At 64.6% G+C, this 224,120-nt stretch carries 221 protein-coding genes, 1 tRNA gene and 2 pseudogenes (1 of these 224 running past the window's edge); 115 read left to right on the forward strand and 109 right to left on the reverse strand.

Features of this window, described 5'->3' with window-relative positions; genetic code table 11:
• Positions 1 to 76 precede the first annotated feature (76 nt).
• Positions 77 to 1,402, forward strand: coding sequence for a reverse transcriptase domain-containing protein (locus tag ACODS2_RS19500; protein WP_489000438.1), 1,326 nt, complete (start codon positions 77 to 79; stop codon positions 1,400 to 1,402).
• A 97-nt stretch (positions 1,403 to 1,499) separates the two neighbouring features.
• On the opposite strand, the gene ACODS2_RS19505 is transcribed toward ACODS2_RS19500, so the two are convergent.
• Positions 1,500 to 1,964 carry a cupin domain-containing protein gene (locus tag ACODS2_RS19505; protein WP_489000275.1) on the reverse strand — a complete coding sequence of 155 codons (465 nt, stop codon included), beginning with the start codon at positions 1,962 to 1,964 and terminating at the stop codon, positions 1,500 to 1,502.
• A 27-nt stretch (positions 1,965 to 1,991) separates the two neighbouring features.
• Entirely contained in the window at positions 1,992 to 2,282 is a 291-nt protein-coding gene (locus ACODS2_RS19510) for a GNAT family N-acetyltransferase (RefSeq protein ID WP_489000276.1), read from the reverse strand.
• 65 nt (positions 2,283 to 2,347) lie between these two features.
• Here ACODS2_RS19510 and ACODS2_RS19515 point away from each other — a divergent pair, with 65 nt between their 5' ends.
• Positions 2,348 to 3,364, forward strand: a complete 1,017-nt coding sequence (locus tag ACODS2_RS19515; RefSeq protein WP_489000277.1) for a threonine aldolase family protein — start codon at positions 2,348 to 2,350, stop codon at positions 3,362 to 3,364.
• Positions 3,361 to 4,302, forward strand: coding sequence for a DMT family transporter (locus ACODS2_RS19520; protein WP_489000278.1), 942 nt, complete (start codon positions 3,361 to 3,363; stop codon positions 4,300 to 4,302). Before ACODS2_RS19515 ends, ACODS2_RS19520 begins: the two co-directional genes overlap by 4 nt.
• Here the strand turns inward: ACODS2_RS19520 and ACODS2_RS19525 are convergent.
• Both ACODS2_RS19525 and ACODS2_RS19530 read right to left on the reverse strand, forming a co-directional pair.
• Complete coding sequence (locus tag ACODS2_RS19525) at positions 4,212 to 5,036, reverse strand: Rossmann-fold NAD(P)-binding domain-containing protein (RefSeq protein WP_489000439.1); 825 nt, start codon at positions 5,034 to 5,036, stop codon at positions 4,212 to 4,214. The two genes, ACODS2_RS19520 and ACODS2_RS19525, sit on opposite strands and share 91 nt — an antisense overlap.
• 17 nt (positions 5,037 to 5,053) lie before the next feature.
• Positions 5,054 to 6,310, reverse strand: coding sequence for a M48 family metalloprotease (locus ACODS2_RS19530; RefSeq protein WP_489000279.1), 1,257 nt, complete (start codon positions 6,308 to 6,310; stop codon positions 5,054 to 5,056).
• A 196-nt stretch (positions 6,311 to 6,506) separates the two neighbouring features.
• Here ACODS2_RS19530 and pepN point away from each other — a divergent pair, with 196 nt between their 5' ends.
• Together pepN and pgeF are read left to right on the forward strand one after the other, a co-directional pair.
• Positions 6,507 to 9,128 carry an aminopeptidase N gene (pepN, locus tag ACODS2_RS19535; protein ID WP_489000280.1) on the forward strand — a complete coding sequence of 874 codons (2,622 nt, stop codon included), beginning with the start codon at positions 6,507 to 6,509 and terminating at the stop codon, positions 9,126 to 9,128.
• Complete coding sequence (gene pgeF / locus ACODS2_RS19540; protein WP_489000281.1) at positions 9,125 to 9,934, forward strand: peptidoglycan editing factor PgeF; 810 nt, start codon at positions 9,125 to 9,127, stop codon at positions 9,932 to 9,934. The genes pepN and pgeF overlap by 4 nt, the downstream gene beginning before the upstream one ends.
• Before the next feature lie 168 nt (positions 9,935 to 10,102).
• Here the strand turns inward: pgeF and ACODS2_RS19545 are convergent, their stop codons facing one another.
• The 3 genes from ACODS2_RS19545 to galE form a co-directional block, all read right to left on the reverse strand.
• The gene (locus tag ACODS2_RS19545; protein WP_489000282.1) at positions 10,103 to 10,717 is read right to left on the reverse strand and encodes an HAD-IA family hydrolase; all 615 of its coding nucleotides are present in this window, start codon (positions 10,715 to 10,717) and stop codon (positions 10,103 to 10,105) included.
• A 106-nt stretch (positions 10,718 to 10,823) separates the two neighbouring features.
• The gene (gene ykgO / locus ACODS2_RS19550) at positions 10,824 to 10,949 is read right to left on the reverse strand and encodes a type B 50S ribosomal protein L36 (RefSeq protein WP_054122357.1); all 126 of its coding nucleotides are present in this window, start codon (positions 10,947 to 10,949) and stop codon (positions 10,824 to 10,826) included.
• A 71-nt stretch (positions 10,950 to 11,020) separates the two neighbouring features.
• On the reverse strand, positions 11,021 to 12,025 hold the full coding sequence (gene galE, locus ACODS2_RS19555; protein WP_489000283.1) for a UDP-glucose 4-epimerase GalE: 1,005 nt from the start codon (positions 12,023 to 12,025) through the stop codon (positions 11,021 to 11,023).
• A 135-nt stretch (positions 12,026 to 12,160) separates the two neighbouring features.
• Here galE and ACODS2_RS19560 point away from each other — a divergent pair, with 135 nt between their 5' ends.
• The 5 genes from ACODS2_RS19560 (at position 12,161) to ACODS2_RS19580 (ending at position 17,059) form a co-directional block, all read left to right on the forward strand.
• Positions 12,161 to 12,865, forward strand: coding sequence for a DUF4136 domain-containing protein (locus ACODS2_RS19560; RefSeq protein WP_298168051.1), 705 nt, complete (start codon positions 12,161 to 12,163; stop codon positions 12,863 to 12,865).
• Positions 12,862 to 13,446, forward strand: coding sequence for a DUF4136 domain-containing protein (locus ACODS2_RS19565; RefSeq protein ID WP_298168054.1), 585 nt, complete (start codon positions 12,862 to 12,864; stop codon positions 13,444 to 13,446). Before ACODS2_RS19560 ends, ACODS2_RS19565 begins: the two co-directional genes overlap by 4 nt.
• Positions 13,443 to 14,588: a M14 family metallopeptidase gene (locus ACODS2_RS19570; RefSeq protein WP_489000284.1), complete on the forward strand. Its 1,146-nt coding sequence runs from the start codon at positions 13,443 to 13,445 to the stop codon at positions 14,586 to 14,588. The genes ACODS2_RS19565 and ACODS2_RS19570 overlap by 4 nt, the downstream gene beginning before the upstream one ends.
• A gap of 50 nt (positions 14,589 to 14,638) precedes the next feature.
• Positions 14,639 to 14,767, forward strand: a complete 129-nt coding sequence (locus tag ACODS2_RS19575; RefSeq protein WP_489000285.1) for a hypothetical protein — start codon at positions 14,639 to 14,641, stop codon at positions 14,765 to 14,767.
• A gap of 174 nt (positions 14,768 to 14,941) precedes the next feature.
• Positions 14,942 to 17,059, forward strand: a complete 2,118-nt coding sequence (locus ACODS2_RS19580) for a TonB-dependent receptor (protein WP_489000286.1) — start codon at positions 14,942 to 14,944, stop codon at positions 17,057 to 17,059.
• A 3-nt stretch (positions 17,060 to 17,062) separates the two neighbouring features.
• Here ACODS2_RS19580 and ACODS2_RS19585 read toward each other — a convergent pair whose 3' ends face one another.
• Together ACODS2_RS19585 and ACODS2_RS19590 are read right to left on the reverse strand one after the other, a co-directional pair.
• Positions 17,063 to 17,572 (reverse strand): (2Fe-2S)-binding protein, encoded by a 510-nt coding sequence (locus ACODS2_RS19585; protein WP_489000287.1) that lies wholly within the window; start codon positions 17,570 to 17,572, stop codon positions 17,063 to 17,065.
• A gap of 146 nt (positions 17,573 to 17,718) precedes the next feature.
• Positions 17,719 to 18,486 carry a class II aldolase/adducin family protein gene (locus tag ACODS2_RS19590; protein WP_298168068.1) on the reverse strand — a complete coding sequence of 256 codons (768 nt, stop codon included), beginning with the start codon at positions 18,484 to 18,486 and terminating at the stop codon, positions 17,719 to 17,721.
• A gap of 29 nt (positions 18,487 to 18,515) precedes the next feature.
• Here ACODS2_RS19590 and ACODS2_RS19595 point away from each other — a divergent pair, with 29 nt between their 5' ends.
• Entirely contained in the window at positions 18,516 to 19,154 is a 639-nt protein-coding gene (locus ACODS2_RS19595; RefSeq protein ID WP_489000288.1) for an SOS response-associated peptidase, read from the forward strand.
• 4 nt (positions 19,155 to 19,158) lie between these two features.
• Here the strand turns inward: ACODS2_RS19595 and ACODS2_RS19600 are convergent, their stop codons facing one another.
• A complete protein-coding gene (locus tag ACODS2_RS19600) occupies positions 19,159 to 20,898 on the reverse strand; it encodes a chloride channel protein (protein ID WP_489000289.1) in 1,740 nt (579 codons plus the stop codon).
• A gap of 198 nt (positions 20,899 to 21,096) precedes the next feature.
• Between ACODS2_RS19600 and ACODS2_RS19605 the strand changes: the two genes are divergently transcribed.
• Positions 21,097 to 22,617 carry a M20/M25/M40 family metallo-hydrolase gene (locus tag ACODS2_RS19605; protein ID WP_489000290.1) on the forward strand — a complete coding sequence of 507 codons (1,521 nt, stop codon included), beginning with the start codon at positions 21,097 to 21,099 and terminating at the stop codon, positions 22,615 to 22,617.
• A gap of 110 nt (positions 22,618 to 22,727) precedes the next feature.
• Complete coding sequence (locus tag ACODS2_RS19610) at positions 22,728 to 22,865, forward strand: hypothetical protein (protein ID WP_489000291.1); 138 nt, start codon at positions 22,728 to 22,730, stop codon at positions 22,863 to 22,865.
• Here ACODS2_RS19610 and ACODS2_RS19615 read toward each other — a convergent pair.
• Genes ACODS2_RS19615 through panC form a run of 4 tightly spaced genes read right to left on the reverse strand, consistent with a single transcriptional unit; the run spans position 22,862 to position 24,706 of the window.
• On the reverse strand, positions 22,862 to 23,080 hold the full coding sequence (locus tag ACODS2_RS19615; protein ID WP_421836578.1) for a hypothetical protein: 219 nt from the start codon (positions 23,078 to 23,080) through the stop codon (positions 22,862 to 22,864). The two genes, ACODS2_RS19610 and ACODS2_RS19615, sit on opposite strands and share 4 nt — an antisense overlap.
• Positions 23,081 to 23,120: 40 nt before the next feature.
• Positions 23,121 to 23,498 (reverse strand): hypothetical protein, encoded by a 378-nt coding sequence (locus tag ACODS2_RS19620; protein WP_489000292.1) that lies wholly within the window; start codon positions 23,496 to 23,498, stop codon positions 23,121 to 23,123.
• Entirely contained in the window at positions 23,482 to 23,802 is a 321-nt protein-coding gene (locus tag ACODS2_RS19625; protein WP_489000293.1) for a hypothetical protein, read from the reverse strand. Before ACODS2_RS19625 ends, ACODS2_RS19620 begins: the two co-directional genes overlap by 17 nt.
• A 10-nt stretch (positions 23,803 to 23,812) precedes the next feature.
• Complete coding sequence (gene panC / locus ACODS2_RS19630) at positions 23,813 to 24,706, reverse strand: pantoate--beta-alanine ligase (protein WP_489000294.1); 894 nt, start codon at positions 24,704 to 24,706, stop codon at positions 23,813 to 23,815.
• A gap of 123 nt (positions 24,707 to 24,829) precedes the next feature.
• Here panC and ACODS2_RS19635 point away from each other — a divergent pair, with 123 nt between their 5' ends.
• The 4 genes from ACODS2_RS19635 (at position 24,830) to ACODS2_RS19650 (ending at position 29,875) form a co-directional block, all read left to right on the forward strand.
• On the forward strand, positions 24,830 to 25,642 hold the full coding sequence (locus tag ACODS2_RS19635) for a division plane positioning ATPase MipZ (RefSeq protein WP_489000295.1): 813 nt from the start codon (positions 24,830 to 24,832) through the stop codon (positions 25,640 to 25,642).
• On the forward strand, positions 25,639 to 25,935 hold the full coding sequence (locus ACODS2_RS19640; RefSeq protein ID WP_421836573.1) for a J domain-containing protein: 297 nt from the start codon (positions 25,639 to 25,641) through the stop codon (positions 25,933 to 25,935). Before ACODS2_RS19635 ends, ACODS2_RS19640 begins: the two co-directional genes overlap by 4 nt.
• 90 nt (positions 25,936 to 26,025) lie before the next feature.
• Positions 26,026 to 27,426, forward strand: coding sequence for a phosphoglucomutase/phosphomannomutase PgmG (gene pgmG / locus ACODS2_RS19645; RefSeq protein ID WP_489000296.1), 1,401 nt, complete (start codon positions 26,026 to 26,028; stop codon positions 27,424 to 27,426).
• 10 nt (positions 27,427 to 27,436) lie between these two features.
• Positions 27,437 to 29,875 (forward strand): ligase-associated DNA damage response DEXH box helicase, encoded by a 2,439-nt coding sequence (locus ACODS2_RS19650; RefSeq protein WP_489000297.1) that lies wholly within the window; start codon positions 27,437 to 27,439, stop codon positions 29,873 to 29,875.
• 297 nt (positions 29,876 to 30,172) lie between these two features.
• Here the strand turns inward: ACODS2_RS19650 and ACODS2_RS19655 are convergent, their stop codons facing one another.
• The 4 genes from ACODS2_RS19655 to ACODS2_RS19670 all read right to left on the reverse strand — a co-directional run bounded on the left by ACODS2_RS19655 (position 30,173) and on the right by ACODS2_RS19670 (position 32,878).
• Positions 30,173 to 30,604, reverse strand: a complete 432-nt coding sequence (locus tag ACODS2_RS19655) for an ExbD/TolR family protein (protein WP_298168101.1) — start codon at positions 30,602 to 30,604, stop codon at positions 30,173 to 30,175.
• Between the two features lie 60 nt (positions 30,605 to 30,664).
• A complete protein-coding gene (locus tag ACODS2_RS19660) occupies positions 30,665 to 31,195 on the reverse strand; it encodes an ExbD/TolR family protein (RefSeq protein ID WP_298168106.1) in 531 nt (176 codons plus the stop codon).
• A gap of 165 nt (positions 31,196 to 31,360) precedes the next feature.
• A complete protein-coding gene (locus ACODS2_RS19665; protein ID WP_298168109.1) occupies positions 31,361 to 32,128 on the reverse strand; it encodes a MotA/TolQ/ExbB proton channel family protein in 768 nt (255 codons plus the stop codon).
• A 93-nt stretch (positions 32,129 to 32,221) separates the two neighbouring features.
• A complete protein-coding gene (locus tag ACODS2_RS19670; RefSeq protein ID WP_421836568.1) occupies positions 32,222 to 32,878 on the reverse strand; it encodes an energy transducer TonB in 657 nt (218 codons plus the stop codon).
• 464 nt (positions 32,879 to 33,342) lie between these two features.
• On the opposite strand from ACODS2_RS19670, the gene ACODS2_RS19675 reads away from it, so the two are divergent.
• A complete protein-coding gene (locus ACODS2_RS19675; RefSeq protein WP_489000298.1) occupies positions 33,343 to 34,128 on the forward strand; it encodes a hypothetical protein in 786 nt (261 codons plus the stop codon).
• A gap of 76 nt (positions 34,129 to 34,204) precedes the next feature.
• Positions 34,205 to 35,521, forward strand: coding sequence for a homoserine dehydrogenase (locus ACODS2_RS19680; protein WP_489000299.1), 1,317 nt, complete (start codon positions 34,205 to 34,207; stop codon positions 35,519 to 35,521).
• Positions 35,522 to 35,568: 47 nt separating this feature from the next.
• On the opposite strand, the gene ACODS2_RS19685 is transcribed toward ACODS2_RS19680, so the two are convergent.
• Complete coding sequence (locus ACODS2_RS19685; RefSeq protein WP_489000300.1) at positions 35,569 to 35,994, reverse strand: hypothetical protein; 426 nt, start codon at positions 35,992 to 35,994, stop codon at positions 35,569 to 35,571.
• Between the two features lie 136 nt (positions 35,995 to 36,130).
• On the opposite strand from ACODS2_RS19685, the gene glpX reads away from it, so the two are divergent.
• Together glpX and ACODS2_RS19695 are read left to right on the forward strand one after the other, a co-directional pair.
• Complete coding sequence (gene glpX / locus ACODS2_RS19690) at positions 36,131 to 37,123, forward strand: class II fructose-bisphosphatase (protein WP_298165475.1); 993 nt, start codon at positions 36,131 to 36,133, stop codon at positions 37,121 to 37,123.
• A gap of 40 nt (positions 37,124 to 37,163) precedes the next feature.
• The gene (locus ACODS2_RS19695) at positions 37,164 to 38,309 is read left to right on the forward strand and encodes a serine hydrolase domain-containing protein (protein WP_489000301.1); all 1,146 of its coding nucleotides are present in this window, start codon (positions 37,164 to 37,166) and stop codon (positions 38,307 to 38,309) included.
• Positions 38,310 to 38,326: 17 nt separating this feature from the next.
• Here the strand turns inward: ACODS2_RS19695 and ACODS2_RS19700 are convergent, their stop codons facing one another.
• The 3 genes from ACODS2_RS19700 to rpoB form a co-directional block, all read right to left on the reverse strand.
• Entirely contained in the window at positions 38,327 to 40,201 is a 1,875-nt protein-coding gene (locus tag ACODS2_RS19700; protein ID WP_489000302.1) for a methyl-accepting chemotaxis protein, read from the reverse strand.
• A 141-nt stretch (positions 40,202 to 40,342) separates the two neighbouring features.
• Positions 40,343 to 44,623, reverse strand: coding sequence for a DNA-directed RNA polymerase subunit beta' (gene rpoC / locus ACODS2_RS19705; RefSeq protein WP_489000303.1), 4,281 nt, complete (start codon positions 44,621 to 44,623; stop codon positions 40,343 to 40,345).
• A gap of 82 nt (positions 44,624 to 44,705) precedes the next feature.
• Complete coding sequence (gene rpoB / locus ACODS2_RS19710) at positions 44,706 to 48,878, reverse strand: DNA-directed RNA polymerase subunit beta (RefSeq protein ID WP_489000304.1); 4,173 nt, start codon at positions 48,876 to 48,878, stop codon at positions 44,706 to 44,708.
• 625 nt (positions 48,879 to 49,503) lie between these two features.
• Here rpoB and rplJ point away from each other — a divergent pair.
• The 5 genes from rplJ (at position 49,504) to groL (ending at position 54,098) form a co-directional block, all read left to right on the forward strand.
• Entirely contained in the window at positions 49,504 to 50,019 is a 516-nt protein-coding gene (gene rplJ / locus ACODS2_RS19715; RefSeq protein ID WP_489000305.1) for a 50S ribosomal protein L10, read from the forward strand.
• Positions 50,020 to 50,104: 85 nt separating this feature from the next.
• On the forward strand, positions 50,105 to 50,482 hold the full coding sequence (gene rplL / locus ACODS2_RS19720) for a 50S ribosomal protein L7/L12 (protein WP_147159526.1): 378 nt from the start codon (positions 50,105 to 50,107) through the stop codon (positions 50,480 to 50,482).
• 142 nt (positions 50,483 to 50,624) lie between these two features.
• Positions 50,625 to 52,001 carry an MATE family efflux transporter gene (locus ACODS2_RS19725; protein WP_489000306.1) on the forward strand — a complete coding sequence of 459 codons (1,377 nt, stop codon included), beginning with the start codon at positions 50,625 to 50,627 and terminating at the stop codon, positions 51,999 to 52,001.
• 118 nt (positions 52,002 to 52,119) lie between these two features.
• Entirely contained in the window at positions 52,120 to 52,407 is a 288-nt protein-coding gene (gene groES, locus ACODS2_RS19730; RefSeq protein WP_298172885.1) for a co-chaperone GroES, read from the forward strand.
• Positions 52,408 to 52,454: 47 nt separating this feature from the next.
• Positions 52,455 to 54,098: a chaperonin GroEL gene (gene groL, locus ACODS2_RS19735; protein WP_489000307.1), complete on the forward strand. Its 1,644-nt coding sequence runs from the start codon at positions 52,455 to 52,457 to the stop codon at positions 54,096 to 54,098.
• An 83-nt stretch (positions 54,099 to 54,181) separates the two neighbouring features.
• On the opposite strand, the gene ACODS2_RS19740 is transcribed toward groL, so the two are convergent.
• On the reverse strand, positions 54,182 to 54,910 hold the full coding sequence (locus tag ACODS2_RS19740; RefSeq protein WP_489000308.1) for a TetR/AcrR family transcriptional regulator: 729 nt from the start codon (positions 54,908 to 54,910) through the stop codon (positions 54,182 to 54,184).
• On the opposite strand from ACODS2_RS19740, the gene ACODS2_RS19745 reads away from it, so the two are divergent.
• The 4 genes from ACODS2_RS19745 to ACODS2_RS19760 all read left to right on the forward strand — a co-directional run bounded on the left by ACODS2_RS19745 (position 54,860) and on the right by ACODS2_RS19760 (position 60,396).
• On the forward strand, positions 54,860 to 56,260 hold the full coding sequence (locus ACODS2_RS19745; RefSeq protein ID WP_489000309.1) for an 8'-apo-carotenoid 13,14-cleaving dioxygenase: 1,401 nt from the start codon (positions 54,860 to 54,862) through the stop codon (positions 56,258 to 56,260). The genes ACODS2_RS19740 and ACODS2_RS19745 overlap by 51 nt on opposite strands.
• A gap of 102 nt (positions 56,261 to 56,362) precedes the next feature.
• Positions 56,363 to 57,550, forward strand: a complete 1,188-nt coding sequence (locus tag ACODS2_RS19750; protein WP_489000310.1) for a serine hydrolase domain-containing protein — start codon at positions 56,363 to 56,365, stop codon at positions 57,548 to 57,550.
• A 248-nt stretch (positions 57,551 to 57,798) separates the two neighbouring features.
• Entirely contained in the window at positions 57,799 to 59,469 is a 1,671-nt protein-coding gene (locus ACODS2_RS19755) for a M20/M25/M40 family metallo-hydrolase (protein WP_489000311.1), read from the forward strand.
• Between the two features lie 105 nt (positions 59,470 to 59,574).
• Positions 59,575 to 60,396, forward strand: a complete 822-nt coding sequence (locus ACODS2_RS19760) for a ferredoxin--NADP reductase (protein ID WP_298173560.1) — start codon at positions 59,575 to 59,577, stop codon at positions 60,394 to 60,396.
• On the opposite strand, the gene ACODS2_RS19765 is transcribed toward ACODS2_RS19760, so the two are convergent.
• The 5 genes from ACODS2_RS19765 to sciP form a co-directional block, all read right to left on the reverse strand.
• Complete coding sequence (locus ACODS2_RS19765; RefSeq protein WP_489000312.1) at positions 60,393 to 60,914, reverse strand: GNAT family N-acetyltransferase; 522 nt, start codon at positions 60,912 to 60,914, stop codon at positions 60,393 to 60,395. The two genes, ACODS2_RS19760 and ACODS2_RS19765, sit on opposite strands and share 4 nt — an antisense overlap.
• A complete protein-coding gene (locus ACODS2_RS19770) occupies positions 60,911 to 62,125 on the reverse strand; it encodes a DUF445 domain-containing protein (protein ID WP_489000313.1) in 1,215 nt (404 codons plus the stop codon). The genes ACODS2_RS19765 and ACODS2_RS19770 overlap by 4 nt, the downstream gene beginning before the upstream one ends.
• A gap of 83 nt (positions 62,126 to 62,208) precedes the next feature.
• On the reverse strand, positions 62,209 to 65,388 hold the full coding sequence (locus ACODS2_RS19775; protein WP_489000314.1) for an efflux RND transporter permease subunit: 3,180 nt from the start codon (positions 65,386 to 65,388) through the stop codon (positions 62,209 to 62,211).
• Between the two features lie 15 nt (positions 65,389 to 65,403).
• A complete protein-coding gene (locus tag ACODS2_RS19780) occupies positions 65,404 to 66,621 on the reverse strand; it encodes an efflux RND transporter periplasmic adaptor subunit (RefSeq protein ID WP_489000440.1) in 1,218 nt (405 codons plus the stop codon).
• A gap of 363 nt (positions 66,622 to 66,984) precedes the next feature.
• Positions 66,985 to 67,284 carry a CtrA inhibitor SciP gene (sciP, locus tag ACODS2_RS19785; RefSeq protein WP_147159651.1) on the reverse strand — a complete coding sequence of 100 codons (300 nt, stop codon included), beginning with the start codon at positions 67,282 to 67,284 and terminating at the stop codon, positions 66,985 to 66,987.
• A 509-nt stretch (positions 67,285 to 67,793) separates the two neighbouring features.
• Here sciP and mnmA point away from each other — a divergent pair.
• Entirely contained in the window at positions 67,794 to 69,017 is a 1,224-nt protein-coding gene (gene mnmA / locus ACODS2_RS19790; protein ID WP_489000315.1) for a tRNA 2-thiouridine(34) synthase MnmA, read from the forward strand.
• 7 nt (positions 69,018 to 69,024) lie between these two features.
• Here mnmA and ACODS2_RS19795 read toward each other — a convergent pair whose 3' ends face one another.
• Positions 69,025 to 69,390, reverse strand: coding sequence for a hypothetical protein (locus ACODS2_RS19795; protein ID WP_489000316.1), 366 nt, complete (start codon positions 69,388 to 69,390; stop codon positions 69,025 to 69,027).
• Positions 69,391 to 69,429: 39 nt separating this feature from the next.
• On the opposite strand from ACODS2_RS19795, the gene ACODS2_RS19800 reads away from it, so the two are divergent.
• Positions 69,430 to 70,560 carry a serine hydrolase domain-containing protein gene (locus tag ACODS2_RS19800; RefSeq protein WP_489000317.1) on the forward strand — a complete coding sequence of 377 codons (1,131 nt, stop codon included), beginning with the start codon at positions 69,430 to 69,432 and terminating at the stop codon, positions 70,558 to 70,560.
• A gap of 6 nt (positions 70,561 to 70,566) precedes the next feature.
• Here ACODS2_RS19800 and ACODS2_RS19805 read toward each other — a convergent pair whose 3' ends face one another.
• Entirely contained in the window at positions 70,567 to 71,547 is a 981-nt protein-coding gene (locus ACODS2_RS19805) for a cation diffusion facilitator family transporter (protein ID WP_489000318.1), read from the reverse strand.
• 19 nt (positions 71,548 to 71,566) lie between these two features.
• A complete protein-coding gene (pdxH, locus tag ACODS2_RS19810; protein WP_489000319.1) occupies positions 71,567 to 72,196 on the reverse strand; it encodes a pyridoxamine 5'-phosphate oxidase in 630 nt (209 codons plus the stop codon).
• Between the two features lie 99 nt (positions 72,197 to 72,295).
• Between pdxH and ACODS2_RS19815 the strand changes: the two genes are divergently transcribed.
• From ACODS2_RS19815 to fabI, 3 genes are read left to right on the forward strand one after another with little or no spacing between them, the layout of a single operon-like run.
• Positions 72,296 to 73,246, forward strand: coding sequence for a DnaJ C-terminal domain-containing protein (locus tag ACODS2_RS19815; RefSeq protein ID WP_489000320.1), 951 nt, complete (start codon positions 72,296 to 72,298; stop codon positions 73,244 to 73,246).
• Positions 73,247 to 73,250: 4 nt separating this feature from the next.
• Positions 73,251 to 74,297, forward strand: coding sequence for a YihY/virulence factor BrkB family protein (locus tag ACODS2_RS19820; RefSeq protein ID WP_489000321.1), 1,047 nt, complete (start codon positions 73,251 to 73,253; stop codon positions 74,295 to 74,297).
• Between the two features lie 13 nt (positions 74,298 to 74,310).
• Entirely contained in the window at positions 74,311 to 75,144 is an 834-nt protein-coding gene (fabI, locus tag ACODS2_RS19825) for an enoyl-ACP reductase FabI (RefSeq protein WP_489000322.1), read from the forward strand.
• A gap of 17 nt (positions 75,145 to 75,161) precedes the next feature.
• Here fabI and ACODS2_RS19830 read toward each other — a convergent pair whose 3' ends face one another.
• The 9 genes from ACODS2_RS19830 to ACODS2_RS19870 form a co-directional block, all read right to left on the reverse strand.
• Positions 75,162 to 75,764: a hypothetical protein gene (locus ACODS2_RS19830; RefSeq protein ID WP_489000323.1), complete on the reverse strand. Its 603-nt coding sequence runs from the start codon at positions 75,762 to 75,764 to the stop codon at positions 75,162 to 75,164.
• Between the two features lie 104 nt (positions 75,765 to 75,868).
• Positions 75,869 to 76,381: a demethoxyubiquinone hydroxylase family protein gene (locus ACODS2_RS19835; protein ID WP_298173603.1), complete on the reverse strand. Its 513-nt coding sequence runs from the start codon at positions 76,379 to 76,381 to the stop codon at positions 75,869 to 75,871.
• Positions 76,378 to 76,869, reverse strand: coding sequence for a disulfide bond formation protein B (locus tag ACODS2_RS19840; protein ID WP_489000324.1), 492 nt, complete (start codon positions 76,867 to 76,869; stop codon positions 76,378 to 76,380). The genes ACODS2_RS19835 and ACODS2_RS19840 overlap by 4 nt, the downstream gene beginning before the upstream one ends.
• 7 nt (positions 76,870 to 76,876) lie before the next feature.
• Positions 76,877 to 78,217, reverse strand: coding sequence for a S41 family peptidase (locus ACODS2_RS19845; RefSeq protein WP_298173609.1), 1,341 nt, complete (start codon positions 78,215 to 78,217; stop codon positions 76,877 to 76,879).
• Positions 78,218 to 78,312: 95 nt separating this feature from the next.
• Positions 78,313 to 79,494 (reverse strand): murein hydrolase activator EnvC family protein, encoded by a 1,182-nt coding sequence (locus ACODS2_RS19850; protein ID WP_489000441.1) that lies wholly within the window; start codon positions 79,492 to 79,494, stop codon positions 78,313 to 78,315.
• 31 nt (positions 79,495 to 79,525) lie between these two features.
• Positions 79,526 to 79,951, reverse strand: a complete 426-nt coding sequence (locus ACODS2_RS19855; RefSeq protein WP_489000325.1) for a 23S rRNA (pseudouridine(1915)-N(3))-methyltransferase RlmH — start codon at positions 79,949 to 79,951, stop codon at positions 79,526 to 79,528.
• Positions 79,952 to 80,025: 74 nt separating this feature from the next.
• On the reverse strand, positions 80,026 to 80,433 hold the full coding sequence (gene rsfS / locus ACODS2_RS19860) for a ribosome silencing factor (protein ID WP_489000326.1): 408 nt from the start codon (positions 80,431 to 80,433) through the stop codon (positions 80,026 to 80,028).
• Between the two features lie 103 nt (positions 80,434 to 80,536).
• Positions 80,537 to 81,229: a nicotinate-nucleotide adenylyltransferase gene (locus ACODS2_RS19865; protein WP_489000327.1), complete on the reverse strand. Its 693-nt coding sequence runs from the start codon at positions 81,227 to 81,229 to the stop codon at positions 80,537 to 80,539.
• Positions 81,193 to 82,503 carry a glutamate-5-semialdehyde dehydrogenase gene (locus ACODS2_RS19870; protein WP_489000328.1) on the reverse strand — a complete coding sequence of 437 codons (1,311 nt, stop codon included), beginning with the start codon at positions 82,501 to 82,503 and terminating at the stop codon, positions 81,193 to 81,195. The genes ACODS2_RS19865 and ACODS2_RS19870 overlap by 37 nt, the downstream gene beginning before the upstream one ends.
• A gap of 354 nt (positions 82,504 to 82,857) precedes the next feature.
• Here ACODS2_RS19870 and ACODS2_RS19875 point away from each other — a divergent pair, with 354 nt between their 5' ends.
• A complete protein-coding gene (locus ACODS2_RS19875) occupies positions 82,858 to 84,003 on the forward strand; it encodes a M23 family metallopeptidase (RefSeq protein WP_489000329.1) in 1,146 nt (381 codons plus the stop codon).
• A gap of 4 nt (positions 84,004 to 84,007) precedes the next feature.
• Positions 84,008 to 84,364, forward strand: coding sequence for a bactofilin family protein (locus tag ACODS2_RS19880; RefSeq protein WP_489000330.1), 357 nt, complete (start codon positions 84,008 to 84,010; stop codon positions 84,362 to 84,364).
• A gap of 77 nt (positions 84,365 to 84,441) precedes the next feature.
• Here the strand turns inward: ACODS2_RS19880 and ACODS2_RS19885 are convergent, their stop codons facing one another.
• Both ACODS2_RS19885 and ACODS2_RS19890 read right to left on the reverse strand, forming a co-directional pair.
• A complete protein-coding gene (locus tag ACODS2_RS19885; RefSeq protein WP_421839898.1) occupies positions 84,442 to 85,122 on the reverse strand; it encodes a DUF1013 domain-containing protein in 681 nt (226 codons plus the stop codon).
• A 162-nt stretch (positions 85,123 to 85,284) separates the two neighbouring features.
• Complete coding sequence (locus ACODS2_RS19890; RefSeq protein ID WP_489000331.1) at positions 85,285 to 86,289, reverse strand: NAD(P)H-quinone oxidoreductase; 1,005 nt, start codon at positions 86,287 to 86,289, stop codon at positions 85,285 to 85,287.
• A 129-nt stretch (positions 86,290 to 86,418) separates the two neighbouring features.
• Here ACODS2_RS19890 and ACODS2_RS19895 point away from each other — a divergent pair, with 129 nt between their 5' ends.
• The 6 genes from ACODS2_RS19895 to ACODS2_RS19920 all read left to right on the forward strand — a co-directional run bounded on the left by ACODS2_RS19895 (position 86,419) and on the right by ACODS2_RS19920 (position 93,071).
• Entirely contained in the window at positions 86,419 to 86,637 is a 219-nt protein-coding gene (locus ACODS2_RS19895; RefSeq protein ID WP_489000332.1) for a DUF1192 family protein, read from the forward strand.
• Positions 86,638 to 86,820: 183 nt separating this feature from the next.
• Positions 86,821 to 89,196, forward strand: coding sequence for an ATP-dependent Clp protease ATP-binding subunit ClpA (gene clpA, locus ACODS2_RS19900; protein WP_421836530.1), 2,376 nt, complete (start codon positions 86,821 to 86,823; stop codon positions 89,194 to 89,196).
• A gap of 94 nt (positions 89,197 to 89,290) precedes the next feature.
• Entirely contained in the window at positions 89,291 to 90,295 is a 1,005-nt protein-coding gene (locus tag ACODS2_RS19905) for a ligase-associated DNA damage response exonuclease (protein ID WP_489000333.1), read from the forward strand.
• 30 nt (positions 90,296 to 90,325) lie between these two features.
• Positions 90,326 to 91,921 carry a cisplatin damage response ATP-dependent DNA ligase gene (locus tag ACODS2_RS19910; RefSeq protein WP_489000334.1) on the forward strand — a complete coding sequence of 532 codons (1,596 nt, stop codon included), beginning with the start codon at positions 90,326 to 90,328 and terminating at the stop codon, positions 91,919 to 91,921.
• 74 nt (positions 91,922 to 91,995) lie between these two features.
• Positions 91,996 to 92,397, forward strand: a complete 402-nt coding sequence (locus tag ACODS2_RS19915; RefSeq protein ID WP_489000335.1) for a group II truncated hemoglobin — start codon at positions 91,996 to 91,998, stop codon at positions 92,395 to 92,397.
• A 35-nt stretch (positions 92,398 to 92,432) separates the two neighbouring features.
• Complete coding sequence (locus ACODS2_RS19920; RefSeq protein ID WP_489000336.1) at positions 92,433 to 93,071, forward strand: YoaK family protein; 639 nt, start codon at positions 92,433 to 92,435, stop codon at positions 93,069 to 93,071.
• Here ACODS2_RS19920 and ACODS2_RS19925 read toward each other — a convergent pair.
• From ACODS2_RS19925 to ACODS2_RS19945, 5 genes are read right to left on the reverse strand one after another with little or no spacing between them, the layout of a single operon-like run.
• Positions 93,049 to 93,336 carry a DUF167 domain-containing protein gene (locus ACODS2_RS19925; RefSeq protein WP_489000337.1) on the reverse strand — a complete coding sequence of 96 codons (288 nt, stop codon included), beginning with the start codon at positions 93,334 to 93,336 and terminating at the stop codon, positions 93,049 to 93,051. The two genes, ACODS2_RS19920 and ACODS2_RS19925, sit on opposite strands and share 23 nt — an antisense overlap.
• Complete coding sequence (locus ACODS2_RS19930) at positions 93,317 to 93,886, reverse strand: gamma carbonic anhydrase family protein (RefSeq protein ID WP_489000338.1); 570 nt, start codon at positions 93,884 to 93,886, stop codon at positions 93,317 to 93,319. The genes ACODS2_RS19925 and ACODS2_RS19930 overlap by 20 nt, the downstream gene beginning before the upstream one ends.
• A gap of 10 nt (positions 93,887 to 93,896) precedes the next feature.
• A complete protein-coding gene (locus ACODS2_RS19935; RefSeq protein WP_489000339.1) occupies positions 93,897 to 94,430 on the reverse strand; it encodes a GNAT family N-acetyltransferase in 534 nt (177 codons plus the stop codon).
• A gap of 7 nt (positions 94,431 to 94,437) precedes the next feature.
• Positions 94,438 to 95,433: a porphobilinogen synthase gene (gene hemB / locus ACODS2_RS19940; protein WP_489000340.1), complete on the reverse strand. Its 996-nt coding sequence runs from the start codon at positions 95,431 to 95,433 to the stop codon at positions 94,438 to 94,440.
• A gap of 53 nt (positions 95,434 to 95,486) precedes the next feature.
• Positions 95,487 to 96,851: a peptidoglycan DD-metalloendopeptidase family protein gene (locus ACODS2_RS19945; protein ID WP_489000341.1), complete on the reverse strand. Its 1,365-nt coding sequence runs from the start codon at positions 96,849 to 96,851 to the stop codon at positions 95,487 to 95,489.
• A 457-nt stretch (positions 96,852 to 97,308) separates the two neighbouring features.
• Here ACODS2_RS19945 and ACODS2_RS19950 point away from each other — a divergent pair, with 457 nt between their 5' ends.
• Complete coding sequence (locus ACODS2_RS19950; RefSeq protein ID WP_489000342.1) at positions 97,309 to 98,340, forward strand: DUF3667 domain-containing protein; 1,032 nt, start codon at positions 97,309 to 97,311, stop codon at positions 98,338 to 98,340.
• A 13-nt stretch (positions 98,341 to 98,353) separates the two neighbouring features.
• Here the strand turns inward: ACODS2_RS19950 and ACODS2_RS19955 are convergent, their stop codons facing one another.
• The 7 genes from ACODS2_RS19955 to ACODS2_RS19985 all read right to left on the reverse strand — a co-directional run bounded on the left by ACODS2_RS19955 (position 98,354) and on the right by ACODS2_RS19985 (position 107,150).
• A complete protein-coding gene (locus ACODS2_RS19955) occupies positions 98,354 to 99,334 on the reverse strand; it encodes a quinone oxidoreductase family protein (RefSeq protein ID WP_489000343.1) in 981 nt (326 codons plus the stop codon).
• A gap of 19 nt (positions 99,335 to 99,353) precedes the next feature.
• The gene (gene ftsH / locus ACODS2_RS19960) at positions 99,354 to 101,294 is read right to left on the reverse strand and encodes an ATP-dependent zinc metalloprotease FtsH (protein ID WP_489000344.1); all 1,941 of its coding nucleotides are present in this window, start codon (positions 101,292 to 101,294) and stop codon (positions 99,354 to 99,356) included.
• Positions 101,295 to 101,386: 92 nt separating this feature from the next.
• The gene (gene tilS, locus ACODS2_RS19965) at positions 101,387 to 102,352 is read right to left on the reverse strand and encodes a tRNA lysidine(34) synthetase TilS (RefSeq protein ID WP_489000345.1); all 966 of its coding nucleotides are present in this window, start codon (positions 102,350 to 102,352) and stop codon (positions 101,387 to 101,389) included.
• A 4-nt stretch (positions 102,353 to 102,356) separates the two neighbouring features.
• Entirely contained in the window at positions 102,357 to 103,406 is a 1,050-nt protein-coding gene (locus ACODS2_RS19970) for a tetratricopeptide repeat protein (protein ID WP_489000346.1), read from the reverse strand.
• 66 nt (positions 103,407 to 103,472) lie between these two features.
• Positions 103,473 to 104,399, reverse strand: coding sequence for a helix-turn-helix domain-containing protein (locus ACODS2_RS19975; protein ID WP_489000347.1), 927 nt, complete (start codon positions 104,397 to 104,399; stop codon positions 103,473 to 103,475).
• Positions 104,400 to 104,518: 119 nt separating this feature from the next.
• Entirely contained in the window at positions 104,519 to 106,792 is a 2,274-nt protein-coding gene (gene ptsP / locus ACODS2_RS19980) for a phosphoenolpyruvate--protein phosphotransferase (RefSeq protein ID WP_421836514.1), read from the reverse strand.
• Between the two features lie 190 nt (positions 106,793 to 106,982).
• Positions 106,983 to 107,150, reverse strand: coding sequence for a YdcH family protein (locus tag ACODS2_RS19985; RefSeq protein WP_292939666.1), 168 nt, complete (start codon positions 107,148 to 107,150; stop codon positions 106,983 to 106,985).
• A 297-nt stretch (positions 107,151 to 107,447) separates the two neighbouring features.
• Here ACODS2_RS19985 and ACODS2_RS19990 point away from each other — a divergent pair, with 297 nt between their 5' ends.
• The 7 genes from ACODS2_RS19990 to ACODS2_RS20020 all read left to right on the forward strand — a co-directional run bounded on the left by ACODS2_RS19990 (position 107,448) and on the right by ACODS2_RS20020 (position 112,743).
• Positions 107,448 to 107,645 (forward strand): YdcH family protein, encoded by a 198-nt coding sequence (locus ACODS2_RS19990; protein ID WP_054122704.1) that lies wholly within the window; start codon positions 107,448 to 107,450, stop codon positions 107,643 to 107,645.
• 147 nt (positions 107,646 to 107,792) lie between these two features.
• Positions 107,793 to 108,278, forward strand: a complete 486-nt coding sequence (locus ACODS2_RS19995) for a DUF1465 family protein (protein WP_489000442.1) — start codon at positions 107,793 to 107,795, stop codon at positions 108,276 to 108,278.
• Between the two features lie 66 nt (positions 108,279 to 108,344).
• On the forward strand, positions 108,345 to 109,304 hold the full coding sequence (locus ACODS2_RS20000; RefSeq protein WP_489000348.1) for an MBL fold metallo-hydrolase: 960 nt from the start codon (positions 108,345 to 108,347) through the stop codon (positions 109,302 to 109,304).
• Positions 109,286 to 109,957: a DUF4230 domain-containing protein gene (locus tag ACODS2_RS20005; RefSeq protein ID WP_489000349.1), complete on the forward strand. Its 672-nt coding sequence runs from the start codon at positions 109,286 to 109,288 to the stop codon at positions 109,955 to 109,957. The genes ACODS2_RS20000 and ACODS2_RS20005 overlap by 19 nt, the downstream gene beginning before the upstream one ends.
• A 63-nt stretch (positions 109,958 to 110,020) precedes the next feature.
• Positions 110,021 to 110,761: an adenylate cyclase gene (locus ACODS2_RS20010; RefSeq protein WP_489000350.1), complete on the forward strand. Its 741-nt coding sequence runs from the start codon at positions 110,021 to 110,023 to the stop codon at positions 110,759 to 110,761.
• A gap of 56 nt (positions 110,762 to 110,817) precedes the next feature.
• A complete protein-coding gene (gene nadA, locus ACODS2_RS20015; RefSeq protein ID WP_489000351.1) occupies positions 110,818 to 111,807 on the forward strand; it encodes a quinolinate synthase NadA in 990 nt (329 codons plus the stop codon).
• A gap of 15 nt (positions 111,808 to 111,822) precedes the next feature.
• Positions 111,823 to 112,743: a CDP-alcohol phosphatidyltransferase family protein gene (locus tag ACODS2_RS20020; protein WP_489000352.1), complete on the forward strand. Its 921-nt coding sequence runs from the start codon at positions 111,823 to 111,825 to the stop codon at positions 112,741 to 112,743.
• Between the two features lie 5 nt (positions 112,744 to 112,748).
• Here ACODS2_RS20020 and ACODS2_RS20025 read toward each other — a convergent pair whose 3' ends face one another.
• Together ACODS2_RS20025 and ACODS2_RS20030 are read right to left on the reverse strand one after the other, a co-directional pair.
• The gene (locus ACODS2_RS20025; protein ID WP_489000353.1) at positions 112,749 to 114,086 is read right to left on the reverse strand and encodes an MFS transporter; all 1,338 of its coding nucleotides are present in this window, start codon (positions 114,084 to 114,086) and stop codon (positions 112,749 to 112,751) included.
• A 5-nt stretch (positions 114,087 to 114,091) separates the two neighbouring features.
• The gene (locus ACODS2_RS20030) at positions 114,092 to 114,892 is read right to left on the reverse strand and encodes a hypothetical protein (protein WP_489000354.1); all 801 of its coding nucleotides are present in this window, start codon (positions 114,890 to 114,892) and stop codon (positions 114,092 to 114,094) included.
• A 125-nt stretch (positions 114,893 to 115,017) separates the two neighbouring features.
• Between ACODS2_RS20030 and lipB the strand changes: the two genes are divergently transcribed.
• Both lipB and ACODS2_RS20040 read left to right on the forward strand, forming a co-directional pair.
• Complete coding sequence (gene lipB / locus ACODS2_RS20035; RefSeq protein ID WP_489000355.1) at positions 115,018 to 115,701, forward strand: lipoyl(octanoyl) transferase LipB; 684 nt, start codon at positions 115,018 to 115,020, stop codon at positions 115,699 to 115,701.
• Entirely contained in the window at positions 115,698 to 116,039 is a 342-nt protein-coding gene (locus tag ACODS2_RS20040) for a hypothetical protein (protein ID WP_489000356.1), read from the forward strand. The genes lipB and ACODS2_RS20040 overlap by 4 nt, the downstream gene beginning before the upstream one ends.
• Before the next feature lie 13 nt (positions 116,040 to 116,052).
• On the opposite strand, the gene ACODS2_RS20045 is transcribed toward ACODS2_RS20040, so the two are convergent.
• Both ACODS2_RS20045 and ACODS2_RS20050 read right to left on the reverse strand, forming a co-directional pair.
• Entirely contained in the window at positions 116,053 to 116,937 is an 885-nt protein-coding gene (locus ACODS2_RS20045; RefSeq protein WP_489000357.1) for an HpcH/HpaI aldolase/citrate lyase family protein, read from the reverse strand.
• A 47-nt stretch (positions 116,938 to 116,984) separates the two neighbouring features.
• Entirely contained in the window at positions 116,985 to 118,094 is a 1,110-nt protein-coding gene (locus tag ACODS2_RS20050; RefSeq protein WP_489000358.1) for an alkene reductase, read from the reverse strand.
• Between the two features lie 255 nt (positions 118,095 to 118,349).
• On the opposite strand from ACODS2_RS20050, the gene ACODS2_RS20055 reads away from it, so the two are divergent.
• From ACODS2_RS20055 to ACODS2_RS20065, 3 genes are all read left to right on the forward strand, one after another.
• Positions 118,350 to 119,246: a DMT family transporter gene (locus ACODS2_RS20055; RefSeq protein WP_298172518.1), complete on the forward strand. Its 897-nt coding sequence runs from the start codon at positions 118,350 to 118,352 to the stop codon at positions 119,244 to 119,246.
• 348 nt (positions 119,247 to 119,594) lie between these two features.
• A complete protein-coding gene (locus ACODS2_RS20060) occupies positions 119,595 to 120,695 on the forward strand; it encodes an inositol-3-phosphate synthase (protein WP_298169876.1) in 1,101 nt (366 codons plus the stop codon).
• A 93-nt stretch (positions 120,696 to 120,788) separates the two neighbouring features.
• A complete protein-coding gene (locus tag ACODS2_RS20065; RefSeq protein WP_489000359.1) occupies positions 120,789 to 121,529 on the forward strand; it encodes a phosphocholine cytidylyltransferase family protein in 741 nt (246 codons plus the stop codon).
• A 9-nt stretch (positions 121,530 to 121,538) separates the two neighbouring features.
• Here ACODS2_RS20065 and ACODS2_RS20070 read toward each other — a convergent pair whose 3' ends face one another.
• The gene (locus ACODS2_RS20070; protein WP_298169873.1) at positions 121,539 to 122,030 is read right to left on the reverse strand and encodes a DUF2141 domain-containing protein; all 492 of its coding nucleotides are present in this window, start codon (positions 122,028 to 122,030) and stop codon (positions 121,539 to 121,541) included.
• Between the two features lie 294 nt (positions 122,031 to 122,324).
• Here ACODS2_RS20070 and rpe point away from each other — a divergent pair, with 294 nt between their 5' ends.
• From rpe to ACODS2_RS20090, 4 genes are read left to right on the forward strand one after another with little or no spacing between them, the layout of a single operon-like run.
• A complete protein-coding gene (gene rpe, locus ACODS2_RS20075) occupies positions 122,325 to 122,987 on the forward strand; it encodes a ribulose-phosphate 3-epimerase (protein ID WP_489000360.1) in 663 nt (220 codons plus the stop codon).
• A gap of 4 nt (positions 122,988 to 122,991) precedes the next feature.
• Positions 122,992 to 124,866 (forward strand): heparinase II/III family protein, encoded by a 1,875-nt coding sequence (locus tag ACODS2_RS20080; RefSeq protein WP_489000361.1) that lies wholly within the window; start codon positions 122,992 to 122,994, stop codon positions 124,864 to 124,866.
• A 15-nt stretch (positions 124,867 to 124,881) separates the two neighbouring features.
• Positions 124,882 to 126,474: a bifunctional phosphoribosylaminoimidazolecarboxamide formyltransferase/IMP cyclohydrolase gene (gene purH, locus ACODS2_RS20085; RefSeq protein ID WP_489000362.1), complete on the forward strand. Its 1,593-nt coding sequence runs from the start codon at positions 124,882 to 124,884 to the stop codon at positions 126,472 to 126,474.
• Positions 126,422 to 127,240, forward strand: a complete 819-nt coding sequence (locus ACODS2_RS20090; protein WP_489000363.1) for an alpha/beta fold hydrolase — start codon at positions 126,422 to 126,424, stop codon at positions 127,238 to 127,240. The genes purH and ACODS2_RS20090 overlap by 53 nt, the downstream gene beginning before the upstream one ends.
• Before the next feature lie 37 nt (positions 127,241 to 127,277).
• Here the strand turns inward: ACODS2_RS20090 and ACODS2_RS20095 are convergent, their stop codons facing one another.
• The 10 genes from ACODS2_RS20095 to ACODS2_RS20140 form a co-directional block, all read right to left on the reverse strand.
• On the reverse strand, positions 127,278 to 127,928 hold the full coding sequence (locus tag ACODS2_RS20095) for a cell wall hydrolase (RefSeq protein WP_489000364.1): 651 nt from the start codon (positions 127,926 to 127,928) through the stop codon (positions 127,278 to 127,280).
• A gap of 201 nt (positions 127,929 to 128,129) precedes the next feature.
• Positions 128,130 to 128,507 (reverse strand): DUF1491 family protein, encoded by a 378-nt coding sequence (locus ACODS2_RS20100; protein ID WP_298169861.1) that lies wholly within the window; start codon positions 128,505 to 128,507, stop codon positions 128,130 to 128,132.
• A complete protein-coding gene (locus tag ACODS2_RS20105) occupies positions 128,504 to 129,031 on the reverse strand; it encodes a PaaI family thioesterase (protein ID WP_489000365.1) in 528 nt (175 codons plus the stop codon). Before ACODS2_RS20105 ends, ACODS2_RS20100 begins: the two co-directional genes overlap by 4 nt.
• Complete coding sequence (locus ACODS2_RS20110; protein WP_298169857.1) at positions 129,006 to 129,467, reverse strand: PTS sugar transporter subunit IIA; 462 nt, start codon at positions 129,465 to 129,467, stop codon at positions 129,006 to 129,008. The genes ACODS2_RS20105 and ACODS2_RS20110 overlap by 26 nt, the downstream gene beginning before the upstream one ends.
• 151 nt (positions 129,468 to 129,618) lie before the next feature.
• The gene (gene hpf, locus ACODS2_RS20115; RefSeq protein WP_298169855.1) at positions 129,619 to 130,185 is read right to left on the reverse strand and encodes a ribosome hibernation-promoting factor, HPF/YfiA family; all 567 of its coding nucleotides are present in this window, start codon (positions 130,183 to 130,185) and stop codon (positions 129,619 to 129,621) included.
• A 55-nt stretch (positions 130,186 to 130,240) separates the two neighbouring features.
• Positions 130,241 to 130,930: a DNA polymerase III subunit epsilon gene (dnaQ, locus tag ACODS2_RS20120; protein ID WP_489000366.1), complete on the reverse strand. Its 690-nt coding sequence runs from the start codon at positions 130,928 to 130,930 to the stop codon at positions 130,241 to 130,243.
• 40 nt (positions 130,931 to 130,970) lie between these two features.
• Entirely contained in the window at positions 130,971 to 131,573 is a 603-nt protein-coding gene (gene coaE / locus ACODS2_RS20125; protein WP_489000367.1) for a dephospho-CoA kinase, read from the reverse strand.
• The gene (aroE, locus tag ACODS2_RS20130) at positions 131,570 to 132,424 is read right to left on the reverse strand and encodes a shikimate dehydrogenase (RefSeq protein ID WP_489000368.1); all 855 of its coding nucleotides are present in this window, start codon (positions 132,422 to 132,424) and stop codon (positions 131,570 to 131,572) included. The genes coaE and aroE overlap by 4 nt, the downstream gene beginning before the upstream one ends.
• The gene (locus tag ACODS2_RS20135) at positions 132,421 to 133,005 is read right to left on the reverse strand and encodes a Maf family protein (protein WP_489000369.1); all 585 of its coding nucleotides are present in this window, start codon (positions 133,003 to 133,005) and stop codon (positions 132,421 to 132,423) included. The genes aroE and ACODS2_RS20135 overlap by 4 nt, the downstream gene beginning before the upstream one ends.
• Positions 133,006 to 133,015: 10 nt before the next feature.
• Positions 133,016 to 133,858, reverse strand: coding sequence for a pyruvate, water dikinase regulatory protein (locus ACODS2_RS20140; protein WP_298169840.1), 843 nt, complete (start codon positions 133,856 to 133,858; stop codon positions 133,016 to 133,018).
• A 335-nt stretch (positions 133,859 to 134,193) separates the two neighbouring features.
• On the opposite strand from ACODS2_RS20140, the gene hemE reads away from it, so the two are divergent.
• From hemE to rho, 3 genes are all read left to right on the forward strand, one after another.
• Positions 134,194 to 135,231: a uroporphyrinogen decarboxylase gene (gene hemE, locus ACODS2_RS20145; protein WP_489000370.1), complete on the forward strand. Its 1,038-nt coding sequence runs from the start codon at positions 134,194 to 134,196 to the stop codon at positions 135,229 to 135,231.
• 75 nt (positions 135,232 to 135,306) lie between these two features.
• Positions 135,307 to 135,750: a CopD family protein gene (locus ACODS2_RS20150; RefSeq protein WP_298171147.1), complete on the forward strand. Its 444-nt coding sequence runs from the start codon at positions 135,307 to 135,309 to the stop codon at positions 135,748 to 135,750.
• Positions 135,751 to 135,923: 173 nt separating this feature from the next.
• Entirely contained in the window at positions 135,924 to 137,180 is a 1,257-nt protein-coding gene (rho, locus tag ACODS2_RS20155) for a transcription termination factor Rho (RefSeq protein ID WP_292939583.1), read from the forward strand.
• Positions 137,181 to 137,196: 16 nt separating this feature from the next.
• Here rho and ACODS2_RS20160 read toward each other — a convergent pair whose 3' ends face one another.
• Entirely contained in the window at positions 137,197 to 137,580 is a 384-nt protein-coding gene (locus ACODS2_RS20160; RefSeq protein ID WP_298174410.1) for a nuclear transport factor 2 family protein, read from the reverse strand.
• Between the two features lie 102 nt (positions 137,581 to 137,682).
• Between ACODS2_RS20160 and ACODS2_RS20165 the strand changes: the two genes are divergently transcribed.
• Positions 137,683 to 138,825, forward strand: a complete 1,143-nt coding sequence (locus tag ACODS2_RS20165; RefSeq protein WP_489000371.1) for an aspartyl/asparaginyl beta-hydroxylase domain-containing protein — start codon at positions 137,683 to 137,685, stop codon at positions 138,823 to 138,825.
• A 7-nt stretch (positions 138,826 to 138,832) separates the two neighbouring features.
• Here the strand turns inward: ACODS2_RS20165 and ACODS2_RS20170 are convergent, their stop codons facing one another.
• Positions 138,833 to 139,531: a dienelactone hydrolase family protein gene (locus tag ACODS2_RS20170; protein WP_489000372.1), complete on the reverse strand. Its 699-nt coding sequence runs from the start codon at positions 139,529 to 139,531 to the stop codon at positions 138,833 to 138,835.
• A gap of 123 nt (positions 139,532 to 139,654) precedes the next feature.
• Here ACODS2_RS20170 and ACODS2_RS20175 point away from each other — a divergent pair, with 123 nt between their 5' ends.
• The 8 genes from ACODS2_RS20175 (at position 139,655) to ACODS2_RS20210 (ending at position 147,938) form a co-directional block, all read left to right on the forward strand.
• On the forward strand, positions 139,655 to 139,930 hold the full coding sequence (locus ACODS2_RS20175; protein WP_298174405.1) for a DUF6489 family protein: 276 nt from the start codon (positions 139,655 to 139,657) through the stop codon (positions 139,928 to 139,930).
• Positions 139,931 to 139,943: 13 nt separating this feature from the next.
• On the forward strand, positions 139,944 to 141,239 hold the full coding sequence (gene mnmE, locus ACODS2_RS20180; protein ID WP_489000373.1) for a tRNA uridine-5-carboxymethylaminomethyl(34) synthesis GTPase MnmE: 1,296 nt from the start codon (positions 139,944 to 139,946) through the stop codon (positions 141,237 to 141,239).
• A gap of 77 nt (positions 141,240 to 141,316) precedes the next feature.
• A complete protein-coding gene (mnmG, locus tag ACODS2_RS20185) occupies positions 141,317 to 143,164 on the forward strand; it encodes a tRNA uridine-5-carboxymethylaminomethyl(34) synthesis enzyme MnmG (RefSeq protein WP_489000374.1) in 1,848 nt (615 codons plus the stop codon).
• Entirely contained in the window at positions 143,161 to 143,850 is a 690-nt protein-coding gene (rsmG, locus tag ACODS2_RS20190; RefSeq protein WP_489000375.1) for a 16S rRNA (guanine(527)-N(7))-methyltransferase RsmG, read from the forward strand. Before mnmG ends, rsmG begins: the two co-directional genes overlap by 4 nt.
• Positions 143,847 to 144,623, forward strand: a complete 777-nt coding sequence (locus ACODS2_RS20195; RefSeq protein WP_298174397.1) for a ParA family protein — start codon at positions 143,847 to 143,849, stop codon at positions 144,621 to 144,623. Before rsmG ends, ACODS2_RS20195 begins: the two co-directional genes overlap by 4 nt.
• The gene (locus ACODS2_RS20200; RefSeq protein WP_489000376.1) at positions 144,620 to 145,564 is read left to right on the forward strand and encodes a ParB/RepB/Spo0J family partition protein; all 945 of its coding nucleotides are present in this window, start codon (positions 144,620 to 144,622) and stop codon (positions 145,562 to 145,564) included. The genes ACODS2_RS20195 and ACODS2_RS20200 overlap by 4 nt, the downstream gene beginning before the upstream one ends.
• A gap of 118 nt (positions 145,565 to 145,682) precedes the next feature.
• Positions 145,683 to 146,837, forward strand: a complete 1,155-nt coding sequence (locus ACODS2_RS20205; protein WP_298174393.1) for an acyl-CoA dehydrogenase family protein — start codon at positions 145,683 to 145,685, stop codon at positions 146,835 to 146,837.
• A 117-nt stretch (positions 146,838 to 146,954) separates the two neighbouring features.
• Positions 146,955 to 147,938 (forward strand): CAP domain-containing protein, encoded by a 984-nt coding sequence (locus ACODS2_RS20210; RefSeq protein ID WP_489000377.1) that lies wholly within the window; start codon positions 146,955 to 146,957, stop codon positions 147,936 to 147,938.
• 76 nt (positions 147,939 to 148,014) lie between these two features.
• On the opposite strand, the gene ACODS2_RS20215 is transcribed toward ACODS2_RS20210, so the two are convergent.
• Positions 148,015 to 148,206: a hypothetical protein gene (locus ACODS2_RS20215; protein WP_489000378.1), complete on the reverse strand. Its 192-nt coding sequence runs from the start codon at positions 148,204 to 148,206 to the stop codon at positions 148,015 to 148,017.
• Here ACODS2_RS20215 and ACODS2_RS20220 point away from each other — a divergent pair.
• Positions 148,205 to 149,224 (forward strand): M48 family metalloprotease, encoded by a 1,020-nt coding sequence (locus ACODS2_RS20220; RefSeq protein WP_489000379.1) that lies wholly within the window; start codon positions 148,205 to 148,207, stop codon positions 149,222 to 149,224. The two genes, ACODS2_RS20215 and ACODS2_RS20220, sit on opposite strands and share 2 nt — an antisense overlap.
• A gap of 75 nt (positions 149,225 to 149,299) precedes the next feature.
• On the opposite strand, the gene ACODS2_RS20225 is transcribed toward ACODS2_RS20220, so the two are convergent.
• Both ACODS2_RS20225 and ACODS2_RS20230 read right to left on the reverse strand, forming a co-directional pair.
• The gene (locus ACODS2_RS20225; protein WP_489000380.1) at positions 149,300 to 150,154 is read right to left on the reverse strand and encodes a glycine zipper 2TM domain-containing protein; all 855 of its coding nucleotides are present in this window, start codon (positions 150,152 to 150,154) and stop codon (positions 149,300 to 149,302) included.
• A gap of 144 nt (positions 150,155 to 150,298) precedes the next feature.
• A complete protein-coding gene (locus tag ACODS2_RS20230) occupies positions 150,299 to 150,781 on the reverse strand; it encodes a GAF domain-containing protein (RefSeq protein ID WP_298174385.1) in 483 nt (160 codons plus the stop codon).
• 77 nt (positions 150,782 to 150,858) lie between these two features.
• Between ACODS2_RS20230 and ACODS2_RS20235 the strand changes: the two genes are divergently transcribed.
• Positions 150,859 to 152,322, forward strand: coding sequence for a PQQ-dependent sugar dehydrogenase (locus ACODS2_RS20235; RefSeq protein ID WP_489000381.1), 1,464 nt, complete (start codon positions 150,859 to 150,861; stop codon positions 152,320 to 152,322).
• Here the strand turns inward: ACODS2_RS20235 and ACODS2_RS20240 are convergent.
• Together ACODS2_RS20240 and ACODS2_RS20245 are read right to left on the reverse strand one after the other, a co-directional pair.
• Positions 152,319 to 153,155 (reverse strand): ATP-binding protein, encoded by an 837-nt coding sequence (locus ACODS2_RS20240; RefSeq protein ID WP_489000382.1) that lies wholly within the window; start codon positions 153,153 to 153,155, stop codon positions 152,319 to 152,321. The two genes, ACODS2_RS20235 and ACODS2_RS20240, sit on opposite strands and share 4 nt — an antisense overlap.
• Positions 153,152 to 154,873, reverse strand: a complete 1,722-nt coding sequence (locus ACODS2_RS20245; protein ID WP_489000383.1) for an acyl-CoA dehydrogenase family protein — start codon at positions 154,871 to 154,873, stop codon at positions 153,152 to 153,154. Before ACODS2_RS20245 ends, ACODS2_RS20240 begins: the two co-directional genes overlap by 4 nt.
• Positions 154,874 to 154,920: 47 nt before the next feature.
• Here ACODS2_RS20245 and ACODS2_RS20250 point away from each other — a divergent pair, with 47 nt between their 5' ends.
• A complete protein-coding gene (locus tag ACODS2_RS20250; protein WP_489000384.1) occupies positions 154,921 to 155,874 on the forward strand; it encodes an L-threonylcarbamoyladenylate synthase in 954 nt (317 codons plus the stop codon).
• Here the strand turns inward: ACODS2_RS20250 and ACODS2_RS20255 are convergent.
• The 8 genes from ACODS2_RS20255 to ACODS2_RS20290 form a co-directional block, all read right to left on the reverse strand.
• Positions 155,871 to 156,182, reverse strand: coding sequence for a hypothetical protein (locus ACODS2_RS20255; protein WP_489000385.1), 312 nt, complete (start codon positions 156,180 to 156,182; stop codon positions 155,871 to 155,873). The genes ACODS2_RS20250 and ACODS2_RS20255 overlap by 4 nt on opposite strands.
• Before the next feature lie 98 nt (positions 156,183 to 156,280).
• Positions 156,281 to 157,021 carry a head GIN domain-containing protein gene (locus ACODS2_RS20260; RefSeq protein WP_489000386.1) on the reverse strand — a complete coding sequence of 247 codons (741 nt, stop codon included), beginning with the start codon at positions 157,019 to 157,021 and terminating at the stop codon, positions 156,281 to 156,283.
• A gap of 203 nt (positions 157,022 to 157,224) precedes the next feature.
• Positions 157,225 to 157,749 (reverse strand): CarD family transcriptional regulator, encoded by a 525-nt coding sequence (locus ACODS2_RS20265; RefSeq protein WP_067906430.1) that lies wholly within the window; start codon positions 157,747 to 157,749, stop codon positions 157,225 to 157,227.
• Positions 157,750 to 158,056: 307 nt separating this feature from the next.
• Positions 158,057 to 158,395: a ferredoxin FdxA gene (gene fdxA / locus ACODS2_RS20270; protein WP_147159436.1), complete on the reverse strand. Its 339-nt coding sequence runs from the start codon at positions 158,393 to 158,395 to the stop codon at positions 158,057 to 158,059.
• Between the two features lie 21 nt (positions 158,396 to 158,416).
• Positions 158,417 to 158,740: an RNA-binding S4 domain-containing protein gene (locus tag ACODS2_RS20275; protein WP_298174371.1), complete on the reverse strand. Its 324-nt coding sequence runs from the start codon at positions 158,738 to 158,740 to the stop codon at positions 158,417 to 158,419.
• Complete coding sequence (locus tag ACODS2_RS20280) at positions 158,740 to 161,277, reverse strand: helicase-related protein (protein WP_489000387.1); 2,538 nt, start codon at positions 161,275 to 161,277, stop codon at positions 158,740 to 158,742. Before ACODS2_RS20280 ends, ACODS2_RS20275 begins: the two co-directional genes overlap by 1 nt.
• Positions 161,278 to 161,376: 99 nt before the next feature.
• On the reverse strand, positions 161,377 to 161,721 hold the full coding sequence (gene rpoZ / locus ACODS2_RS20285; RefSeq protein ID WP_298174367.1) for a DNA-directed RNA polymerase subunit omega: 345 nt from the start codon (positions 161,719 to 161,721) through the stop codon (positions 161,377 to 161,379).
• 90 nt (positions 161,722 to 161,811) lie between these two features.
• Positions 161,812 to 163,335 (reverse strand): replicative DNA helicase, encoded by a 1,524-nt coding sequence (locus ACODS2_RS20290; RefSeq protein WP_298174365.1) that lies wholly within the window; start codon positions 163,333 to 163,335, stop codon positions 161,812 to 161,814.
• Between the two features lie 148 nt (positions 163,336 to 163,483).
• On the opposite strand from ACODS2_RS20290, the gene ACODS2_RS20295 reads away from it, so the two are divergent.
• The 6 genes from ACODS2_RS20295 to ACODS2_RS20320 are packed head-to-tail and all read left to right on the forward strand — an operon-like array spanning position 163,484 to position 167,482.
• On the forward strand, positions 163,484 to 163,966 hold the full coding sequence (locus tag ACODS2_RS20295) for a UPF0262 family protein (protein ID WP_298174363.1): 483 nt from the start codon (positions 163,484 to 163,486) through the stop codon (positions 163,964 to 163,966).
• A gap of 37 nt (positions 163,967 to 164,003) precedes the next feature.
• On the forward strand, positions 164,004 to 164,702 hold the full coding sequence (locus ACODS2_RS20300; RefSeq protein WP_489000388.1) for a glycoside hydrolase family 25 protein: 699 nt from the start codon (positions 164,004 to 164,006) through the stop codon (positions 164,700 to 164,702).
• Positions 164,699 to 165,139 carry a cytidine deaminase gene (locus ACODS2_RS20305; RefSeq protein ID WP_489000389.1) on the forward strand — a complete coding sequence of 147 codons (441 nt, stop codon included), beginning with the start codon at positions 164,699 to 164,701 and terminating at the stop codon, positions 165,137 to 165,139. The genes ACODS2_RS20300 and ACODS2_RS20305 overlap by 4 nt, the downstream gene beginning before the upstream one ends.
• Before the next feature lie 38 nt (positions 165,140 to 165,177).
• Positions 165,178 to 165,732, forward strand: a complete 555-nt coding sequence (dcd, locus tag ACODS2_RS20310; protein ID WP_298174357.1) for a dCTP deaminase — start codon at positions 165,178 to 165,180, stop codon at positions 165,730 to 165,732.
• Positions 165,733 to 165,763: 31 nt separating this feature from the next.
• Positions 165,764 to 166,282 carry an SEL1-like repeat protein gene (locus ACODS2_RS20315; RefSeq protein ID WP_489000390.1) on the forward strand — a complete coding sequence of 173 codons (519 nt, stop codon included), beginning with the start codon at positions 165,764 to 165,766 and terminating at the stop codon, positions 166,280 to 166,282.
• A 24-nt stretch (positions 166,283 to 166,306) separates the two neighbouring features.
• Positions 166,307 to 167,482, forward strand: coding sequence for a saccharopine dehydrogenase family protein (locus tag ACODS2_RS20320; RefSeq protein WP_489000391.1), 1,176 nt, complete (start codon positions 166,307 to 166,309; stop codon positions 167,480 to 167,482).
• A gap of 72 nt (positions 167,483 to 167,554) precedes the next feature.
• On the opposite strand, the gene ACODS2_RS20325 is transcribed toward ACODS2_RS20320, so the two are convergent.
• A complete protein-coding gene (locus ACODS2_RS20325; protein WP_298174352.1) occupies positions 167,555 to 167,998 on the reverse strand; it encodes a globin domain-containing protein in 444 nt (147 codons plus the stop codon).
• Positions 167,999 to 168,082: 84 nt separating this feature from the next.
• Here ACODS2_RS20325 and ACODS2_RS20330 point away from each other — a divergent pair, with 84 nt between their 5' ends.
• Positions 168,083 to 168,535, forward strand: a complete 453-nt coding sequence (locus ACODS2_RS20330) for an RrF2 family transcriptional regulator (protein ID WP_489000392.1) — start codon at positions 168,083 to 168,085, stop codon at positions 168,533 to 168,535.
• Here ACODS2_RS20330 and ACODS2_RS20335 read toward each other — a convergent pair.
• Positions 168,519 to 168,944, reverse strand: coding sequence for a hypothetical protein (locus ACODS2_RS20335; protein ID WP_489000393.1), 426 nt, complete (start codon positions 168,942 to 168,944; stop codon positions 168,519 to 168,521). The two genes, ACODS2_RS20330 and ACODS2_RS20335, sit on opposite strands and share 17 nt — an antisense overlap.
• 151 nt (positions 168,945 to 169,095) lie before the next feature.
• On the opposite strand from ACODS2_RS20335, the gene ACODS2_RS20340 reads away from it, so the two are divergent.
• Entirely contained in the window at positions 169,096 to 170,097 is a 1,002-nt protein-coding gene (locus ACODS2_RS20340; protein WP_298174346.1) for an adenosine kinase, read from the forward strand.
• A gap of 3 nt (positions 170,098 to 170,100) precedes the next feature.
• Here ACODS2_RS20340 and purD read toward each other — a convergent pair whose 3' ends face one another.
• Entirely contained in the window at positions 170,101 to 171,399 is a 1,299-nt protein-coding gene (gene purD, locus ACODS2_RS20345) for a phosphoribosylamine--glycine ligase (protein ID WP_489000394.1), read from the reverse strand.
• Here purD and xseA point away from each other — a divergent pair.
• From xseA to ACODS2_RS20370, 5 genes are all read left to right on the forward strand, one after another.
• On the forward strand, positions 171,383 to 172,867 hold the full coding sequence (gene xseA, locus ACODS2_RS20350) for an exodeoxyribonuclease VII large subunit (protein WP_489000395.1): 1,485 nt from the start codon (positions 171,383 to 171,385) through the stop codon (positions 172,865 to 172,867). The genes purD and xseA overlap by 17 nt on opposite strands.
• A 43-nt stretch (positions 172,868 to 172,910) precedes the next feature.
• Positions 172,911 to 173,114, forward strand: coding sequence for a DUF2093 domain-containing protein (locus ACODS2_RS20355; protein WP_298174342.1), 204 nt, complete (start codon positions 172,911 to 172,913; stop codon positions 173,112 to 173,114).
• Complete coding sequence (locus ACODS2_RS20360; RefSeq protein ID WP_489000396.1) at positions 173,111 to 174,058, forward strand: M23 family metallopeptidase; 948 nt, start codon at positions 173,111 to 173,113, stop codon at positions 174,056 to 174,058. Before ACODS2_RS20355 ends, ACODS2_RS20360 begins: the two co-directional genes overlap by 4 nt.
• A 368-nt stretch (positions 174,059 to 174,426) precedes the next feature.
• A complete protein-coding gene (locus ACODS2_RS20365) occupies positions 174,427 to 177,366 on the forward strand; it encodes a TonB-dependent receptor domain-containing protein (RefSeq protein WP_489000397.1) in 2,940 nt (979 codons plus the stop codon).
• Between the two features lie 111 nt (positions 177,367 to 177,477).
• Positions 177,478 to 179,049: a tetratricopeptide repeat-containing sulfotransferase family protein gene (locus ACODS2_RS20370; RefSeq protein ID WP_489000398.1), complete on the forward strand. Its 1,572-nt coding sequence runs from the start codon at positions 177,478 to 177,480 to the stop codon at positions 179,047 to 179,049.
• A gap of 11 nt (positions 179,050 to 179,060) precedes the next feature.
• Here ACODS2_RS20370 and ACODS2_RS20375 read toward each other — a convergent pair whose 3' ends face one another.
• Positions 179,061 to 180,095 carry a hypothetical protein gene (locus ACODS2_RS20375; RefSeq protein WP_489000399.1) on the reverse strand — a complete coding sequence of 345 codons (1,035 nt, stop codon included), beginning with the start codon at positions 180,093 to 180,095 and terminating at the stop codon, positions 179,061 to 179,063.
• A gap of 79 nt (positions 180,096 to 180,174) precedes the next feature.
• On the opposite strand from ACODS2_RS20375, the gene ACODS2_RS20380 reads away from it, so the two are divergent.
• Positions 180,175 to 181,350 carry an aspartyl/asparaginyl beta-hydroxylase domain-containing protein gene (locus ACODS2_RS20380; protein WP_489000400.1) on the forward strand — a complete coding sequence of 392 codons (1,176 nt, stop codon included), beginning with the start codon at positions 180,175 to 180,177 and terminating at the stop codon, positions 181,348 to 181,350.
• 76 nt (positions 181,351 to 181,426) lie between these two features.
• On the forward strand, positions 181,427 to 181,741 hold the full coding sequence (locus tag ACODS2_RS20385) for a hypothetical protein (RefSeq protein ID WP_298174330.1): 315 nt from the start codon (positions 181,427 to 181,429) through the stop codon (positions 181,739 to 181,741).
• A 37-nt stretch (positions 181,742 to 181,778) separates the two neighbouring features.
• Here the strand turns inward: ACODS2_RS20385 and ACODS2_RS20390 are convergent, their stop codons facing one another.
• Positions 181,779 to 182,318 carry a hypothetical protein gene (locus tag ACODS2_RS20390; RefSeq protein ID WP_489000401.1) on the reverse strand — a complete coding sequence of 180 codons (540 nt, stop codon included), beginning with the start codon at positions 182,316 to 182,318 and terminating at the stop codon, positions 181,779 to 181,781.
• 270 nt (positions 182,319 to 182,588) lie between these two features.
• On the opposite strand from ACODS2_RS20390, the gene ACODS2_RS20395 reads away from it, so the two are divergent.
• The 4 genes and pseudogenes from ACODS2_RS20395 to dxs all read left to right on the forward strand — a co-directional run.
• Positions 182,589 to 182,726: a hypothetical protein gene (locus ACODS2_RS20395; RefSeq protein ID WP_298174326.1), complete on the forward strand. Its 138-nt coding sequence runs from the start codon at positions 182,589 to 182,591 to the stop codon at positions 182,724 to 182,726.
• Positions 182,723 to 183,412: a peptide-methionine (S)-S-oxide reductase MsrA gene (msrA, locus tag ACODS2_RS20400; RefSeq protein WP_489000402.1), complete on the forward strand. Its 690-nt coding sequence runs from the start codon at positions 182,723 to 182,725 to the stop codon at positions 183,410 to 183,412. The genes ACODS2_RS20395 and msrA overlap by 4 nt, the downstream gene beginning before the upstream one ends.
• A gap of 54 nt (positions 183,413 to 183,466) precedes the next feature.
• On the forward strand, positions 183,467 to 183,946 hold the full coding sequence (locus ACODS2_RS20405; RefSeq protein WP_489000403.1) for a Fur family transcriptional regulator: 480 nt from the start codon (positions 183,467 to 183,469) through the stop codon (positions 183,944 to 183,946).
• Positions 183,947 to 184,014: 68 nt separating this feature from the next.
• Positions 184,015 to 185,931: pseudogene (gene dxs / locus ACODS2_RS20410) on the forward strand (1-deoxy-D-xylulose-5-phosphate synthase); the annotation flags it as partial.
• 23 nt (positions 185,932 to 185,954) lie between these two features.
• Here dxs and ACODS2_RS20415 read toward each other — a convergent pair.
• The 4 genes from ACODS2_RS20415 to ACODS2_RS20430 form a co-directional block, all read right to left on the reverse strand.
• Entirely contained in the window at positions 185,955 to 186,623 is a 669-nt protein-coding gene (locus tag ACODS2_RS20415; protein ID WP_489000443.1) for an NnrU family protein, read from the reverse strand.
• A gap of 74 nt (positions 186,624 to 186,697) precedes the next feature.
• A complete protein-coding gene (locus ACODS2_RS20420) occupies positions 186,698 to 188,032 on the reverse strand; it encodes an amidohydrolase family protein (RefSeq protein WP_489000404.1) in 1,335 nt (444 codons plus the stop codon).
• The gene (locus ACODS2_RS20425) at positions 188,029 to 189,351 is read right to left on the reverse strand and encodes an amidohydrolase (protein WP_489000405.1); all 1,323 of its coding nucleotides are present in this window, start codon (positions 189,349 to 189,351) and stop codon (positions 188,029 to 188,031) included. The genes ACODS2_RS20420 and ACODS2_RS20425 overlap by 4 nt, the downstream gene beginning before the upstream one ends.
• 86 nt (positions 189,352 to 189,437) lie before the next feature.
• Positions 189,438 to 191,243, reverse strand: coding sequence for a peptide MFS transporter (locus ACODS2_RS20430; RefSeq protein ID WP_489000406.1), 1,806 nt, complete (start codon positions 191,241 to 191,243; stop codon positions 189,438 to 189,440).
• 231 nt (positions 191,244 to 191,474) lie between these two features.
• Between ACODS2_RS20430 and ACODS2_RS20435 the strand changes: the two genes are divergently transcribed.
• From ACODS2_RS20435 to ACODS2_RS20490, 12 genes are all read left to right on the forward strand, one after another.
• Positions 191,475 to 191,837, forward strand: a complete 363-nt coding sequence (locus tag ACODS2_RS20435) for a GntR family transcriptional regulator (RefSeq protein WP_489000407.1) — start codon at positions 191,475 to 191,477, stop codon at positions 191,835 to 191,837.
• A gap of 179 nt (positions 191,838 to 192,016) precedes the next feature.
• Positions 192,017 to 192,298, forward strand: a complete 282-nt coding sequence (locus ACODS2_RS20440; RefSeq protein ID WP_067909296.1) for an integration host factor subunit beta — start codon at positions 192,017 to 192,019, stop codon at positions 192,296 to 192,298.
• A gap of 126 nt (positions 192,299 to 192,424) precedes the next feature.
• Positions 192,425 to 192,509, forward strand: a tRNA-Leu gene (locus ACODS2_RS20445).
• A 154-nt stretch (positions 192,510 to 192,663) separates the two neighbouring features.
• A complete protein-coding gene (locus ACODS2_RS20450; protein WP_489000408.1) occupies positions 192,664 to 193,452 on the forward strand; it encodes a calcium-binding protein in 789 nt (262 codons plus the stop codon).
• A 28-nt stretch (positions 193,453 to 193,480) separates the two neighbouring features.
• Positions 193,481 to 193,954 (forward strand): TlpA disulfide reductase family protein, encoded by a 474-nt coding sequence (locus tag ACODS2_RS20455; protein ID WP_489000409.1) that lies wholly within the window; start codon positions 193,481 to 193,483, stop codon positions 193,952 to 193,954.
• A gap of 4 nt (positions 193,955 to 193,958) precedes the next feature.
• Positions 193,959 to 194,177 (forward strand): DUF4266 domain-containing protein, encoded by a 219-nt coding sequence (locus tag ACODS2_RS20460; protein ID WP_298174305.1) that lies wholly within the window; start codon positions 193,959 to 193,961, stop codon positions 194,175 to 194,177.
• Positions 194,168 to 195,514 carry a DUF3570 domain-containing protein gene (locus tag ACODS2_RS20465; protein WP_489000410.1) on the forward strand — a complete coding sequence of 449 codons (1,347 nt, stop codon included), beginning with the start codon at positions 194,168 to 194,170 and terminating at the stop codon, positions 195,512 to 195,514. The genes ACODS2_RS20460 and ACODS2_RS20465 overlap by 10 nt, the downstream gene beginning before the upstream one ends.
• A gap of 30 nt (positions 195,515 to 195,544) precedes the next feature.
• Positions 195,545 to 196,411, forward strand: coding sequence for an FAD:protein FMN transferase (locus ACODS2_RS20470; RefSeq protein WP_489000411.1), 867 nt, complete (start codon positions 195,545 to 195,547; stop codon positions 196,409 to 196,411).
• 165 nt (positions 196,412 to 196,576) lie between these two features.
• Positions 196,577 to 197,215, forward strand: a complete 639-nt coding sequence (locus tag ACODS2_RS20475; RefSeq protein ID WP_489000412.1) for a PilZ domain-containing protein — start codon at positions 196,577 to 196,579, stop codon at positions 197,213 to 197,215.
• Between the two features lie 103 nt (positions 197,216 to 197,318).
• Entirely contained in the window at positions 197,319 to 198,932 is a 1,614-nt protein-coding gene (locus ACODS2_RS20480; RefSeq protein WP_489000413.1) for an NAD(P)/FAD-dependent oxidoreductase, read from the forward strand.
• Between the two features lie 50 nt (positions 198,933 to 198,982).
• Positions 198,983 to 199,396, forward strand: a complete 414-nt coding sequence (locus ACODS2_RS20485; protein WP_421836429.1) for a GtrA family protein — start codon at positions 198,983 to 198,985, stop codon at positions 199,394 to 199,396.
• Positions 199,396 to 201,240, forward strand: a complete 1,845-nt coding sequence (locus ACODS2_RS20490; RefSeq protein WP_489000414.1) for a hypothetical protein — start codon at positions 199,396 to 199,398, stop codon at positions 201,238 to 201,240. Before ACODS2_RS20485 ends, ACODS2_RS20490 begins: the two co-directional genes overlap by 1 nt.
• A 262-nt stretch (positions 201,241 to 201,502) precedes the next feature.
• Here ACODS2_RS20490 and xth read toward each other — a convergent pair whose 3' ends face one another.
• From xth to ACODS2_RS20505, 3 genes are read right to left on the reverse strand one after another with little or no spacing between them, the layout of a single operon-like run.
• The gene (gene xth, locus ACODS2_RS20495; protein ID WP_489000444.1) at positions 201,503 to 202,282 is read right to left on the reverse strand and encodes an exodeoxyribonuclease III; all 780 of its coding nucleotides are present in this window, start codon (positions 202,280 to 202,282) and stop codon (positions 201,503 to 201,505) included.
• A 2-nt stretch (positions 202,283 to 202,284) separates the two neighbouring features.
• A complete protein-coding gene (erpA, locus tag ACODS2_RS20500) occupies positions 202,285 to 202,641 on the reverse strand; it encodes an iron-sulfur cluster insertion protein ErpA (RefSeq protein ID WP_421836427.1) in 357 nt (118 codons plus the stop codon).
• Positions 202,642 to 202,677: 36 nt separating this feature from the next.
• Complete coding sequence (locus ACODS2_RS20505; RefSeq protein ID WP_298174289.1) at positions 202,678 to 203,109, reverse strand: CBS domain-containing protein; 432 nt, start codon at positions 203,107 to 203,109, stop codon at positions 202,678 to 202,680.
• A gap of 141 nt (positions 203,110 to 203,250) precedes the next feature.
• Between ACODS2_RS20505 and ACODS2_RS20510 the strand changes: the two genes are divergently transcribed.
• Positions 203,251 to 203,562, forward strand: coding sequence for a hypothetical protein (locus ACODS2_RS20510; protein WP_298174287.1), 312 nt, complete (start codon positions 203,251 to 203,253; stop codon positions 203,560 to 203,562).
• 3 nt (positions 203,563 to 203,565) lie between these two features.
• On the opposite strand, the gene ACODS2_RS20515 is transcribed toward ACODS2_RS20510, so the two are convergent.
• From ACODS2_RS20515 to ACODS2_RS20535, 5 genes are all read right to left on the reverse strand, one after another.
• Complete coding sequence (locus tag ACODS2_RS20515; RefSeq protein WP_298174285.1) at positions 203,566 to 203,943, reverse strand: (2Fe-2S) ferredoxin domain-containing protein; 378 nt, start codon at positions 203,941 to 203,943, stop codon at positions 203,566 to 203,568.
• Positions 203,928 to 204,356, reverse strand: a complete 429-nt coding sequence (locus tag ACODS2_RS20520) for an acyl-CoA thioesterase (RefSeq protein ID WP_489000415.1) — start codon at positions 204,354 to 204,356, stop codon at positions 203,928 to 203,930. The genes ACODS2_RS20515 and ACODS2_RS20520 overlap by 16 nt, the downstream gene beginning before the upstream one ends.
• 32 nt (positions 204,357 to 204,388) lie before the next feature.
• Entirely contained in the window at positions 204,389 to 204,922 is a 534-nt protein-coding gene (locus tag ACODS2_RS20525) for a DUF2497 domain-containing protein (protein ID WP_489000416.1), read from the reverse strand.
• A gap of 87 nt (positions 204,923 to 205,009) precedes the next feature.
• Positions 205,010 to 206,497, reverse strand: coding sequence for a TolC family outer membrane protein (locus ACODS2_RS20530; RefSeq protein WP_298174278.1), 1,488 nt, complete (start codon positions 206,495 to 206,497; stop codon positions 205,010 to 205,012).
• 5 nt (positions 206,498 to 206,502) lie between these two features.
• Positions 206,503 to 207,108, reverse strand: coding sequence for a protein-L-isoaspartate O-methyltransferase family protein (locus tag ACODS2_RS20535; protein WP_489000417.1), 606 nt, complete (start codon positions 207,106 to 207,108; stop codon positions 206,503 to 206,505).
• Positions 207,109 to 207,358: 250 nt separating this feature from the next.
• On the opposite strand from ACODS2_RS20535, the gene ACODS2_RS20540 reads away from it, so the two are divergent.
• The 3 genes from ACODS2_RS20540 (at position 207,359) to ACODS2_RS20550 (ending at position 211,671) form a co-directional block, all read left to right on the forward strand.
• The gene (locus ACODS2_RS20540; protein ID WP_298174412.1) at positions 207,359 to 208,873 is read left to right on the forward strand and encodes a fumarate hydratase; all 1,515 of its coding nucleotides are present in this window, start codon (positions 207,359 to 207,361) and stop codon (positions 208,871 to 208,873) included.
• Between the two features lie 75 nt (positions 208,874 to 208,948).
• Entirely contained in the window at positions 208,949 to 210,907 is a 1,959-nt protein-coding gene (locus tag ACODS2_RS20545) for a sensor histidine kinase (protein ID WP_489000418.1), read from the forward strand.
• Between the two features lie 35 nt (positions 210,908 to 210,942).
• On the forward strand, positions 210,943 to 211,671 hold the full coding sequence (locus tag ACODS2_RS20550; protein WP_489000419.1) for a LytR/AlgR family response regulator transcription factor: 729 nt from the start codon (positions 210,943 to 210,945) through the stop codon (positions 211,669 to 211,671).
• 4 nt (positions 211,672 to 211,675) lie between these two features.
• Here the strand turns inward: ACODS2_RS20550 and ACODS2_RS20555 are convergent, their stop codons facing one another.
• Together ACODS2_RS20555 and ACODS2_RS20560 are read right to left on the reverse strand one after the other, a co-directional pair.
• Positions 211,676 to 212,401, reverse strand: a complete 726-nt coding sequence (locus ACODS2_RS20555) for a hypothetical protein (RefSeq protein WP_489000420.1) — start codon at positions 212,399 to 212,401, stop codon at positions 211,676 to 211,678.
• A 12-nt stretch (positions 212,402 to 212,413) separates the two neighbouring features.
• Positions 212,414 to 213,295: pseudogene (locus tag ACODS2_RS20560) on the reverse strand (YifB family Mg chelatase-like AAA ATPase); the annotation flags it as partial.
• Positions 213,296 to 213,344: 49 nt separating this feature from the next.
• Between ACODS2_RS20560 and ACODS2_RS20565 the strand changes: the two are divergent.
• The 5 genes from ACODS2_RS20565 (at position 213,345) to ACODS2_RS20585 (ending at position 219,608) form a co-directional block, all read left to right on the forward strand.
• The gene (locus ACODS2_RS20565; RefSeq protein WP_489000421.1) at positions 213,345 to 215,051 is read left to right on the forward strand and encodes a recombinase family protein; all 1,707 of its coding nucleotides are present in this window, start codon (positions 213,345 to 213,347) and stop codon (positions 215,049 to 215,051) included.
• Between the two features lie 398 nt (positions 215,052 to 215,449).
• Entirely contained in the window at positions 215,450 to 215,704 is a 255-nt protein-coding gene (locus tag ACODS2_RS20570) for a hypothetical protein (RefSeq protein ID WP_489000422.1), read from the forward strand.
• 127 nt (positions 215,705 to 215,831) lie between these two features.
• Positions 215,832 to 216,599, forward strand: a complete 768-nt coding sequence (locus ACODS2_RS20575; protein WP_489000423.1) for a hypothetical protein — start codon at positions 215,832 to 215,834, stop codon at positions 216,597 to 216,599.
• A gap of 99 nt (positions 216,600 to 216,698) precedes the next feature.
• Positions 216,699 to 216,893, forward strand: a complete 195-nt coding sequence (locus ACODS2_RS20580; protein WP_489000445.1) for a helix-turn-helix transcriptional regulator — start codon at positions 216,699 to 216,701, stop codon at positions 216,891 to 216,893.
• Between the two features lie 105 nt (positions 216,894 to 216,998).
• Positions 216,999 to 219,608, forward strand: a complete 2,610-nt coding sequence (locus ACODS2_RS20585) for a DUF5906 domain-containing protein (protein WP_489000424.1) — start codon at positions 216,999 to 217,001, stop codon at positions 219,606 to 219,608.
• 229 nt (positions 219,609 to 219,837) lie between these two features.
• Here the strand turns inward: ACODS2_RS20585 and ACODS2_RS20590 are convergent, their stop codons facing one another.
• The 6 genes from ACODS2_RS20590 to ACODS2_RS20615 all read right to left on the reverse strand — a co-directional run.
• Entirely contained in the window at positions 219,838 to 220,341 is a 504-nt protein-coding gene (locus tag ACODS2_RS20590; RefSeq protein WP_489000425.1) for a hypothetical protein, read from the reverse strand.
• Positions 220,342 to 220,352: 11 nt separating this feature from the next.
• On the reverse strand, positions 220,353 to 220,778 hold the full coding sequence (locus ACODS2_RS20595; protein WP_489000426.1) for a hypothetical protein: 426 nt from the start codon (positions 220,776 to 220,778) through the stop codon (positions 220,353 to 220,355).
• 440 nt (positions 220,779 to 221,218) lie between these two features.
• The gene (locus ACODS2_RS20600) at positions 221,219 to 221,620 is read right to left on the reverse strand and encodes an excalibur calcium-binding domain-containing protein (protein ID WP_489000427.1); all 402 of its coding nucleotides are present in this window, start codon (positions 221,618 to 221,620) and stop codon (positions 221,219 to 221,221) included.
• A gap of 90 nt (positions 221,621 to 221,710) precedes the next feature.
• On the reverse strand, positions 221,711 to 222,724 hold the full coding sequence (locus ACODS2_RS20605) for an HNH endonuclease (protein ID WP_489000428.1): 1,014 nt from the start codon (positions 222,722 to 222,724) through the stop codon (positions 221,711 to 221,713).
• A gap of 185 nt (positions 222,725 to 222,909) precedes the next feature.
• Entirely contained in the window at positions 222,910 to 223,347 is a 438-nt protein-coding gene (locus ACODS2_RS20610) for a DUF6998 domain-containing protein (RefSeq protein ID WP_489000429.1), read from the reverse strand.
• 62 nt (positions 223,348 to 223,409) lie between these two features.
• Positions 223,410 to 224,120 carry the 3' portion of a recombinase family protein gene (locus tag ACODS2_RS20615; protein WP_489000430.1) on the reverse strand. Its footprint extends 30 nt past the window's final position, so 711 of the gene's 741 nt are visible here — the last part of the coding sequence; its start codon lies beyond the right edge, outside the window; it ends in the stop codon at positions 223,410 to 223,412.

Here is a 224,120-nt window from a genome sequence, read left to right on the forward strand (position 1 = left end):
GCCTCTGGCATCGCGTGGCACGTCGAGGGTTCGGCAACTCTGGTTGTCGGCCCTGCGGTTAGCCGGGGGGATTTTGGTGGCAGGACCCCAAGCTAGTCGATTGCTATTTCCTCAACTTCGCACGACCGAGACGCTGTTGACGGCTTGGCGGGCGATTGAGAGCAATGCTCGAACGTCACAGCGGGCTAAGACCAAGGAGGCGGGGCGAAAGTTCGCTGCTGACCTCCCAAGAAACCTTCGCAAACTGCAACAATCGCTCCTTAGGGGGTATAAGTTCAGCCCGGTTTATGGTGCTGCGGTTCCTAAGGGACCGGGGAAGGTCGGCAATAGGCCCATCGCAGTTGCCACCTTGGCTGACAGGGTTGTGCAACGCGCGATATTGGACACGCTGCATGGCGCAACTCAACTGCAGCGCCTGCACGCGGTCCTAAGCACCCCCACATCGGTGGGTGGTTTACCCGGTCGAGGTGTGGACAACGCTCTGGAGATTGTCGAACGTTGCGCGCTTGACGGTTACCGGTATGTTGCTGGGTCCGACATCGCCGACTTCTTCAACCATATCCCTAAGCCGCAAGTTGTGGAGTTCATCCGGGATGAGGTCGGGGAAGAAGACTTCTGCGACTTGTTCCGGGACGCATTACAGGTTGAACTGAGCAACGCCGCTGACCTTAGCGCCGAAGACTATCGGCTTTTTCCCACTGGCGACGATGGCGTGGCCCAAGGCTGTCCGCTGTCCGCGCTCGCCGGGAACATCGTCCTTCGGGACTTCGACCAAGAAATGAACGACCCTGCCCGTGGCCTCGTCTGCATCAGGTACATTGACGACTTCATCCTGCTCGGACGAGAGCGCAGGAGTGTTGACAAAGGAATGCAGGCTGCGCGCCGTCTCCTAAGGAACTTGAAGATGGACGCCTATGACCCCGCACTTAACCCAAGGAAGGCGTTTATCGGGTCCATTGGGGAGGGCTTCACGTTCCTTGGCCATCAGCTTTTGCCGGGGAAGTATCCCCCTAGTCGGGATGCACAAGCGCGGTTGAAGGCTAACATTGATACCCTGATTCGCGATGGGCAGAAGACCATCGTTAAGGCCGCGTCGGGCCGCACACTTAAGCCTTGGGAAAAGCCGTACGCTGCGACTGTCTCTGCGATTCAGAACGCTGTGGCCGGTTGGCGTGGGACCTATCGCCTCAGCGATTGCCCACAAGTTTTTTCGGAACTGAATCACTGGGTGGTGAGGCGGCTGATGGACTTCGAGAGGTATCTCGACACCAAGGCCCCCAGATCTACTCCAGACGTGCGAGTAAGGGCAATCGGGGTTGCAGGGATGCAGGAGCGCGCGCTTTGCCCGTTGCCCACACTGTTACATTCGGCTAGTACATCCGGGTCAGCGGTCGAATCCTGACCCTAGGATTTCTGCGGTTTTCGGGACTGGTGGGGGAGTTCAATCCTCCCCAGCAGCACCATTTCCCCTTACTTGCCGCTGGCGCGGCGATGGCGCTTCAGTGCTTGTCCAGCACCACCCATGATCCTTTCGAGGGATCGACATCCGCGCTCGTCAGCGGGCCCTCGCCGATGATCTGCACGATCACGGTCTCGTCGCTGTTCGAACCATCCCAATGCACGCCGCCCGCCGGGTGGAACATGTAGCTTCCCGGCCCCAGCCGCAGGGCCTTGGCCGGATCGAAATCGGGCCCTGTTCCCGCAAACCAATGCCCCTCCAGCACCGTCACGTGCCGGTCCCGGCTATGGCTATGCGGACGGTCCATCACATGCGGCGGAAACTTCACACGGATAACATACGTCCCCGGCTGCGAGGGATTGCCCGCAATCAGCGCGCTCTCCACACCGGGCGTGCCCGGCAGCGCGATCCAGTGGACGTCCTGCGCCGGCACGATCCGGAAATCCGGGTTGGCAGCCCCCGGCAAAAGCGCGGCGATCGCAAACAGGGCCAGCAAACGGCTCATCGACACCCCCCAACGCATTGAAGCCCCTCAGGCCAGCAGGTCCGCCCATTCCGGATGGCGCTTGAACGCGGCGGCGACATAGCTGCACTCGGGCACGATCTTCCAGCCCTGCGTCCTCGCATCGGCAATCAGCGCCTCGACCAGCTTGCCGGCGATCCCCCGCCCGCCGATCTCGGTCGGCACCAGCGTGTGCTCGGTCGTCACCACAGTGTCGCGTCGCACCCAGGTCAGCCGTCCGATCGCGCTGCTATCGGCGACGCGCGCCTGATATTCACCGTGGGCGCCTTCATCGATGAGCGAAATTGCCGGGTCATCCATCGCTTGTCGTCTCCAAAGGGAAGCTCACTTCCCCCCGCGCACCATGCCGGTTAAGGGGTGCGCCCATGAAGTTCTTCTCCGACAACGCCGCCCCTGTCCACCCCCGCATCTGGGCCGCGATGCAGGCCGCCGATGTCGCGGACACCGCCTATGATGGCGATGCACTCTCGGCCCGGCTCGATGCGGCGTTCTCCGATCTGTTCGGTGTGCCTTGCGCCGCGATCTGGGTGGCGACGGGCACCGCCGGCAACTGCCTTGCGCTTTCGGCCATGGTCCCGCCGCACGGCGGCGTCGTCTGCCACCGCGAGGCGCATATCGAGATGGATGAGGGCGGCGCGCCCGGCTTCTTCCTGCATGGTGCCAAGCTGCTGCTGGCGGAGGGTGAAGGCGCCAAGCTCACGCCTGAGACGATCCGCTCCGTGCTGGGTGCGATCCGCCCCGGCGTCCACCAGGTCCAGCCGCACGCGATCTCGATCACGCAGGCCACCGAATGCGGCCGTGTCTATACCGCGCAGGAAGTCGCCGCGATCGGCGCACTGGCAAAGGAACGCGGGCTGGGCCTCCACATGGACGGCGCGCGTTTCGCCAACGCCATCGCCTACCTCGGTTGCAACCCGGCGGACGTCACCAACAGCGCCGGGGTCGACGCGCTCACCTTCGGCTGCGTGAAGAACGGCGGGATGAGCGCGGAAGCGATTGTCTTCTTCGCGCCCGATCTCGTCGATGTCGTCCGCTATCGCCGCAAGCGCGCCGGGCACCTGCAATCGAAGGGCCGCTACCTTGCCGCGCAGGTCCTCGCCATGATCGAGGGCGATCTCTGGCTCGATAACGCGCGCGCCGCCAATGCCGCCGCGCAGGAAATCGCCGCGGCCTGCGGCGACCGGCTGATTCATCCGGTGGAGGCCAACGAGATCTTCGTGATCCTCGCCCCCGCCGAGCAGGCAGCGCTGCGCGCGCAGGGCTTCGACTTTTACGACTGGAATGCCCCTGCAGGTGCCCCCGGCGCGGCCCGTCTCGTCACCGCGTGGAGCAGCCCGCCGCAGGAAGTGGAGGCGCTCGCCCGCGCCATAGCCGCCCTATGAGCGTCGATCATCAGACAGGCGGCGAGGCCCGCTTCCTCGAACCGCGCATCCTTGCCCCCTTCCTGATCACTGCACTGATCTGGGGTTCGACATGGATCGCCATCAAGTATCAGCTGGGCGATGTACCGCCGAGCTGGTCAGTCACCTGGCGCTTCACCGGCGCGGCAATCGGCATGTTCGTGTTCGCCGCGTTCAAGCGCCTGCCGCTGGTGCCGGACAAGCGCGGGCTGATGGTCGCCGCCGTCATGGGCTGCAGCGTGTTCAGCCTCAACTTCCAGTTCGTCTACCGGTCCGAGCAATATATCACCTCGGGCCTCGTCGCGGTGCTCTTCGCGCTGCTGCTGGTGCCCAACACCGTCCTTTCGCGCGTCTTCCTTGGCCAGCGCATCACGCGTGGCTTCATGATCGGCACAGCCATCGCGCTGGTCGGCATCGGGCTGCTGATGCTGCACGAATATCGCATCGCACTGGCGCAGAACAGCGCAATGGGCGCGCAGGTCCTTGTCGGCGGCTTCATGGTCCTCGTCGCGCTCACGTTCGCGTCGGTCGGCAATGTCGTGCAGGCAAGCCCTGCGGCGCGCGGCCAGCCGGTGCCGACCCTGCTTGCCTGGGCGATGATGATCGGCGCTATCGTGGATGCCACGATCGCATGGATCCTCTCCGGCCCGCCGCGCTTTGATTGGACGTGGTCCTACGCCGGCGGCGCCGCCTATCTCGCGATTGTCGGCACCGTCGTCACCTTCCCGATGTACAACGGCCTGCTGCGCGCGCTCGGCCCCGGCCGCGCCGCCTACAACGGCGTGCTTGTCCCCGTCGTGGCGATGCTGATCTCGACCGCCGTCGAAGGCTACCGCTGGTCGCTGCTCGCCGGAGCAGGCGCGTCGCTCGCGATGATCGGGCTGGTCGTGGCGCTCAGGGCGCGCAACCCTTCGCGGTAAGTCGGGTAAGCCAGCCGCCAGCCCAGCACGCGCTTGGCTTTGCCGTTCGCCACCCGCCGGTTCTCGGCATAGAACGCCAGCGCCATGGGCGAGAGCGCGGCCTCTTCCAGCGTCTGCAGCGGCGGCGGGTTCACCCCCAGCAGCCGCGCCGCTTCCTCGATCACCGCGTTCTGGCTCGAGGGCTCGTCGTCGCCGAGGTTGTAGACCCCCGCCGGCCCCGCCATCCCGGCGATCACGCCTGCGGCAATGTCCTCGACATGCACGCGGCTGAACACCTGCCCCTCCAGCGCGATGCGTTTCGCATGGCCTTCGCGCACGCGGTCGAGCGCACTGCGCCCGGGGCCATAGATACCCGGCAGGCGGAACACCCGCACCTGCGCGCCAAGCCCCTGCCACGCCAGATCCGCCGCCGTACGCGCCGAGCGCCGCCCGGTGCCGACTTCCGCCGTCTCATCCACCCACGCCCCGCCGACATCGCCGTAGACCCCGGTCGAAGAGAGATACCCGATCCACTTGGGCTTCGCCGCCGCCAACGCCTCACCATACGCTTCCAGCACCGGATCGCCGCCCTCGCGCGCAGGCGGGACGGAGGACAGCACATGGCTTGCGTCCGCCAGCGCGCCCAGCACACCCTCGCGGTCATGGAACCCCATGGTCCCCTCGCGCCCGGTGCCGACAACTTCCCAGCCCGCCGCGCGCAGCCGCGCCGCGATCACCTTGGAGGTATAGCCCATGCCGAAGATGAGCAGGTTCACGGCTTCGGGTCCGGCAGTTTGAGTGGGGGCAGCGGGGGCGGCACGACTTCGGTCGCATTCGGAACATGGTCCTTCTTCCACTGCATCGCCATGTGCACCCGCGTCTTGCCCGATGGGTGATCGAAGAACAGCATCTCCTCAAGCGCGCCCGGCGCGATCTTGCGATAGGCCGAAAGCTTCATCGCCGCCGCAGCAAAGCCATCAGGCTCGCGCGCGGCATCCAGTCCGAAAGCATCGGCCTCGCTTTCATCGACCCGGATCAGCGTGTTGGTCACCGGCGTCGCCAGCAGCGAAAGCACGCTCAGCACGGCCGCCAGCACTGGCAGCGAGGCCGGATCACTGAGCCCACGCACATCCCAGCGCTGCCCGCCATGGCGGATCAGCGCCGGCGCGATACGCGATGCCAGCCACAGCAGCAGGCCCATCAGCAGGGTTAGCACCACGATTGTCCGCCACACGTGTCCCAGCACATAGTGGCCCAGTTCATGCCCCATCACCGCCGCGGTTTCCGCCACGCCGGTCTTCTTCAGCAGGTTGTCGTTGAGCGAGATGCGGATCGTCGGCCCGATGCCCGAAACGTTCGCCGAAATCCGGTCCGACTGGCGCGATGCATCGACAAGATAGATGTGCTCCGAAGGCACGTTGTAGGCCTTCGCCATAGCCACCACCCGCGCCCGCACCGGGCCGTCCGGCAGTTCGGACTGGGTGTTGAACAGCGGCACGATGAACACCGGCGTGATGAGCACGAGGAACGTGATCGCCACGCCGATCACCCCGGTGCCGATCAGCCACCAGTGCTTCGGATACTTGCGGATCACCGCATAGATCACCAGCAGCAACACGCTCCCCAGCAGTGCGCCAAGCAGGAGGCCGATCGCCTGATCGCCCAGCCATGCCCCCACAGACTGGTTCATCAGCCCATATTGCCGCTCGCGCAGATAGCCGGTGTAGAAGGTCCACGGCAGGCTCAGCAGCGTATCCACCGCGATGAACACCAGTCCGCAGGCCAGCAGCCCCAGCCACGGGCGCCAGCCGCGCCGGTGCATTGCGGTCCGCACCTTGGGCAGCAGCCGGATGCGCAGCAGGAACCAGTAGATGCCGAGCGAGATCAGCGTGCCCCACAGCCCCAGCCACTCGCCCCCCTCGAAATAGGCGTCGGACCGCGCCTGCGCCGGGCCGCTCAGCGTCGCCAGCCACAGCTGCGTCGCATGGTCGACATCGAACGCGGCGGCAGCGTGGGCCAGGCCGGGCACAGCCGCCAGAAGCCCCAGAAAAACGCATGCAGTCAATCTTGTCAGCGGCATGGTATGCGACCCCGTCCCCTTGCCCATTCCGGCCGCGCCATGGGTGCGGCCCGGTCGCGGCCTCGTCAAGCGCTCTTGCCACGAAGATTTTCCGGCCCGCCGTTTTTGCGCTTCCCCGTGCGCGCAGGCTCCCTACATTGGGGCCATGAACGATCTTTCCAGCACCCCCGCCGTCCCCGCCCCCGTCATTCAACGCACCGACTACCGTCCGCCGGAATGGCTGGTCCCGGAAATCGCGCTGGATTTCGCGCTCTCGCTCACCGCCACGAAGGTGCGCGCTGATCTGGTGGTTGAACGGGGCGGCGCGGCGCACGGCCCCCTGCGGCTCGATGGCGATGGCATTGCCGCCAAGAGCGTGCTGGTTGACGGCGCCGCGCACAACGATTGGCGCATGGACGGCGGCAACCTCGTGATCGACCTCCCCGGCGACCGCCACACGGTCACCATCGAGACCGAGATCGATCCCGCCGCCAACACGCAGCTCTCTGGCCTCTATGCGTCGAACGGCATGCTCTGCACCCAGTGCGAGGCCGAGGGCTTCCGCCGCATCACTTTCTTCCCCGACCGGCCCGATGTGCTCAGCCGCTACACCGTGCGCATGGCGGGCGACAAGGCGGCTTTCCCCGTGCTCCTCTCCAACGGCAACCCCGTCGCCAGCGGCGAAAACGCCGACGGCACGCATTGGGCCGAATGGCACGATCCGTGGCCCAAGCCCTCCTACCTCTTCGCGCTCGTCGCGGGCGATCTCGTTGCCTCGCGCGATACGTTCACCACCCGCTCGGGCCGCAAGGTCGATCTCGCCATCTACGTCCGCGCCGGGGACGAAACGCGCACTGGCCACGCGATGAAGGCGCTCATCGATTCGATGCGCTGGGACGAGGACGTCTATGGCCGCGAGTACGATCTCGACTTGTTCAACATCGTCGCCGTCGCCGATTTCAATGCGGGCGCGATGGAGAACAAGGGCCTCAACGTCTTCAACACGCGCTACATCCTCGCCGATCCCGAAACCGCGACCGACGGCGATTATGACGCCATCGAAGGCGTCGTCGCGCACGAGTATTTCCACAACTGGTCGGGCAACCGCGTCACCTGCCGCGACTGGTTTCAGCTGAGCCTCAAGGAAGGCTTCACCGTGCTGCGCGATCAGCAGTTCAGCGCGGACATGGGTTCGGCCCCGGTCAAGCGGATCGAGGATGTGCGCGTGCTGCGCGCCGCCCAGTTCCCGGAGGATTCAGGCCCGCTCGCACACCCGATCCGCCCCGATGCCTATCAGGAAATCAGCAACTTCTACACCGCGACGGTCTACAACAAGGGTGCCGAAGTCATCCGCATGATGACGGTGATGGCCGGCGCCGAACGCTTCCGCGCCGGCACCGATCTCTACTTCGACCGGCATGACGGCGAAGCGGCGACCTGCGAGGATTTCGTCCGCGCGATCGAGGACGGCGCCGGGCTCGACCTCAAGCAGTTCCGCCGCTGGTACGAGCAGGCTGGCACCCCGCGCGTCACCGCCACGCTCACCCACGCGGGCGATACGGCCACGCTCACCCTCTCCCAGACCGTCCCCGCCACCCCCGGCCAGCCGGACAAGCAGCCGATGGTGATCCCGCTGCGCACCGCACTGTTTGATCGCGCTTCTGGCCGGCACGGCGGCGAGCAGCTGCTCATCCTCACCGAGGCCGAGCAGACCTTCACCTTCTCCGGCTTCGCGCAGCCACCGGTCCTCTCGATCAACCGCGGCTTCTCCGCCCCCGTCGCCATCGACATGCCGATGCCGACCGGCGATCTCGTCTTCCTTGCCGCGCACGATGACGATCCGTTCGCCCGCTACGAGGCGATGCAGCAGCTTATGGTCCGCCACCTCGTCGGGGCTGTCTCGGGCGAATTGACCGATGCGGCCCGCGCCGAAGGCCTTGCCGCGATCCGCGATGTCTACGCCGCGGTTCTGGGCGACAAGGCGCTCGACGATCTCATGCGCGGCGAACTCCTGATCCTGCCCGGCGAAGGCTATATCGCCGAACAGCTCACCCTCGCCGACCCTTCGCGCATCCACGCCGAGCGTGAGGCCTTGAAGCGCTGGCTTGGCAGCGAACTTGCCGCTGAGTGGCACGCCCTCCACGATCGTTGCACCGCCGTGCCCTACAGCCTCGAAGCCGCCGCTCGCGGCGCGCGCAAGCTGAAGACGCAGGCCATCGTCTACCTTGCCGCCAGCGATCCCGCCGAAGCCGCCCGCCGCGCCAAGTCGCAATATGATGCGGCAGACAACATGACCGACCGGCAAGGCGCACTCATGGTCCTCGCCGGGATCGGTGCGGCCGAATGCGACGCTGCCCGCCGCGACGCGCTCGCCGATTTCCACGCGCGCTTTGCCGGCAATGCGCTGGTGATCGACAAGTGGTTTTCGATCCAGGCCGGCGCGCTCCATCCCGATACGCTCGCGCATGTCACCGCGCTGGCAGGTCATCCTGATTTCACGCTGACCAACCCCAACCGTGTCCGCGCGCTCTACATGGCGTTCGCCGCCAATCCTCAGGCGTTCCATGCGGCCAGCGGCGCTGGCTACCGGATGATCGCCGATCTCATCCTCAAGCTCGATCCCATCAACGGCAATGTCGCCGCGCGCTTCGTCCCTCCGCTGGGCCGCTGGCGCCGCATCGAACCGGCACGCGCCGCCTTGATGCGCGCCGAATTGGAACGGATCGCCGCAGCCCCCGGCCTTTCGCGCGATGTGCGCGAACAGGTGAGCAAGAGCCTCGAAGGATGAGCGAAGGTGTGGAGACGTTGACCCACCCGGCGCTCGCCGGGGCGGCGCACGGCTTCCTCGGTCGGCGCGGCGGGGTGAGCATCGGCATCCACGGCGGTCTCAATGTCAGCTACAGCGAGGACGATCCCGCCCACACTGCCGAAAACCGCCGCCGCGCGGGCGATGCGGTGCTGCCGGGCGCGCGGCTCCTCACCTGCTACCAGATCCATTCGCCCGATGTGGTCACGGTCACCGCACCGTGGGACGATGCAGACCGCCCCAAGGCCGACGCACTGGTCACCGCCGAGACTGGCCTGCTGCTCGGCGTGCTCACCGCCGATTGCGCGCCGGTCCTGTTCCACGATCCGCACGCGGGCGTGATCGGCGCTGCCCATGCCGGGTGGAAGGGTGCCATCGGCGGGGTGACCGACCGTACGGTAGAGGCGATGGAAGCCCTCGGCGCAGACCGTGCGCGCATCGCCGCCGTGGTCGGCCCCTGCATCGCCCAGAAAAGCTACGAGGTGGACGCCGCCTTCGAAGCGCGCTTCACCGCCGAAGACGAAGCCAACGCCCGATTCTTCAGGGCCGGCCGCGCAGGGCACAGCTGGTTCGATCTCGAAGGCTACGTCGCCGCGCGCCTGGCGGCCTTCGGCGTCGGCACCGTCGGCATGCAAGGTGAGGACACCTATTCGCAAGGCCAGCGCTTCTACTCGTTCCGCCGCTCCACCCATGCCGGCGAGGCGGGCTACGGCAGGCAGATCTCACTCATCGGATTGCCACAGACCCGCCAAATCCCTGTCACACCACTCTATCCCCGCTCACCATGAGCTTGTCGAAGGGTGCTGGCGCAAGCGCCGCGTGTTATGCTTCGACAAGCTCAGCATGAGCGGTGTCGGGAGTAGAGTTGGGCAGGAAACAGGGACAGTCCCCATTTTCCTTTCGTCATTCCCGCGCAGGCAGCAATCCAGATCGACATGAGCCGCCTTGGGAGCGGGCTATAGCAGCCCCAACCCGCGCAAATCCGCCTCCAGCGCCTCGGCCCCGCGCGTGAAGTGATGCACCCGCCAGCCAAGCGCCGCAGCGCTGGAGATATTCGCCGCGTTGTCATCAATGAACAGCATCCGCTCCGGCGCATGGCCAAAGCGCTGCGCGGCAAGCTGGAAGATCGCCGGATCGGGCTTGGCAAGCCGTTCGACGCCGCTCACCACAACATCGCCCATATGATCGAGCACGGGGAAAGTGGGGCGGAACATCGCCCAGGTATCCGCGCCGAAATTGGTGATCGCAAACTGGGCTACGCCGTTCGCCGCCAGCGTCTCGACCAGCGCAGGCGTGCCTTCGATCGGCCCGGGAATCGTATCCAGCCAGCGCGGCGCATAAGCCTCGATCAGCGCGCGATGCTCGGGGTGTTCGGCCACTTTCTCGGCGATCAGGTCCGCAAGCGGCTCGCCCGCATCATGCCGGAAGTGCCACGGCAGCGTGACGACATGCCCGAGGAACCAGTCGAGCTCGGCCGGATCGTCGATCAGCTTTTCATAAAGGTAGCGGATGGACCACTGCACCAGCACGTGGCCGATATCCCAGACAACGGCGTCGACTTCTGACCGCACCACATATTTCCTTCAGCACAAACAAAAGCGCCCCCGCAATCGCGGAGGCCTTCTGCCGGTTCAAGACCGTTGATCACGTCTGCCCCGCTGATGCGGGGCGCGTGGATCAGCCCTGACGCGCCTTGAAGCGCTTCTGGGTCTTGTTGATGACGTAGGTGCGGCCGCGGCGACGGATCACGCGGTTGTCCCGGTGACGATCCTTGAGCGACTTCAGGCTGTTGCGAATCTTCATGGCGAATCCTTATGCCCGAGCCGACCGGGCCGAAATTGGAACGCGGCGGTTATGCGGGAGAAAAAGGAAAGTCAACCTTCCGCGCGGATCTCGGTCAGTTTCCGTTCCCACGCCAGCGCATGGCTTACAATCACATCGAGATCGGCATAGCGCGGCACCCACGGCAGGGTCGCCTTGATCCGCCGGTTGTCCGAAATCAGCGAATCGGGATCGCCCGCGCGGCGGCCCTCCAGCTTGCGCTCGATCTTGTGGTTGGTCACCCGGTCCACCGCATCGAGCACTTCGAGCACCGAAAAGCCCTGCCCATAGCCGCAGTTCATCGTCAGCGAACGCCGGGGCTCTGCGATCAGCGCCTCCAGCGCCAGCACATGCGCGGCGGCCAGATCGGAGACATGGATATAGTCGCGCACGCCCGTGCCGTCGGGCGTGTCGAAATCGGTGCCGAACACGCCGACATGGCTCCGCTTGCCGAGCGCGGCTTCCACCGCCACCTTGATCAGGTGCGTTGCCCCTGCGGTCGATTGCCCGGTGCGCGCCTCCGGGTCCGCCCCCGCCACATTGAAGTAGCGCAGCGCGCAATAGTTCAGCGGATGCGCCCGTGCGGTGTCTGCCAGCATCGTCTCGGTCATCAGCTTCGACATGCCGTAAGGATTGATCGGCGCCTTCGGGCTGTCCTCCGTGACCGGCGAAACCTCGGGAATGCCGTAGGTCGCCGCGGTCGAGGAGAAGATGAAGTGCGAGACCCCGGCCTCCACCGCTGCTGCGATCAGCGCCCGGCTTTTGGCGGTATTGTTGTGATAGTACTTGAGCGGATTCTCGACCGATTCGGGTACGATGATCGATCCGGCGAAGTGCATCACCGCGCCGATCTTCTGCTCGGCGAAGATCCGCGCGAGCAGGGCGCCATCCTCGATATCGCCTTCATAAAGCGGCACGCCATCGGGGATCGCGAAGCGGAAGCCCGTGGTCAGATTGTCGATCACCGCGACCGGCCAGCCCGCATCCTTCAGCGCCAGCACCGCGTGGCTGCCGATATACCCGGCGCCGCCGGTGACGAGAACGGGGACCTTGCCCATGCGAATCACTCCCTAAGTAAATGCTGAAATGCACTAGCAGGCTCCGTTTGCGTTGGAATCGACAAAGGAACCGTTCATGTGGCTGACAGCCCTCAGGACTTAGTTTTGCCGCTCGTCCGTCCCGAAAGGCCTTGCATGAAGTTCACCACGCCCCTCCTCGCCGCGCTCTTCGTCTGCAGCGCGGCCCCTGCGCTCGCGCAGGGCATGCCCGGCGAAGGGCGCTGGGGCGGTGGCGGTGGCTGGCAGGACCCCGATCCGCGCTACCCTTCCGCCCGCCAGAGCGCGCAGCCTTCGAAGAAGATCGACGTGACGGCCTACCGCAGCGCCGATGCCGAAGCACTGCTCGGCAAGGGCCGCATCGTTGTCAGCCGCATGGCCACCGACGCCGGTGATAACGAGGATGGCAAGCTCCCGGTCTACGAAGCTGCGGTCATCGACGAGCTCGCCCGACGCGGCTATGATACGGCCACGGCCATCGATCCCGGCCAGATCGCCGAAATCGGTGTCAGCCACAGCGTGGCCGTGCCGGAGGAGGCACCGCACAAGAAGGTCAGCGGCGCAATGAGCACCACCGTCAGCAATCGCGGCAGCGGCTTCGGCCTTGCGCTCGCGGTCGATCTTACCAAGCCGGCCAAGGCGATCGTCGCCACGCGGCTCGATCTGCGCATTCGCGACAAGGCCTCTGGCCGCGTCCTGTGGGAGGGCCACGCCGAAGGCGAAGCGCGGGAGGAAGACGGCGGTATCAACAACAGCCAGATGGCCGCCCGCCTCGCCACCGCGCTGCTCAAGAAGTTCCCTGATGGCCAGGTCGTCCAGCCTCTCGCGGCGGTGACGCCGTGAAGGCCCGCATCCTCCTCACTGCGCTAGCGCTACTTGCGACTCCCGCGCTCGCCGCCCCCGTCGAAGTCACGCGCTTCCACACCCCCGAAAGCGTGACCACGCTGGGCCGGGGCGCAGTGTCTGTCATTGCGGCACCCGGCATGGACGCGAGCAGCCTTGAAACCCGCGTCTGGCTCCAGGCCGTGGAAGCCGAACTTGCCGCGCTGCGCTTCGGCACCGCCACTCCGGGCGCCGCCGATGCGGTCGCGGAAGTGCGTGTCGAACGTGAAGTGCAGCGCACCGAACGCCAGCGTGGCCCGGTCTCGGTTGGCGTCGGCGGCTCGACCGGCGGCTGGAACAGCGGCGTCGGGCTCGGCCTCGGCTTCAATCTCGGCGGCGGGCCCAAGGCGCGGGTCTACACCCGATTGGTCGTCACCATCCGCAGCCGCACCACCGGGCTTTCGCTGTGGGAAGGCCGCGCGGAAAATGTCGAGCGCGAGAAGGCCAAGGAGGCTGCCGTCGATCTCGCCGCACCGCGTCTCGCCCATGCTCTTTTCTCGGGCTTTCCCGGAACGTCGGGGGCGACTATCACGGTCAAATGACTTCCCAACAGATCAGCGTCGACGCAGGCTTTGACAGCGGCAACATCGAAGTTCTCGGCATAGACGGCGCCAGCGCCCGGCTCGCCATCCGGCGCGATGCCAGTTCCGAATTCTTCCAGTGGTTCCATTTCCGCGTCAGCGGCTGTGCGGGGCGCGCGCTCGAACTGAAGATCACCGGCCTCGCCTCCGCCGCCTATCCCGATGGCTGGGTCGGCTACAGCGCCTGCGTTTCGGAAGACCGTGACACCTGGTACCGCGCCGATACACGCTATGACGCGGCGCTCGATGGCGGCACCATGACGATCCGCTACACGCCCGAGGCGGCGACCTGCTCCTTCGCCTATTTCGCGCCCTATTCGATGGAGCGGCACCACGATCTCGTCGCCGAAGTCGCCGCCTGCGATGGCGTGACCCACCGCGTGCTCGGCACCAGCCTCGATGGCCAGCCGATCGATTGCCTCTCGCTTGGAGGGACTGGCGGCGAAAGCGACAAGCAGATCTGGCTGATCGCGCGCCAGCACCCCGGCGAATCGATGGCCGAATGGTGGATGGAAGGCGCACTCGAGATGCTGACCGATCCGGCCGATCCGCACGCACGCAAGCTGCGCCAGCTCTGCTGTTTCCACGTTGTGCCCAATTGCAATCCCGATGGATCGCGGCGCGGCCACTTGCGCACCAATGCGGCGGGCGTGAATCTCAACCGCGAATGGCACGAACCTAGCGCCGAGCGCTCACCTGAAGTCGTCGCGATCCGTGGTGCCATGGACGAGACCGGTGTCCACTTCGCGATGGACGTCCACGGTGATGAGGCGATCCCGGCGGTGTTCTTCGCCGGCTTCGAAGGCATCCCCGGCTGGACCGAAGCGCAGGGTGAGGCCTATCGCCGCTACCGCGCGATCCTCGAACGCCGCACGCCCGATTTCCAGACCAGACGCGGCTATCCGGTCGCGCGTCCCGGCAGGGCCAATCTCTCGATGGCCACCAACCAGATCGCCGAGCGCTTCGGCGCCGTCGCGATGACGCTCGAGATGCCGTTCAAGGATAACGACGATCTGCCCGATCCCGCGCAGGGCTGGAGCCCCGAGCGCAGCAAGCTGCTGGCGCGCGAATGCCTCGCCTCGCTTCTGGAATGGCTGGCCTGATCGCGCACGCTTTAACGGTTTGTTAGGCAGTCAGGGCGCATAGGCGTGCTATGGCCCGCGCTATCGCCCTCGTTGCTGCTGCACCTGCCGCCTCTCTGGCGGAAGTGCTGCGCTCGGCCATCGTGCTCGGCTCGGCATTCGCCCTGATCCTCGCCGGCCGCGCCTTCCCGCTGCTCTGACGCGCGGCAAACCCTCACACCTTCTGCATCGCTGACGGACGGACTGCCTTGTGGCCAGCCCGTTGCCGCCTGCTGCGCGCATAAATCGCGAAGGATTCGCAATATCATCCTTGCAAGTGCGAATGACTCGCAATAGAGCAGCTCTTGAGAATGCCTCTCAAGAAGGAATTGCCCGTGAAAGCGCTCGCCGCCCTGCTCCTCACCTCCAGCGCCCTCTTGCCGTTCGCCGTGCAGGCCGAACCGGCGGGGATGGCAGCGGATGCGGGCGATGCGGGTGCCGATGCCGGCGATGGCGCAGACCGCCGCCCCATCGTGGTCACCGGCCATATCGAAAGCTACCGCAGCGATACCGCCGCCAGCGTCAAGGCGCCCACGCCGCTGCTCGATGTGCCGCAGTCCGTCACCGTGCTTAGCCGCGAACAGCTCGACGATCAGGGCGTCACCCAACTCACCGATGCGCTCCGCTACGTCCCCGGCGTCGTCCTTGCGCAGGGCGAAGGCAACCGCGACCAGATCGTGCTGCGCGGCCAGAACACCACCGCCGACTTCTTCCTCAATGGCCTGCGCGACGACACGCAGTATTACCGTTCGCTCTACAACATCGACCATGTCGAGGTGCTGCGCGGCGCCAATGCGCTACTCTTCGGGCGCGGCGGCGGCGGCGGCGTGATCAACCGCGTGCGCAAGGCGCCTTCGCTTTCAGGCCAGAGCCTCGGCGCCAGCGCCGCCGTCGGCACCTTCGGCGATTTCGCGCTCGCCGCCGATCTCAATACCCCGCTTTCGCAGACCATCGGCGCGCGGTTGAACGGCACTTACGAAGAGTTCGACAACCACCGGCAGGACTTCCACGGCCGCTTCATCGGCGTGAACCCCACGCTGGCCTTCGCGCCCTCCGCCGATACCCGGATCGACCTTTCCTACAACTACGACGATGATCGCCGCACTGCCGATCGCGGCGTCCCCTCGCTCGCCGGCAAACCGCTCGAAGGCTACCGCGATACCTTTTTCGGCCGCAAAGACACGAACATCGCGGCGGTGCAGGCCCATATCGTCGAAGCCCGCCTCACCCAGCAGCTGGCCGATAGCCTGACGCTCACCGTAGCCGGCCAATACAGCCACACCGACAAGTACTACGCCAACATCTTCGCTGGCGCCGCAGTCAATCCCGCCGCCAACACGGTTTCGCTCAGCGCCTATAACAGCACCGTCCTGCGCGAGAGCTGGATCGGTCAGGCGAACCTGACCTGGCAGGGCAAGACGGGCCCCATCGGCCACACCGTGATCGCCGGGATCGAAGGCAGCGACCAGGCCACCGACGCCGCCCGCTCCGAAGGCATTTTCCCCGGCAACAAGGCCTCGGCCACCGTCGCACTCGCCGATCGGCTGGATATTCCCGCCATCACTTTCGGCGCACCCAGCCGCTCGACCCACGCCAAGGTCACCACGGTCTCAGCCTATGTGCAGGATCAGATCGAACTGGCGCCCTTCCTCCAGATCGTCGCCGGCGTGCGGTATGACAGCTTCAAAATCCGCGCGGACAATCTGCTGAACAGCACCAGCGCCGGGCGCACCGATAACAAGTGGTCTCCCCGTGCCGGCGTGATCGTGAAGCCCCGCGCCAATGTCTCGCTCTACGGCAGCTACACCAAGAGCTTCCTGCCCCAGTCGGGCGACCAGTTCAGCGCGCTCGATGCGGTGCAGGCCACGCTCGCGCCCGAGGAATTCCGCAATCTCGAAGTGGGCGCCAAGTGGGACGTGACCCCCGCCCTCGCGCTCACCGCCGCTGCCTACCGGCTGGACCGCGAGAACTCACGCTTCAACGATCCCGTCACCGGCCTGCCCCAGCTTTCGGGCAAGACCCGCACGCGCGGGATCGAGCTGTCCGCCACCGGCAAGATCTTGCCCCAGTGGCAGGTCAGCCTCGGCTATGCCCTGCAGGACGGCAAAGTGCGCTCTTCGACGACCGCCGCCCCAGCCGGCCGCGCGCTCGCGCTTCTGCCTGAAAGCCAGATTTCGCTGTGGACCCGCTACGACGTGACCGACAAGCTCGGCCTCGGCCTCGGCGTGACGCACCAGTCCTCGGCCTACACCACCATCAGCAACACGGTGACCCTGCCAGCCTGGACCCGCGTCGATACGGCGGTGTTCTACAACCTCACCAAGTCGGTCTCGGTCCAGCTCAACGTCAACAACCTGCTGAACGAGCAGTATTTCCCGACCGCGCACACCGACAACAACATCTCCACCGCCCAGCCCCGCAGCGCGAGGCTGACGGTGCGGATGGGGTTCTGAGACCTATAGTCCCGGCGTCGTCGCGGTTACCGGCACCGGCAGCGGCACGCCGGGCTCCACGCCCCGTGCGATCCGCCCGGCGCGCTGGATCGTGCGGACAAGGCGAGGATAGACGCCGCAGCGGCAGATATTGGTGATCGCAGCCTTGATATCCGCCTCGGTCGGATCGGTATTGTGCGCCAGCAGCGCAGCTGCCGCCATCACGAGGCCGGGCGTGCAAAAGCCGCACTGGATCGCCTGTTCGGCGACAAAGGCCTGCTGCACCGGATGATTGCGATCGGGCGAGAGGCCTTCGATCGTGGTGACAGTCCGCCCCTCCGCCTCGCCGAGGACAAGCGTACAGCTCGGCATCGCCTGCCCGTCGACGATGACCATGCACGCGCCGCATTCGCCGGTGCCGCAGCCATACTTCGTGCCGGTCAGATTGGCAGCATCACGCAGCGCCCAGAGCAGCGGCGTGTCGCTCTCCAGCTTGATCTCGATCGGCTGGTTGTTGACGGTGAGGATGGCCATGGGAGTGGGCTCGCTACTGCTTGCTCAACCCGCACCGACTACACCGCTCACCCTGAGCTTGTCGAAGGGTGCTGGCACAACAGTCGTGCATGATACTTCGACAAGCTCAGTATGAGCGGATCTCGCGAAATGGCTCTGAGTGCCGCTCAATCCCGCCAGGAGCGGTCGATCTGATCGATCCGCCGGGTCCAGGCGTTGAAATCGCCCACGCCGGGGCCACCGCCGGGAGGGTTCGCCATGTTGAGATCGCGCTGGTGCACGTTGATCACGTCCTGCGAGATCATCACCGGCGGCCGGCCCATCGAAAGCGTCGCCATCTGGATCTCGCAAGCGCGCTGCAGCGCCCACATCTGCACGAACATGCCCTGCAGGTTCTTGGCCATCACCACCGGGCCGTGGTTGCGCAGCATGAGGATGTTCTTGTCGGCAAGGTTCGCCAGCAGTCGCTCGCCTTCCTCGGCGCGAACGGTGATGCCCTCGAAATCATGATAGGCAAGCCGGCCCATGAAGTTGCAGGCGTAGAAGTTGATCGGCATCAGCCCTTCCTCGAGGCTGCACACCGCCATCGATGCCGTGGTGTGGACATGGCAGATGGCATGGGCCCAATCGAGGTGGCGATGGAAATAGCCGTGCTGGGTAAACCCGGCGAGGTTCACCGGATGCGGATTGTCATCGAGCTTGTTGCCGTCGATATCGATCTTCACGAGGTTGCTGGCGCAGACTTCGGAATAGAGCAGCCCGAACGGATTGATGAGGAAGGCGCCCTCTTGATCCGGCACGCGCAGCGAGATGTGGTTGTAGACCGATTCGGACCAGCCCATCAGATCGAAGATGCGATAGCAGGCCGCCAGTTCCTGCCGCGCATGCCATTCGGCATCGCTACAATTGATGTTGGGGCGGATCTGGGTGGCCATTGCGTACTCTCCCGCTATCATTCTCTCTGATGTGCAATCTCTATCGCATGACCAGCAACGCGCAAGCCATTGCGCAGCTATTCCGGGCCGATATCGCGGGGCGCAACCTCCCGGCGCTCGCCGAGATCTACCCTGACAGCGAGGCACCGGTGGTCGTTGCGGAAGGCGCAGGGAGAACACTCGCGGTGATGCGCTGGGGCTGGCCCCCGTTCGGCGAGGTAAAGCGCCCGATCACCAATGTGCGCAATCTCGCCTCCCCGATGTGGCGCAGTGCGCTCGCCGATCCGGCGCGGCGCTGCCTCGTCCCCGTTACCGCCTTCTCCGAATGGTCCGCCGTCCCCGATCCGGTGACCGGCCGCAAGCGCAAGCACTGGTTCGATCTGCGCGCCGACTCAATGGGGGGTGATCCGCTCTTCGCCTTCGCCGGCCTCTGGCGCGCTGCCGAGGAAGGCCCGCGCTTCGCCTTCCTCACCTGCGCCCCCAACGCAACGGTCGGCCGCATCCACCCGAAGGCCATGCCCGTGCTCCTGCGCCCCGGCGAAGCCTTTGATCGCTGGCTCAGCGCAGACGGCACAGACGCAGCGGCCATGCAGGCGCCGCTGGAGGATGCGCTGATGCGCGAAATCGCCGAGGAAGCGCCGATGCCTCCACAGGGCAGCCTGTTCTGAAGGCCTACGCTTCCCCGAACAGCTGCCGTTGCGATTTCTCCAGTTCGTCGAGAGTGCGCCGCCGCGCATGACGTTCGGTGACCACGCCCACGACGACACCCTTCTCGTCGACGACGGCCAGTTCATCCGCGCTCAGCCGGTCGAACAAGGCAATGATCGTGTAGGCATCGTCGCCGGGGTGCAGCGAGACGTCAGCCATCCCCGCCAGCGCCGCGATCGGCGTATCGGGCGCAAGGTCCGGGGCATAGGCGGCGGCGGTCGGAACAATGCCGCGATAGCGCCCTTCGCCGTCCACCAGCAGCGCCTTGCTTGCCGAACCAAGCGGAACCCGCGCGCGGAACACATCGACCGGGCAGTTCTCGGGCACCTGCACCCAGTCGCGCCGCATCATCCGCGCGGCGGTGAGGCTCGCGGCCCAGCCGATATCGCGCGGGCCACGGATCGAGGACCCACGCACGTGCAGCCGCCAGGTGGAAAAGGAATAGCCGAACAGTTCACGGGTCAACGCGCTCGAAAGCAGCGCCGCCGTCAGCACAACCCCCATCAGCGCGAAATCATGCGTCGTCTCCAGCATCAGCAGCGCCAGCGTCATCGGCCCGCCCACGATCGACACGCTGAGCGCGGCCATGCCGACAAGGGCGGCATCGTTGGGGCTCACTGCAAGCCCGACACCAGCGGCATTGACTGCGCCCGCGAAGATCTGCCCCGCCAGCGAGCCGATGAACAGCGAGGCAAAGAACAGGCCGCCCCGGAATCCGAAACTCAAGGAGACAATCGAGGCGGCAATCTTCAGGCCCATGATGATCAGCAGCACCTGCACCGCCGGCTGCAGCACGAGATTGAGATGCAGCGCGCCATGGCCCGCCGAGAGGGTCTGCGGCGAGGCCAAGGCCAGCGGGATCAGCAGGATGCCGCCCAGGACCGGCTTCCAGCGGCCGAGCCATGCCCAGCCCTGCACGTACGATTCGGCCAGCGTCACCAGCCGCATGATCGCGATGCCGAGCAGCGCACAGGCAAGACCCAGCGCGGCGTAGAGCAGATAGTCACTGAGCGTGACCACCTTGTCATCGCTCAGCGCCATGAGCCACGGCTCGCCGCCCAGCGCCTTGGCGGTATAGACCCCCGTCAGCGCCGCCGCGATGACCGGCGCAATCGCCGCCGGCGTATAGCTGCCGATCACGATCTCGAAGGCATAGAACGCGCCCGCCAGCGGTGCGCCGAAGGCCGCACCGATACCCGCACCCGCACCCGCCCCGACCAGCGTGCGCAGATCGTTGCGCCGCAGCTTGAGCCACTGGCCGAGCATCGAGGCAAGCCCGCCCCCCATCTGCGTGAAAGCCGCTTCCAGACCCACCGATGCGCCCGCGCCGTTGGAGAGGATCGTCTGCACCGCGATCACGAGATTGTCCGCCGGTGCAATGCGTCCGCCGTGGAGCGCGTTGGCCTCCACGACATCGACTGGCGTGCGCACACGTTTGCCCAGCGCGAGCGTAAAGAGCACCAGCGCCAGCCCGCCCAGCGGCAGCGCCAGCAGCCGCCAGGCATGATGGATGTGCCCCAGCGCGCTGAGGCGATTGAAGGTCACGCCATACAGCACTTCCTGCAGTCCATGCGCGAGCTTCTGCTGCACACGCGTGAGCAGCCCCGCACCGGCCCCGGCCCCGGCGGCAAGCAGGATGAAGGCGGCCTCGCTCTGGCGAAGGCGCTGGCGGCTGCGGATGATCCGCGGGCGGGCCCAGGCCATCAAACCGTCAAGCACACGCGCGCTCCTCGATTCCAGGGTCGGCCCGACTCGGGGAACGAAATCAACGAGATGGCCATGGCAGGATCAGTCCGCCATGGTACTTTCCCCCGGCGCGCGCAACCGGGTTTCGGCCTGCTGGACATTGCAGATTTCTCGTTTCACACTCGCCGTCGAAGTCGTTTTGGGGAATGGGGCGTTATGGCAAAGCATCTCAAATTCGCGTTCGCGGGATTGGCCGCGCTGGCCGCCGCAACAGGCCAACCCGCGGCGGCATCCGACAAGGCCGACCGGGCCAAAGTCGCCGCAGCGATCCGCGCCGATCACGATGCCGCGGTCGAGCGTCTGCGCGCATGGATCAAGCTGCCGACGATCGCCAACATGGGCCTGAACCACAAGGAAGGCGCCGAATACATGCGCCAGCTCGCGCTCGATGCCGGGTTCCAGATGGCAAAGGTCATTCCCACCGATGGCGTCCCCGGTGTCTTCGCCACGCTCGATGCCGGCGCCAAGACAACGCTGGCGATCTACTTCATGTACGATGTGAAGCATTTCGACCCCAAGGAATGGTCCTCCCCGCCGCTCGAGGGCCGGTTGGTCGATCGCCCCGGCGAAGGCAAAGTCATCGTCGGGCGCGGCGCGGTCAACCAGAAGGGACCGGAAACCGCGTTCCTCACTGCCCTGCGCGCGTTCAAGGCTTCCGGCGTGAAGCTGCCGGTAAACCTCGTGCTGGTGGCCGAGGGCGAGGAGGAGATCGCCTCGCCGCACTTCTCGCAGGTCGTCACCCATCCCGAAGTGCTGCCTGCGCTGTCCAAGGCGGTGGGCGTGATCATTCCTGATGCCGGCCAATCGGTCGACGGGCAGGTGACCCTGCTGCTCGGCGCGAAGGGCGCGGTCGAACTGCAGCTGATCTCCAGCGGCGAAAAGTGGGGCAAGGGGCCCACGAAAGACATTCACTCCAGCCTGATGGCCAATGTCGATAGCCCCGCATGGCACCTGATCAAGGCGCTGAATACGCTCGTCGCCGATGACGGCCACACGCCCGCCATCGACGGCTGGTTCGAGAACGTGAAGCCGCTGACCGAACGCCAGAAGCAGTTGATCGCCGCCGATATCGCCGCCGGCAACGAAGCTGACGAGAAGAAGAGCCTCGGTATCAAGCAGTGGTACGCCGGGGAGGATTATCTCACCGCGTCCTACCGCCTCGCCTCGCAGCCCACGGTCAACATCCAGGGGCTGGTCAGCGGCTACATGGGGCCGGGCGGCAAGACGGTCCTGCCCGGCCGAGCCGAGGCCAAGATCGACCTGCGGCTGGTGCCGGACATGACCAAGGACGAGGCTGTCGCCAAGCTCAAGGCCCACCTCGCCAAGCGCGGCTTCGGCGATATCGAAGTCAACGTGAGCGGCGGCTACGGCCCGACACAGACCGACGAGAACAGCGCGCTGATCAAGGCCGAACAGGCCACGCTGGCAGCGGCGAAGATTCCGCAGACCATGTCGGCGCGGTCTGCCGGTAGCTGGCCGGGCGTGATCTTCACCGGGCCGCCGCTGCACCTGCCGGCGGGATCGTTCGGCGCAGGCCGGGGCGGCGGTGCGCATGCCCCCGACGAGTGGTTCCTGATCGACAGCACCAACCCCAAGGAGCTCGGCTTCGACCAGCAGGCCACCCTGTTCGCCGATTTCCTCTACGAAGTCGCGCGGAGCGGAACCGGAAAACCCTGAACCGCCACCGGCTCAATGATCGACAGGATAGTGCCATCACCGAAGAAGCCGACCAGGCGCTGGGCAGAGCGGAGCGGCGCTTTCTGCGCCGGATATTCAACGGCCGGACTGTGCCCATCAGCGCCGATGGCCGACCCTTCCTGACCTACAAGGAGGCCAGCCGGTATCTCTTGTCGCTGGCGCCCGAGGCGCGGGAGCTGGCCTATGCGCAGATGAAAAGCGGGGCGGCCGAGATTGCGGGAAGCTAGAGCCCAGCGGCAATCTGGTCGGCAGCGGCGGTCGCCTCCGTGCTCAGCTCACGCAAGGCCTTCGCGGTGTCGGCCAGCAGGCCGTCGGTGATCGGCCGCTCGCCATTGATGAACCGCCGGATCGCGCGCTCGTCGATCCTCAGGCGGCGCGCAAAGGCGGTCGTGCCGCCAAACAGCTGGACACAGTACGCGAAGTGATCTTGCCGGTTTTGCATCCCGGCTTCCATACGTGTTCCTTCGGCCAAGGCAATGCGCTCACTGAAAGCGGAGCGTGTTCTCGAACCCTTCGCCCGTCTTGGTCATCCGGGCGAGCTTCCTGAGGTTTGCCCGGACATACCGCTCGAAGCGGCAGTCATCATAGATCCCCGTGACCGGATAGTCCTCCTGGGCGAGCAGGTCCTTGAGGCGGTCGGCGAGTGCGGCCTGATCATCCTTGCTTGCCGCGATCCGCAAGGCCGCGCAGACCCATTCTTCCGCGGCGGCCTTGTCGTAATCGTCCTGCGCGGAATAGCCCTGCTTGTCCGCGACCACCTGATCGAGCCGCGCAGCTTCCATGCGGCTGGCCAGCCACTTGCGGACCTGTGCGCCATCCCATGCCTTTGGCGCGCCGCTCACCCTAGTTGCCGTCCGCATCAACCACGAACACCATCGGTTTGCCGCGAGACTCGGGCTCCCACCCGGCTTCGAGCGCAGCCCGGATCCCACGCGTCACGATCGCGTCGCTGATCTGCAGCCGTCCGCGCTGCAGGCCCTTCATCAAGCGCTTCGGCGTGGGAAACTCGAGCAGGGCCTCGCGCTGCGTGTGTTTGCGCAGCAGGCCGATGGTCATGCCTTTCCAGCCATGATTCTCGCTCCACTGCGGCTCGCTGCGCAGCTCCCATTCGTAGGGATGCCCGTCGACATCGAGGACGCCGGATAGTCTGGGGGTGCTGGTCATGCTGCCATGCCTAGCAGGTCTGGCCGGTCATCACCGCCACATTATCGATCAGGCGTGCCTTGCCGAGATGCGCCGCCACCAACAACCGCGCGGGGTGGCCATCCCACTTGGCCACGTCTTCCAGCGTCACGGCATCGCGCAGATCGGCATAATCGATGCTGCGAAAGCCCGCGGCCAGCACTGCAACCTTCAGCGCAGCAAGCGCGTCCGCCACCGGCTCTCCGGCCAGGATCTTCGCCGCAGCCTCGCGCATCGCGCGGTTCATCGCCGGAGCGGCTGCGCGCTCTTCCGCCGTCAGGTACTTGTTGCGGCTGCTCATCGCGAGCCCGTCCGCCTCGCGCACCGTCTGCACGCCAAGAATGTTGTCCGCATGCGGGTGCGTCAGATCGAGATCGCGCGCCATGCGGCGAATGATCGCGAGCTGCTGCCAGTCCTTCTCTCCGAACAGCGCGACATCCGGCTGCACCTGGTTGAACAGCTTGGTCACAACCGTCGCTACGCCGTCGAAATGCCCAGGCCGCGCCGCGCCGCAGAGCACTGCATCGAGCCCGCCTACCTGCACGGTCGTCGCATAGCCGGCCGGATAGATCACCTCGACCGTCGGCGCCCACAGCACATCCACGCCTTCCGCCTCGAGCAGCGCGGCATCGGCCTCAAGCTGGCGCGGATAGGTCGCAAGATCCTCGTTCGGCCCGAACTGCCGCGGATTTACGAAGATCGAGACGACGACATGCTCGGCAAGCCGCTTCGCTTCGCGCACCAGAGTGAGGTGGCCTTCATGCAGTGCGCCCATCGTGGGCACGAGTGCCAGTTTGGGATGGTCGTTGGCCTCGGCGGAATTGTCCCCCGATTTCAGCGCGGAAAGCGCAGTGCGCAGCGGTTCCAGAGCAGTCAGGATTTGCACGCGCCACGGCTCTCCAGTAATCCCCCGGAAGGGGGCGAACAGTCCCCGAAAAGGGAAAGGCCCTCTAGCCCTGAGCCCTGCCCGGCGGCAAGGGGGGCCGCACCTCACAGAAAGGATGATCGCTTGCTCGCCGCCCCCTACCGAATCGTCTTCGCCAACGAAAAGGGCGGCACCGGCAAGTCGACCACGGCGGTCCATGTCGCGATCGCGCTGGCCTATCAGGGCGCGCGGGTCGCCGCGATCGATCTCGATTCCCGCCAGCGCACGATGCACCGCTACTTCGAAAACCGCGCCGAAACCATGCGCCGACGCGGCATCACACTGCCAAGCGCAACTTTCGAAGTCTATGACGGCACCAACACCGAAGAGCTTGACGCGCTTGCTGCTCGGCTAGGCGAAAGCCACGATTTCCTCGTGTTCGACACCCCCGGCCGCGACGATCCGCTCGCCCGCCATGTCGCGACCCAGGCCGATACTCTCGTCACCCCGCTCAACGACAGCTTCGTCGATTTCGACCTCATCGGGCAGGTCGACGCGGAGACCTTCAAGGTCCGCCGCCTCTCGTTCTATGCCGAACTGATCTGGGAAGCCCGCAAGAAGCGCGCGATGGCGACGATCAAGGAAGCCCGCAAGGAAATGGACTGGGTCGTCGTGCGCAACCGCACCGGCTATACCGAGGCGCGCAACCAGAAGCGCATCGATCAGGCCCTCATCGAGCTTTCCAAGCGCGTCGGCTTCCGCATCGCCAGTGGCCTGTCCGAACGCGTGATCTACCGCGAACTCTTCCCGAGCGGCCTCACCCTGCTCGACAAAGGCCATCTCGGCGAGCTTGGCACCAGCCACCTGGTTGCGCGGCAGGAACTGCGCACGCTGGTCGCCGGCCTTGCGCTCAAGTTGCCCGAACGCGGCCAGCTTGCGATGGAAGTGGTGCAGTGAAGTTCCTGCTCCTCGCGGCACTTGCCTGCCTCGCTGTGAAGATGCTGGCGGGGCGGTGGCCGTGGGAACTGTGGGGCCCCACAGCAAAGGAAGTGGCCGAGAAGCGCGCGCGCAACCTGCTCGGCCTTCGCGCCGATGCCGGCTACGACGAGATCATCGACGCGCACCGCCGCCTGCTGATGAAGGTCCACCCCGATCGCGGCGGCACCACCGATGGGGTGCACGAAGCCAATGCCGCGCGTGACCTGCTGCTCGCCCGCATTTCCGCGCGCGGCCCGGATGCGCGGGATTGAAGGTTCGGCCATCGCGCCGGCCCACGCCGCCATGTTCGGGGTGAGCGAGATATGCTCAGGTCAGGCTGGTTCCGCGCGGGGCCAGCCGGCATGAGCCACCAGTTCCACCCAAGCATCCTGCGCGAATACGACATTCGCGGGACGATCGGCAAAACGCTCGGCGCCGATGACGCCCATGCTCTTGGCCGCAGCTTCGGCACCCGTGTCCTGCGGGATGGTCGGCGCACCGTGGCTGTCGGTTATGATGGCCGCCTCAGTTCGCCGATGCTGGAAGAGGCGCTGGTGGCAGGGCTCTGTGCCAGCGGCGTCAATGTCCGCCGCATCGGTCTCGGCCCGACACCAATGCTCTACTATGCCGCCGCCTCACTGCCAGAGGTGCAGGATGGCATTCAGATAACTGGCAGCCACAATCCCCCCGATCAGAATGGCTTCAAGGTGGTATTTCGCGGGGGTCCGTTCTTCGGTCCAGATATACTCGATCTCGGCCGCCTCGCCGCCCAAGGGGATTGGGCGCAAGGCGACGGGACGGCCGAGTCCGTCAACATCATGGATGCCTATGTCGAGCGGTTGCTCGCCGGGCTGGAGGGTATCGCGCCAGACGCCGGGAAACACCTCTTCCCCGAGAGCCTGGCCATAGCCTGGGATACCGGCAACGGTGCTGCCGGACCGGTTGTCGAGCGTCTCGTCGCTCGCTTGCCCGGTCGTCATGTCCTGCTGCACACGCATGTTGACGGATTGTTTCCTGGCCATCATCCCGATCCTTCCGTTGAGGCCAATCTTGCCGATCTTAGGCAGGCCGTCGCGCGGGGACGGCTCGACTTCGGATTGGCCTTTGATGGCGACGGCGACCGATTGGGGGTTGTTGACAGCCTGGGCCGCGCGCTGGCGGGCGATCAGCTCCTCATGGTGTTTGCCGAAGATGTGCTGAAAAGGCAGGCAGGCGCGACAGTTATCGCCGATATCAAGGCAAGCGGGGCGCTTTTCGACCGGGTCCGTGCGCTCGGCGGCGAGCCGTTGATATGGAAAACCGGCCACAGCCACATCAAGTCCAAAATGAAGGAGACTGGTGCACTGCTGGGCGGCGAAATGACCGGGCATGTGTTCCTTGCGGACGATTACTACGGGTTCGACGATGCGCTCTACGCCGCGGTGCGCCTGATCGCAGCGACCATCCGCCTCGGTCGCACGGTGACCGAGTTGCGCGATGCCATGCCCGCGCTGGTCAACACGCCCGAGCTCCGGTTCCCGGTGGACGAGACGCGCAAGTTCGCGGTGATCGACGAAGTCCGCGCCCGGCTCGCCGCGCAAGGGGCGGAGATGATCTCCATCGACGGCGTGCGCGTGACGACGCCTCGGGGCTGGTGGCTGCTGCGGGCCTCCAACACCGAGGCGATGCTCACCGCGCGTGCCGAGAGCGAGAGCGAGACAGGCCTCGCTGCGGTGCTCGCTGCCCTCGACGCGCAATTGGCCGCTTCAGGGATAAGGCGCTAGTATCCGCCAGGTGACAGGCGACGCCATCCCTCCCGAGATCGAAGCCTGGTTCACCGGGCGCGGCTGGCGCGTGCGGCGGCATCAGGCAGAAATGCTCGGTGCCGACGATGTCGGGCAGCATGCCTTGCTGGTCGCCGATACCGGCGCGGGCAAGACGCTTGCCGGCTTCCTGCCGACCCTCGCCGCGTTCACGCCTTCGCGCCTTGGCGAGGCCTCGCCGCCCGAGGGACTGCACACGCTCTACGTCTCGCCGCTCAAGGCCCTCGCGCACGACGTGCAGCGCAACCTTCTGACGCCGATCACCGAAATGGGGCTGCCGATCACGGTCGAGACGCGCAGCGGCGATACGCCATCCGATCGCAAGGCCCGCCAGCGCGCGCGGCCGCCGCATGTGCTGTTGACCACGCCCGAATCGCTTTCGCTCCTCCTCAGCTATCCTGAAAGCGCGCAGCTGTTCAGCACATTGCAGCGCGTGGTGATCGATGAGGTCCACGCCTTCGCGACCTCCAAACGCGGCGACCTGCTCGCCCTCGCGCTCACCCGGCTACAGGCGCTGGCGCCGGGGCTGCGCCGCGCCGCGCTCTCTGCCACGCTGGCCAATCCGGAAAGCTTCCGCGCGTGGCTCGCGCCATGGGGCGATCTGGATAGTACCACGCTCGTCGAGGGCGAGGCCGGAGCGCCGGCCGAAGTCGATATCCTCCTGCCCGACGATGGCCAGCGCGTGCCATGGGGCGGGCACGCGGCCGCCTGGGCCGTCCCGCAGCTCTACGAGGCGATCCGCCGCAACCGCACCACGCTGGTCTTCACCAACACGCGGTTCCTTGCTGAATACATCTTCCAGCTGCTGTGGGATGCCAACGAGGACAAGCTCCCCATCGGCATCCACCACGGCTCGCTGTCCAAGGAAGCGCGGCGCAAGGTGGAAGGCGCGATGGCGCGCGGCGAGCTGCGCGCGCTCGTCTGCACCGCAAGTCTCGATCTTGGCGTCGACTGGGGCGATATCGACATGGTGGTGCAGATGGGTGCGCCCAAGGGGTCCTCGCGCCTGCTCCAGCGGATCGGCCGCGCCAACCACCGGCTCGATCAACCCAGCCGCGCCATGCTTGTACCCGGCAACCGGTTCGAGTTCCTCGAAGCCATGGCCGCGCGCGATGCGGTCAATGAAGGCCAGCGCGACGGCGAGGATTTCCGCTCCGGCGGGCTCGATGTGCTCGCCCAGCATGTCATGGCGATTGCTTGCGCAGGGCCGTTTGGCGAGGCGGAGCTGCTGGCCGAAGTCCGGTCATCGTTGGCATATGCCTGGGTTGACGAGGCAATCTGGGAGCGCGTGCTGCAGTTCGTTGCCACGGGCGGCTACGCGCTGCGCGCCTACGACAGGTTCCAGCGGATTGTCCGCCTGAAGGACGGCACATGGCGGCTGACCCACCCGCAGCAGGCCGCGCGTCACCGCCTGAATGCGGGCATCATCGTCGATTCCGAAATGCTCGAAGTGCGCTTCCGCAACGGGCGCTCGCTCGGCAAGGTCGAGGAAAGCTTCGGCGCGGGGCTGAAGCCCGGCGATACCTTCCGTTTTGCCGGGCTGGACCTTGAGGTTGAGGGCGTCCGCGACCTTGAACTGATCGTGCGCGGGGCCAAGTCCGCCGGGCAGATCCCTAGCTACAACGGCGCGCGTATGCCGCTGACCACCCATCTTTCCAACCGCGTGCAGGCCATGCTGGCCGACCGCACAGGCTGGGCGCGCTTCCCTGACGATGTGCGCGAATGGCTTGAAGTGCAGGACTGGCGCAGCCGCCTGCCTGCGCCCGGGGAGCTGCTGGTCGAAAGCTTCCCGCATGGCGGGCGGGCCTACACTGTCTACTATACCTTCGAGGGATGGAATGCGAACCAGTCGCTTGGCATGCTGATCACCCGGCGCATGGAAGATGCGGGCCTCTCGCCAATGGGGTTTGTCGCCAACGACTATGCGCTCGGCGTCTGGGGCCTGCGCCCTGTAAAAGATCCGGCGCGGCTCCTCTCGCCCGATATCCTCACCGAAGAGTTCGTCGAATGGGTGCAGAACTCGTACCTTCTGCGCCGCGCCTTCCGCGAGGTTGCGGTGATCTCCGGCCTCGTCGAGCGCCAGCAGCCGGGTGCTCGCAAGAGCGGGCGGCAAGTCACTTTCTCGACCGACCTGATCTACGATGTGCTGCGCAAGCACGAACCCGAACACCTCCTGCTCGAAGCTGCGTGGGCCGATGCCCGCGCACGGATGACGGATGTAGGCCGGTTGGGCACCCTGCTCGACCGCGCAGCGGCCGAACTGGTCCACGTCGAGCTTGACCGCGTGACGCCGCTCGCCGTGCCGCTGATGGTGATGATCGGGCGCGAGTCTGTGCCAGCGGGTCTGGCCGATGAGGAACTGCTGCTCGAGGCCGAAAGTCTTGCCTCGGCGGCGATGCGGCCAGAGTGAAAGACTGGTTTCGCGCAGAGACGCGGAGACGGATAGTGCGCGGCCTCGCGCAGTGATCGCCGGGATTTTGTGCCATGACCCGTTGCTGCTGGCAGATGATCTGGTGATCCAGATATGCCTGCGCCGCTGGCCACCCGCTCGTACTGACTTCCCTCTGCGCCTCAGCGCCTCTGCGCGAAGCCGTTCACATTGCGAACGCTGCGATCTCTGCGCAGACCTGATTGAAATGGCGCTTCACCACGAAAAAGGGGCGGATTGCTCCGCCCCTTGATCATCTGTGGCTGAGAGCCCGCGTCGTTACTTGCTGAACGTCGCGAAGTTCTCGTTGCCCACGAAGCCGAACTTGCTGACCTTCACCTGGGTGATGATCTTGAGCATGCGGTTCGCGATTTCATACGAGGCATATTCCTCGGGCTGGAACTGCAGTTCCGGCTCGGGGTTCATCGCCTTGGTCGCCTGAAGCAGCGAGACAAGGTTGCCCTCGGTGATCGGCGTGCCGTTCCACAGGATCGTATTCTGCGTCGTCAGCACCAGCTTGTTCTTATCCGTCTTGATCGGCGGATTCGTCGTCGGCGGCTGCGCCTGCGGAAGGTCGATGTTGACCGAGTGGGTGGCCACGGGGATGGTGATGATGAACATGATGAGGAGCACGAGCATGACGTCGATCAGCGGCGTCGTGTTCATTTCCATCATCGGCGAGCCATCGTCTTTGCCGCCGCTCATTGCCATGGGAGGTACTCCTGTCTGGTATCGTGTGCCCGGGTGTCTTCGCGCCAGTGCTGACTAGCGTCAGCCGTTCGGATCAACCGGGGTGGAGATGAAGCCGACCTTGGGATAGCCCGCGATCTGCACGTTGTAGATCGTGCCGGCAACGCACTTCCAGGGGACATTAACGTCGCCGCGGATGTGCACTTCGGGGATCTTGTCGGGCTCCATGTTCTGCGCGCCGCCGGCCCGCTTCACGATCGCATCAAGCCGGTCGAACGCCATCTTGTAGAGTTCGTTGTTATCCACCGGGGTGACGTTGTTGATGTAGACGCGGCAAGTGCCGGTCCGCGAGGAGCCTTCGTAGCCGCCCTGGCCGGGGCTGCGTCCGCCAGCGTCGGTCGAAACGACCGTCACGAGCAGGTTCTCGACCTTGTCCTGCGTCTCTTCGGACGGCAGCACCGGAACCTTGAGTTTTTCGACGGTCTGGATCGCGACCGGAACCGCGATGAGGAAGATGATCAGCAGCACGAGCATCACGTCCACGAGCGGCGTGGTGTTGATGTCCGACATTGGGCGTTCATCGCCGCCCGCGCCGCCTGCAGATATTGCCATTGGTTAGTTCCTATCCGATCTTTCCACGGTGAACCGGGTCTTTGCTGGCTTTTTGGAGCCATCGCAGCCCCGGCTGGAACCCGCGTTGTTCCCGAGGAGGGGTGGCAGGCCAGCTCGTTAGAGAATGGCCCACCGATCCCATCTTCGCCTCCGCGTATTCGGGCCTTACTTCTTGGCCGGTGCCGCAGCCGGAGCGGCGGGCTTGGCAGCCGGAGCAGCCGGGACGGCAGGCTTGACCACGCCCTTCGAGGCGAGGTTGGCGAGCACGTCGGTGCTGAAGCCGGTCAGCAGTTCGGCGATGCGCTTGTTGCGGGCCTGCAGGTAGTTGTAGGCGAGCACTGCGGGAACCGCGACGAGCAGACCGAGCGCGGTCATGATCAGTGCTTCACCGACCGGACCCGCGACCTTGTCGATCGAGGCCGAACCGGCGATGCCGATGTTGATGAGCGCGCCGTAGATGCCGACCACGGTACCGAACAGACCGATGAACGGCGAGGTTGCACCGACGGTCGCGAGGAACGGCAGACCGCCAGCGAGCTTCGCGTTGATCGAGGCTTCCGAGCGGGCCAGCGAGCTGTGCATCCAGTCGTGGCTCTCGGATTCGTCCATCTTGCCGGCCGCGTCTTCAGCCGAAAGGCCGTCGTCGACGATCTGGCGCCAGGCCGAGTTCTTCTCGAGCTTCGAAGCGCCTTCACGCAGGCCGGCGGCGCGCCAGAACCCTGCAAGCGACTGGTGCTGCTTGAGCACCTTGGACTGCTCGGCCCACTTGGTGAAGAGGATGAAGAACGAACCGACCGACATGAACACCAGAATGGTGAAGGTCGAGAGCGGGATCCAGGCGGGCTTGCCGCCGGGGAACAGAACTTCCGCGATACCAAACTTGTTCTGGGGCGCGGCAGTAGCGGCAGCTGCGGCGAGCGTGTGGATGAGCATTCGGGTCTTCCTCTTCAAAATTTCGTACAAAGGGTCAAAAAGATAAGCTCGAGCGTCGCGGCCCTCCCCAAAGGAAAGGCCGCGCCAATCAGATCAGTCCTTCGGGATCACCCACCGGATCGAATTTGTGTACGAACCGGATGTGGGATTGCCTTCACCGTCGGTCGCCGGCGCAAAGCGGGCGCGGCGGCGGACGTTGTCGCACGTCGCCTGATCGAGATCGGGGCTGCCGCTCGACTTGGTGATTTCGCAGGACGTGACCTTACCGTCGGTACCAACGGACACGCGGAACCCGGTAACGCCTTCACGCTCTTCACGCAGGGCGCGCGAAGGATAGTCGTTCGACGTAGCCCAGTTGCCGGGGCTGCCCTTCGGAGCCGGGCCTTTCGGCTGGAACTTGGGCGGCGGCGGCGGCGGCGGCGGAGGCGGCGCAGCGGTCGTGAACACCGGAGCCGGAGGCGGCGCCTGAGTCACGGTTTCGATCTGCGGCGCAGGCGCGTTGAAGGTGATCGGGGGCGGCGGCGCCACAATGGGCGGCGGCGGCTGATCCTTCGGCGGCGGCGGCGGGGGCGGCGTCTCCGGCGGCTTTTCTTCCTCGATGTTGACCGCCGAGGTCACCTCTTTGACCTTCTTGTACGCCTCGTAAGCCAGCCCCGTTACCAGAGCGTAGCCCAAGCCGACGTGAAGGATCGCAACGATGATGAGCGCGGTGATCTTGTTACCGCTCATCTGTTGGTCAGCGTATGCCATTCAGCTCCAAAACTCCTGATACTCCGCAAACGACTGACATCCGGTGGATGCCTACGTTTACGGAATCGCGCATGGAATCACCCATCCAGCGCGATTGGCCAATCCAGCGATTTCATTCCACCCTGCCGGCAAACCGGACCGCCGACATCGGGTGCAAGGAACCCGGCGGCGGCTTTTGCGGGCTTTCATTGTTGAAATCCCCGACAACGGCGAGCTTTAACGCCGAAGCCAAAGGCGCGCAAATGCTTTATCGGTTAACCTTCAATTCACGGTTTCGCTGCCTGAAACGCGTCTTGGCACCGCCGCCATCGCCTTTCGGCGCCAGCGATTCTAAGGATCACCGCATGCCCCGCACCAGATGCTCCCGCCGGAAACACGCTTCCCTCCCCATGTGGGCCCGGTTGCTCGCAGCCGCCGCGCTCAGCCTTGGCAGCGCTGCGGCAAGCCACGGACAGGAAACAACTTTGTCTGTTTCCATGGCGCCGGGGCTGGAGGCCGATCCGGACCTGACATACGCCGATCTTGTCGATCTCGCCCTGTCCGCGCAGGTCGTGGCGCGTGCCGAAGTGCGCAAGGCCGTGCGGCTCAAGCCCGAGGAAGCACCTGGCCTGCCCGCCGGTCGCGCCCGGCTCTATGTGGAGGCCCGCACGCAGGCGCTGCTGATCGGCGAAAACCTTGGCGAATCGATCCGGTTTCTCGCCGATGTTCCGCTCGATGCGCGCGGCAAGCCGCCCAGACTTAACAAGGCGCAAGTGCTCGTACTGGCCCGCCCAGTGCCCGACCGACCGGGCGAGCTCCAGCTTGTCGCGCCCGATGCCATGCTGGTGCTCACCCCCGCTCGCGAAGCCACATTGCGCGCGATTCTGACCGAGACCTCGCGGCCCGATGCTCCGCCCGCGATCACCGCAGTGCGCGAGGCGCTGCACGTCGCCGGCAACCTCGCGGGCGAGGGGGAAACCCAGCTTTTCCTTGGTACGGCAACCGGCGCGCCAGTCTCGATCTCGGTGCTCCGGCGTCCCGGCCAGCCGACGACATGGGGTGTGAGCTTCACCGAAATCGTCGATTCGGCGGCGCACGCACCGCTTCCCGCGACGCTTGCGTGGTATCGCCTCGCCTGCGGGCTGCCCGGCCGACTGCCTGAGCGCGCGAATATCTCCGCCACGCTGGCCGACCGGCGAATCGCTGCGGAAGACTATGCCCAGGTGATGGCCGATCTCGGCCCCTGCGCCCGCAAGCGCGGGGCACCCTGATCCACACTCACCACCGGCGGTTGCGAGGGCGGATCAGCTACCCTAAGGCGCACCATAAGATTTTACGGGGATCATCATGAGCGAACCTTTGCGCATCGCGCTGGCCGGTCTTGGCACCGTCGGAGGCGGCGTCATCCGCCTGCTTGAAGCCAACGCAGGCCTCATTGCGCGCCGTGCGGGCCGTCCGATCACGATCAGCGCGATCAGCGCGCGCAACCGCAGCAAGGACCGCGGTGTCGATCTCTCGTCCTACGCTTGGGAAGACGACATGGTGATCCTCGGCGAGCGGCCCGATGTCGACGTCGTCGTCGAGCTCGTCGGCGGCGCCGATGGCCCGGCGCTCGCCCTCGCGCGCACCACGTTCGAGGCGGGCAAGGCGCTGGTGACCGCCAACAAGGCGATGGTCGCGCATCACGGGCTCGAACTCGCTACCAAGGCCGAGGCCGCGAAAGTCGCCTTCAAGTTCGAAGCGGCGGTGGCGGGCGGCATCCCGGTGATCAAGGCGCTCAAGGAAGGCGCGGCGGCCAACTACATCGACCGCATCTACGGCATCCTCAACGGCACCTGCAATTACATCCTCTCGACCATGGAGGACACCGGCCGCGATTTCGCCGATGTTCTGGCTGAAGCGCAGGCCAAGGGCTATGCCGAAAGCGACCCCACGTTCGACATCGACGGCATCGATGCGGCGCACAAGCTGGCGATTCTCTCCAGCATCGCCTTCGGCACGGCGGTGGATTTCAAGCCGGTTGCTGCCACCGGCATTCGCCGCGTGCTCGCCGCCGATATCGCGCAGGCCGATGCGCTGGGCTATTATATCCGCTTGATCGGCATGGCTGAAACCGCCGTCGACGAGGCTGGCCAGCGCAGGCTGTTCCAGCGGGTCCATCCGATGCTGGTCCACCGCGACCACCCGCTCGCCCATGTCGATGGGGCAACCAATGCGGTCGTGGCGGAAGGCAATTTCGTCGGCCGCCTGCTGTTCCAGGGCGCGGGCGCGGGCGATGGCCCGACCGCAAGCGCCGTGGTGGCCGACCTTATCGACATTGCGCGCGGCGATATCGGCGCGCCGTTCTCTATCCCGGCGGCAGAGCTCGAAATGGCCGCGCCGGCCGATAGCGGCCACCGCACCGGCAAGGCCTACCTCCGCTTCACCGTGGCCGACCGCCCCGGCGTGCTGGCCGAGATCACCGCCGCAATGCGCGATGCCGGGGTTTCGATCGAAAGCCTGATCCAGAAGGGCCGCGCGGCCTTAGGCAGCGCGGATCAGGTACTGGTCGCCATGGTCACGCACGAAGGCCCCGAAAGCGCGATTGCCGAGGCGCTGCGCCTGCTCGATGGCTCCCCCAGCCTCGGCGCACCGCCATTGGTGATGCACATCCTCGAGGATTGACCCGCCATGGCCGGAGCCTTGAGTGATCGGGCGACCCCGAATCTGCCCTAAGGCGCCCGAATCTCCCCGCGCGCGATCCTGTCGGCATCCGAATCGGGCGGCGCTTCGGGCAGCTTGGTGATGTCGAAAAAGTACATCGGCGTTGGTGCCGAACCGAAGCCGATGCAGCCCCTGCTGCAATCGCGCAGGCCGCTGACATTGGGCGCACGCGGCAGGCCATCGTTGGTGGAGCGCGCCGAATCGAGCTGATCTCGCAGCGGCAGACGCTCCTTCTCGTTCGCCTCACGGCCGCCGCAGACGACAATCGCGCCGTCCGGGCCAGCCTTTTCGCATTTCTTGGGCTGGCCTGCGGTGAGCAGCCGCTGGGCGATCTGCGCATTGCTGTCAGTATCCCCCGAATCCGTCGGCGCAGCCGCGCTTGCGGCGGGTGCTTGTGCCGCGTCCGCCGCCGGCGCCGATTGCGCACGGGCCATCCCCATTGCAAGGAACGACAGGTTTACGCATAGGAATGCGCGAAACGCGCGTCTGTATAGTATTCCGCGCCTCGACAACCCTGCATCCTCCCGTCTAGGGCAGGGCAGCTTCCGCCAATGAGCCTCAGGAGTCAACGTGACCGACATCCGACCCGCACCAGCCGCCTCGCAGGTACTTGACCGCGTCCTCGTCCTCGAGATGGTCCGCGTTACCGAGGCGGCCGCCATCGGGGCCTCGCGGCTGATCGGCCGCGGCGACGAGAAGGCTGCCGATGCCGCTGCGGTGGAAGCCATGCGCGCCGCCTTCAACGAACTCTACATGGACGGCACCGTGGTGATCGGTGAGGGTGAGCGCGACGAGGCGCCGATGCTCTACATCGGCGAGAAGGTTGGTGCCGCGCCCGGCAAGGGCCCGAAGATCGACATCGCGCTCGATCCGCTCGAGGGCACCACGATCACCGCCAAGGCCGGCCCGAACGCACTTGCCGTGCTGGCCGTCGCCGAAGAGGGCGGTCTGCTCAATGCGCCCGACGTCTACATGGAAAAGCTCGCAGTCGGTCCCGGCTATCCCGACGGCATCATCGATCTCAACCGCACGGCGGGCGAAAACGTGTGCGCCGTCGCCAAGGCCAAGGGCGTTGATCCCAGCGACATCATCGTCTGCGTGCTCGACCGGCCGCGCCATGCCGAACTCATCGCCGAACTGCGTGCGCTGGGTTGCGGCATCAGCCTGATCCCCGATGGTGACGTGGCGGGCGTGATCGCGGTGACCAACGAGGACACCGGCATCGATCTCTACATGGGCACCGGCGGCGCGCCCGAGGGCGTGCTTGCGGCAGCTGCGCTGCGCTGCGTCGGCGGGCAGTTCAAGGGCCGTCTGCTGTTCCGCAACGAGGACGAGAAGTCCCGCGCGCGCAAATGGGGCATCACCGACCTCAACAAGGTCTATGATCTCAAGGAACTCGCCAAGGGCGACTGCATCTTCGCCGCGACCGGCGTGACCGATGGTTCGTTGCTCGCGGGCGTCAAGATCAACAAGAGCGGGGTGATGACGACCGAAAGCGTCGTGATGCGCGCCAGCTCGGGCACGGTCCGCTGGGTCAAGGGCGAGCACCGCAAGCCGCGCTGATTGCCCCGCAGAAGGGCAGCACAACACGAGAGGACCGGACATGAAGGGCATCGCTGAATTCGAGGCCGCGGTAGCGGCTGCAAACCTGCCGGGCGCGGTGGCCCTGATCACCGACAGCAAGGACACCCGCTATGCCCGCGCCTTCGGGCAGGCGGATGCGGTAAACGGCGTGCCGATGCGCGAGGACACGCTGTTCCAGATCGCCTCGATGACCAAGGCGCTCACCAGCGTCGCGGTGCTGCAGTTGGTCGAACGCGGCAAGCTCGATCTCGACGCGCCGGTCGGGCCGATCCTCCCCGAGCTCGCCGAGCCGCAAGTGCTGGACGGCTTCGATGCGGACGGCAAGCCGATCCTGCGCCCGGCCGCGTCACCCGTCACGCTGCGCCACTTGCTGCTCCACACCTCCGGCTGCGGCTATACCTTCATGAACGCCGACCTGCTGCGCCATGCCATGGCCACCGGCAAGATGGCAGCGGGCAAGCGCGCCAGCCTCGACCTGCCGCTGATGTTCGATCCGGGCACGAACTGGCAGTACGGCGTCGGGATCGACTGGGCAGGCCTTGCCGTCGAAGCGGTGACCGGCATGACGCTCGGCGAATGGTTCGAGAAAGAGATCACCGGGCCGCTGGGCATGACGCAGACCCGCTTCCGCGACTCCTGGGATGCCAATGAGGCGCAAGTCCATGTGCGCGAAGCCGAAGGCGGCTTCAAGACGCAGGGCATGGTGCTCGGCGGCGGCGAGTATCACAACGGCGGCGGCGGCCTGTCCTCGACCGCCGGTGATTACGCACGCTTCCTGCGCATGATCCTGCGCGGCGGCGAGCTCGACGGGGTTCGCGTGCTCTCTCCGGATATGGCCCGGATCGCGCGCGAGGATGCACTCCCCGCGCAGCTCTCGGCGGGCGAGATGACCACCGCGATGCCAAGCTTTGCCAGCGCGTTCGACCCGCTTCCCGGCCAGCGCGGCGGCTGGACCCTCGGCGGATTCCTCGTCAACACCGAGACCGGCCCCGCTGGCCGGTCGCCGGGCAGCTTGCACTGGGCCGGCATCTTCAACTGCTACTACTGGATCGATACCGATCGCGATCTCGCCGGCGTCATCCTCGCGCAAGTCGCACCGTTCGCGGATCCAGGCGTGCTCGAAAGCTTTGCCGCGCTTGAACGGATGGCCTGCGAGAACGCTTGAGCGGGGGCCTGATCCGATCAGCTCGCCAGCGCGAGCGGCTGCGGCGCGGGCCGATTCTCGACCGCGGACTTGCGCCGTATCGCATCGGGGGCGGCAAGCGCCGCCGGCCGGCGCGCCACATCGCGCGTGCGGAAGGTGGCGACCAGTTCGTTGAGGCGGACGGCTTCGGCAGCAAGGCTGCGTGTCGCCGCCGTGGATTGCTCGACCATTGCCGCGTTCTGCTGGGTCATCCGGTCCATTTCGCCCATCGCTGCATTGATCTGGCTGAGGTTGGCTGCCTGACGTGTCGCCGATCCGGCGATATTGCCGGTCAGCGAGCCGATCTCGCCGATTCGCCGCACGATCGCCTCAAGCCGGGTCCCACTTTCGCGCACCAGCTCGACGCCCGCGCCGACCTGCTCGCCGCTGGCGGTGATCAGCGCCTTGATGCTCTGCGCCGCATCGGCGCTGCGCTGGGCGAGCGCGCGCACTTCGGTGGCGACGACGGCAAAGCCCTTGCCTGCCTCCCCGGCACGTGCAGCCTCGACCCCCGCATTGAGCGCGAGCAAGTTGGTCTGAAACGCGATCCCGTCGATCACGCTGATGATCTGGCCGATTTCCTGCGCGGATTGCTCGATCGCAGCCATGGCTTCGATCGCGCGGCGCACGACGTCGCCGCCCTCGCCTGCCTCGCGGTCGGCCTGGGTGATGGTCTGGCTAACCGCCTGCGCCCCGTTCGCGGTTTCGTGGACGATGCCGGTCACCGCGTCCATCGCCCGCGCCGTCTCGGCAATGCGCGCGGCCTGGGCTTCATTGCGCTGCGCCAGATCTTGCGAGGCAGCGCCGATCTCGGAAATACTGCCCTTCACGCTTGCCGTGCCGACCCGCACGATCCGCAGCGCTTCCGCCAGTGAGGACACCGCCGCGTTGTAGTTTTCGCGCAGCAGTTCGTAGGCAGGGGGGAACGGCTCATCCAACTGGTGCTCCAGATCCTTGGCCGCGAGCCGGGCCAGCCCGTTTGAAAGTGCGGTGACCACTGCGGCCTGCTCGGTGGAGGCCAGGCGGCGCCCTTCCTCGGCCTCGCGGAAGACGCGCATGGCGCGGGCGACCATGCCGATTTCGTCTGCCCGCTCGATACCTGCGATGGCGACATTCGTATCGCCGTCCGCCATGCGCTGCATCGTCGTCGCCGTCTCGACCAGCGGCAAGACCAGCAGCTTCTGCGCGGCGCGTGCGCTCCACAGGATCAGCCCCAGCATCGCCAGCGCCAGCGCGGCCAGTCCGGACAGTGCGAGGCCGATTCGCCCGGCGTTGGTGCGGGCAGTCTCGGTGCTGTAGGTCCGGCTGAGCGCCACGATGCTGCGCACCTGCTCGCGCTGCACGCGATAGATCGGCGCGATATCCATCGAAAACGCCTCGCCCATCGCAGCGCGATTGCCGCTCTTCACGGCGGGCAGGAACTTGCTGTCCATGATCTGCCAGAACTTCTCGGCCGCCGCGATCGTGTCATTGAGCGGTTGGCGCAGTTGCTCCGGGACCGGCGCAGTCTTCCAGTAAGTCTTGCGCGCTTCGAACTCGGCGTGCTCGTCCTTGAGCTCGCTGAGATAGGGACCCGCCCGGTCGGGATCGTGCACGATCAGCGCGGCATTGAGATAGGGCTCGACCACGAAGGCCGGCGGCGGCAGCACGTCGGCGAGAATCTCGGCCTGGAGTGCGCTGTCCTGGGTCATCGGGCCATCGGCGCGGATGGCGTAGACCACAGCCGAGGCGAGTGCGATGAGCGCGAGCAGCATGCCGATGAGAAGCCGCGCGCCGCGGCGTGCCTTGTCACTTAGCTTGATGCCGCTGAGCTTGACGCCGCTGAGCATGCCAGAGGACTCCGATAGCGGATCGCCGGAGGGGGCGTCCGTCACGCGGTTCCTATTGGCCAAGCCCTTGCAACTACCCCCATTCCGGACTGTTTGAACTACGTAGGCCGCAGACAACAAATCAAAAACCCCGCCGGCCAGGGCCGACGGGGTTTTCAACTTGGTCAGTCAGGTCAGGTCAGCCGATCAGGCCTCGCCATCCTTGATCAGGTAGTCACCGGCATCGGCGTCGAGACCGTGGGTCTCACCCTCGACCGCCGCCAGCGGATCGTTGCCGATCGCCGCTTCGGGGCCCTGGGCCAGCTCGGCGGCATGCTCTTCGGCCGCCGAATGGGGCGCGATGAGCGATTCCTGGAGCTTGCGATACGAAGCGCGCAGCGCGGCATCGCGGCTGGTAGCCGCAACGCGCAGGCGGTTCATGCCCGCGCCCGTGCCCGCCGGGATCAGGCGGCCCACGATCACGTTCTCCTTGAGGCCGATCAGCGAGTCCCGCTTGCCCTCGACCGCCGCCTGCGTGAGCACGCGGGTGGTTTCCTGGAACGAAGCCGCCGAGATGAACGAACGCGTCTGCAGCGAAGCCTTGGTGATGCCCAGCAGCACCGGCTTGCCTTCGGCCGGGCGCATGCCCGGCGCGAGCTTGGCGTTGTATTCGTTCATTTCCTCGAGGTCGATCTGCTCGCCTGCCAGCAGTGTGGTATCGCCGCCATCGGTGATCTCGACCTTCTGCAGCATCTGGCGAACGATCACCTCGATGTGCTTGTCGTTGATCTTCACGCCCTGCAGACGATAGACTTCCTGGATTTCCGCCACGAGGTATTCGGCCAGAGCTTCGACGCCCATGACTTCCAGAATGTCGTGCGGGTTGGGCGAACCGCTGATGAGGTTGTCGCCCTTCTTGACCCAGTCGCCTTCCTGAACGTCGATCACCTTCGACTTGGGGATCAGATACTCGACCGGATCGCCTTCCTCGGGGATGATCGCGATCTTGCGCTTGGCCTTGTAGTCGCGAACGAATTCGATGCGGCCCGAGATCTTCGCGATGATCGCGTTGTCCTTCGGGATGCGCGCTTCGAACAGCTCGGCCACGCGCGGCAGACCGCCGGTGATGTCGCGGGTCTTGGCAGCTTCGCGGCTGGCACGCGCCAGCACGTCACCCGCCTGAACCGTCTGGCCATCCTCGACCGAAAGCGTGGTGCCCGGCGCCATCAGATAGCGCGCGGTTTCACCCGAATTCTCGTCAAGCAGGGTCAGGCGCGGACGGAGGTCTTCCTTCTTGGCCCGCCCGCCAGCGCGGTTTTCGGTCACGACGCGCTGGGCAATGCCGGTCGCTTCGTCGACCAGTTCGGTCAGCGTACGGCCGTCGATCAGGTCCTGATAGCGCACCACACCCGGCTTGTCGGTGATCACCGGCAGGGTGAACGGATCCCATTCAGCCAGGCGTTCGCCCAACTTCACCGTGGCCCCGTTCTCGTGGATCAGGTGCGTACCATAAGGCACGCGGTGCATGGCGCGCTCGCGGCCCTCGTTGTCGAGCACCACAATCTCGCCGTTGCGGGCAAGGCTGAGGCGGCGACCACGCGAGTCGGTGATGGTCGGGATATCGCGGTAGACCACGGTACCGTCGCACAGCGATTCGAGGTTCGACTGCTCGTTCACCTGCGCCGCACCACCAATGTGGAACGTACGCATGGTGAGCTGCGTGCCCGGCTCGCCGATCGACTGCGCCGCAATGACGCCAACCGCTTCACCGATGTTCACCGGCGTACCGCGCGCAAGGTCGCGGCCGTAGCAGGTGCCGCAAACACCGACCTGCGCCGCGCAGATCAGCGGCGAACGGATGCGCGCGGACTGCGAGCCCGCAGCCTCGATCTTCGCGATCGCGGCCTCATCCAGCAGCGTGCCCTTGGGCATCAGCACTTCGCCGGTCTTCGCCTCGATCATGTCCTCGGCCAGCGTGCGGCCCAGGATACGTTCGCCAAGCGATGCGATCGTCGCACCACCCTGAACGATCGCGCGCATTTCGAGCGCCCGCTCGGTGCCGCAATCGTCGATGGTGACGACGCAGTCCTGCGAAACGTCGACCAGACGGCGCGTGAGATAACCCGAGTTGGCGGTCTTCAGCGCGGTGTCCGCGAGGCCCTTGCGAGCACCGTGGGTCGAGTTGAAGTACTCAAGGACGGTCAGGCCTTCCTTGAAGTTCGAGATGATCGGCGTCTCGATGATCTCGCCCGAAGGCTTGGCCATCAGGCCGCGCATACCGGCGAGCTGCTTCATCTGCGTCGGCGAACCACGCGCGCCGGAGTGGCTCATCATGTAGATCGAGTTGACCTGCGCCTCACGGCCTTGGTCGTCCAGCGGAGTGGCCTTGATCTCTTCCATCATGGCCGCGGCCACCTGATCGCCGCAACGGCTCCAGGCGTCGATCACCTTGTTGTACTTTTCCTGCTGGGTGATCAGGCCGTCCTGGTACTGCTGCTCGTAGTCGGCGACCAGTTCCTTGGTCTCACCCACCAGCGCGTCCTTGCTGTCGGGGATGATCATGTCGTCCTTGCCGAACGAGATGCCCGCCTTGAACGCGTTGCGGAAGCCCAGCGCCATGATCGCGTCGGCAAACAGCACCGTGTCCTTCTGGCCGGTGTGACGATAGACCTGATCGATGACGTCGGCGATTTCCTTCTTGGTGAGCAGGCGGTTGACCAGCTCGAAGGGAACCGTGCTGCTCTTGGGCAGGCATTCGCCGATGAGCATGCGGCCCGGCGTCGTGTTGTAACGCTTGAGGTACTGCTTGCCGTTCTCGTCGGTCTGCGGCACGCGCGCCACGATCTTGGTGTGCATGGTGACGGCACCGGCGAACAGCGCCTGATGCACTTCGGCCATGTCGGCCATCATCATGCCTTCGCCCGGCTCGCCCTGACGGTCCATCGACAGATAATAGAGGCCCAGCACCATGTCCTGCGAAGGCACGATGATCGGCTTGCCGTTGGCGGGCGAGAGGATGTTGTTGGTCGACATCATCAGTACGCGCGCTTCAAGCTGGGCTTCCAGCGAAAGCGGGACGTGGACGGCCATCTGGTCACCATCGAAGTCGGCGTTGAATGCCGAGCAGACGAGCGGGTGCAGCTGGATCGCCTTGCCTTCGATCAGCACGGGCTCGAACGCCTGAATGCCGAGACGGTGGAGCGTCGGCGCGCGGTTCAGCATCACCGGGTGCTCGCGGATCACTTCATCCAGGATGTCCCAGACTTCCTTGCGCTCCTTCTCGACCCACTTCTTGGCCTGCTTCAGGGTCATCGAGAGACCCTTGGCATCGAGGCGGGCGTAGATGAACGGCTTGAACAGTTCGAGCGCCATCTTCTTGGGCAGGCCGCACTGGTGCAGCTTGAGCTCGGGACCGGTCACGATCACCGAACGGCCCGAATAGTCGACGCGCTTGCCGAGCAGGTTCTGGCGGAAGCGACCCTGCTTGCCCTTGAGCATGTCGGACAGCGACTTCAGCGGACGCTTGTTGGCGCCAGTGATGATGCGGCCGCGGCGACCGTTGTCGAACAGTGCGTCAACGGCTTCCTGCAGCATGCGCTTTTCGTTGCGCACGATGATGTCCGGCGCGCGCAGCTCGATCAGGCGCTTGAGGCGGTTGTTGCGGTTGATGACACGGCGATAGAGATCGTTGAGATCCGAGGTCGCGAAGCGGCCACCATCGAGCGGCACCAGCGGGCGCAGTTCGGGCGGAATGACCGGGATCACGTCGAGGATCATCCACTCCGGACGGTTGCCCGAATCGATGAACGATTCGACGACCTTGAGCCGCTTGATGATCTTCTTGGGCTTCAGCTCGCTCTTGGTGGTGGCGAGCTCCTCCAGCAGGTCCTTGCGTTCCTGCTCGAGGTCGAGGTCCATGAGCATCTGCTTGACCGCCTCGGCGCCAATGCCGGCCGAGAACGCGTCTTCGCCATACTCGTCCTGCGCGTCGAGCAGTTCGTCTTCGGTGAGCAGCTGGTAACGCTCGAGCGCGGTGATGCCCGGCTCGATCACGACATAGCTCTCGAAGTAGAGGATGCGCTCAAGCTGCTTGAGCTGCATGTCGAGCAGCAGGCCGATGCGCGAAGGCAGCGACTTCAGGAACCAGATGTGCGCAACCGGCGCGGCCAGCTCGATATGGCCCATGCGCTCGCGGCGCACCTTGGTGACGGTGACTTCGACGCCGCACTTTTCGCAGACGACGCCCTTGTACTTCATGCGCTTGTACTTGCCGCACAGGCACTCGTAGTCCTTCACGGGGCCGAAGATGCGCGCGCAGAACAGGCCGTCACGCTCGGGCTTGAACGTGCGGTAGTTGATCGTTTCCGGCTTCTTGATCTCGCCGAAGGACCAGCTGCGGATGCGCTCGGGGCTCGCCAGACCGATCTGGATCTGGTCGAAAGTCTCGGGCTTGGCGATCTGGTTGGTGAACTTGGTAAGGTCGTTCATTCTTCATTCCTCACTTGGAGGGAAACTCTAAGCGCGATCAGTCGGTTGGCCGGCGGGCATGTGCCACACCGGCCCTGACTGCTTACTCCGCCGCGATCGCCACGCCGTCTTCGTCGACATCCACCGACGAAAGTTCGACGTTGAGACCCAGGCTGCGCATTTCCTTGACGAGCACGTTGAAGCTCTCGGGAATGCCGGCTTCGAAGGTGTCGTCACCCTTGACGATCGCTTCGTAGACCTTGGTGCGGCCGACCACGTCGTCGGACTTCACCGTGAGCATTTCCTGCAGCGTGTAGGCCGCGCCATAGGCCTGCAGCGCCCAGACCTCCATTTCGCCGAAGCGCTGGCCGCCGAACTGGGCCTTGCCGCCCAGCGGCTGCTGGGTGACGAGGCTGTAGGGCCCGATCGAACGCGCGTGGATCTTGTCGTCGACAAGGTGGTGGAGCTTGAGCACGTACTTCATGCCCACCGTGACCTTGCGGTCGAAAGCCTCGCCGGTGCGACCGTCATAGAGCGTCACCTGGCCCGATTCATCGAGCCCGGCGAGACGCAGCATGTCGGTCACGTCCTTCTCCACCGCACCGTCGAATACCGGCGAACCCATCGGCACGCCCTGGCGAACCGACTGGGCAAGATCGACGATCTGCTCGTCGCTGCGTGCGGCAATCTCGGCGCTGTAGTTGTCGCCGTAGATCTCCGTCAGCAGTTCGCGCACCGCTTCGGGCGGCGCACCGGCTTCGGGGTTCGGATTGGCCTCGCGCCATGCATCGAGCGCTGCGCCGATCCGCTTGCCGAGGCCGCGTGCGGCCCAGCCGAGGTGCGTTTCGAAGATCTGCCCGACGTTCATGCGCGAAGGCACGCCCAGCGGGTTGAGCACGAAGTCGACGGGCGTACCGTCCTCGAGGAACGGCATGTCTTCCTGCGGCAGGATGCGGCTGATGATACCCTTGTTGCCGTGACGGCCGGCCATCTTGTCGCCCGGCTGCAGCTTGCGCTTCACCGCGACGAAGACCTTGACCATCTTGAGCACGCCGGGTGCCAGTTCGTCACCGCGCTCGAGCTTCTCCTTGCGGTCCTCGAACTTCTCCTGGATCGCGCGGACGGCGGTGTCGTACTGCGCCTTGACCGCTTCCAGCTGCTGCTGGCGCGCATCGTCGGCGAGGGCGAACTTCCACCACTCGTGGCGTTCGACATCGGCGAGCACCTGCTCGGTGATCTCTTCGCCCTTCTTGACGCCCTTGGGCGCCGCGGCGGAAACCTGACCAAGCAGCATTTCGCGCAGACGGTTGAAGGTTGCACGGTTGAGGATCGCGCGCTCGTCCTCGCGGTCCTTGGCGAGGCGTTCGATTTCCTCGTTCTGGATCGCGCGGGTACGGTCGTCGATCTCGATGCCGTGGCGGTTGAACACGCGTACATCGACAATCGTGCCCGAAACGCCCGGCGGCAGACGCAGCGAGGTGTCGCGCACGTCGCTCGCCTTCTCGCCGAAGATTGCGCGGAGCAGCTTCTCTTCCGGCGTCATCGGCGATTCGCCCTTCGGCGTGATCTTGCCGACAAGAATGTCGCCCGGGTGCACTTCGGCGCCGATGTAGACGATGCCCGCCTCGTCGAGGTTGCGCAGCGCTTCTTCACCAACGTTCGGAATGTCGCGGGTGATGTCTTCCGGCCCGAGCTTGGTATCGCGGGCCATGACCTCGAACTCCTCGATGTGGATCGAGGTGAAGACGTCTTCCTTCACGATGCGTTCGCTGATCAGGATCGAGTCTTCGTAGTTATAGCCATTCCACGGCATGAACGCGACGAGCACGTTCCGGCCAAGCGCCAGCTCGCCGAATTCGGTCGAGGGACCGTCGGCGATGATCATGCCCTTCTCGATCAGATCACCCACCTTCACCAGCGGACGCTGATTGATGCAGGTCGACTGGTTCGAGCGCTCGAACTTCTGCAGGCGGTAGATGTCGACGCCCGACTGACCGGGTTCGATATCGCCCGAAGCGCGGATCACGATACGGGTCGCGTCGACCTGATCGACCACACCCGAACGCAGCGCCGAGATCGCGGCGCCCGAATCGCGCGCCACGGTCTCTTCCATGCCGGTGCCCACGAACGGTGCGTCGGCCTTGACCAGCGGCACCGCCTGGCGCTGCATGTTCGAACCCATCAGCGCGCGGTTGGCGTCGTCGTTTTCGAGGAACGGAATGAGCGAGGCCGCGACCGACACCAGCTGCTTGGGGCTGACGTCCATGAGCGTCACGTTCTCGCGCGGGCTCATCACGAATTCGCCGTTCTGCCGCGCCGAGACGAGCTCTTCCGCGAACGAACCGTCGGGGTTGAGCCCGGCCGAGGCCTGCGCCACGGTGTGCTTCTGCTCTTCCATCGCCGAGAGATAGACCACGTCGCCGGTGACCTTCTGGTCCACGACCTTGCGGTACGGCGTCTCGATGAAGCCGTACTTGTTGACGCGGGCGAAGGTGGAGAGCGAGTTGATCAGACCAATGTTCGGGCCTTCCGGCGTTTCGATCGGGCAGATGCGGCCATAATGCGTCGGGTGAACGTCGCGCACTTCGAAGCCGGCGCGCTCGCGGGTCAGACCACCCGGCCCGAGCGCCGAAACGCGGCGCTTGTGGGTGACTTCCGAAAGCGGGTTGGTCTGGTCCATGAACTGCGAGAGCTGCGAGGAACCGAAGAACTCGCGCACCGCGGCCACGGCGGGCTTGGCGTTGATGAGGTCGTTCGGCATCACGGTCGATACGTCGACCGAGCTCATGCGCTCCTTCACCGCGCGTTCCATGCGCAGCAGGCCGACGCGGTACTGGTTTTCCAGCAGCTCGCCCACCGAGCGGACGCGGCGGTTGCCGAGGTTGTCGATGTCGTCAACCTCGCCCTTGCCGTCCTTGAGGTTCACCAGTTCCTTGACCACCGCCAGGATATCGTCGGTGCGCAGCGTGGTGACGGTATCCGGGCAATCGAGGCTGAGGCGCATGTTGAGCTTGACGCGGCCCACGGCCGAAAGGTCGTAGCGGTCCGGATCGAAGAACAGGCCGTCGAACAGCGCTTCGGCGGTCTCGCGCGTCGGCGGCTCGCCGGGGCGCATCACGCGGTAGATGTCCGAAAGCGCCTGATCGCGGTCTTCGGCCTTGTCGGCCTTCATCGTGTTGCGGATCCACGGACCCGTGTTCACGTGGTCGATGTCGAGCAGTTCGAGCACGTCGACGCCGGCCTTGTCGAGCACTTCGAGGTTTTCGGGCGAGACTTCATCGCCCGCCTCGATCCAGATGCGGCCGGTGCTCTCGTCGATCATGTCCTTGGCGGCATAGCGGCCGAAGATTTCCTCGGTCGGAATGAGCAGGTTCTGCAAGCCGTCCTTGGCCGCCTTGTTGGCCGCGCGCGGGCTGATCTTGGTGCCGGCGGGGAACACGACTTCACCCGAGGCGGCATCGACGATATCGAATGCCGGCTTCGTGCCGCGCCACTGGTCGAGCACGAAGGGCACCTTCCAGCCGCCCTCGGCACGCGCCCACACGACCTTGGAGTAGAAGAAGTCGAGGATCTGCTCGCCGTTGAGGCCGAGCGCATAGAGCAGCGCCGTCACCGGCAGCTTGCGCTTGCGGTCGATGCGGACGTTCACGATGTCCTTGGCGTCGAACTCGAAATCGAGCCACGAACCGCGATAGGGAATGACGCGCGCGGCAAACAGGTACTTGCCCGAGGAGTGCGTCTTGCCGCGGTCATGGTCGAACAGCACGCCCGGCGACCGGTGCATCTGGCTGACGATGACGCGCTCGGTCCCGTTGATGATGAAGGTGCCGTTGTCGGTCATGAGCGGGATATCGCCCATGTAGACGTCCTGCTCCTTGATATCGATGAGGCTCTTGGTCTCGGTCTCGCTGTCGACTTCGAAGGTCGCGAGCTTGAGCGTCACCTTCATCGGCGCAGCGTAGGTGATCCCGCGCTGGCGGCATTCGTTGACGTCGTACTTCGGCGCCTCGAGCACATAGCCGTCGCGCTCCTTGATATCGAGGCTGGCGGTGCCGGCGAAGTCCTGGATCGGGAAGACCGAGCGCAGCGTCTTTTCCAGACCCGAGACATAGCCCGTGGCGGGATCGGAGCGCAGGAACTGCTCGTAGCTTTCGCGCTGAACCTCGATCAGGTTCGGCATCTGCACCACTTCGTGGATGTCGCCGAAGATCTTGCGGATACGCTTCTTGAAACCGGCGCGTGCCGGCTTGGCCGAGGGGGATGCCTTGGTAGCCATGAAAGGTTCAGCCTCTTGTTTGTCACTCGTGCCGGCCGCAGCCCGGAAGGCTGGAAATCCGGCGAAAACCACACGCGGCGTGTGGTGCCTGAAAGGCGAAACGCCAAGCACCACCCATGGATTCCAGCTGGATTCCCGGTGGCAATTGGCATCATCGCGTCAGACGAAACCCGAACCGCTTCCTTCCTGGGCCGTCCCCCGCGTATGGGACCGCCTTGCTCGAAGCAGTGGGCAAGCGCCGCGAGTTAGGCGCAGAGGGGTGGATTGTCAACCAGCGCCGCACCTCCGCACCACCCCGCAGCCCGCATTGCTTGACTCTTCCCCCCACTTGCGCCAATGCGCCGGCCGACCAGACGAGCTTCGGCTTCCGAAGGTCATCCGTCCGAGACAGCTGGTGCAGGCTTCCTGCTTAATCTCCAGCCTAGACGGGGAAAAGAGTTTCGGGGCGCCGCAAGCGCCCACGGCCTGATGGTCCGCTCTCATGCGGAACGCCAGCCATTCGTGCGGTTTACCGCGCGCTCCTTCCCCCCTCAGCGGACTCGCCCGTGGTACCCCGTGTGCCATGGACAAATGTAGCCGGTCGTCGGGGGCGTGCCCCCTTCGGCCACATGTGAAGGAGTATGGCATGGATCGTTCGCAGAAAGCCGAATCGGTCGCCTTCCTGACCGAGGTGTTCAACGAGGCAGGCGTGGTGGTCATCACCCGCAACCTCGGCCTGTCGGTGGCCCAGTCCACCGCCCTGCGCATCAAGGTCCGCGAGGCGGGCGCTTCGTTCAAGGTTGCGAAGAACAGTCTGGCCAAGATTGCCGCCAAGGGCACCGCGTACGAGGGCATGAGTGACCTCTTCACCGGTCCTACCGGCATCGCCGCTTCGGCGGATCCGGTGGCGGCCGCCAAGGTCGTCGTCAATTTCGCCAAGACCAACGACAAGCTCGAAATCGTTGGCGGTGCAATGGGCACGGTCGTTCTCGACGCCGATGGGATCAAGGCACTCGCCACGATGCCCTCGCTCGACGAGATGCGCGCCAAGCTCATCGGCCTCATTCAGGCTCCGGCGACCAAGATCGCCCAGCTCACAACCGCTCCGGCGGCCAAGCTGGCGCGCGTCTTTGCTGCCTACGCCGAGAAGGATGCCGCGTAAGCGACAAGCAATCTCAGACCTGTTTTTCAGATCATTCGCCCAAGATCATTTGCATTTGGGCAAACCACATTGAGGAGTTATCATCATGGCCGATATCGCCAATCTCGTTGCAGAACTTTCGAAGCTCACCGTTCTCGAGGCCGCTGACCTCGCCAAGGCTCTCGAAGAAGCATGGGGCGTCAGCGCCGCTGCTGCCGTTGCCGTTGCTGCGCCCGCTGGTGGCGGCGAAGCCGCTGCCGTGGTCGAAGAGAAGACCGAATTCGACGTCATCCTGACCGGCGACGGTGGCAAGAAGATCCAGGTCATCAAGGAAGTGCGCGCCATCACCGCGCTCGGCCTGACCGAAGCCAAGGCCCTCGTCGAAGCCGCCCCGAAGGCGATCAAGGAAGGTGTCAACAAGGCCGAGGCCGAGGACATCAAGGCCAAGATCGAAGCTGCCGGCGGCACCGTCGAGATCAAGTAAGCTTCACGGCTTTCGCGGGTGTCTTGAAGCGCCCGTGGTACGGAAAGGGCGGGCCGCAAGGCCTGCCCTTTTTGCTTGCAGTGCCCGCATGTGCCCCCGCGCGCCCTTTCCAAGCTGCCGCGCCGTCCCTATGCCCCGCTCCATGTTTGAAGCTGCACCCACCCGCTGGAGCGATGAATGGCGCGCGACGCTGCGCCTTGCCGCGCCGCTCGTGGGCGCGAATCTGCTGCAAATGGCGGTGTGGGCGGTCGACGTGATCTTCGTTGCGCGGCTCGGCCCCGTGGCGCTGGCCGCCTCCGCGCTCTCGGTCTCGCTGTTCGGCCTCCTCATCTGGAGCCTCACCGGCCTTGTCGGCGCCGCTTCGCCGCTGATCGCTGCCGAAATCGGCGCACGCCGCCACGCCGTGCGCGAAGTGCGCCGCACCGTGCGCATGGCCGGCTGGGCGGGCGTCATCGCGGGCGTCGGCGCGATGGGCGTGTGCCTCCTCGGCGGTCCGCTGATGCGCATCACCGGCCAGAGCGAGGACGTGATCGCACTCGCGGTTCCGTTCCTCAATGTGCTGATGTGGGCCTGTGTTCCCGCCGTGTTCGCTTCGCTGCTGCGCACCGTGGTCTCGACGCTTGGCCGCCCGCTCATCGGCACGGTGATCAACGGCCTCGCCGTCGCGGTCAACGCGCTTGGCAACTACACGTTCGTCTTCGGCCATTTCGGTGCGCCGGCGCTCGGGCTTACCGGGTCCGCCCTGTCGAGCATCGTCACCAGCATGTTCATGCTGGCCGCCTATGCCATCGTCATCCGCAGCGATCGTCGCCTGCGCCGCTATCGCTTTGGCGGGCGCTGGTGGCGGCCGGACTGGACGCGCTTTGCCGACGTGCTGCGGATCGGCCTGCCGATCACCGCCACGATCATCGCTGAGGCGGGCATGTTCAACGGCGCGGCCTTTCTCATGGGCCGCATCGGCGAGGTCGAACTGGCCGCGCACACCGTTGCATTGCAGTTCGCTGCCTTCACCTTCCAGGTGCCCTTCGGCATTGCCCAGGCTGCCACGATCCGCGTCGGCCTTGCCTATGGCGGGCGGGACAAGGCGGCGATCACGCGGTCCGGGCAGGTTGCCATGGTTCTTGGCATCGGCTTCATGGCGTTGATGGCCACGCTGATGCTGGTCTTCCCGAACCTCATCCTCGCCGCCTATATCGACCCGGCAGACCCCGCCAATGCGCGGCTGGTCCAGCTTGCCACGCAGTACATGGTCGTCGCGGCTGCCTTCCAGATCTTCGACGGTGCGCAAGCGGTTGGCGCCGCCCTCCTGCGCGGGCTGCAGGATACCCGCGTGCCGATGGGCATCGCGCTGTTCGGCTACTGGATTCCGGGCATCGGCACCGCGCTGTGGCTCGGCCTGATGACCCCGCTGCAGGGCCTCGGCGTGTGGATCGGGCTTGCCGTCGGCCTCATCGTCGTGGCCGCATTGCTGCTCTGGCGCTGGAACCGGCGTGAGAAGCTGGGACTCCTCCCCACTTAAAAAACTTGGGTGCGGGAGGTTGACCTCCCTGCGCCCCCCACCCATATGCGCCGTGCTGGCACTCTCCACCTGAGAGTGCCAAGTGCCATTTCTGTATCATGGAACAAGGGAGATACCCATGACCTTCCGTCCGCTGCACGACCGCGTGCTCGTGCGCCGTGTCGAAGCCGAGGAAAAGACCGCCGGCGGCATCATCATTCCCGATAGCGCCAAGGAAAAGCCTGCCGAGGGCGAAGTCGTGGCAATCGGTTCGGGCGCCCGCGCCGAAAACGGCACGATCACCCCGCTCGACGTCAAGGTCGGTGACCGCGTGCTGTTCGGCAAGTGGTCTGGCACCGAAGTCAAGGTCGGCGGCGAAGACCTGCTGATTATGAAGGAATCGGACATCCTCGGCGTGATCGGCTGATCATCCGGATTTCCTGACCCAACTCTTTTCATTCAAAGGAAAACATCATGGCTGCCAAGGACGTAAAGTTCGGCCGCGACGCTCGTGAGCGCATTCTGCGCGGCGTCGACATCCTCGCAGATGCCGTCAAGGTCACGCTGGGCCCCAAGGGCCGCAATGTCGTGATCGACAAGAGCTTCGGCGCGCCCCGCATCACCAAGGACGGCGTCACCGTCGCCAAGGAAATCGAGCTCAAGGACAAGTTCGAGAACATGGGCGCGCAGATGCTGCGCGAAGTCGCCTCGAAGACCAACGACCTCGCCGGTGACGGCACCACCACCGCCACCGTTCTGGCCCAGGCGATCGTGCGCGAAGGCATGACCTCGGTCGCCGCCGGCATGAACCCGATGGACCTGAAGCGCGGCATCGATCTCGCCGTCAGCAAGGTTGTCGAGGACCTCAAGGCCCGCTCGACCCCGGTCGCCGGCACCGCCGAAATCGCCCAGGTCGGCATCATCTCGGCCAATGGCGACGTCGAAGTCGGCCAGAAGATCGCCGAAGCGATGGACAAGGTCGGCAAGGAAGGCGTGATCACCGTGGAAGAGGCCAAGGGCCTCGAATTCGAACTCGATGTCGTCGAAGGCATGCAGTTCGACCGCGGCTACCTCTCGCCCTACTTCATCACCAACCCCGACAAGATGACGGTCGAGCTCGACAGCCCCTACATCCTCATCCACGAGAAGAAGCTCTCGTCGCTTCAGGCGATGCTGCCGGTTCTCGAGGCCGTGGTGCAGACCGGTCGTCCGCTCCTCATCATCGCCGAGGACATCGAAGGCGAAGCGCTTGCCACCCTCGTGGTCAACAAGCTGCGCGGCGGCCTCAAGGTCGCAGCCGTCAAGGCTCCGGGCTTCGGTGATCGCCGCAAGGCCATGCTGGGCGATATCGCCACGCTGACCGCCGGCGAGATGATCTCCGAAGACCTCGGCATCAAGCTCGAGAGCGTCACGCTCGCGATGCTCGGCCAGGCCAAGAAGGTCACGATCGACAAGGACAACACCACGATCGTCGATGGTGCCGGTTCGGCTGACGAGATCAAGGCCCGCGTCGAGCAGATCCGCGCCCAGATCGAAGTCACCACCAGCGACTACGACCGCGAGAAGCTGCAGGAACGTCTGGCCAAGCTGGCTGGCGGTGTGGCCGTGATCAAGGTTGGCGGCGCTTCGGAAGTCGAAGTCAAGGAGCGCAAGGACCGCGTCGACGACGCCCTCCACGCGACCCGCGCTGCGGTCGAAGAAGGCATCGTCCCCGGCGGCGGTACGGCTCTGCTCTACGCAACCAAGGCCCTCGTCGGCCTCAAGGGCGCCAACGATGACCAGACCAAGGGCATCGACATCGTCCGCCGTGCGATCCTCGCGCCGATCCGGCAGATCGCCACGAACGCCGGCCACGATGGCGCGGTCGTTTCGGGCAACCTGCTGCGCGAAGGCGATGAGACCCAGGGCTTCAACGCTGCGACCGACACCTACGAAAACCTGAAGGCCGCTGGCGTGATCGACCCCACCAAGGTCGTGCGCACCGCGCTTCAGGACGCCGCGTCGGTTGCCGGTCTGCTGATCACGACCGAAGCCGCGATCATCGAGCGTCCGGAAGACAAGGCCGCGATGCCCCCGATGGGCGGCGGCATGGGCGGTATGGGCGGCATGGACTTCTAAGTCCTTCGCCGTTCAAGCCGACAAGAATTGGGGCCGGAGGGGAAACCTTCCGGCCCTTTTTCTGTGCCGCCAGGATGCGCTTGTCACAAACGTTGCGGCCACATCGAAGGGCCGTCGATCACCTGATCGATCAAGGCTTCATCGGCGGGTAGCTGGCCGTCCAGCATCAGCATCGCAAGGCCGTGGACCAGCGCCCAAGCCTGCAGCGCAAAGCGGCGGGCGGCTGCCTTGTCACCACCGGTAACCTTCGCCGCGAGCCCCAGCAGCATGTCCGCCGCAAGATTGCCCTCTGGCAAGCCATCGCTGCGCATGTCGCAATGCGTGAAGACGAGGCGGAACAGCCCCGGGTTCGCCAGCGCGAATCGCACATAGGCGCGGCCGGTTGCGGAGAAAGCCTGATCCCCCGCATCTTCCGCCGCGCGCTGCTGCAATTGGCCAAGCCTGGCCAGCCCTTCCATGGCCATGGCCGTGAGCAGCGCCCGCTTGTCGGGGAAATGCCGATAGACGGCCGTCGCGGAAACACCCACTTCGCGTGCCAACCCACGCAGCGAAATCTCTGAAATATCCGTGCTTTCCAGGGCCTGCAGGCCAGCCGACACCAAGGCTGCCCGCAAATCGCCATGGTGATAGGCGCGCTGCTCCACAATTGATGTTGACACTGTTAGCATCGCCTCTATGTTTACAGCATAAACATCTACGGGGAGTTCTGTGCTGTGGCAAGCATCGTCGAAACCACCATTCGCACTGTCGTGACCAAGGGCGTGGAAACGGTCGCTGGCATCAATCGCAAGCGCCAGCGCAGAGACCGCCAACACGCGTTCCTTTCAGGGCTTCACACCCCGGTGAGCGAGGAGCGGACGATCACCGATCTCACCGTCACTGGCACGATCCCGGCGGACCTCTCCGGCCGCTATGTCCGCATCGGCCCGAACCCGTTCAAGCCCGATCCGCGCGGGCATCACTGGTTCGTCGGCGATGGCATGGTCCACGGCGTCTACCTCAAGGGCGGAAAGGCCGAGTGGTATCGGAACCGCTACATCCGCTCGCGCAAGCTTGAGGCGCAGGGCGGTCCGTCCGCAGCACCCGGGCCGCGTCTTTCGGCAGACTTCGATACGGTCAACACCAACGTGATCGGCCACAACGGCAAGACCTGGGCGCTGGTCGAGGCGGGCAGCTTCCCGGTCGAGCTTTCGCACGATCTCGAAAGCGTGGCCTACACCGATCTGGAAGGCACCTTGCGCGTGCCCTTTACCGCCCACCCGCACGAGGATCCGCAGACCGGCGAGCTCCACGCCATCACCTACAACGGCACCACGCACGACAAGGTCTGGTATGTGCGGGTATCGCCCGAAGGCTCGGTAACGCGCGAAGTGACCATCCCTGTCGAACACGGCCCTTCGATCCACGAATCCAGCCTGACCGCGCGCTACGTACTGATCTTCGATCTGCCGGTGACCTTCTCGATGAGCGCGGTCATCGGCGGCGCGACGTTCCCCTACAGGTGGAATCCCGATCACAAGGCGCGCGTCGGCCTTCTCCCGCGCGAAGGCGGCGCGGACGAGATCATCTGGTGTGAGGTCGATCCGCTCTACGTCTTCCATGTCAGCAACAGCTACGATGCCGAAGATGGCACGGTCGTGGTCGATCTTTGCGCCTATGAGACGATGTTCGAGCCTGCAGGCAGCGGCGGGGTGGACGGGCCCGTCGGCAAGCCGCTCGGCCTTGAGCGTTGGGTCATCGATCCCGCCGCCCGCGCGGTCAGCCGCAAGACGATCGACGCCACGCCGCAGGAATTCCCGCGCCCGGACGAGCGCTTCTTTGGCCAGCCCTATCGCTATGCGTGGTCCATGGGCCTCGCCACCGATGATCCAGCAAACTTCATCGGCCATGCCCCGATCTTCGCGTTCGATCTGCACACGGGCGAGCGCACGGTTCGCGACTTCGGACCGGCCAAGGTGCCGGGAGAATTCGTGTTCGTGCCGCAGAGCGCCGATGCCCCCGAAGGCCACGGCTGGCTGATGGGCTATGTGATCGATGGCGCGAGCGGGACGACGGATCTCGTCATCCTCGATGCGCAGGACATCGCGGGCGAGCCGGTCGCCACCGTCCATATCCCCTGCCGCATCCCGCCGGGTTTCCACGGCAACTGGATCGCCGACTGACGGCAACTGCGTAGAGCGACCGGCGAAGGCGGCCGTCTACTGGACAGCCGCCCCCGGTTCGCTAGTTTCCCCCTCAAATCATGGGACAAGAGGGGGAACGGCATGCGCAAGAGGACAATCGCTCTGGGATTGGCGGCGCTTGCCGTGCTCGGCGGCCTTGGCTGGTATGCCAGCCTCGATGCCGAAACGCGCGGCCTGCTCGCGGCCATGCCGACCAACCGCGATGTGCTGATGTGGACGGTCCCGCAGCGCGATGCCGCCTTCCGCGCCATGGACCGCTTGCCCGTGCTTGCCGAAGCACACGAAATCGCCGCCTCGGATCACCCTTTGCCGCTGCCAGCGGGCAAGCCGCTCACTGTGCCGGGAATCGATGGCTACATGGCCAGCCAGCGCGCTGCCGGGCTGGTGATCGTGCAGGACGGCAAGGTCCGACTGGAACGCTACGGGCTGGGGTTCGATGCCAAGGGCCGCTGGACCAGCTTCTCCGTGGCGAAATCTTTCACCTCCACGCTGGTCGGCGCGGCGATCAAGGACGGCTATATCAAGAGCCTCGATGACAAGGTCAGCCAATACATCCCGGACCTCAAGGGCTCGGCCTATGACGATGTGAGCGTGGCGCAGCTCCTCACCATGAGTTCGGGCGTGCGCTGGAACGAGGACTACGAGGACCCCAAGGCCGACGTCGCCCTGTTCAACAATGCCGAGCCCGAGAAGGGCATGGACGCGACGGTGAGCTATATGCGCAAGCTCCCCCGCGCGCATCCGCCGGGCACGGTGTGGCACTACAACACCGGCGAGACCAACCTGATCGGCGTGCTCGTGTCCTCTGCCACGAAGAAGCCGCTCTCGCAGTATCTTGAAGAGAAGATCTGGAAGCCCGTCGGCATGGAAGCCAAGGCCACCTGGCTGCTCGGCAAGACCGGGCATGAGATCGCCGGCTGCTGCCTGCAAGCCGCGACGCGCGATTTTGCGCGCATGGGCCTGTTCGTCCTCGCGAATGGCAACGCTGCTGGCCAGCAGATCGTGCCGGCGGACTGGTTTGCGGCGGCGATCCACAAGCAGAAGGACATCGGCGAGCCGGGCAAGGGCTATGGCTACCAGTGGTGGACCTATGATGATGGCTCGGTCGCCGCGCAGGGCATCTTCGGGCAGGGCATCTTCATCGATCCCAAGCGCCGGCTGGTGATCGCCAGCAATGCTGACTGGACCCGCGCCACCAAGGGTCCCGAAGGCGATGCGCGCGAAGCGTTCTACCAGAAGGTTCAGGCGCTGATCGACGCGGGCAACTGATCAGGCCGCGATTTCACGCTGTCCTACAGGCAGCCCGGCGGGGTAGGACTCGGGGCATGCCCGTCACGCCCTCCTCCGCCGATCGCCTGCCTGTTTTCCTTCGCGAAACCGGGGGCCGGAGTTTTCGCTCTGGACTGTGTCAACTGTGTCAACCTGACCTAGATTCGGCGCGACTCCCCCAAGTACCAATGGACAAGTCCGCCGGGCGGCCCCTAGGCCCTCGGATCGATTGGGCAGGGGGAATGGCGATGGTCAAGGCAGCGTGGGGCGCAGCCCTCGGAATATTGGCGTGGTCCAGCGCGGCCCACGCCGAAGGGGCGAAGCTCGCACCCGTGCCGGCCGCCCAGGCCCCGGGCTACGAACAGATCCGCGAGGCGGACCTGCGCGCCGACCTCACGTTCATCGCCTCCGATGCGCTGCTCGGCCGTATGTCGCTCCAGCCCGGCGATGACGCTGCGGTCCAGTGGATCGCCGCCGAATTCGCCAAGGCCGGCCTCCAGCCCGCCGCGACCGATGCGAAGGGTGCGCCCAGCTGGTACCAGAACGTGCCGCTGGTCGAATACCGTCCCAACCCCGCCGCCAATTCCCTCACCCTGCGCCTCGGCACCACTGAACAAAGCTGGAAGGCGCCCGACATGCTTGGCGGCTTCCGCGATGATATCGATATTGCCGCCCCGCTCGCCTTTGCCGGCTATGGCATCAGCGCACCCGGTGTCGGCTACGACGATTACAAGGGCCTCGACGTACGCGGAAAGGTCGTCCTCGTGTTCGAACACGAACCGCAGGAAAACGATCCGGCCTCGCGCTTCAACGGCACCGGCAACACCCGCCACGCAACCAACCGCGTCAAGGCCCTGAACGCGCAGGCCCACGGCGCGCTGGCCCTGCTTGTCGTGGCCGAACCGAACCGCAAGCACCCCTCCAACCTCGAGCGTGTAAACCGCATCGGCGGCAGCGCAAGGCGCGTCCCCCCGCTGCCCGGCCAGGCGCTGCCGGATGACGAACTGCGCATTCCCGTGCTCACTGTTTCCGATGCGGTCGGCGCGGCCTTGCTGGCCAAGGCCGGGATGACCCCGCCGGCGCTGCAGTCGGCGATTGATAGCGGCCTCACCCCGCAGTCGCGCCCGCTCGCTGATACCACCGTTGCGCTCCATCTCGAAAACACCGCGCGCAGCCGCGGCGTTTCGGCGAACGTGGTCGGCCTGTTGCCGGGCTCGGACCCCACGCTTGCGCCCGAAACCGTGATCGTCAGCGCCCACCATGATCATGATGGCAGCACCACCGGCAATGGGGGCCAGGAGATCTGGCACGGAGCGGACGACAACGGCTCCGGCACCGTCGGCGTGGTGGCGCTGGCGCGGGCCTTCATGGCCAATCCGGTGAAGCCGAAGCGCTCGATTCTTTTTGCCGTGTTCGCGGCGGAGGAGCGCGGTCTGCTCGGCAGCTACTACATGGCGATGCACCCGCTGCGCCCGCTGGCCACCACCCGGGCAATGATCAATTTCGACATGATCGGCCGCAACGAGGAGCCGAGCGACCAGACCACCGGGTTGATCGAGATCCCCAAGGATACCACCAACCGGCTGAACCTGATCGGCGCAACCTACAGTCCCGATTTCAACCGCACCGTGCAGTCCGCCAATCGCAGCGTCGGGCTTGATCTCGATGACCGGTTCGATCACGAGAACGCGCTCAACGTGTTTTTTCGCAGCGACCAGTTTCCCTTCGTTCTGAAGGATGTACCGGCGATGTGGTTCAACACCGGCTTTCATCCCGATTACCACCACACCACCGACACTGCCGACCGGATCAACTACGTGAAAATGACGAAGATCGTGAAACTGGCCTATCTCTCCGCCTGGCGTTTCGCCAGCGAGGCCGCGCCTCCGGCCTTCATGCCCGATCCGGCGGGCCACTGACATCCCCAGCCGCCTCGCACTGTCCCGTCCGGGAAGTGTGAAATCAATTTGACAGTCTATCTGTGAGGACTGATTGTCACCCATCCGGCAGCATCGCTGCAAGCCATGGAGGGCCGCCTCTTGCCCGACCAGTTTCCCCTTGAACCCACCCCCAGCCTTTCGGTCGAGACAGTCGTTTCGGTGCGCCACTGGAATGACTTCCTGTTTTCCTTCACGATCACCCGCCCGCCGAGCTTCCGTTTTCGGTCTGGCGAGTTCGTGATGATCGGGCTGATGGGCGACAACGGTCGCCCGCTGCTGCGCGCTTACTCAATGGCCTCGCCCGCCTACGACGAGGTGCTGGAATTCCTTTCGATCAAGGTGCCGGACGGTCCGCTCACGTCGCGCCTCCAGAAGATCAAGGAGGGCGATCACATCTATCTCGGCCGCAAGCCGACCGGCACGCTGGTGGCCGATGCGCTACTCCCGGGTCGTCGCCTTTTCCTGCTGGGCACCGGCACCGGCCTGGCACCATGGATGTCGCTGATCCGCGACCCCGATATCTACGACCGGTTCGAGCAGATCGCGGTGGTCCACTCGGTGCGTGGTGTATCCGATCTTGCCTATCGCGAGACATTGGAAGCCCGGCTGGCCGATGATCCGCTGGTGGGTGAGATGGCGGCGGAACGGCTGACCTACATCCCCACCGTCACTCGCGAGCCCTTCCACACCAATAAGCGCATCGAAGGCCTGATGCTCGATGGCACGCTGTTTCAAGGTTCGCTGGGCGAGCCCAAGAACTTCGACCCGGTGCACGACCGGGTCATGCTTTGCGGCTCGATGACGATGATCAAGGAAGTCGCCGCCATGCTCGAAGGCTTCGGGTTCACCGAGGGTGCGAATTCGCATCCCGGCGAGTACGTGATCGAGCGCGCCTTCGTCGGCTAGGGCAGCCGTTCCAGCAGGATCAACGTGCCGCCCTCATCTTCGTGCGCATCATAGCGGACGAAGCCAAGTTTGTCGGCCACGGCTAGCGACGGCAGGTTGGTGTCGTTGATCATGCAGGCCACCCTGCGGTGCGGGAATGCCGCATCGAACCAGCCGAGCGAGGCGCGCGCAGCCTCGCTCGCCACCCCTTGCCCCCATGTCTTGCGGGCGAAGATCCAACCGATCTCAGGCGTATCATCGAGGCCATGTGCGAACCCGCGCCACGAATGGAACACGCCGCAGATACCCAGCACCTCGTCCGATCCGCGCGCGCGGCAAGTGAAAATGCCATAGCCGTACAGCGCCCATGATCCCGCGTTGCGGCAAAGCCGATTGAACTCCTCGACAGCGCCGGTCGGTCGGCTGCCGAGATGGCGGCGGACTTCGTCGTCCGCCAGGAGATCGATCATGGCGGCATGATCGCGCGGCGCAGGTCGCCAAAGGTCGAGGCGGTCGGTCGAGAGTTCGGGTCCAGTCATAGTGCTACATCTACTGCGTGGATCGCCAACCCGACAAGCCCGCCGACCAACGTGCCGTTGATGCGGATGAACTGAAGGTCACGGCCGACCGCGCCCTCGATGCGATCGGTCACGGTTCGTGCATCCCAGCGGCGCACGGTTTCGGAAACCAGCCGGACAATCTCCCCGCCATAGCGCGTGGCGACACCGACCAAGGTTCGTCGCGCAAAGCGGTTGACGAGGATCTGCAGGCGCGAGTCATGCTGCAAAGCGCGGCCCAGCTCGGCCAGCGAGGCACCGATGCGGTCACCCCCATCTGCCGCCCCGCTGCCGCCAGAGCGGACTGCGCGCAGCAGCTGAGCTCGCCCGCGCTCCCACAGGCCATCAAGCCATGCCGCGAACGCCGGGTTGGCCAGGACATCCCGTTTCATAGCTTCGACCCGCGCGTGCATGGCAGGATCGTTCACCAGAGCTTCTGCCAGCGCATGCAGGCTCTCCTCGATCTTCAATCGCAGCGGATGATCCTCGATCACCACGGTCTCGGCGAGAAGCTTGTAGAGACCGTCGAGAATGCCGTTGGCCAGACGCTCGTCGAGACCCGTCCAGCGCATCACCGTATTCGCCTTGTCGTGGATCATGCGGCGCACGAGATCCTCGTTGGCTTCCAGAGCTTCGGCTGACCGGCGGATCAGGGCTTCGATCAACGGCATGTGGCGGCCTTCCGCGATCATGGCGGAAAGCAGGTTGCCCAGCAGCGGCGCCAGTGCGAGCCGCTCGATCCGGCTGCGCAGCGCGGCTTTGGCCATCCCGCCAAGCTTTTCCTGATCTAGCGATTCCAGCACATCGGCAATGAGGCTTGCCGCACCCGCCCCAAGCCGGCCTTCGCCGGGGCGCGGGTTGGCGAGGTACTGGCCGGCGGCGCTGGCCGCATTCAGGCCACGCAGGCGGCGCGCGACAACCGGCGGGGTGAGGAAGTTTGCGCGGAGAAATGCCGCCATCGAATCGGCAATGCGATCCTTGTTCTCCGGGATGATCGCGGTGTGCGGAATGGGCAGGCCAAGCGGATGGCGGAACAGTGCGGTAACCGCGAACCAGTCCGCGAGGCCGCCAACCATGGCCGCCTCGGCAAAGGCGCGCAGGAACCCCCAGCCGGCATAGTTTGCCTCAAGCTGCCTTGCAGCAAGGAACAGCGCGGCCATCAGCAAAAGCAGCGCTGTTGCGAAAAGCCGCATGCGGCGCGCAGGATCAGCCATCGGACGCATGTGAGCCGATAGTTCTGGCGCAGAGCTGGCGGAAGGTCCTCCTGGCGTCGCGATCACTCCGCCGGGAAGGCCTCGCCTGCAGCGTGCTGGTGCTGATCACGCGCAGCTTCACGCGGATCGTATGAGAGCACCCTCCGTCCGATCCACGGACCGACCCGCTTCTCGAGGCCGTCAGCAAGGCTGAACCCTGCCGGAACAAGCAGCAGCGTAAGTAGCGTCGAGAGCGCTAGGCCGCCGATCACGACAATGCCCATCGGTGCACGCCAGCCCGCGTCGCCACCGAGCGAAACCGCCGTTGGCACCATGCCCGCAATCATCGCCACGGTGGTCATCACGATCGGCTGGGCGCGCTTGTGCCCGGCTTCGATGATCGCATCGAGCTTGGGAGTACCCTTGGCCATTTCCTCGATCGCGAAGTCGATGAGCAGGATCGAGTTCTTCGCAACAATCCCGAACAGCATGAGGACACCGATGAACACAGGCAGCGAGAGCGCCTGACCCGTCGCCAGCAGCAGCAGTAGTCCGCCCAGCGGCGCGAGGAACAGCGAGCCCATGTTGACGAGCGGCGAGATGAAGCGGCGATAGAGCAGCACCAGTACGGAGAAGACCAGCAGCACGCCTGCCGCCAGTGCGACCATGAAGTTGTAGAGCATTTCCTCCTGCCAGCGATCTTCACCGGCAGGAGCATTCGAGACACCCTGGGGCAGATTCCGCATGATCGGCAGCGCCTTGATCGCGGCATCCGCGGTGCCCTTGACAACGCCCGGCGGCAAATCCGCCCCGACGAACACGCGGCGGTTCTGATTGTAGCGCTGGATGCTGGTCGGTCCTGAGCCGAAGCCGATGGTCGCCACGCGCGAAAGCGGGACCGATCCGCCGGAGATGGTCGGAACCGGGAGATTTTCCAGCGTGGACAAATCGCGACGCGACGCGACAGGCAGCTTTACCCGGATCGGCACCTGGCGATCCGAAAGTGAGAACTTCGCGCTGTTCTGGTCGATCTCACCCTGTGTCGCGATGCGGATGACCTGGCTCAGTTGCTGGGTCGTCACGCCAAGCGAAGCGGCCAGATCGAGGTGCGGCGTGATCACGATTTCCGGGCGGCGCAAATCGGCGCTGATGCGCGGAGCCACGACTTCCTTGAGTTGACTCATCTGTTCGACAAGTGTCTGCGCCGTCTTCTGCAGGAGATCCGGATCGGAACCGGACAACATGACGCTGATAGCGCGCCCAGAACCGCCGCCGGGACCGCCGCCGTTCTGGTTCATGAAGCTGACGCGCGCATCTGCGACCTTCTGAAGCCGCGGCGTGAGAGCGCGTTCGAACTCGATGCTGGACCGCTTGCGATCACGCTTCAGTTCCAGGAACACGCGGCCATTGCCTTCGTTGATGCGCTCCAACGCAACATCGATCTCGGGTTCGTCCTTCACGAGCGATAGCACTTCGTCGACCTTGCGCTCGGTCTGTTCGATCGTGGTTCCCGGCACCATCTCGATCGTGATGCGGCTGAAATCGCCGTCAGTCTCCGGGAAGAACTGCGATGGGATGGCCATGAACAGCACAACAGTGAAGGCCAAGGCGCCCACTGCAACGCCCATCATCCACAAGCGGTGATCGCGCAGCCGCGCGCGGAACCAACGCCGCGGGAAGCGCTCGCGATAGGAGGTAACGCTGCGGGTATCGAGCGACCATTCTAGCACGCGCATATAACGCTGCATCCATGGCCCGTTGCCATGTTCCGCCTGACCGTGGGCCTTGAGGAAGTAGGCCGCGATCATCGGAGTGATCATTCGGGCAACCAGCAGCGAGAACAGCACCGCGATGACCACGGTAAGGCCAAAGTTCTTGAAGAACTGGCCGGAGACGCCAGGCATCAGCGCAACCGGCAGGAACACCGCCACGATCGAGAAAGTCGTCGCGACCACCGCGAGGCCGATCTCGTCCGCCGCGTCGATGGCCGCCTGATAGGCGGACTTGCCCATGCGCATGTGTCGGACGATATTCTCGATCTCCACGATCGCATCGTCCACGAGAACGCCCGCGACAAGGCCGAGCGCAAGCAGCGACATCGTGTTGAGCGTGAAGCCGATCAGGCTCATCAGCCAGAACGTGGGGATCGACGAGAGCGGGATGGCGATCGCCGAAACAATCGTCGCGCGCCAATCACGCAGGAAGAAGAACACCACGATCACCGCGAGCACAGCGCCTTCGACCATCGCCGACATCGACGACTTGTACTGGTCCTTGGTGTAGCCCACGCTTGAGAACAGCTGGATGAAGTGGACGCGACCGCCCTGCTCCTTCTCGATCTTGCCGAGTTCCTTGACCGTGTCATCGAACACGCTGACATCGGATTCGCCGCGCGCGCGGGCGATGCTGAAGGTCACCACCGGCTTGCCGTTGCTCTTGGCGATGGAGGTGATTTCGCTGAAGCTGTCGCGCACGTCAGCTACGTCGGACAAGCGAACGGTCCGGCCGTTTGAAATGCCGACTTGTGTGCGGGAGAGCTCGAAAGCGCTCGCCGCATTGCCGAGCACACGCACGGCCTGACGCGAGCCGGCCACTTCGGCACGCCCGCCCGCAGCGTTCAGATTGACCTGACGCAGCGCCGCATTGATCTGCGTGGCGGTGACGCCCTGGGCTTTCATGCGCATCGGATCGAGGGTGACCGCGATTTCGCGGTTTACCCCGCCGTTGCGCTCGACCTCGGCCATGCCGGGCACCGACAGCAGCCGTTTGCGCACCGTATCGTCGATGAACCACGAAAGCTGTTCGATGGTCATGTCGTCGGCAGAAACGGCGAAGTATGCGATCGCGTCGGACGAGGTCTGCGCCTTGACCACTTGCGGTTCAAGGATGCCCTCGGGCAGATCGCCGCGCACCTGATCGACCGCGTTCTTGACCTCGTTCACCGCAGCATTGATGTCCGTGCCGATGGCGAACTGGACCATCGTCTGGCTGGAGCCTTCGGTGGCCGTCGAGCTCAGCGTGTCCACCCCAGCGATCGTCCGCACCGCGGATTCGATCCGCTGGGTGATCTGGTTCTCGATCTCGGTCGGCGCTGCACCCGGCTGGGAGATGGTGACAATGACCAGCGGAAACTCGATGTCCGGCTGGTCCTGCACCTTCATGCTCATGAAGGCCATAATCCCGGCCAGAGTGAGGCCGAGGAACAGGACGATCGGCACCACCGGGTTGCGGATGGACCAGGCGGAGATGTTGCGGAAGTTCATGGTGGCCGTCCCTGCTTACGAGCCGGGGCGGGCAGCGGGAGCGGTAGCGTTTGCGGTGACGGGGCGCACGACATCGCCGGGGTTGAGGAAGCCGCCCGCACGCAGCACGATCCGCTCATTGCCCGCGAGACCGTCGGTCACAACAATGCCTTGCGCGGTCACGTCACCGGTCTTCACACTGCGGCGCGAGACCTTGTTGCCCTGATCCACCACGTAGACGAACGGACCCTGCTGGTCTGACAGGATGGCCGATTCCGGAAGCATCGGTGCCGTCACGGAACCACTGCGGATCTGCGCGCTTGCGAACCCACCAGGGCGCAAGGCCCGATCATACGCCAGCGCGATGCGCGCGACCCCTTCGCGCGTCTGTGCATCGATCGTGGGCGAAAGCTGCCAGATCTGGCCGGTATATGGCTTGTCGGTACCAACGGGGGTCACTTCGGCCGATTGGCCCACAGCGAGCCGCGCGAGATCGTTTTCAGCGAGCCGCGCCTGCATCTCGAACTGGCCATCCTTGGCAATCCGGAACAGAACGCCACTGCCGGGGCTGACAATCTGACCCGGCTCGACACCACGAGTGAGAACGAGGCCCGCTGCCGGCGCAACGATATTCAGCCGCGCGCTGCTTGCACGAAGCTGGCCGAGTTCGGCAGATGCGACGCTCACTTGCGCGACCGCCGCATCGCGGGTCGCGGTGAGCCGATCAACATCGGCCTTGGAAATGAAACCGCGCTCGACCAGCTTGAGCGCACGGTCGAGATTGGCTTGTGCAATGCGAGCGTTGGCACGCTGGACTTCGATGTTGGCTGCCTGTCCGGCGATCTGCTGCGCCTGCACGGAACGATCGACCACGGCGAGAACCTGCCCGGCACGCACCCAGTCGCCCGCATCGACCAGCACGCTGATGACGCGTCCACCTTCACCGGCAATCCCGACCGGCATCTCGCGCCGTGCGGCAATGGTGCCACTGGCCGTGATCGATCCTGTCACATTGGTGCGGCCCGGGGTGATGACGCTGACCGACTGGGCCTGCGAGTTGCTGGCCGATGCAGCGTCTGTCGGTGCCGGCGACTTGTGCATGAAATACCAGCCGAAGCCGAGCGCAATTGCGATCAGGACCGCAACGATCACAAGGCGGCGCTGTCCACCGCCCGCTGAACCGAAATCACCATCACCCACTGCTGGGTCAATGGCGGGCTGCAGCCCGGATCTGATTTTCGTTTCATAATTCATGTCGTTCACGTGCCTTAGTCCCGGTCGGGCGCCGAACAGCCGGGGATAGGGGCCGATCCCCATCCTGACGGAAGTGTGTTATCTGACTATATCACTTCCCGCAAGCGCGGGTAGCGACGCTGTGCCGCACGCAATCGTAGTCTTAGCGCTGCATCCGACGAGTGACAATTGCGGCTCGACGAAGCGCATGAACAAATGATTCGAGCGTTGCGACGATGCAACCGCAATCGTGCTTTGAACCCAACCCTTGAGGGCAATCCCAAGCAAAGGACCCAAAGCAGATAGCCCAAAGCAAATGGCCGCCCCGATGATCGGGACGGCCATTGCATGAAGCAGAGCGCTTGTCTGACCGATGCCGGCGAATCAGAACTTGAGTTGGCGTTCGTAAAGATCGCGGTAGTGCTGGATGCGCGTCACGCGCAGGCCCTGCATGCCCGAGCGATCAACCGCGCGTTGCCAGGAAGCGAATTCCTCGAGCGTGAGGCTGTAGCGCTCGCACACCTCGTCGATCGTGAGGAGACCGCCATTAACGGCTGCGACGACCTCGGCCTTGCGGCGAACGACCCAACGCGTGGTCGATGGCGGCGGAAGACTGTCCAGCGTCAGCGGCTCGCCAAGGGGGCCAATAACTTGCGACGGCTTGATTTTCTGATTCTCAATCATGTCAATTCTCGTCTGGTCGACGTTGCGGGGCGACTTCGGGAGGTGACCCTTCTTTGCCGTTCACGTCATTTCCATTCGCTGAAGAGGCGGGGTTAACAGGCCCTTCAGATTCCATTTCAACGCTCCGGAGCAACACCGCAGCCGATTCATGGAAACTGAAGCCCTTTCCGCCGTGGGGTCCGGATGCGCCGCTGTCCGAACCTGAGTTGCGGGAGATCACCAATCCTGACCCGGCCCCGGGAAGCACGCCGCGCGTATCGTGCGCCGCCACGAGCCGCGCGCAGAGCTCGCTCCAACCGAGCGGGCGCAACCCGCGGCCCGAATCGCCCGGTGGCTGTGGCCATGAATCGGAAAATCTCATCTCCATGAGCGGGTCTCTAGCCCACGGTCCAATAAAGGAGGGTAAACTGCCCCTTCACCAAGAGTTAGGTTTTGCGGAGAGTGCGCCGTCCCCGCCAAGGGGCTTTTTTGACCTGCCGCTCGCCTCCGAAAGGGCCTATGGGGCCAGAATGCAAAGCAAGTTGGGCACAAACGGAACCCCTGCAGAGACCGAAAACGAGTCTCCGGCGGCGGCCACGCTTCCGCTGCGCGAGAGCGAGGCCGCAGAACTTTTTTCACTTCCGCAAGGAAATGGGCCGCGGCGAATCGTCGTTGCCATGTCGGGTGGTGTCGATAGTTCGGTGGTCGCCGGGCTGGCGGCTGCAAGCGGCGCCGAAGTGATCGGCGTGACGCTGCAACTCTATGACTATGGCGCTGCGACTGGTCGCAAAGGCGCCTGCTGCGCAGGCGATGATATCCGCGACGCCCGCGCCGTCGCCGACCGGCTCGGCATCGCGCACTACGTGTTTGACCATGAGTCGCGTTTTCGCGAGGACGTGGTCGAGCGATTTGCCGACGACTATCTCGCCGGGCGCACCCCGATCCCCTGCATTCGCTGCAACATGGGGCCCAAGTTCACCGACCTGCTCACCATGGCGCGCGACCTTGGGGCGGACTGCCTCGCCACGGGGCACTACGTGCGGCGCATCGAGGGCGCGCAAGGGCCGGAGTTGCATCGCGCCATCGATCCTGCACGCGATCAGTCCTACTTCCTCTATGGCACCACCGAGGAACAGCTGGCGTTTCTCCGCTTCCCCCTTGGCGGTCTGCCCAAGTCGGAGGTTCGCGCGATGGCGGCCGCGCTCGGCCTTGGTGTCGCGACCAAGCCCGACAGCCAGGATATCTGCTTCGTTCCGGATGGCGACTATGCGGCGATCGTGACGAAGATGCGGCCGCAAGGTTCTGCGCCGGGCGAGATTGTTCATGCCGCGACCGGGGCGGTGCTGGGCACGCATCGCGGCGTCATCCACTATACAGTAGGCCAGCGGCGCGGTCTCGAGATCGGCGGACAGAGCGAACCGCTCTATGTGACGGCGTTGGACGCATCGGCGCGGCGGGTGATGGTGGGGCCCAAGGCCATGCTGGCCGTCGGCTCGGCGCGGCTGGGTGAAACCAACCGCATCGGCGCGATGCCGCCCGCAGCAGCTTCGATCACCGCCAAGGTGCGCTCGCTCGCAAAGCCAGTGCCGGTTTCGATCGAGGGCGAACTGGGTGAAGGAGCCACTTGCCGTATCCGCTTCCAGCAGCCCGAATTCGGTGTGGCGCCGGGCCAAGCGGCCGTGCTCTATGACGGTGACCGCGTAATCGGCGGTGGCTGGATCGAAGAAACCTCGCCCTGGGCCGAAAGCGCGTAGCGCCCTGTCAGTTCCCCCAAGGCTCCATCACGCAGCCCCAGCCCTCGCGATAAGTTGCGGTCTGCCGTGCGATCAGCGGAAACCGCGCGGTTACGCTGCGTGCGGTGGCATCCTCGGTCAAGGTGATAAGGTCCATGCCCGGTTCGAAATCCTTGCGGCAATCGCCGAGCGGTCTGCCCCCGACAAAGCGGCAGGAACACGTGACGCGCGCGCCATAGGCAGCGCCCGTAACGGCGTAGCCATGCAGCTGCGGCCACACGAAGGCCCCGCCGCCAGCAAGGATTGCAAGCGCGAGCAGGGCCCAGCGCAAGCGCCGCCGGCGCGGCTGGGTGGAGGAAGAGACCGGTTTGGGGGAAGCAGCTGGTTTGGCCATTGCCATGCGGGGTCGATCTGGAGAAAAGCTGGCCACCTGATGGCCCGACGCTCTCTTGCCTTTATCGCCCCGCTTGCGCTTGTGCCAGCCCTGTTCGGTTGCAGCCCTGCTGCACCACCTGCGCCGCCCCCGGTTTCTGCGGAAGCGCTCAAGGCGGTCTCGGCCAATCCCGGCGTACCGCGCGAAGAACTGGCACGCCGGGTCGATGCGCTGTTCAGCGAGTCAGACGCGGCCGAAACACGCTCCGTGATCGTGATGCAAGGCGGGCGCGTCATCGCCGAGCGGTATGCGCCGGGCTACCACGAGAACACCCGCTTCGTGAGCTGGTCGATGGCCAAGTCGATCACCGGTGTCATGATCGGGATGCTGATTTCGGATGGCCGGCTGCGGTTGGACGAGCCGGCACCCATTCCCGCCTGGCAGCGCCCCGGTGATCCGCGCGGCGAAATCACGCTGCGCCAGCTGCTCCAGATGCGCTCCGGCCTGCGCCATGCCGAAGCCGTTGCGCCGCCATGGAAATCCGATGAAGTACGCATGCTGTTCCTCGATGGACGTGACGCGATGGCGCGCTACGCGGAGGACCAGCCGCTGCAGTATGAGCCGGGCCGCAAGTGGGTCTACTCGACAGCGACAAGCGTCATTCTCGCCGATCTCGCCGCGCGCGTGCTCTCACCGGCGCCTGACCCCGAAAGCCGCCGCCGCGCGGTTGCGGAGTACCTGAGGACGCGCTTGTTCGACCCGGTCGGCATGCGCTCGATGGTGCCAGAGTTCGACGCATCAGGCACCCTGATCGGCGGCAGCCTGATTCACGGCACGGCACGCGATTGGGCGCGCTTCGGCGAATTCCTGCGCAATCGCGGCGCCGTGGCGGGTGCCCAGCTCGTCCCCCGCCAGTGGATCGATTTCATGGTCACCCCGTCTCCGCGCGAAGCGCAGTACGGCGCACAGATCTGGCTCAACCGTACGCCGACAACGGGCAAACCCGCCCTGTTCCCGGAACGCGGCCCGCGCGACCTGTTCGCCTGTCTTGGTCACCTTGGCCAGTTTGTGCTGGTCTCGCCGTCTCGCCAGCTCGTCGTCGTCCGTCTCGGGAAGACACAGGAAGACCAGCTCGATCTGGTAACCGCACGACTGGGTGCGCTTGTCGCGCTGTTTCCGCGAAGCCGGTAGGCCCCTTCAGCGCCGGGCAGGCGCGCCCTGGGCCAGCAGCGCGGGGCTGGTACCATCGGGCGCGGACGCAAGCAGATCCTGCGCACCGAGCGCTGCCTCATCGACATGGCCATCGGGATCGGGATGGATCAGGATCTCGACACCTGGGAATGCTTCGAGCAGTTTTGCCTCGATCTCGTCCATGACCCGGTGCGCTTCGGTCACGGTCATGCGTCCATCGACCCAGACGTGAAACTGCACGAAATCGCGGTTGCCGCTGGTGCGGGTGCGAAGATCGTGCAAGCCCTTGAGCTCCGGATGCTGGGCAACGACCGCAAGAAACCGCTCGCGCTTTTCGAGCGGCCATTCGTGATCCATCAACTGCTCGATCGCGGCCTGCGATGCCCCCCAGGCGCCCCAGCCCAGCCACAACGCAATGCCGAACGCAAACACGGCATCCGCACCGGCCAGGCCCAGCCAGTGATCGAGTGCCAGTGCGGCAATCACCGCGATATTCAGCACCAGATCCGATGAATAGTGTAGATTGTCCGTCGCAATGGCGAGGCTGCCCGTCGCCCGGATCACGCGGCGCTGATAGCCAAGCAGAAAGAACGTCGCCGCAATCGCAACGAGGGAAACCAGCATGCCGGCTTCCGCATCGGCGGGGCGTCCGCCGCCGAGAAACTCATCGACGGCACGCCATGCAAGGCCAAGCGCCGAAAGCGAGATCAGCACGACCTGGAACATGGCCGTTAGAGCCTCGGCTTTGCCATGACCGAACCGGTGGTTTGCGTCGGCAGGCTGCGCGCCGATCCAGACTCCGAGCAGCGTCGCCAGACTGGCGACCAGATCGAGCCCGGTATCGGCAAGGCTGCCGAGCATGGCCGTGGAGCCAGTGGTGACCGCCGCATAGCCCTTCATCGCCAGCAGCATCGCCGCAACAGCGATGCTGGCGTAAGCAGCACGGCGATTGAGCTCGCCGTGATCGGGGCTGCGGGTCATGTCCATCCTGAAATCGTGCTGTCTCTCACGGATAAAGCAGCGAACTGGCCCACTGGTTCCCGTCGAGACGGGTGAAACGGCGGCGTTCGTGAAGGCGGAAGGCACGGTCCTGCCAGAATTCGATCGCATGGGGCGTCACGCGGTAGCCGGACCAATGTGCCGGGCGCGGCACCGATCCATCAGGATACTCGGCCCGCAATGCTTCAACCCGCGCCATGTAAACTTCGCGCGAAGGCAATGGACGGGACTGATCGGACGCCGCCGAGCCAAGCCGCGATTCGGGATGGCGGCTGGCGAAGTAGGCGTCCGCTTCGGCCGGCGTGACTTCCTTGATCGTCCCTTCGATCCGCACCTGCCGGCGCAGGCTCTTCCAGTGGAAGAGCAGTGCGACCTGGGGATTGGCCGCCAGTTCCCCGCCCTTGCGGCTTTCGAAATTGGTGTAGAAGACAAATCCGTCAGATCCGTGGCCCTTGAGCAGAACCATGCGCACCGAAGGGGCCGCGCCCGGCGTTGCCGTCGCCAGCGCCATAGCATTCGGATCGTTGGGCTCGCTCGCCTTCGCTTCGGCAAACCACGCCTCGAAAATCGCGAAGGGCTCAGACCCGGGAATGGCATCGTCGTTCATATCGGTGGGCACGGCTTGGGTCCTGTCCATTCCAGATAACGGTCATTCAGATGCGTTCGCCCTAGCTTAGCCGAGCCTGAGTGCAAAGCGAGCCTTGCGGGTAGGCGGGCGTGACCCTAGCTAGAGGGTATGGCTGATCCTTATTCCATTCTTGGCGTGCCGCGCACCGCGAGCGAGAAGGACATCAAGTCCGCCTATCGCACGCTGGCAAAGGAACTGCACCCCGATCGCAATGCAGGAAAGCCGAACGCGGCGGAGCGCTTCGCCGAAGTGACTCAGGCGTACGACCTGCTTTCCGACAAGGACAAACGAGCCCGGTTCGATCGTGGGGAGATCGATGCGGACGGAAATCCCGCTGGTCCCTTCGGCTTCGGTGGCGGCGCGGGCGGCGGCTTTGCCGGGGCACAGCGCGGCTATCGCCATGATGGCTTCGAAGGGTTTGGCGGTGGCGGCAGCAGCAGCGAAGGCATCGATCTTGGCGACATCTTCGAAGGCCTTTTCGGTGGGCGCGGCGGGATGGGCGCTGGCCCCGGCGCAGGCGCGCGGCGCCGCCCGGCTCCGCGCGGCGCGAACGTCACCTATGCACTCAAGGTTCCTTTCAATGAGGCAGCCCGCCGTGAACCGCAGCGGGTCACTCTGGCCGATGGCAAAACCATCGACCTCAAGCTGCCACCCGGCCTGATCGATGGGCAGCAGGTCCGCCTCGGCGGCAAGGGCGAACAGGGGCCCGGCGGGTTCGGCGATGCCATCGTGACAATCGAAATCCAGCCCAGCCCCCATTTCGAGCGAGATGGCGACAATATCCTGCTCGAAGTGCCGATCAGTCTCGATGAGGCGATCGAAGGCGCGAAGGTGAGGATCCCGACGGTTGAAGGACCGGTGATGATGACCGTCGCGCCGGGCAGCACCAGCGGCAAGACGCTCCGGCTCAAGGGTCGCGGCTTCACGCGCAAGAACGGCGAGCACGGGGATCAGTTGGTAACGCTGCTGGTCGACATCCCGGCCGACGATCCCGACCTCAAAGCCCGCCTGGAGGGATGGCGCGACAGCCGCGACTTGCGCGCCAGGTTTGCAGTCTAGCGGCATGGATGGCGACGCCGCTGTGCCGCCGCCGCCCGGCACCGCCGCACCAAGCCAGCCGGTAGCAGACCTCTCGCCCGAAGCGCGGCGCCGCGCGGCGCTGGCGCAGCGTCCGGACCTCGCCAGCAGGAGCGGCCCTCGCTCGTTTCGTGTCCGATCGCTCGAAGTGCTCCGCAGGATGTGGGTAGGGGTGATTTACGACGGCACGATCCATGCGGGCAACTTCGCCTACATGGTGCTCATCGCCCTGTTTCCTTTCTTCATCACCGGCGCTGCAATGTTCTCGCTGGTGGGCGAGGCAAACGACCGGACGGCGGCGGTGAACACCGTTTTGATGGCCATGCCGCCAGTGGTTGCAAACGTGCTCTCGCCTGTCGCCCATGCCGTGATCGAGGCGCGGACTGGTGGATTGTTGTGGATCGGCGGCCTTGTCGGCCTGTGGACGGTTGGCAGTCTGGTCGAGACAATTCGGGATATCCTGCGGCGAGCCTACGGTACCGGTCTGGTCCATGCATTCTGGCGCTACCGGCTGATGTCGACCGGGCTGATCATCGCGTCTGTCGTGCTGATTCTCGTCTCGATCGCCGCGCAGGTGCTGATCGGCACGGTGATGGAGACGGTGACGACCTTTCTGCCAAGGGCGACAAGCCTGATCGACACGCTGGCGCTCTACCGCGTGATCCCTGCGCTGGTGCTGTTCGGTTCGCTGTGGCTGCTCTTCATCTCGTTGACCCCCGGAGCCTACAGCGCCCGGATCTATCCAAAGTGGCCGGGTGCGCTCTTCGTCACGCTCTGGTGGCTGGCCGTCACCACGATCTTGCCCAAGCTGCTGCGGCACATGTTCGTCTACGATCTGACCTACGGCAGCCTTGCCGGGGTGATGATCACGCTTTTCTTTTTTTGGCTGATTGGCCTAGGGATGGTCATAGGAGCCGAACTCAACGCTGCTCTGGCCGAAGCGCCGGAAGAGCGGGACCTGGTTGGGCAGTCCGACAACCGGGCTCGCGCCGCGAAAGCAGGTGCGACCGTCCAGACGCAACAGGATGAGTGAAGCAAGGGGTCGCATGACAGGACTTATGGAAGGAAAGCGTGGCCTGATCATGGGCCTCGCCAATGACAAGTCGCTCGCATGGGGGATTGCCCGCAAGCTGCACGAGCAAGGCGCCGAGCTCGCTTTTTCCTATCAGGGGGAAGCGCTCGAAAAGCGGGTGCGTCCGCTGGCCGCCAGCCTTGGCAGCGATTTCCTGCTCGAATGCGATGTTTCCGACATGGCCGCGCTTGATACTGCGTTCGACACGCTGGCCGCGCGCTGGCCCACGATCGACTTCCTCGTCCACGCGATCGGCTTTTCGGACAAGACCGAGCTGCGGGGCAAGTTCATGGACACCTCGCTCGACAACTTCCTGATGACCATGAACATCTCGGTCTACAGCATGGTCGCCGTGACCCGGCGCGCGGCGGCGATGATGCCGCAAGTGGAAGACGAGAGCGGTGTGGTGAGCGGTGGGGGCTCCATCCTGACGCTGACCTACTACGGCGCCGAAAAGGTGGTTCCGCACTACAATGTCATGGGCGTCGCCAAGGCCGCGCTGGAGGCCAGCGTGCGCTACCTCGCCAACGACTGCGGCCCGCAGGGCATCCGCGTCAACGCGCTGTCTGCCGGTCCGATCAAGACGCTGGCGGCAAGCGGAATCGGCGATTTCCGCTATATTCTGAAGTGGAACGAGCTCAATTCGCCGCTGCGGCGCAATGTCACGATCGACGATGTTGGCGGAGCCGGCCTCTACCTGCTGTCCGACCTCGCGTCAGGCGTGACGGGCGAAGTGCATCACGTCGATTCGGGATATCACACCGTAGGCATGAAGCAGGAAGACGCACCGGATATCGCGCTGGGCTGACCAGCGCCCGCAGGCCATCAGGGCTGGGGCGGAGTGGTCAAGGGCGTAGCAGGCGAAGGTGCCTCCGGCGCGGCGGGCTTCGTCTCACCGTCGCGCTCGCGCTTGAGCTTTGCCTCGTACTCCTTCTCGAGCACTTCAACGCGGGCTTGCTCTGCCGCAGTGTCGGCATCGATCGTTTTGAGCCGCTTTGCGCGCTCCTCTTCGATCAGCTTGCCGAACTGAACATCGCTGCTCTGCTTCTTTTCGGCGTAGGCGCTGTTGATGAGCTGCGACATGCAGCCCGTGGCACCGCCCGCACCGACCGGCGAACAGGAATTGGTGCCGAAGGCTCCCACGGTCTCGTAAGCCTTTACGCGTTGGGTCCAGCCCTGATTGACCGAATCATTGGGATTATCGCGCAGCGGCTTGGGAATGCGGAACCGCTCGGATTCGTCCTTGCGGGCGCAGACCGTAATCGAGCCATCGGACGATGCCGGGCAGGGATCGTCACCATAGACGATCAGCTGGTTGATCTTCTCGGTCGGATTGTCCTGCGTCTGCGCGGCAGCAGGCAACGGCGCTCCAAGCAGCGCGACGAGAGCCAAGGCGGGGGCAAGGGCGGCGGCAGAACGGCGCTTCATCGCAGGTAAGCTCCAGCTTGGGGGTCGTGCCGGTTGATATAGGGCCTCTACCGCGTGAACGATAGCTGAAGTCCATGCCTTGCGGTGGATCAAGCCTTGCCCGATCAGATACGTTTCGAGACGGCGATGGCCACGCGGCAGCCCATGCGGATTGCATTGAACAGCAGCGGATAGGCCGGCGCCCGCTCTGCGCCGGATGCCAGCGCCGTATCGCGATGCTCGCGCTCGTCATCACGAAACTCGCGGATCATCCCGGAAAGCTCCGGATCATCTTCACCAAGTTGTTCAAGCTGCTCGGTGTAATGACGGTCGATCTCTGTTTCGATCGCGGCGGTGCAGGCCATCGCCGCTTCGGGGCCAATCAGCGCGGTGGCTGCGCCAAGCGCAAAGCCGGCAGCGGACCAGAGCGGTTGCAACGCTGTGGGGCGCACGCCGCGCTTGATCAGCAGGGCATCGAAGCGTTCGCGGTGCACAGCTTCCTGCTGCGCCATCGCCGCGATCTCACCCGAGATCGACGTGCGGTCTCCCATCACCGCCAGTTGCCCGGCGTAGATGCGGATCGCGCCGAATTCACCGGCTTGGTTGACCCGCAGCATCACTTCGCGTGTTTCAGTCATCGTGAAAGTCCCTTGCTGCGGCGGCCGATAAGCACGAGGATCAGCACGGCGCTGGCGACCGAAATCAGGAAATTGAAGCCCGCAAGGCTAATGCCGAACATGGTCCAGGCTGGCGTATCGCACCGGATCAGCGGAACATTCATGATGGACGCAAGCGGATCGTTGCCAAGGCTGGTCGACGAGCAAGCCGTCGGCCCCTGCCACCAGCCGTACTCCACACCCGCGTGAAAGGCGCCGATCGCCCCGCTGATTCCGATCGCCAGGGCGGCCAGCGCAACCAGCGCTCTGCCGAGGCGTGTTCCCCGGGTGGCAAGCCCGCCCAGCGCGAAGGCAATCGCCGCAAAATGGGGATAGCGCTGCCACCAGCACATTTCGCATGGAGCGAGGCCGAAGGCGTATTGCGCGACATACACAGCCGTGATCAGCGCCGCCGGCACCGCCAGTGCGAGCAGATAGGCGCCCTGCGCAGCGCTTTTGGCAGACGTCACCACGGGATCACCGCTTGCGCGCAGCCAGCGTCTGCGGGGCAGTCCGCCCCAGCGTCTGCAGCGCATAGTAGAGCTGGAAGTCGTCTATGCCCTTGGCCTTGAGTTCTTCGGGCGTCATCTTGAAGCGCGGATCCTGAACCTTGTCGCGCTCGAGGTCCTTGTCATCCTTGATCTCGTTGATCAGGTGCCCGCGCAGATCGCTCTCGCGATAGAAGCGGAGCGCGCGCTTGCGCAGATCGGGATCGGATATCTGCGGCACTGCGATATCGGGATCGATACCGCCTTCCTGCACAGAGCGGCCAGACGGCGTGTAGTATCGCGCCGTGGTCAGCTTCAGTGCGGTATCGCGCGTGAGCGGCATCAGCGTTTGCACGCTGCCCTTGCCGAAACTGCGCTGACCCATGAGGACGGCGCGATGCTGATCCTGCAAGGCACCAGCGACGATTTCAGACGCAGAGGCAGAGCCTTCGTTGATCAGCACGACCATCGGAATGCCCTTGGCAATATCGCCCGGGGTCATTGATTCGGCATTGTAGGTCTCATTGTCGCGCGCATAGCGGCCGCGCTGCGAAACGATCACGCCGCGATCAAGGAACAGGTCGGAAAGCGCGACCGCCTGATCGAGCAGCCCACCCGGATTGCCGCGCAGGTCGAGCACCAGCCCGGTCACCCGTCCGTTGGTCTTGGCCTTGATCTGCTTGTACGCATCGAGCACTTCGCCGCCGACATTGGCACTGAAGCTTGAGACCGAGATCACGCCGACATTGCCCTCGACCTTGAAGTCGACCGGCTTCAGTTCGATGATCTGGCGCGTGATCTTGACCTCGATCGGCTCGTCACGACCAGTGCGGAACAAGGTCAGGCTAATGGAGGTACCCGGAGGCCCCCGCATCTGGTCGACCGCTTCGTCAAGCGTACCGCCGTAGATCAGTTTCCCGTTGATATGGGTGATATAGTCGCCCGCCTTGACACCAGCGGCATCGGCCGGGCTGCCCTTGGTGGGCGCGATCACCTTGACCGCGCCATCATCCATCGTGACCGAAAGCCCGAGGCCTCCGTAGGAACCATCGGTCTGGGTGCGCAGGTTCTCGAAATCGCGGGCATCGAGGTAGGAACTGTGCGGATCGAGTGCCGCCAGCATCCCGTTGATCGCGCCCTTGATCAGCTTGTCGTCATCTACAGGCTCGACGTAACTCGTCTTGATCCGCTCGTAGACCGCCATGAGCTTGCTGAACTCCGGCCCGGAGCGCGCGTCGACAGCGGCAAGCCCGGCAGTGGTCGCCGGAATGAGCGCGACGGCGCTGACAAGCGCAGCGGCACGCAGCAAGGGAACAAACTTGAACGCCATGATCGTCTTTCGGCAAAGAGTGCAGAGCCTTGGCCTGCTTCTATAGAGCCACGACGATTAACGCCAGATGGGCCGGCGCCATGCAGAAAGGGCAATCAGCGCTCGATCAGGGCTAGCGGATTGACCGGCGTTCCATCCTTGCGCAGTTCGATCGTCACTGTCGGCCGACCGGGCCCCGCGAGGCCTAGCGGCGATCCCTGCAGCACTTTGGCCGCAACGGCGACGTCCAGCCGCCCGAGGTTGGTGATGAGCGAAGTCCAGCCGCCCTCGTGGTCTATGATGACGATCCGTCCGAAGCCTCGGTAGTCGCCTGCAAAGGCCACCCGGCCAGCCGCAGGGGCGACGACCTGCGCACCCGCCGCAGGGGCAAGAGTCACGCCGATCGAACGCGTCGCGCCTGCCGCATCGCCAAAGCCGCTGACGATCCGGCCACTCACGGGCATGATCCAGGCAAGGCCACCAGCCACCGTGCGGGCAGGCGCGCGTTCGTCGACAACGAGCATCGAGCCGGGGCGGTCGGGGCGGGGAACCGGGCCGGGCAGGGCGGCGAGTTCATTGCGCAGGGTGCCGTCGGCGCGCAAGCGGTCCATCAGCGCCGCGATATCGCGGGTGTCTTCGGCAAGCGCCAACGCGCGATCTGCCTCGCGGCTAGCGATGCCTTGAGCGCTGCGCGAGGCGATGCGCTGTCGGCTCTCGACCGCGACGAGTTGCTGGCGTCTTGCGGTCAGCACTTCCTCGCTAGCCGTGAGGTTCGCGGCAGCCCGCCGCGCACGGTCCTGCAACTGGCGGCCGCGCACGATCTCTGAGCGCAGACCCGCCGTTCGGCGCTGGACCTCCGGTAGCATCGTTTCAAGGACGGCGCGGAGATAGACCGTCTCGCGCAAGGTGTCTGCGCGCATCAGACTGAACACGAGCGGCCTGCGCGACATGAGTTGCAATGCAGCGGTCAGCCGCACGACCGGCTCCTGCCGCGCAGCAATGCGCAGCCGCAGAGCCGCGCGCTGCCGGTCGATCTCGCGGACACTGGCCTTCGCAAGCGCAATCTCTGCTTCGGATTGCTGGATTCGGGCAGCAACCGCCGCAGCCTCGCTGGCCGTGCGATCGGCAGCAGCAATTGCGCGCCGGGCGGCTTCCTCGAGCATATCCCCGCGCTGACGGGCCTCGGCCAAGGCGCGGCTGGCGGCACGCAGCGCGTCGCCAGCCTGATCGGCGCTTTCATAGGGCGCATCCTGCGCGGCACTTTGCCACGCCGCGAGGCTGGCGAGCGCCAGAGTCATGGCAATGAAGGCCGCGCGTGACGTCATGGCCTCAGCCATCACGATGGTAGGGATGGCCGGAGAGAATACTCGTGGCCCGCCAGAGCTGCTCGGCGAGCATGGCCCGGGCAAGCATGTGCGGCCAAGTGGCGGCGCCAAACGCGAGCAAGAGGTCCGCTCCGCCCCTGAGCGCTGCATCGTGCCCATCCGCCGCGCCAATCAGGAAGCGCGCTTCGCGAACACCATCATCGCGCCAGCGGCCCAGTATCGCGGCAAACGCTGTGGATGCGAGCTGCTGGCCACGCTCGTCGAGAGCTACGGTTCGGATCGGCGTGGCGGCAGGAACGGGCAGCACACCACCGCGATCAGGCAGCTCGGTAACCTTGAAACCCCAGGGTATCCGGCGCGCATAGCGATCAACCAGCTCAGCCTCGGGCGAGCGACCAATCTTTCCGCGGGCAATCACGTGGAGCAGCATGATCTTGCCCTAGCGCAGATTGGCAGCGCAATGAATCCCCGCGCTGCCGCGCCTGTGGAGTGCAGCCCCAGATGTCAGGCCGCGCCCTGATCTCCGAAGGCCCACATCCGCTCAAGGTTGTAGAAGCTGCGTACTTCGGGCCGGAACAGGTGGACGACGATATCGCCGGCGTCGATCAAGACCCAGTCAGCGGCTGGAAGGCCTTCGATCCGGACATGGCCGAAGCCGCCCTGCTTGATCCGCTCCGCCAGCTTCTGCGCCATGGCAGCGACCTGACGAGTCGAGCGGCCCGAGGCGATCACCATGTAATCAGCGACCGAGCTTTTGCCTTCGAGCGGGATCGTGACGATTTCCTGCGCCTGGTCGTCATCGAGCGAACGCAAGACCAGTTCGAGGATCGTGCCCGGCGCAGCGGTCAGGGATCCCGAGGCAGAACTGGAGGCGATGCCGGCATCGACCGGCAATGGCTGTGGGCTTGTCATGAGTGTGTAGATGGTCTCCATGGCTTACGGTTCAATGTTCCTAGGTTGAAGTGGGTTGGCCGAAGCAGCTCGGCCAACAAAGCATTCGAGAGCAGATCGGCGCTCAACGCGCCCTCGCCCGGGCGGCTGTCACAATCGGCCGGTGGGTGAGCATGTCGCGTTGATGCACGAACGGGATGCGGCGATACCAGTCAGGATCTGCTGCACGGAGAGCCGTCGCAGATCGGGCATCGGGGTCAAAGTGCAAGATGACCAGCGCCGGGGCGCTCCGCTTCGCGCCGCTGAAATCCTGGCTGTGCCGCCGGCGCCAGCGGCGCAGCCATGCCATGGCGAGGCTCGTCATAGCGGCGCCATCATACCCCGGACGGGCAATAACAGCAATCGGCATCTCGCGGGCGATCCCGCGCCAGCCCCGCCAACGATGAAACTGCGCGAGATTATCGGTTCCCATCAGCCACACAAACTGCCGCTTGGGATAGCGGCGCTTGAGCAAACGAAGCGAATCGATGGTGTAGCGCGTTCCGAGTTCAGCCTCGATCGCCGTTACCCTGATCGGCGCCCCGCGAGCCGCCGCCCGAGCCGACGCGAACCGGGCCGAAAGCGGAGCCATGCCCGCAGCGGGTTTAAGGACGTTGCCGGGTGAAACGAGCCACCACACCTCGTCCAGCCCCAAGGCTTCGCGTGCGAAGAGGCTGATCCGCCGATGCCCGCCGTGCGCGGGATTGAAACTGCCGCCGAGCAGGCCGGTAAGCACGGGTTTCAGGGGCGGATCTGCCCGGAGCCGAGCACCAGCCATTTGTAGGTGGTCAATCCTTCGAGAGCGACCGGTCCGCGCGCATGCAGGCGCCCGGTGGCGATGCCGATCTCGGCACCCAATCCGAACTCGCCGCCGTCTGCGAATTGGCTCGACGCATTGTGGATCACGATGGCGCTGTCGACCTCCGACAGGAACCTGGCTGCGACATCCTCGTCGTCAGTCACGATGGCGTCGGTATGCCCGGAGGCATGGCGCGCGATATGTGCGAGCGCCCCATCCAGCCCGTCGACCACCGCGACCGAGAGCACCGCATCGAGGTATTCGGTGTCCCAATCCGCGGCATCCGCAGGCTTGATCCGGGGATCGATCGCGCAAGCCCGCGCATCACCGCGCAGCTCGCAGCCCGCTTCGAGCAGCGGCGCGACGAGACCGTGCGGATCGGAGAACTGGGCATCGACCAGCAGCGTTTCCATCGCCCCGCAGATGCCGGTGCGGCGCATCTTGGCGTTCAGCGCGATGTCTTTCGCCATGGCGGGATTCGCCGCGCGATCGATGAATGTGTGATTGATCCCATCGAGATGCGCGAGAACCGGGACGCGCGCATCTGCCTGGACTCTGGCCACAAGGCTCTTGCCGCCACGCGGAACGATCATGTCGATCAAGCCACCTGCAGCAAGCATCGCGCCGACAGCTGCGCGATCCTGGGTCGGCATCAATTGCACAACCTCGGTAGGAACACCGCCTTCAACGAGACCCTTAACCAGCGCGGTGTGAATTGCGCGATTCGACCGCGCCGCCTCGCTACCGCCCCTCAGCAATGCGGCGTTGCCCGACCGCACGCAAAGTGCGGCGGCATCGGCTGTCACGTTCGGACGGCTTTCATAGATGATCCCGATGAAGCCAATGGGCACGCGCACCCGGCGCAGGACAATGCCATTGGGCCGGCGACTTTCATCAATGATCTGACCAACCGGATCATCGAGCGCGGCGACCTGTTCGACGGCAGCTGCAATCCCTTCGATCCGCGCGGGATCAAGCCGCAAACGGTCCACCATCGCGGACGATAGCCCCGCTGCAACCCCATCGGCAACGTCGAGAGCGTTGGCATCCAGAATGGCCTGCTCAGCCTGCCGCAGCGCCGCAGCGCCAAGACGAAGTGCCTGCGCACGCTGCGCCGATGGCATGGTGGCCAGCACGCGCTGCGCCGCACGACCCGCACGGGCCAGCCTTTCGACAAGAGCCGAGGCATCGACCACGTCTCTGCTGCTGGCAGCGTGATCCACGGTGGCTTGGGGGGAAAAGAGCGCGTTCATTGCGCGCTCTTATCATCCCGAGGGAGTGCTGTCAGCCGGAATGGCTGAACCAGCCTGGATCTCGCCGAGTCGCTAACCCTTGTGGTTTACCTTCGCGGCTGGACGACCTGACAGCCGGTTGCATGGTGGCCCTTAGGACACCCGCAGCTCGACTCGTCGACGGAGTCGCACGGCTCATCCTGCTCGGTGCGATGTGGATTCGACCGGGTGGTCGGGGGCGACTAAGCGGCTCGCGCCCAAAAGACGGTCATGCAGAGCGTAGGGACGGGGGTCGCTATCTTACCAGTTACAACTCGGCCCAAGGCGGGACCGCCAGAGGATGGCGGTCGTCCGCCAACCCGCTGGCGAACGCTCGTGGAGCGGGTGCGCAGCTGGTTCCCCGACCGCGAATTCTTCATGCGCTCGAACGGACATGTTCGCTTCATCAGGGTTTCGGCGCAGTTGCAGATGCGCGTCGCAGGGGCCGTGGCCGGCGCTGTGCTGTTGTGGGCTCTGATGATGGGCTGGATGGTCATCAGCCAAGCCCTCGCGGTCTATAATCAAGCCTCGCTGCTGGAGCGGGAAGCTGCGGTCGCGACAGCAGAAAGCCGCGTCGCGAAGTATCGATCAGGCCTCGGCTCCGTCGCCAGCGATCTCGCCAAGCGCCAGGACTTCATCGAGAAGAACGTGCAGGGCGCGATCGGTCCGCTGCCGCAAACGCTGCCGTCCGGCACCGTTTCGGACAGCAGCGAGGAAGCCAGCAAGACCGTACGCAAGATCTCGATGATCCTGCCTGAGGCGACCGGGTTGGCCCAGGTCGAAGCGCGCCAGCTCGCGTTCATCGAAGCGCTGACGCGTTACGCCGACATCCGTTCCGCCCGCGCGGAGACCGCGATGCGCCGTCTTGGCCTGAACCCCAAGGTTGTGGCGGCTTCCGATCGCAGCGCGATGGGTGGTCCGCTGATTCCAATGGCCACCGGCCCTGGAAACAAGCTCGATCCGCGGTTTGCCCGATTTGGCGCGAGCCTCTCCCGCATGAGCGCGATGGAGCAGGCTCTGGTTCGCATTCCCAATACGCTTCCCGCCAGCCTCGACTATATCTCGAGCGGATTCGGCTACCGCATCGATCCCTTTACCGGAGGCGGCGCATTCCACGCCGGCCTTGATTTCCGCGGCCCCATCGGCGCGCCCATTCTGGCGGCAGCTGCTGGCACGGTCAGCTTCACCGGCGCAAAGCAAGGCTACGGCAACTGCGTGGAAATCAGCCACGGCAACGGCTTGTTGACGCGTTACGCCCATATGTCGCGCATCACGGCCCGCGCTGGCGAGGTGGTTGGCCCGGGCCGCGTTATCGGTGCAATCGGCAGCAGCGGCCGCTCGACCGGACCCCATTTGCATTTTGAAGTGCGGATAGCCGATCGTCCGGTGGACCCGCGACCCTTTCTGGAGGCGATGCCGCATGTTTTCCAAGAAGCCAACACAAGGGCCGGACATGGTCGCCCGGACAGCCGGGCAAGGTAACGCCGTGTCTGCGACCACTTTTTCGGTGCTTGGGGCCGATCTGGCCGTGAAGGGCGACATCACGGCCAGCGCCGAGCTGCATATCGAAGGGCACGTCGAGGGGGACATCACGTGCTCCGGCCTAGTCCAGGGCGAAGCGAGCTCGATCCACGGCGCGATTCGTGCGCAGACTGCGCGACTTGCCGGGACGGTTCGAGGGGGAATCGAGGTGGGCCAGCTTGTGGTGCTCAAGACCGCCCGCATTCACGGCGATGTGAGATATGATGTCCTGACGATCGAGCAGGGTGCCCACATTGATGGCATGCTCAGCCATGGACTTGAGCCCATGGCGAGCGACACGCCGTTGGATCTGGCCAACTAAAAGAAAAACCCCTCCCGGAAGGGGAGGGGTTTGAGTGCTGATGCACCTTCAACGCAACGTCGATTCAGGACCGGAAGTCAGCTGTCCGAGAGCCCCTCGGCGCGGCGCGCTTCGAGCCAGGCAGCCGCTTCGGCTTCCTGCGCGGCCTGCGAGGCCGCCTTGGCCTGAGCCTCACGCTCGGCGCGCAGTTCCTCGATCAAGGCCTCGCGATCATTGCCGAGGCGCAGGTTGTTGGCCGTGTCGTCTTCCTCGATCCCGGCGCGCTTGGCAGCCTTGGCAACCAGCGCGTCAAGCTCACGCTGCGAGCACAGACCCAAAGTTACGGGGTCCTTCGGGTTGATGTTCGAAATGTTCCAGTGGCTGCGGTCGCGGATCGCGGCAATGGTATTGCGCGTCGTACCGATCAGCTTGCCAATCTGCGCATCCGAGATTTCCGGATGGTGGCGCAAGATCCAGGCGATGCCATCGGGCTTGTCCTGCCGCTTCGAGACCGGCGTATAGCGCGGACCCTTGGTGCGGCTGACCGAAATCGGCGCCTTCTGCATGCGCAGCCGGTACTCGGAATTGGACTGCCCGCGCTCGATCTCGCTCTGGGTTAGTTCGCCCGAGTGAACCGGATCACGGCCGGTATACTTGGCACCGGCCAGATCGTCGGCCATCGCCTGCACTTCGAGGATGTGCAGGCCGCAGAACTCGGCAATCTGCTCGAAGGTCAGCGCGGTGTTGTCGACAAGCCACGATGCCGTGGCATGGGGCATCAGCGGAAAGGTTGACTGGTTGCTCAAGGGGAGCCCCTCCGGACAGCGGAAACAATAAGGGCCGCCCCTTGCGGAGCGGCCATCGTGCCCGCGATGTAGGCGACGGGGCTGCTTACGGCAAGCCTATTCCCATCGATTCGGCTGCGAAGATAGCCTTGCGCCCTATTGATCCGCCGCTAGCACAATCTTGCCGATGTGTGCGCCAGCTTCCATCCGCGTGTGCGCCGCCGCTGCCTCGCGCAACGGAAACGCCATGTCCATCACCGGCCTGAGCAAACCATCCGCGACAAGAGGCCAAACCGTCGTGTGAATCTCGTCCGCCAACAAACCTTTGAATTCATTTGATCGTGGCCGAAGGGTCGAACCCGTCAGGGTGATTCTCCGACGCATGACCTCGGCCATGTTGAGCTCTGCACGCACGCCGCCCTGCACCGCAATGGTCACATGCCGACCATCTTCGGCGAGGCACTTCAGATTGCGGGCAACATAGTCCCCCGCCACCATGTCGAGCACGAGATGAACGCCGGCACCATTGGTGATTCGCGAGACTTCCTCGACGAAATCGCAGGCTTTGTAGTCGATGGCATGGGCCGCACCGAGCGCGAGCGCCGCAGCACACTTGTCCGGGCCGCCGCAGGTCACGATGACTTCGAGACCGAACAGCTTGCCGAGCAGGATCGCCATGGTGCCGATCCCGCTGGTGCCGCCATGCACGAGCACGCGCTCGCCTTCTGTCGCCCAACCGCGTTCGAAAACGTTGTGCCAGACGGTAAACAGCGTTTCGGGCAATGCGGCTGCCTGATCAAGCGGCAGTCCCTCCGGCACGGGCAGGCACAAGGCCGCTTCAGCAAGGCAATACTCGGCATATCCGCCGCCCGCGACCAGAGCGCAGACCATCTGGCCGACAAACGGCGTCGTGACGCCAGCGCCTACGGCGACAATCTGCCCGGAAACTTCAAGGCCGGGAATCGGCGAAGCGCCTGGCGGGGGCGGATAAAAGCCCTGACGCTGGATCACGTCGGGTCGATTGACCCCGGCATAAGCAACCCGAAGGAGGACCTGCCCTGCACCCGGAACCGGGACTGGTAAAGTTTCCGGCCGCAACACATCGGGCGCGCCTGGAGAGGCAAAGCCCACGGCTGTCATAGTCGCTGGTACCGGCTTCATGCCATGCCCCCTGATCCGATGCGGCTGTCTGGTATTGGATTGCGCCGCCAATTGGTAAACAGTTCGCAGCGCCAAGTACCTACGGAGCCGGTTGACAGCAAGGCTCTAGCAGCCACAAAGTGCACGGCGATGGAACTTGACGAGCGCCCGCGCCCTAAAGGCGATCTGGCCAGCCAGCTGGCGCTGGAGTCGCTCGACAGTTTTTCGCATCACGAGCTCGACCAACGGATCGCCCTGCTTGAGGCGGAGATCGCCCGTGTCACCGCGCATCGTGACAAGGCGGCAGCGCATCGACGTGCTGCCGAAGCACTGTTTGGCACGCCTTCATCGCAAGGCAGTGGATCATGACTTGCGCCGCCCTTCACGTAAGCGGGCGGCATACCCATATTGTCATCAAGGCGGGCTTCGTGCCCGACCGGATGTCCCTTTTGCGCAGCTTCGGTTTAGCCCCGGTTAAGCGCAAGCATGTTCATCTCCCGCAAGGGATTCAGCAGAAATCGGCCACCCCACGGCCGACGAGAAAGAAGTGCCATGCCCAGTTTCGCGCAAAGCCTTGAGAAGACGCTGCATTCTGCGCTCAGCAATGCATCGGAGCGCAGCCATGAGTATGCGACTCTGGAGCATCTCCTGCTCGCACTGATCGACGACCCCGATGCCGCTCAGGTCATGCAGGCCTGCGGTGTCGATCTGGGAGATCTTGGTGAAGTAGTTCGCCAGTACCTCGATCAGGAGTATCAATCCCTCAAGACGCAGGACAAGGCTGATCCGCAGCCGACTGCTGGGTTCCAGCGCGTGATCCAGCGCGCCATCCTGCATGTCCAGTCGTCGGGCAAGGATACGGTCACCGGGGCCAATGTGCTGGTGGCGCTGTTCTCCGAACGCGATTCCTACGCGGTCTACTTCCTTCAGCAGCAGGACATGAGCCGGCTCGATGCAGTGAGCTTCATCAGCCACGGCATCGGCAAGGGCGGCCGCCAGGTCGAAAGCCGCAGTCCCAAGGGCAGCGAGGAAGCCCAGCCTCAGCAGGAAGAAAAGGCAGACGCCAAGAGCGGCGCAAAGAAGGATTCAGCGCTCGATCAGTTCACCGTCAATCTCAATGAGAAGGCGCTGAATGGCAAGGTTGATCCGTTGATCGGCCGCGGCCCCGAGGTCGATCGCACGATCCAGATCCTGTGCCGCCGCTCGAAGAACAACCCGCTCTACGTGGGCGATCCCGGCGTGGGCAAGACCGCGATCGCGGAAGGCCTCGCGCGCAAGATCGTCGAAGGCGATGTGCCGGAAGTCCTTAGCGAGGCCGTGATCTACTCGCTCGACATGGGCGCTCTTCTCGCTGGCACGCGCTATCGCGGCGATTTCGAAGAGCGGTTGAAGCAGGTCGTTTCCGAGCTCGAAAAGATGCCGCATGCGATCCTGTTCATCGACGAAATCCACACGGTGATCGGTGCCGGCGCGACCAGCGGCGGTGCGATGGATGCCTCCAACCTCCTGAAGCCTGCGCTTTCAGGCGGTACGATCCGCTGCATCGGCTCGACCACCTACAAGGAATTCCGCAATCACTTCGAGAAGGACCGCGCATTGCTGCGCCGGTTCCAGAAGATCGACGTGAATGAGCCGACCATCGAGGACACGATCAAGATCCTCAAGGGCCTGCGCAGTGCGTTCGAGGAACACCACAAGGTTCGCTATACGCCCGATGCGATCAAGACCGCAGTCGAGCTTTCGGCGCGCTACATCAACGACCGCAAGCTGCCGGACAAGGCGATCGACGTGATCGACGAAGTCGGCGCGATGCAGATGCTGGTGCCACCTTCGAAGCGCAAGAAAGTGATCACCGCGCGTGAGATCGAACAGGTCATCGCGACCATGGCACGCATCCCGCCCAAATCGGTCTCGAGCGATGACAAGAAGGTGCTTGAGCATCTCGACCGAGACCTCAAGCGGCTGGTGTTCGGCCAGGACAAGGCGATCGAAGTTCTGTCGTCGGCGATGAAGCTCAGCCGCGCGGGTCTGCGCGATCCGGACAAGCCGATCGGTTCGTTCCTGTTCTCGGGCCCCACCGGCGTCGGCAAGACCGAAGTGGCGCGCAGCCTTGCCCAGATCATGGGCATCCCGCTGCAGCGCTTCGACATGTCCGAATACATGGAACGCCATTCGGTCAGCCGCCTGATCGGCGCGCCTCCGGGCTACGTCGGCTTCGATCAGGGCGGACTGCTCACCGATGCGATCGACCAGCAGCCGCACTGCGTCCTGTTGCTCGACGAAATCGAGAAAGCGCATCCGGACCTGTTCAACATCCTGCTGCAGGTTATGGATAACGGCAGGCTTACCGATCACCACGGCAAGACGGTCGATTTCCGCAATGTCGTGCTGATCATGACGACCAACGCTGGTGCCAGCGACATGGCACGGCAGGGGATCGGCTTCGGCGACGTGTCCAAGGCGGATGCGGGCGATGAGGCGGTGAAGAAGATGTTCACCCCAGAATTCCGCAACCGTCTCGATGCGATTGTCCCGTTTGCCTATCTGCCGCCGGAAGTCGTCAGCCGCGTGGTCGACAAGTTCATCCTCCAGCTTGAACTGCAGCTGGCGGAGCAGAATGTGCACATCCAGTTCGACAGTGACGCGCGCGCCTGGCTCGCCAAGCAGGGCTATGACCGGCTCTATGGTGCGCGTCCGATGGGCCGCGTCATCCAGGAGAAGGTCAAAAAGCCGCTCGCGGAAGAGCTGCTGTTCGGCAAGCTGGCCAATGGCGGCGAAGTCCATGTCAGCCTCAAGGAAGAGGAGGGCAAGCCGACGGTGCTCTCGTTCGAGCTGACCCCCGCCGCGCCGAAGCTCGTCAAGAAGAAGGCGCGCAAAGGCAAGGGCGGTTCGGCCACGGCCGAGGAGCCGAATACCGACGAAGCCTGACGCAGGCACGCGTTGACACAAAGGGGCGGAGCCTTCGGGTCTCCGCCCTTTTTGTCTCTGGCAACCCTGACGCAATCACGGCATTCGTGATGCCATGGCTGGTTGTTTCACGTGGATCAAAGCGGAGCCGTGTGGCATCCGCATCGTTCCGGCAGATGCCTGGATCGATCCGGCACGCCCCGCACCGCGCGCGCTCGTGACGCATGGCCACGCAGACCATGCGCGGGGCGGCCATGGCCAAACCGTGGCGACATCCGAGACCCTTGCCATCATGGCCGTTCGCTATGGCGTAACGGATGGGGCTGTGGCTGCACGCTATCACGAGCCGATTGCGATCGGCGGAGGCGTAACCGCAACCTTTCTGCCAGCCGGCCATGTGCTGGGCTCGGCGCAGATCCTCCTGGAGCATGCGGGCGAACGAGTTATCGTAACGGGGGACTACAAGCGTAGCCCGGATCCGACATGCCCGCCGTTTGCCGTCACTCCCTGCGACCTCTTCATCACCGAGGCCACCTTCGGCCTGCCGGTCTTTCGCCACCCGCCAATCGGTGGCGAAATTGCCAAGCTGCTCGGCGCGCGTGAGGCAAACCCGGACCGCTGCATGCTGGTGGGTGCCTATGCGCTCGGGAAGGCGCAGCGGATCATTGCGGAATTGCGAGCAGCCGGGTGGCAGGAACCGATCTATCTCCACGGCGCCATGGAGGCGATGTGCCGCCTGTATGAGTCTCTGGGAGTTCCGCTCGGAGACCTGCGATCGGTTGCAGGCGTGCCCAAGGCCGCTCTGAATGGGGCCATTGTTATTTGTCCTCCTTCGGCGCTTAACGACCGTTGGAGCCGGCGGTTACCCGATCCGCTAACCGCCATGGCGAGCGGATGGATGCGTGTGCGTCAGCGCGTTCGCCAGCGCGGGGTAGAACTGCCACTCGTGATCTCGGATCACGCCGATTGGAGTGAACTTACCTCAACCATTGCAGACGTGAATCCGGGCGAGACATGGATCACGCATGGCCGCGAAGATGCGCTCCTGCGCTGGTGCGAACTGCAGCAGCGCAACGCCCGTGCGCTCGCCTTGACGGGTTACGAGGACGAAGATGATTGAGTCCCCCGACTCCGGAAGCAGCTGGCGCTGATGCAGCGGTTTGCAACCCTCCTCGACAGCCTGCTGCTCACACCCTCGCGCAACGGGAAACTCGAGCTTATTGCCGAGTATCTTCGTGAGACGCCCGATCCGGATCGCGGCTGGGCGCTCGCCGCCCTGACCGGCGCGGTCGATTTTTCCGCGATCAAGGCCGGAACGGTGCGGGGTCTGATGGCCAGCCGCATCGATCCAGTCTTGTGGACGCTTTCACGTGATTTCGTTGGCGATACTGCCGAAACCGCAAGCCTGCTGTGGCCGGAACCGGAACCTATCCCGCTCGAACCGCCACCAACACTTGGCAAGGTGGTTGCCGCTCTTTCCCAAACCACGCGCGCGAGTGCGCCGCTTGTTCTGGCGAACCTGCTGGACCGGCTTGATACACCCGGGCGCTACGCCCTGATCAAGTTTGCCACCGGTGCGCTGCGCATCGGCATCTCCGCCCGCTTGGCCAAAGTCGCATTCGCGCAGGCTTTCGCCGTGCCGGTCGATGCAGTCGAAGAGTACTGGCACGGTCAGGAGCCGCCCTACTCACACCTCTTCGCATGGGCCGCTGGAACAGCACCACCGCCGCGCACCGATTTGCTGCCGCTTTTCCGTCCGTTCATGCTTGCCCATCCGCTGGAAGACGAGACGATCAGCCTTGCGGAATACGTGGCTGAATGGAAATGGGACGGTATCCGGGTTCAACTGGTCCATGTAGGCGGTGAGACAAGGGTCTATTCGCGCGGCGGGGACGAGATTTCGGCGAGCTTTCCCGAGATCGCAGGCGCCTTGCCCATCCCGGCCGTTCTCGATGGCGAACTGCTCGTCCGCGGCTCGGCGCAAGGGGGAGAGGCAGGTGGCGCGGCCAGCTTCAACGCGCTGCAGCAGCGGCTCGGTCGCAAGTCCGTCTCGAAGGCGATGCTTGCGGAAGCGCCAGCCTTTGTCCGGCTCTATGACCTTCTGATCCTGAATGGCGAAGACCTGCGCGAGCAACCCTGGTCGCAGCGCCGCGCCCGGTTGGAAGCGCTCATACCTCAGCTTGATCCGGTGCGTTTCGACTTGTCCCAGACCATTGACGCAACGGACATGGACGCGCTTGCCGAGATCCGCGCCGGTGCCCGCGATGCGGCCATCGAAGGCGTCATGCTCAAGCACCGCCAATCACCCTATGTGGCAGGGCGACGGGCCGGGCTGTGGTACAAGTGGAAGCGTGAGCCTCTGCTGATCGATTGCGTCCTGATGTATGCGCAGCGCGGTTCGGGGAAACGCTCCTCGTTCTACTCCGATTTCACCTTTGGCTGCTGGAATGGCGATCCGGATGCGGGGGCGGAATTGCTGCCTGTGGGCAAGGCCTACTTCGGCTTCACCGACGAGGAACTCCGGTTCCTCGATCGCCACGTCCGGCAGCACACGGTCGCGAAGTATGGACCGGTCCGGGAGACCGATCGCAGCCTGGTGTTCGAGGTGGCGTTCGATTCGGTCCATCTAAGCAAGCGGCACAAGTCGGGGCTGGCGATGCGATTCCCCCGCATCCATCGCATCCGACAGGACAAACCCGCAAACGAAGCCGATCACCTGGAGACACTGCGCGCACTGGTCACTTGATCTTGATCAAGGCGGGTTGCCTGGGCGGCTGGCAGGCACAGGCTTGCCGCACTGTCGCTTTGGAGTGAGCATTCTTGGCCACAACGACCGAACCCCCCGCTGCCAGCCCCTATGATCGCATCGGAGGCTTGGCGGCTCTGCGCCGGATCACCGACCGCTTTTACGATCTGATGGAGACCGACCCGGCATTTGCCGCGCTGAGAACCGTGCATGCGCCGGATCTTGCTCCCATGCGCGAATCGCTGCCGCTCTTCCTTGCCGGCTGGAGCGGCGGCCCACGAACATGGTGGGAGGCCAATCCGGGCAAATGCATGGTGAGCATGCACGCGCCGTTCGGAATCAATCGGGAGCTCGCCGGACAATGGGCCGATGCGATGCGCCGTGCTATTGCCGATATCGCACCCGACGATACCGCCATCGCCGATGCTCTGGCGGACGTGCTGGACCGGATGGCGCGGGGCATGGCCAAGGCTTGATTGGCGAGGATCAAGCAAACGGCTAAGCTGCTGCGATGCTGAGGTATGATCCGGATCGACGCAGGCTGGCTATCGCCCTTTCCGGCCTCGCGGGTTTCGTCGATGCGGTGGGCTTCCTTTCCGCGAATGGCTATTTCGTGTCGTTCATGTCTGGCAATTCGACACGGCTGGGCGTGGCGCTCAGCACGGGATCGAGCGCGGCACTGGTCCCTGCAGTGCTGATTGCCGGCTTTGTCTGCGGCGTCACGCTGGGGGCGCTGGTCGCGCTGCAAGCCGGAGGCCGCCGGAAGCCGGTCGTCCTGGGAATGGTCGCGATGCTTTTGCTGATCGGTGCAACAGCGCGCGGCCTGGGCCATGAATCCTTCATGCTGGCCGCCCTTGTGCTGGCCATGGGTGCGACCAACAACACCTTCCAGCGCGGCGGCGAAGTGACAGTAGGGCTGACCTATATGACGGGTGCGCTTGTCCGCCTCGGGCAAGGATTGGCGCTGAGGATCGCGGGCAGGGCTGAGCCGGGATGGATACAGTGGGGTCTGCTATGGGCAGGGCTGCTGATCGGTGCCGTGCTGGGTGCTTTCTTCCAAAGCCAATGGCCCTCTGGCTGTCTGTGGATCGCAGCAGCTTGGGCTGGAATGATGGCCTTGGTTGCGATCAGACTGCCAGTGGAATCCTGAAGAGTTTTTCCCGCGAAGTTGCGCCGCGCAACAAGGCAATCTGCGAGGATGGAACAGCCAGCGCCTGCCCAAGCAGATCGGCAACCGCGGCGGTCGCCTTGCCATCCTCCGGCTGGGTTCTCACTTTCACGAGAACGCGGCCGGACACAATCTCTATCCCTTCACTTCGCGCACCGGGCGTAACCCTGACCGCAAGCCGCCCATCAGCGTCAGCGAATGATCGCAACGCCTCGGCGGAGGGAAAATCAGCCTTCGGTCGCGCCATGGCTGGCCAGCGCGGCGCCATGGGCACACGCATTGGCAACGTAGTGCGCGACGCCCAGCTGCATCTCGTGAAGCGCAGCATCAGTGAGATCGCGCATGTAGGCGGCGGGACGGCCGCCCCACAGCTGGCGTGAGGCGATGCGCTTGCCCGGCGTGAGCAGTGCGCCTGCCGCCAGCATACCATCGCCCTCAATCACCGCACCGTTCATCACTACCGAACCAAGTCCGACAAACGCCCGGTCTTCCAGTGTGCAGCCATGCAACATCACCATGTGACCGACGAGAACATCGTCTCCGATCAGCGTGGGGAAGCCTTGCGGGTGACGCGGATCAGGGCTGTCGCAATGGATCACGGTCCCGTCTTGAATGTTGCTGCGCGCGCCGATCACGATCCGGTTCACATCGCCGCGGATCACGCAGTTGTACCAGACCGAGGCCTCCGGCCCGATCTCGACATCACCAATGATCCGGCAGCCCGGTGCGATGAAGGCGCTTGGATGAATGCGCGGCGCCTTGCCGTGAATGGCCGCGATGGTGACGTCGTGATGCATGGCGCTCCCTTCAATCGGCCTTGGGCAGCGGTCGGTGGATGCGGTAGAGAATATGCGGACGAAGCGGATCACCCTCGGCAAGCTCGGGATGTTCAAAGTCCTCGTCAGGATAGCGAATCATCCCGAGGCGCTCCATCAAGCCCCAGCTACGCGTGTTGGCGAGATTGGTGATCGCCATGACCGCAGGAACCGGCAAGTTGGTCCAAGCCCAAGCCAGTGATGCCTCAGCCGCTTCACGCGCCAGACCTTGTCCCCAGGCATGATGGGCAAGACGCCAGCCGATCTCATGTTCGAAGATGGGTGAGCGAGGCGGGAGAATTCCGCAAAAGCCGATGAAATCGCCCTCGACCTTGCGTTCCAACGCCCAGAAGACGTGACCGTGTTCGCGCTCGGTGGCGATCATCCGGTCCACCGCCGCGTCACTTTCGGCACGGGTCAGCGGAGGCAGATACTCCATCACGCGCGGATCGCAGGCCATTGCCCAGAATGGCTCACGGTCCGCATCGCGCCAAGGGCGCAGAACAAGCCGCTCTGTCTCGATCATTCCGGTTTCAGGCACCCATCAGACGCGCAGCGTGGAGCGCATGATAAGTAAGGACGCCAGAACAACCCGCACGCTTGAACGCGAGCAGGGTTTCCAGAACCAGCGCGTCACGATCGCCTGCACCGGCAGCCACAGCCGCTTCGATCATCGCGTACTCACCGCTCACCTGATAGGCAAAGACCGGCACCTGAAAGGCCTCTTTCACGCGCAGGGCGATATCAAGATAGGGCAGGCCGGGCTTGACCATGACGCTGTCTGCGCCCTCGGCAAGGTCGAGTTCGACTTCGCGCAGCGCTTCCTCTGCGTTGCCGGGATCCATCTGATAGGTCTTCTTGTTGCCCTTCAGCAGGCCGCGCGATCCGACTGCATCGCGGAACGGGCCATAGAACGCGGACGCGTACTTTGCCGCATACGCTATGATCTGGACGTTGATATGGCCGCCCTCCTCGAGCGCCTCGCGAATCGCGCCGATGCGGCCGTCCATCATGTCGGACGGCGCGATGATGTCTGCACCGGCAGCCGCCTGATTAAGGCTTTGTCCCACGAGCACATCCACGGTCGCGTCGTTGAGGACATAGCCCTCGTCATCGATCAGGCCGTCCTGCCCGTGGCTGGTGTAGGGGTCGAGCGCAACATCGGTCAGAACGCCGAGCGATTCTCCGCAGGCATCCTTGATCGCCTTGATCGCCCGGCACATCAGGTTGTCCGGGTTGAGCGCTTCGGCACCATCCTCGCTGCGACGCTCCGGCTGGGTGTTCGGGAACAGGGCAATGCAGGGAATGCCGGCTGCCGCTGCTTCACGGGCGCGCTCGGCCACCAGATCGACTGACCAACGCGACACGCCGGGCAGGGAACCGATCGGATCCTCAATGCCCCTGCCTTCGGTTACAAACAGGGGCCAGATCAGATCGGCAGGGGTGACAAGCACTTCGCGGTGCAGGGCGCGGCTCCACGCGGTGGCGCGGGTGCGGCGGAGGCGAATGTTGGGATAGCCAGCGGACATGGCCCCGTTCTAGGCGCTGCAGCACCTTTGGGCAACCGGGCGAGATCGCCTGCTTAGGGCTGCGTGCCGACGATGGCGCCCGGCCGGACCGAAAGGAGGGCCTGCAACCGTGCCTTGAAGGCAGCGACCTGCCTGGGATCAACTGCTTGAGTTCGCTGCACCATCCGGACGGAGAACGGATCCACTGTCTGCCCCCCGCGATAGACCTCGTAATGGAGGTGGGCACCGGTGGAGAGGCCGGTCGAGCCGACATAGCCGATGATCTGTCCGCGCCGGACCGCCATTCCCGGCGCGACGGCAATCCGGCTCATATGGCCATAGCCCGTGGCAATGCCGCCGCCATGGTCGAGTCGCACGTAGTTGCCATGGCCCCCGTGCCAACCAGCGTACGCCACGCGGCCGTCGGTAACGGCATAGATCGGCGAACCCCAGGAGGCCGCGAAATCGACGCCGGCATGCATGCGAACATATCCAAGGATGGGATGACGGCGCATGCCGTAGCCCGAAGTCACATGTCCGCTGACCGGAGCGCCGAACAATCCGCCGTCGGTCTGTCCACCTCCGGCAAGGTCTGCCAGCGAGGTAAAGCTGCCGTCGGCACCCCAGCGCAGCAACTGCGCACGCGGCTGGCCAGACCGGACAACGCCGGCATAGAGAAGATTGCCGGCCTCGCCCTCGCCATCAGCGGTGTGCTTGTAGGCAACGACAAGGTCGAATGTGTCGGTAGGCGCGATCTCCTCGAACGGAATCGCCTGATCGATAGCCCGCAGATAATCCTGCACGGCGCTTGGCGGCGCCCCTGCAGCGCGAGCAGAACGGTAGAGGCTCGTGCCAACCAGGCCCTGAACCCGTAGCGGCGTCACATCAACGTTGATCGGCTTGCGTGAGAGCGCCAGGCCTCCACCTTGCCGATTGATCGAAAGGGCGAGATCGAAACGTGGGCGAAAACCAATTGCCATGAGGGGCCGGGGATCCGAAGCATTTCCACGCGCGCCGAGCGTGATGGAGAAGCGAGTGCCCGGCGCAATCTCCGCAAGAGGGACAGCGCTGGCGACCATGGCCGCGATTTGTCCCGCATCGCCAGATCCAACACCGGCGCGCTGCAGCATGCGCGGCAGACTGTCGTTCTCACCGATCGTGGCGGAAAGCTGGATTTCAGGGCGCTCGGGAGCGGCTGCCAGCCGTGTGACCACCTCGGTTGCGGCAAAGTGGCGCCCCTGTGTCGAACCCTTCGCAAATGACCGCAGCGATTGTGCGCGAAATTCGACCTGTGATGCTTCGTCCAGTGTCGTCAACGGCGCAGCCTCAAGCGGCGCGAAGCGGGGCCAGAACATCAGTGCCAGCACAGTGAAACCAACAAGCAGGCCAAGGCCGCGAAACCATCCAGCGCTGCCGACGTTCTCGGCAAGATCGGGCACAAGCGCATGCCGACCCGCCCAATATTCAATGCGATGGCAGAACTGCGTCCACCGCTTCGCGAGAGGGTGGTTGCTGTCCCGAAATGTGGGAGCAGGAGGCGGCGGCGGTTCTGGAAGCGGCAGGATAGGCGTGCGGCGTTCGGGTATCACGCCGGGACGCGCGCGACCGAAGGTCACGGTGCTGGCCAGCCCCAATTCGTCACGTGGGCCCAACACTCCGGTTGCTTCCCTTTCCGCCGCCGAAACCGCTCGTCCGGTCCAGATGCCGCGCATTGCCGACACGGAAGAAGCCCTGCACCCGCAAGGTTAATTCAGCGTAAACCCACGCACGTCCCTTGCACTCGCCAAAGGATTTCTGGTCCATTCCGGCCAGACCGGCCTCCGGGCATGGTCACCGCAATTCGAATTGGCTAACATGAACTGCAATTTGGAACGAACGGGGCGGGACTGCGGCGGCATGAGCGAGGCACAAGTACTGGGCGATGCCATCGGAGCAGGCCTTGCGGCGCGTATAGTTGAACCCAATGGGGGCGAGGTGGACAGCGGACATACGCACGAGAGCGCATGTCTGAACTGCGGCACACTCTTGGTCGGGAGCCATTGCCATAATTGCGGACAGACAGCGCATGTGCATCGGACGCTCGGTGCATTCTTTCACGATCTGCTCCACGGCGTGTTCCATTTCGAGGGCAAGATTTGGCACACTTTGCCGATGTTGATCGCGCGGCCGGGCAAGCTCACCCGCGAGTACATCGACGGACGTCGCGCTCGCTATGTTTCGCCGCTTGCGCTGTTCCTGTTCAGCGTCTTCATCATGTTCGCGGTTATCCAGCAGACCGCCGGTGACCTCAACCTGGGCAAGGATGGCAATGTTGCCATCAATGTGGGGGTGTCGAAGAGCTCGGCCGAAATCGAGAAGTCACTCAAGGCTGCGCGGACAAAGCGGGCTGAAGTGGAGGCCAAAGGCGGCGATACCGACGATCTCGACACCGACATCGAGCAGCAGGAGCGCGTGCTTGCCGCCATGCGCCGCATGGGCGGCGAGAAGCTTTCCTCGACCGGCTTTTCGATTCTCGATGAGGTGATCGACGAAACCCAGAGCAATCCCAAGCTGGTGCTCTACAAGATGCAAAGCCACGCCTATAAATACAGCTGGGCGCTGGTACCGATATCGGTCCCGTTCCTGTGGCTGCTGTTTCCCTTCAGCCGCCGCTTTCACTTATATGATCACACCGTATTCGTGACCTACTCGCTGAGTTTCATGACGCTGCTCTTTGCGGCTGGCATGATTGCCGGGGCTTTCGGTGCCGACCCGGTTGCAGGCCTGCTTGCGCTGGTCCCGCCCATCCACATGTACAAGCAGCTGCGCGGGACATACGGCACTTCCCGGTTGGGCGGGTTGGTTCGCACAGCCGCCTTGCTGGTTTTCGCCATGTCGGCACTGGCCATCTATCTCGTATCGATCGCTGCTGAAGCCAGCACCGGCTAAACCCGCGGTTGTCTCAGCAATCGAGAACGAACGGGCCAGCAGCCCGCGACTCCAGCGCAGCGTGCGCTTTTGCCGCGTCCTGTAGTTCAAAACGACCGCCAAGTGTGACCGGCAGTGCTCCTGCCGCCATTGCTGCAAAGAGCTTTTCGGAAGCGGACAGCAGCGTTCCACGCGTGGAAATGTAGGGCCAGAGGAACGGACGCGAGACTTTCGCCGACTTTGCGCCGAGCCGCGACAGGTCGAACGGCGGTATGGGGCCTGACGCCTGTCCGTAATGAACAAGATGCCCCTTCACGGCGAGCGACGCCAGAGAGCCTTCGAACGTATCCGCGCCGACTGCATCATAGGCCGCGCCGACACCTTCACCGCCCGTGAACGCCATAACACGCGCCGCAACGTCCTCCTGGCGGTAGAGAATGACTTCATCGCAACCAGCAGCCATCGCGATTGCGGCCTTGTGCTCTGAACCCGCCGTACCGATCACCCGGCCTCCCTTGAGCCGGGCCATCCGCGCAACAAGCTGGCCGACGCCGCCTCCGGCCGCCTGAACCAGCACGGCCATGCCCGGACGAACAGGTTCGACTTCCTCAACCAGCGCCTGTGCGGTGAGACCCTTGAGGAACCATGCCGCCGCTACGCCATCATCGATGCCAGCAGGAACCGGCACGGCAAGCGCGGCGCTGATGATACGGGCGCGGGCGTATCCGCCGTAGTTCCGGGCAATGTACGCGATGCGATCGCCAACGGCGAAGTCCGTAACGCCCTCGCCAACTGCTTCTACCGTGCCCACGGCTTCAAGCCCCGGAATACCGGGCAGGTCGAGCGTGCGGTAGGAGCCCGAGCGAACGTAGATATCGTGGAAGTTCACCGACGCCGCATGCTGGCGCACAAGGAGTTCGCCTGCCAAGGGCGCAGGGACTTCGACCCCTTCGAGCTTCATCACTCCCGGCCCGCCGTAAGCGCGGATGACGATTGCCTCGCTGGCGGTACCCATCGTGACTGTGCTTCCCCGCTTATGCCCCGGCGGGATGGGGATCGCCCGATCCCGAGAAGCGCCGTCCGGCGCGAGGCACAGTGGCACCTGCGGACGTCACCGGTCGCGCGGGACCGCTCGGTGCCTCCGGCCGATCAAGCTTGCCGTTCTCCATCAGCGCACGGATTTCCTCGCCGCTCAGGGTCTCGTACTCCAGCAGCGCCTGTGCCAGCAGATGAAGCTTGTCCTCGTGCGACTTGAGGATATCGGTCGCCCGCGCATGCGCGCCGTCAACCAGTGTTCGGATCTCGCTGTCGATGAGCTTGTTCGTCTCATCGGACATCATGGTGCGCTGCGAACCGCCCATTCCCAGATAGCCTTCCTGGGCTTCTTCGTATTGAAGTGGCCCCAGCTTGTCCGACATGCCCCATTTGGTGACCATGCTGCGCGCCAGGCTGGTGGCATACTGGATGTCAGACGATGCGCCAGAGGAAACCTTGTCGTACCCAAAGATGATCTCTTCGGCGACACGGCCACCCATGCTCACCGAGAGATTGGCATGCATCTTGTCGCGGTGATAGGAATAGCTGTCGCGCTCGGGCAGGCGCATCACCATGCCGAGTGCGCGGCCACGAGGGATGATGGTCGCCTTGTGGATCGGATCGGAGGCGGCCTCGTTGATCGAGACGATTGCGTGCCCGGCCTCGTGATAGGCGGTCATCTTCTTCTCATCGTCGGTCATGACCATCGAGCGGCGTTCAGCGCCCATCATGACCTTGTCCTTCGCGTCCTCGAACTCCTGCATCGCAACCAGCCGCTTGTTACGGCGGGCGGCCAGAAGCGCAGCCTCGTTGACGAGGTTGGCAAGGTCTGCACCCGAGAAACCGGGCGTGCCGCGCGCAATGACACGCGGGAGCACGTCAGGGGCAAGCGGCACCTTCTTCATGTGCACGCTGAGAATCTTCTCGCGCCCATCGATATCGGGGATCGGAACGACAACCTGACGGTCGAAACGGCCCGGACGGAGGAGCGCAGGGTCGAGCACGTCCGGCCGGTTCGTCGCGGCGATGATGATGATGCCCTCATTCGCCTCGAAGCCGTCCATCTCGACGAGGAGCTGGTTCAGGGTCTGCTCGCGTTCGTCGTTCGAATTGCCGAGACCGTGGCCGCGGTGCCGGCCGACGGCATCGATTTCGTCAATGAAGACGATGCAAGGCGCGTTCTTCTTCGCCTGATCGAACATGTCGCGCACGCGGCTCGCGCCGACGCCGACAAACATTTCGACGAAATCGGAGCCTGAGATGGTGAAGAACGGCACGCCCGCCTCACCGGCGATGGCGCGGGCCAGCAGGGTCTTGCCGGTGCCGGGCGAGCCGACGAGCAACGCGCCCTTGGGGATTTGCCCGCCAAGCTTGGAGAAGCGGCTGGGATCACGCAGGAATTCCACAATCTCCTGCAGTTCCTCGCGCGCTTCATCAATGCCAGCGACATCGTCGAAGGTCACCTTGCCGGAACGCTCTGTCAGCAATTTTGCCTTGGACTTGCCAAAGCCCATAGCGCCAGAGCCACCACCCTTCTGGACCTGCCGCAGCGCAAAGAAGGCGACGCCCAAAATGAGCAGGAACGGCAGCGACTGGGCGAGGATATAGAGCAGCAGGTTGGGTTCCTCCTGCGCCTTGCCGGCATAGCGAACACCATGCTCCTGAAGGAGCTTGGTCAGTTCAACGTCGCCGGGGACAGGAACGGTACTGAACTGCTGGTCGTTCTTGAGCGTGCCGGTGATCCGGTCCGGCCCGACCTGAACTTCGCGCACGTTGTCCTGCACGACGCTGGCGCGGAAGTCCGAGTACGGGATCATCGCCCCCGCAGGATCGGTACGCGTGTTGAACATGGAAACGACAAGGAGCAGCGCGAGAAAGATGCCGCCCCAGATCAGGAGGCTCTTGATCCAGGGGTTACCCTGCGGCTGGTCGTCGTTCATGGCGCGGCTTTCGATCCGGGATGATTTTTCTCCTCCAATGTAGGACGCCCATGGGGAATGGCAATATAAGCCGAGGTGCGAATTTCTTGCCCCTAGGGACTGCCACTCGGCGAAGCGGCAACTGAGCGCGGCCTGGGCGCCACAACGAAGCGCCATTCTGCCATTCGGCCATCGCCGCGTACACCCGCGAGTGTGGCAATCTCACCGGCGGCCAGACGGTCGTGCCAACGCGCCAGGGCATTTCCACGCGGCTTCGATCTGCCGAGCTCGATCAGGATGCACTCGAGAACGCGCTGCGCCACGGCGCGGGGAACGCCGCGAGGATTCCAGCAGGAAACACCCCCCGACGTTCTCACAGCCGCAAAGCACTGTTCGGCCGCCCAATCGATAGCCGCATCGGCCTCGGCAAGATGGCGTGCGCTGGCGGCAACGGAAAGCGGGTCGATGTGCCCCAAGCCGCTCAGCATGGTCCGCATCCTGACCCGCTCGAAGCGATGATCGCGATTCGATGGATCGAGCACGGGTTCGATCCCGGCACCAGCAACGACGTTTGCCAGATCGCTTCGGCGCCAGCCGAGCAGGGGACGAAGCAGCTGGCAATCCGGCCTTCCCGGAAGCGGAGAAATCCCGCGCATGGCCGCAAGACCGCGAACGCCGGCCCCGCGCGCCAGCCGCATCAACAGCGTCTCCGCCTGGTCATCGGCGTGGTGCGCGGTGGCGATGGCCGCCAGTCCACTGCGGACAGCCCAATCACCCAGCGCAGCATAGCGGGCAACCCTCGCCCGCTCCTGCACAGCTGGACCTGGCGGCAGTGCAATGGTCAGGATTTCGTGCGGAATGCCGAGATCGGCGCACAGCTTGGCGACGTAAAGTGCTTCGGCTGCGCTCTCTGGCCGCAGTCCGTGATCTACCGTCGCCACCTTGAGGGCACCGGGAATTGCTGCCCGTGCCAATAGCAATAGCGCAAGACTATCTGGTCCACCCGAAACGGCGAGACCAGCTGCCGTCTTCTCAGGCCAGATCGCTAGCCAATCGGCAGCGAAGCGGGCTTCCAGCACGCTATCAATTGCAGACCACCGGCTTGGTGGCGGCCTCGTACTGGGACTTCAACCGTCCGATCAGCTCTGTCGGGTAGGTCTGGCGGAACTCCGCAAATGCAACACAGGCCCGCTTTTCCTCCTTCAGACGGCTCATTGCGACGCCGAGATAGAGCAGGCTGTCCGCCGCCCGGTCGCCTTTGCGATCGGCCTGATAGTTCTGGAGAAAATACTGCGCTGCTGTGCCGGGCTTGCCATCGTCGAGATAGGCCCGTCCGAGGAGATTTCGGGCATAGCTGATCCGGGCATGCCGGGGATACTGCTGGACTACGCGCAACAGCTGCTGCTGAGCCTCAGGGAAGAACTTGGCTTCCCACAGGCGATAGCCATACGTGTACCCATCCTCACCCTTGTCGTCGGTCGACGGCTTTTCGATGGCCATGACCGCAGCGACGCGATCCGGGGATGCCTCGGGCTTTGCAGCGTCAGCCTTTGCGGGCGCGGGTTTTGCCGAGGTCTTGACGGGTGTCGTCGGCTCCGTTGCAGGCGTCGATGCAGCGGCCGCTGGAGCTGCAGAAACGGGTTCGGCCGCCGGCGGAGAAGCACCCACCGGAGGGGAACCAGCCGCTTCAAGCGTCGCCAGACGAGCTTCAAGCTTGGCCACGTGATTCTGGTTCTCTTCGCTGGCAGCGGTCAACCGTTGCAACTGCGCCTCGACAGCGTCCATGCGGGTGAGGAGGTCGGTCACAGCAGTCGGCGCGGGCGTTGCGGGGGCCGAGCCTGTCGCGGGCGGGGTAATTTCGGGCCCGAATGTCTTGCCTGCCCCATCGGGGAAGACCTTGCGTTGAACAGCCCGCAACTCCGACTCAATCCGCCGCAGCCGAACATCGGTGCTTTCAGGCGCGGCCTGGGCCCAAGCAGGGGAGACAAAAGCGCTCGGCGTGAAGCTACCAGCGAGAATAGCCACGGTGAGGGCCATCGCCGAACCAATGCGGCCAGAGCCAAACATGATCTTCATTGTCACTCCCGTCGGATCATTGCTCCTTCCATGCGCTGCCTTGAGGGGCGTGCGCAAGCATTTGGGCAAGATTTGCGTGATCGACCGCTGGGTTTCACACAGATCGCCGCTGTTAACGGCGGCTTAGTTAACCGTAGCTGTAGTGCCAGAGGCGGGCGCTGAGGTGGGTGCAGCCAGCCGGGCGCGCAGGCTGGCGGCATCAATTGGCACGTCTTTCAAGATCTTCTCCGCCTCGGCGAGGCGAGGAATGGACTGGCCCGCAATCGTGATCGCCAGAGCATCGGGCCGACCGGTCCAAAGCCTGGGACCGACGGCATCGCCAGGCACTGTGTAGCTTTCACCCTTGGCAAGCTGCTTCTGCATCAGCTGCTTGCCTTGTCCATCATAGAACTTGACCCAGATGCCCTCCTCTAGCGCGGTGAACACCACCGGGCCGTTTGCCGGAGGCTGCGCACTGGCAGGCCGAGGAGCGGGATCCGCCGGCTTCAGAGCAGCAACTGCCGGCTGCTCGGGCGCCTGAACAAGCGATGGGAGCGAGACAGCTGGCGCGTAGTAGCTGCGCCAGAAAATGCCGCCCATGGCAAGAATGGCGCCTACCAGCAGCAGCGCGAGCCAGCCGACAAGCCGGGATGGGGTCTTTGCAGGATCGCCTACTTCGAACTGATTGAGCACACGCGGCTCGGGGCGCGGCGCACTTCCTTGCAGTTCGGAGCGGACAGCATCGGCAATGCTGACATCGTCGAGTCCAACGGCGCGGGCGTAGGCTTTGGCAAATCCGATCGCATAGGGACGGCCGGGCATCACGCTGTAGTCGCCAGCCTCAAGCGCTTCGATATGGCGGAGTGTGACCCTTGTACGGCGGGCAACCTCGGCGGTGGTCAGTCCAAGCGCGAGACGGGCTGCGACCAGGCGAGCCGCTACGCTGGCCTGCGCATCGTCACCCGTCGGCGGAGTCGCTCCCGCACCGGAGAGAACCGGATCATGCGATTGGTCTGCATGGACCATGTTGCGTTCGCCGTCCTTGGCCACGGCGTAGCTCCCGTCGTTCATTGTTGTTCCGGGTATTCTCTGGATGGTTGCGAGCCCGCGCGGAGGCAGCATGTCCTGACCGGAAAAGTCAATGATTTTGAATCATTGTCGGCATGATCTGACGTCTTGGTGCGACGAGTTCAATCGTAATCAATGCCGCGCGCGGTGGCCCAGGCGGCAATTTCCGCGCGCAGATTCACAGGGGGGCGGGCAAGCCACCCTTCCATCGCGGCCTGAATGGCGGGGAGCTCGACCTTGCGGACAAGTTCCTTGATCGGACCGACCGCGGCCGGGGTGATCGAAAGCCGGGTAATGCCGATGCCCAGCAAGGCCAGCGCCTCCAACCGCCGGCCGCCCATCTCGCCGCACACCGTCACATCGGTGCCCGACGGCGCAACCGCGAGCACGACGCGGCGGAGGAACCGCAGGATCGCAGGCGAAAGCCAGTCATATCGTTCGGCAAGCTTCGGGTTGGCGCGATCTGCGGCAAACAGGAACTGGGTGAGGTCATTCGTCCCGATCGAGAGGAACGACAGCCGCGGGGCAAGCACATCGAGCCATTCCGCGAGCGCCGGCACTTCGAGCATGGCGCCATAGCGAATCGCATCAGGCAGCAGCTTCTTCTGCTGCTTCAGAAACGCGAGCTGACTTTCAAACACGGCACGGGCGGCATCGAACTCCCACGGTTCGGTCACCATCGGGAACATCACGTTGAGCGTTCGTCCGCCAGCAGCCTCGAGCAGCGCACGCGCCTGAACCTTCAGCAGCCCGTCGCGCTCAAGCGCCACGCGCAGCGCGCGCCACCCCATGGCCGGGTTCTCCTCGGTCTCGCCATCGTTGTGGCGAAGATAGGGGAGAACCTTGTCACCACCGATATCGACGGTGCGGAAAACGACTGGCCGATCACCCGCTGCATCGAGCACATCGCGATAGAGCCGCGTCTGGCGTTCGCGTGCCGGAAGCGTTGCCGAAACGAGGAACTGAAACTCGGTGCGGAACAGGCCAATTCCGTCCGCGCCGGTCAGATTGAGCATCGGCATGTCATCGCGCAGGCCCGCATTGATCATGACCCGGACGCGCTGGCCATCGGCCGAGACAGGTTCGACATCGCGCATGGCCGCATACAACGCCTGCCGCTCGCGATTGCGCGCGAACCGCGCTTCGAAGGCCTCGACGAGCGTCGGCGCCGGCCGCACATCGACGACACCCTGATCGCCATCAAGCAGCAGTTGGTCGCCTTCACGGACCTTGGCACGGAGTGCGCGGATGCGCCCCACCACGGGGATGCCCATGGCGCGCGCCACAATGACCACATGCGCGGTCAACGATCCTTCTTCGAGGATAACACCTTTGAGGCGCCGCCGGTCATATTCCAGCAGTTCCGCCGGACCGAGATTGCGCGCGATCAGGATCGCATCGCCCTTCAGCCCAAGGCTGGCTGCCGTCCCCAATTGACCGGACACGATGCGCAGGAGGCGGTTCGAAAGATCCTCCAGATCGTGCATGCGATCCGCCAGCAGCGGATCATCGATCTGGCGCATGCGCATGCGGGTCCGCTGCTGGACTCGTTCGATCGCCGCTTCGGCGGTAAGACCCGAATCGATCGCCTCGTTGATCCGCCGGCTCCACCCTTCGTCATAGGCAAACATGCGATAGGTCTCGAGGACCTCCTCATGCTCTCCGCCCATGCCGAACTCGGCCTGGCTCGCCATCCGGTCGATCTGCTCGCGCATCTTGTCAAACGCGAGATAGACCCGCTGGCGCTCGGCTTCGGTGTCTTCCGCAACGACATGCTCGATCGTCACGCGCGGCTGGTGGAACACCGCAACGCCGCTGGCCAGACCCTTGACGAGCGTGAGGCCCGCAATCCGTTCGTGCCCGGTCAGGTGGGCATCGGCACCGAGAACGTCTTCATCGTCGATCAGATCGGCATTGGCGATAAGCTCGGAAAGCACCATGGCCACTGTCTGGAGCGCCTCGATCTCCACTTCCTCATAGCGCCGCGGCTCGACATGCTGGACGCCCAGCACGCCGACAGCCCGCGCGCGACGAACAATCGGCACGCCAGCAAACGAGTGGAAGCGCTCTTCGCCGGTTTCGGGGAAGAAGGCGAAGTCTGGATGGGCGGCGGCTTCGGCGAGGTTCAGGGTTTCGATGTTCGCGGCGATCGTGCCGACAAGCCCTTCGCCCACCGCCATCCGCGTTACGTGGACCGCCGCCTGATTTAGGCCGCGGGTGGCAAACAGTTCCAGCATGCCTTCACGCAACAGGTAGATCGAGCAGACCTCGCTGTTGAGCTTGTCACCGATGATATCGACGATCTGGTTCAGCTTTGCCTGCGCACCGGCGCGGGATGCCATGACCTCGTGAAGGGACGTCAGGATCGCGCGGGCAGCGGCGGCGGCAGTGATCATGATGGAAGGCCTAGCGCAGAGAGGGCCGTTTGCAAACCGCGGCGCCTTTGCCGCTCATGAATTCGTATCCATCGGGAGACAAGGGCCTGCCGGAAGATCGTTCGGCAGGCTTCTTGACGAAGAGTTTCAGGATGCGGAAGGCTGGCCGGTGGATCCGGCCAGCCTTCCGCAGCTTAACGGAACGGCGTTGTCAGTGAACCTGCTGCACTTGCGCAAGCTCTTCCTTGATTCGCAACTTTCGGCGCTTCAGCTCCTTGATCAGCACGTCGTTGGGCGACGGACGACCCTGTTCTTCGGCGATACGCCGTTCAAGACCAGCATGTTTGGATTCAAGGGCGCTGATATGCGACAGTTCCATGCGGTAACCTCCTCAAGGACACCAGCCTCGGCCCGCTCCGGCGGCAGGATCGCCACCGTAGCATCTGGGCCGAAGTTTTGCGCCGGCATGGACGTGTCGGCCTCGACTCGTCCGAGCGGGCGCGTTGTCATGCTCCCACAATCACCGTATCTTGCAAGCCAATCTGCGCCGGGATGTCCAAAGCGCGCGTTTGTGCGTATTCCGGTTGCAGCAAAGCGTTAACGCGTGAAGGCCTGCAAGTACGCTGCGGGCCGCCACATGGCGTTGTCGGCGCGGGCAGGATTAGGAGTGGCGCGGTTGACCGAAGACGAAATGCGCAAGCGGCTGGAAATGCTGCGGATCGAGCATCGCGACCTCGATGCGGCGATCGACGCCCTGTCCGGCACCGGCGCGCATGATCAATTGCAAGTCGCGCGTCTCAAGAAGCGGAAGTTGCGGCTTAAGGACCAGATCGCCTTGCTCGAGGACTACCTGATTCCCGACATAATCGCCTGATTTCAGATTCTTGACCTGCGATGAACGATAGGGCCCAAAACTCGTTGAGCGTATCGTTCCGGCACAGTTTCAAAACCTGGTGAACGCGTCGCCGGGGATGTGTTGAGTGCGGCGTCAGGATGGGCTTATGCGCAGAGCATGGCGCTCATGCCCAATCTCAATCCGCGCATCATCGAGGCGCTGTATGCCGAGGCACTGGTCCTTGCAGAAGAAGTGCGTGCGGTGTTCGACAGGTTGCGACAGGGCCATGACAAGCGGGCGCTGGTAGGTGCCAATGATGACCCCGATGCCGATCTGGCGCATGTGCAGGTGAGCTGCGAGGCGCTGCGAACGACGACGCGGATCATGCACTGTCTGGCATGGCTGCTCAATCACCGCGCCTATTTCGCCGGTGAACTCAGCGAATTGCAGCTTCGCCGGCATGGCCGCCTGATTGCCAACTTTCCGCTCAGCGATCCTGTGCAGGTTCTCGCGCTGCCCGCCGATGCCCAACGCTGCGTGCAGGACAGCGAGCGACTTTATGCGCGGATTCAGCGCCTTGAACGTGCGTGGCGGGGGGATCCTGACACGTCAGGCAGCGCCATCGAGCGCCTGCGCCAAAGGCTGGCAGCATCAATCCCGGCTTCGCTTTGATTTGGCGCGCTGCTGATCGAGCGGCGCAGCGTTGCGCCGCTGCCTGAAAATCCCCATATCTCGCATATGGCCACCACGAACCCTGCACCGGGCATCTCCATCCCCGATCGGTCTGAATGGAACACCGGCCTTGCGGTTGTTCTGGAACCGCAAGTGCGCCGGGTCCTCGCTCCGAACCCTTCGCCCTTTACCTTCAACGGCACGCAGACCTACCTGGTCGGCAGCGGCCGCGATGTCGCCGTCATCGATCCGGGCCCGACCGGCACTGGTGTGGCCGGTCATGCCGATACGAATGGCGATGGCCATGTCGACGCCATTCTCAAGGCGATTGCCGGGCAGCGGCTGGTGGCGATCATGTGCACGCACACCCACCGCGATCACAGTCCCGCCGCGCTGCCTCTGCAGGCGGCGACCGGAGCGCCAATCATCGGCTGCGCCGCTTTGGCGATTGACGACAGTGGCGCTGGCGTCGGCGTGCGGGCCGATGCAGAGTTTGATCCGCTGTACAAGCCCGACCGGGTCTTGACCGACGGCGAGCAGGTTTCAGGTGATGGTTGGACACTGGAGGCTGTGGCGACGCCGGGCCACACCAGCAATCACGTGTGCTTTGCCTTGCTGGAAACGGGCGCGCTGTTCACGGGCGACCACGTCATGGGCTGGTCGACAACAGTCGTCTCGCCGCCGGACGGAGACATGAAAGCCTACATGCTCTCGCTGCAAAAGCTCCAGAGCCGCGAGGATACGGTCTACTATCCCGCCCACGGTCCGGCCGTCACGAAGCCGCAGCAGCTAGTACGCGGCATGATCGGGCATCGACGTCAGCGCGAAGCCCAGATCCTGCGACTGCTCGGCGAGGCGCCGTTCACGATCCCGGACATGGTCACCCAGATGTACAAGGGCCTCGATCCGCGCCTCAATGGCGCAGCCGGCCGTTCGGTGCTGGCGCATCTCATCGATCTCGAGGCACAGGGCCGCATTGCCCGTGGGCCGGACGCTCCGGAGTTGCAATGGACCTTGATCGCCTGAACCCACGGCCTGCACCTGCAACACCACTGGTCCAAGTGCGTGGGCGCCTGACGGTTCTGCCTTGGTTGCTGTTCCTGGGCGCTGCAGCCATCGCCGTCTGGCTGGCGTGGCAGATGTGGAAACCGGTGCCGATCGGGGATCCGCTTGCGACAAGTCTGGTCGCATTCGACAAACAGGATCGCCTTACGGTGTTCAGCGCCGAGTTGGCACCGGTCGTGGCCAGCGATGACAGCCGTTTGTTTGGCCTTGTCACCTCGCGGCAGGTCGCGGTCATCCCGGCACGGGTCGACTATGCCATCGATCTGGGGAAAGTGGGCCGGGATCGCATGCGTTGGGACGCGGTGAGCCAAACATTGACCGTGCGCCTGCCCGCGCTCGAGGTCACGCGTCCGAACCTTGATGAAGCACGCGCGCAATATCTGCGCGAAGGCGTGTGGATCACCCGCGCCGCGCAGGACAAGCTGACGCGTGACAACACGAAGCTGGCAGAACGTCTCGCGGTGGAGCAGGCAGCCAACCCGGTGCTGCTGGGGCTGGCGCGCTCTGCGGCGAAGGACGCAATCCGGCAGAACCTTGCCATCCCGCTGCAAGTAGCCGGATTTGGCGACGTCAAACTGTCGGTTTTGATTGATGGAGAGCCGGCAAAGCCATAGCCTGCCAATCAGGAACTGGTTCGCCCAGGCGCAAAAACGCAGGCGGAATAGGGGAGCGGGACGATGGACTTCGCAGCGCTGCAATCGAACGATTCGTATCTTACGGACCAACGGTTTTTCACGCGCCTGGCGCAAGTGCTCGCCGGCCTGATCGTGTTCGGTTTTCTGCAATGGGCTTTGCGCGGGTTCGTCAATCCGGTCCGGACCCCGCTCTATATCCACGCCCACGGCGTAGCCATGCTCGGCTGGCTCGGCACCATCGTTACGCAAAACCGCCTTGCCGGGAGCGGGAACCTGGCTCTGCATCGCCGGCTGGGCTGGGCCAGTCTCGCGCTCGTCCTCGCCATCGTGGGGCTAGGCTCCTTTGCTGGCCGCATGGCCTTGGCCGCGCACCGGGTTCCGCCGTTCTTCACGGATTCCTACTTTCTGGCGCTTACGTATGTCGAGGTGGCCGTCTTCGCGCTTACGGTGGGGGCCGCCATAGTAATGCGCCGGCAGACGCAGTGGCACCGGCGGCTGATGATCGCGGCAACCGTCATCCTCATGGAACCAGCGCTCGGACGGCTGCTGCCCATGCCGCTGCTGGGTCAGGTTGGTGGAGGATGGCTGGAAGCCGCCCTGCAGGTCGGCTTCCTCGGGATCATGGCTCGCCACGACGGCAAGGTGCTGGGCCGTGTTCATCCGGCCACACTCCTCGGCATGGGCCTCGTGGTTGCGGTGCATGCGCTGATCCAGTTGCTCGCCGGAATGCCAATGGTAGCGGCGTACGCAGAGGCTATTGCCCGTAGCGCCGGGGGTGCCTAAGTGCCGGGTCGAGCAGTGAGGGCATCGGCCTTCTCTCGACCAGGGGATTTCGAGCCATGACAGCCCAGCCCGCCAATCTTTCCGGTCTCGATCTGCGCGCCGAGATCGACCGGCTGCGCAAGGACCGCAAGGCGGTGATCCTGGCGCATTACTACCAGAAGCCCGAGATCCAGGACCTCGCCGATTTCGTCGGCGACTCCCTTGAACTTTCGCGCAAGGCGGCTGCGACCGATGCCGAAGTGATCGCCTTCTGCGGCGTGAAGTTCATGGCCGAGACGGCCAAGATCCTGAGCCCGGAAAAGATCGTGATCCTGCCCGATATGGATGCCGGTTGCAGCCTTGAGGATTCCTGCCCGCCGGAGAAGTTCCGTGCGTTCCGCGAGGCCCATCCCGATCATATCGCGCTCACCTACATCAATTGCTCGACCGAAGTGAAAGCGCTCAGCGACGTCATTGTGACGTCATCAAGCGCCGAGACGATCCTCGCGCAAATCTCGCCGGAGCAGAAGATCATCTTCGGTCCGGACCGTCATCTGGGCGGCTATCTCAATCGCAAGTTCGGGCGTGAGATGCTGCTCTGGCCCGGCGTCTGCATCGTGCACGAGGCATTTTCGGAGACCGAATTGCTCAAGCTGATGGCGCAGCATCCCGGTGCGCCCGTTGCAGCGCATCCGGAATGCCCGCCGACGATCGTCGATCACGCCGATTATGTCGGATCGACCAGCGGCATCCTTCAGTTTGCGCGCACATTCCCGGGTGATACGTTGATCGTCGCGACCGAGCCGCACATCATCCACCAGATGCAGCTGGCGCTTCCGGACAAGACATTCATCGGAGCCCCGGGAGCGGATGGAAACTGCAACTGCAACATCTGCCCCTACATGGCGCTGAACACGCTCGAAAAGCTCTACATCGCGCTGCGTGATCTGACCCCGCGCATCGAGATCGAGGAAAACCTGCGGCTTGATGCGAAGAAGAGCCTCGATGCCATGCTGGCCATGGCGAGTGGGACAGTCGGCCTGGGCGACCTCGGCGCGCGCAGGTAAGGCAGCACAGGCGGCATGAGCACTTCCCCATCGGCATCACAGCCTGCGCCCGTTAAGCGGCCGGCGCGGGCGCGGGAGATGCAGGACGCGCTCAATCATTACCTGTATCACCCACTGGCCTGGCAGCTGGCACGCCTGCTCGCCCCCACGCCGATTACGCCCAACATGGTCTCGGTCTTCGGCGGCCTGATGGTCGTCGCCGCAGGCGCGGTCTACTGGAGCACATCCGGACCGCCCTGGGCGATGCTGGGCATGCTGCTCCACATGTCGTGGCACGTGGTCGACGGTGCAGACGGAGATCTGGCGCGCATCACGGGACGCACGAGCCCGTTAGGCGAGCTTGTGGATGGCATCTGCGACTATGTCAGCCACATTGTCCTTTACGTTCTTCTCGCGCTTGTCCTGACGCGCACGCTTGGTTCAGGCTGGGCATGGTTCTGGACGTTGGCGGCGGGCGCAGGGCATATCGTGCAGGCCAACCATGTCGAGGTTCAGCGGCGGTTCTACCAGCACTGGACCTACGGCACGCCATGGCTGCACAACTCAAGCGGCAGTGATCGCGTGTTGTTTAGCGACAGGGGGGGAATCGGCTGGCTGCTGCGGATTGTCGTAGCCGGGTACCTGCGGCTTGCGGCCGGCATGAGCCCGAACGCCCTGCGGATCGATGCTGCCGTAACGCGGGCCATGGCAAACGACCCTGCCCTGCTGGCACGCATTCGTGCGGAAGTTCAGCGCGAACAGCGGCCGTTGCTCGTGATGCTGCGCTACCTCGGGCCAAACCCGCGAGCGATCCTGCTCGGCTTGTCGATGATTGCGGGAAGTCCGCTGTGGTACTTCATCTACCTGTCCGTGGGCCTCAATCTGCTGCTCATGCTGTCGGTGCGGCTTCATGATGCTGCCGCAGCCCGCGTTGTCTCCCGGCTTGATCTGCCCTGAGTGTGTCAGACTGCGGGATCGCGGCGCATGCCGAAAGCGCAGATCAGGATGACGGTCAGGGCAAGCAGCTCGACCACACCCCAGGCCAGCCAGTTCGAGTGGTTGTAAAGCCAGACGCCGATCGCGGGCGATATGATGTAGGCCGAGCCATTCACCGCAGCGACAATCCCGGCTGATTGACCCTGCTCCGCCGGGGTTACCGCAAGGCTTGCACCCGATGTGAAGCCCGGACGAAACAGACCAAAACCCAGCGAACAAATGGCAAAGCCGGTCGCAATGGCGTGGAGATCGCGGCCTACGGCCATGCCAAGCGTTCCAACCGCGACGAGGCCCATTCCCCAGAGCGTCGAAGTGCGCGGCCCAAGCTTCATCATCGGGATCAGACCCCACTGCGCCAGCAGCGTGGCCACCGCGCCGCACATCAGAACAAGCCCGATCGGCCCGGCAGCGGCATCCGGCTGATGGCGCAGGCCGAGCCGGTCAAGGAGCAGGAAACCCACGACCCCAAGCAGGATCGACTGGGCCTGCCCACCCAGCGTTCCTGCCGCGAGCCACGCCCGCAAGCGTGGATCGCCCCAGCGCAGCCTTCCTTCCTTCGAATCGATCGAATGAAGGTCTGGATCGACCTCGCCATGGAGCTGGTCGCGCGAGTCTTCGCCTTCCTTCCCCATCCGCGGGCTTGAGGACGCACTCATCGGCTCGCCCAGAATCTCGCCTCGACCGGCAAAGCGCGGATCATCGTCGGGCAGCCGCAACCGCAGCAACACCAGCACAACGACGGCCGCCAGCGTGAAGGCCGCAAACGGACCAATCAGTCCCACGCCCGGCAGGATCAGCAAGGGAGCAAGCGCCGGACCGAGAACAGTACCCAGCCCAAAGCTGGAGGAGACCATCGACAAAGCTTGCGTCCGCTCCGCCCGGCTTGTCCGGCTGGCGACGTAGGCCTGCACGGCTGGCGGTGCCGCCGAGCCGAAACCACCATAGAGCGAGCGTGCCGCCGCGAAGAGCAGAATGGCGGTCAGGCCGCTGATCGCACCGCTCAATCCGGCGTGGAGCGCCGCACCGCACAAGGCGAACGAGATCGCGAAGCCGACAAGGCCAAGGGCCATCATCGCCTTGCGCCCGCGGCGGTCCGAGCGACGCGCCCAGAACGGCGCAAGCAGCATCCACAGCAGCGCAGACCAGCTATAGGCGAGGCTTACCCAGACATCGGCGATGCCGAGATGCGTGCCGATCGACGGCATGACCGACTGCATTGCGGTATTGCCGGCAGCCGTGACGAGCATGACCATGAACAGCAGCGCCATGCGGCTCCGCGGCAGCTGGACATCAGCATCTTCCATCGGCTTCACCGCACGCCCGTGCCAGCCGGATCGCCGGCGAGTTGCCGATAGACGGCCGCAAGCATGGCGACAAAGTAGGTGTAGCCGATCGCCAGGAGCACGCCGGAAACTGCCTCACCAAGCAAGCGCTGCGGTTCCCCCTTGAAGATGAGCACGAGCACGACACCGACAAACATCATGATGAGCCCGTAGACGACAAGGAACACGAAGCCGGCCATACCAATGAACAGCAGGATCCGCCCCGCGTTGCGCCGGGTCAGCCCGAAGCTCTCCCGGATGGCAGTCACCGGATTGCGGACGTTTTCGCCGGCAACCACCGGCCCCACCAGCATGGTGCGCATGATCGGATAAAGCAGCAGTCCCAGGGCCACGGAGACCGCAAGCCTGTCGGGCAAGATCAGGGCCAGCACGCTCGCAAGCGCCATCGAAAGCGGAACGATGGCAAGCGCAATCAGCAACTGCGCTGCAAAGTACGACGGCAGGGCGCGCACGCTGCGGCGAATGGCCTGCGCCACGGTGGGCCTTGCCGTATCGAGCATGGCAACGAGCATTGTCAGCATTCCGGCCATGGGAAACAGCGAAAGAAGCAGCAGCGCCGGCAAGGAACTGGCGTAGTAATCCTGCATTACCGCCAGGATCTGGGTCTCGCTCATCTCGGGTGTCATCGCCGGAGAAGGCACAAAGACGGCCCCAGCCAGACCGGGAAGCACGAAGAAGACCCCGGCAATCGCCATGAGAAGGTCGCGGTTGGCGGAAACCATCCGCGTGGCGCTGGCCCAAGCCGCACTGCTGTCCAAAGTCGTCACGGCAGTCATGTCCCTTTCGGCGGCAGCCCTAGCAGGACCGGACGGGATACGCACCCCCCGCTGCGGTGCAATCAACCCCTACTCGCCCTTGCCAGCGCGCGGGCAGGCGTTCATGCGCATGAGCCATGCAAGTTCCGGATCAGATCGAGATCAGGCAGGCTCAGGACCTGGTACCCTATCGCGAGGCCCTCGAGGACATGATGGCCCGCAACGCCGCCGTGCACGAAGGCAAGGCACGCGAGTTGTTCTGGCTGCTGGAGCATCCGCCGGTCTATACCGCAGGGACAAGTGCAGCTGCGGATGAACTGCTCGATGCCCGCTTTGATGTGGTCGAGGCCGGACGCGGCGGGCGGTACACCTATCATGGGCCGGGCCAGCGCGTCGGCTATCTGGTCCTCGATCTAGGCAAGCGCGCGCGCGATGTGCGCGGGTTCGTCCATGCGGTCGAGGGTTGGGTCATCGATACGTTGGGCGATTTCGGCGTCCCAGCGTGGCGGGCTGAAGGCCGCGTGGGAATCTGGACACGCGGGGTGGACGGCAGGGAAGCCAAGATCGGCGCGATCGGCATCCGCATCCGCCGCTGGGTGACGATGCACGGCTTCTCGGTCAATCTGGCTCCCGACCTCACGCATTTTGGCGGTATCGTGCCCTGCGGCATCGAGGACTACGGCGTCACCAGTCTGGCAGCGCTTGGCATTTCGGTTGCACCGGATGCGTGGGATCGGGCATTGCTGGCGCGGAGCGAAGCCTTTCTCGCCAATCTGGAACCGCGTGATGCGGCGGGTGCCGCCGCCAAGGACCTGCCATGATCCGTCTCTTGCCGTCCCGTTCCGTCGCTGTTGTGCTTGTGCCGCTGCTGGCGCTCGGCGCCTGCAACTCATCATCAACTCCGCAGGCAAGTTCGACCGCGAGTGGTGAGATCCTGCCGGGCTCGATCAGCGACGCGATGCTCGATACTGACCGGTCGCAAGCGCAGGCACCTCTGGCACCCGCAGCACACAGTGCCGCCGCTAAAGTGGATGCCGGTGCCTCTGCCGACGCTTCGGACGCGGCCGCCGATCCAGCAGCCGCCCCCGATACTGCCCCAGCAGACCCGGTTCCTGCCGGACCCAAGGCTGCGGCAGCGCCCAAAACGCCCAACCCCTGAGCCGACGCCCCTGCTAATCGAGGCCGAGCAGCGCTCTGGCCTGACGCAGGTGCGGCTGATCCAGCATCCGTCCGTGCAACTGAAGCGCACCCACTCCGGGATTCGCCGCAAAGGCATCGACAATGGCCCGCGCATGGGCGAGTTCTTCCTCGCTGGGCGTGAAAGCAGTGTTGATCAGCGGCACTTGTGAGGGATGGATCGCCAGCATGCCGGCAAAGCCATCCGCGCGGGCCGCTTCCGCCGCCCGCTTCGTACCTTCGACATCCCGGAAATCGGCATAGAGCGTATCGATCGCCCAGACGCCGCGGGCGTGCGCAACAAGCAGGGTCTGTGCGCGCACAAAGCGGAACGCATCGGTCCATTGGCCATCCGCATCGCGCTTGCGCGCAGCGCCAAGCTCGGCAGAGAGGTCTTCGGCCCCCCAGGTCAGACCGGCCAGGCGCGGCATGGATGCATCCATGTAGGCGGTGATGGTCAGAGCGGCGCGCGGCGTTTCGCTCACCAGCGGCAGAAGGCGGGTCTGGCCATTGGGGATGCCATGCCGCTGTTCGAGCTCGTAGATCTCAGCTGCCACCTGCCGGATCTGCTCCGGCCCTTCCGCCTTGGGCAGCATGATCCCCTCCGGCGCGCCGGGCATGACGGCAGCCAGGTCCTCGCGCCACAGGCCGGTTTCGACGGCGTTGATCCGCACCCACCGCGCCTGCTTGCGCATCGTGATCTGGCGCCGGTGCGCCTCGAGCCAGTCGCGCGTCAGGCGCCGCGCAGCCGGCTTGGCGGAGACCGCCACCGCATCTTCCAGATCAACGATGAGCGCATGCGCACCCGTCTCCGGGGTCTTGAGCAGCTTCTTCTCGCTATCGCCGGGCACAAACAGCCAGGATCGCGGAATCGTGCGCATGTCTTGCTCCTATGGCCCTGCCGGTCGTTCGCTATCGCACCGCACGCTTACGCGGTGGCGCTGGCCTTTTCCTCTGCGAGCGTCGGATAGTCGATGTATCCAGCCTCACCGGGGAAATACCATGTCTGCGGCACGCCGATATTCGGCGCGAGCTCAGCGCCCAGACGAATGCGCTCCACCAGATCGGGATTCGAGATGTAGGGCCGGCCAAAGCTGACGGCGTCAGCCCGCCCGGAGGCGACATCGGCCGCAGCGCCTTCCGGCGTATAGTCGCTGTTGAGCACCAGCGGCCCCGAATAATGCGCGCGGAAAACATGATCCTGCGGCGGCACTGTCGTCGCGCCGAAGGTACCGTCCGGCCCCGGCTGGCGCAGTTCGATAAACGAGACCTTGAGCGCTTCGAGCACCCGGGCCGCCTCGGCAAAAAGGGTGGCCGGATCGCTATCGTCAACGCCCTGGCTTTCGCCATTGGGTGAAAGCCGGATCGACACGCGATCGGCACCCCAGATCGCCACGAGGCGCTCCATCACCTCGCGCATGAGCCGCACGCGGTTTTCCGGGCTGCCGCCGTAGTCATCATCGCGAAGGTTCGAGGAGTTGCGCAGGAACTGGTCGATCAGATAGCCGTTTGCGCCGTGGAGCTGGATCCCATCGAACCCGGCCCGCTTCGCGTTCTCGGCAGCGTGGCCATAGTCATCGACGATGCGCGGCATCTCATCTAGCCGGAGCGGGCGCGCTACGGCGTTTTCCTTGCGGCCTTCCGGCGTATGGGCATGGCCAGGAGCCTGCGTCGCCGAGGCGGAGACTGGCGGTTCACCACCCAGGAAGTAGGGGTGAACGACTCGCCCCATGTGCCACAGCTGCAAGATGATCCGGCCGCCCGCCTCGTGCACGGCCTCGGTTACCGGCTTCCACGCTTCCACTTGCACATCGGACCAGATACCCGGCGCGCTCGGCCAGCCGGAACCTTCGCGGCTGATCCCGGTCGCCTCGCTGATGATGAGGCCCGCATCCGCACGCTGGCGATAGTAAGTCTGCATGATCTCGGTCGGAACGGCATCGGGTCCGGCGCGGCCACGCGTCAGCGGTGCCATCAGGATACGGTTCGGCGCTGCAATCGCGCCAAGCTGGATCGGCCGGAAAAGCGATTCGTGCATCGACTGGGGTCCTTCTCGGAATAGGAGTGCTGAAACAGATCAACTGAGCGTGCTGCGCGCACAAGACTTGCGGAAGAGGGGCTTGGGAAACCTGAGCGGGCGCTCTATGGCCGTGATGGACAGTGGGACATCGCCTTGTCGGCGTCAGCCCCCCAAACCTGATAGCCTGACCCCGTCGCGCCCGACGGGGTTGCCATTTGCAACCCAGCTAGGATGCCGGTGTCCGCATGACAAGCGCGAGTTGACCAGCGGATCATGACGAGCATCGATGACGGGCGAGAGGAGACGCGCCCAAACCCCTGGCACTTCGTCGCGCTGCTCGGTGGCAACTTTGCCCTCGCGCTGGGGCCATGGTTCGTGCGCCTTGCCGATTCGGGTCCGGTTTCCGCCGGCTTCTGGCGCCTCTTCCTGCCGCTGCCGCTCCTTACCTTCCTCGCCTTGCGCCAGCGTGTGCCAGGAAGACCGGCCATCCCGCTCACAGCCTGGCTGGTGGTTGCCACGGCGGGGGTGTTCTTTGCTCTCGATCTGGCGAGCTGGCATATCGGGATTGCCTATACGCGTCTGGGCAATGCTTCGCTGTTCGGGAACTCCGGCAGCCTGATCCTGATGGCCTGGGGTCTCATCGCGGCGCGACGTCTGCCTCGGCGGGTAGAAATCGCGGCAATCGTCGCGGCAGTCTGCGGTGCGGCCATTCTGCTCGGGCGATCGCTGGAGATCGACCATGCCACCCTGATAGGCGATCTGTTCTGCATACTCGCCGGGGTGTTCTACTTCTTCTATATCCTCCTGCTGCAGGGTGCGCGCGGCCGGTTCGAAAGCTGGGAACTGCTTTGCGCCTCCACCATGGCCAGTGCCCCGGTGATGCTGGGAATCGCAATCTGGCTGGGCGAGCCGATCTGGCCCCACGTCTGGTGGCCATTGGTGGCGCTGGCCTTCTGCAGCCAGGTCGTGGGACAAGGTCTCATCGTCTTCGCGCTGCGTCATTTCTCCGCCCTGATCATCGGCGTCGTGCTGCTCACCCAGCCCGCCGTCTCGATCCTTGTGGGATGGCTGGCCTTTGGAGAGACCATGGGCACGCTGGATGCATTAGGCATGGGGCTCATCGCCGCGGCCCTCCTGCTGGGTAGGCTCAGCGAGAGCGAATCCCGTTGATTCGTGACCAGCGCACAGCCTTCCGGAGGCGCTGCCACTAGGGGCAATGCCGTGTCAGAGAGGGTCCACGGGACGTTTTATGCTGCGTTGCACAATTGGTCAGCGAACTCGCACTTAATCGTAAAGACTTCCTGTTTTGTGGGAAAACAGGGGGTTTTCATGGCCATCGCTTGCGCGTGCAGGCGTTTTCTTCGCGGATGCAACGATGCCGGAGGGTAGCCCACCCGCTACCACATTGTTCCCGCTTGCGTGACGTCGCGGAAATATCCTTGCAATCTGTAGCTTTTGTGTGGAGTGAGGCAGTTTAGTTACAACGGCATTCCGTTTGTCCAAGGGGATCGGGTTACAATGAAGCCAATCAAGGTCGCAGTGATCGGCGTGGGCAACTGCGCAAGCTCGCTGGTGCAGGGTGTAGAGTTCTACCGCAACACCAACTCTTCCGCGGGCCTGATCCATGAGCGCATTGGCGGCTATGGCGCTGGCGACGTCGAGTTCGTCATGGGCGTGGACGTCGATGCCCGCAAGGTCGGCAAGGACATCTCGGAAGCGATTTTCGCTGCGCCGAACTGCACCGCCGTGTTCCAGCCGACCGTGCCGGCAAGCGGTGCCAAGGTCATCATGGGCAAAATCCTCGATGGCGTCGCCGATCACATGACCGGCATGGGCGAACGCGGCTTCATCCTGGCCGATGCGCCCGAAGCCACCCGCGAATCGATCGTGGCGGCGCTGCGCGATTCAGGTGCAGAAGTGCTGATCAACTTCCTTCCCGTCGGTTCGGAAACGGCGACCGAATTCTACATGGAATGCGCGCTCGAAGCGGGCGTCGGCGTCGTGAACTGCATGCCGGTGTTCATCGCCAGCCGTCCTGAGTGGGAAGCCAAGTTCCGCGCCAAGCGCCTCCCGATCGTGGGTGACGACATCAAGGCACAGGTCGGTGCGACGATCGTTCACCGCGTGCTTTCCAGCCTGTTCGGCGCGCGCGGCGTGACGGTAGAAAAGACCTACCAGCTCAACACCGGCGGCAACACCGACTTCATGAACATGCTCGATCGCCAGCGTCTTGGTTCCAAGAAGGAATCGAAGACCGAGGCGGTGCAGGCCATGCTCGCCCAGCGCCTCGCCGACGAGAACATCCACGTCGGTCCTTCGGACTATGTGCCTTGGCAGAAGGACAACAAGCTGTGCTTCCTTCGCCTCGAAGGTACGCAGTGGGGCAACGTGCCGATGAACCTCGAACTTCGCCTCTCGGTCGAAGACAGCCCGAACTCGGCCGCTTGCGTGATGGACGCGATCCGTTGCTGCAAGGTCGCGCTGGAGCGCGGCGAAGGCGGGGCCCTGATCGGTCCCTCGGCCTATTTCTGCAAGCACCCCCCGCAGCAGTTCAACGATGATGTCGCCGCCCAGCTGGTTGACGAATACATCTCGGAAACCGCACTGGCTGCCGAGTAAGCTTTCAACGCAGGCAACACTGGCGGCGCCGGTCCTGATGCAGGATCGGCGCCGTCTGTGTTAAGAGACCCGGCCCGGAGAGAGACTGACCCCATGGATGCCGTGATCATCGCCGCCGGCTATGGCAGCCGGCTAGCATCGCTGTCGCCATCGAAGCCGCTCACGCCGGTCTGCGGGGTTCCCTTGATCGAGATCGGGATCCGCCAGGCCGCAGCTGCAGGCGTGACGCGGGTGGTCGTGGTCACGGGTCACCGCGCGGACGCTGTCGAAGATTTCCTTGCCGAGCTAGCCCAGCACGTCGACGTGGGAATTGAAACCGTACGCGTGGACGACTGGAGCAAGCCGAACGGCTTTTCCGTCATGGCCGGCGCTTCGCGCTGCGGGGGCGACTACCTGCTGATGATGGCGGACCACATGTTCGACAGCGCTATTCTTGCTGCCCTGCGCAGCGTTGGCAGCGAGACCCGCGACGTGACATTGGCGATCGACCGGCACACCGAAAGCCCGCTTGTCGATCCCGACGATGCGACATGGGTGAAGCTGGACGCGAGCGGCTTCATCAGTGCCATCGGCAAGACCATACCCGCCTGGGATGCGGTCGATTGCGGGGCATTTCTGGCCACACCGCGCCTTGCCGAAGCGATTGCCGCAGCCATCGCAGCCGGCAAGTCCGGCAGCCTTTCCGATGGCATGCAATGGCTGGCGGACCGCGGCCGCGCGGCCACGTACGACATCGGCGGTGCCTGGTGGATGGATGTCGATGATCCGCGCGCCCATGATCTCGCGGAGCAATTGGCCCCCCGTCACCTCACGGCAGCGTTTGCGGCAATCTGACCGACCAGATCAGAATTTGCGCACGTTGATGGTGATCGACTGGTTGGCGTGCTCGACCTTGAAGAGAACCGAACGTAGCGAGGGAGGCCCGAGGAAGATCGTCGGATTGTTGGAAAAGCCGACAGCTTCACTGGGAATGCCAAAGAGCCCACCGCGGTTGATCGTGCCGGACGAATCCTCGTCGTGGTAGATCGCGATCGCATAGGTTCCGGGGTGCGGCACGAACAGACAGAACCTCGTCTGCCCGGCCGCAGCGGGCGTGCTCGCCACGTAGAGCGAGCCGTTCTTGACGAGGAAGCGCTTGGGATCGTTCGGATAGAGGGTTGCGGTGATCAGGCCCCGACTGTTGCGCACCCGATCGACTGTGATGTTGATCCACGTTTCGCTCGCGGGCCCGACGCACGCCGGCGCGGCGTGGGCCATCGGCACTAGCGCTCCCTGCGGCGCGATCATCAGTCCCAGCACCAAGGCCAGGGCGGTGCGCCACTTCGGCAGGATCATGGCATTCTTTCCCGATAACGCCGGCCTCTGGAAGAGGCCGCGCGGACAGGGCGGGGGAATAGGCGGGCTTTGCCCTGTTCGGCAAGGGCAACCTTGAGGCCACGCTCACCCAAAGCTGGCCTGCGCCAGCGCTGTTTGCGCCGAATCGGCTGAGAATAGGGATAATGCGTGTGGAAAAGCGAGGCATTCGCGCTTGTTCCGCCGATTCGCCACCGGTAATCGCAGAGGGGATAAGGTCGCTGCCGTGCGCGTTTGCGCCAACCGCCGCCGAACCCTGTTTGCGAGTTTTTCGTGATGGCTGCGCCGCTGATTTCCCCTTCGATTCTGTCAGCCGATTTTGCCCGGCTGGGTGAAGAGGTGCGGGCTATCGACGCTGCAGGCGCAGACTGGATCCATGTCGACGTGATGGACGGCCATTTCGTGCCAAACATCACGATCGGCCCCGGAGTGGTGAAGGCCTTGCGCCCGCACAGCGCAAAGCCCTTCGACGTCCACCTGATGATCGCGCCGGTCGATCCCTATCTTGAGGCGTTCGCTGCCGCTGGCGCGGATATCATCACCGTGCATCCCGAGGCGGGGCCCCATATCCACCGCACGGTTCAGGCCATCCGCGCGCTGGGCAAGAAAGCCGGTATCGCGCTCAATCCCGCCACGCCGGCCAAGATGCTCGATTACCTCATCGACGAGATCGATCTGGTCCTGATCATGAGCGTCAATCCCGGCTTCGGCGGCCAGAGCTTCATCACAAGTCAGCTCCGCAAGATCGAAGCGGTGCGCAAGATGATCGAAAAGACCGGGCGCTCGATCCATCTGGAGGTGGATGGCGGTATCGATACCGCAACAGCACGCCAGTGCACAGATGCCGGGGCAGATGTGCTGGTTGCCGGCACGGCCTCGTTCAAGGGCGGCCCCACTTGCTATGCCGCCAATATCGCCGCGCTGAAGGGCGCTGACTGACGCCGTGGCGCGCCTGTTCCCCGGAACCCGTGAGGCCCAGGAAGAGGGCGCAGTCCTCGGGCCGGCGATAGGCCCCGTGGTTGATGGCGGGGAGGGGCGGCCGGCATTGACGCTTGGCCCCGCACCCGAACCACTCGCGCTTGCGCAGGCTGAAGCCGATGTTGCGCCGCTCGAACCCGGCAGGGCTTTGGCCATTGCCGACTTCTCCCCTCCGCAGGTCAGTGCCGGCGAAAGGCTGATCCGGCTTGCCTATGGATTGGGCATTCCGCACTCGACCCTCAATCCGTTCCGCAAGCGCGCGCGCCCGCGCCTCACGGCCACGGTGGAAAGCGCTCTCGCGGGCGACGTCGCATCCGGAACAGCAGTCAGGGCTGGGCACTTCCTGCTCCATGGCGTCAAGCTGCCAATCGCGGACACCGAGTTCAGCGGTCCCCGGCTCTCTCCGCCGTTCGAGCGCATGGTGCATGGCTTCGGCTGGCTCCGCGATCTCGCGGGCTGTGCGGCACGGCCACATTGCGCGCCGGTTGCCGAACGAATCTTCGCCGCATGGCTTGCCGCCAATCCGCAGCCCGGTGCAGGCCCGGCCTGGGCAGTCGGCAATGCGGGACATCGTCTGCTGGCATGGCTGATCCACGCGCCGCTCCTGTTGTCGAGCCAGGATCGCAAGCTGCGCGCCCGGGTTCTGACGACATTCGAGGATACAGCGCGCTGGCTCGACCGCCATGTCGGGCGTGCGGAAGATACCCTCGCCGAAGTCGCGGGCTGGACTGCGATTACCGCGGCGGGCCTCTTGCTGGCCGAAGGCCGCGCCCGCAGGCTTTTTGGCGAAGGTGGATTGATCAAGGCGCTGGGCAATCTTGTCAGCGATGATGGCGGTGTGCTTTCGCGCAGCCCGCTCGGTCAGATCGAGGCAGTCGAACTGCTTATCGAGCTTCGCGCGTGTTATGCGGCCGTGCGTAGCACCCCGCCGCAGCAGCTCGATGCGATCCTTGAACTGCTGGTTCCCCCGCTGCTCACCTTGCTGCACAGCGATGGCGGACTTGGCTCGTGGCAGGGCGCAGGCGCCGTGTCTCCGGAACGCATCGCCGCACTCATCAAGGCGAGCGGTGTGCGCACGCGCCCTCTGCGCGACGCGCGCCACTGGGGCTACCAGCGGGTCAACGCAGGCAAGGCGGTGCTGCAATTCGATGCTGCCCCGCCGCCACTTGCGCGACATGCCCGCGATGGCTGCGCCTCGACTTTGGCTTTCGAATTCAGCCATGGCGGGGAACGTCTGATCGTCAACTGCGGCGGTGCCGCTTTTGCCGGTGGGCTTATTCCGCTGCGGCTTGCACAAGGTCTACGCGCCACTGCCGCGCATTCGACGCTGGCGATCGATGACTTCAATTCCACCGCCGTCCTCATCAACGGCAAGCTCGGCCCCGGCGTATCCGAGGTCGAAGTCGATCGCCGTATCCTGAGCGGCGAAGGCACTGGTGCCACCCGGATCGAGGCAAGCCACAACGGCTACGTTAGCCGCTACGGCCTCACCCACCGGCGCATTCTGATCATTCGTGACGACGGCAGCGAGCTGCGCGGAGAAGACCTGCTGGTGCCTAGCGGGCGCCGCGGCAAGCGGGGCATGATCGGCGTTGCCTTGCGCTTCCACCTCGGCCCTCATATCGAGCTTGCGCAAGGGCGGGACGGACTTGGCGTCACGCTTGCCTTGCCCGATGGCAGCCTCTGGCAGTTCCGCTCCGGCCGTGATCCGGTCACGCTGGAGGAGAGCCTTTGGTCGGACGGCATGGGGCGGCCGCTAGCCACACGGCAGCTGGTCATATCAGCCAAGATTCCGCGCAGCGGCGAGTCCTTCTCGTGGCTGCTCAAGAAGATGCGCTAGACAGGATTTTCCATTGTGACTGACGTGACGATCAAACGGGCGCTGCTTTCAGTGTCCGACAAGACCGGCCTTGCTGACCTCGGCCGCGCCCTCGCTGCGCACGGTGTCGAACTGGTTTCGACCGGCGGGACGGCTGCGGCGCTGCGCGATGCCGGTCTTGCCGTGCGCGACATTTCAGACCTCACCGGCTTTCCCGAAATGATGGATGGCCGCGTCAAGACATTGCACCCCAAGGTTCACGGCGGCCTGCTCGCCGTTCGCGACGACCCGGCGCATGCCGCTTCGATGGCAGAACATGCCATTGGCGCGATCGACCTGGTCGTGGTCAACCTCTACCCCTTTGCGGCCACCGTCGCGAAAGGCGCGGGCCGCGAGGAAGTGATTGAGAACATCGACATCGGCGGCCCCTCCATGGTTCGCTCGGCTGCCAAGAACCACCACTACGTGACCATCGTGACCGATCCCGCGGACTACGCGGTGCTGATCGCCGCCCTGGACCAGACCGGTGGCACAACCAGCCTCGATTTTCGCAAGGCCATGGCGGCCAAGGCCTTTGCCGCAACCGCCGCTTACGATGCCGCGATTGCGCAGTGGTTCGCCGTGACCGACCAGCAGCAGCATTTCCCGCAGACCTTGCTTTCCGCCCACAAGCTGGTCTCCACCCTGCGCTATGGCGAGAACCCGCACCAGAGCGCCGCGCTATATGTACCGGCGCAGGGCGGCGTGGTGCGCGGTCTTCCGCAGGCGCGGCAGTTGCAAGGCAAGGAACTGTCCTACAACAATTACAATGACGCCAATGCGGCACTCGAACTGATCGCCGAATTCAGTTCGGATCAGCCTGCTGTGGTCATCGTCAAGCATGCGAACCCGTGCGGCGTGGCTGTCGCGGCCACGCCGCTCGAGGCATGGCGCGCGGCGCTTGCCTGCGACTCGGTTTCGGCCTTCGGCGGCATCGTCGCGCTCAACACCCCGCTCGATGGCCCGACAGCCGAAGCGATCTGCGAGATCTTCACCGAAGTCGTGGTCGCGCCCGGCGCCGATGATGCCGCGCTTGCAACCTTCGCGCGCAAGAAGAACCTGCGCCTCCTGCTGCTCGAAGAAGTGCCGTCCGCCGATCGCAGCGGCCTGGTCACGGTGCCGATCGCGGGGGGCCTGCTGGTTCAGGATCGCGACAACGGCGCGCTGACCGACGACATGCTTCACGTGGTCACCAAGCGTCAGCCGACGGCGCAGGAGCTTGCCGATTGCCGCTTCGCCTGGACCGTGGCCAAGCATGTGAAGTCCAACGCCATCGTCTACGCCCGCGAAGGTGTGACGGCGGGGATCGGGGCAGGTCAGATGAACCGGCGTGACAGCGCGCGGATCGCGGCGATGAAAGCGCAGGAAGCTGCCGAGACGCATGGCTGGAGCGGGCCGCGCACAGTTGGCTCCGCCGTGGCTTCGGATGCATTCTTCCCGTTCGCGGATGGGCTGCTCGCCGCCGTGGAGGCTGGCGCGACCGCCGTCATCCAGCCGGGAGGCTCCATCCGCGACGATGAAGTCATTGCCGCCGCAGATGCGGCCGGGCTCGCCATGGTATTCACGGGAATGCGCCACTTCCGGCATTGAGGTCAGCGGGAATGACGCTTTGAAGAGCGTTTACTTGCACGGAAACCCGGGCGCGCCGGCCGAACTGGCGCTGCTCGGAGGTGATGCGGTCCGATCGTGGTTTGCGCCAGATCGGGCCGCGCTGCCTCGCGAACCGGAAGCGCGGATCATGCGCTTGACCGCAATGATCGCCGAGGTGTGCGGCGACGAACCGATCCGCCTGATCGGATTCTCGGCCGGAGCTTACGTCGCGCTGCAGGTTGCCGCGCGAATGCCGGAAAAGCAGCTGACCTTGCATCTCGTCTCCCCGGCAGGACCGCTGGAAACTGGGGACTATCTCGGTGCGATGGCGGGCGGTCCGGTGTTCAGTGCAGCGATGAAACACCCGCGCCGGTTTGCCGCATTGGTATGGGCACAGTCGTTCTGCGCACAGTGGTTTCCCGGGCTCCTCACGCGGTTCCTGTTCGCAGCGGCGCAGGGCGACGACAGCCTGCTGAAAGCCGACGAGCAGTTCACCCGTTCCTATCGCGATGTTCTGCAGGCCTGCGTTGGTGCCGGACGCGCAAGCTACAAGGCCGAGATCGAGTCCTATGTCCTGCCTTGGGCGGGGCTGCTTCCGGCAGTCAAACACCCCGTTACCATCTGGCAGGGGAGCTGCGACAACTGGACTCCGCCGGAAATGGCGAAGACGTTGGCGCAGCTCCTGCCGAACGTGCAGACGATTCACATGCTCGAAGGCCAATCACACTTTTCGGCGCTGCGAACAGCACTAGCTGCGCTGGCCTGAGGCCAGGGCTCCGCAGGAATCGCCCTAAGGCAGGCGCTCAGCGATAGAAGACGTGATTGTCGACCCGCGCCATGCGGGTCTTGCCCCATGACGGCGCGACATGCGCAGCGTGGAAGAACATCGCGCCTTCCACCGGGCTTTTCCATGCACCGCTGTCCGCGATCAGCGCGATCTTCACGGCTTGCTGCCATTTGGCGCTGTCATGCTTCACCGCGGGCATCGCATTGGCGTGCACGAACGAGAACTGCGAGGGCTGGTAGACCACGCCGCAGTAAGAGCTGGGAAAGCGGCCGGACGCAGCACGGGTCACGATGACCCGGCCAACAGCAAGCTGGCCCGCCAGCGTTTCGCTGCGGGCTTCGAAATAGACAGCACCGGCCAGGCATTCCATTTCGTGGGAGAGCGAGGCGGGAAGCGGCGTACGCTCGACCAGATCGGCGAGCGATGCGGCGCTGGGAAGGACCTCACCATCATCGGAGTCATTCCGCTCCGGTTGGGGAAGGGTCTGTTCGGCCGGCCGGAACACGCTCTGGCGGGGTTCGACGGTAATGGCCGAGGATCCGGGTGCTTCAGCGACCGGGATCTGGATATCCTGAGCCTTGGCGCCGGATCCCCCGGTGCTCAACAGGATGGTAGCAAGACTTGCGGCAATGCACACGGCACTGGCGACGCGGAACTGGCGGCTCATGCAACTTCGTCATTGGGCGGTGGACGTCGGCACAAGGCGCGATCGGCTCTGGTATCGCAGGTTGTTCCTGCAAGACCGGAAACCTATCGAAGGCCCAGGCGTCTGCCCCCCGTCTGCGTGCTGGCGGGGATGGCTTCGTTGCCATCTCATCGCTGCCTACGCGTGGTAGAGTGGGGCCCATTATGATCTGAGCCGGGCAAGTCACCCCATGAATCCGGGTTTGTTCTCCTTCGTGTCCAGATTCAGGATGAGCTGTTCACCTTCAGCGATGGTCAGTTCGACAATCCACAAGTCGCGGTCCTGCGCTACGCGGCGCTTCAGATAATCCTCAAACTCTGCTTTATTTTCAGGATCTTGCGCCTTGGATTGCGCCCATCCGCGCGTCCCGTCCGCCCTCGGCAGGCGCTCGAAGGCGCGTGCAAGCGTCTGTCCAAATCCTTGATTATTTAGGATAACAATCACAATCGTGCCGCTATCGGGTTCGCCGCGGTGGAGCACCATGCCAAAGCCGCCGTTCGCCTCGGCCAACCGAATCAGTGCTGTCGCTTCCAGGGCGGCCGGAAGACGCGCCGCGCTCATGCTATCTGCACATCCGGCATAGCGGTGTCCGAATAACCGGCGAGTGAAGAGAGCGGAATACGCGAGCGTTGAAACGTGCCGGTGCCCCGCCCCACTTCATTGCCCTCTGCATCAAGTATCCGCGATTCGGCTAGAATGACGCGTCGCCGACCGGAAACCCAGCGTCCTTCCGCAATGGCCTTGCCGCCATGCAGCGGCTTGGTGAACAACAGATTGAACGCCGTGGTCAGCAGGAAGCAGTCTGTCACCAATGTGTTGGCCGCATAGAACGCTGCATCGTCGAGCATCTTGAAATAGAGCGTGCCGTGTGCGGCACCTGCAGCATGGAAGTGCTCGGGACCAACGTCGAAATGGATTCGGGCGCATCCCTCCTCCACAATCTCGAGGCGGGAGACGAACTGGCGGTTGATCGGCGCTGCGGCATACAGGCCTTCCAGCGCGCGCCAGTGCCGCCGGGCTTCGGTCAATTCTGAAGCATCGGCAGGTTCTGCCGCAAGGTCAGGCCGCGTCGCGGTCGATGACATTGACGAGCAATGCGTAGATCGCATCGGCATCGGGGGCGGCAATCAGTCGTTCGTGCATGCGTTCGTCGCGCATCAATCGCGAGATCGCCGCAAGGGCTTGCAGGTGCGTGGCACCGGCCTGCTCGGGCGAGAGAAGGCCGAACACGCAATCAACCGGCATGCCATCCGATGATGCGAAATCGACCGGGTTCTCCAGCCGGAAAAATGCGGCGACCGGACGGGCCAGCGCTTCCAGCCGTGCGTGGGGAATGGCAACGCCGCGCCCGAAACCGGTGCTGCCGAGCGTTTCGCGCTCTTCGATCCGTTCGAGCACGACCGAGCGGTCGAGCCCGTAGACCTCGCCGAAGCAATCCGCGAGCGCACCGAGGATCTGCGTTTTGGTTTCGGCACGAACGATGCGCACCGCCTGAAGATCGATCGAGAAGAGAGCGGTCATGGAAACAGTGATGCCGGAAAATGCGCTCGCGCGCCTGATATGGAGCGGCACATGCGCCCGAACGCGACGCGGTGCAAGCACCGAATCGCGTTCGCCATGTCACTGATACCCGGAGAGGACATCAGATCACCGCGCGGTTTTGCCGTTCCGGTTACTTGCTCGGTTCGACCCAGCCGATCGACCCATCGCCGCGGCGATAAACCATGTTGTGCACACCCGTACCGGCGTTTTTGAACAGCAATGCGTTAGTGTTGCGAAGATCCAGCATCATCACCGCATCGGAAACGCTGGCTGTAGGCACGTCCACGCGCGTTTCCGCGATGACCAGCGGCGCGTCGGCAGGTTCTTCGGTCTCGGTCTCCTCGACCATGAAGACGGTATAGGCCGCCTCTTCCTCGCGGCGGGCATGATCGGCCTGGTCCTGCCGGGCGTTGATCCTGCGCTTGTAGCGGCGCAGCTGCTTGTCGATCTTCTCCGCCGACTGATCGAGCGCGATGTGGGCATCCTGCGCCACCGCGCTTCCCTTCAGGATCAGGCCCTGTGCGACATGCGTGACGATATCGCAGCGAAACCCGCCATGCGGCGCCTTGCCGAGCGTCACGTGCGAGGTCAGCGCCCGCGAGAAGTACTTGTCGACAATCGCGGTAAGGCGCTCTTCAGCATGAGCTTCGAAAGCGGCGCCGGTATCGACCTGATGGCCAGAAACGCGAATATCCATAAGTCCACTCTCCTTCGCTCAAGCACCTGTCCGGGATGGCCCGGGCAAGGCAGATTCATTGCAGCCAGATGGCTCCCTTGATCCCCTCGACAAACGCAGCATGCCGGGTGATTTCTTGCGCACTTGGCGCATGGGGTCGAGCAGGGCGATGCGTACGGGGGGATGCGGTGAGCATCGGAGCGACCACGGTTGCCGTCTTGATCTCGACATCGGCAGCCAGTTCGAGCCCGATCTGCCGCCCTCCCATCAGCTCCACGTAGAGCTGGGCCAGCAGTTCGGCGTCGAGCAGCGCGCCGTGGCGCACGCGGTGGCTGCGATCGATCCCGTAGCGCGAGCAGAGCGCATCAAGGCTGAGCTTGGCCCCTGGGTGCTTGCGCCGCGCGATAGCCACCGTATCGACCATGCGCGCCCGATCAACGGCGGGCAGCTGGCACATTGAAAGCTCGGCATTGAGGAAGCCGAAATCGAACCCGGCGTTGTGCGCAACGAGCGGCGCATCACCCAGAAAGGCGAGCAGTTCCTCAGCTCGTTCGGCAAAGCGCGGCTTGTCTGCAAGGAAAGCGCTCGAAAGGCCGTGCACCGCCTCGGCCTCAGCCGGCATCGAGCGTTCCGGGTTGAAATATACATGGAAAACCGCGCCGGTGGGCACCCGGTTTACCATCTCGATGCAGCCAATCTCTACCAGCCGATCACCGCTCTGCGGGTCGAGGCCGGTCGTCTCTGTATCGAAAACGATCTCACGCATTTGCCGTAGTCTGGACCCGACCAAGGGTGCTTGCAAGGCTTCAGCGCGGGTTTTTTTGCCGTAGTGCTGCAACCAGCGCGCCGACTTGTTCGCGCGTTTCCGCCAGAGTCACCCCCGTATCGATGACATGGTCGGCAAGCGCCCGCTTTTCGGCATCCGGCACCTGCAGCGCGAGGATCTGCGCAAACTTTTCGGGCGTCATTCCGGGCCGGGCGAGAACGCGGTTGCGCTGCATTTCGGCGGGCGCGGAGACGACGGCGACGGCATCGAGACCGGCACCATGGCCCTTTTCGTAAAGCAGCGGGATATCAAACACGACGATCGCCTCGCCGGCGTGCTCCAGCATGAAGAGTGCCCGTTGTTCCGCCACGGCCGGATGAACGATGGCTTCAAGCCGCGCGAGCGCCTCGGGATTGCCGAAGACTTGTGCGCCAAGTGCGGGACGATCGACGCCGTGTGGACCGGTGGTGCCGGGAAAGGCAGCCTCGATCGCCGAAAGCAAGGCGCCGCCCGGTCCCTGCAGGCGGTGCACTGTCGCGTCGGCATCGAACACCGGCACGCCCAGCTCGCGCAGCATGAGCGCAACCGCGGACTTGCCCATGCCGATCGATCCGGTGAGGCCGAGGATGAAGGGACGGGTCATGCCCCCAGCGCCTTCCGCAGTTCGGCGTCCCTTGCACGCGAGGGCGTAGCGCCGAAGAAGCGCCGGAAGGCGTGGTCGGCCTGCCCTATCAGCATTGAAAGACCGTCGATCGTCCGGAATCCGGCAGCTTGCGCCGCCATGAGGAACGAGGTTTCGAGCGGACTTGTCACGATGTCGTAGAAGATCGAGCCCGGCGGGGCGTGGCTCATGTCAAACACGAGTGGTGGCTGGCCGGTCATTCCAAGCGACGAGGCGTTGACGACGAGATCGAGGCAGTTCTCCCGATCATCGAAAGCGAAGTCCGTCGCATCGGCGAAGTGTGCAAGATCGATGGCATGGTGCTCGCCGGCAGGATCGAGTTCATCGAGAAGCGCGCGGGCCTTTTCCGGACTGCGACCGGCAAGCACGATCACCAGCTTCTCGTCCGCCAGCCCTTTGACAATCGCCCGCGCGGCTCCGCCCGTGCCGATCACGCGGGCCATGCGGAAGTAGTGCGAGTGGCCAAGCACCGACCGCAAGGGTTCGAGGAAGCCCGGGACGTCAGTATTGTATCCGACCAGCTGGCCGTGCTCGGGAATGATGGTGTTGACCGCCCCGACCGCAGCCGCCAGCGGATCGAGCCGGTCCAGAAAGGGCATCACCGCTTGCTTGTGCGGCATGGTGACGTTGCACCCGCGCCAGTCCGGATCGGCGCGGCGCACACGCAGAAAATCAGCAAGCTGATCTGTCAGGACGTGACTTGCCCGGTAATCGGCATCGATTCCGAGCTCTTCCAGCCAGAATCCATGGATCTTGGGCGACTTTGACTGGACGATGGGATCGCCGATCACTTCGGCATAGGCCCGGCTCATGCGGGGAGCTCGCCTTGCGCACGCAGCGCGCCAAGGAGCGCGAGTAGCGGCATACCGAGAACGGTGAAATGGCTGCCTTCGATATGATCGAAGAGCTGCACACCAAGCGCCTCGATCCGGAATACCCCGACGCAGGCACCAACCGCCGGCCATTCCTGCGCGAGATAGCCTTCGATGAAGTCGCTCGAAAGCGTGCGCACACGCAGCTTGGCGGTTTCACAGTGGCGCCACACAGGCACACCATCGCGCACGAGAATCGCAGCGGAATGGAGGTGCATGGTCTGGCCGGAGAAGAACGCCAGGTGCCGTGCCGCATCTTCGCGGCTCGCCGGCTTGTCGAACAGACGGCCGCAGACCTCGACCAGCGAATCGCCACCAAGCACGAGCCGACCGGGTACGCCGACCGAGACGGACAGCGCCTTCGCCTCGGCCAGAATCATGGCGATCTCGCTGCCCGGCACGCCAATCAGCTCGCGCTTGATCTCGGCTTCATCGACATCCGAACCGCACGCCTCGAACGGGACGCCGGCAGCGGTCAACATGGCTTTGCGGCTTGCGCTCTGCGACGCCAGTATCAGCATGTCCTCACCCTCAAAACGCGTGTCCGCCGCCACCCACACCGCCATCAGGGCGGCGCTCGTTATAGAGATTAATGATCGCGGCAGCGGTTTCCTCGATGGAACGACGCGAGACGTCAATCACCGGCCAGCCATTATCCGCGAACATGCGCCGCGCATACTGCACCTCTCGCGCCACATGATCGCTGTCGACATAGGCCGTCTCTGGTGCCTGATTGAGTGAGAGCAGCCGGTTGCGCCGTACCTGAATCAGACGTTCTGGGCTGGTCGTCAGGCCCACCACAAGCGGACGCCGCAGGCTGAACAGCGCGGTCGGCGGCGGGCTTTCGACCACGATGGGAATGTTCGCCACCCGGTAACCGCGGTTGGCAAGATAGATGGCAGTCGGAGTCTTGGACGAGCGCGAGACGCCAGCAAGCAGGATATCCGCCGCTTCCCAGTCCTCCCACGCGATCCCGTCATCATGGGCGATGGTGAACTGGATCGCCTCGACGCGGCGAAAATAGGCCTCGTCCATCGCGTGCTGGCGTCCCGGGCGACCTTTGGCTGCCTGACCCAGCTGTGTTTCAAGTGCGAGGGTCACTGCATCGAGCGCGGCGACACTGGGGAGCCCCAGCGCAGCGCAGCGGCTTTGCAGAAGTTCGCGCGTTTCGGCATTGACCATGGTGAACAGCACGAGGCCGGGATTTGTGGTAATCTCCCCCATGATCCGGTCGAGATGCTGCTGCGAGCGGACCATCGGCCAGAAATGGCGCACGACGTCGGCATCATCGAACTGAGCGAGCGCAGCCTTGGCGATCATTTCGAGTGTTTCGCCGGTCGAGTCCGACAGGAGGTGCAGGTGCAGGCGCGCCATCGAGGTTCCTGGTCCGCCCCGGGAAAGGGCTGTGGATAGCACTAGGATAAACCACGGCATGAAACCGGGGACAAGTTTGCGGTGCCATTCTGCCCCCGGCTTCGGTCTTTGGGCAGCCACATTGCGAACAGCCTCACAAGGTTACCCACAGGGTGGGGACAACAGGGACAAGTTTCGCTTGCCCCCGGAACCGTTCAGAGTCGCTGACACGCTTTTTTGTGGAGACAGCAGGACAATTCGGGCAGATGCATGTCGTCCCCGCTATCCACAGGGCCAACTAACTACCACCATCTGATTCAAAAGAATCTATAGATTAGATCTGGACCGATGCACTGATGCCAAGCCCTGCCGAAAAGCCGCTTCTCGCCACCCTCAAGGGGGCAAATCTTTCCCGCCGTCCGATCTGGCTGATGCGCCAGGCAGGGCGCTACCTTCCCGAGTATCGCGAACTGCGAGCCGAGAAGGGCGGTTTCCTCGCATTGGTCTATGATTCCGAAGCTGCTGCGGAAATCACGCTGCAGCCGCTGCGCCGGTTCGGTTTCGACGGGGCGATCCTGTTCTCGGATATCCTGATCGTGCCCTATGCGATGGGTCAGGATCTCCAGTTCCTCGCCGGCGAAGGTCCGGCGCTTTCCCCACGCCTGCTCGATGCGGGTCTGGAGACGCTCAGGAGCGTCCCTGAGCGCCTCACACCGATCTATGACACCGTGGGCCTGGTCAGTGCCGCCCTGCCGCCTGAGGCGACCATGCTGGGCTTTGCAGGCAGCCCCTGGACCATCGCGACCTACATGGTGGCGGGCGAAGGCAGCCGTGACCAGCACGAGACCCGTGCACTCGCCTATCGCGATCCGGGTGCCTTCCAGGCGATCATCGATGCGATCGTCGATGTGACGGTCGAATACCTCAGCGGCCAGGTGAAGGCCGGCGCGGAAGGTCTGCAACTTTTCGACAGCTGGGCCGGCAGCCTTGCCCCCGCCGAGTTCGAGCGCTGGGTGATTGGCCCCAATGCGCGGATCACCGAGGCCATGCACAAGCTGCACCCCGATGTGCCGATCATCGGCTTCCCCAAGGGCGCGGGCGAGAAGCTGGCGGCTTATGCTGAGGGCACCGGCGTCGATGCCATCGGCGTCGACGAGACGATCGACCCGGTCTGGGCGGCAAAGACCCTCCCCGCGGGCCTGCCGGTGCAGGGCAATCTCGATCCGCTGCTGCTGCTGGCAGGCGGGCCGGCGCTGGAAGACGGCGCCCGCCGCGTGCTCGATGTCTTTGCTGATCGGCCGCATGTGTTCAATCTGGGCCACGGCATCGGGCAGTTCACGCCGATCCCGCATGTCGAGCGCTTGCTTGAAGTGGTGCGCGGGTGGTCGCACTGAAGCGTGCTGGCGGCGGGGTGAACCGCCCCAAATCTCAAGTTCCGGACGGGCTGCGAAAGCGCTAATCTTCGCAGAATGATGCAGGTGATCGCGATGCTCTATCTCTGGCTCAAGGCCGGCCATGTCATTTTCGTGATCTTCTGGATGGCGGGGCTGTTCATGCTGCCGCGCTTCTTCGTCTATCATCAGGAAGCGCCCGAAGGATCGCCAGAAAACGCGATCTGGATCGACCGCGAGCGCAAGCTGATGAAGATCATCATGTGGCCTTCGCTGTTCGTTGTCTGGGGCTTCGGCCTGGCGCTTGCGGTGAGTGGGGAATGGTTCACGCAAGGCTGGTTTCACGCGAAGCTCGCGCTGGTGCTGGTACTCAGCGGCTATCACCTGTGGCTCGCAACCTATGCCGCCAAGCTGGCGCGGGGTGAGCGGCAACTGACCGGGCGCCAACTGCGCCTGCTCAACGAGATTCCGGGTGTGACCGCAGCGCTGATTGTGGTGCTGGTGATCGTCAAGCCGTTCTGATCAGGCTGTTCGGGGCTGGGCCGTTCTTTGATTGACGCACTCGGTGGCGGAGCCTAAACGCGCTGAGCATACCGGTTTGGCAGCGCGATGACGCCCTGCCCCCATTGGTCCGCTTTCCCCAAGCCCAACGACCATCCGGCGCGCTCGATTGCCCCTATTCGGATAAAGAAAAGATGCATCTCAAGGAACTGAAGAAGAAGACGCCCGCCGAGCTCGTCCAGATGGCCGAGGAGCTCGATGTCGAGGGCGCAAGCACGCTGCGTCGGCAGGACCTCATGTTCGCCATTCTCAAGGAAGTGGCTGAAGACGGCGAGGAAATCCTCGGCATCGGCACGATCGAAGTGCTGCCGGATGGCTTCGGCTTCCTGCGTAGCCCGGAGGCGAACTACCTCGCCGGCCCGGACGATATCTATGTTTCGCCCAATCAGGTCCGCAAGTGGGGCCTGCGCACGGGTGATACCGTGGAAGGCGAAATCCGCGCCCCCAAGGACGGCGAGCGCTATTTCGCGATCACGCGCCTGATCAAGGTCAACTTCGACGAGCCCGATGCGGTGCGCCACCGCGTCAACTTCGACAACCTCACCCCGCTCTATCCCAACGAGCGTCTGCGACTCGATACGCTGGATCCGACCGTCAAGGACAAGTCGGCCCGCGTGATCGACCTCGTCAGCCCGCAGGGCAAGGGCCAGCGCGCGCTGATCGTGGCGCCGCCGCGCACCGGCAAGACCGTGCTGCTGCAAAACATGGCCAAGGCCATCACCGACAACCATCCCGAAGTGTTCCTGCTGGTTCTACTGGTCGATGAACGCCCCGAGGAAGTGACCGACATGCAGCGCAGCGTGAAGGGCGAGGTGATCTCCTCGACCTTCGACGAGCCTGCCAGCCGCCACGTGCAGGTCGCCGAAATGGTGATCGAGAAGGCCAAGCGCCTCGTCGAGCACAAGCGCGATGTCGTGATCCTGCTCGATTCGATCACCCGCCTCGGCCGCGCCTACAACACCGTGGTGCCGAGCTCGGGCAAGGTGCTGACCGGCGGTGTTGACGCCAACGCGTTGCAGCGGCCCAAGCGCTTCTTCGGCGCGGCGCGTAACATCGAGGAAGGCGGCTCGCTTTCGATCATCGCCACCGCGCTGATCGATACCGGCAGCCGCATGGACGAAGTCATCTTCGAAGAGTTCAAGGGCACCGGCAACTCGGAAATCGTGCTCGACCGCAAGGTGGCGGACAAGCGCATCTTCCCGGCGCTGGATGTGGGCAAGAGCGGCACTCGCAAGGAAGAACTGCTCGTGCCGCAGGATCAGCTCAGCAAGATGTGGGTACTGCGCCGCATCCTCATGCAGATGGGCACCATCGATGCGATGGAATTCCTGCTCGACAAGATGAAGAACTCGAAGACCAACGAGGACTTCTTCGCAACGATGAATCAGTAGGGAAAACCGGCGGCGCTCAGGTGTTTTGCAGCGCCGCCGCCATCATTTCCCAGAGCTTGTTCATGGCCTTCAGCGGCCGCACCATCACCTTGAAATCGATGATTTTTCCTTCAAGATCAAAGCGGATCAGGTCGATCCCGTTGACGTGGATGCCATCGACCGTCGCGGTGAACTCGAGCAGTGCCTCGGGACCATCGACGAGTTCGCGGACATAGGTGAAGCCAGTATCGGCGAAGACCTGGCCGGCGGCCGTAAGGTACATCAGCACCTTGGTATGGCCTTCCTGCGGGGTGTGGACGACCGGTGAGTGGAACACCGCATCGGGCGCGATCAGCTCGGCCAACAGGTCGGTGTCGCCGGTCTGCATGTAGCGGTGCCAGGCGGCGAGGCCGGTGTGCATGGGGTGTCTCTCCTTGTCGTGGGCCTATCGTGGTGAAGCCTTGTGGCACGCCGGGGCGCGCCAGCCATTGATCCAGCGCAGGTTTGCGCTAGTCGTGGCGTCATGACAACCGCTTCGCCGGAAAACCTGATCAGCGAAGGACTCGCCGCGTTAAGGGCGCGCAACCCGATGCGTGCGGCAGAACTGCTGCGCAATGGTAGCGGCGGCATCGCCCCCGAGCGTATGCCTTGGCCCGCGCTGGCGCAGGCGGAGCTTGCGCTGGGCAACCACGCCGCCGCCGAAATGGCACTTGATCGGCAGCTGTCGCTTGCTCCCCGCGATGTTGGCGCGTTGCTGGCCAAGGGGCAGCTCCGGCAGCATGCGCGCGATGACCGTGCGGCTGTGAGTTTCTACACCACGGCACTGGCGCAGGCGGCAGTCAGCGGGATTCCGCGCGGCATGGAAGGCATGGCGGCAGCCGCACAGGCATTCATCGGTGAGGCGCAGAGCGCCTTCCGGCAACACCTCGACACGGTGATGGCAGGAGGCCTGTCACCGGCGATGGAGGAAGCGCTGGGGCTGCTACGCGGTGCACGCGAGATTGATCTGCAGCGACCCTCGTTGTTCTATTATCCCGGCCTGCCGCAGCGTCGGTTCTATGATCCGGCAGAGTTCGGCTGGATGGAGGCCGTGCTGGCTCTGCTGCCCCAAATGCAGGCCGAGCTTGCGGCTGTTGCGGCCGACGAAGCGGCGGATACCTTCGCGCCCTATGTCACGGCGACGGATGACCGGCCTGCACCGAACAATCCCTTGCTGGGTGATCCGGCGTGGGGTGCATTCTACTTCTGGAAGGATGGCGCCCCGGTAGCGGCCAACGCTGCGCGCTGCCCGGCGACGATGGCCGCGCTGGCCGACGCGCCGATGCCGATGATCCCGGGGCGAGCGCCCAATGCACTCTGGTCGCGGCTCAAGCCCGGCACCCACATCGCGCCGCACACTGGCATGCTCAACACGCGCCTGATTTGCCACGTCCCGATCCGCACCGCACCGAACTGCACGCTGCGAGTGGGCAGCGAGACACGCATCTGGGAGCCAGGTGTGCCGCTCATCTTCGACGATTCCATGGAGCACGAGGCGCGCAATGCGGGTGCTGAAACCCGCACGGTGCTTTTGTTCGAGATCTGGCGGCCCGAAGTGCCCGAGGACGACCGCGCCGCGATTGCCCGCCTGCTCGAAGGCATTGCGGGTTACGACGGCGCGGCCTGATTGCTCTTCAGGTCAGGTGGGCCTTGAAGAAGTCGCGGGTGCGTTCATCCGCCAGCTGCGCGCCCGCTTCATCACGGCGTGAGCCCATTTCCGCCGCGAAGCCGTGATCGAGCCCGACGTAGTCGTGAAGCACGACCTTGGCGTGCGCATCCAATGCGGCGTGAATAGCGGCCTGCGCTTCCGGTCCGACGAAGTGGTCAGCCGTAGGGATGTGCAGCATCAGCGGATTGGCGATCGCATGCGCCTCACCCAGCATCTGATCGATCATCACGCCGTAGTAGCCCACCGAGGCATCGATATCCGTGCGTGCAGCTGCCATGTAGGCCATGCGCCCACCGAGGCAGAAGCCGACCAGACCGACCTTGTCCACCGCCTGTTCGTGCCGGAGCCAGTGGATCGCCGCTTCGATATCCTGCACGCCGAGATCCGGGTTGTACTGCCCGAAATAGCCCAGTGCGGTCTGGAACTGCTCTGGCACATCGGGATCGAGCTCCGCCCCAGGGGCAAAGCGCCAGAAGATATCCGGAGCAAGCGCGACATAGCCCAGTGCTGCCCAATCGTCGCACTTCTTGCGGATGCCGGCGTTCACGCCGAAGATTTCCGGGATGACGATGATCGCGGCCTCGGTCTGGTCTTCCGGCGTGGCGATATAGACCGGTATCTCGTTATCGCCATCGAGGGTGGGGATCGTCGTCATCTCGCCCATGGTGCTGGTCCTTTTCGGATGGTTGTTCGCGGAAACTGTTCGTCTGGGCTCTGATTGGCGCTGTCCATGGACTTTGCCAAGAGCACATGACAGTGTTGCTGCGCTAGAGCGAGAGGTGCGTCCATGAAAGTCAATGTCGAGGTGGAATGCTCACCGGAAGAGGCGCGCCGCTTTCTGGGTTTGCCGGATGTGACGCGCGCCAACGATGTCTATGTCGATGCGATCGCCAAGGCGATGCAAGGCATGAACAGCGTTGACCAGCTCCAGGGCTTTGCCAAGCAGATCGCGCCGATGGGCGAGATGGGCCTCAAGCTGTTTCAGCAGTTTGTCGAGCAGGGCGCGGGCGCGGCGATGGCCGGCTTCAAGGCGGGTGCTTCCGGCGACAAGCCCAAGACCTGAGCGAACTGCCAGTGTGACCCAGACGATATTCGCGCTGAGTTCCGGCGCGCCGCCGGCGGGTATTGCCGTTATTCGGGTGAGCGGGCCTGAAGCTGGGCCGGCTCTGCGGCGACTGGCGGGCAAGCTGCCAGCACCGCGCCGAGCCGTGCTGGCCGTGCTGCGGGATGCAAATGGCCTCACGCTCGACAAGGCCATGGCGCTGTGGCTCCCGGGACCGGGCACGGCGACGGGCGAAGATTGTGCAGAACTGCATCTGCACGGCGGGCGCGCTGTGGTCGCGGCGGTCGAGGCCGCGCTCGCAGCGCTGCCCGGATTGCGCCGAGCTGAGCCGGGAGAGTTCACGCGGCGGGCCTTTGCTCAAGGACGGATTGATCTGGCCGAAGCTGAGGGGTTGGCAGACCTGCTATCCGCAGAGACGGAATTGCAGCGCCGCGCGGCTATGGCGATGGCGGGAGGCGTGCTTTCGCAGCAGGTGGGTCACTGGCGATCCCGTGTGCTGGCACTTTCAGCGGCGCTGGAGGCTTCGCTCGATTTTGCCGGGGATGACGATATCGACGAGGTGGGTGGTGGTTTTCCGGAGGGCTTTGCACCGGCTTGCGCCGCACTCGCGGAGGAACTGGCCGCGTGGCTGATCCGCCCTCGGGCCGAACCGCTCCGCGAGGGTTTCCGGGTGGTGCTGGCAGGGCCGCCCAACGCCGGAAAATCAACACTGTTCAATGCTTTGGTTGAAGATGAAGCAGCCATTACGGCAGCCGAGCCGGGGACGACGCGTGATGTCCTGCTGCGCAGTGTTGCGCTGGGCGGCGTCCCATTCACCTTCGTCGACACGGCCGGGCTGCGGGACGAGGGGGCCGGTGCGATCGAGCAGATCGGTATTGCAAGAGCGCGGAATGAGGCTGGGCGTGCAGACCTTGTGCTGTGGCTCGGACCGGAAGGCGTGGGTCCGCCGGGCGCCGCGCTTTGGGAAATCGCAGCGCAATGCGACAGACCGGATGCTCTCGCGAAGGCGTCCGCAATGTTCCGCCTGTCTGCCCGGACTGGTGAGGGTGTTGACCGTTTGCGCGAAGCTCTGATCGAGCATGCGCGTTCGGCTCTGCCTGCGCCGGGCGACGTAGCGCTCAACGCGCGACAGCATGGGTTGCTAGGCGAGGTTGCGACGGCTCTCAGCGAGGCGGCATTCCAGATCGATCCACTCCTTGCGGCCGAATCGCTGCGGGTTGCGCGTGTCGCGCTCGATCGGCTCATAGGGCGTGCCGGAACCGAAGACATGCTTGATGCGCTGTTCGGGCGGTTCTGCATCGGGAAGTGATGTTTCACGTGAAACACTAACCGACGGGCTTTTGCCAGCTTTGACGCGGAAGCGCGAATCGCATATCGCGCGCATGCATGCACCAGTTCGACATCATCGTGGTGGGGGGCGGACACGCCGGCGTTGAGGCGGCTGCGGTTGCCGCGCGGATGGGCGCGCGCACGGCTCTGGTAAGCTTTGATCCCGCGATGATCGGCGCGATGTCGTGCAATCCCGCGATCGGTGGGCTTGGCAAGGGACACCTCGTGCGCGAGGTCGATGCCTTCGATGGGCTGATCGCCCGCGCTGCTGACGAGGCGGCGATCCACTACCGTATGCTCAACCGCAGCAAGGGTAGCGCCGTGCAGGGTCCGCGCGTGCAGGCGGACCGGCGGCTTTTTCGCGCTGCGATCCAGCGGATGGTGGCGGCGCAGGGCGGGCTGACGGTTGTCGCCGGTGAGGCGGCAGCGCTGCGCGTGGCGGCTGGGACGGTCTGCGGAGTTGATCTTGCCGATGGAACAGCGCTGGCAGCGCGCGCTGTGGTGCTGTGCACCGGAACGTTCCTCGGCGGGCGGCTGTTCCGCGGAGAAGAGCGGATGGAAGGCGGCCGGATCGGCGAGTCTGCCGCGCACCGGCTTGCCCAGCAACTGCGCGGGGCAGGGCTACCGATGGCGCGGCTCAAGACCGGTACGCCGCCGCGGCTTGACGGGCGGACGATCGACTGGTCGCGACTGCCAGTCCAGCCGAGCGATGCCGAGCATTGGACGATGTCTGCACTTACGGGCACCAGGCCGCAGCCGCAGGTCTTTTGCGCGATTGCCCGCACCAACGCGCGAACCCATGACGCCATTCGCGCCGGCCTTGATCGCTCACCTCTGTTCAGTGGGGCGATTGATGCGCAAGGGCCGCGCTACTGCCCCTCGATCGAAGACAAGATCCACCGCTTCGGCGATCGGGATGGCCATCAGGTGTTTCTCGAGCCCGAAGGCCTCGATGACCATGTCATCTATCCGAATGGCGTTTCGACGTCGTTGCCGACCGATGTGCAGGTGGCCATGATGCGTTCGATGGAGGGACTTGAGGCGGTCGAGATTCTCGTGCCCGGCTACGCGGTGGAGTATGACCATATCGATCCGCGTGCGCTGCGCCGGAGTCTGGAGCTGCGTGACATGCCTGGTCTCTATTGCGCGGGTCAGATCAATGGCACGACGGGCTATGAGGAAGCGGCGGCGCAGGGCCTTGTCGCGGGCATGCATGCCGCAGCTTCTGTGCTGGAGCGCGAGGCGCCGCCGCTTGATCGTGCTTCGAGCTACATGGCGGTGATGGTCGATGACTTGACGCTGCACGGTGTTTCGGAGCCCTATCGGATGTTGACCGCTCGGGCCGAGTATCGGCTGAGGCTGCGAGCGAATAACGCCTCCACCCGATTGACGCCGCTTGGGCTGGCCGCTGGTTGCATAGGCCCTGAGCGGACGGCCTGGTTCGTTGCGCTTGAGGAAGCTCGCGAGCGGGCCGAGGCGGCGCTTGCGCAGGTTGTGCTGCCGGGTGCGCTCAGCGATCACGGCGTCTTGGTGCGGGGGGATGGCGTGCGTCGCTCCTTGAAGGAATGGCTGCGCTTCCCAGAGGTGGACTTTGCGGCACTTGCTCCATGGCTGGGTGAGGCCATGCCGAGCGCAGATCTTGCCGAGGAGATGGCCGAGGATGCAGCCTATGCCCCGTATCTGGCGAGGCAGGAGGCGGAACTGAAGCAGCTGCGGGCCAGCGATGGCGTGCCGCTGGGCGATCACTTCCCTTATGGTGACGTACCCGGACTGTCGCGGGAGATGGTCGAGCGGCTGGAGCTGGCGCGGCCCGACACTCTGGCTGCTGCCGGGCGGGTGCCTGGGATCACGCCGGCGGCGATGGCGAGCCTGCTCGTCGCCGCGCGGCGCCGGGTGGCGGCATGAGCGTGGTGGGCGAGGCAGACGCGCGGGCCTGGCTGGAGGCGCGCTACGATGCCGATGCCATGGCGCGGCTCACTCGGCTTGTTGACGCACTGATTGAGGAGAATGGGCGGCAGAACCTCGTTTCGCGGCCGTCGCTGATGTCTGTGTGGTTGCGTCATATTCTGGACAGCGCGCAGCTTCTCCATGTTCCACGTGAAACAGTTCCGGCGGGGCCATGGCTGGATCTCGGCAGCGGGGCGGGGTTCCCCGGACTGGTCATCGCGGCGCTGCAGCCTGAGCGACCGGTGACGCTGGTCGATTCGCGGCGATTGCGCACCGAGTGGCTGGCACGGGCCGCTGCGCTGATGGGCCTTACAAATGTAGAGGTCGTCCTGTCGCGCGTCGAGGACGTGCCGGACCGCAAATGGCAGGTGATCTCTGCACGGGCCTTTGCGCCGCTGGACCGGTTGCTAGACGTTGCTTGGCGCTTTTCCACACCGGAGACGCTCTGGCTGTTGCCGAAGGGGGCCAAGGCACAGCATGAACTGGAAACGCTCGGTGCGGAATGGAATCGCGTGTTTCACGTGGAACAGTCGTTGACCGATCCTTCGGCTGGCATCATCGTTGGCTATCTGCACAGGCGCGCCGAAATTGTCCGCACTGGCACGCTCGCTTCACAGACTCGCAAACGAGGTTCAGGTCGATGATCACGATAGCCGTCGCGAACCAGAAGGGCGGGGTGGGCAAGACCACCACGGCGATCAACATTGCCACGGCGCTGGCGGCGACGGGGTGGAAGGTTCTGCTGATCGACCTCGATCCGCAAGGCAATGCCTCGACCGGGATCGGCGTTTCGGCTGCGGAACGTGAGCGCTCTTCCTATGATCTGCTGATCGAGCAGGCGAGTGTGGCTTCCTGCATGATCCCGACACGGATTCCTGGCCTCGACCTCATTCCTGCGACAGTCGACCTGTCCGGCGCAGAGGTGGAGCTTGTCAGCGAGACCGATCGCACGGGCAAGCTGCGTGCGGCTCTGGCCGAGGATGCCGGACATGAGATCTGCCTGATCGATTGCCCGCCTTCGCTGGGTTTGCTCACCTTGAATGCGATGACGGCAGCCAATTCGCTGCTGGTGCCGCTGCAGTGTGAGTTCTTCGCGCTCGAGGGGCTGAGCCAGCTCCTCCAGACCGTGGAGCGGGTGCAGGAGCGGTTCAACCCGGACCTCGGCATCCTCGGCATCGTGCTGACCATGTATGATCGGCGCAATCGGCTGACGGATCAGGTGGCTGACGACGTGCGGTCGTGCCTGCATGGGCTCGTCTTCGAGTCGGTCATTCCGCGCAACGTGCGGCTTTCGGAGGCGCCTAGCCACGGGCTGCCGGCCCTGATCTACGACCATGCCTGCGCCGGATCGCAGGCCTACATGAAGCTGGCGCGCGAGTTGATCGGCCGCCTGCCAGAGCGGAGGATTGCAGCATGAGCGGGGAAGCGGACGGCATCGCGGCGGCGAAGGCGGTGAAGCGGCCGGCGCTGGGTCGCGGTCTCGGCGCGCTGCTGGGTGAGACACGGCGCGAGGAAGCGGTCTCGCGGATCTCGGTTTCAGCGCCGGGCGAGCAGGTGGTCAGCGGCCTCGCGTCGCTTTCGGTGGCTTCGATCGAGCCGCATCCGGAACAGCCGCGGCGGCACTTCGATGAGGATGCGCTCGAGGAGCTGGCACGCTCGATTGCCGCGCGCGGCGTGATCCAGCCGGTGGTGGTGCGCCCCTTGGGTGGCGGGCGCTATCAACTGGTCGCGGGCGAGCGGCGCTGGCGGGCGGCACAGCGTGCGCGGCTGCACGAGATCCCGGCGATTGTCCGTCAGTTGGATGACCGCGAAGTGACCGCGCTGGCGCTGATCGAGAACTTGCAGCGCGAGGACCTGAATCCCATCGAGGAAGCGCGGGCCTATCAGCGCTTGTCCGAGCAGGACGGACTGACGCAGCAGGAGATCGCCACCTTCGTCGACAAGTCGCGCAGCCATGTCGCGAACCTGATGCGGCTGCTCGTCCTGCCGAGCGAAGTGCTCGACATGGTCGAGCGCGCGCAACTGTCGATGGGCCACGCCCGCGCACTGGCAGTGCTTCCCGATCCCGTGCCCTTGGCGCGCGAGACAATTGCGAAGGGGCATTCGGTACGCGACGTCGAGCGGCTGGCGAAGCGCGTCATGCGGCCCGAATCGGCACCGCGGCGGGCGCGGGCCGAGCGCGATCCGGCAAGCTCGGCGGATATCGCCGCGGTCCAGGCGCATCTCGAGGAGTTCCTCGGCCTCAAGGTCACGATCCAGGCCGATGCCGATCCGCGCACAGGATCGGTGACGATCCGCTACAAGACCCTCGATCAGCTTGATCTGATCTGCCAGCGGCTCACCGGCGGGGCGATCTAAGGCCTCAGGATTCTGCCCCCAAGGACTAGTTAACCGGTCGATTAATTTCGATTGACCGAACCGGACGGGTTTGCCTATCTTTCAGGACAATAAGAGACCTGAAACCGGAGAGCCTGCCATGTCGCTCGATCTGATCCCCCGCTCTGCCTATAACGCGGACCATGAGGCGTTTCGCCAGACGGTACGGCGCTACCTTGAAACCGAAATCGCGCCGCATGCCAATGAATGGGCAGAGGCGGGCATCGTACCCAAGTCGATCTGGCCCAAGGCAGGCGAGCTCGGCATGCTCTGCCCGACCGTGCCGGAGGAGTACGGCGGCCTCGGCCTCGACTTCGGCTACAACGCCATCGTCGATGAAGAGAGCGCCTACTACGGCCGCGTCGCCACCGGCTTCTCGTTGCAGTCCGACATCGTGGTGAACTACCTCGTCTCGTATGGTTCTGAAGAGCAGAAGCGCAAGTGGCTGCCCAAGATGGTCTCGGGCGAAGTGGTCACCGCCATCGCGATGACCGAGCCCGGCACCGGTTCAGACCTTCAGGGTATGCGCACCAGCGCCAAGAAGGACGGCAACCACTACGTGATCAACGGGTCGAAGACCTACATCACCAATGGCCAGAACGCCGACCTGATCCTGGTCTGCTGCAAGACCGACACCGAAGTCCAGCCAGCATGGAAGGGTGTCTCGATCGTGCTGGTCGAGGCGGACCGCGAAGGCTTCAAGCGCGGCCGCAACCTCGACAAGATCGGTCAGGATGAAGCCGATACTTCGGAGTTGTTCTTCGAGGACGTGCGCGTGCCCATCACCAACTGCCTCGGCGAAGAGGGCAAGGGCTTCATCTACCTGATGAGCGAGCTGCCGCAGGAGCGCCTCTCGATTGCCGTCAGTGCGCAGGCTTCTTCGCAGAAGGCCTTCGACGATACGGTCGCCTTCACGCGCGAGCGCAAGGCGTTCGGCAAGCCGATCCTCGATTTCCAGAACACCCGCTTCACGCTGGCAGACCTCAAGTCCAAGCTGCAGGTGGGCTGGGCGCACCTCGATTGGGCGCTGGCCCGCCATCTCAAGCGCGAACTGACCGCCGAGGAAGGCGCGGCGGCCAAGCTTTGGCACACCGAACTGCAGTGGGAAGTGATGGACAAGTGCCTCCAGCTGCATGGCGGCGCCGGCTACATGAACGAGTACGCGATTGCCCGTGCCTGGCGCGGCGCGCGTGTCACGCGCATCTTCGGTGGCACCAACGAGATCATGAAGGAACTGATCGGTCGCAAGCTCTGAAGCGGCGGCCATGATCAGCCCTTGCTGCTAAGCCGATTGGCAATGCGCACGCGGACAGGAAACCCCCTGAAACCGCGTGCGTTTTGTCGTGCTTCGGCAGCAGCCTTTGCCTTGTGGGTGGCGGGCGGTGCCGTACCTGCTATCGCGCAATTTGATCCCGAGCCGGACGAAGTGATCATCGAGGAGAGCGATGCGTCCTCTCCAGCTTCGTCCGTTCCCTACCATGGCGCGATCGCGCCGATTGACGAACATGCGTGGTCCAACACGGCGTCGCTCTATGCACAGCCGCCCGATCCGGCTCACTGCGTAGCCGGCGTTCTCCGGTCGGAGACGAAGTTCCGCTTTCTTGATGCGTTCAATGCATTGCGGGCTCGCCATGGACTTGCACCAGTGCGTTACAATGAAGCTGCCGACCTTTCAGCCGGTGAAGCCGCGCTGATCATGGCCACCAACAACGCACTGAGCCATGATCCCCCGCCGAACTGGACGTGCTGGACTGCTGCGGGCACTGCCGCTGCAGGAAGCTCGAATCTGCTGGGGGGCGTTTCCTCCCCGTACCTTACATACGAGGATGATAACGCCATTCTCGCCGAATGGCTGATCGAAGGCGATGGCGACGAGATCGGCCATCGCCGCTGGATGCTTGATCCCTACCTCGATCAGACGGCGCTCGGCCGGGTCATCGCGGTTCTGCCCGGGGGCACGCGTGTTGATTCGGTGGTCATGAAGGTTTTCGACTTCCCGGGAACGTCGCCCGGTCCTACCCATCTTACTAAGGCTCCGGATATCGTCGCGTGGCCTCAGGGCGACTATCCGGCCGTGTTTTTCTCACCCCGCGCGCGCCTCTCGTTCTCGGTCAGCCAGGACCCTGACACAGACACCAAGGTTGATTTCTCCGATGCCAGGGTTGCGATACGGGATGCCGAACGGAACCTGCCCGTCCGCGATCAGCTCTGGGACAATGAGGGCTACGGCGTCGCCAATTGCCTCTCCTGGCGAGTCGACGGCCTTCTAGCAGGCCGGACTTACACGGTGACAATCACCGGCATCCGGGATGCACCACGCGATCACTACAGTTACACATTTCGGATCTTGAATTAAAATTGGCCATATTTTTTTCTTGCCAAAAATTTAGCACACACAGGATCAGTAGATATAAGTATTTTATCTTAGATCTTTAGGCTATACAGATCAGGCAATAATTGAAGTGGGAGTAGCCGCGTGCACAGAAGGTCGGCGCGATTGCCGTCGTCCGCATGCGTATCGCCGCAATGCATCCCTGCGTACCGCCGCGATGCAGCGCCAGCCCATCCAGCAGTTGATCGCACATGAGGCTGCGGACCTTCTGCCTGGCCGTTGCCGTGGCCATGAGCGCGGCATTGCCGCATCATCTTTTCGCGCAGGCTGCGCGCGATCAGCAAAGGCAACCCGCCAGCGATCATGAAAAAGGGCAGTGCGAACTGGGCAAGGAATGGTCCGATGCCCGGCTGCACGAGTACTGGCCCACCGAGGGCCGGGTGCAAGGCCTCGGCGCGCTTGGCTACATGGGCCAGCAGAACGCCTCCAAGCAGGCTGATCTGGCGGAGGCCCGGACGCAAGTGGAGCGCGTGGTCCGCGTCAGCGGGCTCGAGATGAATTTCGAGATGATCGTCGATCCCTCCACCCCTGCCGCAGCCGAGATCATCAACGGCCGCCGCGTGATTCTGTTCGACCCTCGGTTCATGGCGCAAGTGGCTGATCGAATCTGTCCGGACTGGGGTGCCATGAGTATTCTGGCGCATGAGGTCGGCCATCATCTAGCCGGCCACACCTTGCGCCAAACGGCCGAGCCTTGGCGTGACGAGCTTGAGGCGGACGAGTTTTCGGGCTTCGTGCTCGCCCGTCTCGGCGCGTCTCTTGCCGAGACGACTTCGGCAGCGGCCCGGATTCTTCCGGAGCAGGCGACCCCGACTCATCCCGGTCGCAAGGATCGCATCGCGGCGATCGTCCACGGTTGGCAGAATGCCGAGGCTCTGGTCGCCGCCGCGCTTACCCAGGCGCGCCACAACCGCGGTCTAGTGCCGATGAAGCAGGTCCGGTTTGATCCGGATGGCGAGGGCGATGGCGCCTCCGATCTGGGGCTGGCAGCGCGGATCATACTTTATGATGATCCCAGCGACTTCTACATCACCAAGAGCGGGCGCATCGATGCCTATGACGGGACGCGGCGCCCGGTTGGCCGAAAAGCCGTGCCGAGCTCTGCGGACTTTGCCTGGACCTTCCAGACGGATGCAGCCCGGTTCGACGTTGATTATGGCGGCCACGTGCTGATGCGCCTGCCGTCCGGGGGCAGGCATGAAGTAGGCGTCGTGGTGGCGCTCCTCCCGAACGCGGCAAGCGGGAACTAGAATCCTGCGCCGCACGACGGCGCAGGATCACTGCATCAGGAAAGTTCGGGCAAAGGGGCGGGAATCTGCTTTGGTTCAGCTGCCGGATGGCACCTTGACGCGCTTGTCGTGCACCACCGGACGGCGCGGCGGCGCACCGATGTAGCGCTTCTTCACCGGGACGTATTCGTAAGACACAGTGCGCGTTTCGGTGCAGGCGCCCTGACCCGGCGCGACTGCTTGCGGCGCATTCGCCGGTACCATGACATAGCCCATCGGCGCGCCCGTCATTGGCGCGCCCGGCATCGGAGCATAGCCATAGGACGGATAGCCGTAGGCATAGCCACCAGCGGGCGCGCCATAGCCATAGTAGGCCGGAGCCGGCGGGGCATAGCTGCTGAAGAACTCCTCGCATTCCCGTTCGCGGTTCTTGTCGACCGACTTGCCGATCGCGCCGCCGGCAACAGCACCGACGGCGGCACCGGCAACTGTGCCGATGGTGCGATTGCCCGAGGCGACCCGGTTGCCGACGACTCCGCCCACAACGCCGCCAATGACCGCGCCGGTCGTTCCGCTGTGGCGCGTCGTCACGCCCTGGCACCTTTCGACCATTTCGCGGTAGCGCGGATCGGCGTCAGGCGCGGCCTGCGGAGCGGGCACATAGCCCTGCGGCGGGGCGACCTGGCCGTTGTAGGCTGGGGCACTGTAGACCGGGGGGCTGTAGACCGGAGCGCTGTAGACTGGCGGCGCGTAGACGGGGGCGCCATAAACCATCGGCGGGACAGGATACTGAACCGGGTACTGGCCCTGCCATGAGCCTTGATAGGCGCCGGGATAGCCCGACTGCCAGCTGCCTTGTGCAACCTGCGTCTGATGCCCGCGCGCAAGCGCCGGCATGGCAAGGCTGGAGGTCATCGCGGCTACCACGAGGGCCTGGAGTAATCTGGCCATCTTGTTCCCCTGTCAGCGTGATCCGAACCCGCTTTGTGCGCACGATGCGCAGGCGGCATTCAGCGTTAACACGCTGTTTAGCATCCTGCCCCGTGCTGGACCACAGGGTGCGGCATCGCTGTGCCGAAACGGGGCAGGGAGGGGCTAGAGCCGATCAGCCAGCACGCGGGCGAGGGCTTCGATCCCTGCGGCATCCTCCGCATCGAAGCGATCGAGGAGCGGGCTGTCGAGATCGATCACCGCGATGACGGTGCCATCACGCTTCACCGGAACGACCAGTTCGGAACGGCTGGCCGCATCGCAGGCAATGTGGCCGGGAAAGGCGTGGACATCAGGCACCAGCTGCGTCTCACCCGTGGCAGCTGCGCTGCCACACACCCCCTGGCCCAGCGCGATGCGGATGCAGGCGGGTTTGCCGGCAAAGGGTCCCAGCACGAGCTCGCCACCGACCAACCGGTAGAAGCCCGCCCAATTGAGATCGGGCAGAAACTGGGCGAGGAGCGCGGCGCAATTGGCCATATTGGCAACCGCGTCGGGTTCATCGTGGGTGATCGCGCGGGCGGCATCAATCAGGTCGCCGTAAAGCGCAGCCTTGGACTGGCCCGGTGTGGGAGCAAATTCGTACATTGCGGGAACTTAGCAGGGCGCGGCGCGTATCGCGAGGACCATTGCGAGACAGCAATGCGGCTTCTAGACAAGGAATCATGTTCACCATCCGCAAGACCCTGACCGGGCTCATCATCGTCCTTGTTGTGCTCGGCCTCGCAGCCGCGTGGCTCATGCGAGGCGATTCGGCGCAGCTCACGCTCGACAAGACCACCGGGCCGAAGCCCGAACTGGCCGAAGCGGCGCCGCAGTGGTTTCCCACGATCGGTATCGCCAAGCCCGTGGGTTGGGCAGCCGGAGAGGCACCCGTGGCGGCGGAGGGGCTCATCGTAACCCGCTTTGCCGACAAGCTCGATCACCCGCGAACGATGACCGTGCTGCCAAATGGCGATGTGCTGGCCGCCGAGACCAACGGCCCCGCGCAGCGCGGGCCGGGCGGGATCACCGGCCTCGTCATGGGCTATCTGCTCTCGTCCGCCGGCGCGGGCGAGGCTTCGCCGAACAAGATCGTGGTGCTGCGAGACAGCAATGGCGATGGTGTCGCCGATCAGCGCTTCGAGATGAGCAACCCCGGGCTCGATTCGCCCTTCGGCATGGTTCTGCGCGAAGGTCGGCTCTATGTCGGCAACCATAACGCCGTAGTGTCCTGGCCGTTTACGCCCGGGCAGACCACGCTGAGCGGCAAGCCGGAAAAGCTGATGGACCTCCCCGGCGGCGGCAATCACTGGGCGCGCAACCTTTCGCTGAGCCCGGACGGCAAGCTGCTCTATGTCACGGTCGGTTCCTCCTCGAACATCGGGGAGAACGGGCTCGACAAGGAAAAGGGCCGCGCGGCGATCCATGAGTACGATTTCGACCGCAAGACCTCGCGGGAATATGCCGAGGGTCTGCGCAATCCTAACGGGCTCGACTGGAACCCCCGCAGCGGCGAGCTGTGGACCACGGTCAACGAGCGCGACATGCTCGGCTCCGATCTCGTGCCCGACTATCTCACCAACGTGCCGCTGGGCGCGCAGTATGGCTGGCCCTGGGTCTACTGGAAGAAGAACATCGACTGGCGCGTGACCGATCCGATGCCGCGCGACATGTTCTTTTACGTGCGCAAGCCCGAATATGGCCTCGGTTCACACGTCGCGCCGCTCGGCCTCGCCTTCGCGCGCGGAGGCAACCTCATGGGCGAGCGTTTTGCCAGCGGCGCCTTCGTGGCGCGGCACGGTTCCTGGAACCGCAAGCCGCTATCGGGTTACGATGTCGTGTTTGTGGCTTTCGACAACAACGGCAATGCGCTGCCCAAGCCGCCTGTTCCGGTGCTGACCGGGTTCCTGACCAAGGACAATACGACGCACGGACGGCCCACCTGGGTCGCTTTCGCCAAGGACGGTGCGCTGCTGGTGAGCGATGATACGGGCGGCGTGATCTGGCGCGTGGTGGCGCCGGGGGCAAAGCCGGCCGCCGCGATCACTCCGATTCCGGCGACGCCAATGCCGCCCGCACCCAAGCAGGGCACGAAGTTCATCGTCAAGCCGACGATGGATTCGGACCTCACCAAGCCGCAGAACTAGAGGCTGCGGCCCGCCCGCCCTGCAAGTTCATTGACATATTGCCAGGCGACGCGGCCCGACCGGCTGCCGCGTTGCTTGGACCATGTGAGTGCATCGTCCTCGGCAAATGCGAGTCCGTAGTGCACGGCGTACCCCGCGATGATCGCGAGGTAATCGTCCTGCGAGCAGGCATGGAACCCGAGCGAAAGGCCGAACCGGTCGGCCAGCGCGAGGCGGTCGTCGACGACATCGCGCGGATTGATCGGGTCGTCCTGCTCGGCCATATGCCGCTCGACAATCGCGCGGCGGTTCGAGGTGACGGCGAGGCGGACGTTGGCGGGCCGCGCTTCGACGCCGCCTTCAAGCCACGAACGCAGGCGCCGGGCTGAACCTGCGTCGCCCGCATCGAAGCCCAGATCATCGAGCAGGATCAGGAACTGGCGGTCCGTGGTGCGCAGCTCGGAAAGCAACGTGGCAAGACTCTCGTCCGGCGCGGCCTGGATCAGCGCGATCCGGCCCGAATAGGCGTCCTGCGCCGAGCGGACGGCGGCGCGGACTAGCGCGGACTTGCCCATGCCGCGTGAGCCCCACAGCAGCATGTCGTGCGCCGCCGCACCGGCGGCAAGGCGCAGGACGTTTTCCGCTACCGCCGCTTTCTGCGCGCCGACGCCCTTGATCAGTGCCAGCGGCGGGGCCTCAAGCGGATCGACCGGGCGCGCACTGGTCCCCGTCCACACATAGGCCGGATGTGCCAGCCAATCGGTTGGCGCCGGGGCGGGCGGCGAAAGGCGCTCAAGCGCGGCAGCGATCCGTTCGAGCCCAGAAAGTTCGCGTTGGGGCTCGCCGGCACTCATCCGGTCAGCGCCTCGCTGCCGAGCTCGTAATAGAGCGCCGCACCGGCCATCGCGGCCGCACCCAATCCGCGCGCTTCGGGGACGATCGTGCGGTTGAACACCTTGGTGACGGCAGTCTTCTCGTGGCTGCCAGTCGCGCGGGCCTGACGGGCGAGTTGCCATCCGGCGACGGCAACAGCGCACATGGTGAGGAACGGCACGCTGCCAGCCAGTTTGTCATCAAGGCTGGCATCGCCGCTCGCCATCCACGTTCCGATCGCGGCGGCATCCTTGGCGAGTGAGGCGACCTCGGGAACGTCCTGCATCTCGGCCGAGATGTCGGCCATCAGTGCCTGCAGCACACCGCCCTGCTCCATGCCGAGCTTGCGGGTGACGAGATCGGCGGCCTGGATGCCGTTGGTGCCTTCATAAATCGGCGCGATGCGTGCGTCGCGATAGTGCTGCGCAGCGCCGGTTTCCTCGACGAAGCCCATGCCGCCGTGGATCTGGATGCCGATGCTGGTGACTTCGCAGCCGATATCGGTGCCCCATGCCTTGAGCAGCGGCACAAGCAGTTCGGCGCGCTGCTGCGCGGCCTTGTCGCCCAGCAGGCCGCGGTCGACTTGCCCGGCGGTGTAGTAGAGCAGCGCGCGCGAGCCTTCGGTGAGGGCACGCATGCGCAGGATCATGCGGCGCACATCGGGGTGCTCGATGATCGCAACAGGGTTCTTGTCGGGCGAACCGGCGCGGGCGGACTGCACGCGATCGCGCGCATACATCCGAGCCTGCTGGAGCGCGCGCTCGGCGATCTGCACGCCCTGGCTGCCGACATTGATGCGCGCCGAGTTCATCATCGTGAACATGGCCTTGAGGCCCTCGTTCTCGTGACCAACCAGTTCTCCGATGCACTCACCGTTGTCACCATACGACATGACGCAAGTCGGCGAGACATTGATGCCCAGCTTGTGCTCGATGGAGACAGCGCGCAGGTCATTGCGTTCGCCCAGCGATCCATCGGCATTCACGTGGTATTTGGGCACGATGAACAGCGAGATGCCGCGCGATCCGGCGGGTGCACCGGGGGTGCGCGCGAGGACAAGGTGAATCACGTTTTCGGCCAGCTCGTGCTCGCCCCAGGTGATGTAGATCTTGGTGCCGGCGATGCGGTACTTGCCCGCATGCGGGCCTTCCTCGATCGGCGTTGCGGTGCTGCGCAGCGCGCCGACATCGGAGCCGGCCTGCGGCTCGGTCAGGTTCATCGTGCCCGACCATGCGCCGGAAATCAGGTTCGGCAGGTACATCGCCTTCTGCGCTTCGCTGCCGTGGTGATCGAGCGCCTCGATTGCGCCGACCGTGAGCATGGGCAGCAGGGTGAAGCCCATGTTGGCTGCGCCCAGCGTTTCGAGCACGCAAGTTGCGAGTGTGAACGGCAGTCCCTGTCCGCCAAATTCAGCCGGCCCGGCAATCGAGCCCCAGCCTTGCTCGACGAAAGCCTTGTAGGCTTCGGCATAGCCGGAGGGCGAAGAAACCACGCCATCCTTGCAGCGCGCGCCTTCGGTATCGCCGATTCGGTTGAGCGGAGCCCATTCACCGGCCGCAAACGCACCGATGCCTTCGGCAATTGCCTCGACCACATCGGGCGTGGCCGCGCCGTAGCGTTCATGGGCCGCCAGTTCGTCGATTCCGGCGCAGATGCGCATGGCAACGACCTGGTCTTCGGTGGGGGCGATAAAGCTCATGCGCTCTTTTCCTTGGCAGCCTCTGCGCAGGCCTATAGCGGCAAGCCATGACCACGCAAACGTCTCCAAACGTGCTGCCCGCGGATAGCGCCGGGATTGCCGCGGCTGTGCACCTGCTGAGGGCGGGCGGGACTGTGGCGGTACCCACCGAGACGGTCTATGGACTGGCCGCCCGTGCGGACAGCGATGCAGCCGTGGCAGCGATCTACCGCGCCAAGGGGCGGCCCGATTTCAATCCGCTGATCGTCCACGTTTCCGATGTGGCGGCGGCAGAGGGGCTCGCGGTGCTGGATGCGCGCGCCAGGGCTTTGGCGGCGGCATTCTGGCCGGGTCCGCTCACCATGGTCTTGCCGCGCCGGGGCGATGCGCCGCTCGCTGCCGCAGTGACTGCCGGGCTTCCCACTGTTGCGCTGCGGGTTCCGGCCCATCCCGTGATGCGGGCCTTGCTTGTTGCGGCTGGATTGCCGCTGGCAGCGCCCTCGGCCAACCGCAGCGGCTGTGTCAGCCCGACCAGCGCGGCCCACGTCGCAACCTCGCTGGGGCCCAAGGCCGGCCTTATCCTTGATGGGGGCGTGACGCCGCAGGGTCTGGAATCGACTATCGTTGCACTGCGCCCCGGCGGAAGCTGGCAGGTGCTGCGACCGGGACCGGTGTCCGAGGCGGATCTGGCTACCGTTCTCGGATCGGATGCTGAAGCCATGACGCCAAGCGATGCGCGCATCGAAGCGCCGGGGCAGCTTGCCAGCCACTATGCACCGGGCAAGCCGGTGCGGCTCTGCGCTATGGCCGCAGCGGCCGACGAGTTCCTGATCGGCTTTGGCGCGGTGGCAGGGCAGGTTTCGCTATCGCCATCTGGCGAACTCGCCGAGGCGGCAGCGCGGCTCTACGCCTGTCTGCATGAAGCGGCGGCAGCACCTGAACCGCGCATCGCGGTGGCGCCGATCCCGCATGAGAGCATCGGGGTTGCGATTAACGACCGCCTGCGCCGCGCGGCTGTCTAGCGCTCGGCGCGCAGTCTTTCGAGCTCGCCGCTGATCTGGTTGGCCTCGGAGCAGGCCGCTGTTTCGCCGCGGTTGCAGGCCTTGAGGGCGCGGTCGTACTTCTTCTCCAGCTTCCTGATCTTCTCGTCGCGCTTGCGCATGGCGCGGCCACGGTTCTCGTCGGCCTCGGACTGGCTGGTGGTCGCTATGTCGACTGCCTTTGCGCCCACGCGCACCGGCGCGGTGACGATGTTGGCGGCGGTGCTCGCAAGGCAGCCGGAGAGTGTCAGCGCGGCGAGCGGAGCAAGAAACAGCAGAGGACGAGGCAAGATCAGTGGCCTTTCGGTCAGGGTCTCAGGCCATGCCTATCCGATGTTTCCTTGCGGTGCCATGACACTTGCCCGGCCGAGACCACGCGACGCTACAATCAGGGCTCGCAGGTCAGCGTGCCCGAACCCATCGAATTGACCTTGCACTGTGCGCGGCCTTTGACCGTTACCGAGCCGGAACCCATGATGTCGGCCTTGACCATGCCGTCCGACGCGAAGCGCACGTCACCCGATCCTGCAATCTCGATATTGGCCTGCTCCGCGGTGAGGCTGGCCATATCGGCCGACCCGGAACCTGCAACCGAGACCTTGAGCGACTTCGCCTTGCCGCCGGCCTTCAGATCGCCCGAGCCGATCACTTCGATCTTTAGTTCGTTCGTGTCGATCGCAGGGACATCGATATCGCCGGAACCGGCAATGCTGACGCTTGCCGCATCGCCGCGCAGCACATCGGCATGCATCGTGCCCGAACCGGCCATGACCAGCCGTTTGGCGGCGGGGACCGTCACCTGGACTGTCGCGAGATCGTCGCTGCCGCCGATCTTCCAGCCTTCGCGCCCGATCGCAAGCTTGCCATCCTTGAGCACGAAGCGGAGCCGGTCCTTGGCGTCCTGCTTTCCTTCAACCGTGATGGCGAGCTTGTCGCCTTGCACCACGCGCACCGTGTCGGGGCCGAGCAGGGTGATTTCCTCGGGCGCCTTGGCCGAAAGATCGAGTTCGGCGAGCGGCACGCCCTTCATGCCGCCCATCTCGACCGTCGCGCCGTCGCAGGCGCTGAGCGAAAGGGCAATGGCGGCAACGGCGATCCCGCCGAGCGTGCGGGCAATATCCTTGATCATGGCGCTCTCCTTGAGCCTGGTGTGTTATCGATATAACGCACTGAGACGCCATCCGCCAAGTCATCTGCCGATACCTATCGGCGGTTTGCCGGATGACGCAGGCCCGAAGAGCAGGATACAAAAAAGGGCCGCCGGATCGTTCCGGCGGCCCTTTTTTCAGCGCCACCACCTCTCCCCAAAGAAGCGGGAGGCGCGGCTGGCCGTCAGGCCGTTTCGTAGTACTTCGGCGCGTGCTCGTTGAGGATCGCGAGGATCTTCTTGAGCGCGGCGGGCTCGTCCGTCTTTTCCATGGCGGCAAGCTCGCGTGCCAGACGCGAAGAAGCCGCTTCGAAGATCTGACGTTCCGAGTAGCTCTGCTCCGGCTGGTCATCCGCGCGGAACAGATCGCGTGTCACTTCGGCGATCGAAACGAGATCACCCGAATTGATCTTGGCTTCGTATTCCTGCGCGCGGCGCGACCACATCGTGCGCTTGACCTTGGGCTTGCCCTTAAGGGTATCGAGCGCCTCACGCAGCGTCTTGTCCGAAGACAGCTTGCGCATGCCGATTGCTTCAACCTTGTTCACGGGCACGCGCAGGGTCATGCGTTCCTTTTCGAAGCGCAGCACATAGAGCTGCAGCTTCATGCCTGCGATTTCCTCGTTCTGAAGTTCCACCACACGGCCGACGCCGTGCTTGGGATAGACGACGTAATCCCCAACATCGAAGGCAAGTGCCTTGGTTGCCATTGCTTATCCTTTCGGCGCAGCAGGTACGATGGCAAGGTGGGGCAGACACGCCCCCGGACAGCAATCCGGGCCCTTTGGGGGAGAGGTCCGGCAAACGACCGTCTTTAACGCGGTCTACAAGCACTGCGATCCGTTTGCCGTTTGTCCTGCCTTAGCGTGTTGTTGGCGACCGGGAGGATCGTTCCGCCCAGCGCTTGCGGGCGTCTATAGCAGCTCTGTCATAAAATTGCCAGAGGTAAGGGCGCGGATAGTGCGCCACATTCGCAGCACTTGCGGGGAAGCGGGCAAGCGTCCCCGTTATTGCCGATCAGTCGCCCTCGCCCGGTTCGGCCGAGAAGTACTTTTCGAACTTGCCGTCTTCGCCCTTGTGGTCGTCGGCGTCGGCCGGCGCGTCCTTCTTGGTGGTGATATTGGGCCACTCGGCAGAATACTTGGCATTGAGCTCAAGCCACTGTTCGAGGCCGCTTTCGGTGTCCGGCAGGATGGCCTCGGCCGGGCACTCGGGCTCGCACACTCCGCAGTCGATGCACTCGCTGGGGTTGATCACCAGCATGTTATCGCCCTCGTAGAAGCAATCCACCGGGCAAACCTCGACGCAATCCATGAACTTGCAGCGAATGCAGGCTTCGGTAACGACATAGGTCATGGCAGTGGCAATCCCTCGGCTTCAGGTTTGGGCGGGTTCAGGTAAATCCGATTGGCTTGCTAGAGGTGGTGAGCCCGCCGCGTCAAGCACCACATAGCAACCCCTGGCTTCTTCGACAGGGCCGCGCCGCCGGGGAAGCTGCTCCACCGTGATCACCCTGACCCCGCTGCGAAGCGGCAGGACCAGCACGTCGCCGCAACGAACCGCGGTGCTTGCCCGTTCGATGCGGCGGCCATTGAGCCGGATATGCCCCTCTGCAACCCACTCCTGCGCAAGGCTCCGGGACCCCGCAAAACGCAGGAACCACAGCAACTTGTCGATACGCAGGGAGCCTTCGCCCACCATCAGCGGATAAGCTCGGCCAGCGCGGCGAAAGCGCCGGTCGGAGGCGGCATATGCGTCGCAGGGCCACGCACCGGCGCGCTGCGCGGCGGGCGCCAGTCCCACATTGGCGGGGCGGGAGGGCCGTGCGCTGCTTCATCGAGCAGACGCGGCATATGCACGCGAAAGCCTGCAGCGCGCAGCAGAGCAGCATAGCCCGCCGTGGCAAGGCCCATCGAACGGGCGAGTGCGGGATCGAGCGGATACCGCTTCGCCGACGCGCCGATCCGGCAACGGTGCGCGGCCTGCAGCAGCTTTTCGGCGAGGTCGATGCGGATCGCCTGTCCGCCCGCGCGGCGATAACCGGCAGGGGGTATCCTGGCGGGGACCACCGCCGGTAGATTGGCCGGCGGCAACAGCCGTGCTTCGCCGCGCAGTGCGGCAAGCCGGCACCAGAGTGCGAGCGGGCCGGGCTTGAGCACAGCGGGGATAAACAGATCCAGCGCCCCGACGCGCACCCCAAGTCGGCGCAGCGCTTCACGCTGGCGAGGATCGAGCCGCTCGAGCGCAGCATCCTCGCGCGCCAGCACGCCGCCTCCTGCGACAAGGAGCAGCAGCAGCGCTCGCAGGTCAGGCCCCGATTCCGGTGCACGCGCGGCTTCGGCGAGGCGAACCAGCGGGGTGAGATCGGCGGCAATCTGGCGGGAAAGCCAGCCTTCCAGCGCGCTGATCAATTGGGGCCGCTGGCGCGCCGACAGCAGGCCGAGCGCCGCATCGAGTCGAAGCCGTGGTTCGAGCACTGATTTACCCGGCTCAAGCCGCCCGACAACCAGACCGTTCCAAGCGAGCGCGCCATCTTCAAGCACGAGGCCGTCCCGTTCACTGGCCGCAACAATCAAGGCATCGGCGCGGGCGGCGAGCAGGCCGGGCAAATGGCGCTCGGCAGCGGCGAGAAGCAGCTTGCGGTCGGCCGCACGCGCCAACGGATCGACCACGAAGCGGAAGCCTTCGAGGTGGCCGATGGGTTCATCATCGACGAGCACCGCGCCCGCCTCGCTGATCCGAACTGGCAGCAGCGAGGCATCACCGCCGGCCTTGCGCATCAGCACCGTGGTGCGGCGGTTGACAAAGCGTTCGGTAAGCCGGGCGTGGAGCGCATCGGACAGGCGCGTCTCCACTGCGCGGGCGCGCGCCGCCATTTCCTCGCGCGCGAGCACCCAGTCCGGGCGCTGGGTGATGTAGGCCCAGCTGCGCACGGCCGCGATCCGGCCCTGCAGCGTGTCGATATCGCCCGAAGGGTTATCCTGCTGCGCAATCGCCTGCGCGACATAGTCCGAACCGAGATAGCCGTGGCGGAGATCCTGCCAGAGGCGCGCGACAAAGCGGGAATGAGTCTCCGCGCCCTGCTGGCGGAAATCGGGGAGCGAGCAGACCTGCCAGAAGCGCTGCACCGAGCCGCGGCCGCGCACTGTGCTTGCAACGTCCGCCTCATCGGCAAGGCGTTTCAGCACGGCGAGATCGATGGCCGGTGGCGCAGAGGAAAGCTCGGGCTGCGGCGGCGGGCTTTCGAGGTCATCGATCAAGGTCGTCAGGCTGTCGAAGCGCGGCTCGGCCTCGCGCCAGAACAGGCGGGTGAGCGGAGGGAAGCGGTGCTCCTCGATCGCGTAGACTTCCTCGTCGGCGAATTCGGGATCGTGCCCGCCCATCCCCGCCAGCGTGCCGAATGTGCCATCCTTGTGGTGGCGCCCTGCGCGGCCTGCGATCTGCGCCATCTCGGCGGTCGTCAGGCGGCGGTGGCGGTGGCCATCGTATTTGGAGAGGCCGGCAAAAGCGACGTGGCTGACATCGAGGTTGAGACCCATGCCGATGGCGTCGGTCGCGACGAGGTAATCGACCTCGCCCGCCTGGTACATCGCGACTTGCGCATTGCGCGTCTGCGGGCTCAAGGCCCCCATCACCACCGCCGCGCCGCCACGGAACCGGCGCAGCATCTCCGCCATGGCGTAGACCTGCTCGGCAGAGAAGGCGACGATCGCGCTTCTCGGGGGTATGCGGCTCAGTTTTTTCGCGCCGACATGGCTCAAGGTGGAAAAGCGCGGGCGGCTGACGACGTCTACGCCGGGCACCAGCGCGCGGACCATGGGCTCGAGTGTGGCCGAGCCGAGCAGCATGGTCTCCTCGCGCCCACGCGTATGGAGCAGGCGATCGGTAAAAACGTGGCCGCGCTCCGGATCGGCGGCGAGCTGTGCTTCATCGAGCGCGACGAAGGCGAAGTCGGGCCTGCTCGGCACGGCCTCAACGGTGCAGAGGTGCCAGCGCGCGTTCGGCGGTTCGATCCGCTCCTCGCCGGTGATCAGCGCAACGTTGGCCTCGCCCTTGATCTTGCAGACGCGGTCATAGACCTCGCGCGCCAGAAGACGCAGCGGGAAGCCGATGGCGCCGGAGGAGTGGGCGCAGAGACGTTCGATCGCGAGGTGAGTCTTGCCCGTGTTGGTCGGGCCAAGCACGGCCTTCACCGGAGCTCGGTCGCGGTCAGCGCGCGAAGGCAAGGGGCTGGCCATGCCGCTGAATGTGGCAAGGCCGCCTGCGCGGTGCAAGCGGCCTTTGGGGTTTTATCCCCCTCCCGACTTGAGGAGGGAGCGAGTCGTCAAACCTGACTGTCAGCCGTCGTAGTCGGCGCCGAGCGAGGTGTTGCGCACAGGCGCTGCAGCGGTGATACGCAGCGCTTCGGCCGACTGCGAGAGCGAGCCGATTTCGTCGACCTGGTCGTCGTCGTCCGGCAGCACGCGCTGCATCGACTGGATCAGGTTTTCCTTAAGCACCGTGGGGCGCACGGTCGATTCCGCGATTTCACGCAGTGCGACGACCGGGTTCTTGTCACGGTCGCGATCGACGGTCAGTTCCGCGCCGCCCGAGATGGCGCGGGCGCGCTCGGCAGCCAGCAGCACGAGATCGAAGCGGTTGGGGATCTTGTCGACGCAATCTTCGACGGTAACGCGCGCCATGCAGGGCACTCCGTAAAAACAGGAATGGATGGAAGAGCGGCGGGCTAGGCCGCGCCTGCCCGAAAGTCAAGGAAATGCGGGTTCAGCGAATCATTCGTCGCCGTAGTCGTAGGCCATGTGATCGGGCGCAAGGTCGCTGAATCGGGTGATCCGCGCCTCGAACTTGAGGCGCACCTTGCCGGTGGAGCCGTGGCGCTGCTTGGCGACGATCAGTTCGGCAAGGCCGAAAACGCGCTCCATCTCGGCCTGCCAGGCGGCGTGGGCTTCCTGCACCTTGGCGTCGTCAGTGCCTTGCGGCACCTTGGGTTCGCGCGATGCGACATAGTAATCTTCGCGGAACACGAACCAGACCATGTCCGCGTCCTGCTCGATCGAGCCCGATTCGCGCAGGTCCGAAAGCATCGGACGCTTGTCGTCGCGCTGCTCGACCGCGCGGCTGAGCTGCGAGAGCGCGATGACCGGCACGCCGAGTTCCTTGGCCAGCGTCTTGAGGCCGCGGCTGATCTCGGAGATTTCGTTGACGCGGTTGTCGTTGGCGCGGCCCGAGCCTTGCAACAGCTGCAGGTAATCGACCACGATGAGGCCGATGTCGTGCCGGCGTTTCAGCCGGCGGGCGCGGGTGCGCAGCGCGCCGATGGTGAGCGCCGGCGTATCGTCGATGTAGAGCGGCAGTTCGGCGAGGCGCTGGCTGGCGAAGGAGAGCTGCTGGAAATCCTCGCGGCTGATGCGGCCCATGCGCAGCGCCTCGGAACTGATGCCCGACTGTTCGGCGAGGATACGCGTGGCGAGCTGATCGGCGCTCATTTCGAGGCTGAAGAAGGCGACACTCGCGCCGACGCGCTTGTTCGCGGGGGTTCCGGACTGCTCCTCTTCCATCCACCGCGCGGCGCAGTTGTAGGCGATGTTGGTGACGAGCGAGGTCTTGCCCATGCCCGGGCGTCCGGCAAGGATGATGAGGTCGCTGTCATGCAGCCCGCCGATCTTCTCGTTGACCGAGGTGAGGCCTGTCGTCTTGCCCGAGATATGGCCGCCCGAAAGCAGCGCTTTCTCGATCATTTCGAGCGAGGCGCGCGTGGCAATGCCGAAGCTCTGCGCCTCGTTTCCGGACTGCGCGCCTTCCGCCACGGCATAGAGCGCGGCTTCGGCCTGCTCGATCTGCTTGAGCGGCGCGACCGTCTCGCTCGTGTCCATCGCGCCGGTCACGAGGTTGCGCCCGACCGTGATCAGCTCGCGCAGCAGGGCCAGATCGTAGATCTGCTCGGCCAGCTCCTTCGGGGCGAGCAGGCCCTGCCCGTCGGCCGTCAGCCGCGCGAGATAGGCGGTGCCGCCGAGTTCCTTGAGGCCCTCGTCCGCCTCGAAGTAGGGCTTGAGCGTGACCGGGGTGACCACCGCCTTGCGGTCGATCAGCGCCTGGATTCGTTCATAGACCCGGCCGTGAACCGGCGCGAAAAAGTGCTCCGCGCGCAGCGGGGTTGGCAGTTCCTCGAGAATTCGGTTGTCGATCAGCACCGCGCCGAGAAACGCGGCCTCTGCCTCCACGTTGGCAGGAAGCGAGGCGGCGGGGGAACCGGAATGATCGGGTTCACGCAAAGGGATCGGCTGGACGTTGGACATGCGAGCCTTGTGAAGGAGCGCTGCCTCCGCGGCAAGCGGCGCGGATGCCACACCGCCTGTGGATAGCGGGGAGGGATCGCGAAAGAGCGCGGTTTCCTTCCGCAAATGGCTTGCCCGCGCGGGACGCGTCTGCAAGACACTGGCCGCCATGGCCGACCCGCGCATTTCGCATATCGAGCTCGACGAAGCGACGATCGTGTGGCGCAATGCCGATATCGAGCAGGAACGCCGGATCGCGATCTTCGATCTGATCGAGGAGAACACTTTCCGCCCCGTACGCGCGGCTGCAGCGGGCTATGAAGGTCCCTATCGCCTGCGCCTTTCGGTGGACGATGGCCGGCTTGCGCTGGCGATTGCGGCGGACGACGGCAGTCCGCTCGAAACCATCGTGCTTGGGCTCGGGCGTTTCCGCCGTCCGATTCGCGATTATTTTGCGATCTGCGATTCGTACTACCAGGCGATCCGCCGCGCGACTGCGCAGGAGATCGAGACCATCGACATGGCTCGCCGCGGGGTCCACAACGAAGCGGCTGAACTGCTGCTGGAACGGTTGGAGGGCAAGATCGAGACCGATTTTGCCACCGCACGGCGGCTCTTCACCCTGATCTGCGTCCTGCATATCAGGGGATGAACAGCCCCCAAGACTAGACCCTGCGAGGCGACTCAGCGTGAACAACCCCGGAAAACCAGCGCGTCGGCGCGTGTGGATCCTGCTGGCCGTGGTGCTGCTGGCCGGTGTCACGCTGGCTGCATGGTGGGAATCGCGGCGCTGGGAGCCAGATCGTGCGCGCTTCCCCGTGCAGGGCGCCTGGCTCGATGCGCATGACGGTGCCGTCGAATGGCCCTCGCTCAAGGCGCATGGGGCCGATTTTGTCTACCTCACCGCTAGCGAAGGCGCGGGCCGGCGCGACGAGACGTTCACTGCGGGCCTCGACGCCGCGCGCAAGGCTGGGCTGCAGGTGGGTGCGGTTCACGTCTATGATCTCTGCGCTCCGGCGGATGCGCAGGCTGGCAGTTTCGTGATCGTTGTGCCGCGTGATGATGCCTTGCTGCCCCCCGCTGTCATGCTCGATCTCGATTCGCGATCCTGCCCGCAGCCGCCGGGCGAAGCGGCGATGCAGAGCGAATTGACGACGTTCCTCAACCAGATCGAGAAGCACACCGAACGCCCGGCGATCCTGATGATCTCCCGCACGTTCGACGCGCGCTACCATCTCGCCGCGCGGCTGGATCGCAACCTGTGGGTGGCGGGCGATTTTCTCGAACCTACGTATGCCGGGCGGCGCTGGGTCATGTGGACCGCAACGACGCGGCTGCATGTCGCCGGCGTGGCCGGGCCCTTGCGGTGGGTGGCGGTGCACCGATGAGCGAACCGATCACCGATCTTGTTGCCGCCGCCATCGAAGCTGCGCGCAACGCTTATGCGCCTTATTCGGGCTTCCACGTCGGCGCGGCACTGCTGTTCGATGATGGCGCGGTGGTGCAGGCCGCCAATGTCGAGAACGCAAGCTACGGCCTCTCGCTCTGCGCCGAAGCCAATGCCGTGGCCCGCGCAATGACCGAAGGACGGCGCGGCGGACTGGTCGCGGTTGCCATCGCCGGCGGCAAGGTAGACACGGCAGGGGCGATTGCGCTCGGGCCTGAACCGGTCATGCCCTGCGGGCGCTGCCGGCAAATGCTGCACGAGCTCGCGGCATTGGGCGACACCGATCCCGAGGTCATCGGCGCGGCCGATGGTTCGCTTACGCGGCTGCCGCTCTCGGCCCTCTTGCCCCATGCCTTCGGACCGGCCAATCTGGCCTGAACGCCTTTCTTTCCTTCCCAGTATACCGGAGCGCCGCATTGGCCATTCTTTCCGACAAGTGGATCCGCACGCAGGCCTTGGCAAACGGCATGATCGAGCCGTTCGTGGAGAGCCAGCGCCGCGATGGCTGCATTTCCTACGGCCTCTCCTCCTATGGCTACGATGCGCGGGTGGCGGACGAGTTCAAGATCTTCACCAACATCGATTCGTCGGTGGTCGATCCCAAGGATTTCGATTCGAACTCGTTCGTGGACCGCAAGACGGACGTCTGCGTGATCCCGCCCAATTCCTTCGCGCTCGCCCGCACGGTCGAATACTTCCGCGTGCCGCGCGACGTGCTGGTGATCTGCCTCGGCAAATCGACCTATGCCCGCTGCGGGATCATCGTGAACGTGACGCCGCTCGAGCCGGGCTGGGAAGGCCACGTGACCTTGGAGTTTTCCAACACCACGCCGCTGCCCGCGAAGATCTATGCCAACGAAGGCGCGTGCCAGTTCCTGTTCCTGCAAGGCAACGAACCTTGCGAGGTGAGCTACGCCGACCGCGCGGGCAAATACATGGGCCAGCGCGGGGTGACTTTGCCTAAGTTGTAACAAACCGGGCGCAGCCGATTGGAGGTCCCAGATGCCGAAGAAGGTTCCCGGGAAGACGAGCGAGATTGAGGACATTCTCCGCAAGGCAGAGCGGGCGTTTGAGGCGGCCAAATCTGGAAAGGCCCATAAGCTGCTTGAGCCGCTCGTGAAAAAACAAGTGCCGGAAGCGATGTTTATGGCGGCGCATTGGGGTAAACCGGGCGAAACTTATGAAACTTTTCGGCAAAGACATCTGTGGCTGCTCACCCAGGCAGCCATGCGTGATCACGCTACGGCGATCTATGAATTGGGCGTCCAATACGACACGGGCGTGGATCAGATTAAGGATAAGATCATCGCTTCGGCTCTGTTCGAAAAGGCCGCTGCTCTCGGGCACAGCCGGGGAAAACTGATGCATGGCCTGGACCTCAGGCGGGGCCTGAACCGCATTCCGAAAGACCCAGAGCGCGGTCTGGAACTCATTCGGGAGGCTGCGGCCGCGAATGAAGAAGGTGCTGCCGAGGAGCTTGAGGCGATAATGGCAAAACAGAGCGATGCGGCGGAACTCTGAAAACAAGAAATCAAGGAGAGAGAAATGGCAACCAGCAAGGCCGAACGGCCCTTCGATCTGATCGTCTATGGCGCGACCGGCTACACCGGGCGGCTTGTGGCGGAGTATCTGGCGCACCATTACGGTACCGATGGCCCGCGCTGGGCGATGGCCGGGCGCAGCGCGGAGAAGCTCGCCGAAGTGCGCGATCTGATCGGTGCGCCGGCGGATACACCGCTGGTCGTTGCCGATTCGGACGATCCCGCCAGCCTCGCCGCGATGGCCGAGCAGACTCGCGTGGTGGTGACCACGGTCGGCCCGTACCAGCTCTATGGCGAACCGGTGCTGCGTGCCTGTGTCGCGGCTGGCACGGACTATGCCGACCTCTGCGGCGAGCCGGTGTGGATGCGCCAGATGGTCGATGCGCTGCACGATCAGGCGAAGGAAACGGGCGCACGGGTGGCGTTCTCGTCTGGCTTCGATTCGATTCCCTTCGATCTCGGCGTCTTCATGCTGCAGCAGGAAGCCAAGGCTCGCTTCGGGGCGCCGGTGCCGCGCGTGAAATGTCGCGTACGAGCGATGCAGGGTGGTTTTTCCGGTGGCACGGCGGCAAGCCTCGGCGCGACGCTCAAGGCGCTGGGCGCGAACCCTGCGCTGATTCCGATCATGACGAGCCCCTTCGGCCTCACGCCCGGTTTTGAAGGGCCGGAGCAGCCGGCGGGCGACAAGCCGTTCCTCGATGATGCGACTGGCAGTTGGGCTGCGCCTTTCATCATGGCGGTGATCAACACCAAGAACGTCCACCGCACGAACTTCCTGCGCGGGCACCCTTATGGTGCTGACTTCGTCTATGACGAGATGATGCTTACCGGCCCGGGCGAGCAGGGCCAGGCGATTGCCGACCATATCGCGAAGACGCCGATGATCGGTGGTCCGAACGATCCGAAGCCCGGCGAAGGCCCCACTGCGGAAGAGCGGCTCAACGGCCACTACGACGTGCTGTTCGTCGGCGAAATGCCCGATGGCCGCGAGATCCGCTACGGCGTCAAGGGCCGCTATGATCCGGGCTATGGCTCGACCAGCCGCATGCTGGCCGAAACCGGCATCGCGCTGCTTTCGTGCGAGGCGGAAGGCGCGATCGCCACGCCGGGGGCCCTGCTGGGTGAAGCGCTGGTCGAGCGCCTGCGCGCCCATGCCGAGATCACCTTCGCGCCCGAGTAAGGCCTGACGGACCGCCTGCTGCGCCAGAGGGGGGGCGCGCAGCAGGCGATCCGGACCGCCGAGTCAGCCCGTTCAGGCAGCTTCGGCGTATGCCTCGGCTTCGGCGGCAATCAGGATATCGGCGAGCATCCAGTACGCCTCGCCCCAGGCGGCGAGCACTTCGTCGGTGGCGATTTCGGCACCGACGACATCGCGAATCGCTGGCAGCAGCGCTTCGGCGACATAGGGATAGTGCTCAGCGCGCACCCCGGTTTCGACATGGCGACGCACCATCTTGGTGACTGCCGAGCCAAGCTTTTCGAGATGATCGATGTTCTTCGCATAGGCGAGGATCGCGTTTGCCAGGCGGCGGGGCTGCTCGCCGCTTTCCTGCGCGGCGGCATCGAACATGTCCTTCACATCCGCGTTCACGAACAGGCGCTTGTACATCGCGGTGGTGATGGCGAGCCCGTGCTGCTCGATGAGCGGAGCGGTGGCCTTGACGATGGTGCGGGCATGTTCTGAAGCGGTGCGCATGGGCTCTCTCTAATCCAGTATTCCAAATACCGGTATTTAATCTGCTTGATTTAGGCAAGCGAAAAATGGAATCTGAAAGGCGCCATGCAGCTCACCCAGCACACCGATTTCGGCCTGCGCCTGCTGATCGTGCTTGCCCGTGATGGGGGCTCGATCAGCTTGCCCGCGTTTTCCGCGCAGCAGGGGCTGAGCTATCACCATGTCGCCAAAGTGGCGCAGGCGCTGGTTTCGGCGGGGTTTGCTGTTTCACATCGCGGGCGCAGCGGCGGGATCGCGCTGGCGCGGCCGGCGGCGCAGATCACCGTTGGTGAAGTGGTGCGCACGCTCGAAAAGGGCATGCGGCTCGCGGACTGCGCGACTTGCGCCTTGCGCACGGATTGCGCGCTTAGCGGCGTCCTGGCCGAGGCGCTTGAGGCCTTCCTCGCCGTGCTTGATCGCTACACGCTGGCTGCTGTTTCCCATGAAGGCGTGCCGGCGTTCGCGCCCTGGGCCATGCTTCCGCAGCCGATTTCCTGCGCGGTCAGCGAGGCTTCCTGAGCGCTGCCACGCAGGCAGCACGATCCACATCACGCCCGTCACCGCGCCGCGCATCGACAAACGTGGCGATGGGGCGGCCGCCTCCATCAGGCGGGTAGAGGTAGGCATCGAGCACGCAGGGCGCGCCGCTCCATTGCAGCTTGCGCGCGTCGCCCTCGCGCACGTCGAGCCGGGGCGCGCCGAACTGGCGGGTGAGCGCATCGGCGTCGGCCCCGATCACCCCTTCGAGCCCGGGCAGGACCTGAATGTGCGGGCGGGGACGCTGCGTCTGGATCGCGGCGGGCGGTGCTGGGCGGATAGCCTTGGGCGGTGGCGGTGGAGCCGGCAGGGGGCGCACCGAGTCCGTGCTGCCGCCGCATGCAGCAAGCGCGAGCAGCGCCGGAAGCGCAAGCCACTGGTATGCTTTCATGACCTCGGCCAATCGCCGCTGCGCTGCCTTGTGTCAACGCATCCGGCTGGCAGCGTTGCTCTTCGCAGCGCAGCATTGCACCGCCTCGCCCCGCCCGCTACGGCCTCACTCCAAGAGTCCTGCCATTTTGTCGCCAGCCTGGAGTAACCGGATGAGCCCTGCCCCCGCCCGTTTCGATGTGATCGCCATCGGCAATGCCATCGTCGATGTCATGGCTCCGGCGGCGGAGGATGACATCACCCGGCTGGGCCTTGCCAAGGGTGGCATGACGCTGATCGATACCGCCCGCGCGCACGAACTCTATGAAGCGATGGGCCCCGCGCGCGAGATTTCCGGCGGTTCGGCGGCAAACACGCTCGCAGGCCTCGCGGCGCTGGGCGCGCAGTGCGCGTTCATCGGCCAGGTTGCCGATGACCAGCTGGGCGAAGTCTTTGCCCATGACATCCGCGCCGGCGGGATCGCGTTCGAAACGCCCGCGCGCGGTGATGACCCGGCAACCGCCCGCTGCCTGATCTTCGTGACGCCCGACGGCCAGCGCACGATGAACACCTATCTCGGTGCTTCCCAGTACCTGCCCGCCTCAGCGCTCGACGAAAGCGTGATTGCCGATTCGTCCGTGCTCTATCTCGAAGGCTATCTGTGGGATCCGGAAGAGCCCCGCCGTGCCATGCGCCGCGCCATCGCGGCGGCACGCGAAGCCGGGCGGCAGGTCGCTTTCACGCTCTCCGATGGCTTCGTGATCGCGCGCCATGGCGATGATTTCCGCGCGCTGATCGCGGCAGGCGAGATCGACATCCTGTTCGCCAACGAGCACGAACTGGCGGCGCTGACCGGTGAAGATGACTTCCACGCTGGAATCGCGCAGCTGGCGCCCAAGGTGCCGGTGCTGGTCGTCACCCGCAGCGAAAACGGCGCGCATGCTGTCGCGCACGGCGAACATGTTCATGTGCCTGCCGAGCCGGTCGAGCGCGTGATCGACACCACCGGTGCGGGTGATCTCTTCGCGGCCGGGTTCCTCTTCGGCCACGTGCGCGGGCGCAGCCTTGCCGATTGCCTCAAGCTCGGCGCGATCTGCGCGGCGGAAGTGATCTCGCACTATGGCGCGCGGCCGGAGGCGGACCTCGCCGCGCTGGTGGCCGAGCGCCTGGGCTGAAACTCAGGTCGGCTGGCGCGCCAGTTCGCGCCAGCCGATATCGCTGCGCCAGAAGCCGTCGTCAAAGTGGATTTCCGCCAGCGCGGCATAGGCGCGGTCCCGCGCCTGCTGGAGGTTCGCGCCCGTGGCCGTGACATTGAGCACCCGGCCACTTTTGGCGACGAGCGCGCCCTCTGCCGTGGCAGCGGTGCCTGCGTGGAACACCTTGGCGCCATGGGCTTCGGCGGCGGAGATGTTCTCGATCAGGCCGCCGCTGGCGGGCGTCGCTGGGTAGCCTCGCGCTGCCACGACCACTGTCATAGCGTTCTCGGCGGACATGGACGGCATGGCAGCACTCGCCAATTCGCCGCGCGCGCAGGCATCCAGCAGCGCCACGAGATCGCTCTCCAGCCGCATCATCAGCACCTGGCATTCGGGATCGCCGAAGCGGCAATTGTATTCGATGAGCTTGGGGCCGTCCACCGTCAGCATGAGCCCGGCAAACAGCACACCCGAATAGGGCATCCCCGCCTCGGCCATTGCCTTGACGGTCGGCGCGATGATCTCGGCCATCGCGCGTGCTTCCAGTTCTGCGGTGAGCACCGGTGCCGGACTGTAGGCGCCCATGCCGCCGGTGTTGGGGCCAGTATCGGCTTCCCCTACCCGCTTGTGATCCTGCGCCGAACCGAACGGGACGATGGCGCTGCCGTCAGTGATGGCGAAGAGGCTGACTTCCTCGCCTTCGAGAAACTCCTCGATCACCACTTCGGCCCCCGCGCCGCCGAACGCGCCGCCGAACATGTCGTCGATCGTGGCCGCAGCTTCCTCGGCGGTCTGGGCGATGACCACGCCCTTGCCCGCCGCGAGGCCGTCGGCCTTGATCACCACCGGCAGCGAGAACCCGGCCAGCGCGGCTTGGGCTTCGGCGGCGCTCTTCGCGCGCACATACCCCGCTGTCGGGATGCCTGCGCGCGTGCACATGTCCTTGGTGAAGCCCTTCGAGCCTTCCAGCTGCGCTGCCGCCTTGCCTGGCCCGAACACTGCAATCCCGGCGGCGCGCAGCGAATCGCCGAGGCCATCGACCAGCGGCGCTTCGGGGCCGACGATCACGAGCGCGATCCCGTGCTCAGCGCAAAACGCGCCAACCGCCGCATGGTCGGTCAGCGGCAGCGCCACGCAGCCGCCATGTCCGAGCGTGGCAATCACCTCGGCGATGCCCGGGTTCCCCGGCGCTGCCCACAGCGTGGTGCAACGCGGCGATTGCGCCAGCTTCCACGCCAGCGCATGTTCGCGGCCGCCCGAGCCGATGAGCAGGATATTCATGCCAGACATGCCGCCTTACCGTGATGAGAATGCCGGGCTGTTAGCCGCCCAGACTGCAGGCGACAACGCCCCGGCGCTTTCGATCAGCGAGATTTCCCAGTTGCTCAAGCGCACGGTGGAGGACCGTTTCGGTTTCGTGCGTGTGCGCGGGGAGCTTTCGGGTGTGAAGCGGGCCGCTTCGGGGCACCTCTATGTGAGCCTCAAGGACGAGAATGCGCGGCTCGACGGGGTGATGTGGCGCGGCGGCGCGCAGCGGCTGGGCTTCGTGCCGGAAGACGGCGTCGAAGTGATCGCGACGGGCAAGCTGACGACCTATCCCGGCCGCTCCAACTACCAGATCGTGATCGAGCGGATGGAGATCGCCGGCGAAGGCGCGCTCCTTGCGCTACTTGCCAAGACCAAGGCGCGGCTGGAAGCGGAAGGCCTGTTTTCCCCCCAGCGCAAACGGCCCCTGCCCTATCTGCCGCGCGTGATTGGCGTGGTCACATCGCCCACGGGTGCGGTGATTCGCGATATCCTGCACCGCCTACGCGATCGGTTCCCCACGCATGTCGTCGTGTGGCCGGTGCTGGTGCAGGGACCGGGCGCGGCTGCGCAGATCGCGGCTGCGGTGCGAGGCTTCTCCGCGCTTGAGCCGGGCGGACCAGTCCCTCGGCCTGATCTGGTGATCGTCGCACGCGGCGGCGGCTCGATCGAAGACCTGTGGTGCTTCAACGACGAGGATGTCGTGCGCGCCATTGCCGCCAGCACGATCCCAACCATCAGCGCGGTGGGGCACGAGACCGATACAACGCTTGCAGACTTCGCCGCCGACCTGCGCGCACCCACGCCGACCGCTGCGGCCGAGATCGCGGTGCCAGTGCGCGGCGAACTGATCGCAGGGCTCGCAGACCTGCACGCCCGCAAGAGCCGCGCGGTGGTGCGGCTGCTGGCCCTCTCGCGCGAGCGGCTGGAGCAGCGCGCGCGGCGGTTGCCTGAACCTCAGGCCTTGCTCGACGGACAAGCACAGCGACTCGACGATCTTGGCGACCGGTTGCGCCGCGCATTGGTGCACCGCACTGGCCTCGCTGCAACGCAGCTTGCGCAACGCTCGGCAGGCTTGCGACCTGCGGTGCTCGAGGCGCGGCTGCGGCAAGGCCGGGAGCGGCTCGCCGCGCAGCGGCTACGCTCCGCGCTCGTGCAGTCGCGGATCGAAGCAGGGCAAACCGCCCTCCATGCACTCGACCGGGTGCGGCGTTCGCTCGATCCCAAGGCACCGCTGCGGCGCGGCTATGTGCTGGTGACCGATGCGAACGGGCAACTCGTCCGCTCGCGTACGGTGGCAGAAGCGGCGAGCCTGCTCCATCTCGAGTTCGGTGACGGTGTGCTCGATGTTGTGCCGGGCGGGACAACCGCGGCCCCTGCCCCGCGTGCTGCGCCGAAGCCGCGCGGGCCTGCGCCAGGAGATGCCCAACCGAAATTGCTTTGAGCCGAAATTGCTTTGAGCGCCATGACGCACTAGATTGCCTGCCATGCTGATGAATCCTGCCAATCGCCTCGCGCGCCTGCACTACTTGCCCAGCCATTTCCGCCAGATCGGTGCGGGCGATCACGTGCTCTGCGCGGTGAGCGGCGCGCGCATCGGGCTCGACATGCTGCGCTATTGGAGCGTGGAGCGACAGGAAGCCTACGCCAGCGCCGAGATCGCGACGCGCCGCCTGCTCGGCGAGGAATGATCGGGCCAAAGGCGTTTCCGGCTGGCGCGCAGTTCATGCGCGTTGCGTTATCAGCCATCGCAATGCTTGGCGCGTGCGGCGCAAGTCAGGGCTCTGCCGGATCGCCTCCGGCTGTTTCAGGCGCTGTGCAGGCCGCGCAGCCAGCCCCGTCGGCACCAGCCGAACCGGCCGCTGGCGCGATCGGGGGCATGCAATATCGCGGGCGGCTTACGCAGGGCGGATGGATTCGCGGGACTGCTCCGAAGGGCACGCAGTTCGTGTCACTTGGCGGTACCACGCTTCCTCTGGCGCCTGACGGCACGTTCTTCGCCGCGTTTGACCGGGACGCACCGGCCAGCCTTGTTCTGGCAGTGACAGCGGCCAGCGGCTTTTCCCTCTCGACCGAACTGGCTGTGGCTCCGCGCAGCTGGCGGATCGAATCGGTCAATGTGGCCAAGCGCCCCGGCAAGTTGCCCGATGCCGAATTCAAGGCCCGGCGCGAAGCGGAGCTTGCCCGAATCGGTGCGGCCCGCGCCAGGGGAAGCGATGCCGAGGGTTGGCGACAGACGATGCTCTGGCCGGCGGCGGGCCGCATCTCCGGCGAATTCGGCGCACAGCGAATCTACCGCGGCGAACCGGGGGCCTATCATGCCGGCATCGATCTCGCGGCGCCGCAGGGAGCCGAGATCCGGGCCCCCGCAGACGGCGTCGTGACGCTCGCGGCCAGCGCCGCACCGTTCACGCTCGAGGGGCACTTGCTGATCCTCGACCACGGCATGGGCCTGACGTCTGCGTTTCTGCACTGCTCCGATCTTGTGGTGCAGGAGGGTGACACTGTGATGCAGGGCCAGCTGATTGGACACGTCGGCATGACAGGCCGCGCGACAGGACCGCATCTGCACTGGGCGCTTACCTGGCGGGGGCGGCGGCTCGATCCCCGGCTGTTTGCCTCGCCATCACGCTGAATTTGCTAGGCTGCGCACGTTTCTTTCCTGAGGACACCCGGTTCGCGCAAAAAATTATCGCCAAACCGATCCGGATGTAATTTCCGAGCGCGATATCCAATCCGGGGCCATTGCCGACACGTTGCGAAGTGCTGACAGTGTGTTGCACTCTCGCCACATAGCAGGGACGTTTTGCAGATACGTTGCAGATCATCCTTCCATGACCCCCGTAAAATCCACCAGTAAGCCCCACCGTTCCTCGTAGATCGAATGTCATCTGTCATGCCCGGCGCAGACCGGACCAGAGGCAATGTCGGTCGAGGAACTTCTTCCGGCGGCCTTGGGGATCCCATCAGGGGTTGGGGCCGCCCTTTGAAGGGACTGGACACGTGAAGACCAACAACAACGCCGCCTTGAAGGCGGGTGCCGCGCCTTTCGCCCTCGCGCTCGCGCTCGTTTCGGCTCCTGTTTTCGCGCAGGAAGCCGCTCCGCAGGCTGACACTGCTACCGAGACCAACGAACCCACCGCGATCGTCGTTACCGGCAGCCTTATCCGCAACCCGAACCTCGTTCAGGCCACCCCGGTCAACGTGACCACGGCCGACCAGATTGCCCTCAAGCAGTCGAACACCGCGGAAGAAGTTCTGCGTCAGGTTCCCGGTATCGTTCCGAACATCGGTTCGGCCGTGAACAACGGCGCGACCGGCTCGAACTACGTCGACCTTCGCGGCCTCGGTTCGAACCGCAACATCGTGCTGCTCGACGGCCAGCGCATCGTCCCGGCCGACCTTCAGGGCCGCGTCGACCTTAACAACATTCCGCTTGCGCTCGTCAGCCGCGTTGACGCGCTGACCGGTGCGGCCGTGACCACCTATGGTGCGGACGCGATCACCGGCGTGGTGAACTTCGTCACCAAGAAGGATTTCGCCGGCGTCGATCTCGCGGTGTCGGACCAGATCACCGAGCAGGGTGACGGCAACTACTTCCGCGCCGACGTGACCACCGGCGTCAACTTCGACGACGGCCGCGGCAACGCGGTGCTGAGCCTCGGCTACCAGAAGTCGAACCCCGTCTATCAGGGCGCGCGCGACTTCTCGAACATCCAGCTCGACAGCTTCTCGGGCACCGCTGGCGGTTCGGGCACTGCCGTTCCGGCACGCTTCTCGATCAACGGCGCCAACCGCGTGATCGATCCGTCGACCGGTCTGCTGAAGCCCGGCTTCACGCCGTTCAACTTCAACCCCTACAACATCTTCCAGACGCCGTTCCAGCGCTTCAACATCTTCGCCCAGGCGAACTACCAGCTCACGGACGCTGTTGAAGTCTACACCCGCGGCCTGTTCTCGAAGAACACCGTGAAGACGATCATCGCGCCCTCGGGCCTCTTTGCCGAGAGCATGAAGATCCCCTTCAGCAACCCCTACCTGCCTGCCGGCGCTGCCGGCCAGTTCTGCGCCGCCAACGGCCTGACGGATGCAGAGTGCGTTGCTGCCCGCGCCGCCACCGACCCGACGGATCCGAACTACCGTACGTTCAACACGGTTGTTCGTCGTCGCTTCGTCGAAACCGGCACCCGCAACTCGCAGTACACCACCAACATCTTCGACTACTCGCTCGGTTTCCGCGGCGCGCTGACGAAGACGGTGAACTGGGACGTTCGCGCCAGCTACGGCGAGAGCGACCGTCTGCAGACCATCACCGGTTACGTGCTGAAGTCGCGCGTGCAGGATGCCCTGCTGGCGACCAACCCGAACTCCTGCCTCAGCGGCAACGACGGCTGCGTTCCGATCAACCTTTTCGGCGGTGCCGGTTCGATCACGCCGGAACAGGCAGCCTACACGCTGTCGCCCTCGACCACGTCGAACAACACCTCGCTGCTCCAGGTCCGCGGCCTGCTTTCGGGTGACTTCGGCTTCACCGTTCCGACTGCCAGCGAGCCGGTCGGCTTCGCAGCCGGTGCCGAGTACCGCAAGTATCACGCGGCCCAGATCTCCGACACCCTGTCGAAGACCCCGGGCGAGCTCGGCGGTGCGGGCGGTGCTGCTCCGGACATCGACGGTGCCTACAGCGTGTGGGAAGGCTACGGCGAACTCGTTGCGCCGCTGATTTCCGACAAGCCGTTCTTCAAGAGCCTGACCGCCGAAGGCGGCGTGCGCTACTCGAAGTACAGCGTCCGTGGCGGCGGGAAGACCGAAGCCTGGACCTACAAGTTCGGCGGCAGCTGGGAACCGGTTGAGCAGCTCAAGCTGCGCGGCAACTACTCGCGCGCCGTTCGTGCGCCGAACATCGCCGAACTGTTCACGCCGAACACCGTTGGCCTGACCAACCTCGCGGCTGATCCTTGCGCTGGCGCAGCTCCGCTGACCAACGCGAACCTCCGGTCGATCTGCCTTGCGCAGGGCGCTCCGGCGAACTCGATCGGTCAGATCCTCAACCCGACTGCGGCGCAGGCCAACATCACTTCGGGCGGCAACATCAACCTGAAGCCGGAAAAGGCCACGACCTACACGCTTGGCGCTGTGGTTCAGAACCTGTCGTTCCTGCCGGGCTTCTCGGTTTCGGTCGACTACTACAACATCAAGGTCACCGATCAGATCGGTACGCCGCTTCCGGGTGACCTTGTCTCTGCCTGCTTCGGCAACATCACCGCCGCCAGCGCGACGGACCCGGCTTGCACCATCATTCGCCGCGATCCGGCGACTGGCGGTCTCGACGGCAGCCCGGCGACGACGAAGGGCCTGTTCGGTGGTCTCACCAACCAGGGCAAGCTGTTCACCGACGGTATCGACGTGATCCTCAACTACTCGCGTCCGATCGGCGCGGTGAAGTGGACGCTCAACGCTGTGGCGAACGTCACCTTCGCCTCGCGCTTCAAGGCGACGCCGACGAGCATCGATCGCGAATGCGTTGGTCTCTACTCGGTGAACTGCTCGTTCACCGGCTCGATCCAGCCGCGCCACACCTGGTCCGTGCAGAACACGTTCAGCCTCCGTGGTATGGACCTGTCGCTGATGTGGCGTCACCAGTCGAGCGCGCGCTATGAAGATGGCAACGCTTTCAACGGGACGATCCCGGCTGACAGCGGTGCGCTCAGCGGTCAGAAGGTCGACTTCAACAAGATCGACGCGTTCGACTACCTCGACGTGACGACGCGCTTCAATGTCGAGCAGTTCACCTTCACCTTCACGGTGCAGAACCTGTTCAACACGAAGCCGCCGATCGTCGGCAACACGATCGGTTCGACCTCGTACAACAGCGGCAACACCTATCCGTCGTCGTACGACGCTCTGGGTCGCCGTTTCGCGGTCGGCGCTCGCGTCAAGTTCTGATCCTCACCGATCAGAATGCCAAACAGGGGGCGGGCAGCAATGCCCGCCCCTTTTTTGTGTGCGCCGCCAGCAGGAGTTGACCTTCCGCCGGGCTCGGTTGATGGCTGGGCGATGTCCGAAGATCTGGAAACCGCAGCACGGGCCGCTGCCGCTGCGCTGGGCGCAGGCCGCGGAACGGCGGCGGATTGCACCACACTCGGGTGGTATCGCGCGGTCTCGGGCGATGCGGCCGGCGCCTTGGCGCTGTTCGAACGCGCGCTGCAGATGAACCCGCGCGAAGTGGAAGCCATGGTCGGCCTTGCCGGGCTTCACCGCGCCGCCGGCCGCCTGCGAGACGCAGCGCTCCGCTGCGATGCGGCCCTCGCCATCGCGCCCGGCTATGCCGAGGCTTGGCTGGAACGCGCCTTTGTGATGGCCGCTGGCGGGGTGATGGACGAGGCCAAGCGCTGCTACGGCGAGGTGCTTGCCCGTGCGCCCACCCACGCAGGGCAGCGCGCTGCGGCGCACGCGGGGCTCGCCGCGATCGCCGCGCGCGACGGTGAGGCCGAGGTGGGCCGCCACCATGCCCGCGCGGCGCTGGCTGACGATCCCGCCCATACAGGGGCGATTGCTGCGCTGGCCACGATCGAACTCGAAGCAGGCGAGGCGCAGGCTGCGCGCCGCCTCGTCGAACCTGCACTGGCGCGGATGCCGGAGCCTTCGCCGGAGCGCATGGAATTGCTCCATGCGCTGGGCGATGCCTGCAACCGCTTGCGCGATCCTGCCGCCGCTTTTGCCGCCTATGCCCGCGCCAAGCAGGACTTCGCGGTAATCCATGACGCCACGTTCGCCGGACGGCCGCCCCACCGCGAATTCATCGAGAGCGCTGCTGCGGGGCTGGCCGCGATGGATATCTCGGGCTGGCCTGTAGGGGCGCCGCCCACGGTAAATCCGCATATCCTCGTGCTCGGCTACCCGCGCAGCGGCAACACGCTGCTCGAAAACGTGCTCGCCTCGCTGCCCAGTACGGCGGCGATCGAGGAAATGCCGACGCTGCGCGAGGCGGACCTGGCTTTCCTTGCCGAGCCCGACGGCCTACCCCGATTCGCTGCACTGGATGAGGCGGCACTTGCCCCTTATCGCACCGCGTACTGGCAGCGTGTGGGGCAAGCGCTTGGTCGCGATCCGGCGGGTGCCACGCTCGTCGACATGGACCCGCTCAAGTCGATCCGCCTGCCCTTGATTGCGCGTCTGTTTCCTGCCGCCAAAGTGCTGCTCGTGCGTCGTGATCCGCGCGATGTCGTGTGGAGCTGCTTCCGCACCAGTTTCGCGCTCAGCAATGCGGCGATGGATTTCACCACGCTGGAAGGGGCGGCGCGGCACTATGATGCCCTGATGCGGCTGACGGAACTGGCCCTCGCCCGATTGCCGGTTTCCGTTCTCGAGGTGCCCTATCACCGCATGGTGCAGGATTTTGACGTCATGACGCGCGAGATTTGCCAGTTTGTCGGCCTCGCATGGACCGACGATCTCAGGCGCTTCGATCGCACCGCCCGCGCGCGCGGTGTTTCCACCGCCAGCGCGCGGCAGGTCCGGCGCGGCCTGTTCGATGGCACGCGGCAGTGGGAACCTTATGCTGATTACCTCGCGCCGGTCATGCCGATCCTGCAGCCGTGGATCGAGAAGCTGGGTTACGCGTCCTGAAGCAGCGGGCCCTATAGCAAGGGCAGGGGTGCATCCATCGCGATACCGGCCCCGCGCGCGACCTCTACCGCCCAGCTATGCACCATGTCGATTTCGTCCGCATGCGCTGCGCGGGCCGCAGCATATTCGCCGCGACGCTGATCGGGCGTGAAGGCCGCACCGGATTTGGAATGCCGGGTAAACGCAGGCCCAGCCGCGATTCGCGCGATCGCTGCGGCGTCCAGCGGCAGACCATAGTGCGCGGCGGCTGCGGCAATCACGCGCGCCGGATCGCCGGTCAGCTGTTCCGAGGTCAAGGTGCGCAGCCGCGCCGGACCAATCCTTGCCGCCAGCGCGGCGAACAGCCGGTGCTGCGCGAGCCAGCCGGTGGCGGCAACCTGCAGGTCGCTCTGCCGGAACACATCTTCCGGCGTGATCCCGAGCGGGGCGACGATGCCGGCCTGCAGGTAGCCCTCCATGAGCTCGCGAACCCAGAGGCGGCAAGGCAGGCCTTTGCGCACCACTGAAACAAGGAAGGTTTCGAGCGGGGCATGGAGGAACAGGGCGCGCGCATCCGGCGCCAGCGCCAGCAGCAGTTCGGCAAAGGGATTGAGCAGGTTCGATGGTTTGACCACCACGCTCTCTCCCGCCGCGAAAGGCCGTGCGAGCAGACGCAGGGCGAGATCTGCGCTGCGGGCAACCGCAGCGGGCGGCGCTCCGCGCCTGCGCATGCCAACCACATCATTGAGAATCACCGGTTCGGACAAACCCATCGCCACGCCCGGTTCGGCCAAGGCGCGCGCCAGAAGAGTCGAGCCGCAGAAGGCGGAGTGGAACAGCAGGCCAAGCCGGGGCTTGCCGGGAAAGCGCGCCAGAAGCTGGGTGGCGGGCACATCGACCTGCGGCGGCATGGCGCCGAAATGCGCGGTAAAGCCATCGTCGGTCAGAAACGCCATGGCGGCATGGGCCGCGCGCGGCACGCGGGCAAAACGGACCGCATCGGTCCCTTCGACCAGCCGGTGCGCGAGCCATTCGGCATCGAAAGGATCGAACGGAGCGGATGCCATGCGCCCAGCCTTACGGCGCACATCGCGCCGCTGCAACGCCGCTTGCCTGACAGGCGCGGGGCTGTAGACACTTTCGCCGATGACATCGCAACCTATCGATCGGGCCAGAGCCCAGGCCGCCAACGCGCGCGCCATGTCCGCGCTGCGCGCCGGTGATGCACAGGGCGCGATCCTTGCGGCGCGCGAAGCTGCCGAGGCTGATCCCGGGGCGCTTTCGTTGTGGATCAATCTGGCGCTGGCCTGCCGCATGGGTAGCGATCTTGCCGGCGAGCGGATCGCGCTGGAACGCGCGCTCGACCTTGATCGGCTCGATTTCACTGCGCAGCTCCGCATGGCGCAGCTTCTCCAGCGCGAAGGTGAAGAGACCAAGGCGCTGATCGCGTGGGACGGCGTGCAGCAGCTGGCCCAGCATTTCCCGGGCCTGCCTGAACCGGTGCGCGCCGAACTGGCAGCGGGCGAGGCTTTTTGCGCCAATCTGCGCGCACGCATCGCGGAAGCCACGCATGCGGCGCTGTCCCTCGATGCCGAAGCACGCGATGAAACCGAACGTCGGAGGATCGACGCCTTTGCGGCAGCCGCGCTCGGCCAGCGGCGCATCTATGTCAATGAATGTGCCGGGCTGCACTACCCGTTCCTGCCTGCCGACGAGTTCTTCGACCGGCGACACTTTCCGTGGTTCGCGGTGCTGGAAGCCGAGGCCGGCGCGATCCGTGCCGAACTCGACGCCTTGCTTGCGGAGCCGGGCGAAGCCATCCGGCCCTATGTTCGCATGGAGCCGGGCAGCCCCGAGAACAAGTGGACTGCCCTTGATGGCTCGCTCGATTGGTCTGCCTGCTTCCTGTGGGAATATGGGGTTCCGAATGCGGCCGCGATCGAGCGTTGCCCCCACACGACCAGGGTGCTGGAAAGCCTGCCGCTGGCGCGGATCCCCGGGCGCGCTCCGAATGCCTTTTTCTCGATGCTGCGCCCGCGCAGCCGTATCCCCGCACACACCGGCGTGACCAACACGCGTGCGATCGTCCACCTCGCGCTCGATGTACCGCCGGGCTGTGGTTTCCGGGTTGGCGGTGAAACGCGCCAATGGGTTGAAGGCCAGGCCTTCGCCTTCGATGACACCATCGAGCATGAAGCATGGAACGACAGCGATGCACGGCGCGCTGTGCTGATCATCGATGCATGGAACCCGCATCTCTCCGAACGGGAGTGTGCCGCAATAACCGCATACTTCGCGGCGAATGATGCGGCGCTAGGTTAACCCCGCGCGCTGCCTTGCCCGCGCCGCGGCGTCACGGTACAATTGCGCATTCCCCGAATTCAGAGGACCATCACGCATGCCTGCGTCATTTCTGTTCGCTCTTGCCGCTGCTGCGGCGACCACGGCGGTTTCCGCCACAGAGCTTCCGGCGCTCGAGAAGGATCCGACTGCGATGTCGCAATCGGAAATCCGCGCCTTCAACAAGGGCCGTTCGGTCAACGATCCCGATTTCATCCGTTGCCGCCGCAGTGAGGAAACCGGCTCGCTCGTCCACAAGACCTTCACGTGCCACACCATGTCGCAATGGGCGGCGATGGAACGGCAGGGCAACCAGACCGCGCGCGATACTTATGAGGCGATGACCAGCAAGTCGATCAATCAGGCGAACTGAGGGCGTAGACTGGCCCGGCTAACCGGCAGGGCCAGCACTACTGCGAAAGGCGCACCACGCGCACATAGGCGCCCTTGTCGATCGAGGCGAGGTAGCTGCCTAGCGCGCCGCGCTTGATGCGGATGCTGACGCCAGGCCGTGCGAAGGCATTGCCGCCGTCGGTCTGCTTCCAGCGCGCGCCATCGGCCAGCGTGAAGATCGCGAAGCCATCGCCGGTATCGCGCACCGCCGAGATCGTGCTCTCGATTTCCTTGACCTCGTCGCCGTCCTTTTCGGCCCCGCCGAACAGCTTGAGCTTGGGCAGGGTGAAGCCGAACAGACCCTTCTTGGTCTCGCGGATCGTGGCGCGGTCGGCGACGACGATGTCTTCCTTGTCGCGCGCTGCGGCGAGCGCGGCGACGCTCCTGTCATAGCACGCGAGGCGCTCGCTGTCGGACGTCAGCGCCCGGCAGTTGACCACCGCTTCGAACACTGGCGGCAGCTCCTTCGGCAGCGCGGGCTTGTCCCTGGCGACAAGCGGTGCGGCGGCAAGCGCGACAGCCCCAAGGGCAATGCAGCTCAGCATAGGGCGAAGCATGGTCTTTCCTCTCCACGGGGGGCTTGCGGGACGCCTTCTTCGCGCGCGTCGCAGCGAAGGTCAATCGAACCCTCGCGGCCCGGTAAGGTGCAGGCCGATTCGTGGCTCCCCACACCTTGTAATCGGCGAGCCCGTAACCATTTGGCCGAAACAAGCGAATGGTACTGCGGCACCACTGTGCTCCGGTTGACAGCCGGGCCGGAACCAATGCGGCAGAGCCTGTGCCAGAGCGGTGCGGCCACCCGCGCATGCCAGTTTGGATGAAATGGAATGACGCTTTTCGGCAAGGATCTCGTTCGCTCTCTGGTACTGGGCTTCGCGCTTGGCTCGGTCGCGATGGTGTTCACTTTCGGCGTGCCGCAGGCGCAGGCCGCGACGCCCGCCGCTACAGTGCAGGTGCCGCGATGAGCCGCATGCGATTGCCGCTCCGCATCCTTGGCGGCGCGCTCGCCGCTTCGCTGGCGGCTGCCTGTCTCCAGCCCGCGCAGGCCGAGGCGGGGGTTTCCGCTCCGGCATCGGTGGTTCAGGCGAAGGAAGCCAAGGGCGTCAAGACCGCCGTGCTGGCAGGCGGCTGCTTCTGGGGCATGGAAGCAGTGTTCAGCCATGTGAAGGGCGTAAGCAGCGTGGTGTCCGGCTTCGAGGGCGGCAAGCGCACCGACGCGCATTACGAGATCGTCAGTTCCGGCACGACCGGTCATGCCGAAGCCGTGCGGATCACTTATGATCCGGCGGTGGTGCGCTATGATCAGCTGCTGCAGGTGTTCTTCTCGGTGGCGAGCGACCCCACCCAGCTCAACCGCCAGTATCCCGATACCGGTACCCAGTATCGCAACGCTGTCGTGCCGCAGAATCCCGAGCAGGCGCGGGTCACCACGGCCTACCTTGCTCAGCTCAGGAAGGCGGGCCTGTGGAAACGGCCGATCGTGACGGCGATCGAGCCCAATCGCGGCTTTTTCGCCGCTGAGGACTATCATCAGGACTTCGCGCTGAAGAACCCGGATCACGGCTATATCCGCATGTGGGATGTACCCAAGGTCGCCGCCCTCAAGCGCGCTTTCCCCGGTCTGTGGAAGTCTGATTTCACGCGCGGCTGAACCGGCAGCGCGCCGGATTTGCGCTTATGCGCAAGGCGGTTTATTTCCCCTGTCATGGCGGGCCAACACAACCATCACGATTTTGCCGGTGACAAGCTGGTCGATGCAGCGCGCGGAACGCTGCAGGCGGCTGGCGAGCAGTGGACGGATATGCGCAACGACGTGTTCGAGGCGCTGGCGGCCCACGAAAAGCCGGCATCGGCTTACGATATCGCCGAAAGCGTCGGCGCGCGGCGCGGCAAGCGGGTCGCGGCGAACAGCGTCTACCGCATTCTCGACTTGTTCGTGCGCACCAATCTCGCGCGGCGTGTGGAAAGCGCGAATGCCTATGTCGCGAACAGCCACCCTGGCTGCCACCACGATTGCATCTTCCTGATCTGCGATGCCTGCGGCGAAGCAACGCACATCGATGATGACAGGCTGACGGGCGCATTGCGTGATGCGGCACACCGCGCCGGCTTTGCTGCAGTACGCCCGGTCGTCGAGATCCGCGGCCGCTGCGGGGCATGCGGTGCGGATGCGGGCGAGGGCTGATCGGCAATCGGTCAGTTTACCTGCAAGACGGGTTCGACAGAGCCGATGCAAGGGTGTAAGACGCTTTAATGTCTAATCCGGTTACGCCGCTGCTCGATACGGTCGATACGCCTGACGACCTTCGCAAGCTTCAACCTTTGCAATTGCGCCAACTCGCCGATGAATTGCGCGATGAGATGATCGCCACGGTCGGCCAGACCGGGGGGCATCTCGGCTCTGGCCTCGGGGTGGTCGAACTGACCACCGCGATCCACTATGTGTTCGAGACACCGCGCGATCGGCTGATCTGGGACGTCGGCCATCAGGCATATCCGCACAAGATTCTCACCGGCCGTCGCAGCCGCATGCGCACATTGCGCCAGGGCGGCGGGCTGTCGGGCTTTACCAAGCGCAGCGAGAGCGAATACGATCCGTTCGGCACGGCGCATTCGTCCACTTCGATTTCAGCGGCTCTGGGCTTTGCCGTGGCCAACAAGCTGGCGAACCAGCCGGGCAAGGCGATTGCGGTGATCGGCGACGGTGCGATGAGCGCGGGCATGGCCTATGAGGCGATGAACAACGCGGCCGCAGCGGGCAACCGCCTCGTCGTCATCCTCAATGACAACGACATGTCGATTGCGCCGCCGGTCGGCGGGCTTTCGGCCTATCTCGCGCGGCTCGTTTCCTCGCGGCCGTTTCTCGAACTGCGCGAAATGTTCAAGGCGATCTCGCGCCGCCTGCCTGAACCGCTGCACAAGGCGGCGCGCAAGACCGACGAGTTCGCGCGCGGCATGGCGATGGGCGGCACCTTGTTCGAGGAGCTGGGCTTCTATTACGTCGGCCCGATTGACGGGCACAATCTCGATCAGCTGATCCCCGTGCTCGAGAACGTGCGCGATGCGGCGGAGGGCCCGTGCCTTGTCCATGTCGTCACGCAGAAGGGCAAGGGCTATGCCCCGGCCGAGAACGCGGCCGACAAGTATCACGGCGTGCAGAAGTTCGATGTGATCACCGGCGAGCAGGCCAAGAGCGCTGCCGGCCCGCCGAGCTATACCAACGTCTTCGCCCAGGCCCTGCTGGCCGAGGCCGCGCGCGACAGCACTGTCTGTGCGATCACTGCGGCGATGCCTTCGGGCACCGGGCTCGACAAGTTCGCCAAGGCCTACCCCGACCGTCTGTTCGATGTCGGCATTGCCGAGCAGCACGCGGTGACCTTTGCCGCAGGCCTCGCCGCACAGGGCATGCGCCCGTTCTGCGCGATCTATTCGACCTTCCTGCAGCGCGCCTACGATCAGGTCGTGCACGATGTGGCGATCCAGAATCTGCCGGTGCGCTTCGCAATCGACCGCGCGGGCCTCGTGGGCGCCGATGGCGCAACCCATGCCGGTTCATTCGACGTGACCTATCTCGCCACGCTGCCCAACATGGTGGTGATGGCGGCGGCCGACGAGGTCGAGCTGGTTCATATGGTCCACACTGCCGCCCTGCATGACAGCGGGCCGATCGCGTTCCGCTATCCGCGCGGCAACGGCGTGGGCATTGCGCTGCCGGAAGTTCCCGAGCGGCTCGAGATCGGCAAGGGCCGCGTGGTGCGCGAGGGCAGCAAGGTCGCGATCCTTTCGCTCGGCACGCGGTTGGCCGAGGCGCTCAAGGCTGCGGACTTGCTCGATGCCAAGGGCCTGCCGACCACGGTGGCTGATATGCGCTTTGCCAAGCCGCTCGACGAGGCGCTGATTCGCCGGCTGATGGCCTCGCACGAGGTCATCGTGACGGTGGAAGAAGGCTCGATCGGCGGCCTCGGCGCTCACGTGCTGACCATGGCGAGCGACGAAGGGCTGACCGATGCCGGTCTGCGCATTCGCACCATGCGCCTGCCGGATGTATTCCAGGATCAGGATTCGCCCGAGAAGCAGTATGACACGGCCGGGCTGAACGCCCCGCAGATCGTCGATACGGTGCTCAAGGCGCTGCGCCACAACAGCGCCGGGGTGCAGGAAGCGCGCGCCTTATCGGCGCGCGCTCTACGCCTTCAGTACGCTTCGAACCACACCCAGATGCCAGCGGGGATCAGCGCCATCTTGAGGTGCAACCACGTTAGCAGCAGCCAGACCGGAACTGCGCCCAGCCAGTAGAGCCCGAGATGGCCAAGGGCAGCCGGGTTTGGCAGGAAATTCGTGCGCTTCATCCAGACGCGCCAATCCTGCCCGTGCAGCGCCACTTTCTTGGCATCCTGCCCTCGCGAACCGATCACTGCGAGAGCGATAATGCCCCCGGCAAGGATCAGGGTGCGCGCATTGGGGGCCACCAGGATATGGGCCACCCCCCAGAGCGTGAAAGCCGACATCATCGGATGGCGGGTGACCTTGAAGGCGCCATGCGGCAGTCTGGTCGAGAGGCCCGCCACATCGGTTCCGGCCAGAGCCGGATTGCCGGCAAGAGAGGCAAGGAACAGGGCTGAGGCCACCAGGGTGAGCACCGAGGCAAGGACCCATGGCACCACGGCTTGTCCGTCCCACAATTGCGGAGAGGATGATGCCTTGCCGAAAGCAATGACTGCGCCGCTGAAAGTGACCAGTGAAATGAGGGAATAGATCCCCAGAAAACCGCCCTGTCCAAACTGGCGAACCATTCCGGCGCGCAAGGGATGAGACATAAGGAGGTGTGTCCCGACAAATGCGGACATACCTACGGCGAGCATCACGGTTGCTGCATCCACGGTTCGGTCCTTCCGTGTTTATTGTTATCATCAAACCTTGCGAGAGCTTCGCATGGTCATTCGTATGCCTTGGGCAACGCCCCTTCACTGGAGTGGCGGTATCTCTCACGCAACCTTGACTGGTGGTTGACCAGCGGCTGCGGCCTACCACTTATATATATTGTAACCGGAATGGATGATACCTCAAGCGGATCACCGTCCCAAATTACGACATCTGCCGCCAGGCCGGGCTTCAGGCTGCCGAACGCGGCACTTTCGCCAAGGATGTCGGCGGGGATCGAGGTGATCGCGGCAAGCGCTTGCCCCCAGCTCAACCCGGTCGCTCCGGGCACACGCGAAAGGCCGACAAGATTGCCCGCAAACTGCGGCGCATAGCGCGGCTGGTCGTTATCATAGAAGCCGCCCAGCGCCACTTTCACGCCCGCCGCAGTCATCCTGCCGACGTTGGACTGGGTGGCGGCAAGCGTCTCGAACGTGTTCGGCAGGTCCGCGAGCGCGCTGGCCAGCACGGACACCTTGGCTGCAGCGAGCTCGCTGGCAACCCGCCACCCTTCGCCAGCACCGACAATCACCAGCCGGAGCGCAGGGAACTCACGGCCCAGCGCGAGCACACTGCGAATGTCCGCTGCGCGCTCGACATGGACGAAAAGCGGTTGCTTGCCGGTCACCACCGGGATCAGCGCGGCCGCATCAACGCGGGTCAGCAGCGCGTCGGCCGGTTGCGCAGCAGAATCCTTGCCCGGCTTGGCCTGCGCAAGATCGCGTGCTTCACGCAGCGCATTGCGCAGCAGCGCTTGCGCTGCGACACGGCTGCCGCCGGCAAGGTCGGCACCGCGCTCGCCCAGTTCGACGAGCTGGAACACACGGGGCTCGACCGTGCCCGGGCCGTTCTGCGCCAAATCGATCACGGCGCCCTGTCCTGCAAAGATTGCGTTCGCGGCGACCGGAGCCACGCCCGCGCGGGTAATCCCGCTGGCACGGCTGATGGCGACCGGCGGCGCATCGGGATCGATCGCGACCGAAACATCGAGCCCGGCCGAAAACCGCGCAGTGCCGGCATAGCTGTCGTTGCTTTCATCGACCGCGCCGACATCGACGAGGCCAAGATCGGTCATCGCGGTGACGAGGCCGGGCGTGACCCATTTGCCGGTGCCATCGATAACCGGGATGCCGTCGGGGACCGCAATGCCCTTGCCGGCGGCCACGATCTTGCCGCCGCGCACCACCACGGTCCCTCCCGGGATCGGCGCGCTGCCGTCACCGATGGCGATCATGGCGTTGGTGACGGCGAAATCGCCGGATGGCAGGGCGGCGGGCGCATCGGCTGCGCGGGCCGGAAGCGCGGTGCCGGCAAGCAGCAGCGCGGCGGCGAGGAGAGCGGTCCGCTTCATTTCACGTCTCCTTCACCCGGCAGGCCCAGTTCGAAATCACTGACCGGCCGCCGCTTCGGATCGCCGAGATCGAACAGCAGGGCGCCGTCGATCCACACTTTCTCGGGACGCGAGTAGACCGAGAGCGGATTGCCGTTCCACAGCACGACATCGCCCATCTTGCCTTGCGCAAGGCTGCCGGTCTGCTTGTCGATGCCGAGCGCCTTGGCGGGGTTCAGCGTGATCCAGCGGATCACCTCACCATCGGGAATGGTGATGCCCATCCGTTTGCCTGCCGCGCGTGCCTTGGCGGCTTCCTGGTTGAGCCGCTGGATGCCGTTGGCGTCGTCCGAATGAATGATCACGCAGGCTCCCGCATCGGCCAGCAGCGCGGCGTTCTCGGGAATGGCGTCGAAGGCTTCCATCTTGAAGCCCCACCAATCGGCCCAGATCGCGGCGCAGATGCCGTTATCCTTGAGCAGGTCGGCGATCTTGTAGGCCTCCACGGCGTGGTGGAAGGCGGTGACCTTGTAGCCGAATTCCTTGGCCATATCGATCACCTGCGCCATCTCGTCGGCGCGGTAGCAGTGGTTCTGGACGAGGATCTTGCCGTCCAGCACATCGGCCATAGTGTCCATGGCCAGGTCGCGGTCGGTTAGTTTACCCTCGGCGCGCTTCTTGCGGTATTCGGCTGCCTTGATCCATGTCTGGCGGTCCACCGCCATGTTGCCCATGCGTGTGGAGGGCATCTGGCCCTTTCCGCCATAGACGCGCTTGGGGTTCTCGCCGCAGGCCATCTTCATGCCATAGGGCGCGCCGGGGAACTTCATCGCCTGCACGGTGCGGGCATAAACGTTCTTGAGCACGACCGAGCGCCCGCCGATGAGATTGGCCGAGCCGGGCAGGATCTGCATCGTCGTCACACCGCCGTTGGTGAGCGCGCGGCTGAAGCCGGGGTCCTGCGGCCACACGCTGTGTTCGGCCCAGACTTGCGGCGTGGTTGGCGCGGTCGCCTCATTGCCATCGGAATGCGCGGCGACTTGCGGGCTGGCATAGACACCGAGGTGGCTGTGAATGTCGATCACCCCGGGGGTGACGTACTTGCCCGTGCCATCGACCCTGCGATAGCCATCGGGCACGGCGAGCCGCGCGTCGCCCACGGCGACTACCTTGCCGCCCTGCAGCAGCACGGTGCCGTTCGCAATCTCGCCGCCGGTGCCATCGAAAATCGTGGCGCCAACGATCGCGGTGGGCTCGCCCGGATAGGGCTTGTACGTCGAGGGGTAGGGGTTTTCCTGCCAGGTCGGCGTGGTGGTCGGGGCTGGCTTCGTCTCAGCCATGCCCGCCATGGGCGATGCGAGCAGGGCAAGACCCGCCAGCATATGCGTTGCCACGCGGCCCATCGCTCGTATCCCGTGCATGCCTGTCACTTCACTCCATGCATCAGCCGCTTCAGCGGCACGGAAAGCACCAGCAGGACCAGGCCGATCACCGCCGAGACTTCGCCGATGGTCTGGAACACGCCGACATAGGTCTCAAGGCTCACTTTGAGGTTGGTGACTTCGCCGCCAACCGTCTCCACACTGGCGAATTGTGCAACGACACCAGCGACATACTGCGCCACCGCGATCGAGAGGAACCATGTCCCCATCATCAGGCCGACGATCCGGGCGATCGAAAGCTTGGTCACCATCGAGAGGCCGACCGGGGAAATGCACAGCTCGGCCATCGAGTGGATCAGGTAGAGCCCGGCGAGCCACCACAGCGCGACCTTGAAATCGGGCCCGGCAAACTGCGCACCCCAGACCAGGAACAGGAAGCCCGCGCCGACACCGACGAGTGCGAGGCCGAACTTGACCGGGATGCCCGGCTCCATCCCCCGCTTCGCCAGTGCGCCCCACAGGATCGAGAACAGCGGCGCCAGCACCACGATGAACAGGGCGTTGAAGAATTGGGTCTGCCCCGCCGTGATCGAGAACAGGCCGAATACGCTCATGTCCGTATTGCGATCGGCAAACAGCGTGAGCGAGGAACCGGCCTGTTCGAACAGGGTCCAGAACACGGTGTTGAAGGTGATGAGCACGATCGCCGCAACCATCATCTCGAACTCGCGCTTGTCGCCGTTCTGCCATGACCACACCAGAATGCCGGGGATGGCGATGATGAAGGTGCCGAACATGATCTTGCCCATGATCGGCAGGCTGGCGATGTAGCCGATGAGCCCGCTGCCCTCGGGCGGTTTCACATAGGCCATGAGGTTCGCGAACAGCAGGTAGGCGAGCGGGACTGCCAGGATCGCCCCGATGTAGACGAGGACATCGCGCGAAGGGTTCGCGCCCGCTGGCCGTTCGCCAAAGCCATCGAGCTTGCCGCCATCGAACTGGAACAGCAGCCACGAGACCGCCATGCCCGCCGCCGCCAGCGCAAAGCCCGCCCACCAGCCCAGACCGCCCCACGAACCCATGCCGACTGCGAGCAGCGGGCAGAGGATCTGCGAGAACAGCGAGCCAAGGTTGATGCCCATGTAGAAGATGGTGAAGCCCGCATCGCGCCGCCGGTCGCCCTGTTCATAGAGCTCACCGACGATGGTGGAAATGTTGGGCTTGAAGAAGCCATTGCCCACGGTGACGAAAGCGAGGCCGGTGATGAGGAGGAAGGTATAGAGCGGATTGCGTTCTCCGCCCGCTTCAAACCCGCCTGCCGGAATGCGGCGCGCTTCGCTGCCGTCCTCGCGCAGCAGCGAGACGGTCTTGTCCTCGTTGCCCTTGATCCGCAGCGCAGCGCCGTGGTCGCTTATATACTGGCGCCGGGCTTCGCCGTTGCCTTCGACGGTCACTTCATACCGTGTGCCCTCGATCGTGGCGTAGGGTTTGGCCGCGCCGCCGGTGCTCGAGAAGCAGAGCACCGCGTAGCCCAGGCTCATGAGAATGGCGCCGAACTTGACCGAACGCTTGGAGCCGAGGAACCGGTCCGCCATCATGCCGCCGATCAGCGGGGTCAGGTAAACCAGCGCGGTGAAGCCCCCGTAGAGGCCCGTCGTCGTCGTGTCGCTGAACAGGAAATGCTGCGCGAGATACAGCGTGAGCAACGCGCGCATGCCGTAGTAGCCGAACCGTTCCATCGCCTCGGTCGTGAACAACCGGGCCAGCTGTGCCGGGTGGCCAAACCAGCTGGCATCGCGCGCGGCTCGGGTTGGCTCGGCGTCGACTGCGGCTCCAAGCGGTTCTGTCATGGCGTGAAAAAGCTCCCCTCGCGCATCCTGTGCGGAATTTGCGAGCATGATTAGCGTCTAACCGCGTCTTGGGAAGGTTCTTGTCACAGTTTTCCTAGCGGAATCAGACGACAAGGTGGTTTCGTGCGCGATGTGCATCCCCCGGGATCGGACAGCGTGCGGAACGGCCGCAATGTGTAATTTTGTTGCGCTCTGTTGCGCGTCTCGCTGTATTATGGCACCGCATCACCTATGGTATCTCCGAGTTCCTCCGCAGGACGGCCCGTCTACCTCAAGCTGCGCGATCAGATCGCGGCCGCGATTCTGGACGGCACGTTTGCGGAAGGCGCCATGCTACCGTCGGTGCGCGCCTACGCGGCGGCGGAGGCGGCCAATCCGCTCACAGTGGCCAAGGCGTACCAGCAATTTCAGACCGAAGGGCTCGTACAAGTCCAGCGCGGGGTGGGCATGTTCGTCGCGCCGGGCGCGGCAGAAGCGCTTCGGACGCGCGAGCGGGAGGCATTCCTGCACCACGAATGGCCCGAAATCAGGGCGCGCATGCGGCGGCTCCATCTCGATGCGGCGGCGCTGCTGGGCGAGCCGGAACGAACCTGAGCGCTCTTGGCGCTAATCCCTTGCCGTATAACGATTGATAAGTTGCCGCACCGCATGTGGTCTGGCACACTTGCATCGCTCCAGCGGACCGGGACTCGCCCGGAAGGAGTGATGTCGGCGGCGCGGATCAAGCCTAAAGGGCACCCGCTGTTTCCGGCATGCAAGTAGGGGGGATGCGGATGATCCGATCCGAATTGTTGCAGGCGCTTGCCAAACAAAGCCCAGGCATGCGCGGCGAAGAGATCGAGCGCGTGGTCGACGTGTTCTTCGACGAGATAGCAAAGCGCCTTGCCGAAGGCGGCCGCGTGGAACTACGCGGCTTCGGCGCGTTTTCGACGCGCGAGCGCGATGCGCGCAAGGGACGCAATCCGCGGACCGGCGATTCCGTCGAGGTTCCGGGCAAGCGCGTGCCCTATTTCAAGCCCGGCAAGGACATGCGGCTGCGGCTCAACGCCGAGTAAGGCGGGCTGGCCGCGGGGCTTTCCTGCGGCTACCCGGCGTCCAGACGGCAACCACCGGCGCGAGGACCGCGTCGGGCGTTGCCGTGTCCGCTCCTCTGTGCCATCGCGCAAGCCTGCCCATCATGTGCGGACGTGGCGGAATGGTAGACGCAGGGGACTTAAAATCCCTTGAGCTCAGCTCGTGCGGGTTCGAGTCCCGCCGTCCGTACCAGGTGGCGCAATCCGGACGCGGGTTCGCCTCGCCGCGTCCATTGCTCCCTCCGCCGCAGAGGAACTTGGTTAGGACCAAGTAAGAATACTTATTGCCTGCGAGTTAATGTACGCCGCCCAAACACCGGCAGAACACTGCAGGGGGGGGGCCGGCCATGGCGGTCATCAAGGGCACGATCAACGCCGATACGCTGAACGGGACGACCGAGCCCGATCAGATTACCGGGCTTGCCGGTTCTGATATTCTCAAGGGACTGGGCGGCAACGACCTGCTCGACGGCGGCACAGGTGATGACACCATGTACGGCGGCGCGGGCGACGATATCTACATCGTCGATTCCGTGAACGACAAGGTGATCGAGCTGACCGGCGAAGGGATCGATCTGGTCAAGGCCAGCGTCAGCTTCACACTGGGCGCCTTTGTCGAAAATCTCCTGCTGACGGGCACGGCTGCCATCAACGGAACCGGCAACGCGCTGGCCAACACGTTGACCGGCAACAGCGGGAACAACATCCTCAAGGGACTTGCCGGCAACGATATTCTCGACGGAGGAGCCGGGGCGGATCAGCTGATCGGCGGCACCGGCATGGATACGATGACCGGCGGTGCGGGCAACGACAGGTTCGTCTTCGCCGATGGCGATTTTGCGAGCAAGACCTCGACCGGGGCCGACGTGATCGTGGACTTCACGGCGGGCGACAAGATCGACCTCAGCCTGGTCGACGCGGTGAGCACGGCCACGCCCTATAACCAGCCGGGCGATCAGGCCTTCGTGTTCATCGGGCACAACCGCTTCCATATCCAGACGGGCCGTGAGCTGCGCTATGATGTCGTCGGCGGCAACACCTATGTCTATGGCAGCACGAACGGGGATGCGACGGCGGATTTCTGCATCAAGATCCTTGGAATCCACACGCTGACATCGACTGATTTCGTTTTGTGAATTTCTGCGCGGGGGGCGCTTCGGGTTGATGGATGCACAGGTTCCGCCATCACGCCGCACGGTCTTGGGCGGCCTTGCCGGCATGGCGCTGGCGGGGTTGTGCACGCCTGCCGAAGCGGCTGCCTCGCTCGATCTTGCCAGGTATCGCGGCAAGGTCGTCTACGTGGATTTCTGGGCCTCGTGGTGCGGGCCCTGCAAGCTGTCCTTCCCCTTCATGCAGGAGCTCGCCGGGCGCTATCCGGCAGGCGACCTTGCCGTGGTGACCGTGAACGTGGACCGCCAGCGCGGGGCGGCGGATGCCTTCCTGCGGCAGGTCCGCTCCAGCCTGCCGGTCATCTATGACGCGGCCGGCGATCTGGCGCAGACATGGAAGGTGGCCGACATGCCGACCTCGCTGGTGTTCGACCGCAAGGGCGCGATGCGCTTCCGCCATCAGGGGTTCTTTCCCGGCAAGGTGCGCGAATACGAAGGCCATGTTGCCCAGCTCGTGCAGGAGGCCTGAGGCCATGCGCTGCGCCCGTCTCCTGATCATCGCCGTTTTGCCGCTGCTGGGTGCCTGCGCACATGTCGGTGCCCAGCCCTGGCAGCGCGACGTGCTGGCGAGGAAATCGATGCAGCTCGGGCGTGATCCGTCGATCATTGCCTTCGACGAGCACACCTACTTCAGCAAGGAGGCAGCGTCCGGCGGACGCAGCTTCGATGGCGGAGGCTGCGGGTGCAATTGAACGGCGGCGGGCTGTCCGCAACGCTCGGCATGCTCGCCGGGGCGCTGCTGGGCGCCCAGCCGGTTGCAGCACAGTCCGATGGGGCTGCCGCCAACGCCTATGACCAGACGGCGAGCGAACCTGGCACCATGGTCGCCGATTCCGCGCTCCTCATCTACCAGGAGGACGACGACCGTGTCCGCGCCGTCGAAGCCTCCACCACCATCACCTGGAACGCGGCCAGCGGCGCCGTCGTCTCGGGCCGGTTGACCTATGATGCACTGACCGGCGCGACGCCCAATGGCGGTGTCCGATCGCGCTATCCGCAGAATTTCTACCCGCCGAGCAAGCCGAGCATCGGCAGCGGGCTGGGGACCAACCCCGATACCCAGACCGGCGCGTCCGGCCGCTACACCGTCGCACCGGGCCAGCTGCCGGTGGACAAGGGGTTCAAGGATCACCGCGAGGCCTATGATCTGGGGGTGACACTCCCGCTCGAGGATGGCTTCAAGCTCAGCCTGGGCGGGGCTGCTTCGTTCGAAACCGATTATACATCCTGGTCGGCACGCGCCTCGGTCGCCAAGGACCTGTGGGGCAAGAACACCACGCTCTCGATGGGCTTCAATTTCGAGCACGACACGGTGCGGCCCTTCACCGGCATTCCGCGCGCCCAGTCGTTCATGGGCGATCAGATCGTGGCACGATCCCGGGTCAAGCGCGTCGCCAGCCTCGTCGCCGGGGTCACGCAGATTCTCAGCCCCACCTGGCTGGTGCAGCTGAACTACAGCTACGGCGTCAGTCGCGGCTATCACACCGATCCCTACAAGGTCTTCACGCTAGTCGACAGCGCCACCGGTGATCCGTTCTACACCATCTACGAGGAACGGCCCGGCGTGCGCCGACGCAGCAGTATTTACGGGGCGACCAAGTTTGCGCTCGGTTCTGCGGTCACGGACGCTTCGGTGCGCTGGTATCATGATAGCTGGGGCATAACGGCGATGACTTATGCGCTTTCCCAGCACGTGCCGCTGGGGAAAGCGGCCTATCTCGAGCCAGGGCTGCGGTTCTATCGCCAGACCGCCGCACGCTTCTTCGCGCCGTACCTCGGCATCGACGTACCCGCCCCGCGCTATGTCAGTGCGGACAGCCGTCTCTCGCGGTTTCGTGCCTGGACCTTCTCGCTCAAGGCCGGAGCGCAGCTGACCTCGCGGCTGGAAATCTATGGTGTGGCAGAGCGATATGTGCAGCAAGGGCTGCGGTTCGATCGGTCGGCCCCCGGCGTGCTGGCGCGGACCGACCTGTTTGCCGGCACCCGATCCACCAGTCTGATCACCGGAGTGCGCTATACCTGGCATTAGAAGATCGGTGGACTGGCGATGGCCAAGGCGATGAAATCAGCGGGAGTCCACAAGCATCGCTTCACTGCGATGGGTACGCCTTGCGAAGTGCAGGTGGAAAGCCGCGACAGTCTGCTCGCGGCGGAACTGGCGCGAATCGGGGAATCCGAAGCCCGGCGGATCGAGGAAAAGTACACCCGCTACAAGCCGACCGGCGTGGTCTGGGCGATCAACAACGCTGGCGGCAAGCCGGTCGAGGTGGACGAGGAGACCGCTGGTCTTATCGATTATGCCGCGCAGGTTCATGCGCTGAGCGAAGGGCGCTTCGATGTGACTTCGGGCGTGCTGCGCCGTGCGTGGACGTTTGACGGATCGGACCGCGTGCCGGCGCCGGAGCAGGTCGCCGCGCTCATGCCGCTGGTCGGATGGGGCAAGGTGCAGTGGGAGCGCCCCCGCCTTATCCTGCGGCCGGGCATGGAAATCGATCTCGGCGGTATCTGCAAGGAATACGCGGTCGATCGCGCGGCGATGGCGATCATGGCGGCCGCCGATTGCCCGGCCCTGATCAATTTCGGCGGCGATCTGCGCACAACGCGGGCCAAGGCGGGCGGGCGCTGGGCAGTGGCCATCGAATCGCTCGATCCGGCCAAGGCCTCTGGCGGGCTCCTCCAGATCGGCGAAGGCGCCATCGCGACGAGCGGGGATGCCAGGCGCTTCCTGCTGAAGCAGGGCAGGCGCTACAGCCACATCCTTGATCCCCGCACCGGCTGGCCGGTGGAAAGCCCGCCGCGCTCGGTCACCGTGGCGGCGCGGACTTGTGTGCAGGCCGGTACACTGTCCACTCTCGCCATGTTGCTGGGCCGAGAGGCGGAGACATTTCTCAAGTCGGAAAAGGCCGAAGCCTGGGTCCTCTGGTAACCGGGGCGACTTACCTCGGGTAACAACATGTCAATGATCAGTGCGTTAGAAGGCTGTCCGCACAGCGGAGCGCACATCTGGCCGGAAGGGTCCGGAAGGATGTGCGAGGGGAAACTAGGCTTGGCACAGGATCAGCAACTGCCGGGGAACCCCCGACAGAATCAGATGGGTGCGCCCCCCGGTTCGGAGCTTCGCTCCGCACCGCGCTATGCCCTGCTGATTCGCACTGCCAAGATCATCGCCGACGGACGCGAATTTCTCTGCATCATCCGCGATGCCTCGGCCACAGGCCTCAAGATCCGCCTCTTCTCGCCTTTGCCGCACGCAAGGGACCTCGCCGTCGAACTGATGACCGGCGATCGCTACCCGGTCGAACTGGTCTGGCATGCAGACGACTATGCCGGGCTTCGCTTCCCGCAGGAAATCGATGTCGAACGGCTGCTCGACGAATCGCGCGGCACGTTCCCCAAACGCCAGATCCGCTTGCAGATCGCGCTCAGCGGCATGCTGCATTCGGGTGGCGAGGCTGTGCCCGTGCTCTTCCGAAACCTGTCACAGCAGGGTGCCTGTGTGGAATCGGAAAAGTGGCTGCTGATGAACGAGCTGATCCGCCTCGAGACCGGTGTAACGCAGCCGCTCTATGCCAAGGTCCGCTGGCGCAGCCATCCGCGCTATGGCCTGATTTTCGAGCACACATTCCGGCTCGAAGAACTGGCCCGCATTTCAGCACCGCTGCAATTCGCGCAGGCTCTGGAAGAGCACGCCAAGCCGCATGCGAATCAGCCTTCCTCCGGTGAAGCCTGACCTTGCAGGAGTTTCGCTGATCCCGCCCGCATTGTTAACCGTCTCTTAGCCATTTTCGTTCACTTCCGTTGCCAAGGCATGAACGCTTGAGCGGGAGCTAGCGATGGGTAACGGTTTCACGGGTCTGCAGGGGGAAAGCAGCGAGGTTCAGGTCGATGTTGCGATCATCGGCGCGGGACCTGCTGGGCTGACCGCCGGTTACCTGTTGTCGAAGAAGGGCCTCAAGGTCGCGATCATCGAGAAGGACACGCGCTACGTCGGCGGCATCAGCCGCACGGTGGAGCACGAGGGTTATCGCTTCGATATCGGCGGCCACCGCTTCTTCTCGAAGTCGCAGCAGGTCGTCGATTTGTGGAACGAGATCCTGCCCGACGACTTCATCCAGCGTCCGCGCATGAGCCGCATCTACTACGAGGGCAAGTTCTACTCCTACCCGCTGCGCGCGTTCGAAGCGCTGCGCAACCTCGGCATCTGGCGCTCGACCACCTGCATGGCGAGCTATGCCTGGACGAAGCTGTTCCCGATTCGGGAGGTGAAGAGCTTCGAGGACTGGACCAGCAACCAGTTCGGCAAGAAGCTCTATTCGATCTTCTTCAAGACCTACACCGAGAAGGTCTGGGGCATGCCTTGCAATGAAATGAGCGCCGACTGGGCTGCACAGCGCATCAAGGGCCTCTCGCTCGGCGCTGCAGTGTTCGATGGCGTGAAGCGCAGCCTCGGGCTCAACAAGCGCCCGAACGACGGCATGCAGACCAAGACCCTGCTCGAAACCTTCCGCTATCCGCGCCAAGGCCCGGGCATGATGTGGGAAGCCGCGCGCGACAAGATCGTCGCCGCCGGCAGCCACGTCCTGATGGGCCATGCCATGAAGCAGCTTGCCAGCGACGGCCAGGGCGGCTGGCGCCTTTCGGCGACCCGCGCCGAGGACGGCGGCGAGACGGTGATCCGCGCCCGGCATGCCATCAGCTCTGCACCGATGCGTGAACTCGCCGCGCGCCTCCATCCGCTGCCGGCCTCGACACTGGAGGCCAGCCGCCTCAGGTACCGCGACTTCCTCACCGTGGCGCTCAAGATCCAAAGCGAGGACCTGTTCCCCGACAACTGGATCTACATCCACGATAGCAAGGTCCGCGTTGGCCGTGTCCAGAACTTCCGCTCGTGGTCGCCCGAAATGGTGCCCGATGAAAGCGTCGCCTGCGTCGGTCTCGAATACTTCTGCTTCGAGGGCGATGATCTCTGGGCCTCGAGCGATGAGGACCTGATCAAGCTCGCGACGAAGGAAATGGACATTCTCGGCCTCGTTGATCCGGCCAAGGTGATCGGCGGCGCAGTCGTCCGTCAGGAAAAGGCTTACCCGGTCTACGACGACGAGTACGCCGCCAACGTCGCCGCGATGCGCCACGAACTGGAAGCCAGCCACCCGACGCTGCACCTTGTCGGCCGCAACGGCATGCACCGCTACAACAACCAGGACCACGCGATGATGACCGCGATGCTCACGGTCGAAAACATCATCGCAGGCAGCCGCGTTTACGACATCTGGTGCGTCAACGAAGACGCCGAGTATCACGAGGCTGGCGATGAAGGTGCCCAGAACGCCATTCCCGCCCGCGCCGTGAGCGAGGACCAGGCTGCCGCCCTCACGTCGCTGCGCGATGTGCCGACACGGATCACCGGCTCCGAGGCGGCATCCGGCAAGGATCGCGCTGCGGCTTGACCGCCACCTTGCAGGCCCGCCCGTGATGCCGTGCTGAACAGGATTTTGTCGTGACTGTGCTCGATATCGCTCCCCTCCATCGCATCCGCCAGATCGTGCTGGTGCGCTATATCCTCGCCAGCGTGGGGGCGCTGGCGGTGGATATGGGCACGTTCCTCGCGCTGCTCTCCGCCGGCGTTCCGCCCGTCGCTGCTTCGGCGCTGGGCTATGGCATCGGCATCATGGTCCACTGGATCCTGTCGAGCCGGAAGGTCTTTGCCGATCAGGTGGCGGAGGGCGGGATCGCGCGCACCAGGCAGAAGGCGATGTTCGTCGTTTCGGCGCTGATCGGGCTTGGCGTGACCACCCTTATCGTCGGCGGGGCCAGCGCGGCAGGTCTCGATCCCCGTGCTGCCAAGCTTTGCGCCATCGTCGTCAGCTTTGCGGTGACCTGGCTCCTGCGCAAGCGCGTGGTGTTCCGCTGATGGCAACGCTTTATGCCGGGGGCGAGGCCGCCTCGTTGCAGACCGCTTCCGTCACCGATCCCGCCAAGGGTCCATACCGGCGCGTCCTGATCACCTGGGCGCTGCTGGCGGTGACGATGATTCTCATCAACTTCCGGCTCATCGCCATGCTGCGCTTCGGCGATCCCGATGACGCGCTGCGCCTGCTGCAGGTGCGCGATCTGCTCGCGGGGCAATCGTGGTTCGATGTCCACCAGTACCGCATCGCCGCCCCCGAAGGCGTCGCGATGCATTGGTCGCGGCTGGTCGACATTCCTATCGCCGCCATGATTCTGTTGCTGCGTCCGCTGCTGGGAACGGCTGGCGCTGAATTCGCCACGGTGATCGCGGTGCCGCTGCTCACGCTGCTTTGCGCCATGGCGCTGCTGGGCCGCCTTGCCGCACGCTGGTTCAACGACGAAGTCGTGGCGCTTGCGTGCCTGATGATCGGCCTTTCGCCGACGGTGCTGTGCCAGTTCACGCCAATGCGCATCGATCACCATGGCTGGCAGATCGTGCTCGCGCTCGTGGCGTTGAGCGGGCTCCACGCGAAAGACGCGCTGAAGGGCGGCGCGGTGATCGGCGCCGCGCTCGCGGCCTTGCTGGCAATCTCGATCGAGGGTCTGCCACTGACGGCGCTGTTCCTCGGTATCTGTGCGCTGCGCGGCCTGCGTGCCCCCGCCGCCCGGTTCGACTGGTTCTGCACCGCCAGCATGAGCCTTGCACTTTCAAGCGTGGCGATCTTCCTCGGCACACGCGGTACCTATGATCTGATCACGCATTGCGACGCCATTTCGCCGGTTCACCTTGCGCTGCTCGCGTGGGTTGCGGCCGGCGCTGCGGCGCTGCGCTTCGCCACGCCGCGCACGCTGGTCGGGCAGCTCGCTGGCCTCGCCGTGATGGGGGCAGGCGCTGCGGTGATCATGTTCGGTGTCGCGCCCGAATGCCGTGGCGGTGCCTTCGTGATGCTCGATCCGCTGGTCAAGCGCTACTGGTACGATTCGGTCGCTGAAGGCATGCCCTTCTGGCACACCAGCGCCCCGATGGCGGCGGCGATCCTCATGGGGCCGCTGGTCGGGGTCTACGGCACGTTCCGTCTCTGGCGCGAAGCCAAGGACGCACCGACGCGGCTGCTGTGGCTCGATCACATGCTGCTGCTTGCGGGTGCCTGGCTGATCGGCGTGGTGGTGGCGCGCGCTTCGGCAACCGCGCTGGTCTTTGCCGCCGTGCCTTCAGCGGCGCTGATCCTCGGCTGGGTCTACCGTCTGCGCAGCGTGGCGATCCTTCCGCGCCTTGGCGGTTATGCGCTGGTGGTCTCGCTTCTGGCGCCTGGGCTTCCTGTGGTTGTGGCGATGGGGGCGGTCAATCCGGCTTCGGCCAATTCGGCATCCGGCACCACGGTCCAGTCGATCGCCGGGATCAAGGTCGGCGCGATCGGGATGTCGAAGTGCCGCTATGACCTCGCCGGCGCCGCGCTCAACAAGATGCCTGCAACCGACATTTTCGCCCCGCTCGATATCGGGCCGGACCTCATCGTGAATTCGCACGCCCGCGTGGTGGCAACCGGCCATCACCGCGGGGCGGCTGGCATGCACGATGTGATCGCCGCCTTCATTGCACCCGAAACGGAAGCCCATGCCATTGTGCGCAAACGCCATACGACGCTGATCGCGGTCTGCCCGGATATCTACGAGCCGGCCGTCTATGCCACCCGCGCCCCGAACGGCCTGATGGCACAACTGCTCGATGGCAAGGCGCCCGCATGGCTCCAGCCGGTAGACATCGCTCCCGGATCGCACATCCGGTTCTGGAAAGTGCTGAACTAGGGTCCAAACTCAATCAGGGCGCGTTCGAGGTTTGTGGCAAAACGGCTCAGTGCAAGGAGGAAAGGCGCAGGGATATGTCGATATCTCAAGCCTTTCCGACGCAGCAATGGGCCGTTTTGGTCAAACCCCTGCGGGGCGCCCAAATGGCTTCCATCTCGGCCAAACCGGCCCTTGCAAAGGCAACCAGCCTTCGCGGCGGGCCGCTTCGGCCGATATGTTCGCCATTTGGGCGCCTCGAACGCGCCCTGATTGAGTTTGGACCCTAGGCCGGTTCGCGCAGCGTGACCCACACCGGCGCATGGTCGCTGGCCTTCTCGCGCCCGCGATAGGCCTTGTCGACGCCAGCCCCCACCAGCCGGTCGGCCAGTTCGGGCGAAAGCAGTGCGTGATCGATGCGGAACCCGTGATCGCGCTGCCACGCCCCGGCCTGATAATCCCAGAAAGTCCACAGGCCGCCGCGCGGATGGTGGAGATCGAGCGCGTCGGTCCAGCCGTCGTTGAGCAGACGGCGATAGGCATCGCGCGATTCCGGCTGCATCAGCGCATCGCTCGCCATCGCGCGGGTATCCCACACGTCCTTGTCCTCCGGGATCACGTTGTAATCCCCGATCACCAGCGCGGGCACTTCCTCCGCCGCGATCTCGGCCATGCGCGCGCGCAGCCGCTCCATCCAGCGCAGCTTGTAGTCGAACTTCGGCCCCGGTTGGGGATTGCCGTTGGGCAGGTAGATGCACACCACGCGCAGCCCGAAGACATCGGCCTCAAGATAGCGCGAATGCTCGTCCTCAGGCTCTCCGGCCAGGCCGCGCTGCACTTCCACCGGCTTGGTGCCGTCAGCCAGAATGGCAACGCCGTTGAAGCCTTTCTGGCCGTGCCAGATCGCGTGATAGCCGATCTTCTCGAACTCGGCGGCGGGGAAGTCCGCGTCCTGGGTCTTGATCTCCTGCAGGCAGGCGACAGATGGCCGGGTTTCCTCCAACCATTCCAGCAGGCGCGGCAGTCGCGCCTTGATCCCGTTTATGTTGAACGAAGCGACTTTGATACTCACACCGAAAAGCTCGAACCGCAGCCGCAGCCTGAGGCCGCCTGCGGATTGGTGACGCGGAAGGCAGCGCCGCCGAGCGATTCGACATATTCCACCGTCGCGCCCGCGATTAGTTCAAGGCTCATCGGATCGACGAGGAGCCGCACGCCATCGGTCTCACTCACGAGATCGTCGGCCTCGGGCTCGTCCCCCATCTCGAACTTGTACTGAAAGCCCGAACAGCCGCCGCCTTCGACCGCGAGGCGCAGCACGGCGGGGCGGTTCTGCTTCGCAGCAATCGCGGCGATGCGCGCCGCTGCGCTGGGGGCGAGCGTGACGCTGCCCGAAAGTGCGGAATCCTGGATAAGCGTGGTCATGACTCCAAGATAGGGCAGGGCGGCCCCACTCTCAAGCTATGCCGTCTGGATATACTCGCGCAGGGCCTCGGCCTCGGCCTCGATCCGGTCGATGCGGAACTTCACGAGGTCGCCAATCGAGACGAAGCCGACCATCTTGCCGTTGTCGAGCACCGGCAGGTGGCGAACACGGCGGCGAGTCATCAGCGCCAGCGCTTCGAGCGCGCTGTGATCGGGTGAGACCGAGATGACCGGCGCGGTCATCACATCGCGGACCCGCATCTGCAGCGCCGTGCCGCCGTGAAGCTTGAGAGCATAAAGCACGTCGCGTTCGGAAAAGATCCCGGCCACCTCGTTTCCGGCATCGGTGACCGGCAAGGCCCCGATGCGGCGTGAGGCGAGGGTTTCGACAGCGTCGGCAACGAGGTCGTCGGCATGGCAGTGCCATACCTCTCCCGAACGGCCGGCGATCAGCAGCGCGATCGACATGGCATCCTCCTTCTCCCCTTTCGGGAGATCCCACTTCTCCGGCAAGTCGTTCCAAAGCTTGCCGATTCGCAGATCATGCCACCAAAGGGCAGGCGGGGAAAGCGATTGCCTTGGCGGGGCAAGCGGCGCATGAAACCGGCCATGGCCAACCCCGTTCGCCCTTCTCCGCTCGATGATCCGGATTACGCCCAATTCGCGTGGGGCCGCTATTTCCGTGTCATGCGCTGGATGGGGCTCCTGACCCTGGCGGTCATGGCGGCAGCTGCCTTCTACCTCTACGAGGCTGTCGGCCTCGTCTCGATCCACCTCTATATCGCGGCCATGCTCGGCATCGGCTTCACGATGATGCTGATGGCCGCGCTGATGGGCCTCGTGTTCCTGTCCAGCGGCACCGGCCATGATGAGGCGGTGGACAACGGCCTCGAGCAGCATGTCGATGAGTGGTGGAAATGAAGGTCACTCGGGCGGCGTAAGGCGATAGTCCTCGACTGGCACCCCGCCGATCACGTGCTCCTGAATGATCCGCTCCAGCACTTCCGGCGTGCAGGAATGGTACCAGACGTTGTCCGGATAGACGAGCGCGACCGGCCCCGCCGCGCAGACGCGCAGGCAGCCGACCTTGTTGCGCAGCACGCCCTGCGGCCCGCCGAGCTTGAGTTCGCCCAGCCGCTTCTTGAGGAAGTTCCACGCGGCATCGCCCGCTTCGCGCGGGGCGCACTTGTCCTTATCGGGACCGGCGCAGAGCAGGATGTGCCGCTGCGGGGCAAAACCGCCCAGCCCGGCCACAGCCTGCCGCGCCAGCGTGACCTCATCAGGCTTCACCGGATCAACCACGCATCGAGCCTTTCGCGAAGGGCGGGGTCGATCGACTGCGGCCGCTCGCCATCGGTGAATACGATGGTGACCTGCGCCGTCGCCACCGGACGGCCATCCTGCAGCAGCAATTGCCGGAGGCTCCAACTGCTGCGCCCGCCGGGCAGCGCGCCGACGCGGCATTCGAGGCCCGCCGGGTAATAGGCCTGCGCCAGATAGTCGATCGTCACGTTGGCGACCATGAAGCGCGCGCCATCGGTGTTCTTCGGCATTCCGACTGCCGTGATGAAGCGCAGCCGCGCATCCTCGAACACTGCGGCCATCGCCACGTTGTTGATGTGCCCGTTGGGATCGAGATCGGCAAACCGTGTGGTGACGGCATTGCCGAAAGGGTAGCGCGCGGGATCGAGCAGCGCGGGATCAGGTCTGGCCATGGCGGCGCCCTAGCATAGCCGAATGGGCGGGATCAGCCCTTCTTGCCCACAATCCGCGCAATTTCCGCTGCGACCAGCTTCTCAACCATCGGCGGCAGGTTCTTGTCGAGCCATTCGGCCAGCGCCGGGCGCAGCATTTCGCGCACCAGGCTTTCAAGCGAGGTTTCGCCCGAACGGACGATCTGCGGCGACGCGCCGGGTGCGGAGAGCATTGCCAGTGCGGCGAGCGAATCGCGCATCGAAGCGGTGGCCTCTTCCGCGATCAGCGGTGCGTCGTCATCGTCTTCCGCCTCGACCGATGCGCCGCGATCCTCGTTCAGGATCTGCGCCGCAACGACGCTGAGATCGAGCACGTCGGCCGGGAATGACGCCGGGCGACCTTCGCCGCGCACAGCCGATCGGGCAGAAACGCGCGTCGATTGCGCCGGAGCTGGGGCCAGAGCCGGTTCCGGCGCTGCGTCGCGGCGGTTTCGCTCACGCGCTGCTTCAGCGCGGTTGTCGCGCGCGATCACCTTCTTGATCGACTCGAGAATTTCCTCGACCGAAGGTTCCGAAGCCTGACGCATGCTTATCCCCACACAATCTACCAGCTGGTCATCAATCTGGCCGGCCCAGCCTGAACGAATCAGGCGCCCCCGGGCGGCCCTGTACCATCAAGGAACAGGCTGTGGAGGAATTGTTGCAGTTTGGGCCGGAGTGTCAACCGTCCGAGTGGCCTTGGGCAGTGTCGGGGAATCGAGCGCCCAATCGAACACCCGCCCGCGCACGCGGCGATAGTTCGCCTCGGGATCGTAGAGCGAGGCCGGATCGAAGCCGAGATCGGTGGCCTGCGCCTTGCCCATCGCGGCGAGCAGATTGAAGGCCGCGACATAGGCATTGCGGCGTGCTGCCACGAGACCCACTTGTGCGCGCAGCAGTTCCTGCTCGGCATCGAGGATGTTGAGGATCGTGCGGTTGCCCACGGTGTTTTCCGCGCGCACGCCCTCAAGGCTCAATGCCGCGGCATCGACTGCGGTCTGGTTGAGCGTGATGACGTCGTTCGCTGCGCGCCACTGCGTATAGGCAGAGCGGACATTGGCGATGACCTGCCGCTCGGTCGAGATCTCCTGCTCCTCGGTCGCGCTCGCCGTGGCCTGGGCCCGGCGCTGCTGTGCAGCAGGCAGCCCGCCCTGAAACAGCGGGATCGAGGCGCGCACGCCGGCCTGCGCCGTCGTCTGGCTCTGGACGAAATTGCCACCGACCGCGCCGCCGCCCAGCGAGTTGAAGTAGGTCGAATATTCACCCGAGGTATAGAGCGAGATCGTCGGCAGGCGGCCTGCACCCGCGGCCTTGGCGTCATAGCCGGCCGCCTTTGTGCGCTGGCGCGCCGCTTCGAGATCGGGGTTGTTGTCGAGCGCGGTCTGCACGGCTTCGTCCGGCGTCGCGGGCAGTCCGGCGAGCGGTGGTGGCGGCTGGAGATCTGCCGGGGCCAGCCCGACAACCTGCACATAGCGTTCGCGGCTGGCCACCAGTGCGGCCTCTGCGCTGCGCAGATCGGCGCGCGCCAGGGCGAGGCGCGAATTGGACTGCGCCACGTCGGTGCGGGTCACATCGCCGATCTCGAAGCGGTCGCTGGTCGCCTTGAGGTTGACCTCGAGCACCTGCACATTGTTGCGATTAAGCCCCACGGTTGCGGCATCACGGATCACGTCCATGTAGGCCGCGACGACCTGGCTGAACACGCCCGCCTCGGTGCCGCGCAGGCTTGCCTGCCCGGCTTCGACGCGGATCTTGGCGGCGGCGAGCGAATTGCGCACCGAACCGCCCGAATAGATCGGCACGCTGAGCGAGGGATCGACGGTCAGCAGCCGCTTCGGTGCGATGAAGCTGTTGGGCCCGACCTTGAGAAACTCGGTATAGGTTGCCGTACCCGTAAGGCTCGGCAGGCCGGGTGCCCGGGCGATCGGCACGCCTTCGTCGGTCGCGCGCTGGTTGGCGCGGGCGGCGGCAAGATCGGGGTTGGTGGCATAGGCAGCGGCCAGCGCGCCCTGCAGGTCGTCGGCGTGAACTGGCGTCGCGGCGGCGGCGATGGCGAGCGCTGCCAGCGCAGGGCCAGCCTTCAGCCGACGTATCAGGGGCCAATTGGCCGTGGAACGAATCATGAGGTTCAGAAGCTCCACTTCGGGCGAGGCGCAAATGCGGCAAGCGGCGCAAAGTCGGCCTCGGCCAGAACGGTCAGTACGAGGGCGCCGCCGACCTTGCGGCCAAGCGCCAGACGGGTCACGCCCCGCTCCACCACGCCGGTGACAAGGCGGCCGTCCGCCGAAACCACATCGGCCAGCGCGGCAGGCAGTTCCTCGATCGCGCCGTCAACCAGCACCAGCGTATGTGCGCCAGCCTTGGCCCATTCGCCCGTGGTAGCCACGAGCGTGACCTTTGCGGCCAGCTTCCCCGCGAGCGCGGCGAGATAGCCGCCGGGGTTGCCGATCACGAGCACGCTGTCGTCAGCCGCCGGCTCCGCAGCGGTCAGCATCTGGCCGTAAGTCAGCGCTGGGGACAGCACCTCGCCGACGCCTAGCGCCACGGCGCGATCGGCATAGGCCACCGCGCGGCGTGCTTCGGGCACGAAGTCCTCACGCGGCACGGCCAGGAACGCGGCGAGAATGGCCGGATCGTTGATACCGCTCACGCGCAGCTGGCTATCGATCATCGCGCGGCGTGCGGTCTCACCGCCGGCATCTGCAATGTTCGCGCGCTCTTCCACTACCGTCATGAATTCCCTCACTTGCGGGGCCAGACTGCGTGGCCGCTGGGGCCGGTGCAATCCTGACCGTGGGCCGCGCCTTGCGCTGCGGCCAAATCCATCGAACTCTTGATTACAGGCCCTTAGAATATCGTCCACGGCGCGCCAAGCGCTTTGCATGACGCTGGTCGATGGCTAAACGGCGGTTCATCGATTACGCCCGCGCGCTGCGGGCAGAAACCAGCGGAAGGACCCGGCGATGCCAGGGATGACAACGACGATGACGACGATCCGGGAGGAAGACCTCATCGAGAGCGTGGCCGACGCGCTGCAATACATCAGCTATTTCCATCCGATGGACTACATCCGCGCGCTGGGTGAAGCCTACAAGGCCGAACAAGGGCCTGCCGCCAAGGATGCGATCGCCCAGATCCTGACGAACAGCCGCATGTGTGCCGAAGGGCACCGGCCGATCTGCCAGGACACCGGCATCGTCAATGTCTTCATCAAGTGGGGTCAGGACTGCCGGCTGGAAAGCGACAAGAGCCTGCAGGATGTCGTCGATGAAGGCGTGCGCCGCGCCTATCTCGATCCCGACAACAAGCTGCGCGCCTCGGTCCTCGCCGATCCCGCGTTCACCCGCCGTAACACGCGCGACAATACCCCGTGTGTGCTTCATGTCGAGATGGTGAAGGGCCACACGGTCTCGGTCGATGTCGCGGCCAAGGGCGGCGGCAGCGAGAACAAGTCGAAGTTCAAGATGATGAACCCCAGCGATTCGATCGTCGACTGGGTGGTCGAGATGCTGCCGCAGATGGGCGCGGGCTGGTGCCCGCCGGGCATGCTCGGCATCGGCATCGGCGGCACTGCGGAGCATTGCATGCTGCTGGCCAAGCAGGCGCTGATGGAGCCGATCGACATGGCGCAACTGAAGCTGCGCGGGCCGCAAAATGATATCGAGGCCCTGCGCATCGATATCTTCGACAAGGTCAACGCGCTGGGCATCGGTGCCCAGGGCCTTGGCGGGCTTTCGACGATCCTCGACGTCAAGATCATGGATGCGCCGTGCCATGCTGCGGGCAAGCCGGTGGCGATGATCCCCAATTGCGCTGCCACGCGCCACGCCCACTTCACGCTCGATGGTTCGGGCCCTGCGTTCCTCGAAGCGCCCAAGCTCGATGAATGGCCCGACGTGCACTGGACGCCCGATGCAGCGGCCAAGCGCGTCAATCTCGACACCCTGACGGCGGAAGAGGTGCAGAGCTGGAAGCAGGGCGACCGCTTGCTGCTCAATGGCAAGATGCTTACCGGCCGCGATGCCGCGCACAAGCGCATTGCCGACATGCTCGCCAAGGGCGAGGAACTGCCGGTCGATTTCAAGGGCCGCGTGATCTATTACGTCGGTCCTGTCGATCCCGTGCGCGAGGAAGTGGTCGGCCCCGCCGGCCCCACCACCGCGACACGCATGGACAAGTTCTCCGACACGATGCTCAACCTCGGCCTGCTTGCCTCTGTCGGCAAGGCGGAGCGCGGCGTGGCGGCGACCGAATCCATCGCGAAGCACAAGTCCGCCTATCTCATGGCGGTCGGCGGTGCGGCCTATCTCGTCAGCCGCGCGATCAAGCAGTCGAAGGTGGTCGGCTTTGCCGATCTCGGCATGGAAGCGATTTATGAATTCACCGTGGAGGACATGCCGGTGACGGTCGCGGTCGATTCGACCGGGCAGAACGTGCACCAGCTTGCCCCGCTCGTGTGGAAGAAGAAGATTGCGGAAGAAGGCTTGCTCCCGGCCTGATCCATCGACCAACGGTTGACTGCGCTCGACTGTCCGGCTGGCGCTGGCCGGGCAGTTGGGCGTAAGAGTGACCGAATGGCCAGTGTTCCCGCCGATATTGCTGCCGAGAGACCGCACGTGCCCGCGCGCGCCGTGCTGCTGTCTGCGGCGGCACTGTGGCTGACCTATTTCCTGCTGATTACCCTGCGCGGGATCGTGGTCGATCTCGGCGAGTTCAACGAATTGCTCTGGCGCCGCGCGGTCGTCACGCTCGCGGGCATTGCGATCACGGTGATGGCATGGCCGGTGCTGCGCCGGTTCGACGGGCGCAGCAACGGGGTGCGAATCGGTGCGGCGCTGATCATCATGCTCCCCGCGGCCCTGGCCCTCGCGGCAATCAACCAGCAGTGCTTCGCGCCGGTCGAGAAAAAGCTGATCGAGCGTGAAGCCCGCGCGGCGCAAGCGCAGGCCGAGGCGGCGGCCAAGGCGATCCGCGCCGGGCAGGGTGCGGTGCCCGGCGATGCGCCGTCGGACGTGCCGTTGCCGAGTGTACGTGTCCGGCACGATGTTTCGGGCAACGTCCTGATCGACGTCGCCGATCCGCCGCAGGCCTTTCCCGCACCCTTGCCGCCCCCCGAACCGCCTGCGCCTCCGGCACCGCCAGTCTCTCCGCGCTCCGCAAAGGCACCGCCGGTGCCATCCCCGGAAGCCAGTGAGGAGCCGGGCAGCGGGGACGACGGCGACGAAGAAGCCGTGATCACCGCGCCCGGCGGCGTTTCGATCATCAAGCGCAGCGATGGCAGCGCCGAAGTGCGCGTCGGGCCTCGGCGGATCACCACCGATGCCGATCATGCCGATGAACTCGCCGACGAACTGGCGCAGGCCCAGCGCGAAGTTGCCCAGGCGCAGCGCGAGATGGAGCGTGCGCGGAGCGAGGCGGAGTTCTCGGTCGCGCAGTCGCGCCTTGCCGGTATCAGCGCGGTGCGCTGGAACGTGCTGCGCGGCCTCGCCGATGCGGGTCTGATCGAAGAGAAGGACGTACCGCCCGCCCCCGCTGGTCCAGTCGGTGAAGCGGTGAAGGAAGTTCGCGCGCGCGGCGCAAAGGAACACAAGGCGCGCGCCAGCAAGCCCCGGCCTCCCGTGCATCATGCGGCGACCCGGCCCCCGGCAAAGGCTGCCCCCGCAGCCGTGCCGTCACCAGTCCCATCACCTGCGCCAATCGTGAGTGCATCGCCAGCCCCGGCTCCCGCTCCCGCCGCCACCGACGGTGATACCCAGATGCACAGCGCGATCATCAGCAAGATGATCGAGGACGAGGGCCTGTGGAAGCAGCTCACCGATGTGGCGCTTGGCCGCTATTTCCTGCTGATCGCCTGGGCTGGCCTCTATATCGCACTCGGCAATGCCGAGATGGCGCGCGCTTCGGAGCGGCGCGAAGGTGAATACAAGCGCGCGGCCAAGGCAGCAGAGCTGCGGAGCTTGCGCTATCAGGTCAATCCGCACTTCCTCTTCAACACGCTCAATTCGCTGTCCGCGCTGGTGATGGTCGGCCGCAGCGAACAGGCGGAGAAGATGATCCAGACGATCTCCAGCTTTTATCGCCACAGCCTTGCCGGCGATCCCACGGCGGATGTGCCGCTGGCCGATGAGATTGCGCTGCAGCGCCACTATCTGGAAATCGAGGCCGTGCGCTTCCCGGAGCGGCTGGTGTGCGAATTCGACGTGCCGCAGGAGCTTGAGAGCGCCTGCGTGCCAGGCATGATTCTGCAGCCGCTGGTCGAGAATTCGATCAAGTACGGCGTCTCGGCAAGCACTCGCCCTGTCACCATCCGCATCGCCGCGCAGGAAGCGGGCGGCAAGCTCGTGCTGACCGTTGCGGACGACGGCCCGGGCAAGACCGGCGCGAACGCGGGCACCGGCATCGGGCTCGAGAACGTGCGCAACCGGCTGGCGGCGCGCTTCGGTGATGAGGCGCGGGTGGAAAGCGGGGCGCTGCCTGCGGGCGGCTATGCCACCGTGCTGACGATCCCGCTGGTGCGGTCGATCTGCGATTGAGGATGGAGACCGGGGGACAGATGCCTATGCCGCCAATGAAGACCCTGATCGTCGATGATGAGCCGCTCGCGGTGGAGCGCATGCAGATCCTCTGCGCGCGCATCCCGGCGCTGCACGTGGTCGGCACCGCGAGCGACGGCGCGGCGGCGCTGCGTTTGTGCGAAGCGCTTGGCCCCGAACTCGTGCTGCTCGACATGACGATGCCCGAAGTCGATGGCCTCGGCGTGGCGCGCGGGCTCGTGCGGATGTCGCCGCGCCCTGCGGTGATCTTTGTGACCGCGCACGATCACTTCGCGGTCGAGGCGTTCGATTGTGATGCGGTGGACTATGTCCTCAAGCCCGTCGCGCAGGACCGGCTCGAACGCGCGGTCGAGCGCGCCCTCGCCCGCCGCGATACCGCTGCACCCGCCGAGGCGGCTCCGGCGGAAAGCCCGTGGATCGAGGAGTTCTGGGTACCCCATCGCAGCGAGCTGATCCGCATTGCCGCGGGCGATATCGACCGCATCGATGCGGAGCGCGACTATGTGCGGCTGCATGTCGGAACCCGCAGCTATCTTTTGCTGCACACCATTCAGCGGCTGGAAGACCGCCTCGACCCCGAACGCTTCATCCGCCTCCACCGCTCGACAATCGTGCGGCGGGATCGGATCGCGGGGCTGAAGCACGATGGGCTGGGCGTGTGGTCGGCGCAGCTGGTTGACGGCGAACTGCTGCGAATTGGTCGGACCTATCTGGCGAAAGCCAAGGCGATGGCGGGGCGTTAGACCATCAACCTTTCCGGTACACCCCGGAAAAGGTCACGTTCACTCCGCCGCAGTGATCTCCATCGTCAGTAACAAGCAAGTATGGCCCGAGCAGCCGGAACTGCGCCTGGCAATCGTAGCCATCATCGGAATTGAACGGGAACGCGCGCTGCCAGTCCAGTCGTTCGGTGCCATCTTCCAGCACGCCGCCCCAGGCACCACTTGGGACAAAAATGCCTTCCAACTCCCCGTCGTGGATCCCGCCATTCCTGACACGCACGGGATCTTTCATTCCCCAAACGGCAAAGCCTTTCACGCGCAAGCGGCCGGTCCTGCCGATCGCTTCGATAACGATATTCGCCTCGGAATCGCGGGACCATCCGCCAATCCATGCCGACAGCGGAGGCGTTGCCTGAGCTGCAACAGGTTCAAGCGCTTCCGATTCGATCGCGCCATAACTGTGCTGCCCCTTTGCCGTAACAAACTCGACGGCGGTGAACCCACCGCCCGATTGCCACGCCAAAAGGATGTCTCCGGGCAGCACATAGCCGCTTCGGCGACATTTTTGCGTCAATGCCGGGCAGCCCGGTGTTTCACCCATCCGGTAGAAAAAGCTCCTTTCACCGGGCTTTACTTGCACCAAACGGGCATCAGCGAACCTGCTGTGCTGATCCACCTTCCCGGCGGCTGCCAAATTGGTCGTCGCTGCCAGCCCGAGCGCGAGGATGGTCGCTGCAATAGGCTTTCTCATGTCCGCTCCAATCTAAGCCCTCGGCGCAATCCGGCGATAGCTGAGTGCCTCGGCCACATGCACCCGGCCCACCGTATCCGCCCCGGCCAGATCCGCAATCGTGCGCGCCACGCGCAGCATGCGGGTGTAGCCGCGCGCCGATAGCCGCATCGCTTCGGCCGCCTGCGCCAGCAGCTTGCGCCCCGGCTCGTCAGGCGTAGCGTACTGTTCGAGGAGATCGCCTTCCAGCTCGGCATTTGTGCGCCGTCCGCTGCCGTCGAGTCGCGCGGTCTGTACCCGCCGTGCCGCCGCCACACGCGCGGCTACCGCGTCCGAGCCTTCCGCAGGCGGCGGCAGGGCCAGATCGGCGGCGGAAACAGGGTCCACCTCGACATGCAAGTCGATCCGGTCGAGCAGCGGCCCCGAAACCTTGGACTGGTAATCCCCCGCACAGCGCGGCGCGCGGCTGCAGCCCAGCGCCGGATCGCCGAGATGCCCGCAGCGGCACGGGTTCATCGCCGCAATCAGCTGCACCCGCGCCGGGAAGGTTACATGCGCATTGGCCCTTGCGACGGTGACTTCGCCCGTTTCCAGCGGCTGGCGCAGCGAATCGAGCACCGCGCGCTGGAATTCGGGCAGCTCATCGAGGAACAGCACGCCAAGGTGCGCGAGGCTCACTTCGCCGGGACGCACCTTCAACCCGCCACCCGTTAGCGCGGCCATCGAGGCGGAATGGTGCGGGCTGCGGAAAGGCCGCGCGCGGCTGATTCGCCCTTCCTCCAACAGCCCAGCGACCGAGGCGACGAGCGAGGTTTCCAGCGCTTCGGTCGGCGTGAGTTCGGGCAGAATCCCGGGCAGGCACGAGGCCATCAGCGATTTGCCCGCACCTGGAGGCCCGATCATCAGCAGGTTGTGTTAGGTGTGGGCACTTAAACCTGGGCAAGGCCCGCCTATATGGGATACTATGCGCGCCATCCTTTACTCTCGTTGGTCATCGCTTGAGCAGAACGGCACCACTTCTGCCCCACGCCAAGCAGAAGCCACAGATGCATTCGCGCGGCGTCAGGGTTGGGCAGTAGTTGAGCGCCTGTCGGATGAAGGTCAGTCCGCCTGGACTGGGGCAAACATCACAACAGGCCAGCTGGGAAGTCTGATAACCCGGCTCGAACCAGATCACGGGCAAGGTCTCGTGCTTGTGGTCGAGAGACTCGACAGATTGTCACGGCAAGCGCCCTTGATCATGGCTGGATGGGTGCAACGGGCCTGCGCCACGGGGCTTACAATCGCCACTGCAGACGGTGCACACATCATCGACCGGGAACGGCTGGAACGCGATCAAATGACCGTTCTCGCAATGATTTTCGAGTCGTTCAGGGGATACTCTGAGTCGCAAGCGAAGTCGGAACGCGTCGCAGATGCGTGGGAGCGGAAGCGGCGCAGAGGTGCCGCCATGACACGCCGTTGTCCCGCCTGGCTCTCCATTCCGCAAGGTGCAACCTCGTATCGCTCGCCTATGAACGGCGTGCATGGCTTCGTGCCCATCGCAGACCGAGCGGCGATTGTAGAGCGGATATTCCAAATGGCGGCGCAGGGGATAGGTGCGGCCACGATAGCAGCTCAGTTGAACCGTGAGGGCGTGGAACCCTGGGCGGGTGGTAAGGGGTGGTATGCGAGCTACGTCAGGAAGATCACTCGGAATCCTGCTGTAATCGGTGAGTTCCAGCCGCACACGAAGCCACGCGGCGGCAAACGCATGCCAGCTGGCGTTCCAATACCCGATTACTTCCCGGCTGTGGTTTCTGTCGAGCTCTTCGAGCGCGTGAACGACGTCCGCCGGATGCGTGTTGTCGCTGAGCAGTCGGCGAATCGGCTGGTGAACTTGTTCGGCGGTCTTGCGCATTGCGGTAGGTGCGGAGGCACCATGAGCTACGTTGGTAAGGGCTATGACATTCTTGCGAACGGCCAGAAGGTGCCCAGGCGTTACCTTAGATGCTCAAGCAACCATCGCTCTGCGGGCTGCGACAACCGGAATTCATATTCATATGATGTGGTCGAAGATGCTGTCCTCACGAAGCTGCTGCATCTCGCTATGGACCCACAGGTCTTTACTGAAGGCAGTGGCGTAAGCGCTCTGGAAGCAAAGCTTTCTGATGCTAAACGTCGGTTGACGCAGGCGGAACGACAACAGAATTTTGCCTTTGGTCTTCTAGAAGAAGACCCTGACGATATCCTCGCCGCCACTCGATACCGAGAACGCAAGACGGAGGCAAAACAAGCAAGGGACGCAGTCAAGCAGATTGCCGACGAGCTTACCAACCTGCAGCGTGCAGTCTCGCCCGAGGAGCACATTGCCAATATCCGTGAAGTTCGCTCGCTGCTGGTCAGCGAAGACGAGGGATTGCGCTACCAGGCAAGGTCCCGCGTGAAATTGGCCTTGAACGACTTGATCGCATCAATTGTGTTCGAAGGAAGAAGGAAGCGGTTTGCGGTCCGGCTTGTAGATGGAGTCCGCGTCCTCGCATTTGGTGATCTCGGCAGCTGTGGCCTTGACGTTGATTGGATCGAATTGGGTTACAAACCCGACGCAATGAATGCGAGGGTCGTTGCGGACTACGTCACGCGAAGGGAAGCCGTTGAAGACCATAGCAGGCTACCGCTTAGGCCTACATGATGTGGCGCGGCCTGCCGTGGCCACTTGGTCGATAGCCTTTATGCCATATATGATCGGCATGACTAACTGCCCGAGAAGCGTGCGGCAATTGAACTCTTCACCGATCAAATGGAGCACTTGATCAGGTTCTTTAGTGACCTGCTGGCTTTGAGTTTTTGAGTTAAGATATTGCAAAATAAGTAAAAATCTTTGTTGTTGTGCGAGCTGAAGCCAGCGCGCCGCAAGTTCATATTCCCCCTGCCTGTGAAGGATCGCGCTCTTCAGCGAGCGACAAGTGAGGGGCGATGACGTCTAGCACTTACACTTGAATCCGGAACAGGTGCGCCAGCTCGTCTGGTTAGCGGAAACGGAAATGGTCCGGACCAGAACTGGATTGTGTTTAAATAGGAGTTATAGCTATGAGTATTGATGCTGATTTCATCGCCATCCCCACGGATTCTTGGGGGGATGCGTCCTCTACCTGGTTGAATCTTGGTGACTTCAACTTTGCCGCGAACCGTTGGCGGGGGGAGCGGTTTCCGATGGAGCCTGACCTTGTTATGGCCATCACGAGGCTGCTTGTGGTCAGGGGTGGCCGTGCCAGCGCCGTCCGGCAGGTTCACCGGAACGGCAGAAAGACCCGTCTGGCTGTTCGGCTTTATCTGCCTGACTAAGCCAATATAGCTACTTTGCACTAGCCCCTTCTGTGGGCTCTCCCGCAGAAGGGGCCGTCTGTGCGAGGCCCCGCTCCTTGGCGAATGTGCCCCTTCAAACTGCGCTATCGCGACATACATCCGCTAAATGGAAACGATCCTCGATCCAGCCCACGTGGTGGCACGGTTTGATGCATGGGCTGACTGGTTCGGCCGAGATGAGTTGCGCGCGCTCGTGTGCGAGGTCTCACGTATATTGGCTGCCGTTGGGGACGCTCGTTTTCCCGCCCACGAACCGGAACTTTTCAGTGCGCTATGCCAACCCGAATGGCTAGCGTCCGTGGCAAAGTCCGAGGCCTACTTGCGCCGCCTGGTCACCCAAGCGCGTGGGAACGTGGGCCGCGCACCCGCCAAGCTAGAGGATATCGATCCGCTCTTCGCGGCCATTTGGAATGTATTTGACCTGCCTAAAGCCGCTGATGAAGAGTTTGTCCAAAGTCTGGCAGATGCTTGCCGGGCGGGCGAGCCTCATGTGAGCCAATGTGGCATTAGGGCGCTCAAGCTCAAGAAGCGCAAACAAGGCCCCAGACACGATGACATGCGCTGGCGGCTGGTTGCCGCGACAGCGCACAGGTTCATCTTTCCTGACTCGTACTGGCGCTCGCGTGGCGAGTACAATGAACACTTCCGCAGGGATTGTGTGCTGAGGGCCGCGATCCGCGCGATCGTCAGTGAGATGGGCATCTCTATCTCCGAGTCTTCCGTTTCGAGCTTCTTGGTGGCCCATCGCAAATCCCTGACGCTGGACGCTGAGGGTAGCTTGATCGGCACACGGGAACTGCGCAGGGCATCCGATAGCGACATCGACCCGTCTCTGTTTGGGTTGGATCAAATTACTGATATTAAAGCGCTTTAGATTGAAGCTGTGGGGTTGGCGGCCGTCCACGGGAAGAATGTAACCTCATGCAACACCTTGGTACTGCATGGAGGTTCAACAATGACTTGCCCCGATATTATGGCCCATAGCTTTGCGTTGCTCAGGATCACGCAGGTGATGCAGGCTACTTCGCTGTCGCGGGGTAGCATCTATCGCCGCGTGCGTGCTGGGACCTTCCCGGCTCCCGTTGCGATCAGTGCTCGCCGCGTCGCTTGGCGAGCCGCCGAGATTGAGGCTTGGTCTGCCGCGCTTCGTAAACAGGCCCTGAAGTAGGCAGATGCTTGCGTGGGATGGCTTAGCCACAGGGCTTCCTAACTAAAGCTCGGCCCCTACGCAGTCTAAAACGCCCTGCCTCCCCCACCGCAAATGGAGACATCAATGACCGACTCCGACGATTCGGAGCGCTTCTTTGCGCCCGACGAAGACGACATGCCCATTGGCATCGGCGCCGATGCTGCAGAAGAAGACGAGCGCGAGCCCTACAGCGAGGTGCAGGACCGCCCCATCCGCGAACGCGTTGCGCAGGGGCGGGCAACTGGTACGAACGCTGCTGGCGGGATCGTGCCCTTTCCGCCGGCGAAGTCCGGTCAGGACGCTATCGCCGCCTTGCCCTACAGCGAAACGAAGAGGGTCGCCTACCTCAAGAGTGCGGGCTACCGGGAGAGCGCTCACGCCTACCGTGATGCCGAGGGCGATATCATCCTTGTCATTGCCCAGTACCGCAAGGACGGCGAAGCCAAGCAGGTGCGCCCGCTGCGGTACCTGGGCAAGAGCACGAAAACCGGAGAGGATGTCTACTGGTGGACTGGCATCCCCGGCACGCGCCCGCTGTACGGCTTGGATCATCTCGCTCAGCGGCCCGCCGCGCCTGTGCTCTGCGTAGAGGGCGAGAAGACCGCTGACGCCGCGCGGGCGCTCTTCCCCGATCACGTGGTCATAACCTGGCCTGGCGGGGCCGGGCGGGGCGCGGTTGATCGCGTGGACGTGAGCGATCTGGCGGGCCGCGAGCTTGTCGGTTGGCCGGACCAGGACCTAATCGGCCGGGCCGGAATGCGGCGCTTCCTTGCACGTGCCCTAGAGGCTGGGGCTACGAGCGCTGGCATGGTGATGGTGCCTGACGACTTTCCGCCGAAGTGGGACCTTGCCGACCCTGCGCCTGCCAGCTTTGCAGGGCCTGACGCGCTGCGGGACCTGGTCCGGGCCGCTCGGCCCATCAACAAGGCCGAAGCCGCGAAGTTGCTAGCGAACCCGCGCAAGGCGGCAGAGAAGCGCCGCCTGCTCGGCCTGTCTGTGGGCTACAGCAAGGTGGAGCCTGGCGCGGTCGAGACTGCGCTCGGCATGCTCGACCCTGACGAGTCGGGCTTGTGGTTCCGCGTGCTGCGGTGCCTGTTCTACGCGTTTGGGCGGGAAGTGGGCCTTGCGCTGGCCGACGCCTGGTCGCAGCGTGGCGACAAGTACAAGGCCGGTGAGGTGGCGCTGCTGTTTGACAAGTTCGCCGTTGAGGAAGACTTCTCAGCGAAGACACTCTTCTGGTTGTTCAAGAAAGCGGAGCGCGCGGCCTTCGAGACTGCGCAGGCAGGTAAGACCCTCAATGAACAGCTCGACCTGGGTGCCTTCGCCCTGGCACACATCGAGGACATGAACTGCGAGCATGCCGTTGTTACGCGTGGCGGCAAGACCGTGGTGATGTGGGAGTACTTTGACCAGCGCTTTGATCGCTATTCGACCGAGTATCTGCCCAAGCAGGCCTTTGTGGATCGCCATGTGGCCACGTTTCCGGGCGAGTCGGCCAAGGGCAAGCCGACCAGGCATGCACGTGGCTACCACTGGTTCCACGATGGGCGGCGGCAGCAGTTCGACCGCGTTGTCTTCCTGCCGGGGCAGAAGGCTGAATGGCGCACCCTGAACGCTTGGCGCGGGTTCACCGTCGAGCCTGCCGATGACCCGAGCGGGTGGGCGCTGCTGAAGGCCCACCTGCGGGAAAACGTCTGCCAAGGAAACGATCAGGCCTATGCATACCTGCTCGACTGGCTGGCCGCATGTGTGCAGTGGCTGGACAGGCCGCTGGGCGTGGCGCTGGTGCTGACCGGGCACAAGGGCGCGGGCAAGAGCATTATTATCCAGTTCCTAGCGCACCTGTTCGGCGAGGCGGCCTTTGTGACCTCCCTTGCCGACGACGTGCTGGGCAAGTTCAATGCCCGGCTGGAGCATACCCTGCTGCTCGGCCTGGAAGAGGCGGTGGCGGCTAACAGCCGCGCGCAGGATGGCGCGCTGAAGGACTTGATCACCCGGAACACCTTGCGCCTGGAAGACAAGTTCTTCTCTAACTGGACCGCCCCGAACCGCCTGCGGCTTATTATGACCTCCAACAACGACTTTGTCGTGCGTGCCGACGCGCGGGAGCGCCGTTACTTCGTGCTTGAGGTGGCGAACCCGCACCAGGACGACGCCGAGGCGCGCCGCAAGTACTTCGGCGAGATGGTCGAGCAAATGGAAACCGGCGGCTACGAGGCGATGCTGGGCGAGCTGCTGGGCCGGAACATAAGCCGGTGGAACCCGGAAAAGATTCCGGAAACGGAAGCCTTGCGGCAACAGAAGATGCTGAACCTGTCCAACGACCCCATGGCCGCCTGGTGGTACTCTCGCCTGGAAGACGGGGTGAACGTGCTGTCTGGCGAAGGCGAAACGGATCTCTACCCCTGGCACCCCATCGAGGTGACCTGGGTTCCGGTTGCCGACCTTGCCAGGGACTACCGGGCTTTTGCCCGCGCCCACGGGCACAGGGCAGACGACCGCCGCCTTAAGGCCAAGCTGGCCCGGTATATGCCACCGGACTTCGAGTCGAAGACGCGCCGCAACGAGGCAGATGTAAACAAGGCTGCTGTACGCATGTACCCCATCCCGCCCAGGGCGGAGTGCATTCGGCGGTTTGCCCTTGCCACCGGTTACGAGGTCGGCATCTCGACCGACGAGGCGTCCGAGGAATAGGGTGGCAGTGAGCTGGCTGTTACGTTGTTACGTTAGAGACCCCTAATTCGAATCCTTTCGTAAAGAAAGGAAAAGCCTACAAACCTGACGGAAAAGTTCTGGCCCTGGTTCGGAAAGGGCTGCCTTGCGTAACAACGTAACACGGATTGCTCGAAACGAGCCCCTTACTTGCGATCAGTACAGCCAGGAAACGCGCAGACTGGGGTCTCTGCATCACAGGTTACAGGCATCAATTTGGCTTGGGCGGCGTTTGTGCGTTCATGGATTGGCGGATGAAGATTTCCTTCTCCAGGCGCTCGAAAGCATCACGGTAGGCCGTTGGATCGCTTACAGGCGTTTCATCGGTGTAGGAATTGCGTGTCTTCGCCTTTGAGAGCACGAAGTTCATTCGGACACGCGTGATATTTGGTCCTCGCTGTTCGACAAAAACCGAGACCATGGGAACGGTCTTCTTCTTGCCGAGGCCCCACCAGATATTGAATGTTGTCTTCTGTTCGGCCGAACCTACGCCCGACACGAAGCCAGAAACCTTATCCGCCTCTGTGATCCGATAGCCAGAATCTTGAAGAATGGTCACGACCGAGGGGAATACGATATCCGCCGTGGCTTCGAGGTCGCGCGATTGAACCTGCTGTAGCGCGAGGCCTGAAAGCTGTGCCTCTTCCTTGCCGATAGCAGGATGAACTACAGCCATTGCAACGACTAATACGGCGAAAGCAAGGTTACGGTACATCGGGAATCCCTTCAGAACGAACTGCTACGGCTCTTGAAGTCTACGACCTTCTTCGCAGCATCAAACTTGATGATTAGCGTCATTGTTCTCTGCGTCTGCGACGAGTTTGACTTTGACTTTCCAAAGCCTAACCCGGCACCTCCCGCCACGTCGCTACCGCCAGCGCCGAGCAGCATCCCAATCGAGAAACCGCTACTGCTCGAGCTTGTGACGGTTGCCTGTCGCTCGTAGACCCAGACTTCTTGCCCTTGGGAATCCAACGTTGAAATGTTGGGCGCGCCAAAGGTCTCCAGGACTTCGACCTGTGAGGTCTTCCCGACCTGCAAGGTCATTTGAACCATGCCCTGCGTGAGATTGTTTTGTGCGTCAGCGGCAACGGCAATCTGCGGAGTAAGCAAAACTGCAGACAGCGTTGCCAGGCCTTTTGCGAATCTCATCGCTCAATCCCCAAACCAATCAACGGCGGCAACATCTAACGGGTGCGGCCAATTGTCCAGTCAGGTTAATCCGACCAAGTATGGTAAGCCCAGGTCATAGTGCCATCATCCCAAGCGGCTTTTCCGTTCAGTTTACCAGCTTACAGTGCCCATTCTTGGAATCTTCGATATTGCCTTGGCTGCGAGTTTGGAATTGCTGCGAGCCATAACGCTGCTCCCGTTTGTGAAGGCTGTGAATGGATGAATGATCACGATGATTGGCCTCGGCCAGATTCGACCCCGCTGCCTATGAAGATAGAGGCCATCGCCTTGGCGGTTGGCATTCTGTGCACAATTTTATTGGCACTCTGGGGAATGTAGCAGCTGGCCAATCGAAGGCTGCCACTGCCCGAGTGCCACCTGCAGCGCGCCAATGCGGTGGCATTGCAGGAGAGTACAAGCTAGCAGATGCTCTCGCACGGAACCCCGTCGCCGTCCCCATCAAGCCGCCCCACGCCGCACTGGTTGAGGTAGAACTGGGCCTCCTCGCAGCTGATCATTTCCCGGCAATAGCGCTTGCCCTCGCACGTAAAGCCCGAACTCGCTGTGTTGTCATAATCGCCAACGAGCGCGCTACTGCGGCCAGGCCTGGAAATGCCGCCGCTGGCTGCAGGAGCAGTGTAGGTGTCGGGTTGACTCGACACGGTGCTGGCTTGCTCCGGAGTCACCTCGCTCGTCGGCGCAGCAAGGTACTGCGGGCTGGTGGCAGCGGGTGGTGCTTCGACCGAGCACCGTCCTGCGATGAAGGCGATCAGAGCGAGTACCAGATACCCGGCGTTGTTGCTTTCGCTTCTGCGCTTCACCGTGTCGCTCCCCTACCGGATGCTCTCGGCCGCCTTGCCGGGTAACCGCAGGCCGCCTTGCTCCATCTCCGGGCCGCTGCCCCACAGCTACTAATGCCCCAGCAGCGCCCGCAGCTCTGCTATGGTCAGCCATGGCTTGGCTTTGTGCACCATGCGGTGGCAGTTGGCGCACAGCAGGGCCAGGTCTTCCGGCGTCGTCTCGTCACCTGGCTGCATGGCGTGCACAAAGCTTGTGTGGTGCGCTTCTATGTAGCCGTAGCCGCGCGCGCCGTAGGTGGCGGCAAAGTCGAAGCCGCAGCCCTCACACTCCAGCTTGCCGTGGGCCTTTAGCACTGTGCCCTTTTTTAACGCTACGACCTTGCGGTTGCGCTCCAAGGTCTTGTGCAGCTTGTAGCTGACCTTGCCTTCCTTAACGCTGTACCCTTGCACATCGTCCAGGGCGTCGTCGTCCATGTTGGCCACAGCGCCTGCCCGTATGGCCTCTGCAGCGACGGCTAACTCCTGCGGCTTGCCATAGAACTCTGCCCAGATTGCCTTGTCGAGCTCGCTCGCGCCTTTCAGACCCTTGCCGCCCTTGCTGGTAAAGGCTGGGTCCACGCTGCGGAAATTCATCATCTTCATGATGACGCCGCTGGGGTTGCGGTATGTGTCCAGCCCTTCCTCGGTGGCCATCTGCCGCAGCAATGCAGATACTTCCACAACGTCCGGATGGGTTGCCCCAGGGTCGCGCCCGCTGTGCTTTACGTAAAGGTCCAGCGCCAGGATGACCTGATCGCGGGTCCATAGTGGGTTGCGCTTTGGCGCCTCGCCCGGCGGCGGCTGGAACGAGAAGCCGAGCTTTTCCAACACTGGTACCACGTAAACCTGTCCGCCGGAGAACTCGTCCCACTGCAGTGGTGGCGGATTGCCGGGCAGGTAGCCGAAGGCCGCGCCCGCAATTGCCTTACTGTCGTACGCCTTGCCATCGTGCCACAGCCGATACTTGCGAGCAGGTCTGAAGCCGTACTTCTCGAGGAAAGCCGCCTGGCCAATGTTGTCGTACTCGGCCAGGGCAGCCAGCACGGCGGGGCGGGTCAGGCTGAAGGTAGACCTCTCGGCTGGCATAGCATCCTGCGCGCATCGTGACTGGATCCTTCACGATATGCATGGGCCGCGCCCGCTAGTCCACTGCGAGCGGTCCGAGAGTAGCTGGAGCTGCCACTCCTAGCTGCATTCGAAATGCCCGACCCCCGAGCCCAAACGTCCGTTTGGGAGGCGGCCTCTGGCATGGATAGTTCTGCCCGAGCCGGTCATCCCGCCATTTCACGAGCCAAGGCCTTTAACCGAGCAAGGCTGATCCTGCGCTGTCCGTTCTTTGCCATAGGCCCCGCAGCTGCCCATGCTGTCGCGCCAGGCCCATCATAGAAAATCTCTGCCTCGGTTGTGGAGACAATGCGCAGGACGACCAGCCGTTGGCACTCGCTGTACATGGACACGGACTTGCCGCCAGTTAGCTTGATCTGAACGTCCCCGTCGCAGTCGTATGCATCGTGGCAAGGTTGCGAAGGCGGGTACAGCTGCAGACCCAGCGCCTCGGCAGCAATCACTTCGCCTATCGAACCTACTAGGTGCCCATCCGGTGTAAATGGTCGCCCGGGGTAGAGGGCCGATAGCTCCGCTACAGCTTCGTATATCTTTGTCACGGGCGCGGGCAGCGGAACACGTCGCGGCCCAGCGGTGCTATCCATTCTTGGGTTCCTTCGCTGGTTGAGCACAGCGTTATCGTCAAGCCACAGATCCAGCAATGGACTCACTCGGAGCCATCGGAGTCTTGGCTCCACGGCGTTATATGTATTTCAGGTGGCTCAATCCTCTTAAGTGTTCGCCGCAGCTGTCCTGCACTCCAGCAGCCCCCGCGCGGTGCAGGCAAGCCTCGCAGGTTCATCTCGCGCGCTTGGGCTGCGAACCCGGTTGTGCCACGACCTTCCATCTGTGCGACCAATTCTGCAATCTGCCATGCTTGGGTTTCGGCCTGCTTACGCCGCACCGCGCCGCCTGCAATGGCAGCCTCGCGAGCACCATCCCGCAAGTGTGCCGCGCCATTCGGGTTACCAAGCTTCACGCCCCTGGCCTTAGCAGCTGCCAGTGCCGCCTTTGTGCGCTCCGAGATAGCTGTCGCCTCGTGCTCTGCCATGGCTGCCATCAGGTGCAGGGTTAGCCGGTTGGCGTGCGGCATGTCGCAGGCAACGAAGTCTACGCCGCTGTCCATGATGCCGGCGATGAAGCGGACATTGCGCGCAAGCCGGTCAAGCTTGGCAATTACCAGGGTGGCGCGGTGCAGGCGGCAAGCCGCAAGGGCAGCGGCAAGCTGGGGCCTGTCGTTCCGCTTGCCGCTCTCTACCTCAACGAACTCTGCCACTAGCTGGTTGCCGCCACTGGCAAGATAAGCCTGCACGGCAGCGCGCTGTGCCTCAAGACCGAGACCACTAGCGCCCTGCCGCGCGGTGCTGACCCGCAGGTA

It is taken from the genome of Novosphingobium sp. FG137 (assembly GCF_057809735.1).

Bases quoted from the DNA above. Each gene is read 5' to 3' on its own strand.
- ACODS2_RS19505 (WP_489000275.1), bottom strand. From the start codon at position 1,964: ATGAGCCGTTTGCTGGCCCTGTTTGCGATCGCCGCGCTTTTGCCGGGG.
- ACODS2_RS19510 (WP_489000276.1), bottom strand. From the start codon at position 2,282: ATGGATGACCCGGCAATTTCGCTCATCGATGAAGGCGCCCACGGTGAA.
- ACODS2_RS19515 (WP_489000277.1), top strand. From the start codon at position 2,348: ATGAAGTTCTTCTCCGACAACGCCGCCCCTGTCCACCCCCGCATCTGG.
- ACODS2_RS19520 (WP_489000278.1), top strand. From the start codon at position 3,361: ATGAGCGTCGATCATCAGACAGGCGGCGAGGCCCGCTTCCTCGAACCG.
- ACODS2_RS19525 (WP_489000439.1), bottom strand. From the start codon at position 5,036: ATGGGCTATACCTCCAAGGTGATCGCGGCGCGGCTGCGCGCGGCGGGC.
- pepN (WP_489000280.1), top strand. From the start codon at position 6,507: ATGAACGATCTTTCCAGCACCCCCGCCGTCCCCGCCCCCGTCATTCAA.
- pgeF (WP_489000281.1), top strand. From the start codon at position 9,125: ATGAGCGAAGGTGTGGAGACGTTGACCCACCCGGCGCTCGCCGGGGCG.
- ykgO (WP_054122357.1), bottom strand. From the start codon at position 10,949: ATGAAGATTCGCAACAGCCTGAAGTCGCTCAAGGATCGTCACCGGGAC.
- galE (WP_489000283.1), bottom strand. From the start codon at position 12,025: ATGGGCAAGGTCCCCGTTCTCGTCACCGGCGGCGCCGGGTATATCGGC.
- ACODS2_RS19560 (WP_298168051.1), top strand. From the start codon at position 12,161: ATGAAGTTCACCACGCCCCTCCTCGCCGCGCTCTTCGTCTGCAGCGCG.
- ACODS2_RS19570 (WP_489000284.1), top strand. From the start codon at position 13,443: ATGACTTCCCAACAGATCAGCGTCGACGCAGGCTTTGACAGCGGCAAC.
- ACODS2_RS19575 (WP_489000285.1), top strand. From the start codon at position 14,639: ATGGCCCGCGCTATCGCCCTCGTTGCTGCTGCACCTGCCGCCTCTCTG.
- ACODS2_RS19585 (WP_489000287.1), bottom strand. From the start codon at position 17,572: ATGGCCATCCTCACCGTCAACAACCAGCCGATCGAGATCAAGCTGGAG.
- ACODS2_RS19590 (WP_298168068.1), bottom strand. From the start codon at position 18,486: ATGGCCACCCAGATCCGCCCCAACATCAATTGTAGCGATGCCGAATGG.
- ACODS2_RS19595 (WP_489000288.1), top strand. From the start codon at position 18,516: ATGTGCAATCTCTATCGCATGACCAGCAACGCGCAAGCCATTGCGCAG.
- ACODS2_RS19600 (WP_489000289.1), bottom strand. From the start codon at position 20,898: ATGGCCTGGGCCCGCCCGCGGATCATCCGCAGCCGCCAGCGCCTTCGC.
- ACODS2_RS19605 (WP_489000290.1), top strand. From the start codon at position 21,097: ATGGCAAAGCATCTCAAATTCGCGTTCGCGGGATTGGCCGCGCTGGCC.
- ACODS2_RS19615 (WP_421836578.1), bottom strand. From the start codon at position 23,080: ATGCAAAACCGGCAAGATCACTTCGCGTACTGTGTCCAGCTGTTTGGC.
- ACODS2_RS19620 (WP_489000292.1), bottom strand. From the start codon at position 23,498: ATGCGGACGGCAACTAGGGTGAGCGGCGCGCCAAAGGCATGGGATGGC.
- ACODS2_RS19625 (WP_489000293.1), bottom strand. From the start codon at position 23,802: ATGACCAGCACCCCCAGACTATCCGGCGTCCTCGATGTCGACGGGCAT.
- pgmG (WP_489000296.1), top strand. From the start codon at position 26,026: ATGAGCCACCAGTTCCACCCAAGCATCCTGCGCGAATACGACATTCGC.
- ACODS2_RS19655 (WP_298168101.1), bottom strand. From the start codon at position 30,604: ATGGCAATGAGCGGCGGCAAAGACGATGGCTCGCCGATGATGGAAATG.
- ACODS2_RS19660 (WP_298168106.1), bottom strand. From the start codon at position 31,195: ATGGCAATATCTGCAGGCGGCGCGGGCGGCGATGAACGCCCAATGTCG.
- ACODS2_RS19665 (WP_298168109.1), bottom strand. From the start codon at position 32,128: ATGCTCATCCACACGCTCGCCGCAGCTGCCGCTACTGCCGCGCCCCAG.
- ACODS2_RS19670 (WP_421836568.1), bottom strand. From the start codon at position 32,878: ATGGCATACGCTGACCAACAGATGAGCGGTAACAAGATCACCGCGCTC.
- ACODS2_RS19680 (WP_489000299.1), top strand. From the start codon at position 34,205: ATGAGCGAACCTTTGCGCATCGCGCTGGCCGGTCTTGGCACCGTCGGA.
- ACODS2_RS19685 (WP_489000300.1), bottom strand. From the start codon at position 35,994: ATGGCCCGTGCGCAATCGGCGCCGGCGGCGGACGCGGCACAAGCACCC.
- ACODS2_RS19695 (WP_489000301.1), top strand. From the start codon at position 37,164: ATGAAGGGCATCGCTGAATTCGAGGCCGCGGTAGCGGCTGCAAACCTG.
- rpoC (WP_489000303.1), bottom strand. From the start codon at position 44,623: ATGAACGACCTTACCAAGTTCACCAACCAGATCGCCAAGCCCGAGACT.
- rpoB (WP_489000304.1), bottom strand. From the start codon at position 48,878: ATGGCTACCAAGGCATCCCCCTCGGCCAAGCCGGCACGCGCCGGTTTC.
- rplJ (WP_489000305.1), top strand. From the start codon at position 49,504: ATGGATCGTTCGCAGAAAGCCGAATCGGTCGCCTTCCTGACCGAGGTG.
- rplL (WP_147159526.1), top strand. From the start codon at position 50,105: ATGGCCGATATCGCCAATCTCGTTGCAGAACTTTCGAAGCTCACCGTT.
- ACODS2_RS19725 (WP_489000306.1), top strand. From the start codon at position 50,625: ATGTTTGAAGCTGCACCCACCCGCTGGAGCGATGAATGGCGCGCGACG.
- groES (WP_298172885.1), top strand. From the start codon at position 52,120: ATGACCTTCCGTCCGCTGCACGACCGCGTGCTCGTGCGCCGTGTCGAA.
- groL (WP_489000307.1), top strand. From the start codon at position 52,455: ATGGCTGCCAAGGACGTAAAGTTCGGCCGCGACGCTCGTGAGCGCATT.
- ACODS2_RS19750 (WP_489000310.1), top strand. From the start codon at position 56,363: ATGCGCAAGAGGACAATCGCTCTGGGATTGGCGGCGCTTGCCGTGCTC.
- ACODS2_RS19755 (WP_489000311.1), top strand. From the start codon at position 57,799: ATGGTCAAGGCAGCGTGGGGCGCAGCCCTCGGAATATTGGCGTGGTCC.
- ACODS2_RS19760 (WP_298173560.1), top strand. From the start codon at position 59,575: ATGGAGGGCCGCCTCTTGCCCGACCAGTTTCCCCTTGAACCCACCCCC.
- ACODS2_RS19765 (WP_489000312.1), bottom strand. From the start codon at position 60,914: ATGACTGGACCCGAACTCTCGACCGACCGCCTCGACCTTTGGCGACCT.
- ACODS2_RS19770 (WP_489000313.1), bottom strand. From the start codon at position 62,125: ATGCGGCTTTTCGCAACAGCGCTGCTTTTGCTGATGGCCGCGCTGTTC.
- ACODS2_RS19775 (WP_489000314.1), bottom strand. From the start codon at position 65,388: ATGAACTTCCGCAACATCTCCGCCTGGTCCATCCGCAACCCGGTGGTG.
- ACODS2_RS19780 (WP_489000440.1), bottom strand. From the start codon at position 66,621: ATGAATTATGAAACGAAAATCAGATCCGGGCTGCAGCCCGCCATTGAC.
- sciP (WP_147159651.1), bottom strand. From the start codon at position 67,284: ATGATTGAGAATCAGAAAATCAAGCCGTCGCAAGTTATTGGCCCCCTT.
- mnmA (WP_489000315.1), top strand. From the start codon at position 67,794: ATGCAAAGCAAGTTGGGCACAAACGGAACCCCTGCAGAGACCGAAAAC.
- ACODS2_RS19795 (WP_489000316.1), bottom strand. From the start codon at position 69,390: ATGGCCAAACCAGCTGCTTCCCCCAAACCGGTCTCTTCCTCCACCCAG.
- ACODS2_RS19800 (WP_489000317.1), top strand. From the start codon at position 69,430: ATGGCCCGACGCTCTCTTGCCTTTATCGCCCCGCTTGCGCTTGTGCCA.
- ACODS2_RS19805 (WP_489000318.1), bottom strand. From the start codon at position 71,547: ATGGACATGACCCGCAGCCCCGATCACGGCGAGCTCAATCGCCGTGCT.
- pdxH (WP_489000319.1), bottom strand. From the start codon at position 72,196: ATGGACAGGACCCAAGCCGTGCCCACCGATATGAACGACGATGCCATT.
- ACODS2_RS19815 (WP_489000320.1), top strand. From the start codon at position 72,296: ATGGCTGATCCTTATTCCATTCTTGGCGTGCCGCGCACCGCGAGCGAG.
- ACODS2_RS19820 (WP_489000321.1), top strand. From the start codon at position 73,251: ATGGATGGCGACGCCGCTGTGCCGCCGCCGCCCGGCACCGCCGCACCA.
- fabI (WP_489000322.1), top strand. From the start codon at position 74,311: ATGACAGGACTTATGGAAGGAAAGCGTGGCCTGATCATGGGCCTCGCC.
- ACODS2_RS19830 (WP_489000323.1), bottom strand. From the start codon at position 75,764: ATGAAGCGCCGTTCTGCCGCCGCCCTTGCCCCCGCCTTGGCTCTCGTC.
- ACODS2_RS19835 (WP_298173603.1), bottom strand. From the start codon at position 76,381: ATGACTGAAACACGCGAAGTGATGCTGCGGGTCAACCAAGCCGGTGAA.
- ACODS2_RS19845 (WP_298173609.1), bottom strand. From the start codon at position 78,217: ATGGCGTTCAAGTTTGTTCCCTTGCTGCGTGCCGCTGCGCTTGTCAGC.
- ACODS2_RS19850 (WP_489000441.1), bottom strand. From the start codon at position 79,494: ATGACTCTGGCGCTCGCCAGCCTCGCGGCGTGGCAAAGTGCCGCGCAG.
- ACODS2_RS19855 (WP_489000325.1), bottom strand. From the start codon at position 79,951: ATGCTGCTCCACGTGATTGCCCGCGGAAAGATTGGTCGCTCGCCCGAG.
- rsfS (WP_489000326.1), bottom strand. From the start codon at position 80,433: ATGACAAGCCCACAGCCATTGCCGGTCGATGCCGGCATCGCCTCCAGT.
- ACODS2_RS19865 (WP_489000327.1), bottom strand. From the start codon at position 81,229: ATGGCTGGTGCTCGGCTCCGGGCAGATCCGCCCCTGAAACCCGTGCTT.
- ACODS2_RS19870 (WP_489000328.1), bottom strand. From the start codon at position 82,503: ATGAACGCGCTCTTTTCCCCCCAAGCCACCGTGGATCACGCTGCCAGC.
- ACODS2_RS19885 (WP_421839898.1), bottom strand. From the start codon at position 85,122: ATGCCCCATGCCACGGCATCGTGGCTTGTCGACAACACCGCGCTGACC.
- ACODS2_RS19890 (WP_489000331.1), bottom strand. From the start codon at position 86,289: ATGAAGCCGGTACCAGCGACTATGACAGCCGTGGGCTTTGCCTCTCCA.
- ACODS2_RS19895 (WP_489000332.1), top strand. From the start codon at position 86,419: ATGGAACTTGACGAGCGCCCGCGCCCTAAAGGCGATCTGGCCAGCCAG.
- clpA (WP_421836530.1), top strand. From the start codon at position 86,821: ATGCCCAGTTTCGCGCAAAGCCTTGAGAAGACGCTGCATTCTGCGCTC.
- ACODS2_RS19905 (WP_489000333.1), top strand. From the start codon at position 89,291: ATGGCTGGTTGTTTCACGTGGATCAAAGCGGAGCCGTGTGGCATCCGC.
- ACODS2_RS19910 (WP_489000334.1), top strand. From the start codon at position 90,326: ATGCAGCGGTTTGCAACCCTCCTCGACAGCCTGCTGCTCACACCCTCG.
- ACODS2_RS19920 (WP_489000336.1), top strand. From the start codon at position 92,433: ATGCTGAGGTATGATCCGGATCGACGCAGGCTGGCTATCGCCCTTTCC.
- ACODS2_RS19925 (WP_489000337.1), bottom strand. From the start codon at position 93,336: ATGGCGCGACCGAAGGCTGATTTTCCCTCCGCCGAGGCGTTGCGATCA.
- ACODS2_RS19930 (WP_489000338.1), bottom strand. From the start codon at position 93,886: ATGCATCACGACGTCACCATCGCGGCCATTCACGGCAAGGCGCCGCGC.
- ACODS2_RS19935 (WP_489000339.1), bottom strand. From the start codon at position 94,430: ATGATCGAGACAGAGCGGCTTGTTCTGCGCCCTTGGCGCGATGCGGAC.
- hemB (WP_489000340.1), bottom strand. From the start codon at position 95,433: ATGTCCGCTGGCTATCCCAACATTCGCCTCCGCCGCACCCGCGCCACC.
- ACODS2_RS19950 (WP_489000342.1), top strand. From the start codon at position 97,309: ATGAGCGAGGCACAAGTACTGGGCGATGCCATCGGAGCAGGCCTTGCG.
- ACODS2_RS19955 (WP_489000343.1), bottom strand. From the start codon at position 99,334: ATGGGTACCGCCAGCGAGGCAATCGTCATCCGCGCTTACGGCGGGCCG.
- ftsH (WP_489000344.1), bottom strand. From the start codon at position 101,294: ATGAACGACGACCAGCCGCAGGGTAACCCCTGGATCAAGAGCCTCCTG.
- ACODS2_RS19975 (WP_489000347.1), bottom strand. From the start codon at position 104,399: ATGAACGACGGGAGCTACGCCGTGGCCAAGGACGGCGAACGCAACATG.
- ptsP (WP_421836514.1), bottom strand. From the start codon at position 106,792: ATGATCACTGCCGCCGCCGCTGCCCGCGCGATCCTGACGTCCCTTCAC.
- ACODS2_RS19985 (WP_292939666.1), bottom strand. From the start codon at position 107,150: ATGGAACTGTCGCATATCAGCGCCCTTGAATCCAAACATGCTGGTCTT.
- ACODS2_RS19995 (WP_489000442.1), top strand. From the start codon at position 107,793: ATGCCCAATCTCAATCCGCGCATCATCGAGGCGCTGTATGCCGAGGCA.
- ACODS2_RS20000 (WP_489000348.1), top strand. From the start codon at position 108,345: ATGGCCACCACGAACCCTGCACCGGGCATCTCCATCCCCGATCGGTCT.
- ACODS2_RS20005 (WP_489000349.1), top strand. From the start codon at position 109,286: ATGGACCTTGATCGCCTGAACCCACGGCCTGCACCTGCAACACCACTG.
- ACODS2_RS20010 (WP_489000350.1), top strand. From the start codon at position 110,021: ATGGACTTCGCAGCGCTGCAATCGAACGATTCGTATCTTACGGACCAA.
- nadA (WP_489000351.1), top strand. From the start codon at position 110,818: ATGACAGCCCAGCCCGCCAATCTTTCCGGTCTCGATCTGCGCGCCGAG.
- ACODS2_RS20020 (WP_489000352.1), top strand. From the start codon at position 111,823: ATGAGCACTTCCCCATCGGCATCACAGCCTGCGCCCGTTAAGCGGCCG.
- ACODS2_RS20025 (WP_489000353.1), bottom strand. From the start codon at position 114,086: ATGGAAGATGCTGATGTCCAGCTGCCGCGGAGCCGCATGGCGCTGCTG.
- lipB (WP_489000355.1), top strand. From the start codon at position 115,018: ATGCAAGTTCCGGATCAGATCGAGATCAGGCAGGCTCAGGACCTGGTA.
- ACODS2_RS20040 (WP_489000356.1), top strand. From the start codon at position 115,698: ATGATCCGTCTCTTGCCGTCCCGTTCCGTCGCTGTTGTGCTTGTGCCG.
- ACODS2_RS20045 (WP_489000357.1), bottom strand. From the start codon at position 116,937: ATGCGCACGATTCCGCGATCCTGGCTGTTTGTGCCCGGCGATAGCGAG.
- ACODS2_RS20050 (WP_489000358.1), bottom strand. From the start codon at position 118,094: ATGCACGAATCGCTTTTCCGGCCGATCCAGCTTGGCGCGATTGCAGCG.
- ACODS2_RS20055 (WP_298172518.1), top strand. From the start codon at position 118,350: ATGACGAGCATCGATGACGGGCGAGAGGAGACGCGCCCAAACCCCTGG.
- ACODS2_RS20060 (WP_298169876.1), top strand. From the start codon at position 119,595: ATGAAGCCAATCAAGGTCGCAGTGATCGGCGTGGGCAACTGCGCAAGC.
- ACODS2_RS20065 (WP_489000359.1), top strand. From the start codon at position 120,789: ATGGATGCCGTGATCATCGCCGCCGGCTATGGCAGCCGGCTAGCATCG.
- ACODS2_RS20070 (WP_298169873.1), bottom strand. From the start codon at position 122,030: ATGATCCTGCCGAAGTGGCGCACCGCCCTGGCCTTGGTGCTGGGACTG.
- rpe (WP_489000360.1), top strand. From the start codon at position 122,325: ATGGCTGCGCCGCTGATTTCCCCTTCGATTCTGTCAGCCGATTTTGCC.
- ACODS2_RS20090 (WP_489000363.1), top strand. From the start codon at position 126,422: ATGCGGCCGGGCTCGCCATGGTATTCACGGGAATGCGCCACTTCCGGC.
- ACODS2_RS20095 (WP_489000364.1), bottom strand. From the start codon at position 127,928: ATGAGCCGCCAGTTCCGCGTCGCCAGTGCCGTGTGCATTGCCGCAAGT.
- ACODS2_RS20100 (WP_298169861.1), bottom strand. From the start codon at position 128,507: ATGAGCGCGGCGCGTCTTCCGGCCGCCCTGGAAGCGACAGCACTGATT.
- ACODS2_RS20105 (WP_489000365.1), bottom strand. From the start codon at position 129,031: ATGTCATCGACCGCGACGCGGCCTGACCTTGCGGCAGAACCTGCCGAT.
- ACODS2_RS20110 (WP_298169857.1), bottom strand. From the start codon at position 129,467: ATGACCGCTCTCTTCTCGATCGATCTTCAGGCGGTGCGCATCGTTCGT.
- hpf (WP_298169855.1), bottom strand. From the start codon at position 130,185: ATGGATATTCGCGTTTCTGGCCATCAGGTCGATACCGGCGCCGCTTTC.
- dnaQ (WP_489000366.1), bottom strand. From the start codon at position 130,930: ATGCGTGAGATCGTTTTCGATACAGAGACGACCGGCCTCGACCCGCAG.
- coaE (WP_489000367.1), bottom strand. From the start codon at position 131,573: ATGACCCGTCCCTTCATCCTCGGCCTCACCGGATCGATCGGCATGGGC.
- aroE (WP_489000368.1), bottom strand. From the start codon at position 132,424: ATGAGCCGGGCCTATGCCGAAGTGATCGGCGATCCCATCGTCCAGTCA.
- ACODS2_RS20135 (WP_489000369.1), bottom strand. From the start codon at position 133,005: ATGCTGATACTGGCGTCGCAGAGCGCAAGCCGCAAAGCCATGTTGACC.
- ACODS2_RS20140 (WP_298169840.1), bottom strand. From the start codon at position 133,858: ATGGCGCGCCTGCACCTGCACCTCCTGTCGGACTCGACCGGCGAAACA.
- hemE (WP_489000370.1), top strand. From the start codon at position 134,194: ATGCCAAGCCCTGCCGAAAAGCCGCTTCTCGCCACCCTCAAGGGGGCA.
- ACODS2_RS20150 (WP_298171147.1), top strand. From the start codon at position 135,307: ATGATGCAGGTGATCGCGATGCTCTATCTCTGGCTCAAGGCCGGCCAT.
- rho (WP_292939583.1), top strand. From the start codon at position 135,924: ATGCATCTCAAGGAACTGAAGAAGAAGACGCCCGCCGAGCTCGTCCAG.
- ACODS2_RS20160 (WP_298174410.1), bottom strand. From the start codon at position 137,580: ATGCACACCGGCCTCGCCGCCTGGCACCGCTACATGCAGACCGGCGAC.
- ACODS2_RS20165 (WP_489000371.1), top strand. From the start codon at position 137,683: ATGACAACCGCTTCGCCGGAAAACCTGATCAGCGAAGGACTCGCCGCG.
- ACODS2_RS20170 (WP_489000372.1), bottom strand. From the start codon at position 139,531: ATGGGCGAGATGACGACGATCCCCACCCTCGATGGCGATAACGAGATA.
- ACODS2_RS20175 (WP_298174405.1), top strand. From the start codon at position 139,655: ATGAAAGTCAATGTCGAGGTGGAATGCTCACCGGAAGAGGCGCGCCGC.
- mnmG (WP_489000374.1), top strand. From the start codon at position 141,317: ATGCACCAGTTCGACATCATCGTGGTGGGGGGCGGACACGCCGGCGTT.
- rsmG (WP_489000375.1), top strand. From the start codon at position 143,161: ATGAGCGTGGTGGGCGAGGCAGACGCGCGGGCCTGGCTGGAGGCGCGC.
- ACODS2_RS20195 (WP_298174397.1), top strand. From the start codon at position 143,847: ATGATCACGATAGCCGTCGCGAACCAGAAGGGCGGGGTGGGCAAGACC.
- ACODS2_RS20200 (WP_489000376.1), top strand. From the start codon at position 144,620: ATGAGCGGGGAAGCGGACGGCATCGCGGCGGCGAAGGCGGTGAAGCGG.
- ACODS2_RS20205 (WP_298174393.1), top strand. From the start codon at position 145,683: ATGTCGCTCGATCTGATCCCCCGCTCTGCCTATAACGCGGACCATGAG.
- ACODS2_RS20220 (WP_489000379.1), top strand. From the start codon at position 148,205: ATGAGCGCGGCATTGCCGCATCATCTTTTCGCGCAGGCTGCGCGCGAT.
- ACODS2_RS20215 (WP_489000378.1), bottom strand. From the start codon at position 148,206: ATGGCCACGGCAACGGCCAGGCAGAAGGTCCGCAGCCTCATGTGCGAT.
- ACODS2_RS20225 (WP_489000380.1), bottom strand. From the start codon at position 150,154: ATGGCCAGATTACTCCAGGCCCTCGTGGTAGCCGCGATGACCTCCAGC.
- ACODS2_RS20230 (WP_298174385.1), bottom strand. From the start codon at position 150,781: ATGTACGAATTTGCTCCCACACCGGGCCAGTCCAAGGCTGCGCTTTAC.
- ACODS2_RS20235 (WP_489000381.1), top strand. From the start codon at position 150,859: ATGTTCACCATCCGCAAGACCCTGACCGGGCTCATCATCGTCCTTGTT.
- ACODS2_RS20240 (WP_489000382.1), bottom strand. From the start codon at position 153,155: ATGAGTGCCGGCGAGCCCCAACGCGAACTTTCTGGGCTCGAACGGATC.
- ACODS2_RS20245 (WP_489000383.1), bottom strand. From the start codon at position 154,873: ATGAGCTTTATCGCCCCCACCGAAGACCAGGTCGTTGCCATGCGCATC.
- ACODS2_RS20250 (WP_489000384.1), top strand. From the start codon at position 154,921: ATGACCACGCAAACGTCTCCAAACGTGCTGCCCGCGGATAGCGCCGGG.
- ACODS2_RS20260 (WP_489000386.1), bottom strand. From the start codon at position 157,021: ATGATCAAGGATATTGCCCGCACGCTCGGCGGGATCGCCGTTGCCGCC.
- ACODS2_RS20265 (WP_067906430.1), bottom strand. From the start codon at position 157,749: ATGGCAACCAAGGCACTTGCCTTCGATGTTGGGGATTACGTCGTCTAT.
- fdxA (WP_147159436.1), bottom strand. From the start codon at position 158,395: ATGACCTATGTCGTTACCGAAGCCTGCATTCGCTGCAAGTTCATGGAT.
- ACODS2_RS20275 (WP_298174371.1), bottom strand. From the start codon at position 158,740: ATGGTGGGCGAAGGCTCCCTGCGTATCGACAAGTTGCTGTGGTTCCTG.
- ACODS2_RS20280 (WP_489000387.1), bottom strand. From the start codon at position 161,277: ATGGCCAGCCCCTTGCCTTCGCGCGCTGACCGCGACCGAGCTCCGGTG.
- rpoZ (WP_298174367.1), bottom strand. From the start codon at position 161,721: ATGGCGCGCGTTACCGTCGAAGATTGCGTCGACAAGATCCCCAACCGC.
- ACODS2_RS20290 (WP_298174365.1), bottom strand. From the start codon at position 163,335: ATGTCCAACGTCCAGCCGATCCCTTTGCGTGAACCCGATCATTCCGGT.
- ACODS2_RS20295 (WP_298174363.1), top strand. From the start codon at position 163,484: ATGGCCGACCCGCGCATTTCGCATATCGAGCTCGACGAAGCGACGATC.
- ACODS2_RS20305 (WP_489000389.1), top strand. From the start codon at position 164,699: ATGAGCGAACCGATCACCGATCTTGTTGCCGCCGCCATCGAAGCTGCG.
- ACODS2_RS20315 (WP_489000390.1), top strand. From the start codon at position 165,764: ATGCCGAAGAAGGTTCCCGGGAAGACGAGCGAGATTGAGGACATTCTC.
- ACODS2_RS20320 (WP_489000391.1), top strand. From the start codon at position 166,307: ATGGCAACCAGCAAGGCCGAACGGCCCTTCGATCTGATCGTCTATGGC.
- ACODS2_RS20325 (WP_298174352.1), bottom strand. From the start codon at position 167,998: ATGCGCACCGCTTCAGAACATGCCCGCACCATCGTCAAGGCCACCGCT.
- ACODS2_RS20330 (WP_489000392.1), top strand. From the start codon at position 168,083: ATGCAGCTCACCCAGCACACCGATTTCGGCCTGCGCCTGCTGATCGTG.
- ACODS2_RS20335 (WP_489000393.1), bottom strand. From the start codon at position 168,944: ATGAAAGCATACCAGTGGCTTGCGCTTCCGGCGCTGCTCGCGCTTGCT.
- ACODS2_RS20340 (WP_298174346.1), top strand. From the start codon at position 169,096: ATGAGCCCTGCCCCCGCCCGTTTCGATGTGATCGCCATCGGCAATGCC.
- xseA (WP_489000395.1), top strand. From the start codon at position 171,383: ATGAGCAGGATATTCATGCCAGACATGCCGCCTTACCGTGATGAGAAT.
- purD (WP_489000394.1), bottom strand. From the start codon at position 171,399: ATGAATATCCTGCTCATCGGCTCGGGCGGCCGCGAACATGCGCTGGCG.
- ACODS2_RS20355 (WP_298174342.1), top strand. From the start codon at position 172,911: ATGCTGATGAATCCTGCCAATCGCCTCGCGCGCCTGCACTACTTGCCC.
- ACODS2_RS20360 (WP_489000396.1), top strand. From the start codon at position 173,111: ATGATCGGGCCAAAGGCGTTTCCGGCTGGCGCGCAGTTCATGCGCGTT.
- ACODS2_RS20370 (WP_489000398.1), top strand. From the start codon at position 177,478: ATGTCCGAAGATCTGGAAACCGCAGCACGGGCCGCTGCCGCTGCGCTG.
- ACODS2_RS20375 (WP_489000399.1), bottom strand. From the start codon at position 180,095: ATGGCATCCGCTCCGTTCGATCCTTTCGATGCCGAATGGCTCGCGCAC.
- ACODS2_RS20380 (WP_489000400.1), top strand. From the start codon at position 180,175: ATGACATCGCAACCTATCGATCGGGCCAGAGCCCAGGCCGCCAACGCG.
- ACODS2_RS20385 (WP_298174330.1), top strand. From the start codon at position 181,427: ATGCCTGCGTCATTTCTGTTCGCTCTTGCCGCTGCTGCGGCGACCACG.
- ACODS2_RS20390 (WP_489000401.1), bottom strand. From the start codon at position 182,318: ATGCTTCGCCCTATGCTGAGCTGCATTGCCCTTGGGGCTGTCGCGCTT.
- ACODS2_RS20395 (WP_298174326.1), top strand. From the start codon at position 182,589: ATGACGCTTTTCGGCAAGGATCTCGTTCGCTCTCTGGTACTGGGCTTC.
- msrA (WP_489000402.1), top strand. From the start codon at position 182,723: ATGAGCCGCATGCGATTGCCGCTCCGCATCCTTGGCGGCGCGCTCGCC.
- ACODS2_RS20405 (WP_489000403.1), top strand. From the start codon at position 183,467: ATGGCGGGCCAACACAACCATCACGATTTTGCCGGTGACAAGCTGGTC.
- ACODS2_RS20415 (WP_489000443.1), bottom strand. From the start codon at position 186,623: ATGCTCGCCGTAGGTATGTCCGCATTTGTCGGGACACACCTCCTTATG.
- ACODS2_RS20420 (WP_489000404.1), bottom strand. From the start codon at position 188,032: ATGAAGCGGACCGCTCTCCTCGCCGCCGCGCTGCTGCTTGCCGGCACC.
- ACODS2_RS20425 (WP_489000405.1), bottom strand. From the start codon at position 189,351: ATGGCTGAGACGAAGCCAGCCCCGACCACCACGCCGACCTGGCAGGAA.
- ACODS2_RS20430 (WP_489000406.1), bottom strand. From the start codon at position 191,243: ATGACAGAACCGCTTGGAGCCGCAGTCGACGCCGAGCCAACCCGAGCC.
- ACODS2_RS20435 (WP_489000407.1), top strand. From the start codon at position 191,475: ATGGTATCTCCGAGTTCCTCCGCAGGACGGCCCGTCTACCTCAAGCTG.
- ACODS2_RS20440 (WP_067909296.1), top strand. From the start codon at position 192,017: ATGATCCGATCCGAATTGTTGCAGGCGCTTGCCAAACAAAGCCCAGGC.
- ACODS2_RS20450 (WP_489000408.1), top strand. From the start codon at position 192,664: ATGGCGGTCATCAAGGGCACGATCAACGCCGATACGCTGAACGGGACG.
- ACODS2_RS20455 (WP_489000409.1), top strand. From the start codon at position 193,481: ATGGATGCACAGGTTCCGCCATCACGCCGCACGGTCTTGGGCGGCCTT.
- ACODS2_RS20460 (WP_298174305.1), top strand. From the start codon at position 193,959: ATGCGCTGCGCCCGTCTCCTGATCATCGCCGTTTTGCCGCTGCTGGGT.
- ACODS2_RS20470 (WP_489000411.1), top strand. From the start codon at position 195,545: ATGAAATCAGCGGGAGTCCACAAGCATCGCTTCACTGCGATGGGTACG.
- ACODS2_RS20475 (WP_489000412.1), top strand. From the start codon at position 196,577: ATGGGTGCGCCCCCCGGTTCGGAGCTTCGCTCCGCACCGCGCTATGCC.
- ACODS2_RS20480 (WP_489000413.1), top strand. From the start codon at position 197,319: ATGGGTAACGGTTTCACGGGTCTGCAGGGGGAAAGCAGCGAGGTTCAG.
- ACODS2_RS20490 (WP_489000414.1), top strand. From the start codon at position 199,396: ATGGCAACGCTTTATGCCGGGGGCGAGGCCGCCTCGTTGCAGACCGCT.
- erpA (WP_421836427.1), bottom strand. From the start codon at position 202,641: ATGACCACGCTTATCCAGGATTCCGCACTTTCGGGCAGCGTCACGCTC.
- ACODS2_RS20505 (WP_298174289.1), bottom strand. From the start codon at position 203,109: ATGTCGATCGCGCTGCTGATCGCCGGCCGTTCGGGAGAGGTATGGCAC.
- ACODS2_RS20510 (WP_298174287.1), top strand. From the start codon at position 203,251: ATGGCCAACCCCGTTCGCCCTTCTCCGCTCGATGATCCGGATTACGCC.
- ACODS2_RS20520 (WP_489000415.1), bottom strand. From the start codon at position 204,356: ATGGCCAGACCTGATCCCGCGCTGCTCGATCCCGCGCGCTACCCTTTC.
- ACODS2_RS20525 (WP_489000416.1), bottom strand. From the start codon at position 204,922: ATGCGTCAGGCTTCGGAACCTTCGGTCGAGGAAATTCTCGAGTCGATC.
- ACODS2_RS20530 (WP_298174278.1), bottom strand. From the start codon at position 206,497: ATGATTCGTTCCACGGCCAATTGGCCCCTGATACGTCGGCTGAAGGCT.
- ACODS2_RS20535 (WP_489000417.1), bottom strand. From the start codon at position 207,108: ATGACGGTAGTGGAAGAGCGCGCGAACATTGCAGATGCCGGCGGTGAG.
- ACODS2_RS20540 (WP_298174412.1), top strand. From the start codon at position 207,359: ATGACGACGATCCGGGAGGAAGACCTCATCGAGAGCGTGGCCGACGCG.
- ACODS2_RS20545 (WP_489000418.1), top strand. From the start codon at position 208,949: ATGGCCAGTGTTCCCGCCGATATTGCTGCCGAGAGACCGCACGTGCCC.
- ACODS2_RS20550 (WP_489000419.1), top strand. From the start codon at position 210,943: ATGAAGACCCTGATCGTCGATGATGAGCCGCTCGCGGTGGAGCGCATG.
- ACODS2_RS20555 (WP_489000420.1), bottom strand. From the start codon at position 212,401: ATGAGAAAGCCTATTGCAGCGACCATCCTCGCGCTCGGGCTGGCAGCG.
- ACODS2_RS20565 (WP_489000421.1), top strand. From the start codon at position 213,345: ATGCGCGCCATCCTTTACTCTCGTTGGTCATCGCTTGAGCAGAACGGC.
- ACODS2_RS20570 (WP_489000422.1), top strand. From the start codon at position 215,450: ATGAGTATTGATGCTGATTTCATCGCCATCCCCACGGATTCTTGGGGG.
- ACODS2_RS20575 (WP_489000423.1), top strand. From the start codon at position 215,832: ATGGAAACGATCCTCGATCCAGCCCACGTGGTGGCACGGTTTGATGCA.
- ACODS2_RS20580 (WP_489000445.1), top strand. From the start codon at position 216,699: ATGGCCCATAGCTTTGCGTTGCTCAGGATCACGCAGGTGATGCAGGCT.
- ACODS2_RS20585 (WP_489000424.1), top strand. From the start codon at position 216,999: ATGACCGACTCCGACGATTCGGAGCGCTTCTTTGCGCCCGACGAAGAC.
- ACODS2_RS20590 (WP_489000425.1), bottom strand. From the start codon at position 220,341: ATGTACCGTAACCTTGCTTTCGCCGTATTAGTCGTTGCAATGGCTGTA.
- ACODS2_RS20595 (WP_489000426.1), bottom strand. From the start codon at position 220,778: ATGAGATTCGCAAAAGGCCTGGCAACGCTGTCTGCAGTTTTGCTTACT.
- ACODS2_RS20605 (WP_489000428.1), bottom strand. From the start codon at position 222,724: ATGCCAGCCGAGAGGTCTACCTTCAGCCTGACCCGCCCCGCCGTGCTG.
- ACODS2_RS20610 (WP_489000429.1), bottom strand. From the start codon at position 223,347: ATGGATAGCACCGCTGGGCCGCGACGTGTTCCGCTGCCCGCGCCCGTG.